Consider the following 224,941-nt stretch of genomic DNA (forward strand, 5'->3'; position numbering starts at 1 on the left):
GCACGTTCCGGGAGTCGTCGTCCGGGCTGGCGGTCGTCGGGTCCGGCGGCGAGGTGCTGCTGCACAACCCGCGCGCCGAGGCGCTCGGTGCCGTGACCGGCGACCGGCTCGACCCCCGCGCCTGGGCGGCCTGCCAGCGGGTGCACGCCGGCGACCGGTCCCTCGAGGTCGACCTGTCGCCGCTGGAGCGCACCCCCCGCGGGCCGGTCGCGGTGCAGGCCCGGGTCCGCGCGCTCGGCGACGGGTTCGCCCTCGTCGAGGCGGTCGACACCTCCGAGGTGGCCCGCCTGGAGGCGACCCGCCGCGACTTCGTCGCCAACGTCAGCCACGAGCTCAAGACGCCGGTCGGTGCGGTCGGGCTGCTGGCCGAGGCGCTGCTCGACACGCTCGACGGCCTCGAACCCGCCGAGGGGTCCGAGCCCGATGCGGCCGAGGTCCGCCGGTTCGGCGAGAAGCTCCTGCGCGAGGCCACCCGGATGGGCAACCTCGTGTCCGAGCTGATCGCGCTGTCCCGGCTGACCGGTGCCGAGCGGCTGCCGGAGCTGGCCGCCGTCGAGGTCGACGACGTGGTCGACGAGGCGCTCGCCCGCAGCCGCAACTCGGCCGAGTCGCACAGCGTGGAGATCACCGCGGACGAGGCGTCCGGCCTGGTCGTCGACGGCGACCGGAGCCTGCTGGTCACCGCGCTCACCAACCTCGTCGAGAACGCGATCGCCTACTCGCCCGCCGACTCCTCGGTGTCGGTGAGCCGCCGCGAGGTGGAGGGGTCGGTCGAGATCGCGGTCACCGACCGGGGCATCGGGATCGCGCCGGAACACCAGAAGCGGGTCTTCGAGCGCTTCTTCCGGGTCGACCCGGCGCGGTCGCGGGCGACCGGGGGTACCGGCCTGGGCCTGGCGATCGTCAAGCACGTCTGCGCGAACCACGGTGGCGAGGTGCGGCTGTGGAGCCGCCCCGGCACCGGATCGACGTTCACCATGCGGCTCCCCGCCCGGATGGGGATCACCGGCGCCGTCACGGGCGCACCGGAACGGGCCGCGAGAACCGGAGGATGAGATGACCAGGGTGTTGATCGTGGAGGACGAGGAGTCCTTCGCGGACCCGCTCGCGTTCATGCTGCGCAAGGAGGGCTTCACCACGGCCGTCGCGGCGAACGGCAACGACGCGCTGAGCGAGTTCGACCGCAACGGCGCCGACATCGTGCTGCTCGACCTCATGCTCCCCGGCATGAGCGGCACCGACGTCTGCAAGGCCCTGCGTTCCCGCTCCGCCGTCCCGGTGATCATGGTGACGGCCCGGGACAGCGAGATCGACAAGGTGGTCGGCCTGGAGCTCGGCGCCGACGACTACGTCACCAAGCCGTACTCGGCGCGCGAGCTGATCGCGCGGGTCCGCGCCGTGCTGCGCCGCGGCGGCGAACCGAACGGCGAGGCCGAGGGCGGCTCCGGCGTGCTGGAGGCCGGGCCGGTCCGGATGGACGTCGAGCGGCACGTCGTGTCGGTCAACGGCGCCGAGGTCGCGCTCCCGCTCAAGGAGTTCGACCTGCTCGAGTACCTGCTCCGCAACGTGGGCCGGGTGCTGACCCGGGCCCAGCTGATCGACCGGGTGTGGGGCGCCGACTACGTCGGCGACACCAAGACCCTCGACGTGCACGTGAAGCGGCTGCGCTCGAAGGTCGAGGACGACCCGTCGAACCCGCGCTACCTGGTCACGGTCCGTGGGCTGGGCTACAAGTTCGAGGTGTGACGAAGGGGTTGCCCGGCCGTCGATAACGGCTCGGTAACCTGATCGCGTGCGCCTGGCCGTGCTCGACGTGGGGTCCAACACCGTCCACCTGCTCGTGGTGGACGCGCACCGCGGTGCGCACCCCACGCCGATGTCCTCGGACAAGGACCAGCTCCGGCTGGCCGAGCACCTCGACGCCGGGGGCGCGCTGGGGCCGGTCGGGATCAAGGCGTTGCTGGAGAGCGTGCACCGGGCCCGCGACATCGCCAAGGCCGCCGCCTGCGACGACCTGATGGCCTTCGCGACCTCGGCGCTGCGCGACGCCACGAACTCGGCCGAGGTGCTGGCGCTGGTGCGGCGGGAGACCGGGGTGACCCTGGAGGTGCTGCCCGGCGAGGACGAGGCCCGCTGGACCTTCCTCGCCGTCCGCCGCTGGTGCGGCTGGTCGGCGGGCCGCCTGCTGGTGCTCGACATCGGCGGCGGGTCCCTGGAGCTCGCGGTCGGCCGGGACGAGACCCCGGACATCGCCGCGTCGGTGCCGCTGGGCGCGGGCCGGCTGACCCGGGAGGCGTTCACCGCCGACCCGCCGTCGCGGGCCGAGATCGCGGCCCTCACCGAGCGGGTCCGCGACGAGCTCGCCCCGGTCGCCGGGCGGCTGCGCGCCGCCGGCACCCCGGACCGCGCGGTTGGGACGTCGAAGACCTTCCGGACGCTCGCCCGGCTGACCGGCGCGGCACCGTCCGGCGCGGGGCCGCGGGCGCACCGCGCGCTGACCGCGCAGGGGCTGCGCCAGCTGTCGGCGTTCGTCACCCGGATGTCCGGGCCGGACCTCGCCCAGCTGGACGGCGTCAGCCCCAGCCGGGCGCACCAGCTCGTCGCCGGCACCGTCGTGGCGCAGGCCGCGATGGACGCGCTCGGCGTCGACGAGCTCGACATCTGCCCGTGGGCACTGCGCGAGGGCGTGATCCTGCGCCGCTTCGACATGCTCGACGGAGCGAACGGGGACGACCGCTCGGCGCACGTTTCGCAGGGTGGGCTTGGACCCTTGACAACACACAGGGCACGGTGGTCGTGATGAGTGTCGACAGCGGAGAGCCCCGCCAGCGGACCGTCGCCGAGCTGCTGGCCGCCAACGGCGGCGCGCAGACCGGCGGGCGGCGCCGCCGCCGGCGTGCGGCCGAGGACGAGCCGGCCGGCGGCACCCCGCCGCCCGGTCCCGGTCGTCCCGCGCCCGACGCGCCGGCCGGAGCCGGGGCGCCGCCTCGGCCCGTGTCCGCCGACCGGCCGCGCCCGCCGGGACCGCCCGGCCCGGGTGGCCGGCCCGGCGAGGGGCAGGCCCCGGCCGAGCACCCGTCGTTCCCGTCCCGGCGGCCGCAGCCCGCCGACGGGCCGACCGGCGTGTTCCCCCCGCGCGGCCCGATGAACGGGCACGGGCCGCAGGCGTACGCGCCGAACGGTGCCCCGCAGGGCCCCGGCGAGCCCCGCCCCGCCCCGAACGGCTACGCGAACGGGTTCGACCGCGGCGGCTACGGCCCGCCGCCCGTTGACCCGCCCGCCCGCCCGGTCGCCCGCCCGCCCGAACCGCGGACGTCCGGCGACGGCGGCCCGTACGGTCCCGGCGGCGCCGACGAGATCCCGACCAGCCGGTTCGGGGCCCGCCGCCCCGCGGCCGACGCCGACGGCGGCCCGCCGACCCAGATCGGGGCCCCGCCGCTGGAGGACGACGCCGACGACCGGCCCGCGCCCGCCGACCCGGGCCCGCCGACCGGGGCCTACGACCCGTTCGTCGACGACGACGAGCAGGAGGGGCCGGACGGGGGCCGGACCGCCGCCCTCGCCGCCCCCGCCCCTCCGGACACCGGCGAGGACCAGGACGGCACCGCCGGGGACGACGCGTCGCGCGGCCGGCTCGGCCGCCGCCGTCGTCCGGAGGAGCCGGACGACGCCGGCGCCGCGGACGGGACCGAGCAGGGCCGCGCGCCCGCCGGGCTCGCGGACGCCGGGTCCGCCGGCGCCGCGGGCACCGGGCAGGCGTGGGCCGTGGTGATCGCGCAGTGGATCGGTGGTGCCGTCGCCGGGGCCGCGATCTGGGTGCTGTTCCGCTACCTGTGGTTCTCGTTCCCGATCGTGGCGCTCGCGCTGGCCGTGGTCCTCACCGTCGGCCTCGTGCTCGGCGTCCGCGCCCTGCTGCGCAACGACGACCTCAAGACCACGCTGTTCGCGGTGCTGGTCGGGCTGCTGTTGACCGTGTCCCCGGCGATCCTGGTGCTGCTGGACCGGTAACGATGCGCGATCGGGCGGCGACTCCAGGTGCGATGACGTCGCCCCCACGCGTGCCCGCCGTGCCACCGCCCTGGGTGCCGATCGCACTCTCGACCGCGTCGGTCTACCCGGAGGGGGTCGCGGCCGGGTTCGAGATCGCCGCGGAGCTCGGCTACGACGGAGTCGAGCTGATGGTCTGGACGGACCCGGTCAGCCAGAACCCGCGTGCGGTCGAGCGGCTCGCGGAGCGGTACGGCGTGCCGGTCCTCGCCGTGCACGCGCCCTGCCTCGCGGTGACCCAGCGGGTGTGGGGTGCCGATCCGGTGCTCCGGTTGCGCCGCACCGTGCAGGTCGCCGCCGGGCTGGGCGCGCGGACCGTCGTCGTGCACCCGCCGTTCCGCTGGCAGCGGCGCTACGCCGGGGTGTTCGCCGACGAGGTGGCCCGCGCCCGGGAGCACCACGACGTCACGCTGCCGGTGGAGAACATGTTCCCGGTGAAGCGCGGCGCGATCAGCACCGTGCCGTACGCGCCCGGTCACGACCCCACGGAGGTCGGCTTCGGCGCCTACACCCTGGACCTGTCGCACACGGCGGCCGCGGGCGTGGACGCGCTGGGGCTCATGGAGCGCATGGGGAGCCGGCTCACCCACCTGCACCTGACCGACGGCTCCGGCGCCCCGCGGGACGAGCACCTGGTCCCGGGCCGCGGCGGCCAGCCGTGCGCGCAGGTCTGCCAGGCGCTGGCCGACGGGCCGTTCGCGCGCAGCGGCGGCACCGTCGTCCTGGAGGTGTCCACCCGGCGCTGCCGGACCCGCCAGGAACGCACCGGCCTGCTCGCCGAGTCGCTGCTGTTCGCCCGCCTGCACCTCGCACCGACCGTCCGGAAGGAGTCCCGGCGGGTTCTCGCCGAACCTACTCGCAGGTAACGTGCGGGGCATGACCAGTACGACGGTCCGCACCGGGCGCCCGTTCGCGGACGCGCACGTCCTCGACGACCTCGGTGACGGCCGGTTCCGCGCCCGGCTCGACGACGTCTGGGCGGTCGGCCCGAAGGCGTTCGGCGGGCTGCTGATGGTGCTGATGGCGAAGGCCGGCCTGGCCCGGCTGGCAGCCGGCGACGCGCCCGCCCCCGACCCGCTCGCCGTCTCCGCGGACTTCCTGCGGGCCCCCGACCTGCGCCCGGTCGAGCTGGAGGCCACCCCGCTCAAGATCGGCCGGACCGTCTCGTCGGTCGCGGTACGGATGCTGCAGGACGGGCGGACGATGCTGCACGCGACGGTCACCGCCGGCGTCCTCCCGGACGGGGAGCCCCGCTGGGAGACCGGTGCCGCCCTCGCCGCCGAACCGGCCACCGACGCCGTGGACCCCGGATCCGCCGAGGGCGGGGCCCGTGGCCTGGCCGCGGCGTGCGAGCTGCGGTACCCGCCGGACGCGCTGCCGTTCCTGCGCGGGGAGACCGGACCGCCGGAGATGTCCGGCTGGGTGCGGCCGCGTGGCGAGGACCCGGACGTGCTGTTCGCGCTGCTGGCGGGGGACATCCTGCCGCCGACCGTGTTCAACCTCGGCGGGTCGCCGGCCTGGGCGCCGACCGTGCAGCTCACCGCGCTGCTGCGGGCGCGGCCGGTGCCGGGCTGGCTGCGGGTGGAGTCCCGCTCGCGGACCGTCGCGGGTGGCCAGTTCGACGAGGACGTGACCGTCGTCGACGCGGCCGGGCGCACCGTCTGCCAGGCCCGCCAGCTCGCCCTCGCCCCGCTGCCCCGGTAACAGCTTCCTAGGCTGCCCCCATGACACGCATCGCGGTACTGGGTGGGGGACGGATCGGGGAGGCGCTGCTCGGCGGCCTGCTGGCGGCCGGGCGGGACGCCGGGGACCTCGTGTTCACGGAGAAGGCGCCGGAGCGGGCCCAGGAGCTGTCCGCGCGGCTCGGGGTCGCCGCCGAGCCGGTGGCCGACGCGGTGCGCGGGGCCGACACGGTCGTCGTCGCGGTGAAGCCGCAGGACGTCGTCGCGTTGCTCGGGCAGGTGACCGGCCCGCTGGAGGACGGTGCGCTGGTGATCTCGCTGTGCGCGGGCCTGCCGACGTCGCTGTTCGAGGGCGCGCTGCCTGCGGGGACCCCGGTGGTGCGGGTCATGCCGAACACCCCGATGCTGCTCGGCGCCGCCATGTGCGCGATCTCCCCGGGCGCGCACGCCACCGACGAGCACCTCGCCCGGACCGAGTCGCTGCTCGGCACGGTGGGCTCGGTGCTGCGGATCGACGAGGCGAAGCAGGACGCCGCGACCGCCGTCTCCGGCTCGGGGCCCGCGTACTTCTTCCTGGTCGCCGAGGCGATGATCGAGGCGGGTGTCGGGCTCGGGCTGACCCGCGCCGCGGCCACCGAGCTCACGGTGCAGACCGCGCTGGGCGCCGCCCGGATGCTGCGCGAGACCGGGGAGCACCCGGCCGTGCTCCGGGAGAACGTCACCTCCCCGGCCGGGACGACGGCCGCCGGGCTGCGCGAGCTGGAGCGGCACGGGCTGCGCTCGGCCTTCGCGGACGCCGTCACCGCGGCCCACGACCGGTCCGTCGAACTCGGCCGGGGCTGAGCACCGCCCGTCGTCCCCCGTTCAGCGCATCGGATGACCAGGCGTCACCCTGACGCGCCGCAGCCATGCACGAACGGGCCACCCACGCAGGGACCGATCGTCACATCCGCACCGGTAGACTCCACCTGCATCCCCCACCACCGGGACATCCGGAAGGTCCGTACCGGGGGAGGAAGGCGGTGCACGATGCCGGCGGAACGTCCCGAGCCCCTGCGGCCGGCCCAGGTGCAGTTCCTGACGGTGGCCGAGGTCGCGTCCATGATGCGGGTGTCCAAGATGACCGTGTACCGCCTCGTGCACTCGGGCGAGCTGCCCGCGGCGCGGGTCGGCCGCTCCTTCCGGGTGCCGCAGCGCGCCGTCGAGGACTACCTGCGCAACGCCTACTTCGACGCGGGCTGAGGCGCGGGCCCGGCTCGCACGGTCCCCCGTCCGGGGGCCGGCGCGGACCCCGGTAGACTGGCGCACCGGCTGCCGACCCCCACCGGTCGCACCCCCGCACCGTTCGCACGGCGCGGGCGGCCCGCCTCGAGGTCACCCGGTGGAGCGGTCGCGGGCGATCTGCGTCGACACAGGAGGAGCACCCCATGGGCTCGGTCATCAAGAAGCGCCGCAAGCGGATGTCGAAGAAGAAGCACCGCAAGCTGCTGCGCAAGACCCGGGTGCAGCGCCGCAAGCTCGGCAAGTGACTCGCGCACCGGCCGCGTACCCGCTCCGTGCGGGTGCGCGGCCGGTGTCGTTCACACGGGCACCCGGCCGGCGTTCATCGACACGTCACCCGTGTCGGGCCGTCCGGACCGTGCCCGCTGCGACCGGCGAGGGCTAGCATCGACCCGGTCGTCCCCCGCTCGTTCCTCCTCGCTCAGTGAGGTCGCCCATGTCCCAGCCGACCCCGAACGTCGTGCTGGTCACCGGTGTGAGCGGATACCTCGGCGGGCACCTGGCCGCGCGGCTGGCCGCGAACCCGGACATCGACCGGGTGCTGGGCGTCGACACCGTCCCCCCGCCGCGGGACCTGCTGAAGCGGATGGGCCGCGCCGAGTTCGTGCGCGCCGACATCCGCAACCCGCTGATCGCCAAGGTCATCTCCACCGCCGGTGTCGACACCGTGGTGCACGCGTCGCTGTCGGCCAGCCCCGCCTCCGCGGGCGGCCGGGCGACGATGAAGGAGATGAACGTGATCGGCACGATGCAGCTGCTCGCCGCCTGCCAGAAGGCGGCGAGCGTGCGGCGGGTCGTGCTGAAGTCGACGACCGCGGTGTACGGCTCCAGCTCCCGCGACCCGGCGGTGTTCGACGAGGCGATCGGCGCGAAGGACCTCCCCAGCGGCGGCTACGCCAAGGACGCCGCCGAGATCGAGGGCTACCTGCGCGGGTTCAGCCGCCGCCGCCCGGACGTGACGACCACCGTGCTCCGGTTCGCCAACTTCATCGGGCCCCGGATCGACACCGTCCTGACCCGCTACTTCGCGCTCCCGGTGGTGCCGACCGTGCTCGGCTACGACGCCCGGATCCAGCTGCTGCACGAGGAGGACGGCCTCGCCGTCCTGGAGCGGGCCGCCACCCACGAGCTGCCCGGCGTCTTCAACGTCGCCGCGCACGGGGTGCTGATGCTGTCCCAGGCGATCCGCCGCGCCGGCAAGATCGCGGTGCCGGTCCCGAGCAGCGCCGTCAGCCCGGTGAGCCGGGTGCTGCGCGGCGCCCGGGTGGTCGACTTCTCCCCGGAGCAGATGCGCTTCCTCAACTTCGGCCGGGTCGTCGACCTGACCCGGCTCATCGACGAGTTCGGCTTCGAACCGCGCTGGACGACCACCCAGGCGTTCGACGACTTCGTCCGCGGCAAGGCGCTCAGCCCGGTGCTCGGCCCGGAGCGGATCGCCGCGGCCGAGCGGACCGTGCTCGGCCTGGCCCGGGCGCTGCGCTAGGCGGCGGCATGACGGTGCACGACAACGGGCAGCCGCGCGGGCGGCGCGGCGGGACGACGAAGGGCGACGGCATGGCCGAGGCGCGGGTGATCCCGATCCGGGGCAACCGGGGACCTGCCCGGCCCGCGCGGGCCGAGGAGCCGGTCCGGCCGGCGGCCGTCCCGCCGATGCCGGAGGCGCCCGACGACGAGACCGAGCAGCCGGCCTGGGAGTCCGCGCTGGAGCAGGTGCTGGAGTTCCTGCGCCGCCGCCTGGCCGGCGACTACCAGGTCGACGAGTTCGGGTTCGACCCCGAGCTGACCGAGGCGATGGTGCTGCCCACCCTGCGCCCCCTCTACCGGCACTGGTTCCGGGTCGAGACGATCGGTGCCCACCACATCCCGGAGACCGGCGGGGCGCTGCTCGTCGCCAACCACTCCGGGACGCTGCCGCTGGACGCCGCGATGACCACCGTCGCCGTCCACGACGACCACCCCGGGCACCGGCACCTGCGGCTGCTGGGCGCGGACCTGATGTTCCGGCTCCCGGTGTCCGGGTCGCTGGCCCGCAAGTCCGGGGCCACCCTGGCCTGCAACCCGGACGCCGAACGGCTGATGACCTCCGGGGAGCTCGTCGGCGTGTTCCCGGAGGGGTTCAAGGGCATCGGGAAACCCTTCCGGGACCGGTACAAGCTGCAGCGCTTCGGCCGCGGCGGCTTCGTCTCCGCGGCGCTGCGCACCGGCGTGCCGATCATCCCGTGCTCGATCGTCGGGGCCGAGGAGATCTACCCGAAGATCGGTGACATCGCGCCGCTGGCCCGGCTGGTCGGGGCGCCGTACTTCCCGGTCACCCCCACGTTCCCGCTGCTCGGCCCGGCGGGGCTGATCCCGCTGCCGTCGAAGTGGTACATCGAGTTCGGCGAGCCGATCCACACCGACCAGCACACCCCGGCCGACGCCGAGGACCCGATGCTGGTGTTCAACCTGACCGACCAGGTCCGGGAGACGATCCAGCACACGCTGTACCGGCTGCTGTCCCAACGCCGGAACGTCTTCCTCGGCTGAGCCGCGGTGGACGCGCCCCGCCGGCCGGGCCCGCTGCGCTGGCTGTGGTACGCGGCCGGGGGCCGGCTGCCCGCCCGCCACCGGGACTGGGTGCTGCACGACACCACCTGCCGGACCTGGCACGTGCGGCACTTCGCGCGCACGGTGGCGCTCCTGACCGTCCTGTCGGTCCCGATCGCGCTGCTGGTGCCCGGCCCGCTGTGGCTGAGGCTCACGGCGCTGCTGCTCGGCTGGCTGGTGTCGCTGCAGTACTCGCTGTTCGTGATGGAGGAGGCCGTCGAGAACCGGGTGGTGAAGGCCGGCTTCCCGGCCGGGACCGCCCGGGCGACACGGGCCGCCGCCACCGCGGGCGAGCGCGCCGCGGCGGCGCGGCGCTACGCCGAGCGCTACCGCGACGACGGTGCGGACCCCGGCGGGGACTAGCTAGCGCTTCCGGTAGGCCATCCCGGCCGCCACCGCACCCGCCACCGCGCCGGCGCCCAGCACCGACGGCACCCCGATCCGGGCCGCCTTGCGCCCGGTCCGGAAGTCGCGGATCTGCCAGTTCCGGGCCTTCGCCACGTCCCGCAGCTCGGAGTCCGGGTTGACGGCCACCGCGGTGCCCACCGCCGACAGCATCGGGACGTCGTTCACCGAGTCCGAGTAGGCGGTGCAGCGCCGCAGGTCCAGGCCCTCGGCCGCGGCCAGCGCGCGGACCGCGTGCGCCTTCGCCGGGCCGTGCAGGATCTCGCCGACCAGCCGGCCGGTGTAGAGGCCGTCGACCGACTCCGCGACCGTCCCGAGCGCCCCGGTCAGCCCGAGCCGGCGGGCGATGATCCGGGCCAGCTCGACCGGGGTCGCGGTGACCAGCCAGACCCGCTGTCCGGCGTCCAGGTGCATCTGGGCGAGCGCCCGGGTGCCGGTCCAGATCCGGTCGGCCATCAGCTCGTCGTAGATCTCCTCGCCGAGCGCGACGACCTCGTCGACCGGCCGGCCCGCGACGAACGACAGCGCGGTGTCCCGGTGCCCGGCGATGCCGCCCTTGTCCTCCCGGCCACCGATCCGGAACTTCAGCTGCTGCCAGGCGAAGCCGGCCAGGTCGGAGGTGGTGAAGAACTTGCGTGCGGCGAGCCCGCGGGCGAAGTGGAAGATCGACGCGCCGACCATCATCGTGTTGTCGACGTCGAAGAACGCCGCCGCGGTCAGGTCCGGCGGCGGGGCGTCGGCGTCGGGCTCCTCGAGCCGGGCGTCGGCGTGCTCGGCGGCGACCGCGGCGGCGGCCGAGGCCTGCCCGGCCCGCTGCGCGGAGTCGAGCGCGGTCGCGCTCTCCAGCACGCCGGGCTCCTCCGCCAGCCCGGTCTCGCGCCCGGTCGGGTCGAGGTTGACCTCGTCGGGAACGGACCCGGGATCACTCACCACGGCGGCCTTCCTGGTGCGACGGCGTCACGCGCCCTGAGGATGCCCGGGCGCGCTCCCAGCCTACTTGCGCGCGGGCGGAACGCGGATCAGTCGCCCGTGGCCGAACCGAGCCCGGGCAGCAGCGGCGGGAGCGTGATCGGCGGGAGCAGCTTGCCGTCCGGCGACGACGGACCCTGCGACGGCGTGCTGCTCGGCGAGCTGCTGGTGGGGACCCCGGGGTCGCCCAGCAGCGGCAGGCCGCCGCGGCTCGTCTCGCCGCTCTCGGTCGTGCTGGTCGGGGCCTCCGACGACGACGTCTCCGGGCTCGTGGTCTCCGCGCTCGGCGACCCGGTCCCGGACGGTGTCGTGGACTCCTCCGGCGTCGACGTCGCCGACTGCCGGGAGGCGTCGCCGCTCGTCGTTCCGCCCGTGCGGCACTCGCCGGGGACCGGCCCGAGGTCGTCGACGGTGCCCCCGCCGTCCGTGGCGCAGCCGCTGCCCGCGCGCAGCGCCTCGGCCCGCGCCAGCACCCGGTCGAGGAGCTCGACGGCGTCGGCGGTCGCCGGGCGGCTCTCGGCGGGCAGCTCCTCCTGCAGCCGGGTGAGCCGGCCGGACTGGGCGGCCGCCCACGTCCGGAGCTCGGCGAGCCGGGCGGAGCCGGCGCCGTCGGTGCCGGCGTCGGCCAGCATCAGCCGGCTGCCGGTGCCGGTGGCCCGGTGGAAGTCCTCCATGGCGGCCGCGACCTCGCCCGGCGACGGCGGGGTCGCGCGGGCCACCATGCTCTCCAGCTCGTCCACCCGGGACCGGGCCAGGTCGAGCTGGCGGGCGGCCTCGGCCTGCTCGCCGACGGTGAAGACCCCGCCGACGCTCTCGCTGGCCCGCTTCATGCCGTACATGGTGTCGCCCGGCAGGGCGTCCCGGCTGACCGTCGAGGTCACGCCGGCGATCACCGCGATCGCGGCGAACCCGCCGACCACGATGCCGAAGCGCTTGCGCACGCTCGGGCGGCGGCGCTCCAGCATCCGCGGGCCCGACGGGCGGGCGGCCTCGTCACGGCCGGGACCGGCGTCGGTGTCACGGGCCGGGCCGGCGGCCGCGGCGGCCGTCGACCGCTCCGGGTGGTCCGGGTGGTCGCTCGGCAGCACGTGCCGGCCGCGGCGCGGGCGCGGCGAGCGCGCACCCGGGTCGTCGGCGACGGGCGTGCGCTCCCCGGCGGAGCGCCGGCTGGACACCGCGTCCCAGTCGAGGTCATCGGCGATCGGCGGGCCGATCGGCGCGGTCAGGTCGCCCCGGTCGGCGTGCGGGCCGGTGGGCCGGCCGCCGTGCGACGGCCCGCTCCCGGGCTGCTCCGCACCCCCGATACCCTCCCGCGCGAGCACGTCGAAGAAGCGCTGCCGCATCCGGTCCGAGGCGTGCGGGTCCGGCGAGAGGTCACGGCGCGAACGGTCGAGCGCCGCGGCCAGCGCGACCTCGTGCGCCAGCTCCTCCGACGCAGGAGCGCCCGCCGGGGCCCGGTCGAAGCCGTCCTCCGCCGGATACCTGTCGTCCCATGCCCTGGGCATGCCGTCCGTCCTCACTGCAGTCTCGCGCTGCTCGTCGGCGCGTACCTGGCGCGCTCGTCTGCACAACGACCGACCGGCCACGAGGTTACGGCCCCGCTACCGTTCACCGCATCGAGTTGTGCGCTCACCGCAGTAACCCGCAGCGTCCCTCGTGCTGCGGCCGTTCCGGCCGCTGCGCCGCTCACCGCAGACCGTCCGGGAGCAGCTGGGCGAGCCGGCGGACGGCCCGGTGCTGGAGGGCCTTCACAGCCCCCTCGTTGCGGTCCATCAGCTCGGCGGTCTCGGCGACCGAGAGGCCGCGCAGGAAGCGGTACTGGATGCACTCGCGCTGGTCCTGGTTGAGCTTGGCGATCGAGGCCAGCAGCTCCTCGTTGGTGGCCATGTCGAGCACCTGCTGCTCGGGGCCGCCGGTCGCCGGCGAGAAGTCGACCATCTCGGAGGTGGTCTGCTCGAGCCGGTACCGGCTCGACTTCACATGGTCGAAGATCAGGTTCCGGGCGATCGTGACGAACCAGGCCCCGATGTCGCGGCCCTGGTAGGTGACCGAGGAGATCCGGCGCAGCGCCCGGACGAAGGTCTCCTGGGTGACGTCCTCGGCGAACGCCCGGTCGCCCATCCGGAACAGCACGTACCGGTACACGACGTCGTGGTAGCGCTCGTACAGCTCGCCGAACGCCCCGGCGTCGCCGGACTGGCAGGCCTCGACGAGGGCCCAGGAGCTGTTGGCGTCCTCGACCGCGCGGGCCGCCTCGGCGGCGGGGTCGCCGTGCTCGGGTCGCGGCACGTCCTGCGAGATCTGCGGGGCCCGGCGGGGAGCCGGCATGTTCTGGTCCGTACCGGGCAGGGCGGTCCGGTTCGGGTGGTGCGGGGGAGCGTCGACCAGGGGAGCGGACGCGATCGGCCCCGTCGGCGCGGACGGTGCTGAGGTCGCTGAAGTCACGGACACCTCCCCGTCCGGCTGGGGGCGGACGGCGTCGGGTCGGTCCCGTCCGGGGTCGGGGGCCCGGTCGGGACGGACGGCTGGGTCGGCTGCGGTCTCGGGGTGTTCGGCGTGCCGGGGGGACCGGTGCGGGCGCATCGGTCGGGTCATGGGTCCCGAGGGCTCGGGCGCCGGCCGGTACGGCACCGGTCGGTGGGCCCGGCGCGGCGCAGGACGTCGCACCTCGCTCCGTGTGCGGCGCGGCGCTCGGCGCCGGCACCGCGTGGCGGTGCGCTGGCGATCTGCATGCCACTCCCTCGGGTGAGTCGCGCGACGAACCGGCGGTTCGCGCGTTGAACCTCATGTAGCGGCGGAGCATAGACGTTGATCGAGTGGCGCATGGCACGTCCTGCCTCTCACCGCGCCTCGGTCCGCCGAGCGGCCGCATGTGCGCGGTCAGCGAACCGTTAGCTCAGTGTGACTGAATTGACACGGTACGTATGCAGCGACGAGCGGTGCGTGCGCGCGGCGGCCGTTTGCCAGACTGACCGCACGCGTCACGAGTCGTGTCGAGAGGAAGACCTCCCGTGCCGAGTTCCCAGCCAGCACCCGCCGAGGGGTCGATCGTCCACCTCGCCGACCTGATCGCCCGCAACGCCGCCGACCGGCCCGGGCACGACGCCGTCCGCGACCTGTCCGGCGCCGCCCCGCTGACGCTGTCCTGGGCGGCGTTCGACGCGGCGGTGAGCGCCGAGGCGGCCCGGCTGCGGGCCTCCGGGGCCCGGCCCGGCGACCGGGTCGCCGTCGGGTTGCCGGACGGCGCCGCCTACTGCGTCGCGGTGTTCGGCGCGCTGCGCGCGGACGCCGTCGTCGTGCCCTTCGCGGCCGGATCGGTCACCCGCGAGCTGGAGGTCGTGTTCGGCCAGGCCGAACCGGTCGTCGTCGTGGCCGGGCCGGACGACGAGGCGGCCGCCGGGTGCGCGGAGGGCTGCGGGGCGCGGCTACTGGCGCCGCCGGACCCGTCGGCGCCCGCCCCGGACGTCGCCCCGCAGCGGGCACCCGCGGACCCCGAGCGGCTCGCCGTGATCGTCTTCACGTCGGGCACGACCGGGCGCCCGCGCGGGGTGCAGCTGAGCCACCGGGCGCTGCTGGCGAACCGCCGGCAGGCCGCCGAGCTGCGGCCGGCCCCGGTGAACGGCGTCGACCGGGTGCTGCTGGCCCTGCCCCTGTTCCACGTCTACGGCCTCGCCGCCGGCCTGCTGCAGGTCTGCTGGGCCGGGGCGACCGTCGTCCTGCCCGGCCGGTTCGACCCGGAACGGATGGTGGACGCCGTCGTCGACGAGCGGGTGAGCGTGATCGCCGGTGTCCCGTCGATGTTCCGGGCCCTGCTCGGGCTGCCGGCCGAGCGGCTCCGGTCCGCGATGGGCGGGGTGCGGCTGTGCACCTCCGGCGGCGCCCCGCTGCGCGCCGACTGGCTGGCCGACTTCCGCGCCGCGACCGGGCTCGACCTGCACGAGGGCTACGGCCTGTCCGAGGGCGGCCCGGTGATCACCAGCAACGACCTCGGCCGGCCGGCGAAGCCGGGGTCGGTCGGCAAGCCCCTGCCGGGTGTGGAGCTGCGGCTGGTGGATGCGGCCGGCCGCCCGCTCGACGAGCCGGAACCCCCGGCGGACGACGAGGAGATCGACCTCGACGTCGGCTCCGACACCGGCGACGACACCGGCCTGATCGCGCTGCGCGGGCCGAACCTGTTCTCCGGCTACTGGCCGGACGGCTCCGGCGGTCCGGGCGAGGACGGCTGGTTCGTCACCGCCGACGTCGGCTACCTCGACGCCGACGGCGACCTGCACCTGGTCGACCGGTCGTCCGACCTGGTGATCGTGAACGGGTTCAACGTCTACCCGCGCGAGGTCGAGCAGGTCGTCGCCGAGCTCGACGCGGTCGCCGAGGTCGCCGTCGTCGGGGTGCCGGACGACCGGACCGGCGCCGCCGTGAAGGCCGTCGTGGTCGCCGTGCCGGGGTCCGGGCTCACCGAGGAACGGATCGTCGAGCACTGCGCGGCCCGGCTCGCCCGGTTCAAGCGGCCCGCGGTCGTCGCGTTCACCGACGAGCTGCCCCGCACGCCCACGGGCAAGATCGCCCGCCGGACGCTGGCGTGGATGTGACCGTGCGGGTGCGGCTGCTGACCCGGGCCGGCTGCCACCTGTGCGCCGACGCCGCCGAGATCGTCGCGCGGGTGTGCGCCGAGACCGGCACCGGATGGGACACGCTCGACGTCGACACCGACCCGGAGCTGCGCGCCGAGTACGGCGACCAGGTGCCGGTGGTGTTGCTGGACGGCCGGGAACACGACTCGTTCCGGGTCGACGAGGCCCGGTTGCGGGCGGACCTGTCGGGCTGACCCGCAGGTGCTCGTCGCCCGTGGGTCGATCAACACGATCAGGCCGTCGCCGGGGCGAGATCGTGCATGTCGTCCCACGGACTGATGTCGATCTGCACGTATCGGCCGTGCTCGGGGCGGAAGCGTGCGCGTGGACGGTGGGTGCGGAGTCGATCTGCGCGGTGGTGCCGGCACGGGGGCGGATTCGTGCGAGCGGACGGCCTGCCACGATCCGATCAGCACGTACCGGCCGTAGTCGGGGCAGGAACGTGCGTGTCGACCTGAGGCCGGGGTGTCGATCAGCACGCTGCTGCCCGTATCCGGGGGACGTGTGCGCGTCGAGGGCCGCTCCCCCGAGGCGGGTGGTGTTCACCGCACCCTGGTGTCCGCGGGATCGGGCCGCGACGCGTTCGGCGCACGGCTGGGCGCGCTCGCCGCCGGCGGCCGCTCCGGGCCCGGGGCCGCGCAGGACCACGGGCGCGAAGGGGCGGCAGCGCGAGCAGAACGCCGATCGTGGCGTGGGCCTCGGAGTGCCCTATGTCGCACGGTGAGCGGCCCCTGTGCATCGACCACCGGTCGTTCCTGGTCAGAGCGGTGCGTGAGCACGGAGCGGACCAAGATCGCAACTTTGTGCGTGCCTTCACAAGCGGCTACCGTGGGTTCCCGTCGCCGGGCCCGCCCGTGACGCGTCGACCGGCCGCCCGCGGCCGGTCCGCGACCGGGCACCGGCGACCGTGTCCCCGCCGGCCCTGCCGCCGGGGGTGCGGCCAGCGAGAGCCCCGACCGGAGCACGAACAGTTTCGATGACCGACCGTCCGCGAACAACCCCCGCGAGCCGGACGAGCGACGGAACCCGAGCGCGCCCGCGACCGACGCCGGAGGAGGACGGCCCGTGAGCCTGCCGCCCACCACCCCCGGCAGCACCGACGGCGACGCCGCGGTGGCCGAGGCGGCGTCGGACGGGGAACGCCCCGCCCGCCCGGTGCCCGAGGCGACCGTGTCCCGGCTCGCCGTCTACCTGCGGGTGCTCGGTGACCTGCGCGAGTCCGGGGTCGAGACCGTCTCCTCCGAGGAGCTCGCCGGGGCGTCCGGGGTGAACTCGGCGAAGCTCCGCAAGGACCTCTCCTACCTGGGCTCCTACGGTGTCCGCGGGGTCGGGTACGACGTCGCGTCGCTGCAGGAGCGGCTCCGCGGGGAGCTCGGCATGGACCACCGGCAGTCGGTGGCGCTGGTCGGGGTGGGCAACCTCGGCCTCGCGCTCGCCGGCTACGCCGGGTTCGCCGGGCGCGGCTTCCCGGTCAGTGCCCTGTTCGACGTCGACGACGACCTCGTCGGCGTCGAGATCAACGGCATCCTGGTGCGGCACGTCCGGGACATCCCGGAGGCGTGCGCCGAGGGCGGCGTCACGATCGGGATGATCGCGACCCCCGCGCACGCCGCCCAGTCGGTCTGCGACCTGCTCGTGCGGGGTGGGGTGCAGTCCATCCTCAACTTCGCGCCGGTGCTGTTGCAGGTGCCGGATAACGTCGAGGTCCGCAAGGTCGACCTCTCGGTCGAGCTGCAGGTTCTCGCGTTCCACGTGGCCCGCCGGCACGGCGCCGGTGTGCCGGGCTCCGCCGGCGGTACTGATGAGCCGGGCTCCGCCGGCGGTGCCGGCGAGCCGGGCCCCGCCCCCGGCAGCAGGGCCGGCGGCGAGGCGATCGTCCCGGCAGGCGGCCGGGACACGAGCGAGACGAACGGATCGGTGGTGTCCCCGCGATGAGCGTCCTCGTCGTCGGCCTGTCGCACCGCAGCGCGCCGGTCGAGGTGCTGGAGCGCCTCGCCGTCGCGCCGGACGACGTGCCCAAGCTGCTCGAGGAGATGCTCGACCGCACGCACGTCGAGGAGGCGGTGCTGCTCTCCACGTGCAACCGGATCGAGGTCTGTGCGGTCGTGGACGCGTTCCACGGCGGCCTGGGCGACGTCACCGACGTCCTCGGCGGCCACGCCGGCTTCCCGATCGGCGAGCTGTCCGACCATCTCTTCGTGCACTACGCCGGCGCGGCCGTCCAGCACCTGTTCCAGCTGGCGGCCGGCCTGGACTCGATGGTGGTCGGCGAGTCGCAGATCCTCGGCCAGCTCCGCGGCGCCTACGCCACCGCGGACGAGTCGGGCGCGGTCGGCAAGGTGCTGCACGAGCTGGTGCAGCAGGCCCTGCGGGTCGGCAAGCGGGTGCACGCCGGCACCGGGATCGACGAGGCCGGGGCCTCGGTCGTCTCCGAGGCCCTGCGCGACGCCGACCGCGAGCTCGGCGGTCCCGGTCTCGACGGTGCCCGGGCGGTGATCGTCGGGGCGGGTGCCATGGGTGCGCTGGCCGCGGCGCACCTGCGCCGGGCCGGGGCGGCCGAGGTCGTCGTCGTCAACCGGTCCGCCGACGGTGGCGAGCGGCTGGCGGAGAAGGTGCGCGAGCACGGCACCTCCGCCCGGTTCGCCCCCCTCGACGACCTCTCGGCCGAGCTGCGTGACGCGGACCTGCTGCTCGCGTGCACCGGTGCGATCGGGCACGTCGTGGACGCGGACCACGTCACCGCGGCGCTCGGCACCGGCCGGGACCGGCCACTGGTCGTCTGCGATCTGGGGCTGCCCCGTGACGTCGACCCGGTCGTCGGCGAGCTCCCCGGCGTGCGGATGGTCGACCTCATCACCCTGCAGCGCCGGTTGCTCGACGCGTCCGACGACGTCGACGGCGGCTCCGTCGGTGCGGCGCAGCGGATGGTCGACGAGGAGGTCCAGCAGTACCTGGCCGGTCAGCGCTCGGCGGAGGTCACCCCGACCGTCACCGCGCTGCGCCGCCGCGCCTCGGAGGTCGTCGACGCCGAGCTGCTGCGGCTCGACTCGCGGCTGCCCGACCTGGACGACAAGGTGCGCGACGAGCTGTCCCGCACCGTCCGCCGGGTCGTCGACAAGCTGCTGCACACCCCGACGGTGCAGGTCAAGCGCCTGGCCGAGGGCCCGGACGGCGACAGCTACGCCGCCGCACTTCGCACCCTGTTCGAGCTCGACCCGCAGGCCGCCGCGGCCGTCGCCGCACCGGTCCGCGGGGCCGACGCCCGCGTCGACGGCACCGACGTGGGGGCCGCCCTGCGCTGGTCGGGCCCCGACGCCGTGACCCCGCCGCTCGGGTCCCGTCCCCCGGAGCAGATCTCGTGACCCCACTGAGGATCGGAACCCGGCCGTCGAAGCTGGCGGTCGCCCAGACCACCACGATCGCCGACCGGCTCACCGCCGCCGGGTACCCGTGCGAGCTCGTCACCGTCGCGACCAGCGGTGACCGTTCGACGGCCCCGGTGACCCAGCTCGGGGTCGGGGTGTTCGTGTCGGCGCTGCGGGACGCGCTGACCGCGGGTGACATCGACGTCGCCGTGCACTCGTTCAAGGACCTTCCCACCGCGCAGCCCGAGGACCTGCGGATCGCGGCCGTCCCCCCGCGGGAGGACGTCCGGGACGCGCTGGTCACGAACGGCCGCGTGCTGGGCGAGCTGGGCCGCGGCGCCCGGGTCGGTACCGGGTCCCCGCGCCGCGGCGTGCAGCTGTACGCGCTCGGCCAGGGCCTCGAGGTGCTGCCGATCCGCGGCAACGTGGACACCCGGATCGGGAAGGTCCGTTCCGGCGAGCTGGACGCGGTGGTCGTCGCCGCGGCCGGGCTGCGCCGGCTGGGCCGCATCGAGGAGGCGGACGAGCTGATCGATCCGCTGCAGATGCTGCCCGCCCCCGCCCAGGGCGCCCTCGCGGTCGAGTGCCGCAGCGCCGACACCGACGTGGTCGACGTCCTGCGCGCCGTGCTCGACGACCCGGCCGTGCGGGTCGCGGTCACCGCGGAGCGCGCCGTACTGGCCACCCTCGCGGCCGGCTGCACCACGCCGGTCGGAGCGCTGGCCGACGTCGTCTCGGACCTGGACGACGAGGGCCACGCGGTCGACCGGCTGTCGCTGCGCGCCGTGCTGGGGGTCGGGGACATCGCGGAGGGCGCCGTGGTGCGCGCCTCCGCCACCGCAGAGATGGACGCCGCCGAGAAGCTCGGAGCCGCGGTCGCGCACGAGCTTCTCGACCTGGGAGCCGAGGACCTGCCCGCCGCGGGTCTCGACAGCTCCGCCAACCGCTGGATCGGGAGTTCGTAAACGATGACAGGACCTGCCAACACCTCGGGGCGGATCGCCTTCGTGGGCAGCGGACCGGGGGATCCGGCGCTGCTCACCGTGCGCGCCCGGGACGTGCTCGCCGGCTCGCCGCTGGTGATCACCGACCCGGACGTCCCGGAGGCCATCCTCGCGCTTGCCGCCGACGGAGCCGAGGTGCGACCGGCCGTCGGACAGCCCACCGACATCGCGAGCGACCTGCTCGGCGAGGCCGGGCAGGGCCGGTCGGTGGCCCGGCTGGTCTCCGGCGACCCGCTCACCAACGACGCGGTCGTCGCCGAGGCGATGGCCGTCTCCGCCTCGGGCACCCCGTTCGACGTCGTGCCGGGCGTGCCGGCCTCCACGGCCGTCCCGGCCTACGCCGGGGTCGCGCTGGGCTCCGCGCACGTCGAGGCCGACGTCCGCGCGGGCGTCGACTGGGCCGCGCTCGCGGCCTCCCCGGGGCCGGTCGTGCTGCACGCCACCGGCGCGCTGCTGGCCGACGTCGCCGCCGGGCTGTCCGCGCAGGGCGTGCCCGCCGAGACCCCGGTCGCGATCACCTCCGGCGGCACCACGTCCACCCAGAAGACCCTGTCGTCGTCAGTCGGCAAGCTGGCCGCCGACGGCGGTGACCTGGAGGGGGCGCTCGTCCTCACCGTGGGCGAGGCCGCCGGCCGCCGCGGCGAGCTGTCCTGGTGGGAGTCCCGTGCGCTGTACGGGTGGCGGGTGCTCGTGCCGCGGACCAAGGACCAGGCCGGCGTGATGAGCGAGCGGCTGCGCATGCACGGTGCGATCCCGGAGGAGGTGCCGACGATCGCCGTCGAGCCGCCCCGGTCGCCCGCCCAGATGGAGCGCTCGGTCAAGGGCCTGGTCGACGGCCGCTACCAGTGGGTCGTGTTCACCTCCACCAACGCGGTCAAGGCCGTGTGGGAGAAGTTCGCCGAGTTCGGCCTCGACGCCCGCGCGTTCTCCGGCGTGAAGATCGCCTGCGTCGGCCGGTCGACCGCGGAGAAGGTCCGCGAGTTCGGGATCCAGCCGGAGCTGGTCCCGGACATCGACGAGGCCCAGTCCTCCACCTCGGAGGGCCTCCTGGAGATCTTCCCGCCGCACGACGACGTCCTCGACCCGGTCGACCGGGTGCTGCTGCCGCGGGCCGACATCGCCACCGAGACGCTGTCGGCCGGGCTGCAGGAGCGCGGCTGGGAGGTCGACGACGTGACCGCCTACCGGACCGTCCGCGCGGCCCCGCCGCCCGCGCCGATCCGCGAGGCGATCAAGACCGGCGGGTTCGACGCGGTGTGCTTCACCTCGTCGTCCACGGTGCGGAACCTGGTCGGCATCGCCGGCAAGCCGCACGCCCGCACCCTGGTCGCCTGCATCGGCCCGGCCACCGCCGAGACCGCCCGCGAGTTCGGCCTGCGGGTCGATGTGCAGCCCGAGGAGGCCCGGGTCCCGACCCTGGTCGACGCGCTGGCCGCGCACACCGCCAAGCTGCGCGCCGAGGGCAACCTGCCGCCGCCGAAGAAGGTCAAGGCCCGCCGCCGCTGACCGCCGCGCCACCGGAAGCCCACCGGCTGCGCCCACCGGAAGCCCACCGGCAGCGCCCACCGGAAGCCCACTCATGGCCCTTTGGTCCCGTGCCACGGGACCAAAGGGCCATGAGTGTGTTCAGGGGTGGGGCACGTGAGACCGGTGTGACGGGCGAGGTGAGGCGCGTGCCCGGCGCCGCGGGGCCGGTCGTACGCTGGCCGGCATGGCTTTCCCGGCGCACCGTCCCCGTCGGCTGCGGAGCACCCCGGCCGTGCGACGGCTGGTCTCGGAGACCGAGGTCCGGCCCCGGCACCTGGTCCTGCCGATGTTCGTCCGGGAGGGCGCGACCGAGCCGGTGCCGATCTCCTCGATGCCCGGCGTCGTCCAGCACACCCGGGACACCCTGCGGAAGGCGGCCGCGGAGGCGGCGTCGGCCGGCGTCGGCGGGGTGATGCTCTTCGGCGTGCCGGAGCACCACGACCCGACCGGCTCCGGCGCCGTCGACCCGGACGGGATCCTCAACGTCGCGCTGCGCGACGTCCGCGCCGAGGTGGGTGACGACCTCGTCGTCATGTCGGACCTGTGCCTGGACGAGTTCACCGACCACGGCCACTGCGGCGTGCTCGACGACGCCGGCGGGGTCGACAACGACGCCACCCTCGAGATCTACGCCCGGATGGGTGTCGAGCAGGCCCGCGCCGGGGCGCACATGGTGGGCCCGAGCGGGATGATGGACGGCCAGGTCGGCGTCATCCGCGCGGCGCTCGACGAGGCCGGGTTCACCGGCACCGGGATCCTCGCCTACACCGCGAAGTACGCCTCGGCGTTCTACGGCCCCTTCCGCGAGGCGGTGAACTCGCAGCTCAAGGGCGACCGCAAGACCTACCAGCAGGACGGCGGCAACGCCCGCGAGGCGCTGCGCGAGCTCGCGCTCGACCTCGACGAGGGCGCCGACATGGTGATGGTCAAGCCGGCGCTGGCCTACCTGGACGTGCTGGCCCGGGTCGCCGACGTCGCCGACGTCCCGGTCGCCGCGTACCAGATCTCCGGGGAGTACGCGATGATCGAGGCCGCGGTCGCGAACGGCTGGCTGGACCGCGAGCGCACGATCCTCGAGACGCTCACCTCGATCCGCCGGGCCGGCGCCGACGTCGTGCTCACCTACTGGGCGACCGAGGCCGCCGGCTGGCTGGACTGAGGCCCGGCGGTCGAGGGCCGAAGCAGCGGCACTGAGGCCGAAGCGGCGGCACTGAGGACCCGACCGGGTTCGCGGTACCGCCGAACGTGGCAAACCGGACACCCGTCCGGCTACCGTGGGGCCGTGAGCAACGACCCCGGAGAGCAGGGCACTCCGCGGTACTACCGGCCCGGACCGTCGTCGGGGACCTACCCGCAGTACCCGCAGAACCCGTACCCGCACGGCTGGACCCCGGGTGCGCCACCGCCGCCGTTCCCGGCGCCGCCGGCCGGTCAGACCCGGTGGAACGCCGCCGGTGACGCGCCTGCCGGGACCGGCCGTCCGCAGGGGCGGGTGGCACGGCCCCCGCAGGTCGTCACCGCACTGGTCCTGCTGCTCGCGGCGGCGCTGCCGTTCGTGCTGATGGGTGTGGCCGCCATGCTCACCCCGGTGGACGAGTCGGTGCTGAACCAGGCCGGCATCCCGCGGGCCGAGCTCGACGCGATGATGGCGCAGGCCCACGTGACGTTCGCCCAGCTCACCCAGATGGTCCGGGTGATGGGCGGGATATTCCTGGTGCTCGCCCTCGCCTACGGTGCGCTGGCGGTCGTGGCGTTCCTCGGGCGTGGCGGGGCCCGGCTCGCCCTCGCGGTCCTCACCGGCGTCTACGGGCTGCCGCTGCTGCTGATGACCGCACCCACGCTGCCCTGGTTCGCGGTGCTCGTCGTGGCGGTCGCCGCGGGCGGTGTCGTCCTGCTCTACGGCCGCCCTGCCTCCGAGTGGTACGCGGCCCGGAAGGCCGGGGCCGGGCAGCGGCCCGGGTGAGGGCTGCGAGACTGGCGCCGTGAGCAGCGCGCAGAACCCGGAACCGAAGGAGTCGGCCCGCCTCTTCGCACGGGCGACGGAGCTGATCCCGGGCGGGGTGAACTCCCCGGTGCGGGCGTTCAACTCGGTCGGCGGCACGCCGCGGTTCATGGTCTCCGGCGAGGGGTGCCGGCTGACCGACGCCGACGGCGCCACCTACGTGGACCTCGTCTCGTCCTGGGGCCCGATGATCCTCGGGCACGCCCACCCGGCCGTCGTGGAGGCGGTCCGGGCCGCGGCGTCGCAGGGGCTGTCGTTCGGCACACCCACCCCCGGCGAGCTCGACCTGGCCGAGGAGATCGTCGCCCGCACCCCGGTCGAGCAGGTCCGCCTGGTCAACTCGGGCACCGAGGCCACCATGAGCGCGATCCGGCTGGCCCGCGGCATCACCGGGCGCAGCGTCGTCGTCAAGTTCTCCGGCTGCTACCACGGCCACGTCGACGCGCTGCTGGCCGACGCCGGCTCCGGCGTCGCGACCCTCGGCCTGCCGACCAGCCCGGGCGTCACCGGCGCGCAGGCCGCGGACACCGTGGTGGTCCCGTACAACGACCTCGACGCCGTCCGCGCGGTGTTCGACGCCCGCGGCGGCGAGATCGCCTGCGTGATCACCGAAGCGGCCGCCGGGAACATGGGCGTGGTGCCACCGGTCGACGGCTTCAACGCCGCCCTGCGCGACCTGTGCCACGCGAACGGCGCGCTCCTGGTGATCGACGAGGTGATGACCGGCTTCCGCGCGTCGAAGCAGGGCTGGTACGGCTGCGACGGCGTCGCGGGCGACCTCTACACGTTCGGCAAGGTCATGTCCGGCGGGCTCCCGGCCGCCGCGTTCGGGGGCTCGGTCGAGCACATGTCGTTCCTCGCCCCGGCCGGGCCGGTGTACCAGGCGGGCACGCTGGCCGGGAACCCGGTCGCCGTCGCGGCCGGGCTCACCACGCTGCAGCACGCCGACGACGCGGCCTACGCGACCCTGCAGGCCCACGCCGACCGGCTCGGTGCGCTGATCACCGATGCGTTGGCGCGGGAGGGCGTCCCGCACACGATCCAGTACGCGGGCACCATGCTGTCGCCGTTCTTCACCGACGAGCCGGTGACCGGCTACGCGGACGCGAAGGCCGCCGAGACCTGGCGGTACCCGGCGTTCTTCCACGCGATGCTCGACCACGGCGTCTACCCGCCGCCGTCGGCGTTCGAGGGGTGGTTCGTCTCGACCGCCCTGGACGACGACGCGTTCGAGCGGATCGAGACCGGTCTCGCCGCCGCCGCGAAGGCCACCGCGTCCGCCACCCGCCCGGACGGGGCCTGACCGTGGGCGACCGCACCAGCCCCGCCGCGAGCGGCCCGGTGACCGTCGTGCACCTGCTGCGGCACGGCGAGGTGCACAACCCGGAGGGCGTGCTCTACGGCCGCCGTCCAGGGTTCCGGCTCTCCGACCACGGCGAGGCGCAGGCCAAGACGGTCGCCGCCCACCTGGGCGGCAACGACGTCGCCGCCGTCGTCGCGTCCCCGCTCCTGCGCGCCCAGCAGACCGCGCAGCCGATCGCCGACGCGCACGGCGTGGAAATCTCCACCGACACCGGCCTGATCGAGTCCGGCAACCTGTTCGAGGGCAAGCAGTTCGCCGTCGGCGACGGCGCGCTGAAGCGCCCGCACGTCTGGCGGTTGATGCGGGACCCGTTCACCCCGTCGTGGGGGGAGCCGTACCTGGCGATCGCGCACCGGATGCTCGGCGCGGTGCACGCCGCGCGGGCGCTCGCCCCCGGCCGCGAGATCGTCTGCGTGTCCCACCAGCTGCCGATCTGGACGCTGCGCCGTTACCTGCTCGGGCAGCGGCTCTGGCACGACCCGCGCCGCCGGCAGTGCGCGCTGGCGTCGCTGACCAGCGTCGAGTTCACCGGTAGCCGGATGACCGGCCTGCGCTACGCCGAACCGGCAGGCCCCAGCGGTGCGCGGGTGACCGGGGCGTGAGCCGGCTGGTCCTCGCGCTGTGCGCGGCGCTGCTCCTGCTCGCCGGCTGCGGGGTCGGCCGCGACGCGGTGGGCTCGGGCCCGCAGGAGTTCCAGTTCGTCGCCCCGGGCGGGCAGACCCGGATCGTCTACGACCCGCCGGAGAGCCGCAGCCGGATCACCGACCTGCGGGGGGAGAGCCTGCTGCGGCCGGGCACCGAGGTCGGGATCGGCGACTTCCCCGGCAAGATCCGTGTGATCAACATCTGGGGGTCGTGGTGCGGTCCGTGCAGGTCCGAGGCGCCCGAGCTGCAGGCTGTCGCCGATGCGGCGCGGGACGACGCCGTCGTGCTCGGCATCGACGTCCGCGACGACCGGCAGGCCGCACTGGACTTCGCGACCGCCCGCGGCCTCACCTATGACTCGATCTACGACTTCCCGGGCCGCACGCTGGCCCGGCTCGACGGCTACCCGCGCAACGTCGTCCCGTCGACGATCGTGCTGGACCGCCAGGCCCGGGTGGCGGCCGTGTTCCTCGTCCCGGTGGGCAGCTCGGACCTGTTGCCGCTGATCACGAAGCTGGCCGCCGAGCCGGCGCCGTCCGCGACCGGGTGACCCGGGTGCACTACAGGTTGTAGAACCCGCCTACCCTGGGATTCGATGGACGCGACCACCACGCTGGCGATCTCGGGGCCGTTGCTGCTCGCAGCACTGGTCTCGCTGGCCGCCGGGCTGGTCAGCTTCGCGTCCCCGTGCGTGCTACCACTGGTGCCCGGCTACCTCGCCTACCTGGCCGGGCTGGTCGGGGCGCAGTCCCCGCCGGTGACCGCGGTCGAGGCCCGGGAGCGTGCGGCCGCCCGCCGGGACGGTCCGGTGGCCGCCCCGGGGCCGGCCGGGGCCCCCCGTCCGGTGCCCGACGCCCGCTGGCGCGTCGCCGGGGCCGCGTTGCTGTTCGTCGCCGGCTTCACCGTCGTCTTCGGCGCGATCATGGTCGGGGCCGTGTGGCTGTCCGACGTGCTGGTCGACAACGAGGCACTGCTGCAACGGGCCGGCGGCGTCGTGATGATCGTGATGGGGCTGGCGTTCGCCGGGCTGATCCCCGCGCTGCAGCGCGAGTACCGCGCGCACTGGACCCCGCGGGCCGGGATCGCCGGCGCCCCGCTGCTCGGCGCCGTGTTCGGCCTCGGCTGGGTGCCCTGCATCGGCCCGACGCTGGCCGGTGTCGTCGCCGTCGCCGCCGGGACCGGCGGCGGGTCGCTGCGCGGCCTCGTGCTCATCGGCGCCTACTGCGCCGGGCTCGGGATCCCGTTCGTGCTCATCGCCCTCGGCGCCACCCGCGCGGTCGGTGCGCTGGGCCGGCTGCGCCGGCACACCCGCGCGATCCAGGTCGCCGGCGGGGTGCTGCTGGTCGCGGTCGGCCTGCTGCTGGTGTCCGGGCTGTGGGCGCGCTGGCTGGTCTCGCTGCAGGTCTCGATCGCCGGGTTCACCCCGCCCATCTAGATGACGACGCCGCCGACCGCCCCGCCGCAGCCGCCCCCGACGCCGCCGGACTCCTCCCGCGGCGTGCCCCGTTCCGTGCTCGCGTTCCTGCGCAACACCTGGCGCGGGCTGACCAGCATGCGCACGGCGCTGGTCCTGCTGTTCCTGCTGGCGCTGGCCGCGCTGCCCGGCGCGCTGCTGCCGCAGCGCTCGCTGAACGCGTTCCTGGTCGACGACTTCTACGCCGACCACCCCACCGCGGCCCCGATCGTCGAGGCCCTCGGCGGGTTCGAGGTGTTCGCCAGCCCGTGGTTCGCCGCGATCTACCTGCTCCTGATGATCTCCCTGGTGGGGTGCGTGCTGCCCCGCTCGCTCGAGTACTGGCGCGGGATGCGGCAGGCGCCGGTCGCGACACCGCGGAACCTGTCCCGGCTGCCGCACCACGCGGCCGCCGGCACGCCCGACGACCCCGACGCCGTGCTCGACCGGGCCCGGACGTTGCTGCGGGGCTGGCGGAAGGCCGAACGCACCGAGCCCGACGGGACCCGGACGATCTCGGCGGAGAAGGGCTACCTGCGCGAGACCGGCAACCTGGTCTTCCACCTCAGCCTGATCGGGATCCTGCTCGGGCTGGCCGGCGGGAAGCTGTACGGCTACGAGGGCGACGTCATCGTCCGCGCCGACGGCTCGGAGTTCTGCAACAGCTCGATCCTCGGCTACGACACGTTCCGGGCCGGCCTGCGCGTCGACGGCACCGGCCTCAACGAGTTCTGCGTGCGCGTCGACCGGTTCGACAGCACCTGGCTGCCGAACGGGCAGCCGGCGACGTTCGGCGCGGACGTGTCGTACCAGACCGGCGCGGACCTGCGCAGCGGCGTCACGACCTGGCGGCCGGGTGAGATCGCGGTCAACCACCCGCTGCGCACCGACGGCGACCGCGTCTACCTCACCGGCTACGGGTACGCGCCCCAGTTCACCGTGACCTGGCCGGACGGGCAGCGGCGCACCGGGAACATCCAGTGGCGGCCGGTCGACCAGGGCGGCTCCCAGCTCTCCGAGGGCGCGACGAAGTTCGAGCGGCCCGGGGTGACCGACCCGGAGGTGCGGCGTACCACGCAGCTCGCGGTGACCGGCACGTTCGCGCCGACCGGGGCGATCGACCCGGACGGCAGGCTCGTGTCGGTGCACCCGGACCTGCGGGCACCGACCGCGGACGTGAACGTGCTGCTCGGCGACCTCGGCATCGACGACGGCCGCGGCCAGTCGATCTTCACGGTGGACCAGCAGAAGATCGACGACGGCGAGCTGCGGCCGGTCGCGCAGGCCCGGCTGGGCATCGGGGACACCGTGCGGCTGCCGGACGGCACCGTCGTCCGGTTCGACGGCGTGACCCCGTGGGTGAACCTGCAGGTGGGCCACGACCCGGGGCAGGTCTGGGTGCTGCTGGCCGCGGTCGTGATGGTGGGCGGGCTGGCCCTGTCCCTGTCGATCAAACGGCGGCGCTTCTGGGTGCGCGTCCGCCCGGACGGGGACGGCAGCCGGATCGAGCTCGGTGGTCTGGCCCGGACCGACCGGGCGGGCTACGGCGAGGAGTTCGACCGGCTCGCGAGCGAGCTGGCCGTACCGACGGACGAGAAGGACGGTTGACAGCGATGCTCGTCGATCCGATCACCGCCATGTGGAGCGACCGGCTGTTCCAGGCCACGCTCGTGGTGCTGCTGCTGGCGATGGTGTTCACCACGCTGGAGTACGCGGCGGCCCGCGTCGCGCGGGTGGCCCGCCGGGAGGAGCCGGCCACGGTCGGCGCCGGCCCGGCGGACCCCGCGCCCGGCCCCGGCGACCCGGCGGAGGCCCCGGCCGGCGGGAAGCCGTCCCGGACCCGGGCCGACCGCTACGGCCGGATCGGCGTCTCGCTGATGGTCCTGGCCGTGCTGCTGCACGCCGGCTCGGTCGTGCTGCGCGGGCTGGCGACCTACCGGTGGCCGCTGGGCAACATGTACGAGTTCACCTCGGCCCTGTGCCTGATGGCGGTCGCCGCCTGGCTGGTGCTGGTCCACCGGCACCCGGCGTTGCGCCCGGCCGGGGTGTTCGTGCTGACCCCGGTCGTCCTGCTGATGTTCGTCACCGGCACGGTGCTCTACGCCGAGGCCGCGCCGGTCGTCCCGGCGCTGCAGTCGTACTGGATCCTCATCCACGTCACGACGATCACGCTCGCCTCCGGGATGCTGCTCGTGCCCGGGGTGGCGAGCCTGCTGTTCCTGATCAAGCGCAACGGGCGCCCGGCCGGCCTGGCGGCGAAGCTGCCGGGCGCGGAGGCACTCGACCGGCTCGCCTACCGGGTGACCGTGCTCGCCTTCCCGCTGTACACGTTCGGGATCATCACCGGTGCGGTGTGGGCGGAGGCGGCCTGGGGCCGGTTCTGGGGCTGGGACCCCAAGGAGACCGTGGCGTTCGTCGCGTGGGTGCTCTACGCCGCCTACCTGCACGCCCGCGCCACCGCCGGGTGGCGGACCTCGCGCGCGGCCTGGATCAACACCGCGGGCTTCGCCACGATCGTGTTCAACCTGTTCTTCATCAACATGGTGGTCGCCGGGCTGCACTCCTACGCAGGGGTGTGAGGCACCTCGACCACCGCGACCGGCCCGGCTACCGTCGTCGTCCGTGAGCGAGAACGGTTCCGGCGAGCAGCCCGACGGGTCGGTGGGCCGCTACGTGCGGGAGCGCTGGGGTGCGGCCGAGCCCGCCGGACGGTCCTTCGGACGGCGTCGCCGCACCGGCGGTGATGACGCCACGCAGTCGACGGTGCGGGAGCCCACGGCGCCCGAGCCGCGCCCGCCGTCGGCCGCGGAGCGGGCGGCGTCCGCGCCCGCACCCGGCCGGGCCGCCGTCGGCACCCAGACGCCGCCGGCCGGGTCGGCGTGGGGTACCGAGGTGCCCGAGATCGACGACGAGCTGGTCGAGGAGATCGACCCGTCCACCCCGCCGTACGGGACGGATCTCTCCGCGCTGCGCCGGCAGCAGGACGCCGCCGGCGGCGCGGAGCCCGGTCCGGCCGCGTCCCCGGAGGAGGGCCGGCATCGCGGTGCGCCCGCCCCGGACCCTGCGGCGTACGACCACGGGCCCGACGACACCGGCCTGTACCGCGCGGGCGGGGGTGCCGACCCCGAGCCGTGGTGGACGGCGGCCGCACCGGCCGTCGCCGACGACGACCCGGACGGCGAGGTGATCTGGCGCCGGCCGGACCGGTCCGCTGCGGATCCCGATGCGGCCGGTGTGGCGCCCGCAGAGCCCGCGCAGCCGGGCGCGGACGCGGGATCCGGCGGGTCCATGGAGCCGGGCACGGACGCGGGATCCGGCGTGTCCGCGGAGCGGGGGACGGCCGCGGACACCGAGCGGACCGCGCGCATGGGAGCCGTCGCGGACGAGGACCCGACCGACCGGGGGACGGCCCCGGCGGAGGCGGAGCCGACCGCGGTGCAGGGGCCGGGGTCCCGCACCGGGCAGCAGGACCCGGGACGGGACGCGGCCGGGGCCGAGCAGGACCTCGATCGGGACACCTCGGAACGTGGGGCCGGTACCGAGCACGATCCGGCGTCCGGCGGCGGTGCTGCGGCCACCGCGCGACCGCCGGCCCGCGCCGATCGGCCGTGGCGGTCCGCGTGGGACGACGCCGGCTCCGGGGCGCGGGCGCGGACCTCCCCGGAGTCCGGTACCCGCAGGCCCCGCTGGACCGCGCCCGAGGCCGTCGAGGCCCGTACGGCGCAGCACCGGCGCGGCGACGAGCCGCACGGCGGGCTGGACCTGGCGCCGTCGCGGACCTCGCACGGAAGCCGCCGGCCGCCGACGAGCGGGTGGCGCCGGCTGGTGTACATGCTGACCGGCGGGCTGGTGAACCCCGGGGAGAGCCCCGCCGAGCTCCGCCGGCAGGAGCTGGTGTCCCGGCTCAACCGCCCGCTGCTCACCGCGCACAAGATCGCGATGCTGAGCCTGAAGGGCGGTGTCGGGAAGACCACGGTCACCGCCACCCTGGGGGCGACGTTCGCGTCGCACCGGGGGGACCGGGTGGTCGCGGTCGACGCGAACCCGGACCGCGGCACGCTCAGCCAGAAGATCCCGCTGGAGACGACGGCGACCGTCCGGCACCTGCTGCGCGACGCCGACAAGGTCCGCCGCTACACCGACGTGCGGGCCTACACCTCGCAGGGCGTGTCCCGGCTCGAGGTGCTGGCGAGCGAGCAGGACCCTGCAGTGTCCGAGGCGTTCAGCGAGGAGGACTACCGGCGCGCGGTCGACCTGCTCGAGCACTTCTACAACCTGGTGCTCACCGACTGCGGCACCGGCCTGATGCACTCCGCGATGTACGGGGTGCTGGGGCTGGCGGACCAGATCGTCATCGTGTCGTCGGGGTCGATCGACGGGGCCCGCAGCGCCTCGGCGACGCTCGACTGGCTCGACGCGCACGGCTACGGCAACCTCGTCCGCAACGCCGTCGTCGTGATCAACTCGGTGTACCGGCGGGCGGGGAGCGGCGTCGACCTGGACCGGGTCGCGGAGCACTTCGCGGGCCGCTGCCGGGCCGTCGTCCGGGTCCCGTTCGACCCGCACCTGGAGGAAGGCGCGGAGATCGACCTGGACCGGCTCGAGGAGCCGACCCGCACCGCCCTGCTGGAGCTCGCGGCGGCGGTGGCGGACGGCTTCCCGGTCTGAGCGCGGCCGATCACGCCCCGGACATGCCGAAGGGCGGCCCACCGGGCCGGTGGGCCGCCCTTCGTGACGTCGGCGGGTGGAGGGGCTGGACCGTCCGGGTCAGGGCCGGTCGGGCGGGTCCTCCTGGTTGCGGACCTTCTCGTCGAGCTCACGCAGGAAGTCGGGGTCGTCGTCGGGGCCGGCCGCGCGGGGACGCCCGGTGCGCTGCCCGGTCGCCCAGGGGAGCTCCGGTCGGGGGAGCCGGTCGCCGACCACCTGCTCCGACCGGAGGGTCCGGACGAGCAGCACCGCGACGACGGCCGCGCCGAGCAGAAGGATCAAGAACAACATCAGGCCACCTCCGCTGTCCAGCGTAGCGAAGGTGGCCTGACGTACGGGTGAAGTCGAGGGGTCACCCGATGGTCGTGCGGGTCAGCGCAGACCGGGCGTGGCCTCGCTGGTGAGGTCGGCCAGCAGGCCACGGACCTCGGACTCGCGGAAGCGGCGGTGACCGCCGGGGGTGCGGATCGAGCCGATCCGGCCGGCGGACGCCCACCGGGTCACGGTCTTGGGGTCGACGCGGAAGAGCGTGGCCACCTCACCCGGGGTCAGCAGTCGCTCGGGGGACTGCGGAGCTGCCATGAGATCCTCCCGGAAATGCAGCGTGGTGCCGGTGTCGCGGTGGTCGCCGTGCGGTCACCACCCGGTCGTTTCCGGGCCATCGTGACACCTCGGACCCCGGGTACTCGAACGGTTGTCTGTTAGTAAAGGGACCTTAAAGGGCAAATCGGGCGGACTTGGGCTGCGCCTCGTGAGCGGTCAGCGGGGCCAGGGCCCTGATAGCCACTCACGAGCGCATCGCGCCTTCATGACGACCGTTGACTCGGCAATACATGGCGCCTTACGCTCCCGGTGTTCATCCACACTGAACGGCGTTCACCGAGGAGGGTCGTCATGGCGGACGACGCGACCGGGGCCGGTCCGGCGGTCGGCGAGCGCATCCGGCGTACCCGCGAGGAGCGGGGGCTCTCGGTGCGCGAGCTCGCGGCGCGGTCCGCGCTGTCGGCCGGGTTGATCAGCCAGGTCGAGCGCGGCATCACCGACCCGAGCCTGCAGACCTTGCGGGTGATCGCCAAGGTCCTGAACACCCCGCTGTTCGACTTCTTCGCCGACACCGAGCCGGCCGACGTCGCGATCATCCGGTCCGGCGCCCGGATGGCGATCCGCTCGCCGCACGGCGGGCTGACCTACGAACGGCTGTCACCGGGATCGGGCCGGATCGAGGTGCTGGAGGGCGTGCTCCGGCCCGGCGCGTGCTCGTCGGAGGAGCCCTGGTCGCACCCCTCGGAGGAGTGCGTCGTCGTGACAGCAGGCGAGCTCGTCGTCGAGGTGCGCGGCCAGGCCCACCGGCTGGGTCCGGGCGACTCCTGCTACTTCGACTCCCGTCTGCCGCACCGCTACCTCAACGAGGCCGGCGAGCCGACGCGGTTCACCCTCGCGATCACGCCACCCAGCTACTGACCCCTGGAGGACACCCCATGGAACACCCGACCCCGGCCGAGTTCCGGCGCCGGTTCCCGGCGTTCGCGGACACCGTGCACCTCGCGAGCTGCAGCCAGGGAGCGCTGTCGGACGAGCTGAGCTCCGCGCTCGCCGAGTTCCAGCACACGATCCGCGCGCACGGCGCGCCGTGGGACCTCTGGATGGGCACCGTCGAACGGGCGCGCACGATGTTCGCCGAGCTGATCGGGGCGACCCCGGACGAGGTCGCCGTCGTGCCGTCGGCGTCCGCCGGTGCCTACCAGGTGGCCTCGACCCAGGACTGGGGTGCCCGGCCCGGCCTGGTCACGACCGATCTCGAGTTCCCGTCCGTCGCGCACGTCTGGCTCGCCCAGCGCGAGCGGGGCGCCCGCATCGCGTTCGCCGACGAGCACGACGGCCAGGTCCGCGCCGAGGACTACGCGGCGGCGATCGGCGACGACACCGGGCTGGTCTCGGTGCCGCTCGTCTCGTACCGCAACGGTTACCGCTTCGAGGTCGCCGACGTCGTCGCCGCGGCCCACGCGAGGGGCGCGAAGGTGCTCGTCGACGCCTACCAGGGGCTCGGTGTCGAGCCGGTCTCGGTGCGCGAGCTCGACTGCGACTACCTCGTGTGCGGGGCGCTGAAGTACCTGCTCGGCATCCCGGGGATCGCGTTCCTGTACGTGCGTGGCGGGCTGGCGGACGCGGTCGACCCGCCCGCGACCGGTTGGTTCGGCCGGCGCGATCCGTTCGAGTTCGATCCCCGCAACCTCGACTACCCGGCCGGCGCCCGCAGGTTCGAGGCCGGTACGCCGTCGGTCCCGTCGGCGTACGGTGCGGTCGCCGGCCTGCGCCTCCTCGCCGGACTCGACGCGAAGGCCGTGCGGGCACACGTCACCGACCTCACGTCGTACCTCGTCGACGAGCTCCGTGCCGCGGGCGAGACCGTCGGGTCGCCGAGCGACGCCGAACGCCGCGGCCCGCAGGTCGCCGTGCGCGACGCCGACCCGGAGGCGCTGAGCGCGTACCTCAAGTCCCGCCGCATCGTGTGCAGCCCGCGCGGCGACGTGCTGCGGATCTCGTTCCACTACTACAACGACGCATCCGACGTCGACGCCGTGCTGCGCGCGCTCGCCGACCACCGTCGGACCCGGTGAGGGCAGACCGATGTTCGAACCACCCACCCTCGAGCACCCCGTCCGCGTCATGATCTTCGGCGCGTGCCGGGAGACCTGGTACGCCGCGAGCGACCGGGAACGCGAGGAGCAGGCGCTGCCCGCGCTCCGTTCCCTCCTCGACGACTGGCGCGCGATGGGGCTCGACCTGATCGCGTCGTTCGACGACGACTACTTCCTGGTCGGCCAGCCCGGGTCGCTGCAGTACGCGTTCTTCATCCTCGCCGAGGTCGAGTCGGTGGAACGCCTGGTGACGATCGTCAATCGCGCGCGGACGACCGTCGACGGCCTGCGGGCCGATCGCTGGTTCCGCTTCGAGGCGAGGGCCGGTCGCCGGCTCTTCCTCCTGGACAACTGAACCTTTCGGACAACGGAGTCGGATATGAGTTCCACCAGCACGCTGAGGTTCAGGACCGGCATCAGCGGTGCCTTCATCGCACCGTTGATCTTCCTCGTCGGCGCGACCGTGCACTTCGTGTTCCTCGGTGCGTTCGACATGAACGCGCTGACGATGTCCGCGCTGGTCGGGCTGATGCTCGCGGCCCTCGTCGCGAAGGACTACGCCCGGTTCTGGGAGAGCGTGATCGCCGGGATCGCGACGCCGATCGCGATGACCGTGACCCTGATCCTGTTCATCGTCGGACCGCTCGCCGCGCTCGTGGAGGAGACCGGTGTCTCGGAGGGGTTCGTCTGGCTCGCCACGGAGATCGGGGTCGGTGGCGGCGCGTTCCCGGCGGTCGTCTTCGTGGCGGCCTGCGCGATGTCGATGTCGACCGGAACCTCGCTCGGGACCCTCTTCACGGCGTTCCCGATCTTCTACCCGGCCGGTGCGGCGCTGGGTGCCGAACCGGCGCTGCTCGCCGGTGCGATCCTGTCCGGGGCGCTCTTCGGCGACAACCTCGCGCCGATCTCGGACACCACGATCGTCTCCGCCACCACGCAGCGGTTCCGGACCCGTCCGGGCGTCGCCGACGTGGCCGGGGTCGTCGCGACCCGTGCGAAGTACGCGCTCACGGCCGCGGGCGCCAGCTTGGTCCTCTACCTGCTGATCGGCACGGTGTTCCTCGCGGACGGCCCCGGTGCCGCGCCGGCCGCGGCCGACGCGTCACCGCGCGGCCTGGTGATGCTGATCCCGATCGTGGCGCTGTTCGTCGTCGCGTTCGTCATGCGGGACCTCTACCTCGCGATCACGGTCGGCCTGGTCGGCGGCACCGTCACGGCGCTCCTCGCCGGGCTGATGACACCCGCCGGCATCGTGTCCGCGAAGGACGGCACGGCCGAGGGGTTCCTGATCGCGGGGGTCGAGGACATGCTGCCGCTGATCGGGTTGAGCCTCATGGTCTTCGGCATGCTCGGTGTCCTGCAGGCCGCCGGCGTGCTCGAGCTGGTCGTCACCAGGATCTCCGAGTCCAGGCTCGCCGGCACGCCCGCCGGCGCCGAGGTGGCCATCGGCGGGGGCCAGTCGATCGTCACCGCGCTGTTCGCGGGGGTCGTCGGTCCGTCGATCGTGACGTTCGGGCCGGTCGTCGACCGCATCGGCGCGAGCGTCGGTCTCCACCCGTACCGCCGCGCGAACGTGATGGACTGCTTCGCGATGGGCGCGGCGTGCGTCCTCCCGGCACTCAGCGCGTTCCTGTTCATCAGCAGTGACCTCACCGGGGGCGTCGACGGGATGCCGGGCCTCTCGCCCGCATCGATCTTCCTCGCGTGCCTCTACCCGCTGGTGCTCACCGTCATCATGGTGTTCTCGGTCGTGACCGGATGGGGCCGCACGTTCGAGGGCCCGGACGGTGCGCAGGTCAAGGAACCCCCGTCCACCAGCCGGTCCGCCGACCGGCCCGCCTGACCCGTCCGCCCACCGCCGCCCGTCCCCGGCCGGCGGCTCTCTCCCCAGGAGGAATCATGTCCGTGCTCTCGGACCTGACCGCAGCGCTGCGATCCGGAGCGATCGAGGTGGTCGACCTCACCGCCCCGCTCTCCGCGCAGACGCCCGTCCTCGAACTGCCGCCGGAGTTCGGCCAGACCGCCCGGTTCGAGCTCGAGGAGATCAGCCGGTACGACGACCGCGGTCCGGCGTGGTACTGGAACAACTTCCGCACCGGTGAGCACACCGGGACCCACTTCGACGCGCCGAACCACTGGGTCAGCGGCAAGGGTCTCGACGACGTCGCGTCGGTGCCGGTGCGCCGGCTGATCGGGCCGGCCGCCGTGCTCGACGTCTCCGAGCAGGCGCGTGAGGATCCCGACTTCCTGGTCGAGGTCGAGCACATCCGCGCGTGGGAGGCGCAGCACGGGCCGCTGCCCGAGGGCGGGTGGCTGCTCGTGCGGACCGGCTGGGACGCCCGGTCGCACTCGCAGGAGGAGATGACCAACACCGACGCCTCCGGCTCGCACACCCCCGGCCTGTCGGTCGCGGCCGCGCGCTGGGTCGCCGAGGAGTCGCCGGTCGTCGGGATGGGTGTCGAGACGGTGGGCACCGATGCGGGAGCGGCGGCCGGCTTCGAGCCGATGTTCCCGTGCCACTCGATGCTGATGGGCAACGACAAGTACGGGCTCACCCAGCTCCAGAACCTCGCGTCGTTGCCGCCGACGGGTGCGGTCGTGATCGCGGGGCCGCTGCCGATCGTCACCGGCTCGGGGTCCCCGGCGCGGGTACTCGCACTCGTCGAGCGCTGACCGGACGGCCGGCGACCCGTCGGCCTTCCCCGGCCCGATCCGTATGGTGGCGGCATGACGTCTCCGACTCCGCCGCCGCAGGCCGCGGCGCGGGCCCGCGCGGGTGAGCCCGGGCTGGCCGCCACGGTGGCGCTCTACGCGCTCGCCCGGCTCGGGCTGGTCGCCGTCGTCGCGCTGGTGCTCACAGTCGCCGGGGCCCCGCTGGTGGTGGCGCTGCTGGTCGCGCTGATCGTGGCGTTGCCGCTGTCGATGGTGCTCTTCCGCGGGCTGCGCGGGCGGCTGGACCGGGCGATCGCCGCGTCGACCGCGACGCGGTCGGCCGAGCGCGAGGCGCTGCGGGCGCAGCTCCGGGGTGACGCCGACCCCCGGCCCGGCGACGGCGACCGGGTGCCCGGGAGCGCCGGTTCAGCCGACGGCGAGACCGACAGCGACGGCGACCGCCCAGGCCAGCAGCAGTAGCCCGGTGTCCCGCAGCGCCGGGACCAGGGCCGGGCCGTCCGCGCCGCCGAGCACCGTCCGCACCGGCCGCACCGCGGCGGGCAGGGCGAGCAGCACCACGAGCAGGCCGGGGCGGTCGAAGGCGGCCCCGAGGGCGATGACGAACGGGACGAGCGCGGTCGCGGTGTACAGCGCCCGCGTCCCCCGTTCACCGAGCCGGACGGCGAGCGTCCGCTTGCCCGCCACCCGGTCGCCCGGGATGTCGCGGAGGTTGTTGACGACGAGGACCGCGCAGGTCAGCAGGCCGGCGCCGACCGCGGCGCCGACGGCGGCGGCGTCCACCGTGCGGGCCTGGGTGAGCATCGTGCCGAGCACGGCGACCGGGCCGAAGAAGACGAACACCGCGACCTCGCCGAGGCCGGCGTAGCCGTACGGCCGGGCGCCGCCGGTGTAGAACCAGGCCCCGACGATGCACAGCGCCCCGACGGCGACCAGCCACCACTGGCCGGACAGCGCGGTGAGCGCGAGCCCGGCCACCGCCGCGACACCGAAGCAGGCGAACGCGGCGGCCTTGACGGTGCGCGGCTCGGCGGCCCGCGAGCCGACGAGGCGCTGCGGGCCGACCCGCTCGTCGTCGGTGCCGCGGATGCCGTCGGAGTAGTCGTTGGCGAAGTTCACGCCGATCACCAGCGCGACCGCCACCAGCAGTGCGAGCAGCGCGGCGCCGGGTGCGACGGCGCCCGCGCCGAGCGCGGCCCCGGTCCCGACGAGGACGGGGGAGATCGCGGTGGGCAGGGTGCGCGGGCGCGCGCCCTCGATCCATTCTGCGGTGGTGGCCACGCGACGAACCTATCCCGCTCGCCGGGCCGCCCCGCGCGTCCCGCTCCGCCTCGATGCTCGTCGTGCGCGCTCCACCCGGTCGATCGTGCCGGGCGGCCGCGAGGACGTCGGGCGTGGCCGCGAGTGGCGGTGACGTCCCCCGAGTGGCGCGCTGTCGCCCTCGGAGGGGCGGGTTCGTGCGCCTCGGTCGGCTCGGGGGCAGTGAGTGGCACGTTTCTGCCCGGTGGAGGGCGTGAGCGTGCTGATCGTCGGACGGGTGTGTGGTGAGTGGCGCGTTTTCGCCGTCGGTCGGGCCGGAAGGTGCTGATCGTCTTCGGACGCGGCCGCGAGCCGCGCGCCATCGCCTTCTGAGGGGCGGAATCGTGTGACTCGGTCGCTGACCGTTCGACGTGCACATGGTCGGGAGCACGTGTCCGTCCCCCGACGCTGAAACGTGCTCGTCCGCGAGGGTGGCAGCGACTGGTCGAGTGGAGCCGGCCCGGCGGGCTGTGCCGATGCACCGATCCGGCGCCGGCCCCGCCCGGCAGAGCCCTCCCGAGCGCCCGGCGAGCGCCCCGGGGACTGGCGCCGCGCCAACCCGCCCGGCCGAGGACTCCCGGGCGCCCGGCGAGTGCCCCCGGCGACCGCGCGCGCCGCCCGCCTGGCCGAGGTCCCCCGGCACCGGCGAGCGCCTCGGCGGCCGCGTCCGACACGAACCGAGCCCCGGCCGGGTCGGCTCAGCGCGTCCCGGAGGGTGCCCGCTGGGAGGACCCGGGCTGTCGCGGTGCCGCCGCGGCCTGGCTGTCTCCGGCCGGGACGCGGGCGTCGGCGGTCGGCGTGCCACCGGGTGACGGCGTGCCGGAGGTCACCCGGGCGGGTTCACCTGGCCTCGGAGCCGGAGCGGCGGGCCTGTCGCCCGATGAAGCGGTGCCGGGCGCGAACGCGGCGCCGGCGGGCGGGGTGCCGGGCGGGGTACCGGGCGAGCCGGCGGGCGCGGTTCCGGCGGGCGCAGTGCCGGCGGGCGCGGTCCCGGCGGGCGAGGTGCCGGGCGCCCCGGCGGGCGGGGTGCCGGGCGAGCCAGCGGGCGCGGTGCCGGGCGTGCCGGCGGCCGGGGTGCCGGGAACCGCGCTACCGGTGGGTGCGGCAGCCGCACCGGCGGCCGGGCGCGCACCCGGGCCCGGAGCGGCCCCGTCACAGCCGGGCAGGTCGGCGGGCAGCGGCCCGAACGCCGTCGTCGGCAGGTACTGGCCTTCCCCGATCCGGACGAACTCGCCGTGCCGGCACTGCACCGGCACGTCGGTGGCGTTCACCGCGATCCCGACCGACTCGGCACCGGCCTCCGGGCGGGCGAGGATCGGCACCTCCGGCGCGCCCTCGGCGCGGACCGCGGACAGCCGCTGCGAGCCGGTCCACAGGTACTCCACGTGCACCTGCGAGTTGTCCTTGAGGCCCAGGACGTCCCAGAAGATCCCGTCACCGAGGTCGATCCCGGCCGGGTTGGCGACCCGGCGGCCGAACTGGTCCTTGCCGCCGTTGTGCCCGTTGCGGGCCGCCGCGGCCTGCGGGACGCCCTGCGGCAGGTCCTTCCACATCTCGCGCTGGTGCGGCGGGTTCCAGTAGTCGTCCTTGGTGTTCCACGGGCCGATGTCCCAGACCGGCGCGATCGCGCAGCGGCCGTTCGCCGCGCACACCTTCACCGAGTAGTCGGTCTTGCCGTTGCCGGACAGCGCCCGCCGCGAGGGCAGCGCGACGAAGCGGTCCCGGGGCACGATCTTGTGGCCGTTGGCGGTGGTGCCGCCCACCAGGCCCTCCCGGGTGGCGAAGACCGAGTAGGCACGCGGTGCGGCCTCGGTCAGCGGCCCGGTCTCGGCCTCGGCCGTCGGCGCGGCGGACAGCGTCACCGCGCGGACGACGGGGGTCGCGTTCCCGGTCGAGGTCAGCACCAGGCGTCCCTGGACCTCGCGGACGGCCTGGGGCAGCTCGGCCCGGCCGCCGTCGGCCGGGATCCATTCGGTCCAGCCGCCGCCGGCCTTCCGCCCGCGGATGTCGACGGTCGCGCTCGATCCGGGTGGCGTGTCGGCGACCAGGGTGGATCCGACCTCGCGGGTCGGGGCGTCGAGGGTGCGCGGCGCGAGGGTGAGCAGCCCGGTCGGGACGACGTCCACCGGGCCCTGCACCGCCTCGGTGTTGCTGCTCTCGCCGGCCGGCGCCCCGAACGCGGTCGCGCGGTCGAACCGCGCCGCACCCCCGTCGACGACGACGCCGGTCCCGTTCCCGGTGAGCTCCGGTTGCCAGGTCGTGCCCGGCTCCGCCGCCACCGCCGGCACCACGGCGGCGGCGCAGAGCGCACCGGTCGCGGCGAGCAGACCGACGGCACGCAGCCCGGCCCGCGTGATCCTGCGCATGTGGACAACCCCCGCTGCATCGCTGTGACCCGTGTGACGACTGAGGACGTGGTGGTCTCTGTGTCGCCAGTGGCAGAAGCACACTCGATGTGCGGCCGGGGCGCAATGCACGTTCTGTGAAGAGACCCCAAGGTGTGTACGCCGGTCTCGCCGGATCGGGTGGCGTGGCGGCGCCGCCCGGGCACCGGTCCGTTGCTCTGCGCAGTCACCGATTTCGGACGGTGACCGCAGCACCCTCAGCGGTGGCGCTCCAGCAGCGCCGCGACGGCGGCCCGGTCGGGCTTCCCGATGCCCCGCTCGGGGATCGTGGCGGCCCGGTGCAGCACCCGGGGCACGGCGGCGCGCCCGCAGGCATCCCGGACGGCGGCGCGGAGCTCGTCGTCCCCCGGCCCGGGCCCGCCGGTGACGACGAGGGCCGCCACGACCTGGCCCCACCGGTCGTCGGGCAGCCCCACCACGCAGGCCCCGCACACCCCGGGCAGCGCCAGCAGCGCCCGCTCGACGGCGGCCGGGGCGACCTTCTCCCCGCCGGTGTTGACGACGTCGTCGGCCCGCCCGAGCACGGTGAGCGTCCCGTCGGGCGCGAGCGCGCCCAGGTCGGAGGTGCGGAACCCGTCCGGGGTGAACGCCTCGGCCGTCGCCTCCGCCGCGCCCAGGTACCCGGCCGCCACCACGGGCCCGCCGAGCACGACCCGCCCGGAGCCGGGCTCGAGCGTGACCGTGACGCCGTCGAGCGGGACGCCGTCGTACACGCACCCACCGCACGTCTCGCTCATCCCGTAGGTGGTGACGACCCGGACGCCGTGCGCCTCCGCCCGGGCGCGGAGCCCCGGGTCGAGCGCGGCCCCGCCGACCAGGACGGCGTCGTACCCGGCGAGGGCGTGCAGCGGCGCCGACCCGTGGTCGAGGACCCGGGCCAGCTGGGTGGGGACGAGGCTGGTGTAGCGGCGGGCACCGTGCCGCATCCGCGCGGTGGCGCGGGTGAGCCCGCCGGGCCGGAACCCGTCGCGGACGTCCTGCACCACGCAGGGCGTCCCGGACAGCAGGGCCCGCAGCACCACCTGGACCCCCGCGACGTGCTCGGCGGGCAGCGTCAGCAGCCACGTGCCGGGTCCCCCCAGCCGGTCCTGCGTGGCCGCGGCCGAGGCGCGCAGCGCGTCCCCGGTCAGCGCCACGTGCTTGGGCACCCCGGTCGACCCCGAGGTGGCGACGACGACCGCGAGCCCGTCCGGCAGCGCCCCTTCGGCGGCGGCGCGGGCGACCGGCTCCGGCAGCGGCGGCTCCGCGCCGGGGCGCGCCCGGACCGGGAGGACGGCGGGGCCCGCGCCGTCCAGCGCGGCCCGCAGCGCGGCCGCCAGCCGCGACACCGCCTCGGGGGACCCGTCGACCCCGATCGCCCGCACGCCCATGCCGATCACCCTTCCAGCGTGACGATCACGCACCGGCGTTGCCTCCGCACGGCGCTTTCATCACATCCGGGGATCGGTGTGGCCGGCGTGCAACACGCGGGAACCCGGGCGCGACGCAGCCGGTGAGAGTCGCGGCGCACCGGCCGCGCTCCCCGGAGTCGTGAGGAGCTCCCCATGCCGCACCCCGCAGCCACCGACCCGTCCCCGACCGGCGACCGGCACGCCGTGGGGTGCCGGCGTCCGGCCGGCTCGGGGCACCGCGCGGCCGCCGGTGAGCTCGCGGCGCTCGCGTTCCAGGTGCCGGCACCCCGGCCCGCGGCCGCGCCGCAGATCCCGCGCCCGCGCCCGGCCGTGGACTGACCGGATCGACACGTCGGCACGGGACCCGGCCGGGTCCCGCGCCGGATCGTCGATCACGCGCGTCAGTAGTGCCAGGGGAACGGCGACCAGTCCGGTTCGCGCTTCTCCAGGAACGAGTCGCGCCCCTCGACGGCCTCGTCGGTCATGTACGCCAGCCGGGTCGCCTCGCCGGCGAACAGCTGCTGGCCGACCAGCCCGTCGTCGGCCAGGTTGAACGCGTACTTGAGCATCCGCTGCGCCTGCGGCGACTTGCCGTTGATCTCGGTCGCCCACTGCAGGGCGGTCCCTTCCAGCTCGGCGTGCGGGACGACCTCGTTCACCGCGCCCATGTGGTGCATCTGCTCGGCGGTGTAGGTCCGGCCGAGGAAGAAGATCTCCCGGGCGAACTTCTGCCCGACCTGGCGGGCCAGGTAGGCCGAGCCGTAGCCGCCGTCGAACGAGCCGACGTCGGCGTCGGTCTGCTTGAACCGGGCGTGCTCGGCGCTGGCCAGGGTCAGGTCCGACACGGCGTGCAGCGAGTGCCCGCCCCCGGCCGCCCACCCGTTGACGACGGCGATGACGACCTTGGGCATGAACCGGATCAGCCGCTGGCACTCGAGGATGTGCAGCCGCCCGGCCCGGCCCTTCTCGACGGTGTCGGCGGTCTCCCCGGACGCGTACTGGTAGCCGGTCCGGCCGCGGATCCGCTGGTCGCCGCCGGAGCAGAACGCCCGCTTGCCGTCCTTCGGCGACGGCCCGTTCCCGGTCAGCAGCACGCAGCCGACGTCGGCGCTGGTCCGCGCGTGCTCGAGTGCCGTGTGCAGCTCGTCGACGGTGCCGGGCCGGAACGCGTTGAGCACCTCGGGCCGGTCGAACGCGATCCGCACCGCGCCGGTGGACACCGCGCGGTGGTAGGTGATGTCGCGGAAGGCGAACCCCTCGACCGGTGTCCAGGCGTCGGGGTCGAAGGTCTCGGAGACGGGCATGGCCGGAGCTTAGATTCCGGTGTGGCCGGCGGGGGACGCGCGGTGAGGGCAGGGCGGGTGACGTCACGAGCCCCACGTCGGACGAGCGCACCGGGGCCGCCGGGGTAGCGTCGTCGCCGTCCCGACCCGGCGAGAGGAGACCGGTGAGCAGCACGAGCGGATCGCGCAGCGGAACGGACAGCGCGACCACGACCGCGTACCGCGCCCTGGAGCACGACCTGCGTGCCGCGATCGGCGGCGAGGTCCGGTTCGACGCGGCCAGCCGTGCCATGTGGTCCGCGGACGCCTCGAACTACCGCGGCGTCCCGATCGGCGTGATCGCCCCCCGGGACGCGGGTGACGTGGAGGCCGCGATGGCGGTGTGCCGCGCGCACGACGTGCCGGTGCTGCCGGTCGGCTCCCGGACCTCGATCGCCGGGCAGGCGGTCAACACCGCGGTCGCGTTCGACTTCCGCACGCACATGGACGCGATCCTGTCGGTGGACCCGGACGCGCGGACCGCGACCGTGCAGCCCGGGGCGGTGTGCGACGCCGTGCGCGACGCCGGGAAGCCGCACGGGCTCACGTTCGGCCCGGACCCGTCGACCCACAACCGCTGCTCGATCGGCGGGATGATCGGCAACAACGCCTGCGGGTCGCACTCGGTGGCCTGGGGCAAGACCGTGGACAACGTCCGCGCGCTCGAGGTCCTGACCTATCGCGGCGAGCGGCTGACGCTCGGCGGCGACGGCACCGAGACCGGGCCGATCCCGGACGCGCTGCGGACGCTCGGCGCCGGCATGGCCGCCGATGTGGCCGCGCACGTCCCCGAACTCACCCGGCGGGTGTCCGGCTACAACCTCGACCAGCTCGTCCCCGGCAACGTGAACCTGGCGAAGGCGCTGGTCGGGACCGAGGGCACCTGCGCGACGATCCTGTCCGCGACGGTCGACCTGGTCTCCTCGCCGCCCGCGCGGGCGCTGGCCGTGCTCGGCTTCCCGGACGCCTACCACGCCGCCGACCACGTGATGGTCGTGCGCGAGCAGCGGCCGCTGACCATCGAGGGGATGGACGCCGGGCTGATCGCGTCGCTGCGGGCGCTGCGGCCGAACGAGACGACGAGCCGGATGCTGCCCGAGGGCGAGGGCTGGCTCTACGTCGAGACCGGCGGCGAGACCCGGGCGGCGGCCGAGGCGGCCGCGCAGGCGGTCGCCGACGCGATGCGCCCCTACACCACCGGCGCGGTCGTGGTCTCCGAGCCGGCCCGGATGGCGGCGCTGTGGCGGGTCCGCGAGGAGGGCGCCGGCCTGCTGACCCGCTCCCCGGACGGCGGCGAGGCCTGGCCCGGTTGGGAGGACGCCGCCGTCCCGCCGGAGCGGTTCGGCGCCTACCTGCGCGAGTTCGACAAGGTGCTGGAGCGCCACGGCCGCAAGGGCATCTACTACGGCCACTTCGGCGACGGCTGCCTGCACGTCCGGATCGACTTCGACCTGCTGACGAAGCCGGGAATCGCGAACTTCCGGGCGTTCATGACCGACGCCGCGGACCTGGTCGTCGCGCACGGCGGGTCGCTGTCCGGCGAGCACGGCGACGGGCAGGCCCGCGCCGAGCTGCTGCCCCGGATGTACCCGCCGCAGATCATCGCCGGGTTCGAGCGGTTCAAGGAGATCTGGGACCCGGACGACCGGATGAACCCGGGCCGGGTGGTCCGCCCGGCGACGATGGACGAGAACCTGCGGGTCCAGCTCGGCATGCCCACCATGCCCGACGAGCCGAAGCTGGCGTTCGGCCACGACCGCGGCTCGTTCCACCGCGCCACCCGGCGCTGCCTCGGCGTGGGCAAGTGCGCGATCGACACCGGTTCCGGGGTGATGTGCCCGAGCTGGAACGTCACCGGCGAGGAGAAGCACTCCACCCGCGGCCGGGCCCGGCTGCTGTTCGAGATGGCCAGCGGCGAGATCATCACCGACGGCTGGCGGTCCGACGAGGTCGCCGAGTCGCTGGACCTGTGCCTGTCCTGCAAGGGCTGCAAGTCCGACTGCCCGGTCGGGGTCGACATGGCCGCGTACAAGACCGAGTTCCTCGCGCACCGCTACCACCGCAGGCTGCGGCCGCGCTCGCACTACTCGATGGGGGCGCTGCCCCGCTGGCTGCGGGTCGTCGGGGCGCTGCCCGCGGCCGCCGTCGACGGCATCAACCGGCTGTCCCGGGTGCCGCTGCTGGCGAAGGTCGCGAAGAAGGCCGGCGGGATCGACGCCCGCCGCGCGATCCCGCCGATCGCCCGGGAGACCTACACCGCGCGGGCCGCCCGCGGGCCGGCGATGTCGCCGGTGCCCGACCTCGGCGTCGAGCCGGGCAGTCGTGGCCCGCTGCTGCTGTGGACCGACACGTTCACCGACCACTTCGACCCGGACATCGCCGCGGACGCCGTCGCCGTCCTCACCGGACTCGGCTACCGGGTGCAACTGCCGCCGCGCACCGTCTGCTGCGGGCTGACCTGGACCTCGACCGGGCAGGTCACCGCGGCCCGCCGGGTGCTGGCGCGCAGCCTGCGCGCCATCGGGCCGGCCCTCGACGCCGGCATCCCGGTCGTCGGGCTGGAGCCGTCCTGCACGGCGGCGCTGCGCTCCGACGCCGCGGAGCTGCTCCCGGACGAGCCACGGGTGCCGCTGCTCGCCCGGCAGGTGTCGACGTTCGCGGAGCTGCTCGCCCGGCACACCGACGAGCTGTCCGCCGCCGCAGGCGAGGGCAACGGCGCCGCGCTGGTGCAGATCCACTGCCACCAGCACGCCGAGCTCGGCAGCGAGCCGGACCGCGCGGTGCTCGCGGCCCTCGGCGTGGACGCGACCGTGCTCGACTCGGGCTGCTGCGGCCTGGCCGGCAACTTCGGGTTCGAGGACGGCCACTACGACATCTCGATGGCCTGCGCCGAGCGTGCCCTGCTGCCCGCGGTCCGGTCCGCCGACGACGCGGTCGCGCTGCTCGCCGACGGCTACTCCTGCCGCACCCAGGTCCGGCAGGCCGGCGAACGCGAACCGGTCCACCTGGCCCAGATCGCGGCGCGCGCCCTGCGGCCCGGCTGACCGGCCGGGGCCGGCGCATGCGATCCCGGCGGCACGGGTAGACAGGGAACATGGCTGTTCCCACCATCAAGCTGAACGACGGCAGGGAGATCCCGCAGCTCGGGTTCGGCGTGTTCCAGATCGAGCCCGGCCGCACCGCGGAGAAGGTGACGGCCGCCTTCGACGTGGGCTACCGGCACATCGACACCGCGCAGATGTACGGCAACGAGGAGGGCGTCGGGAAGGCGATCGCCGACTCGGGCATCCCCCGGGACGAGCTGTGGATCACCACCAAGCTCGCGAACGACGGGCACGGCCGCGAGGAGGCCGTGCGCCGCCTCGACGAGAGCCTCACCCGGCTCGGCCTCGACCACGTCGACCTGTACCTGATCCACTGGCCGCGGCCGCACGACGACCGCTACGTCGAGACCTGGCAGGGCTTCGAGGACGCGCTGGCCTCCGGCAAGGCCCGCTCGATCGGCGTCTCGAACTTCCAGATCCCGCACCTGGAGCGGCTCGCGCGGGAGACGTCGACGGTGCCGGCGGTCAACCAGATCGAGTTCCACCCGAACCTGGTCCAGCGGGAGCTGCGCGAGTACCACCAGCAGCACGACATCGCCACGGAGGCCTGGAGCCCGATCGGCCAGGGCAAGGGGCTGCTGGAGGCGCCGGAGCTGAAGGAGCTGGCCGCCACGTACGGCAAGACCCCCGCCCAGGTGGTGCTCCGCTGGCACATCCAGCTCGGCAACGTCGTCTTCCCGAAGTCGGGCGACCCGGGCCGGATCCGGGAGAACTTCGAGATCTTCGACTTCGCGCTGTCCGACGCCGACGTGGCCGCGATCGAGAAGCTGGACGCCGGCCGCCGCCTCGGCCCGGACCCGGACACCTTCGGCTGACGCCTCGTGAGTGGTTGCGCGGGCCAGGGCCCGCGCAACCACTCACGAGCGCTATGGCGCACGTCACACTGCGCGTTCCGGGAGGGCACGGCCTCACCGCTCACCCGATGGAGATCGACACGGGGGTGCCGCGGTGGACGCCGGTCGCGGCGCCCGTACGGTGGGGCCAATGTTGGCGATCACGGAGAACGCCGCCGAGGCGATCAAGACTCTGAGCACCGACGCGGAGCTGCCCGACGAGGGTGGCCTGCGCATCACCGCGCCGGACCCGGAGCAGGGGCTGGAGCTCGCACTCGCGCAGTCGGCCGACGCGCAGGACACGGTGCTGCGGGGCGAGGGCATCGCCGTCTTCCTGGAGCCGGGCGCGGCCCAGATCCTGGACGACAAGGTCCTCGACGTGCAGCCGGTCCAGACCGACGGCGGCGAGCAGGAGCTGCGCTTCGCCATCGTCGCGCAGTCCGACGCCGTCGAGCCCGAGCAGGCCTGACCGGGCGTCCACCCACCCACTCCTTTCCACCGATGGCCCTCGGTCCCGCCGGACCGGGGGCCATCGGTGTGTCGACGCCGTCAGCGTTCGACGACCGCGCCGTCGCGCACCTCCCAGCGGCGGGTGGAACGGACCGTGTCGAGCATCCGCCGGTCGTGGGTGACGAGCAGGACGGTTCCCCCGAACGCGTCGACGGCCCGTTCGAGCTGCTCGATCGCGGGCAGGTCGAGGTGGTTGGTCGGCTCGTCGAGCACCAGCAGGTTCACCCCGCGGGCTTGCAGCAGCGCCAGCCCGGCCCGGGTCCGCTCGCCCGGGGACAGTGACGACGCCGGGCGCAGCACCTGGTCCGCGCCCAGCCCGAACTTGGCCAGCAGGGTCCGGACCTCCGACTCCGGCCAGTCCGGCACCTGCTCGCCGAACGCCCGCAGCAGGGTCCGCTCCCCGAGGAACGCGCCGCGGACCTGGTCGATCTCCCCGGCGACGACCCCGGACCCGAGCCCCGCGCTCCCCGAGTCCGGCCGGACCCGGCCGAGCAGCATCCCCAGCAGCGTCGACTTCCCGGCCCCGTTCCCGCCGGTCACCACCACCCGGTCGGCCCACTCGACCTGCGCGGTCACCGGGCCGAGCACGAACTCGCCGCGCCGCACGACCGCGCCGTCGGCCCGCGCCACGACGGTGCCCGAGCGGGGCGCCGACGCGATCGTCATCCGGAGCTCCCACTCCTTGCGGGGCTCCTCGACGACGGTCAGCCGCTCGATCGCCCGCTCGGTCTGCCGGGCCTTCGCGGCCTGCTTCTCGCTGGACTCGGCCCGCAGCGCCCGGACGTTCTTGTCCGGGTCCTTGGTCTTGCGACGCGCGTTGCGGACGCCCTGCGCCATCCAGTTCCGCTGCATGACGGCCCGCTGCTTGAGCGCGTCGAGCTTGTCGGCGTACTCCTCGTAGTCCTCGCGGGCGTGCCGGCGGGCCCGCTCCCGCTCGGTCAGGTAGGCGTCGTAGCCGCCGTCGTAGATCCCGATGGACTGCTGGGCACGGTCCAGCTCGACGATCCGGTTCACGGTGCGGGACAGGAACTCCCGGTCGTGGCTGACGAGCACGGTCGGGGTGCCCTGCCGGGCGAGGCCGGTGACGAACCGCTCGAGGCGGTCCAGCCCGTCGAGGTCCAGGTCGTTGGTGGGCTCGTCGAGCAGCAGCAGGTCGTACCGGGACAGCAGCAGCGCGGCCAGGTTCGCCCGGGCGGCCTGCCCGCCGGAGAGCGCGGTCATGGCCGTGTCCGGGCCCGCGGTCAGACCCACCTCGCGCAGGACCTCGGTGGCGCGCTCGTCCAGGTCGGCGCCGCCGAGCGCGAGCCAGCGGTCCAGGGCGGCCGCGTACGCCTCGCCCGCGCCGTCCGCCCCGGCCGCCAGGCCCTCCGCAGCGGCGTCCATCGTGGACTGTACGGCGGCGACGCCGGTGCGCCGGGCGAGGAAGCTCGCGACCGTCTCCCCGGCGCGCCGGTCCGGCTCCTGCGGCAGGTGCCCGACCGTGGCGTCCGGCGGGGCGAGCGTCAGCCGGCCGGCGTCCGGGGACCGGCTGCCGGCCAGGACCGACAGCAGGGTGGACTTGCCGGCGCCGTTGGCGCCGACCAGGCCGATCACGTCGCCGGGGGCGACGACGAGGTCCAGGCCGGAGAACAGGGTGCGGTCGCCGTGGCCGGCGGCCAGGCCCGTCACGTGCAGGGTCGCGCTCATGTCGGGCGCAACGCTACTCCGGCGGTCCCCGCCGCCGAGGTCGTGCTCGCCGGAGTCCCCGGGATCAGCCCTGCCGCAGCGCGTGGTCCTCGTCGAGCCGGCGGGTCCGGGTCTCGGCGTACAGGGCGACGGCGATGATCGTCAGCACCGAGCAGGCCGCGATGTAGCCGGCGATCGCGTAGCCGGTGCCGGTGGCGGTCAGCAGGGACACCGCGATCACCGGGGCGAGGCCGCCGGCGAACACCGACGCCAGCTGGTAGCCGATGGAGACGCCCGAGTAGCGGACCTTGGTGCCGAACAGCTCGGACAGGAACGCGGCCTGCGGGCCGTACATGGCGCCGTGCAGCACCAGCCCGACGGTCACGGCGACCGCGGTGAGCGCGAAGTTCCTCGTGTCGACGAGGAAGAAGAACGCGAACGCCCAGATGCCGACGCCGGCCGCACCGAACAGGTAGACCGGCTTGCGGCCGACCCGGTCCGAGATCGCGCCCCACACCGGCGTCGTCACCAGGTGCACGGCGGCGCCGATCAGCACCGCGCCCAGCACGAACGACGACGACAGGTCGAGCTGCCGGGTCACGTACGTCGAGATGACGATCGTGAAGATGTAGTACGAGACGTTCTCGGCGAACCGGGCCCCCATCGCCGTGAGCACCTCGCGCGGGTACTGCCGGAGGACGTCGACGATCGGCATCGCGTCCTTCTCGCCGGCCGCGGCCCGGGCGGCGGCCCTCGCCTGGGCGTCCCGGAACACCGGGGACTCCTCGACGGCGAGCCGCACGTACAGGCCGATGAACACCAGCACCGCGGAGAGCAGGAACGGGATCCGCCAGCCCCAGGCCTGGAACGCCTCCTCCGACTGCACCAGCGCCATGATCGCGAGCAGCCCGTTCGCCAGCAGCTGTCCGGCCGGCGCACCGGCCTGCGGCCAGCTGGCCCAGAACCCGCGGTGCTCGGGCCTGCCGTGCTCGGAGACGATGAGCACGGCGCCACCCCACTCGCCGCCGAGCGCGAAGCCCTGGGCCAGTCGCAGCAGGACCAGCAGGAGCGGTGCGGCGAACCCGATGGTGGCGTAACCGGGCAGCAGGCCGATCGCGAACGTCGACAGGCCCATCATGAGCAGCGAGATGACCAGCAGCTTCTTGCGGCCGATCTTGTCGCCGTAGTGGCCGAACACCAGGCCGCCCACCGGCCGGGCGACGAAGCCGACCGCGAACGTGCCGAGCGCGAGCAGCGTCCCGGTGGCGCCGTCGGAATCGGGGAAGAACACCTGCGGGAACACCAGCGCCGCGGCGACGCCGTAGAGGAAGTAGTCGTACCACTCGACCGTCGTGCCGAGCATGCTGGCCGCGACCACCCGCCCGATCGGCGTGGGACGGTCGGACGTGGACGCTCGCCCGGAGCTCCCCCGTCCTGGGATGTCGCCGGTGTGCCTGTCGGACACGGAGTCCCCCTCGTGGCGGCTGGTGCTCGGTTCGGTTCCGTCACCGTATGTCGTCAGGGTGGTGCATTTCACCCCTTCCGGCCATATCGGTGACCCGACCGAGACGTTCCCCGGCCGCACGGGTGCCGGAGCGCCGGGCCAGACTGTCCGGCATGGCCGACGACGAGTACCTGCCGTTGCCCGAGGACGCCGACCGGGTGCTGGTCGTCGTCGCCCACCCCGACGACATGGAGTACGGCGGCTCCGGGGCCGTCGCGCGCTGGACCGCGCAGGGCAAGCAGGTCGCCTACCTGCTCGTGACCCGCGGCGAGGCGGGGATCGACTCGCTGCGTCCCGACGAGTGCGCCCGCGTCCGGGAGGTCGAGCAGCGGGTGGCGTGCGCGGCCGTGGGCGTCGAGGTGTGCGAGTTCCTCGACCACCCCGACGGGCTCGTCGAGTACTCGACCGCGCTGCGCCGCGACATCGCCGCGGGGATCCGCCGGCACCGGCCGCAGCTCGTCGTCACCGGGAACCACCGGGAGGCCTGGGACGCCGAGGGCCGCTTCCTCAACCAGGCCGATCACATCGCGGTCGGGCGGGCCGTGATCGACGCCGTCCGGGACGCGGCGAACCGGTGGATCTTCCCCGGTATCGGCGGCGAGCCGTGGGCCGGTGTGCACGGCGTCGCGCTCGCCGGGTCGCCGCGGGCCCGGCACGCCGTCGACATCTCCGACCACATCGACGCGGCGGTCGCGTCGCTGCGGGCGCACGAGCAGTACCTGGCCGGGCTGTCCGGACCGATGGCCGACCCGGACACGTTCCTGCGCGCCGAGGCGGAGCGGGCCGCGGCGCGGTTGCCGGGCGCCACCGCGGCGGCCGTGTTCGAGTACCTGACCCCGTGAATGCGTAGGAGGGTCGGGGCCCGCCCGACCGGTCACGACCTACGCTGGACCGTGTGAACGGCTCCACCGCCCAGGCTCGCGTCCTCGTGGACGAGCTGGTCCGCGCCGGTGTCACCGACGCGGTCCTGTGCCCGGGCTCGCGCAACGCGCCGCCCGCGCTCGCGCTGGCCCGCGCCGAGGAGCTCGGGCTGGTCGGGCTGCACGTCCGGACCGACGAGCGCGCGGCGGGCTTCCTCGCGCTCGGGCTGTCCCTGGCCTCCGGGCGCCCGGTCCCGGTGGTCGTCACGTCCGGGACGGCGGTGGCGAACCTGCACCCCGCGGTCCTCGAGGCCGCCCACGCCGGCGTGCCGCTGCTCGCGCTGACCGCCGACCGGCCGCCCGAGCTGGTCGGGACCGGGGCCAGCCAGACGATCGCGCAGTCCGGCCTGTTCGGGCCGGCCGTGCGCTGGTCGGGTTCGCTCGCGGTGCCCGGCGCGGTGACCGACGCCGAGGTGCGGCGGTGGCGGGCCACGGTGGCCCGGGTGCTGGCCGCCGCGGCGGGCACGGGGTCCGGCGCCCCCGGCCCGGTGCACCTCGACCTGCCCTACACCGAGCCGCTCGTCCCGGAGACCGAGGATGCTGCGCCGGGCTCCGACCTGCTCGGACCCGGCGTCCCGCCCGGCCGCGACGGCGGGGAACCCTGGACGGCCGTGCCGCCCCCGGTCCGGTCCCTGCCGCCACTGCCGCTCGACCCGGCGGCCCGCACGCTGGTGATCGCCGGTTCGGGCGGGCCCGCCGCGGACCCGGCACGCCTCGGCGGCGCACCGCTGGTCGCGGAGCCGTCGTCGGGCTGGTGGCCGCACGCCCTGCGCAGCGGGCCCTGGCTGCTGGACCGGCCGGAGCTGCGGCCGTCGCAGGTCGTGGTGCTGGGCCGGCCGACGCTGCACCGGGCGGTGGCCGCGCTGCTCGCCGACCCCGCCGTCGCCGTCCACGCCGATCCGGGGCCGCACGGGGCACCGTGGACCGACGTGCCGGGCACGGTGCGCGCCGTGGGCTCGCTGCCCCACCTGACCCCGCCCGACGACTGGACGTGGGCGTGGAGCGCGGCCGACCGGACCGCGGCGAAGGCCCTCGACACCGCCCTCGACGACGGCACCGCCGACGGCGCCCCCGGCCTGCGGCTGGCCCGCGACCTGGTCCGGGCCCAGCCGGACGGCGGGCAGCTGGTGCTCGGCTCCTCCAACCCGGTGCGCGACGTGGCGCTCGCCGCCGCACCCCGCGACGGCCTGGTCGTCCGCGCGAACCGCGGGGTGGCCGGCATCGACGGGACCGTGTCGACGGCCGCCGGCGCGGCCCTGGCGCACGACGGGCCGACGACCCTGCTGCTCGGCGACCTCACGCTGCTGCACGACACGACCGGGCTGGTGGGCGGCGGGCCGGCCGAACCGGACCCGGACCTCACGGTGGTCGTGCTCGACGACGACGGCGGCGGCATCTTCCACCTGCTCGAACAGGGCGGTCCGGAGCACGCGCACGCCTTCGAGCGGGTCTTCGGGACGCCCACCGGGGTCGACCTGCTCGGGCTCGCCCGGGCCACCGGCTGGGCGGCCGCCGACTGGACCGGGGACCCGGCCGAGCTGGCCGCGTGGCCGGGCTCGGGCCGTCGGCTGGTCCGCGTGGCCGCGGCCCGCTCCGGGCTGCGCGACGCGCACGCGGCCCTGCGCCGCACGGTCGCCGCCGCCCTGGCCTGAGCGCGGGTCGGCCGGAGCGCGGCCCCGGCCCCGGCGCGGTCCCGTCCGGGCGCTGCCGGATGAGCCCGGCCCGGTTCGCGCGCCCGGCGCGAGCGCGCCGCCGGCCCGCGCGCGGCCGGGGGTCAGCCGGCCAGGGCGTCCCTCACGGCGCGCATCTTGGCGGCGGCCTCCCGCACCTCGGCGTCCGGGTCGGAGTCCGCGACGATCCCGCAGCCCGCGAACAACCGGGCCGTGCACCCGTCCAGCTCGGCGCAGCGCAGGGCGATGCCCATCTCCCCGCCGCCGTCGGCGTCGACGTACCCGACCGGGCCGGCGTAGCGGCCGCGGTCGAGGCCCTCGATCTCGGCGATGAGCGCGGTCGCGTCCGGGGTCGGGGTCCCGCCGACGGCCGCGGTCGGGTGCACCGCCTCGACCAGGGTCAGCAGCGACGCCGGCCGCGCCGGGTCGAGCCGGGCCCGGACGTCGCTGGCCAGGTGGGACACGTTGGGCAGGGTCAGCACCGACGGCGCGTCCGGGACCTCGATGTCGGCCACCAGCGGGCGCAGCGAGTCGGCGAGCGAGTCGACGGCGTAGGCGTGCTCGCGGCGGTCCTTTGCGGACCCGGCCAGCGCGGCGCCCACATCGGACCCCCCGGAGCCCGGCCACGCGGTCCCGGCGAGCACCCGGGACTCGACCGTCCACCCGTCGAGCCGCAGCAGCAGCTCCGGGGTCGCCCCCACCAGCCCGTCGACGGCGAAGCTCCAGCAGGTCGGGTACCGCTGCGCCAGGCCGTGCAGCAGGAACCGCGGGTCGAGGGGGGTGTCGGCGCGCGCGAGCAGGTCGTGCGCGAGCACGATCTTCTCCAGCTCCCCGGCCCGCATCCGGCGCACCGCCTCGGCGACGGCGCCGCGGTAGCGGTGCGCGGGAACGTCACCGTCCGCGTAGCGCAGCCGGCCGCCGGGCCGGACCGGGGACGGCGCCGGCAGCACCGCGTCCGCAGCCGGTGCGTCGGCCGTGGTGATCTCGGTGACCCAGGCCCGGCGGCCACGCCGCCCGACGACCACCCGCGGCACCACCAGCACCGAGCCGGGTGCGTCGTCGTCGAAGGTGAAGGAGGCGAACGCGACGGCCCCGGTGCCGGGCAGCCCGACGTCGTCCCGCACGTCCACGCCGGACACCACCGTGCGCCACCAGCGGTCCGCCTCGGCGAGCCGGCCGGGCCCGGACGCGGTGAACCGGGCGGTCTCTCCCCAGCCGACCAGACCCTCGCCGCCGCGCACCCAGGACAGCGCGCCGGCGTCGCCGGGGAGCACGTCCAGGAGGGGTCCGTCGAGCCGCAGCGGGCGCGTACGGACGCGCAGAGCGCTGGCGGCCGGTGCGACAGTCACGCTCCCGAGGGTAGGCAACGGTGCCCGGCCGCGCGGCGAGGTCCCGGACACACCCGGGTGCGCGCCGCCTAGACTGGCGCGTCGTGACCAGTCCGACCGGCGACGTCCTGACCGAGACCCGGGCGGCCGCGAGCCGCCTGCTGGGCCGGGTGCGCTACCGCGTGCCGGAGATCGTCGCGGGGATCGGGGTCACGCTCACCCTGCTCGGGTTGATCGCGCTCGGCGGGGCGTTCCTCGACGACATCCGGATCGACGCCCACCGGGCCACCACCGCCGCCACGGTGCTGGACGGCTCGAGCTACTGGCGCTCGGTCGTCCGGTTCGTCGACCACGAGGGACGGCTGCAGACCCCCGGCTCCGGGATCTCCTACCCGGCCGGCCTGACCCCGGGCCAGAACATCTACGTCGAGTACGACATCACCGAGCCGACCCGGGTGCGGGTCGCGGGCCGGACCGCCCTCGACGGCGTCCTCCCGGTCGCCGGCGGGATCGCGGCCGTCTGGGTGGTGCTCGGCCCGCTCCACGTGGCCCTGCGCCGGCGCCGCGACCGCGCCGCCTGACTGCGCCTCGCCCGACCCGTGACGGTCCGTCAGGGCCGCCAGAGCGCGCACACCTCCGCGGCCACCTGCGGGGCGACGACGAGCAGCCCGCCCTCGGGCATCGGCGCGGACCGGCCGTCCCGGTCCAGCACCAGCGCGCCCGCCTCGGCGGCCAGGCAGAGCGCGCCGGCGACGTCCCACTCGTGGTAGCGGGTGAGCACCGCGGCGACGGCGTGCCCCAGCGCCACCTGCGTGATCGCCAGCGCGGCCGACCCGAGCACGCGCACCCCGGCGTGCGCGGCGCGGCAGCGGGCGACGAAGCCGGCGTCCGGGTCCTCGGCGCACACCAGGGAACCGGCCAGCCGGGTCGCCCCCGGCGCCGGCACCGGGACCCCGTTCGCCCGGAAGCCGCGCCCGCGGGCCGCGGCGTAGATCTGCCCCCGCCCCGGATCCGCGACGACGCCGACGGCCGGCCCGTCCCCGTCCACCAGCGCCAGGCTGTACGCGCACCACGGCAGCCCGGCCACGTAGTTCGCGGTCCCGTCCACCGGGTCGACCACCCAGCGCAGCGGTGCCTCCGCGGCACCGGCGTCGGCGCCGTACTCCTCGCCGACGACCGGGTGGCCGGGGAACTCCGCGGCCAGCACCCGGCGGGTGTGCCGCTCGAGGGTCCGGTCGGTGTCGGTGACCCAGTCGAACGGGTTGGCCTTGACCTCGCCGCCGTGTTCCCGGCCGAGCATGGCCGTGATGACCTCGGCGGCGTCGTTGGCCAGCCGTCCTGCGGTCTCCAGGGCGCGGGAGAGCAGCGCCGGGTCCACCGGGCGCGCGGACGGGGTGGTGTGCGGGACGGCCGTCATGTGCGCCGAGTGTCCGGGCGGGGGATGACCCGTCCGCGACCGCGAGGTGACGCCCCTGTGCCGGGCACGCCAACTCGGGTCGGCCCCACCCGATGTTCGCCGAGGGTTGGGCCGCCGATCATGCGGTGGACCCGGCGGGGCGTCCCGCCGCGAGCACTGTCTCCCCGTGCGCGTCGCAATCGTCTCGGAATGCTTCCTGCCGGTGGTCAACGGCGTCACCAACTCGGTCCTGCGGGTGTGCGAGCACCTGCGTGCCGGAGGTCACGACGTCCTCGTGATCGCCCCCGGGACCGGTGAGCCCGCCGAGCACGACGGTGTCCCGGTGGTCCGGATCCCGGCCGTCGAGCTGCCGGTGGTCAACTCGATGCCGGTCGGGGTCCCGAGCCGCCGGGTGCTCACGACGCTGCGGGCCTTCCGGCCGGACGTCGTCCACCTCGCCGCGCCGTTCGTCGTCGGCGCGCGCGGGCTGGCGGCCGCACGACGGCTCGGCATCCCCACCGTCGCGATCTACCAGACCGACGTGGCCGGGTTCGCCTCCTCCTACGGCCTCGGCCTGACCGCACGGGCCGCCTGGCGCTGGACGTGCCGGCTGCACTCGCTGGCCGACCGCACGCTCGCCCCGTCCAGCTGGGCGACCGGTGCGCTGCGGGAGCGCGGGGTCCCGCGGGTGCACCAGTGGGCCCGTGGCGTCGACACCCGCCGGTTCACGCCGTCCCGGCGCAGCGCGGCGTGGCGTGCCGAGCTGGCACCGCACGGGGAGCGGCTGGTCGGCTTCGTCGGCCGGCTCGCCCCGGAGAAGCAGGTCGAGCGGCTCGCGGTGCTGGGGGACCTCCCGGGGACGCGGCTCGTCGTCGTCGGGGACGGGCCCGCCGCGGAGGAGCTGCGGGAGCGGCTGCCCTCGGCGGCGTTCCTCGGGCACCGCGGCGGTGACGAGCTCGCCGAGATCTACGCCAGCCTCGACGTGTTCGTCCACACCGGGCAGGCGGAGACGTTCTGCCAGGCGGTGCAGGAGGCGCTCGCGTCCGGGGTCCCGGTCGTCGCACCGGACGCCGGCGGGCCGCGCGACCTCGTCCTGCCGGGCCGGACCGGCTACCTCGTCGCGCCCCGGCCGGACGGCGGCGAGCCCGGCGACCCCGCCACCGACGCCGCCGACCGGGAGCTGGTCGCCGCCGTCGCCGCGCTCTGCGAGCCCGGCCGCAACCGGGCGTTCGGTGCGGCGGCCCGGCAGTCGGTGCTGCGCCGCACCTGGACCGCGGTCGGCGACGAGCTGCTCGCGCACTACGGCCAGGTGATCCGCCCGGTCGCCGACCGGGCAGCCGCCGCCTGACGGAGGCCGGGGTGCGGATCGTCCAGCTGGCGAACTTCTACGGACCCCGATCCGGGGGACTGCGGACCGCGCTGACCGCGCTCGGTGCCGGCTACGCGGCCCGCGGGCACGACGTCGTCCTGGTCGTGCCCGGCCGGCGCCCGGGCACCGACCGGCTGCCCGGCGGGCCGGTGCGGATCACGGTGCCCGCACCCGAGCTCCCGGGCACCGGCGGCTACCGGATGGTCGACCCGTGGCGGGTGCAGCGGCTGCTGGAGCAGCTCCGCCCGGACGCGATCGAGGTCTCCGACCGGCTCACCCTGCGCGGGCTGGGGGCCTGGGCGCGGCGGAACGGGGTCGCGTCGGTCGTCGTCTCGCACGAGCGGCTCGACCGGTTGCTGCACCAGTTCCTGCTGCCCTCGCTGCCCGCGCGGGTGCTCGCCGACCGCGCGAACACCCGGATGGCCGCGGCGTACGACACCGTCGTCTGCACCACCGGGTTCGCGCGCGCCGAGTTCGATCGGATCGGCGCCGGGAACGTCCGGCGGGTGCCGCTCGGGGTGGACCTGGCGACGTTCTCGCCGCGGCACCGGGACGCGGCGCTGCGCCGCGACCTGGCCGCCGGCGCCGAGACGCTGCTGGTGCACGCGGGCAGGCTGTCGCCGGAGAAGCATCCCGAGCGCAGCGTCGACGCCGTCGCGGCGCTGCGCGACGCGGGGCACCGGGTCCGGCTGGTCGTCGCGGGGGACGGGCCCCGGCGGGGCGCCCTGGAACGGCGCGCGGCCGGGCTGCCGGTGACGTTCGTGGGCTTCGTGGGGGAGCGGCCGCGGCTGGCGACGCTGCTCGCCTCCGCGGACGTCTCGATCGCGCCGGGCCCGCACGAGACGTTCGGGCTGGCCGCGCTGGAGGCACTTGCCAGCGGGACACCGGTGGTGGTGTCGGAACGCTCCGCCCTCCCCGAGATCGTCGGCGGGGAGCACGCGGCCGCCGACACCCCGGAGGCGTTCGCCGCGGGGATCACGACGCTGCTCGCCGCCGACCCGGACGGCCGCCGTGCCGACGCCCGGTCCCGGGCCGAGCGCTACCGCTGGCCGGACACCGTCGACGGGATGCTCGCGGCCCTCGGGGCGCCGTCGCCGGCGTGATCCCGTGCGGGGTGCGCGTTCCGTAGTCGTGCGGATCCGCCGGTGCGGGGTGTCCGCGCAGGCTGGGCCGCATGCACAGCACCGTCGTCGTCGCACCGCAGGGCGAGCTGGCCGAGGTGGACACCTCGGCGGCGATCACCCTGATGCGACGCCTCCTCGACCGCAGCCCCGCCGTCCGCTCCGCGGCGCGGGCCGGCGTGCTCGCCGCGCCGCACCGCGCGCTGCCACCGGTCCTGTACGCCCTGTCCGAGAACCTGGTCGCCGCCGGCGAGCCCGCCGAGGCCGCGGCCTGGTTCCACGCGGGGCAGCTCCGCGCCCGGTTCGACGCGGCCCGGTGCACGGACCCGACGGCCGCCGCCGCGGTCGGTGCGCTGCGCGAGCGGTTCGGCGGGCCGGTGCACCACTGGACGTCCGGCGACCCGGCCCGGCTGCGGCAGGCCGTCGTCCGCGCCGCCGCCTGGGACCGCGCCGCCGGGCACGACTACGACCACCGCTGGATCGCCCTGCACGGCATGGGCGCGTTCACCGGGCCCGGGACCGGAGTGAGCATCCCCGAGCGGGACTGGCCGGCCACCGCGACCCGGGTGCGGGCCGAGTACCTGGCCGGGCTGCGCGCGCTGCTGCGGGAACGGTTCGGGGGCTGAGCACCGCGGAGGGAGATAGGCTCGTCGTCGTGCCCCGCGCCGAGCTCGACAAGGACCCGCACGACGTCGCCGCCATGTTCGACGGCGTCGCCCGGCGCTACGACCTCACCAACACCGCGATGTCCGCCGGGCAGGACCGGTACTGGCGCGCCCAGACCCGCCGGGCACTCGACCTGAAGCCGGGGCAGCGGGTCCTCGACCTCGCCGCCGGCACCGCCGTGTCGACCGTCGAGCTCGCCCGGGACGGCGCCTGGTGCGTCGCCGCCGACTTCTCGCTCGGCATGCTGCACGCCGGCGCGCACCGGGACGTCCCGAAGGTGGCCGCCGACGCGCTGCACCTGCCCTTCGCCGACGGCTCGTTCGACGCCGTCACGATCTCCTTCGGCCTGCGCAACGTCAGCGACACGGTCGCCGGGCTGCGCGAGATGGCGCGGGTGACCCGGCCCGGTGGGCGGCTGGTCGTCTGCGAGTTCTCGACGCCGACCTGGGCGCCGTTCCGCGCGCTGTACCAGGGCGTGGTGCTCGGCCACGTGCTGCCGGCGATCGCCCGCACGGTCTCGTCGAACCCCGAGGCCTACCTGTACCTCGCCGAGTCGATCCGGGACTGGCCGGACCAGCCCGCGCTCGCGCAGAAGATCGCGGACGCCGGGTGGGAGCGGGTCGCCTGGCGCAACCTCACCGTCGGCGCCGTCGCCCTGCACCGGGCCTCCAAGCCCGCCTGATCCTCTGCGCACCCGCGACGCGCCCCCCGGTATCGCGCGTCGCCCCGGAGCGCGCCGGGACGACCCGGCCCGTTCCCCCGCCGAGATGCAGTCGAGCGTTCGACGAAGATCGACAATTCGCGCTGAGGTGCACCTCGGCGAGGTCGATCCGGGCACGGACCGGTTCGGGGCACCGGCCCGGTACCGGTCCGGCGCCGGTCCCGGGGCTCGTACGGGGTGGCGCCTGCGCGGCGGATCCCGGTGCGCCGCAAGGTGTTCCCTCGCTCGCCCGATCCGACGACGCGGATCCTGGCGGCACGTCCTACACTCTCCCCAGTTCGTGAAGTTTTTCACAAGCATGACCCGCGACACGGTGGGTGGAGGGGGGCGACCAGCACGGATGCGGATCACACGTGATCCCCGTCCTCTCCCAGGTAAGGCTCGCCTGGGTTCTTCGTCACACGGTGGCGGACATAGGGTCCCCTCGACCGGCTTGTCGATCACCACCAACGGCGGTGACCGCGCGATCACGAAGGTGAACGGATGCTCGATCCCTATCTCCCGCTCGTCCTGCTGTTCGCGTTGGCGGCGGGCTTCGCGGTGTTCTCCGTCGCCGCTGCCCCGCTGGTCGGTCCGCGCCGGTTCAACCGGGCGAAGCTGGACTCCTACGAGTGCGGTATCGAGCCGTCGCCGCAGCCGGTCGTCGGTGGTGGCCGCGTCCCGGTCGCCTACTACCTCACGGCGATGCTGTTCATCCTGTTCGACATCGAGCTGGTGTTCATGTACCCGTACGCCGTCATCGCCGACGCGGTCGGTGTGTTCGGGTTCGTGGCCATCACGCTCTACATCGCCACGATCGCCTTCGCGTACGCCTACGAATGGCGGCGCGGCGGCCTCGAGTGGAGCTGACATGGGACTCGAGGAGAACCTGCCCAGCGGCGTCCTGCTGACCAGCGTGGAGAAGCTGGTCAACTGGACCCGGAAGTCGTCGCTCTGGCCGGCCACGTTCGGCCTGGCCTGCTGCGCGATCGAGATGATGACCACCGGCGCCCCGCGCTACGACCTGGCGCGCTTCGGCATGGAGGTCTTCCGGGCCTCGCCCCGCCAGGCCGATCTCATGATCGTCGCGGGCCGGGTGAGCAACAAGATGGCGCCGGTGCTGCGCCAGATCTACGACCAGATGCCGGAGCCGCGCTGGGTGCTCGCGATGGGCGTCTGCGCCAGCTCGGGCGGCATGTTCAACAACTACGCGATCGTCCAGGGCGTCGACCACGTGGTGCCGGTGGACATGTACCTCCCGGGCTGCCCGCCGCGGCCGGAGATGCTCATCGACGCGATCCTGAAGATCCACGCCAAGATCATGGATGAGCCGCTGGGCCCGAAGCGGGCCGCGGAGCTGGCCGAGTCCGGGCACCGGACGCCGATGGTCCCGTCCTCGGTGAAGTACGCGCCGAAGGCCAAGGGGCTGGAGGCGCTCAAGACCACGCCCACCCCGGACGTCCCGAACTACCTGGAGCCGGGTGCCCGGCCCAGGTCGGCCGCTCCCGCGCTGGCGGCCGGCGAGACCGCCACCGAGCTGCCGTCCCTGGCCGACGCGGCCCGCGCCACCGGGGGTGAGCAGAAGTGACCGGAACGTCCGAGAACGGCCAGGAGCCCACCGGCGGCGAGCACTCCTCGGCCGAGGAGAGCGGGGCCGCGCTCGAGCAGCACCGCGCGGCAGGCGGCCGGGACGCCCTTGCGGGTGTCCGTCCGGCCGCGCGCATCGGTCCGACCCGGACGCGGTCCGGCATGTTCGGCGTCCGCGGCTCCGGCGACACCTCCGGTTACGGCGGCCTGCGGCTGCCCGGATACGCCCCGGCGCCGGCGGAGCGGCCGTTCGGCGGCTGGTTCGACGAGTTCGCCGACGAGCTGGGTGCCGCGCTCGACGAGCGGAACATCCCGCGCGACGCGATCGAGCAGGTGACCATCGACCGCGACGAGCTGACCCTCTACGTGGAGCCCGCGAAGGTGAACGCGGTCGCCCGCACCCTGCGCGACGACCCGGGCCTGCGCTTCGAGTTCTGCTCGACGGTGTCCGGTGTGGACTACTCCGCGCCGGACGGCACGCCGGTCGACCGGCCGGTGCACGTCGTCTACCACCTGCTGTCCATGACCTACCGGCGCCGGATCCGGCTCGAGGTCGCGCTGGACATCGAGAACTTGCACGTCGACAGCGTCGTCGACGTGTACCCCACCGCGGACTGGCACGAGCGCGAGACCTGGGACATGTTCGGGGTCGTCTTCGACGGCCACCCGGCGCTCACCCGGATCCTCATGCCGGACGACTGGGACGGCCACCCGCAGCGCAAGAGCTACCCGCTCGGTGGCGTCCCGGTGGAGTACAAGGGGGCGGAGATCCCTCCGCCCGACGAGCGGAGGGCGTACTCGTGACCAGCACCGACCCGTACGCCGCGCCCGGCCGGGAGACGACCGAGGGCACCGTCTACACGGTCACGGGCGGTGACTGGGACACCCTGATGGACGCGGACCACGAGGACCGCATCGTCATCAACATGGGTCCGCAGCACCCGTCCACCCACGGGGTGCTGCGGCTCGTCCTCGAGCTGGAGGGCGAGACCGTCACCCAGGGCCGCGCGGTGATCGGCTACCTGCACACCGGCATCGAGAAGAACTGCGAGTACCGGACCTGGACCCAGGGGGTCACGTTCGTGACCCGCGCGGACTACCTGTCGCCGCTGTTCAACGAGGCCGCGTACTGCATGGCCGTCGAGAAGCTGCTCGGCGTCGAGGTGCCGCGCCGGGCCGAGCACATCCGGGTGCTGCTCATGGAGCTGAACCGGATCGGTTCGCACCTGGTCGCGCTGGCCACCGGCGGGATGGAGCTCGGCGCGCTGACCGGCATGACGTCCGGCTTCCGCGAGCGCGAGGAGGTCCTGCACCTGCTGGAGTTCCTGACCGGCCTGCGGATGAACCACGCGTTCTTCCGGCCGGGCGGGCTCGCCCAGGACCTGCCCGAGGGCTACCGGGAGCGGGTCACCGAGTTCCTCGACGTCATGGACTCGCGCATGCCGGACTACGACCGGCTGCTCACCGCGCAGCCGATCTGGAAGCAGCGCCTGGAGGGCGTCGGCTACCTGCCGGTGGACGGCTGCCTGGCCCTGGGTGCGTCCGGCCCGATCCTACGGTCCGCCGGGCTGGCCTGGGACCTGCGCAAGCACATGCCGTACTCGGTCTACGACGAGTACGACTTCGAGGTCCCGACGGCCACCGAGGCCGACTGCTACGCCCGCTACCGGCTGCGGGTCGCCGAGATCCACGAGTCGCTCAAGATCATGCGGCAGGCGCTCGGGAAGCTCGACGACATCGGGCCCGGCCGGGTCATGGTCGACGACCCGAAGGTCGCCTGGCCGGCGCAGCTGTCGATCGGCAGCGACGGCATGGGCAACACCCTCGAGCACGTCCGCAAGATCATGGGTCAGTCGATGGAGTCGCTGATCCACCACTTCAAGCTGGTCACCGAGGGGTTCGCGGTGCCGCCGGGGCAGGCCTACGCGGCCGTCGAGTCCCCGCGCGGCGAGCTCGGCGCGCACCTGGTCTCGGACGGCGGCACCCGCCCGGTCCGGGTCCACCTGCGCGATCCCAGCTTCGTGAACCTGCAGACGATGCCCGCGATGAGCGAGGGCGGCATGGTCGCCGACGTCATCGCGGCCGTCGCGTCGATCGACCCCGTGATGGGAGGTTGCGACCGATGACCCTCCCGGGTGGTAACCCCGAGTCCAACGCGCCGGCGCACGTGACGCCGACCGAGCGCGATTTTCCCGCCCCGCCGGAGCCGTCGCCGGTCTCCCCGACCTTCGACGAGCTCACCCGCAGCCGGACCAAGGAGATCATCGCCCAGTACCCGGAGCCCCGTTCGGCGTTGCTGCCGCTGCTGCACCTCGTGCAGTCGGTCGAGGGACACGTCAGCCAGGACGGCATCCGGTACTGCGCCGAGGCCCTGGACCTCACCACGGCCGAGGTGTCTGCGGTCGTGACGTTCTACACGATGTACAAGCGCAGCCCGTGCGGTGAGCACCTGGTCAGCGTCTGCACGAACACGCTGTGCGCGGCCCTGGGCGGCGACGACATCTACGCCCGGCTGCGGACCCACCTCGGCTCCGAGGACCGCCCGCTGGGCCACGAGGAGACCGCGGGCGAGCCCGGCAGCCCCGGCTCGATCACGCTCGAGCACGCCGAGTGCCTCGCGGCCTGCGACCTCGGACCCGTCCTGCAGGTCAACTACGAGTACTTCGACAACCAGACGCCCGAGTCCGCGGTCGAGCTGGTGGACGCGCTGCGCCGGGGCGAGCGGCCGCAGCCGACCCGCGGGGCGCCGCTGACCGACCTGCGCACGATCGAGCTGGAGCTGGCCGGGTTCACCGACGACGCCGCGACCGTCGACACCACCGCCCGGGTCGAGGGCCCGTCCAGCGCCGTCGAGTCGGTCCGGGGCGTCCGGCTGGCCGAGGAGAACGGCTGGACCGCACCGGCGATGCCGCCGCAGCCCCCGGCGATGCCCGCGCGACCGGAGAAGAAGTGATCCCATGAGCACTGATGCCGAGACCGCCCGGCGGCCGGATCCGATCACCCCGGTGCTGACCCGCCGGTGGCTGGCCCCGCGGTCGTGGTCGATCGACACCTACACCGAGCTCGGCGGCTACAGCTCGCTGCGCACCGCGTTCGCCGCCCACCCCGACCAGCTCATCCAGCTGATCAAGGACTCCGGGCTGCGCGGGCGCGGCGGTGCCGGGTTCCCGACCGGGATGAAGTGGGGCTTCATCCCGCAGGACGACGGCTCCGGCACCGGGCCGGGTGCGAAGCCGAAGTACCTGGTCGTCAACGCCGACGAGGGCGAGCCGGGCACCTGCAAGGACATCCCGACGATGATGGCCGACCCGCACGCGCTGATCGAGGGCTGCATCGTCACCAGCTACGCGATCCGCGCCCACTTCTGCGCCATCTACGTGCGCGGGGAGGCGGTGCACTGCATCCGCCGGCTGCGCGCGGCGGTGCGCGAGGCGAAGGAGCGGGGCTACCTCGGCACGGACATCCTCGGCTCCGGCTTCGACCTGGAGATCGTGGTGCACGCCGGGGCGGGTGCCTACATCTGCGGTGAGGAGACGGCGCTCCTGGACTCGCTGGAGGGCCGGCGCGGCCAGCCGCGGCTCAAGCCGCCGTTCCCGGCGACGGCGGGCCTGTACGCCTGCCCGACCGTGGTCAACAACGTGGAGACGATCGCGAGCGTCCCCGACATCGTCAACGGCGGCTCCGGCTGGTTCCGCTCGATGGGCCGGGACAAGTCGCCCGGCCCGAAGATCTACTCGATCTCGGGGCACGTCGAGCGGCCCGGCCAGTACGAGGCCCCGCTGGGCATCACGCTGCGCGAGCTCCTGGAGCTGGCCGGTGGCATGAAGGACGGCATCCCGCTCAAGTTCTGGACGCCGGGCGGCTCGTCGACGCCGCTGCTCACCGCCGAGCACCTGGACGTCCCGCTGGACTTCGAGGGAGCCGCCGAGGCCGGTTCCATGCTGGGGACGACCGCGGTGCAGGTCTTCAACGAGACCGTCTCGGTGCCGTGGGCGGTCATGAAGTGGACCGAGTTCTACAAGCACGAGAGCTGCGGCAAGTGCACGCCGTGCCGGGAGGGCACCTACTGGCTGGTGCAGGTGCTGCAGCGGATGGTGCGCGGCGAGGGGACGACCGAGGACATCGACACCCTGGTCGACGTCTGCGACAACATCCTCGGCCGCTCGTTCTGCGCGCTCGGTGACGGCGCGACCAGCCCGATCACCAGCGCGGTGAAGTACTTCCGCCAGGAGTTCCTGGACCTGATCGCCGCGCAGCCCGACGTGGACCGTCCGGAACAGCTCGCCGACGTGGAGCGTGCGGAACGGACCAGCGGTACCGAGCTCACGGGAGCCTCGACATGACCCTCACCCCGGAGCGGAACGCGACCGACGAGACCCCGGTCCCCGAGGGACACGTGCGGCTCACCATCGACGACCAGGTCATCGACGCCCCCAAGGGCGAGCTGCTGATCCGCACCTGCGAGCGGCTCGGCATCGTGGTCCCGCGGTTCTGCGACCACCCGCTGCTCGACCCGGCGGGTGCCTGCCGGCAGTGCCTGGTCGAGGTGGAGATGGGCGGCCGGCCGATGCCGAAGCCGCAGGCCAGCTGCACCATGACCGTCGCCGACGGGATGGTGGTGCGGACCCAGCACACCTCCGAGCGGGCGGACAAGGCGCAGCAGGGCGTGATGGAGCTGCTGCTCATCAACCACCCGCTGGACTGCCCGATCTGCGACAAGGGCGGCGAGTGCCCGCTGCAGAACCAGGCGATGGCGCACGGCCGCGCCGACTCCCGGTTCGTCGAGCGGAAGCGGACCTTCCCGAAGCCGCTGCCGATCTCCACCCAGGTGCTGCTGGACCGCGAGCGCTGCGTGCTGTGCCAGCGCTGCACCCGGTTCTCCGAGGAGATCGCCGGTGACCCGTTCATCGACCTGCTCGAACGCGGCGCGAACCAGCAGGTCGGGATCGCCGAGGACCAGCCGTTCCAGTCGTACTTCTCGGGCAACACCATCCAGATCTGCCCGGTCGGTGCGCTGACCAGCGCCGCGTACCGGTTCCGGTCCCGGCCGTTCGACCTGCGCTCGACGCCGGGCACCTGCGAGCACTGCAGCTCCGGCTGCGACATGCGCAGCGACTCCCGCCGCGGGACGGTGCTGCGCCGGCTCGCCGGCAACGACCCCGAGGTCAACGAGGAGTGGCTCTGCGACAAGGGCCGCTTCGCGTTCCGCTACCTGGGCAGCCGGGGCCGGATCACCCGGCCGATGGTGCGCCGGGCCGACGGCGAGCTGGCGGAGGCCTCCTGGACCGAGGCTCTGCAGGTCGCCGCGCAGGGGCTGCTCGCGGCCCGGGAGAACGGCGGGATCGGCGTGCTCCCCGGCGGCCGGCTCACCGTCGAGGACGCCTACGCCTACGCCAAGTTCGCCCGGGTCGTCGCCCGCACCAACGACATCGACTTCCGGGCCCGCCCGCACTCGGACGAGGAGCTGGAGTTCCTCGCCGCGCACGTCGTCGGCGGGACGCCCGAGGACTCGGTGACCTTCGAGAAGGTCGAGAACGCGCCGGCCGTCCTCACCGTCGCGACCGATCCGGAGGACGAGGCGGGGATCGTCTTCCTCCGGCTGCGGAAGGCCTGGCGGAAGAAGGGGCTGCGCCACTTCCAGGTCGGGCCGTTCACCTCGGAGGGCGCCCGCAAGACCGGCGCCACCGTGCTGCACGCGGTGCCGGGCGCCGAGGCGTCGGTGGTCGCCGACCCGGGCGACGACGTCGTCGAGGCCCTGGGCCGGCCCGGCGCGGTGATCCTGGTCGGCGACCGGGCAGCCGAGTCCCCGGGGCTGTACTCGGCGGTGTCGGCGCTGGCCGCGCGGACCGGGGCGGCGATCGGCTGGGTGCCGCGCCGGGCCGGCGACCGCGGCGCGGCCGAGGCCGGCGCGCTGCCCACCCTGCTGCCCGGCGGGCACCCGGTGACCGACGCGCGCGCCCGCACCGAGCTGGAGCGGATGTGGGGTGTCGGTGCCGGCGAGATTCCCGCCGAGCCCGGCCGCGACGGCGACGCCATCCTCGCCGCGGCCGCGTCCGGCGCCCTGTCGGCGCTGGTCGTGGGCGGGGTGGACCCGCAGGACATGGCCGACCCGCAGGCCGCGATCACCGCGCTCCGCGAGGTCGGGTTCCTGGTGAGCCTGGAGATGCACACCTCGCCGGTGACCGAGCTGGCCGACGTCGTGCTGCCGGTCGCGCCGGACGCCCAGCGCTCCGGGAGCTACGTCAACTGGGAGGGCAGGCGCCGGGAGTTCGGCGTCGCGCTGGACGCCACGGGCGTCCTGCCGGACTGCCGGGTGCTGGACACGCTCGGCGTCGAGATGGACGCCGACCTGTTCACCCAGACCCCGTCCGCCGCCGCCGGCGAGCTGGCCCGGATCGGCACCCACCGCCCGGGCGGCACCCCGCCGGCGCACGCACCCGGGACGGCGCCCCGCCCCGGCTACGGCCAGGCGGTGCTCGCCACCTCCCGCCAGCTGGTCGACGACTCCTCGCTCGCGATCGACGAGCCCGCGCTGGCCGGCACGGCCCGGCGGCCGTACGTGAAGGTCAACGCGGCGACGGCGGAGCGGCTCGGCCTGGTCGAGGGCGCCGACGCCGCGGTCCGCACCGACCGCGGGACGATCACCCTCCCGGTCGCGCTGGCCGACCTCCCGGACGGCGTGGTGTGGCTGCCCACCTGCTCGCCGGGCTCGCACGTCCGGCCCACGCTGGGGGCCGGCCACGGTGACCTGGTCGGCGTCGCGCCGGCCGGAAACGGACAGGCGTCGTGAACCCGGTGAACCCGCTCCAGGTGCCCCCGATCGACGGGATGACCCACACCCAGCAGCTGCTGGCCGACGACCCGTTCTGGCTGATCCTGCTGAAGGTCGTCGGGCTGTTCGCGCTCGGCGTCGTGCTCACCCTGTTCATGATCAACTGGGAGCGCAAGGTCGTCGGCCGGATGCAGCACCGTCCGGGCCCGAACCGGACCGGCCCCGGCGGCTGGCTGCAGAGCCTCGCCGACGGGCTCAAGCTGGCGTTCAAGGAAGACATCATGCCGGCGCTCGCCGACAAGAAGGTCTACTTCATCGCCCCGGTCATCTCGACGATCCCGGCGTTCGTGTCGTTCTCGGTGATCCCGTTCGGCGGCGAGGTCACGATCTTCGGTGAGGAGACCGTGCTGCAGCTCGTCGACCTGCCGGTCGGCGTGTTCGTCGTGCTGGCCTGCTCGTCGATCGGGGTCTACGGCATCGTGCTCGGCGGCTGGGCGTCGGGCTCGCCGTACTCGCTGCTCGGCGCGCTGCGGTCGGCCGCGCAGGTGATCTCGTACGAGATCGCGCTGGGCCTGTCGCTGGTCGGGGTGGTGCTCTACGCCCGGTCCGGGTCCACCGCGGACATCGTGGCCGCGCAGGCCACGGGCTGGTACGTCTGGCTGCTGGTCCCGAGCTTCGTGGTCTTCGTGATCTCGATGGTCGGCGAGACGAACCGGGCTCCGTTCGACCTCCCCGAGGCCGAGTCGGAGCTGGTGGGCGGCTTCCACACGGAGTACTCGTCGCTGAAGTTCGCGCTGTTCTTCCTGGCCGAGTACGTGAACATGGTGACGGTCTCGGCGATGGCGGCGACGCTGTTCCTGGGTGGCGGGATGTGGCCGTGGCCGCTGAGCTTCCTCAACCAGTACGGCTGGCTGCAGTTCGTGGCGTTCATCGGCAAGGTCCTGTTCTTCCTGTTCGTGTTCATCTGGCTGCGCGGGACGCTGCCGCGGTTCCGCTACGACCAGTTCATGAAGCTGGGCTGGAAGGTCCTGGTCCCGGTCATGCTGGTGTGGATCGTCGCGATCTTCGGCATCCGCACGTTCCAGACGACCGGCGCCGACAACTTCGTGCTGCTGCTGTCGCTGATCGGGTTCGCGCTGGCCGTCGTGCTCGCCGTGGCGTTCCTGCTGCCGGACCGGCGGGTCGAGCCGCCGCCGGTCGAGCCGGCCTCGGACTACCCGGTGCCGCCGCTGGACCTCAAGGTCCCCGACGCACCCCCCACGCGCCGCAAGGCCGTCGGCGCCGGAAGGGAGAGCGAGTAGATGTTCGACTTCTTCAAGGGCTTCGGCGTCACCTTCTCGACGATGTTCAAGAAGGTCGTCACCGAGGAGTACCCGGAGGACTTCCCGCCGGCCGCGCCGCGCTACCACGGCCGGCACCAGCTCAACCGGCACCCGGACGGGCTGGAGAAGTGCGTGGGCTGCGAGCTGTGCGCCTGGGCCTGCCCGGCGGACGCGATCTACGTCGAGGGCGGCGACAACACCGAGGAGGCCCGCTACTCCCCGGGTGAGCGGTACGGCGCGATCTACCAGATCAACTACCTGCGGTGCATCGGCTGCGGCCTGTGCGTCGAGGCCTGCCCGACCCGCTCGCTGACGATGACGAACTTCTACGAGCTGGCCGACGACAACCGGCAGGACCTGATCTACACCAAGGAGCAGCTGATGGCCCCGCTGCTGCCGGGCATGGAGCAGCCGCCGCACCCGATGCGGCTCGGCGACGACGAGCAGGACTACTACGTCCAGGGCCCGACGCTGGCGAAGGTCTCCGCCCAGGACCCGACCAAGGAGCAGGTCCGATGAGCACGGCCGCCGTGCTCGCCCAGGCGGCGGGCGAGGTGACCACCGGCGAGGCGGTCGCGTTCTGGGTCCTCGGACCCGTCGCGCTGGCCGGGGCGCTGGGCCTGGTCTTCGCCCGGCACGCGGTGCACGCCGCGCTGCTGCTGGTGCTGACGATGTTCTCGATCGCGGTGCTGTACCTGGTGCAGTCCGCACCGTTCCTCGGCTTCGTGCAGATCATCGTCTACACCGGCGCCGTGATGATGCTGTTCCTGTTCGTGCTGATGCTGGTCGGGCGGGACGCGAAGGACTCGGTGATCGAGGTCCTGCGCGGGCAGCGGGCCGCGGCGCTGGTCTTCGGGGTGGGGCTGGCCGCGCTGCTGGTCGCCGGGCTCTCCCGGGGGCTGACGAACGTGACCCCGGCCGGTCTCGCCGCCGGCGGGCAGGGCTCCTACGCCAACGTCACCGGACTCGGCCGGCTGATCTTCACCGACTACCTGCTGCCGTTCGAGCTGACCGCGGCGCTGCTGATGGTCGCCGCGCTCGGCGGGATGGTGCTGACCGGGTCGCAGAGCACGCAGCACGCGAAGCTGTCCCAGCGCGAGACCGTGCTGCGACGGCTGCAGGGGCGGCACGCCCGCATCTCCCCGCTGCCCGGCCCCGGTGTCTACGCCACCTCGAACTCGGTCGCGGTGCCCGCGCTGCTGCCGGACGGGTCGGTCGCGCCGGACTCCATGGCCGAGATCATCGAGTCGGTCGCCGTCGAGGTCCCCGACACCACGACCCCGGACGCGCACGCCCTCACCGGGCGTCCCGCCCCCGACCGCACGATCGATGCCGGCGAGGCGAGCGACACGGGGGAGCAGCGATGACGCCCGAGTACTACCTGCTGCTCTCGGCGCTGCTGTTCACCATCGGCGCGGTCGGCGTGCTCGTCCGCCGCAACGCCGTCGTGGTGTTCATGTGCATCGAGCTGATGCTGAACGCGGTGAACCTGTCCCTGGTCACCTTCTCCCGGATCCACGGGGACCTCGACGGCCAGGTGATGGCGCTGTTCGTGATGGTCGTCGCCGCCTGCGAGGTGGTGGTCGGGCTCGCGATCATCACGGCGATCTTCCGGACCCGTCAGTCGTCCTCCGTGGACGACGCGAACCTGCTGAAGTACTAGGAGCCCGCGCGTGACTCAGCTCCCCGTCCTCCTCGCGCAGGCGGCCGAACCCGCCCCCGCGACCGGCGCCGCGTCGCTGGCCTGGCTGCTGGTCGTGCTGCCCGCGGCCGGCGCGCTGGTGCTGTTCCTGGCCGGCCCCCGCGCCGACCGCGCAGGCCCCTGGATCGGGGTCGGCACCGTGGCGGCCGCGTTCGCGGTCGGCGTCGTGATCTTCACCGAGACCCTCGGTCTGCCGCCGGACGCCCGGACCCGGGAGCTCGCGCTCTACGAGTGGATGTCCGCCGGTTCGCTCAGCGTCGACTTCGCGTTCCGGCTCGACCCGCTCTCGCTGACGTTCGTCCTGCTCATCACCGGGGTCGGGGCGCTCATCCACCTCTACTCGGTGGGCTACATGAGCCACGACCCGCACCGGCGCCGGTTCTTCGCCCAGCTGAACCTGTTCGTCGCGGCGATGCTGGTGCTGGTCCTCGGCAACAACTTCGTGCTGCTCTACCTGGGCTGGGAGGGCGTCGGCCTGGCGTCCTACCTGCTGATCGGCTTCCACCAGGACCGCCCGTCCGCGGCGACCGCGGCGAAGAAGGCGTTCCTCATGAACCGGGTCGGCGACGTCGGCCTGGCCATCGCGATCTTCCTGCTCTGGCTGGAGCTCGGGACCCTGCAGTACACGGAGGTCTTCGCCCGGATCGGCGAGGTGCCCGGCGGCACCGTCCTGGCGATCACGCTGCTGCTCCTGCTCGGCGCCTGCGGCAAGTCCGGCCAGTTCCCGCTGCAGGCCTGGCTCCCGGACGCGATGGAGGGCCCGACCCCGGTGTCGGCGCTGATCCACGCGGCCACCATGGTCACCGCGGGTGTCTACCTGATCGCCCGCGCCGCGCCGATCTATAACCTGTCCGAGACCGGACGCCTGGTCGTCTGCCTCGTCGGCGTCGTCACGCTGATGATCGGTGCGATCGTCGGCTGCGCCTACGACGACATCAAGAAGGTCCTGGCCTACTCCACGGTCAGCCAGATCGGGTACATGATCCTGGCCGTCGGGCTCGGGCCGGTCGGGTACGCGCTGGGCATCCTGCACCTGCTCACGCACGGCTTCTTCAAGGCCGGGCTGTTCCTCGGGGCCGGGTCGGTCATGCACGCCATGAACGACGACGTCGACATGCGGCGGTTCGGCGGCCTGTGGCGCAAGCTCCCGGTCACGTTCGTGACGTTCGGCCTCGGCTACCTGGCGCTGATCGGCTTCCCGTTCCTGTCCGGCTACTTCTCCAAGGACGCGATCATCGAGGCCGCGTTCGGCCAGGGCGGCTGGCAGGGCTGGGTGTTCGGCGGGCTGGCCACCCTGTCGGCCGGCCTGACCGGCTTCTACATGACCCGGCTGATGCTGATGACCTTCTTCGGGGAGAGCCGCTGGCAGGACCTGCGGTCCGCCGACGGCCGGGAGTACCACCCGCACGAGTCCCCGGTGACGATGACCGCGCCGATGATCGTCCTGGCGTTCGGCTCGGTCCTCGCCGGCGGCCTGCTGTACGGGATGCTGCCCGGCTGGCTGGCCCCCTCGGTCGGCGAGCGGGTCGAGGCCGGTCACGGCGTCGTGCCGCACGCGGCGATCCCGTGGCTGGTCGTCGGTGTCTCGCTGCTCGGGGTGCTGGTGGCGTACCTGGTCGTCGGGCGCCGGCCGGTCCCGGTGGAACGCCCGCAGCGGGTGTCGCCGGTGGTCGCGGCCGCCCGGGCCGACCTCGGGGCGAACGCGTTCAACGAGACGTTCCTCGAGCGGCCCGGCATCTGGCTGACCCGGCTGCTGGTGTTCTTCGACAACCGCGGGATCGACGGCCTCGTCAACGGCACGGCCGCCGCGCTCGGCGGCAGCTCCGGCCGGCTCCGCCGGCTGCAGACCGGGTTCGTCCGGTCGTATGCACTCTCGATGCTCGGCGGCGGGGTCATCATCGTCGCGGCGATGCTGGCGGTGAGGTTCGCGTGATGGTCGATCCGATCGTTCCCGGGTCCGGGGGGAACCCGTTCCTGCTGGTCCTGCTGCTCGTGCCGGTCCTCGGCGCGCTCGTGATGTACCCGCTGCGGCACAACGTCGGTGTGGCCAAGGCGGTCGCGATGGCGACGGCGCTGCTGGAGTTCGTGCTCGTCGTCGTCGCCTGGGGGATGTACTCGATCCCCGCCGCGGCGGCCGGCACCCGCTTCCAGCTCGAGTACTCGCTGCCGTGGATCCCGGCGTTCGGGACGCACTTCGCGTTCGGCGTGGACGGCATCGCGCTGTCGATGATCGCGCTGACCGCGTTCCTGGTGCCCGGCCTGATGCTGTTCGCCTGGGCCGAGAAGCTGCCCGAGGGGCGGTCGGCGGCCGGCTACTTCGCGCTGCTGCTGGCCACCGAGGCGACGCTGGTCGGCGTCTTCGCCGCCACCGACGTCTTCCTGTTCTACGTGTTCTTCGAGGCCATGCTCGTGCCGATGTACTTCCTCATCGGCCGCTTCGGCGGGCCGCGGAGGCAGTACGCGGCGGTCAAGTTCTTCCTGTACTCGCTGCTCGGCGGCCTCATCATGCTGGCATCGCTGATCGGCCTGTACGTGACGAGCGCCGAGCAGCTGGGCCGGGGTACGTTCACCTGGGCCGAGCTGCAGGCGATGGCGGCCGGGACGCCGACGTCCACCCAGATCTGGCTGTTCCTCGGCTTCTTCGTCGCGTTCGCGATCAAGGCGCCGCTGGTGCCGTTCCACACCTGGCTGCCGGACGCGGGCGCCGAGGCCCCGATCGTCGGCGCGGTGCTGCTGGTCGGCGTGCTGGACAAGGTGGGCACCTACGGGTTCCTGCGGTACCTGCTGCCGCTGTTCCCGCAGGCCAGCCAGGTCCTCGCACCCGTGGTGCTGGTGCTCGCCGTCGCCGGCATCATCTACGCGGCGCTGCTCGCGGTCGGCCAGAACGACATGGGCCGGTTCGTCGCCTACACCTCGGTGGCGCACTTCGGCTTCATCGCGCTCGGGGTGTTCGCGTTCTCCGGGCAGGCGTTCGCCGGCGCGACCCTCTACATGGTCAACCACGGCCTCTCGACCGGGATGCTGTTCGTGATGGTCGGCGTGCTGATCAGCCGGGGCGGGTCGCGCCTGATCTCCGACTACGGCGGCGTCCAGAAGCTCGCCCCGGTCATGGCCGGGTGCCTGCTGCTGGCCGGGATGTCGTCGCTGGCGCTGCCCGGCACGAACTCGTTCGTCTCCGAGTTCCTCGTGCTGGTCGGCTCGTTCCCGAACGCGCCGGTGTTCACGGTCATCGCCACGGTCGGGATCATCTTCGCCGCGCTGTACGTGCTGTGGTTCTACCAGCGCACGATGCAGGGCCCGGTCCGCGGTGACGCGGTGTTCGCGGCCCTGGAGCGCGGCGGTGCGGGCGGCCCCGGCTCGATGATCGACCCGGCGGTCGCCGCGGAACGCAAGGGGACCGGGTTCCCGGACCTGACCGGCCGCGAGATCGGCGTGCTGGCCCCGCTGATCGTCGCGATCGTCGTGCTCGGCTTCTACCCGGCGCCGGTCCTCGATCTGCTCAACCCGTCGGTGACGGCGACCATGCAGGAGGTCGGCCTGCCCGACCCGGTGCCCGCTGGAGGGATCGTCCGATGAGCCTGCCGACTCTCCCGGCGCAGGTGCCCACGCAGATCGAGATGCCGCCGATGGACTGGGCGGCGTCCGCGCCGTTGTGGATCGTGTTCGCCGGTGCCTGCGTCTCGGTGGTGCTGGAGGCGTTCCTGCCGCGGCACCAGCGCTGGCCGGTGCAGGTGCTGTGGACGGCGCTCACCCTGGTCGCGGCGCTGATCGCGCTGGCCGGGTACGCGCTGTCGGCGCCGGAGCCGGTGCTGACGTTCGGCACCGCGCTGGCCGTGGACGTGCCGTCGCTGTTCCTGTGGGGCACGCTGATCGTGCTCGCGATCCCCAGCCTGCTCCTGCTGGCCGACCGGTCGGTGGAGCCGGGCGGGACGTTCGTCGCCTCGGCCGCGGAGCGGGCCGCCGCCCGGGCCGGGGCCGGCGGTGCGGCCGGGGGCCCGCCGGAGCACGTCGACCGGTCGTACGGGACGCCGGACCAGACGCCGACCATGCAGACCGAGCCGTTCCCGTTCGTGCTGTTCGCGCTCGGCGGCATGATGGCGTTCGTCGCGGCCAACGACCTGCTGACGATGTTCATCGCGCTCGAGGTGCTGTCGCTGCCGCTGTACCTGATGTGCGGCATGGCGCGGCGCCGGCGGCTGCTCTCCCAGGAGGCGGCCGTCAAGTACTTCCTGCTGGGTGCGTTCGGCTCCGCGTTCTTCCTGTACGGGATCGCCCTGCTGTACGGCTACGCCGGCTCGGTCCGGCTCGCCGAGATCTCCGGGGCCGCCGCGGGCACCCTCGCCTCGGACACGCTGCTGTTCGCCGGGCTCGCGCTGCTGCTCGTCGGGCTGCTGTTCAAGGGGTCGGTGGCGCCGTTCCACACCTGGACCCCGGACGTCTACCAGGGTGCACCGACGCCGGTCACCGCGTTCATGGCCGCGTGCACCAAGGTCGCCGCGTTCGGCGCGATCGCCCGGGTGCTCTACGTGGCGTTCGGCAGCACCGTCTGGGAGTGGCGGGGCGTGCTGTGGGTGGTCGCGGTCGTGTCGATGGTCGTCGGCGCGGTGCTCGGCCTCACCCAGACCGACGTGAAGCGGATGATCGCGTACTCGTCGATCGCGCACGCCGGCTTCCTGATGCTCGGGGCCATGGCGCTCACCCCGGACGGCACCGCGGGCCTGCTGTTCTACCTCGTGGCCTACGGCTTCACCACCGTCGCGATCTTCGGTGTCGTGTCGCTGGTCCGCACCGCGGACGGCGAGGCGAGCCACCTGTCGCAGTGGGCCGGGCTGGCGAAGCGCTCCCCGCTCACCGCGGGGATCATGACGTTCCTGCTGCTCGCGCTCACCGGCATCCCGCTGACCAGCGGGTTCACCGCCAAGTTCGCGGTGTTCTCGGCGGCGTTGGCCGACGGTATGGCGCCCCTGGTCGTGATCGCGCTGGTGGCCTCGGCGGTGGCGGCGTTCTTCTACCTCCGGGTGGTCGTGCTCATGTACTTCAGCGATCCCGTCGAGGGCGGGCCGACCGTCGTCGTGCCGGGGGCGTTCACCACGGTGGCGATCACGCTGGGGACGCTCGCGACGCTCGTCCTCGGGATTCTTCCCACACCCGTGCTCGAATGGGCCGCCAGCGGCGCGTTCGCCGGCTGACATTCGTACGCTGTGGGGGTGGAGACACAGAGCGTGGCCGGGGTCCGGATGGCCGATCCGGCTCTGGCCGAGGCCACGGCGGACGGGCTCAAGCGGGTCGAGGACCTGCTGCACCGCGAGGTGCACAGCGACTACGAGTTCGTCACGGAGACGTCGCTGCACCTCATCGACGCCGGTGGCAAGCGGTTCCGGCCGCTGTTCACGCTGCTCGCGGCGCAGGTGGGGCCGCATCCCGAGCGGGACGACGTCATCACCGCGGCCGCGGTGGTGGAGCTGATCCACCTCGCGACGCTGTACCACGACGACGTCATGGACGAGGCCGCGATGCGGCGCGGCGCCGAGTCCGCCAACTCGCGGTGGGACAACTCGATCGCGATCCTCACCGGTGACTTCCTGTTCGCGCACGCGTCCCGGCTGGTGGCCGACCTCGGCCCGGACGCGGTCCGGATCATCGCCGAGACGTTCGCCCAGCTCGTCACCGGGCAGATGCGGGAGACCCGCGGCCCGCGGGCGTCCGACGACCCGGTCGAGCACTACCTGCGGGTCGTCGCCGAGAAGACCGGATCGCTGATCGCGACGTCCGGCCGGTACGGCGGGATGTTCTCCGGCGCGCCCGCCGAGCACGTCGAGGCGCTGCGGCGCTTCGGTGACGTCATCGGGACCGCCTTCCAGATCTCCGACGACATCATCGACATCGCCAGCCCCGCGGGCGACTCCGGCAAGACGCCGGGCACCGACCTGCGGGAGGGCGTGCACACGCTGCCGATGCTCTACGCCCTGCGGGACGGCGACGACTCGCCCGGGTCGCGGCGGCTGCGGCAGCTGCTGGCCGCGCCGATCACCGACGACGCCGAGGTCGCCGAGGCCCTCGACCTGCTCCGCTCCGGGGACGCGCTGGCCAGGGCCCGGGAGACGGTCGCGGGCTACGCCGACCGCGCCCGCGCCGAGCTCGCGGTCCTGCCGGCCTGTCCCGCGATCGAGGCCCTGCGCACCCTGACCGACTACACGGTCGAGCGGGTCGGCTGACAGCTCCGGGCGCTCCACCGCCCGGAGGGTGCCACCGGCCGGGCTTTGTTCCGGGGTCTACCGCCCTCGCGTCCCACACCCCGGGGCCGGACGTCGCACTCCGGGGCCGGGCGCGTCGCGCGACACGGCGGCCGCCGGCCGTCGCGTCGGCGTCCCCCGAACCGGCACCATGATCCGATGCGGACACGGGCGCGCGAGCGCCCGGAACCCGTGCCCGATCCGTGATATCAAGCACTGCGCCCGGGAGGGTCCCGGGCGGACGGAGGTCCGGTCATGGGCTGGATGTGGATACTGCTCGCGATCGTGGTCGTCCTGGTGGTGGCCGGGCTCCTGGTGGCCCGGGCGCGCGGGAACGCCGGGCGTGCGGGCACGACGGCCGATCCCGCCGCCGACGGCACCGGCGCACCCGACGGCCCCGGCCACGCCGCCGGCGCATTCGACACGGCCGGGACGATCGACCCGGCCGCCGCGGCCGCCGGGGCGCACACCCCTTCCCCGGACTCCGTCCCGGCCGAGCACCGGGATCCCCGTCCCGACGAGCGCGGGCCGGCGCCGGCCGACCGCGCAGGTTCCGAGGCGGCCGGGCCGCAGGACCGCACCCGTCCCGCGGGAGCCGCCGGTGCGCGGGACAGCGCCGCCGGGACGGCCGGGGCGTCGGCGGCGACCCCGGCCGGAGTACCCGCAGGTGGCGCCGGAACCGACCAGCCCCCGGACTCGACGGCGGACCGGGCGGGTGGCTCGGCGGCGGGTGAGGCGGACGCTGGGGGTGCTGCCACGGTCGATCGGCCGTCGGGGTCCGGGGTGGCCGCGGACGGTCCGGACGGCGCCGCGCGGACCGGTCGTCCGGACCGGCCCGGATCGGCCGGTGTCTCGGCTGTCTCCACCGGATCGGCACGTGTCTCGGGTGCGGTCGGCGCGTCCGAGACAGCAGGCGCGGCCGGCGATTCCGGAGCGGCCGGCGCCCCGGGTGCGGGGGGCGAGCCCCGGCCACCGGGCACCGCGGGTGAAGCCGGCACGTCCGGTGGGGCGAGCTCTCCCGGCCGGGCCGGTGCGGCGGAGACCTCCGGTGCGGCGACCCCGGCCGATGCGCCCGACGCGGAGCGCGCGACCGGCGGCAGGCCCGGACGGGCAGGCTCCACCGGTGAGGTGGACCCGACCGGGACCGCGGACGCGGCGGAGGCGGCCCGTGGAACCGCCGCGGAGGACACGTCGTCCGATGGCACCGGCTCGGCGGGCCGGGCGCGCACGGCCGCCGCTGACGGCGGCGGCCCGGTGAGTGGCGCCGCGGGGCACGCACCGACGAGCACGCCCACGGCCGGGCGCGCGGGCACGGAGGCCGGGGGAACCGCCGGCACGGAGGCGGGAAGTGCCACCGGCGCGGACGTCGGACGCGCTGCCGGCGCGGCGGCGGGCAGCACCGCCGGCCCGCACGGGGGACGCGCTGCCGGCCCGGAGGCGGGACGTGCTGCCGGCCCGGAGGCGGGCAGCGCTGCCGGCGCCGAGGCCGGGGGCCCCGCGGGCACGGAGGCAGGAAGCACCGCCGGCCCGGACGCCGGGGCACCGGATGCGGGTGGCACGTCCGGCGGGAACCGCTCGGCCGCGGGCGGTGCGACCCCCGGCGCCGGTGTCGCTGCTGCCGGCGCGCTCGGTGCGGCGGGCGCGATCGCCGCCACCAGGACGACCGGGGAGGCCGGTTCGGCCGATGCCCCGTCGGGCGCGCGCTCGGCGAGCACGGGCTCCGACGTCGGCGACCCGTCGGGCGTGCGGCCGGGGAGTGCTGGCACCGAGACCGGCGACTCGTCGGGCGCGAGTCCGGGGAGTGCGGGCTCCGAGGTCGACCAGTCGGGCGTGAGGCGGGGAAGCGCGGGCTCCGGGGCCGGCGACCCGCCGGGCGTGCGGTCGGGAAGCGCGGGCTCCGAGGTCGGCGCCCCGTCCGGCGCGAGTCCGGGAAGCGCGGACGTCGAGCCCGGCGACCGCGGTCCGGCCACGGGTACCGCGGGCGCGGTGCCGGCGAGTGCGGACGCGGCCGGGAACCCCGCGCGTACGGAACCCGGCGGTGCGACCGGTCGCGCGGACCACGCCGCTCAGGGCGGGCACGACGGGGCGGCCACCGACGTCCCCGGACCCGGTACGGCCACGACCGGGCCCGCGCGGGAAACCGGCGACGAACCCGTCACGACCGGCCGTCACGCGCTCCGCGAGGACGGCGAGCCCCGGCCGCTGAGCCAGGCCGAGCCGTCGGAGCCGTCACGCACTGCACCGGCCGGAACGGGGGAGCGCAGGCCCGCGACCGGAGGGTCGGCGCTCGCCTCGCTGGACTCGGGCCTGATCGGGCCGACGGCGTCGTCCGAACCGCTGCCGGAGGGCGTCCGCCCGGGCCCCTACCTGGGGTCGGTGCTGGCCCCGGCCGACGGGTCGGAGCCACCCGACACGCATCGGGTCAAGGTGCACAGCGGGTCGCGCCGCTTCCACACGCCCGAGTCGCCGTACTACGTCCGGACCCGCGCCGATCTCTACTTCACGGGCGAGGACGAGGCCCGGGCCGCCGGGTTCATCGCCTGGCACGAGCGCCCCGGCGCGCGCTGACCGGTCCCGCCCGACTCGGTGATCGACCGTTGTGGAGTGCAGCGTTCGCGACGCGAGCGCTGCACTCCACAACGAGTGATCATGGCTTAGAGGATGGTCCAGGTGTCGCGGCCGTTGATGAGCGCCTGCAGGTCGGCGCCGGGCTTCGCCTCGACGGCCTCCCGGACCTGGGCGCGGGCGGCGTCGTCGTAGGTCGTGCGGGCGACGTCGCGGAACACCCCGGTGACGGTGTGCGTCAGGTCCTGGTCGGACAGGCGCGACAGCGCGAAGGCGAGCTCGTGGTCACCCGCGTCGTGCACGACGATCTCGGACGGGTCGACCGTGTCGGCCTCGACGACCTTCAGCCCGAACCCGTCGCGGACGACGGCGTGCGAGCCGTCGGGCCCGAACCGGATCGGCTCGCCGTGGGTGACGGGGATGAGCCGGGTGGCGTTGTCGCCCTTGCGCAGGACGTCGAAGCTGCCGTCGTTGAAGATCGGGCAGTCCTGGAAGATCTCCACCAGCGCGGAGCCGCGGTGCTCGGCCGCGGCCTGCAGCACCGCCTGCAGGCTCTTGCGGTCGGAGTCCAGCGCGCGCCCGACGAAGGTGGCCTCGGCCCCGAGGGCCAGCGAGATCGGGTTGAACGGGTGGTCCAGCGAGCCCATCGGGGTCGACTTGGTGACCTTGCCGACCTCGCTGGTGGGCGAGTACTGGCCCTTGGTCAGTCCGTAGATCCGGTTGTTGAACAGCAGGATCTTGATGTTGATGTTGCGGCGGAGCGCGTGGATCAGGTGGTTGCCGCCGATCGACAGGGCGTCGCCGTCACCGGTGACGACCCAGACCGACAGGTCGGGCCGGGTCGTGGCCAGCCCGGTGGCGATCGTCGGGGCGCGCCCGTGGATGGAGTGCATCCCGTAGGTGTTGAGGTAGTACGGGAACCGCGAGCTGCAGCCGATCCCGGACACGAAGACGGTGTTCTCGCGGCGGATGCCCAGGGTGGGCAGGAACTGGCGGACCGCGGCCAGCACGGCGTAGTCACCGCAGCCGGGGCACCAGCGGACCTCCTGGTCGGAGGTGTACTCCTTGGCGGTCTGCTTGGCGTCGGTGGTCGGGACCCCGTCCAGGCCCCCCGAGCCGATGCCGGGGAGGCCGAGGTCGGTGGCGGTCATGCCTGTGCTCCAGTGATCTCGGTGGCGGCTTCCGGGTGGGTGCCGGTCAGGTAGTCGAGGAACACGTCCTGCAGCTCCTCGGCGCCGAACGGCAGGCCGGCCACCTTGGTGTAGCTCTTCACGTCGACGAGGTGCTCGGCGCGCAGCAGCATCGCCAGCTGCCCGAGGTTCATCTCCGGGCACAGCACCGTGCGGTAGCGCCCGAGGATCTCGCCGAGGTTGGCGGGCATCGGGTTGAGGTGCCGCAGGTGGGTGGTGGCCACCTTGTGGCCGAGCTTGCGCACCCGGCGGGCGGCCGCGTTGATCGGGCCGAACGTCGAACCCCAGCCGATGACGAGCATGTCGGCGTCACCGTCGGGGTCGTCGACGGTGAGGTCCGGCACCTCGACGCCCTCGATCTTGGTCTGGCGCAGCCGGACCATGCGGTCGTGGTTGTCCGGGTCGTAGGAGATCGAACCGCGCCCGTCGGCCTTCTCCAGCCCGCCGACCCGGTGCTCGAGCCCCGGCGTGCCGGGGACCGCCCACGGCCGGGCCAGGGTCTCGGTGTCGCGCAGGTAGGGCCAGAACTCGCCGGAGCCGTCGGGGGCGTTCGGCTCGGTGGCGAAGTCCGGGTCCACGGTCGGCAGCGAGGCGACGTCGGGGATCTTCCACGGCTCGGAGCCGTTGGCCAGCGCACCGTCGGACAGCAGCATCACCGGCGTCCGGTACTTCACCGCGATCGCCGCGGCCTCGACGGCGGCCATGAAGCAGTCGCCCGGGGTGGCCGGCGCGATCACCGGCAGCGGGGCCTCGCCGTTGCGGCCGTGCAGGGCCTGCAGCAGGTCGGCCTGCTCGGTCTTGGTCGGCAGCCCGGTCGACGGCCCGCCGCGCTGGACGTCGATCACCAGCAGCGGCAGCTCCAGGGCGACGGCCAGGCCGACGGTCTCGGCCTTCAGCGCCACACCCGGCCCGGACGTCGTCGTCACGCCCAGGGCGCCGCCGAACGCCGCGCCCAGCGCGGCACCCACGCCGGAGATCTCGTCCTCGGCCTGGAAGGTGGTCACGCCGAACGCCTTGTGCTTGGACAGCTCGTGCAGGATGTCCGACGCCGGGGTGATCGGGTAGGTCCCGAGGAACACCGGCAGCGAGGTGGTGCGGCCGGCGGCGATGATGCCGTAGGCCAGCGCGGTGTTGCCGGTGATCTGCCGGTAGGTGCCCGGGTCCAGCTGCGCGGGGGCGACCTCGTAGGTCACCGCGAACGACTCGGTCGTCTCCCCGTAGGCGTGGCCGGCGCGGAAGGCCAGGATGTTGGCCTCGGCCAGCTCCGGGCGCTTCGAGAACTTCTCCCGCAGGAACCGCTCGGTCGACTCGCTGGGCCGGTGGTACATCCACGACAGCAGGCCGAGGGCGAACATGTTCTTCGCCCGCTCGGCGTCCTTCTTCGGCAGCCCCGTCTCCTCCAGGGCACCCCGGGTCAGCGTCGCCATCGCGACACCGTGCACGGCGTAGGGCTCCAGCGAGCCGTCCTCGAGCGGGTTCTCGGTGTAGCCGACCTTGGTCAGGTTCCGCTTGGTGAACTCGTCGGTGTTGACGATCAGCACCCCGCCCTGGGGCAGGTCGCCGATGTTCGCCTTGAGCGCGGCCGGGTTCATCGCGACCAGCACGTCCGGCCGGTCACCCGGGGTGAGGATGTCGTAGTTCGCGAAGTGCAGCTGGAAGCTGGACACGCCGGGCAGCGTCCCGGCGGGTGCGCGGATCTCGGCCGGGAAGTTCGGCAGCGTCGACAGGTCGTTGCCGAAGTTCGCCGTCTCCGAGGTGAACCGGTCCCCGGTCAGCTGCATGCCGTCACCGGAGTCACCCGCGAACCGGATCACCACGCGGTCGCGCTGGACGACCTCGGAGTCGGGCGCCTCGACGGAGGTGTCGCTGGTGGTCATGGGCAGATCGGCCCCCGGATCTCCTCGAAAATGGGTGCTCACACGAGATTAACCCGCGGTTCGGACGGGCGTCCCGCCGCCCTGTCGCACGTCACAGCAGGACAGCAGGGCGAAAAAGTGAACCCGCTCACTTCTTGCTGATCCTCTTCTGGAGGGCGGCGACCCGTTCGGCGAACGCCGCCGTCCGCACGGTCTCGGCCTGGGCGCGGACCTCGATCTCGGTCGCGTCGGCGTGCGCGTCCAGCCTGGACGTCACCCGCATCGTCTCCTTCGTCGTCGTGATGAGGTCGCGCGGGGCCGCGGCGGCCCGCCCGGCCAGCTCCATCGCCCCCGCGTGCAGGTCCTCGTCGGTGTCGTAGGCGCGCCAGGCGAGCCCGGCCCGCTCGGCCTCGCGGGCGTCGAGGACGTCGCCGAACAGCGTCATCGCCGCGGCGCCCTGGGCCCCGAGTACCCGCTGCGCCATCCATGTGAACCCGCCGCCGGGGTGCAGTCCGAGCTGCATGAACCGCACGTCGAACCGGGCGGTCGGGCCGGCCAGGCGCACGTCGCAGGCGAGGGCGAGGTTGATGCCGGCGCCGACCGCGGGGCCGTTCACCGCGGCGAGGGTGGGCAGCGGCGACGAGGCGACGGCGAGGAAGCCGGAGTACACCTGCTTGAGCCGGCCGGGGTCGGCCCCCTGCAGCTCGGCCAGGTCACCGCCGGCGCAGAACGCCGGCGGCTCGCCGGTGATGACGATCGCGCCGACCTGATCGTCGGCGTTCGCGGCGTCGACGGCGTCGACCAGCTTCCCGGACAGCTCCAGGTTCAGCGCGTTGCGCCGCGCCGGGTTCGACACGGTGAGCACCGCGACGCCGTCGTTGACCTCGGACCGGACCTCGATGTCGCTCATGACCTCCGATCATGCACGTCCGGATGGCCTCCCTGCACGGGGCTCGGGTCACACGTGGGAACGCCGCGCCCGCGTCGCCCGTTCAGCAGGTGGACGGCCGCAGGACCGCACGGGAAGGGTGAGGGCGGCGTGCACAGTCACATGAACGGCCTGAAGACGGCCGTGCTCCTCGGCGCCATGAGCGCCCTGATCCTCGCGATCGGCGGGCTGATCGGGAGCCGCACGGGGCTGGTCGTCGCGCTGGTCGTCGCGCTCGGGATGAACGGCTGGGCCTACTTCAACTCGGCGAAGCTGGCGCTCCGCTCGATGCATGCCCAGCCGATCACCGAGGCCGAGTACCCGCAGCTGTTCCGGGTCGTCCGCGAGCTGAGCCAACGGGCCCGCCAGCCGATGCCGGCGCTCTACATCAGCCCGACCGACGCCCCGAACGCGTTCGCCACCGGCCGCAACCCCCGCCACGCCGCCGTGTGCGTGACGACCGGGCTGCTGCAGCTGCTCGACGAGCGCGAGCTGCGCGCCGTGCTCGGGCACGAGCTCTGCCACGTCCACAACCGGGACATCCTGATCTCCTCGGTGGCCGGCGCGATGGCGTCCGCGGTGAGCTTCATCGCCAACTTCGCCATGTTCGCCGGCATGTTCGGCGGCGGCGACGAGGACCGCCCCAACCCGATCGCGATGATCCTGATCGCGCTGCTCGGACCGGTCGCGGCCGGTGTCGTGCAGATGGCGGTCAGCCGGTCCCGGGAGTACCAGGCAGACGCCTCCGGTGCCGCGCTGACCGGGGATCCCCTGGCGCTGGCCTCGGCCCTGCACAAGCTCAAGTACGGCACGGCGGCGGCGCCGCTCCCGCCGGACCCGCAGCTCACCTCGCAGTCACACCTGATGATCGCCAACCCGTTCCGGCCCGGGGAGAAGGCGGCCCGGTGGTTCTCCACCCACCCGCCGATCGAGGACCGGATCGCGCGGCTGCAGGCCATGGTCCGCTGACGCGGCGGGTACCCCTGCGCTCCCTGCACCAGGGGGTTGCTTTTGCCTGGCTTTTACTTAGGATGCGCTTAGCTAAGTAAATGTCGACGGGTAGGCGTCCCGTCAGCGAGGAGCATCCGTGAGCAGCAGTACCCGCCGTCGCGTGGGCATGATCGTCGTGGGACTCGGCGCCGTCGTGACGCTGGCCGCCTGTGGAGCAGGCCCGGCAGCCGACGCCCCGGCCGCGGCCGGGACCGTCGAGGTCACCGACAACACCGGCACCGTGCGGGTGCCGTCCCCGGCCCAGCGGGTCGCCGCGACCGACAACCGGGCGTTCCGCACGCTCGAGCAGTGGGGGATACCGCTGGTCGCCGCACCGGTCCCGCTCCTGACGCAGGAGAGCAGGTACCGCAACGATCCCGCGGTCGCGGACCTCGGGACGCACCGCGAGCCGGACTTCGAGGCGCTGGTGGCGGCCAACCCGGACGTGCTCGTCAACGGGCAGCGCTTCGCCGACAAGGCCGCCGAGATCCGCGGGCTCGTCCCGGACGCCGCGGTCGTCACGTTCGACCCGGACGAGGCGAAGCCGCTCGACGAGGAGCTCGTGCGGCACGTCCGCGGGCTGGGCGCGACGTTCGGGCGGGAGGCGGACGCGCAGGCACTCGCCGACACCCTCCACGCCTCGGTGACCCGGGCGCGGGAGGCCTACGACCCCTCGCAGACGGTCATGGGCCTGCTGACCTCGGGCCGCACCATCTCCTACGTCGCACCGGGCACCGGCCGGTCGATCGGTCCGGTGTTCGACGTCCTGGGCCTCACCCCGGCGTTGGCGGCCCCCGCCGACGACGCGTCGCACGGCGACGACATCAGCGTCGAGGCGATCGCCGCGGCGCAGCCGGACTGGCTGTTCGTGATGGACCGCGACGCCCCGTTGGCCTCCCGGGGCGGCGACTACGTCCCGGCGAAGGACCTGATCGAGAACTCGCCGGCGTTGCAGAACGTGCCCGCCGTCCGCAACGGCCAGATCGTGTACCTGCCGTCGAACTTCTACCTCACCGAGGACATCCAGGCCTACACCGAGCTGTTCGAGGCCGCCGCTGACGCGTTCGCGAAGGCGCCGGCCGGCCGACCGGCGTCCTGACACCACCCGGCTCGCCCGGCCCGCGGAGGCCGGGCGAGCCCGTCGTGCGCGCCGGAGGTCGCCGCACATGCCCACCACCGACTCCCCGCCGGCCGCCCGCCGGCACCGGCGACCGCGGACGCTGCCGTTCGTGGCCGCGGCCCTCGGAACCACCGCGCTGCTGGCGCTGTCGCTGACCGTCGGTGCCTACGACGTGTTCGGCGGTGACGACGGCACCGCCATGTTCGGCATCACCCGCGTCCCGCGCACGGTCGCGCTCGTGCTCGCCGGTGCCGCGATGGCGATGTCCGGGCTGGTCATGCAGCTCCTGACGCAGAACCGCTTCGTCGAACCGACCACCACCGGCACCACCGAGTGGGCCGGGCTCGGCCTGCTGGCCACGATGATCGCCTTCCCGGGCGCGCCGGTGACCGCGCGGATGGCCGGGGCCGTCGCCGCCGCGTTCGCCGGCACGCTGGTGTTCTTCGCGGTCCTGCAGCGGGTGTCGCTGCGGTCGTCGCTGATCGTCCCGATCGTCGGGATCATGCTGGGCGCCGTCGTGGGGTCGGTGTCCACGTTCGTCGCGCTCAGCACCGACATGCTGCAGAACCTCGGGATCTGGTTCGCCGGCAGCTTCACCTCGGTGCTGCGCGGCCAGTACGAGCTCCTGTGGATCGTCGCGCTGGTGACGCTCGCCGCGTTCCTGGTCGCCGACCGGCTGACCGTGGCCGGGCTGGGCAGGGAGATCGCCACCAACATGGGTGTGAACCATCGGGCCGTGCTGCTCACGGGGACCGCGATGGTCGCCGTGGTGACCGGGGTGACGACGGTGGTCATCGGCGCGCTGCCGTTCCTCGGCCTGGTCGTCCCCAACGTCGTCTCGCTCTGGCGGGGTGACGACCTGCGCAGCAACCTGCCGTGGGTGTGCCTGCTCGGCGTCGCCGTCGTGACGGTGTGCGACCTGGTCGGGCGCACGGTCGTGATGCCGTTCGAGGTGCCGGTGTCGCTGGTCCTGGGCCTGGTCGGGGCCGTGGTGTTCGTGTTCCTGCTGCTGCGGCAGCGCCGCCGTGGCTGAGCCGGTGACCGCGCCTCCCGCCCGGCGGACCGGGCCGCTGCGCGACCGGCGGCACGCCGTGCGCTACTGGACGATCACGACCGTCCTCGCCGCCCTGTCGGTCACCTTCCTGGTCCTCCTGCTGACCTACGGCAACCGGTTGCCGGTCGGCTCGGCCGGCTTCTGGCGGATCGTCGAGATGCGGGCCGGCGACGTCGTCGTGATCGTCGTCGTCGCGCTGTGCCAGTCGTTCGCCACCGTCTGCTTCCAGACGGCGACGAACAACCGGATCGTCACCCCCTCGATCATGGGATTCGAGGCGCTGTACGTCGCCGTGCAGACCGCGGCGATCTTCCTGTTCGGTGTGGCCGGTCTCGCGCTGCTGGCCGGCCCGGTCCAGTTCCTGCTGCAGGCCGGGCTGATGGTCGGGTTCGCCATGCTGCTCTACGGCTGGCTGCTGTCGGGCCGGTTCGCGAACCTGCACGTCATGCTGCTCGTCGGCGTGGTCATCGGCGGTGGCCTCGGCTCGTTGTCGGCGTTCCTGCAGCGGCTGATCACGCCGAGCGAGTTCGACGTCCTGTCCGCACGCCTGTTCGGCAACGTCTCGAAGGCGCACACCGAGTACCTGGGCTACGCGATCCCGATCGTGCTGCTCGCCGCCGGCTTGCTGTGGTGGCGGGCGAAGCGGCTCGACGTCGTGGCCCTGGGCGGCGACACCGCCCACGCGCTCGGGCTCGACCACCGCCGCGAGCAGCGCCGCATCCTGCTCCTGGTCGCCGTGCTGATGGCTATGACGACCGCGCTGGTCGGCCCGATGACGTTCTTCGGTTTCCTCGTCGCCACGCTCGCCTACCAGCTCGCCGACACCTACGACCACCGTTTGCTGCTCCCGACGGCCTTCCTCGCCGCGGTGACGGTGCTCGCGGGCGCCTACGTCGTGCTCCGGCACGTCTTCGCCGCGCAGGGCGCCGTGACGATCATCATCGAGCTGGTCGGCGGGTCGGTCTTCCTCGTGTTCCTGCTCCGGAAGGGCCGCCTGTGATCACGCTGTCCGACGTCACCAAGACCTACGGGACGGAGGTCTCGATCGGGCCGGTCGACCTCACGATCCCGGCCGGTGGGGTGACCGCGCTCGTCGGCCCGAACGGCGCGGGGAAGTCGACCGTGCTGACGATGATCGGCCGGCTGCTGCAGCCGGACCGCGGCACCATCGAGGTGGGCGGGCACGACGTGCGGCGGACCGCCTCCTGCACGATCGCCCAGATCCTGTCGATCCTGCGGCAGGAGAACCATTTCGTCACCCGGCTCACCGTCCGCCAGCTGGTCGGGTTCGGCCGGTTCCCGTACTCGCAGGGCCGGCTCACCGTGGACGACGAGCAGCACATCGACGCCGCGATCGAGTTCCTCGACCTGGTGGACCTGCAGGACCGCTACCTCGACCAGCTCTCCGGCGGCCAGCGCCAGCGCGCCTACGTCGCGATGGTGCTGGCCCAGGACACCGAGTACCTGCTGCTCGACGAGCCGCTGAACAACCTCGACATGCAGCACTCGGTCCAGATGATGCGCCGGCTGCGCCGGGCTGCGGACGAGCTGGGGCGCACCGTCGTCGTCGTGCTGCACGACATCAACTTCGCCGGGCACTACGCCGACACCATCTGCGCGATCGAGGACGGCACGATCTCGGTCGTCGGTCGGCCCTCGGAGATCATGACCGGGGAGGTGCTGTCCCGGGTCTTCCGGACCGACGTGTCGGTGGTGGACGGACCGCGGGGGCCGCTGGCCGTCTACTTCTGACCGCCGCCCGCGCGAGGTCGCGGATTCGTAACGCCCGCGGGTCCCGCACGCGATCTACGGGGTAGCGGAGCTCCCCCCTGTGGAAGAGGACCCATGAGCCAGACGCCAGGTCGCAAGCCGCGACACGCGCTGTCCGACACCGGACCGTCCGTGCCCGCCCGGAGCGGGCCGCCGGACCCCGACGCGCGAGGGGACGAGCTGTCGTACGAGGGCACCGGCCGGTTGAGCGTGCCGGAGCAGCAGACCACCTCGCCCGGCGCCGGGTCCCCGGTGACGGCCGTCCCGCACCCCGCGCCGGCCGGGGACGACCTGTCCGGGGACGCGCCGACCCAGGCCCTGCCGGTCGTCCCGCGGCCCCGGGACGCCGACGCTGGCCGCGGGTACCCGACGGCGGTCACGGTCGCCCGCCTGCCCGAGCCGTTCCGCCCGGCACCCGTGCACGGCCTGGCCGCGGCCCCGGCGAGCAGCAGCGGGTTCCGGCTGCCCGACCTGCCGCCGACGGTGCGCCCCATGCTGCCGGCCGTGCTCGGTGCGGCGACCGCGCTGATCCTCGCCCTCGGCGTCGTCGCCGGGGTGAACGGTGCGCCGGACCCGGTGCCGGCCCCCGCGCCGCCCGCACCGGTGTCCAACCCCTGACCGGTCTGCTTCGATCACCCCATGGGGATCGGGTGGGAGGACTACCGCAGGCACGACGCCGTCGGCCTGGCCGGGCTGGTGGCAGCCGGTGAGGTGAGCGCAGCGGACCTCCTGGAGGCGGCGATGGCCCGCGCGGACGCCGTCGAGCCGGCGATCAACGCGATCCGGTACCGGATGACCGATCTCGCCCGTGCCCGGGCCCGCGGCCCGCTCAGCGGGCCGTTCGCCGGGGTCCCGTTCCTGGTCAAGGACCTGTCCCAGCACATTGCCGGGGTCCCGACGGGGTGCGGGTCGCGGCCGCTGGCCGGGCACCCGCGCGCGGAGACGTCCACGGTGGTCCGCCGCTGGCTGGACGCCGGGCTGGTGGTCTTCGGCCGGACGGCGACCCCCGAGTTCGGTGCCCGCGCGGTGACCGAGCCGGTCGCCGGCGGCCCGACCCGCAACCCGTGGGACCCGTCCCGCACCCCGGGCGGCAGCTCCGGTGGCTCGGCCGCGGCGGTCGCGGCCGGCGTCGTCCCGGCGGCCGGCGCGAGCGACGGCGGCGGGTCGATCCGCATCCCGGCCGCCGCCTGCGGCCTGTTCGGGCTCAAACCGGGCCGCGGCGTCGTCCCGTCCGGACCGGAGGTCGCCGAGGGTTTCCACGGCGCCGCCGTCCAGGGCGTGCTGTCCCGGACGGTGCGCGACTCGGCCGCGCTGCTGGACGTGATGGCCGGTCCGGCGCCCGAGAGCCCGTACCACGTCCAGCGTCCGGACCGCCCGTACGCCGACGCGGTGCGCGACGACCCGGCACCGCTGCGGATCGGGCTCACCGCGGCGTCCCCGCTGGGCGGCGCGGTCGACCCGCAGGCCGTCGCCGCGGCCACCGACGCGGCGGAGCTGCTGACCTCGCTCGGGCACGTGGTGGAGGAGTCGGCACCGGCCGTCGACGGTCGCGCGCTCGCCACCGACTTCCTCACCACCTGGTTCGCGATGGTCGCCGCCCAGGTGGAGGGCGCGATGGCGCTCACCGGCTGCGGTGAGGAGGAGTTCGAGACCGAGACCCGGGTCATGGCCGCGATCGGCCGGGCGACACCGGCGTCGGCCTACCTCGGTGCGCTGGGCCGCTGGCAGGTCCACACCCGCGCGCTGGCGGAGTTCCACGAGCGTTACGACCTGCTGCTCACCCCGACCCTGGCCCGGCCGCCGTGGCCGATCGGGGAACTCGACCTGGCCGGCCCGATGAAGCTGGCCGCGAAGGGCCTGCTGTCGGCGCGGGCGGGCGCGTTGCTGGGGCGGCTCAACCTGATCGAGGGCATGGTCGACGCGAACTTCGCGCCGGTCCCGTTCACCCAGCTGGCGAACCTGACCGGCCGCCCGGCGTCGTCGGTGCCGCTGTACCGGACCCCGGACGGGCTGCCGGTCGGCGTCCAGTTCGTCGGGCGGCCCGGGGCGGAGCCGCAGCTGCTGGCGCTGGCCGCGCAGCTGGAGCGGGCGCGTCCCTGGGCGCACCGGCAACCCGGGCTCTAGATCAGGCGGACCAGCTCCCGTACCCGGGCGCGCTGGGTCGCCGGGGCGGCCGGGGAGTGGTGCAGCAGCCCGTCGACGGCGTGTACGACCGTCCGCGCCAGCTCGGCGGGGTCCGCGCCGCCGGGGCGACGGGACAGGTGGAACGCGACCTCCCGGACGCAGTCCTCGCGCAGCGCGTCGACGGCCGCGACGCCGTCGGGGGTGCGGGTCGCGAAGGCGGCGAACAACGCGTGCAGCCGGGGGTGGTCGGCGTGCAGCGCGACGGCGGTGTCGGCGATCCGCAGCACCGCCGTGGCCGGGTCCGGCGGGTCGGCGCGCAGCGCGGCGAACTCGGCGTCCAGGGTGGACCGTGCCGCGGCGACGTGCCGGGTGACGAGCGCGTCGAGCAGCGCCTGCTTGTGCGGGAAGTACTGGTACAGCGACCCGATCGAGATCCCGGCCCGCTCGGCGACCCGGTTGGTCGTCGCGCCGAGGCCGGCCCGCTCGAAAACCTGAGCAGCCGCCGTCAGGATGATCTCCACGGTCTCGCGGGACCGGGCCTGACGTGGGGTTCTGCGCACGCTGCGGCCTCCGTGTCGATGGCGCGTATGCGAGTTGTCGCGGGCCATCCGACCACGAAGGCTGGGCCCGTGACCAGCGTGTTCCTCATCGACTACCCGTTGCGGCTCGCCCCGGGCGCGGTCGTGCTGGGCGTGACCTTCGTGGTGCTCGGGCGGTCGTCGCCGCTGTTGCGGATCGTCGTCCTGCTGCTCGGCTTCGTCCTGCTGCGCGACGCGATGACGCCGCTCGGCCTGTGGACGCTCGGCACCACACCGGGTGGGGCACCGTGGTTGCGGTTCGCCCCGGACCCGATCGTCCTCACCGGACTCGGGGCGTCCGGTGTGCTCCTTGCGCTCGCGGTCGCGTACGGGCCGCGGGACCTGCGCGGGCTGGTCGTGTGGGGCGGGCTCGGCCCGCGGGCGCTGGTGAGCGCGCTCGGCGCCGCCGCGGTGGTCCTGGTCCCGGTGGTCGCGCTGCTGTGGACGGTGCCGGTGCAGCTGCGCGGCGGCGAGGTGGCGACGGTGCTGCTCCCGGCCCTGGCGGTGCTCGCGTTCGGCGGGAACCTGATGGAGGAGGTGCTGTTCCGCGGGCTGCTGCAGGGATACCTGTCCGGTCCGCTCGGCCACGGACCGGTGCGGACCGTGCTGCTGTCCGGCCTGCTCTTCGCCGCCGGGCACGTCTTCCTCGCCTCGACCGTGACCGGTCTCGGCTGGCCGGTGCTCGCCTTCACCCTCGCCGAGGGCCTGGCGTGCGCGTGGGTCCGGCAGAGGCACGGGGTGCTCGCCGCGACCGTCACGCACGGGTCGGTGATCCTCGTCCTGGCCTCGGGTCTCTGAACGCCGCCGGTCCGGGTGGATCAGGAACGACGTTCCGGCGGCGGGCCCGTGTTCCTACCGTGGCGGCATGGAGCGCATGACCGGCCGCGCATGGGCGCTGTTCGCCGCGGTGTCCGTGCTGTGGGGGGTGCCGTACCTGTTCATCGGGCTCGCCCTCCGGGACGGCGTCGGTCCGTTGTGGACGGCGGCCGGCCGGGTGGTGCTCGCGGCGGCGGTCCTGGCCCCGGTCGCGGTCCGGCGGCGGGCACTGCTGCGCGGGCGCGGTGGACGGCTCGCCGCGCTCGCGGTGATCGAGATCGTGGTGCCGTTCAGCCTGATCCCGCTCGGGGAGCTGACGGTCGCGTCCGGCCTGGCGGGCGTGCTGATCGCGACCGAGCCGATGTTCGTCCTGCTCGTGGGGCTGCTGCTGGGCAGCCGGACCCGCCCCGGTCCGGTCACGGTCGTCGGGCTCGCGATCGGGTTCACCGGTGTGGTGGTCCTGCTCGGTGTGGCGGGGGCCGGTCCGGGCGTCCCGCTGATCGTGACGGCAGCCGCCTGCTACGGCGTCGGCGCCGTCCTCGTCGAGCGGTGGTTCTCCGACGTCCCCGCCGTCGTCGTGGTCGCCGGGGTGCTGGCGGTCGCGGCGCCGGTGCTGTCGGTGCTGGCGGTCGTCGCGGAGCCGGTCCCGTCGCCGTCGGCGGTGGGGGTGGGCGCGGTGGCCGCGCTGGGCCTCGGAGCGACGGCGGCCGGTCTGGTCTCGTTCTTCGCCCTGATCGGGCTGGCCGGCCCCGACCGCGCCGCGCTGATCACCTACGTCGCGCCGGTCGTCGCCGTCGTGTGCGGAGCCCTGCTGCTGGCCGAGCCGGTCGGGCCGCGCACGGTCGGCGGGACCGTCCTGATCCTCGCCGGGGCGTGGCTGGCGACCCGGACCGGCCGTCGGTGACGGAACGCCGTTCGGGAGCGGACGCGACCGCGCGACCCGATGAGTTCGGGGCCCGCGGCCGGTCCGAGTTCGTGACACCCAGGAAAGGACACCGCCATGGCCGAGCTTCTCGTCGACTTCATCACCTCCCTGGACGGCTACGCGTCGGGGGAGGGCTGGCCCGGGTTCTGGGGCCTCGAGGGCCCGGAGTACCTGGCCTGGCTCGGCGAACAGCCCGAGGTCACCTACCTCATGGGAGCGAACACCTACCGCCTGATGTCGGGTTTCGCCGCCGGCGAGGTCCCCAGTGGCCAGGACGAGTTCCGGGCCGAGGAGGAGGCGTCCGTCGACCAGCTCACGCGAGCGTCCAAGGTGGTGTTCTCCTCCTCGCTCGAGGGGCCGCTGACCTGGGCCAACTCCACCCTCGTCAGCGACGACGCCGTCGAGGCGGTCCGCGGCATGAAGGAGAACGGCCCGGGGATCCTCAGCACGATCGGCAGCCTCAGCCTGTGCCGGTCCCTGCTCGAGGCCGGACTCGTCGACCGCTTCCGGGTCGGGATGTTCCCGGTGATCACCGGCGCCACCGGCGCCGAACGCATCTACGACGGCTACCCGGACGTCGCCCTCGAGATGATCGATCACCGCACCTTCGACGGCCGCATCCAGATGGTCGAGTACCGGCCACGGGTCCTCGAGCACCCGCCGCTCGGCGCTCCTGCGTGACGTCGCCCTCGTGCCATCGGCCCCCGACCTGCAGGTCGTGCAGGTCAGGGCCGGTGGTCATCGGTAGTTCGTGAACTGTAGCGCGATCCCGAAGTCCTTCCCCTTCAGCAGCGCGATGACGGCCTGCAGGTCGTCCTTCTTCTTCCCGGAGACGCGCAGCTGATCGCCCTGGATCTGGGCCTGGACGCCCTTGAGCTTCTCGTCCCGGATCGCCTTGCTGATCTCCTTGGCCTTGTCCTGCGCGATGCCCTGCAGGATCTTGCCGTTGGCCTTGTAGACCTTGCCGGAGATCGCGGGTTCGTCGGCCTCGAACGCCTTCAGCGAGATCCCGCGCTTGACCAGCTTCTCCTTGAAGACGTCGATCCCGGCGCGCAGCCGCTCCTCGGTGTCCGACTCGAAGGTCACCGCCTCCTCGCCGGCCCACGAGACCGTGGTGTTCGTGCCGCGGAAGTCGAACCGTTGCGAGAGCTCCTTCGCGGCCTGGTTCAGCGCGTTGTCGACCTCCTGGCGGTCCACCTTGCTCACGACGTCGAACGACGGGTCGGCCATCTCGCTCCTCCTCGGGGGTGGGCCCCCTCGTCGGGGCCCGTCGGGTCGTGTCGTATCCTCGTTCACGCACTCAGCGAGAGCGATGTGCACCCCGGCTGGTTGCCCGAGCGGCCAAAGGGAGCGGACTGTAAATCCGTCGGCTTAGCCTTCCCAGGTTCGAATCCTGGACCAGCCACCAGGGATGAGGGAGGCCCCCGACCAGCGGAAACGCCGGATCCGGGGGCCTTTCTCGTCGTCCGGCGCCGTACCGGGTGCCGGCCCGGTCACGTGGTCACCGCGACCGTGCCGGACCACCGGGACCAGCGCCGCGGCCGGGCGGTCGCCGGAGCCGCCCGCGGGCCACCAGCTCGATCACCACGGCGACCGCGACGGACTCCGCGGCCAGCAGCGCGACCAGGACGAGGACCTGCGCGGCGGCGGCCTGGACCGGGTCACCGCTGCCGATCAGGACGCCGACGAAGGCGCCGGGCAGGGTGACGAGTCCGACCGTGCGGGTCTGGTCGAGCGCCGGGACCAGCGCGTCCGCGCCGGAGCGGCGGATCAGCAGCAGCGCCGCGTCCCGGGGGAGCAACCCGAGTGCCAGCGCGGCCTCGTACTCGCCGCGGCGTCCGGCGAGCTCGTCGAGGGCCCGGCGACCGGCCAGCGAGGACCCCGTCATCGCCCCGCCGATCACGATCCCGGCGACCGGGACGACCGCGATCCCGGTCAGCGGCACCGCGCCGAGTGCCAGGACCACGGTCAGCACCGGGCCGACGCCGGCGACGATCGCGACACCGGCCAGCAGCCCGGTCCGGTCCCGGGTCATGCGCCGCGCCGCGGTCCACGTCGCGACGCCCACCATCAGCGCGACGAACGCCGCCGTGCCGGACCACGTGCGGATCAATGCCACGATGACGGCGGCGACCGCGGCGAGCTGCACCACCGCGCGCACCGATGCGACGACGACCGGGCGGGCGGTGCCCAGCCCCGCACCCCGGCCGGCGGCCACGGCCAGGAGCACCAGGGCCACGAGCGCGCCCGCGAGGGGCCATCCGACCGTCACGCCGGTTGCCTCGCCCATGCCGTGTCCCCGCTCGTCGCCCGCCCGGCACACTCTGCCCCAGGACCGGTGGCGGCACCCGCACGGACCGGCCGGTGGAACCCGCGCCCCCGTGGGTGCGTCGCGGCACGCGGCTTGCCATGATCATCGGCATGAGCACTTCCGGGGGGAAGACCGAAGACATGTCCGGCCGCGCCGTCCCGGCCGCTGGTGGCGGCAACGGGTTCGGCCGGAGCGTGCTGGCGGCGGCCTGCTGGGCCGCGGTCAGCCTGATCCTGACCTTCGCGGTGGCCGGGGCCCCTCCGTCGGCGGAGGCGGCCGGTCGGGTCACGGGGTCGCTGCTGGTGGCCACGCTGCTCGCCGCGCTCGTGACCTGGCTGATCGTGCGCCGACGTGCCCGTTGGGCGTTCTGGAAGCTCGCGCTGCTGGCGCTGCCGTTCTTCCTCGTCCTCCGCGTGCTCGGCTCGGTCCCGGGCTGAGCCGGCCCGGCGCGGGCACGCCGGGCACACCGCCCGGGCGTTCGGTCGCGCGCGTGGGCGGGGTCGCGCGCCCCGCCCACGCACCGCGTCACCCGTGGCAGCACCCGCCCGGCGCCGCGGCCCGGCCGTCGTCGGGAACGCGTGTGCCGAGGTCGTCGGAGCGCCCGGCTGCGAGCCGTGACCACTGCGCCGTCGGGCGTCCGCCGGTCCGGAAGTTGTTGGTCCACTGCAGCGAACCGTCGACCTGGAACGGCCCCGGCCAGCCCGCCGGCGAGTCCTCCCAGGGCTCCTGACGCCCGTACACGGTGAGGTCCATCAGCGCGTAGCTGTAGTCCATGGCCTCGACACCGCGGCGGGTCGTCCAGTAGGTCTCGAACACCCGGTCGCCGTCGCGGAGGTAGCAGACCAGGTACATGAGGCCGATGTCGCGGCCGACCAGCAGGGACTCGACCGACCCCTGCACGGAGTACCAGGGCACCTCCCAGCCCATGAAGTCGCGGTACCGGCTGCTCTCGTCGTAGGGACCCTGGCAGAACACCGCGTAGGTGACGTCGCGGGAGTGCAGGTAGGACAGCTCGGCGACCTGGGTCGTGTAGTGCGTGCAGCCCTCGCACTGGTCCGCCGCCGGCCGTCCCGGGGACCACATGAAGTAGTAGGCGACGAGCTGGCGGCGCCCCTCGAACGCGTCCAGCAGCGTGACCGGCCCGTCCGGGCCGGTGAGCGTGATCGTCGGGTCGAGCTCCACCATGGGCAGCCGCCGCCGGGCCGCCGCGATGGCGTCGCCCTCCCGGGTGTGCGCCTTCTCCCGCGTCCGCAGCTCGTCGATCGCGGCCTGCCAGGTGGCCCGGTCGACGACCTCGGGAACGGGGGTGGTCGCGTCGATGCTCATGAGTGCGTCCCTTCGGGTCGGTGGTCCGTCGCCCCACCGACGAAGGGCGCCGCCCGGAATCGACACCCGGCCGGAACGATTTCCGGCGGGTTCACAGCCCCTGCAGGCGGCGCGCGAGGTAGCGGCGCTCGGCCTCCGTCGGGGCCAGTGCCAGGGCCTCCTCGTACGCGGCCGCCGCCTCGCCGGTCCGGCCGGCGCGGCGCAGCAGGTCGGCCCGGGTCGCGGGCAGCAGGTGGTAGCCGGCGAGCCGCCCGGACGCGGTGAGCTCGCCGACCAGCTGCAGCCCGGCCGGGACGTCGCCGGCCATCGCGACCGCCACCGCCCGGTTGAGCTCCACCACCGGGGACGGTGCGAGCCGGGCCAGCTCGCCGTACAGCTCCGCGATCCGGGGCCAGTCGGTCCGGGCGGTGTCCGGGGCGCCCGCGTGGTGGGCCGCGATCGCGGCCTGCAGCTGGTACGGCCCGGCCCGGCGCGCCGCGAGGGCCCGGTCGAGCACCGCCGTGCCCTCGTCGATCAGCGCACGGTCCCAGCGGGACCGGTCCTGGTCCTCGAGCGGGACGAGGACGCCGTCCCGGGTGCGGGTCGCGCGCCGGGCCTCGTGCAGCAGCATCAGCGCGAGCAGCCCGCCGGCCTCGGGTTCGCCGGGCATCAGGCCGGTCAGGACACGGGCCAGCCGGATACCCTCGGCGGCCAGGTCGCGGGTCTCGGCGGCGCCGTCGAGGAGCTCGTCGTAGCCCTGGTTGAAGATCAGGTAGAGGACCGCGAGGACGGCCGGGAGCCGCTGCGGGAGGAGCTCGGCGGGCGGCACCCGGTACGGGATGCCGGCCTCGGCGATCTTGCGTTTCGCCCGGACGATGCGCTGGGCCGTCGCCGGTTCGGCGGTCAGGAACGCCCGCGCGATCTCGGCGGTGCTCAGGCCGGCCAGCGTCCGGAGGGTGAGCGCGACCCGGGCCGGGAACGGCAGCGCGGGATGGCAGCACGTGAAGATCAGCCGCAGGCGGTCGTCGGGCACCTCGGACACCGGCGGCTCGCCCGGGTCCCGCTCCAGGACGGCGAGCTGGCGCAGCTTGGCCGCCCCGGCGGCGTCACGGCGCAGCCGGTCGGTCGCCCGGTTGCGGGCCGTCGCGGTCAGCCAGGCGCCGGGACGCTGCGGGACACCGTCGCGCTGCCAGGTCGTGAGCGCGCGGGCGAACGCCTCCTGCGCGCAGTCCTCGGCGAGATCCCAGTCCCCGGTCGCCCCGATGAGGGTCGCGACCACCTGGCCCCACTCGTCGCGGTAGGCGGCCTCGACCGCGGCCCGGACCTGCGCGCCGGACGCCGTCATTCCCAGACCGGGCGGATCTCGATGCCGCCGCGGCGCGCGTAGGGGTGGCCCTCGGCGACGGCGATGGCGTCGTCCAGGTTCGGGCATTCGATCATCACGATGCCGCCCACGACGTCCTTGGTCTCGGCGAACGGCCCGTCGCTCACGAGCGTCTCACCCTCCCGCACCCGCACCGTGGTCGCGTCCACCACCGGGCGCAGCCGCTCCCCGACGATCAGGCCGCCGCGCCGTTGCACGTCCTCCCACCACGCCTGGTGCACCGGGTCGTCGCGCAGCTCGTCGTTGGTGGGCGGGTCCGTCTCGTCGTCGCAGATCAGCAACACGTACTTCATGCGGCGAGTGTGCCGGTACCCGGCGTCACGCACCCAGCCGCCGGCGCACCGCGCGGACCCGCTTCCGCGTCCGCCTGCGGGTGCGCTTCGACGGCCGGGCGGCCGAGCTGAGCGCGCCGCGGATCTCGCGCACGTGCAGGCGCGTGCGCAGCCGGCGCTGCACGTCGGCCTTCCGTGGCAGCAGCAGCCGGAACCCGAGTGCCCACAGCCACAGCGCGGCGAAGCCGATCACGAGCCCGAGCGGCAGCAGCACCGCCGTCAGGCACAGCACGAGCGCCACGACGAGGAGCACGGTGCCCAGCACGAACAGCAGCACCGCGGCGACCGCCCGCAGCGCGCGGATCATCGCTCACCCCGCCAGGTGCAGGCGCCGGCGGAGCCGTCGACCGCGGCCCCGCAGCGCGTCCTCGCCCCGGCGGGCCAGTTCCTCGGCCCGCGTGCTGCCGGGGACCAGGAGCTTCGCCGCGTTCGCGTAGAGCGACAGCGCGAGGACCACGACCGGGATCCCCAGCGGCAGCAGCAGGATCGTCACGCAGAGAACGGCGCCGACCAGGAGCAGCACCGTCCCGAGCAGCGCCAGCACGAGCGCGAGCACCCCGCGCAGCACCGCCGAGAGCACGCCCGTCACGGCGCCGAGCAGGCCGGACACCAGCCCGTTGATTCCACGAAGCAGGCCCATCGCCCACCTCCTCCGGATCGGCCCGGATACCCCGGGCGCCGGGGACGTAAACGGTGCTCGCCCCTCGTCGAGCCACGCGGGTGCGGCCCCGTCAGTCGGTCCCGCGGTGCTCGGCGACCGCGTCCCGGACTCCCGGCGCGACCTCCTCGGCGAACCGGCGGATCTGCGTCACCGGGTCGCCGCCGTCCGGGCCGAACACGAACGAGTCCATGCCGCGCTCGACCACCAGCCCGGTGAGCTCGTCGACCCACTGCGCGGGCGGGCCGTGCAGGAAGCCGCCGGAGCGGTCGTCGATCGACCCGAACACGTTGTAGACCCGCTGCACCTGCGCCGGGTCGCGCCCGGCCGCGGTGGCCGCCTCGTCGATCCGGGCGTGGGCGTCCGCGAGCTTCTCGGGCGGGACGAAGGGCGTGGAGGGCACCCACCCGTCGGCGGAGCGCCCGGTCAGCGCCAGCATCCGTGGCCCGATCGCGCCGAGCCAGATCCCGATCGGATGTGCGGGCGCCGGGCCCGGGTGCACGCCTGCCAACCCGTAGTGGCGGCCCTCGACCCGCACGGACCGCTCGCCGGACCACATCGCCCGGCACACCGCGACGGCCTCCTCGACGGCGGCCACCGCCTCACCGGGGGTCCGGCGCGCGCCGCCCATCGCGGCGATCCCGTCCCAGAACGCGCCCGCGCCGAGGCCCACCTCGACCCGGCCACCGGTGAGCACGTCCAGGCTCGCCGCCGCCTTCGCCAGCATCGCCGGCGGGCGCAGCGGCAGATCGGCCACGTCGAGGAACAGCCGCACCCGCCGCGTCCGGGCGGCCGCGACCGCGAGCAGGGTCCACGCGTCGAGGTGCCGGGCCTGGTAGGGGTGGTCCTGGATCCCGGCCAGGTCGAGGCCCAGCTCGTCGGCCAGCAGGACAGGCTCCAGGACCTCGTCCGCGTCGCCGGCGTCCGGCGAGGGGAAGATCCCGAACTGCAGCGGCCGTCCGTAGTCGGACATGGTCTCCCTCCTGGTCTGACGGCGGGTCAGCCGGCCGGCAGCGCCGGGCCCGCCTTCAACCCGACCCCCGACAGCTTCAGCCGCCGCGCCTCACTCATCAGCAGCGCGAGCGTCGTCGCGGCTGCCGCGTACCCGGTCCCGTGCGGCGGCCGGACGTTGGAGATGCAGTTGCGTTCCGAGTCCCGTCGGCCGCGCCGGGCGTCGTAGGTGAAGTAGACGCCGAGCGAGTCGACCGAGCTCATCCCCGGGCGCTCACCGATCAGCACCACCACGCTCCGGGCGCCGACCGCGGTGGCGACCTCGTCGCCGAGGGCCACCCGCGCCTGGGTGGCGATGACGACCGGGGCCACCCGCCAGCCCGCCAGCCGGTCCAGGATCTCGGCGAGCAGCCCGGCGGCGTGCTCCTGCACCGCCGGGGGTGACAGCCCGTCGGCGACGACGAGGACGACGTCGTACTCGCCCCGCGGGAGCTCCACACCGGACGCGAGCCGGCGGCCGAGGTCCGGCCGCGTCAGGTACTCGTCCCGGTCGCGGGGCGCGCCCGCCGCACGCAGGGTCGGCACGCCGAGCCCGGCGATCTCCCCGGCCAGCGCGTCGACGTCGAGCGGGGAGTGGACGGCGTCCCGGGCGGCGGCGTGCGCGGCCCGCAGCTCCAGCAGCCGGGCGGTCGGTAGCGCGTCCCCGGCCCGGCCGAGGGCGACCCGGGCCCGGGTGGAGGCACGCAGGACCTCGAGCGGGTCGTTCATCGCACACCCGCCGTCAGGGCCTTCACCGCGGAGGCGGGGAGCTCCCGGACGCGGCCGTCGTCGTCGAGCAGGTCCATCGCCGAGAGCCAGGACGCGAACTCGGGCGCCGGGCGCAGCCCCAGCACCTGGCGGGCGTAGAGCGCGTCGTGGAAGGACAGCGACTGGTAGTGCAGCATCACGTCGTCCCCGCCGGGCACGCAGATCACGAACGAGCATCCCGCCGCCCCGAGCAGCGTGAGAAGCGCGTCGGTGTCGTCGGCGTCGGCCTCGGCGTGGTTGGTGTAGCAGACGTCGACGCCCATCGGGACACCCAGCAGCTTCCCGCAGACGTGGTCCTCCAGCCCGGCCCGGGTGATCTGCTTGCCGTCGCGCAGGTACTCGGGCCCGATGAACCCGACGACGGTGTTGACCAGCAGCGGATCGAAGGCACGGGCGACGGCGTAGGCCCTGGCCTCCAGGGTCTGCTGGTCGACCCCGTGGTGGGCGTCGGCGGACAGCGCGCTGCCCTGCCCGGTCTCGAAGTACATGCAGTTCGTGCCGACCGTGCCCCGCCCCATCGCCAGCGCGGCCTCGTGCGCCTCGCGCAGGAGCTCGAGGGTGACGCCGAACCCCTCGTTCGCCGCCTGGGTCCCCGCGATCGACTGGAACACGAGGTCCACGGGGGCGCCGCGTTCCATGATCTCGATCGACGTGGTGACGTGCGTGAGCACGCAGGACTGGGTCGGGATGTCGTAGCGGGTGCGGATCTCGTCGAGCAGGTGCAGCAGCTCGGTGGTGCGCTGCGGCGAGTCACCGGCCGGGTTGATCCCGACGACGGCGTCCCCGCAGCCCAGCAGCAGGCCGTCCACGATGGACGCCGTCACGCCGCTCGGGTCGTCGGTCGGGTGGTTGGGCTGCAGCCGGGTCGCCAGCGTCCCCGGCAGCCCGATCGTGGACCGGAACGCGGTGACCACCGGGGTGCGGCGGCCGACGGCGACCAGGTCCTGCAGCCGCATCAGCTTGGACGTCGCGGCGACCATCTCCGGGGTGAGCCCGGGTGCCAGCGCGGTGGTGTCGGTGGACGGGTCGAGCAGGTGTTCACGGAACTCGCCGACGGTCATCGAGGCGACCGGCGCGAACGCGGCCGGGTCGTGCGAGTCGAGGATCAGCCGGGTGACGTCGTCGTCGGCGTACGGGACGACGTGCTCGTCCAGGAAGACGTCCAGCGGCAGGTCGGCGAGCAGGCCCTGGGCCGCGACCCGCTCCTGCTCGGAGGACGCCGCGATCCCGGCCAGCACGTCCCCGGACCGCTCCGGGGTGGCCGCGGCCAGCAGCGTCTTCAGGTCCGCGAACTCGTAGGTGTGGCCGCCGAGTGCGGCCCGGCGCCGGGTCACGTCAGCTCCTCCTCCGCCGCCGCCAGCGCCGCGAACTCCTCGTCGGGTGCGGCGGCCACCAGGTGGTGTCTCGAGTAGCGGGTGAAGTACAGCATGAACAGGGCGAACGCACCCAGGGTCGCGCCCGCGGCGACCGGCGGACGGGCCGGGCGGCCGGCACGACAGGGTGACACGGTCACGCGACCGTGTCGGGAGGAGATCACCGAGCGTGATTTCCGGAAAGGATACGCGGCCGTTCGGGTCGATCACCGTGACGTCCCGTCGCGGCGTGCGTCCGGACGTGCCGGGAAAGCGAGAATCCGGATGCCGGAAAAGAGCAGTATCCTCGCTGAAAGTAGTGTCGCTCGTCCGATGGTGGTAAGGAATTCGTTGGATCGGGGAACGGCCCGATAGCGTTCCGTACATCGGCGGGGCTCCCGAAACCCACGCCGAACACGCAGGTCCGGAACGGGCCCCGTACACAACGGAGAAACAACTGTGCTGAAGAAGGCTGGAATCGTCACCGCCGGCGTCACCGCGGGCCTGCTCGCCGTCTCGCCGCTGGCGTTCGCCGGTGACGGTGGCCACGGTCACGGGCACGGCCACGGCGGCAAGGTGCACGCCGACCAGATCAACAACATCGACTCCGACCGCGTCAGCAGCCAGAACGGCCTGGTCAACGTGGGCGACGTCAACGCGCTGAACAACACCAACGTGCTGTCCTGCTCGCTGAACGACGCGGACGTCGCCGTCAGCATCCTGGGTGTGCTGGGTGGCCCGGCCACCAACGGGGAGGACGCGCCGAGCGTCTCCGAGTGCTCCCCGGGCTCGACCTCGCAGACCAACATCGACGACTGAGCCGACTGATCTGCGACCGGCCGTGCCGGCCCGCCGATTCCGGGGCCGTCTCCCCGGAATCGGCGGACCGTGCCGTTGCCGGAACCCCGCTCCGGAACCGGAGCGGGGTTCGTTCGTTTCCCGGTCAGCCGTGGTGCGGAAGCACCACGTGCGAGGGGTGGGCGGGCCCGTGCAGCACCTCGTAGCGGATCGGACGGCCGGTGACGGCCGCCGACGCGCGCTCGCCGGTGCCGTGGTTGCGGGCGAACCGCGGGAACGCGGCCGCGGCGACCTGCACCCGCAGCCGGTGCCCGGCCCGCACCCGGTACCCGGTCGGGCTCAGCGCCATCCGCACGACGATCGTGCCGTCCGGCGCGGTCGCCTCCCGGCCCGGGACGAGCCGGTGGATCGCGTCGGTGACGTTCAGCGAGGTCCCGTCCGGCGCCACGTCGCACACCCGGACGAACACGTCCCCGGTCCCGGAGTCGGTCCGCACGTACACCACGGCCGACACCTCGCCGAGCAGGTCCAGGTCGGACGCCAGCGGTGGTCCGGTGTAGACGAGCACGTCGTCGCGGGCCTCGACGGCGCGGTTGTCCTGCTGCTTCGACGGCGGCTGCAGCATCGGGCCACCGACGGTCGGTGTCGGATCGGCCGGGTCGTAGACGAACCGGTCCGGAGGGGAGGCCGCGGTCGCCGGTGCCTCCGGCTGGAGGCGGGAGCCCGGTGCGAGGTACCACTCGGTCGGCCGGGCGTCCGGCGGCGGCCAGCACGGCAGGTCGGCCCACCGGTCGGCGTGCTGGACGTAGGCACGGACCGGGGCCCGGCCGTCGCACCCACCGTCGCCGGTGAGGTGCACGCCGAGCCAGTGCACCATCTCGTGCGCGATCGTCCGCAGCGAGCCGCGGTCCCCGTGGGTCCAGGGCCCGACCGTGATCCGCGCGGTCGCGCCGCCCCGCTGCAGCGCGGTGAAGTCGACCAGCTGCCGGTCGACGAACAGGTCCCACCAGCCGGTGACCATGCAGACCGGGGGCATCGCCGCGGCGTCGAACCCGTCGTGCTCGGCCGGCGCCCAGAACTCCCGCGGCTGCTCGGCGTGCTCGACGAAGTCCCGCCAGAACACGACCGGGGCGCCGGTGAGCGCGACGTCCGCGGCCTGCAGCGGGAGCGCCGCCACCGCACGCCGCTTGCGGCGGCTGAACACCGGCGTCGCCAGGTAACCGGTGAGCGCCCCGAGCCGCTCCTGGCGCCCGATCTGGTTCACCCAGCTCGCCAGGTTCAGCAGGCCGGGCGCGCCGCCCGGGTAGAAGGTGCTGGTGAACTCGGACGCCGTGATGTCGGCATTCATCGAGCACAGGCCGGGGTCGGCGTACGGCGCGACCGCCCACTGGGTGTGCCCGACGTAGCTGGGGCCGACCATGGAGACGCGGCCGTCGCACCAGTCCTGGGCGCGGAGCCAGTCGAGGGTGTCGAGCCCGTCGGAGCTCTCGTGCAGGAACGGGCGGAACTGCCCGCCCGAGCCGAACGTGCCCCGCGTGGACTGGACGAGGACCTGGAACCCGCGGCGGGCCAGCAGCGACCCGATGAGCGTGCCGAGCCCGTCGCGGCCGTACGGGGTCCGCATCAGCACGGTCGGCCGGGGCTCGACCGGGCCGGGACGGCGGTAGAGGTCGGCCAGCAGCACGACACCGTCGGACACCGGGACCCGCAGGTTCCGTTCCCGGACGTACGGCGCGGGCAGGTCCCCGAAGCCCAGCCGCCGATCGATCAGGCGCTCCGCGAGCGCGGCCATCGCCACCTCCCCCCGTCGCCCCCGCGCGCTGCGGGGACGAGCCGATCGTAGGAGACCCCGGATACTCCGTCCGGCCCGCGCCCGATCGTGGCCGGCTGTGACCGCCCTCTCACCCGACGCTCGACCGGCCCGGAAGCGTCGGAGGGCGCGCGTACCGTGCGCGGCGTGCAGGTCGTGCGGATGTCGTGCTGCGGTCGGGAGTGGGTCGGGCCGGAGCGGGCCCACTGCTGCCGCCGTTTCGGCGGGTGTGGCGCCGTGTTCGACGACGCCGAGCTGTGGGACACCCACCGTCCCCGCGGCGCGTGCGTTGGTGACCCGCGCGCGCTCGGGTTGGTCACGACCCGCAACGGGATCTGGCAACGCTCCGGCACGACCCCGGGCGCGGTCAGGCGGCGACCCGGGTGATCCCGCGGAACACGGCGTCGCCGGTCCCGGGGTTGCGCACCGAGACCAGGTTCAGCCCGGTGAACCAGAGCACCGACCCGGCGCCGAAGGTGCGGCTGCCCCCGGCCGAGCAGCGGAGCTCGATCTCCCCGGAGTCGACGACGATCAGCGCGCCCCGCCACTCGTCCTCGTCGTGCGGGCGGACCTCGCCGGGCGTCAGCCGCACGGTCCGGGTACGGAACGTCGGTGCTCCCGGCATCGGACTCACCCCCTCCTCCTCGGACCGGTCCTGGTGCCCCGACCGGGAACACGACCTAGGGGAGTGACCGCCGGGACCCGCGGAAGTCATCGGTGCCGTAGACCGGCCGCCGCCGGTCTCGCAGGTCAGGCCGCGACGGCCGGCTCCAGCACACCCGCGACGGTCTCGCGGCCGATCCGGGCGGCCTCGGTGACCCGCTCCCGGTCGGTGGTCAGTCCGCGGACCCCGGCCGAGCCGTGCGGGGTCAGGGTCAGCAGGTGCGCCCCGGCCCGGTCCGGGTGGGCCGCGTCGGTGAGCAGCGCGAGGAACTCGCCGTGCCGGGACGCGTCCTGCGCCATCCGGCCGAGCCCCGGGGCCAGCCGGTCCAGCGAGCGCGCCCACAGCGGGGTGCGCGCGTCGACGGGCGGGGTGACCAGCTCGTCGACGGTGCGGGTCATGAGCGCGAGCACGTGCGTGGCCCCGCCGCGCAGCGCCCGGGCCACCGGGAGCGGGTCGCCGACCGAGCCGTCGATCCACTCGTCGTCGCCGATGCGGACCGGTGGCCCGGCGAGCAGCGGGATGGCCGCCGTGGCGCGCATCGCGGCCTTCCAGGTGCCGCCGTCGGGCAGCCCGGTCAGCACGTGCGGGGTCAGGTCCCCGGCCCGGGTGACCATGACCCGCAGCGGGACCGGGCTCGTCACCAGCGACGACCAGTCGGTCGGCTTCGACGACACGAGGATGTGGTCGAACAGGTGGTCCAGCGACACCATCGGCCGCCGGGTCCCGAACCGGCGCGGGTCGATGAACTCGCGGCACGCCATGTCGTCGGCGAAGATCCGGGCGGCGTCCGCGCCGTGCCCGAGCACCAGCGCCGTCCCGACGAACGCGCCCGCCGAGCTGCCCCACACCTCGTCGAAGCAGCCCGCGAAGCCGGCCTCCTCCAGTGCGTGCACCATCCCGCCGGCGTAGGCGCCGCGCATCCCGCCGCCACCGACGACGAGCGCGACCCGGTTCCCGTCCCGGTGGCTCCCGGCGCCCCGGCCGGCGGAGCGCCGCTGCTCCAGCACCGAGAGGACACCGGCGTCGCCGTGCGCCCCGGGCGAGAGGAAGTGGCTGCGCATGCGGCCCATCATGTCGGCCGGTCCCGGCCCCACCGCAGCCACGTGGCCGAACGCACGCGGCCGGACCGCTCACCGGCCACCGGCCGCCGTCCCGGCGCCGCCCACCGCCCCGACCGTGTCACGGCAGCCCGGCCGGGTAGGTTCCCGCGACCAGGGGGTACACGTGACGCAACGACGCCAGCCGCGGCTGGGGACGATCGAGTCGACGTCGCTACCGGCCGCGTCCGCGCGCGCCCGCGACTCGCGCCGGCGCCGGCCGGTGGTGGGCGATCCGGCGGCCGCGGGCCTGGCCGACGACCTCGACCTGGGGGACGCGCCGGGCCGCGCCGACACGCTCTGCACGCTGCTGCGGGGAGCCGTGCTCGACGAGTGGGTCCGCGAGTTCGCCGCCACGCACCCGGCCGGGACGGTGGTCGAGCTCGGCCCCGGACTCGATGCCCGCGCCGGCCGGCTCGGCCCCGACGGCCCCGCCCACTGGGTCGACGTCGAGCTGCCCGAGGTCGCGGACCTGCGGCGCGAGCTGCTCCCGTCGACGGCGCACCTGGTGGCCGGGTCGGCACTCGACGAGGACTGGATGGAGCTGGCCCGCGAGCTGCCCGGGCCGTACCTGCTGGTGTCCGACCAGGTGCTCACGCTGCTGCCCGAGCAGGGCGTGCAGCGGATCGTGTTCACCGTCGCGCGGATGCTCCCGGGCGCGACCCTGGTCACCGACGTCCTGTCCCGGGCGGCCGCCGACCGGCTGGCCGCCGGGGCGCTGCGCGGGGCGACGCCCGACTGGACCTGCGAGCACCCGCGCGAGCTGGAGCCGTGGGGGCTGCGGCTGCGGGACGTCTGCGACACCGGCACGCCACCGCCCGCGGTCGCGACCCGGCTGCCGCGCGCCACCCGCACGCTGGCCGCCGTCCTCGCTCGGATCCCGGCGCTGGGCGGGCACCGGCTGGCCCGCTACGAGGTCCTGCCCGGCTGAACCGCCGCCGGTAGGGTCGGGACGGTGACGGTTCCGAAGATCGAAGCGGACCCCGCCGAGGTCGGTCTCGACCCGGCCCGGCTGCGCCGGATCGACAGCCACTTCCAGCGCTACGTCGACGAGGGCAAGCTCCCCGGCTGGACGGTCGCGGTGGCCCGCGACGACCGGCTCGTCCACCTCTCGCACCACGGCCTGCGCGACGTCGAGGCCGGGTTGCCGGTCACCGACGACACGATCTGGCGCATCTACTCGATGACCAAGCCGATCACCTCGGTCGCGACGCTGATGCTGTGGGAGCGCGGGGCGCTGGAGCTCACCGACCCGGTCTCCCGCTACATCCCGGCGTTCGCCGAGCAGCGCGTCTACCGCGGCGGATCGGCCCTGAACCCGGGGACCGACGCGGCCGTCGAGCCGGTCCGGATCCACCACCTGCTCACCCACACCGCCGGGCTCACCTACGGCTTCCACCACGCGCACCCGGTCGACGAGATGTACCGGGCGAAGGGCTACGAGTTCGGCGCGCCGGCCGGGACGGACCTGCAGACGGCGGTCGACCGGTTCGCGTCGTTCCCGCTGCTGTTCCAGCCGGGCACCGAGTGGAACTACTCGGTCGCCACCGACGTCCTCGGCCGGGTCGTGGAGGTCGCATCCGGACGGCGGCTCGACGAGTTCTTCCGCGAGGAGATCACCGGCCCGCTCGGCATGACCGACACGACGTTCTCCGTGCCGCCGGACTCGCCGGAGGCCGGGCGGCTGGCCGCCCTCTACAACGCCCGCCCGGACGGCGGCCTCGTGCTCAACAAGGTGCTGGCCCGGGGCGCGACGGCCGAGCCGACCTACCTGTCCGGCGGCGGCGGGCTGCTGTCCACGGCCGGTGACTACCTGCGTTTCGCCCGGATGCTGGCCCGCGGCGGCGAGCTCGACGGCGTCCGCATCCTCGGGCCGCGCACGCTCGCCCGGGCCACCCGCAACCACCTGCCCGGCGGCGCGGACCTGGACACGATCGGGCGTCCGATCTTCGCCGAGTCCGCGTTCGCCGGGGTCGGCTTCGGGCTCGGCTTCTCGGTGGTCATCGACGGGGCCGCGACCAAGGGGCTCGGGAACGAGGGCACCTTCGCCTGGGGCGGCCTGGCGTCCACCGCGTTCTGGGTGGACCCGGTCGACGACATCGTCGCCCTGTTCTTCACCCAGCTCGTCCCCTCGAGCACCTACCCCATCCGGTCCCAGCTCCAGACGCTCGTCCAGCAGGCGGTGATCGATCGATGAACCAGGCCGGCCCGGTGCTCGCCTTCGCCGTCCGCACGCTCGTCGTCGCGGCCGCGCTGTGGGTGGCGACCGTGCTCGTGAGCGGGATCGAGCTGCAGAGCGGCGCGACCGGCACCCGGATCGGGACGCTGCTCGTCGTCGCGCTCCTGTTCGGCGTGGTGAACGCGGTGGTCAAGCCGGTCGTCGCGCTCGTCGGGTGCCCGCTCTACATCCTGACCCTCGGGCTGTTCGCCCTCGTGGTGAACGCGCTGATGTTCCTGCTGACCGGCTGGCTGTCCGGGCTGCTGAACCTGCCGTTCACCGTGGACGGCTTCTGGGCCGCGTTCTGGGGCGCGATCATCGTCGGGATCGTCTCGTTCTTCCTGCACCTGGTGATCCCGGACCGGTACGACGCGCGGTAGCGCCCGTGAGTGGTTGCGAGGGCTCCAGCCCTCGCAACCACTCACGAGCCCACGGGCCAACCCTCCTGCCGGTAGGCGCCGTCCCAGAACATCCACTCGTAGCGCGAGGTCGTCGTGAAGTGCTCGCGCATCAGGGCGAGCTCGGTCTCGGACGCGACCGCGCCGATCCGGTCGGTCGCATCGAGCACGGCGTCGACGACGGTCTGGAACTCCTCGCCCGCGTACATGTCGATCCAGCGCTGGTAGAGCGGGTCCGGCGAGCCGGCACCGACCAGGTGCTCGCCGACCTTCGCGTAGATCCAGTAGCAGGGAAGCACCGCCGCGACGCCCTCGGCGTAGGAGCCGCCGTACGCCGCCGCGAGCAGGTAGCTGACGTAGGCGCGGGTCGCCGGGGCCACCGGCAGCGTCCGCGCCTGCTCCGAGGTGAGGCCGAGCCCGCCGAGCAGGTCCGCGTGCATCTCGCGCTCGGCGGCGATGGCCCCGGCGGCGTGCTCGGCGAACATGAGCGTGTCGTCGTCGGTGGGGGCCTTCGCCGCGCACACCGTGAGCGCCTTCGCGTAGCCGCGCAGGTAGTGCGCGTCCTGGACGATGTAGTGCCGGAACACCTCGTGCGGCAGGGAGCCGTCGGTCAGCCCGGTGACGAAGGGGTGGGCGAGGATCTGGTCGTGGATGGTCTCGACGTCCGACCAGAGCAGGTCACGCGTGCGGTCCGCCATGGTGCCCACCGTAGCCGCCGGCCGATCCGGCGCCCCGTCCCGATGAGACTCTCCGCACTTCCGGACGCGAATGTGTCCGTGTCCCTCACCATGGGTAGCAGGCGGGCACTCAGCGCGGAGCGAGCGCGCCGGAGTCACGTCCCCTATCGCGGAGGTGAGGGCATGAGCGCACCGGCGCCCATGGAGCACCACGAGAAGATGCGGATGCGGGCTGCCGCGTTCCGGGCGACCCGGCTCTACCCGGGCCCGGTCGGCGAGCTGGTCTCCCGGGAGCTGCTGACCTGGGAGGAGTTCGGCTACCGGCTGGGCGGGAACCGCCTGGTCATGGAGCTGGTCGACCACGTGCTGAAGGCGCAGCCGTCCCCGGAGCAGACCTCCCGGACGGACGCCGCCTGACCGTCACCGGTGCAGGCTGCTGATCCCGACCCCGGCGGCCGCCCCGGTCGGCGCGGTGCCGTCGGCCAGCCCGGCGACGGCGGTGGCCAGCACGGCCATCGCCGCCAGCGTCGTCAGGCTGCCGGCCCGGGCGAGGACGGTGAACGTCCGCGTGAACGGCGTGCACGGCGGCGCCGGCCGGCGGTGCCGTCCGGCCGCCGCAGCCGGTCGGCCGGCGGAACCGGGCTCGTCCGAACGGGGCGGGGCCATGCGGTGCCGGCCCTCGGTTGTGACGCGCGGGGTCGGCACGGACGCGCCGTCCCGGGCGGTCGGACCGAGGGGGCGGCGCGGGCTCGGGATGCGGACGACGGGCGCGGACATGACGATCACCACGCTCTCTCCGGGGTCGGGACGGGGGCTCTTCGGACCCGGTGCGCGCCGCCGGTTCCTGCTCATGCCCGTCGTGTCGTGTCGGGCGCTCACCCTGTTATCCGGTCACCGGTTCCGCCAATCGTCGGAGTGGCTACTCCACCCGTGAGGCTGACGGAACCACCCGTACGCCGAGCGGTGGATCACACGGTGTGACCGTCCGTCACTCCGATGCGGCCACCCCCGGAAGGTCCGCGAGGCGCTCGCGCAGGTCCCGCTTGAGCACCTTCCCCGCCGCGGAGACCGGGATCTCCTCGATCACGTGCACCTCGCGTACGCGCTGGTATGGCAGGAGCTGCGCGTTCAGCCCGTCCACCGCGGCCCGGGCGGCGTCCTCGGTGACGCCGGTGAGGAACGCGACCGGACGCTCCCCGTCCACCCCGGACGGCCGGCCGACGACGGCCGCGCCCGTCACCCCGGGCAGGGCCAGCAGCCGTTCCTCCAGGTCCCGCGGGTACACGTTGTAGCCCTTGTACAGCAGCATGTCCTTGAGCCGGTCGACGATCCGCAGGTAGCCGTCCTCGTCGAGGACGCCGACGTCGCCGGTGTGCAGCCACCCGTCGCCGTCGAACGCGGCCGCGGTCTCGGCGGGCCGGTTCCGGTAGCCGCCGGTGACCTGCGGCCCGCGGATCCACACCTCGCCCTCGGCTCCCGGGCCGAGCTCCGCGCCGTCCGGTCCGGAGATCCGGATCTCGGTGCCGGCGACCGGCAGCCCCACGGTGCCCGGCTTGCGCACCGCGGACCGGGCGGCGGGGCCGAGGGTCGCGGCCATCGTGACCTCGGTCAGCCCGTACCCCTCGGCGATGACGAGGTCCGCACCCAGCCACTCCCGCAAGCCGTGGATCACCTCGTGGGGCAGCGGCGCGGCCCCCGAGCTCAGCGACCGGACCGTGGACAGGTCCCCGGCCGCATCCCGGTGCGCGAGCAGCGCCGCGAACACCGGCGGCGCCCCGGACATCGTGGTGACGCCGAACCGGGTGGCGTCCTCCAGGTAGGCCCGCGGGTCGAACCGGCCGTGGACGATCGTCATCGTGCCGGCGAGCAGCGGCATGTTGAGCCCACCGACCGTGCCCATCGCGTGGAACCAGGGGGAGAGGCCGATGATGCGGCCCGTGCCGAGCGGCGTCGGGTAGTCCTCGGGCGGGCCCGGATCGGCCAGTACCACGCCGGGACCGTGCGGGGTGTCCCGGACCGCCGGCCGCGCCCCGGTGCCCCAGCACGCCGCCTGCAGCGCGTTGGTGAGCAGGTTCCGGTGGCTGACCAGCACGCCCTTCGACCGCCCCGTCGTGCCGCCGGTGTAGGCCAGGTGGGCCAGCGCGGTCGCCGGATCGAGCTCCAGGTCGGTGCCCGGCGGCTCCTGCGGCCGGCCGTCGACGAAGGCCCCCAGCTCGGTGACGTCCGTGGCGCCCGGCTCGGCACCGGGGCCGGTGACGAGCACCCGCTTCAGCGAGGTCGCCGGCCGTGCGGCGCGCACCGCCGGCAGCACCGGCGCCCAGGTGACGACGGTGGCAGCGCCGGCGTCGGCCAGCTGGGCTCCCAGGTCGTCGGCGCCGAGCAGCGGGTTCGCCGGGGTGACCGTGGCCCCGGCCAGGAGCGTGCCCCAGTACGCGACGGCGTACTGGGGGCAGTTCGGCAGGTGCAGCGCGACGACGTCGCCGCGGCCGATCCCGTCGGCGTGCAGGGCGTGGGCGAACGCCGACGCCCGGCCCAGCAGCCCGGTGAACGACAGCTCGTGCCCGGACTGGTGCAGCATCGGCGCGTTCCCGAAGGCGGCCGCCGCACCGCGAAGCTGCGCGGTCGCCGGCAGGTCCGGGACGTCCAGGGCGGGCACGGGGGAACGGGAGATCATGCGAGCACCCCCGGGCCGCCGTCGGCGGTGAGCGGCAGCCGGGTGATCCCGTTGATGAACATCGACCGCAGCCGCCGGGGCTCGCCGGTGGTCGCGACCCGTGGCGCGCGCCGCAGCAGCTCGGTGAACAGGGCGGACAGCTGGCGGCGGGCGAGGTGCGCGCCGAGGCAGAAGTGCGGCCCCGGCCCGCCGAACCCGAGGTGCGGGTTGGGGGAGCGGCGGACGTCGAACGCCTCGGGGTCGGCGAACCGTTCCGGATCGCGGTTCGCCGACCAGTAGAACAGCGCCGTCTTCGCCCCGGCCGGCAGCTCGGTGCCACCCAGCACCGCCGGCTCGGACAGCGTCCGGCGCATGTAGATCACCGGTGAGGCCCACCGGACGATCTCCTCGACGGCGGACGCCGTCACCCCGTCCGGGTCCGCCAGCCAGGCGGCCCGCTGCTCGGGGTGCTCGGTGAGCAGCTGCAGGCCCCAGCTGGTGGCGTTGCGGGTGGTCTCGTTCCCGGCGACGACGAGCAGCACGAAGAAGCTCGCCAGCTCCTCGGGGGTGAGGTGCTCGCCGTCGATCTCGGCGTTGACCAGGGCGGAGACGACGTCGCCGGTCGGCTCGGCGCGGCGGGCCTCGCCGAGCTCGCGCACCAGGGCTGCCAGCTCACCGGCCGCGGTGAGCAGTGCCGTCACCATGTCGGACCCCGGCGGCACGTACTCCGGGTCCGAGGCACCGAGGATGACGTTGGTGCGGTCGTAGACGAACCGGTGGTGGCTCTCCGGAATGCCCATCATCTCGCAGATCGTGGCGAGCGGGAGCCGCGCGGAGACCGTCTCGACGCCCTCGCACTCCCCGGCGGCCAGCAGGTCCCCGACGATCGTGCGTGCCGTCCGCTCGATCGAGTCCTGCAGGTCCGCCAGCCGGCGCGGGGTGAAGCCGCGGGAGACGATCCGGCGCAGCCGGGCGTGCCGCGGGTCGTCGGTGTTGATCATCGAGCCGAAGAACTCGTTCCACTCGGGCGGCATGTCCGCGACCGAGGTGGCGCCCGGACCGGACCGGAAGACGCCCGGGGTCCGGCTCGCCTCGACGACCTCGTCGTAGCGGGTGAGGGCGTAGAAGCCGGCCCCCGGCTCGGGCACCGGCGACGGCGGCTGGTCGTAGAACGGGATGCCGGGCGACTCCCGCAGGGCCGCGAACCCGGCCGCGCGCTGGGTGAGCGGGGCCGTCCAGAAGCCGTCGAGGTCGGAGAGGTCGATCGTGGTGGTTGTCGCGTCCGGCATCGTCGCCGTCCCTCCTGCCGCGGTGGTGCGGCACCACCGACCTTAGGGAGACGGGGTGGCGTACGTCATGGCCCGCCCGGGCCGCCACCGGTCCGTGCGGGACACCGGGTGCGCCCTGCCTCGGCGGGATCGCGCCGGTCGCCCCGGCCGCACGTCGGCGAGTCGCACGAGTTCGCCCCTGCCCCGGCAGGATCGTGCTGATCGACTCGGCTGTCGCCGGTGAGGCGCACGATCTCGCCGTCGGCGGGGCGGGATCGTGCTGATCGACCCCGTCGCCGCTGGTGAGTGGCGCGATCGCGCCCCCGGCACGTCCGGACCGCGCTGGCCGACGGGGCCGGGTGCCGGGAGCGCGACGATCCCGCACCGGGGCGCCGCACGCCGAAGCGCTCAGGTGGGCGGCGGCAGCAGCCCGCGGCGGTAGGCCGGGACGAGGTTCCGCGGCACCAGGTGCCGGCGGCCCTCCAGGGTGACCGGCACGAGGTCCGGCGTCTCCGCCTTCCACGTGGACCGGCGGTGCCGGGTGTTCGCCCGCGACATCCGCCGCTTGGGGACGGCCATCAGCTCTCTCCTTCTCGTTCGTTCCCGGCGGGATCGCCGTGGACGGGTTCGGGGTCCGTGCACGGCTCGTCGTGCGCCCAGCCGAAGGGGTCTGGTAGCGCGGCCCAGGCGTCCTCGCCGGCGGCGATCTCGGCGTCGGACAGCAGGGCCTCGCGCAGCGCGGCGTCGATCGCGTCCGGGTCGGCCGCGTGGCAGAGGACGACCAGGTCCTGCGCCCGGTCGCCCCACCGCGGGTGCCAGGCCAGCGCGGCCAGCGCCCGCCGCTCGTCGCCGGCCTCCTCCCAGGCCGCCGGGTCCGCGCCGTCCAGCCACTCGCCGGCGTGCCCGATCCGCATGCCGCCACCGGCGCTCTCCAGCCACAGCACGGCGTCCGGCCGGGTGGCCAGCCAGATCCGCCCGCGGGCCCGCACGACGCCGTCGAGCAGCGCGTCGATCGCCTCGTGCAGCCGGTCCGGGTGGAACGGCCTGCGCGCGGAGAACAGCAGTGTCCGCACCCCGCTCGCCGCCTCCAGCGGCGGGGTGCCGCGCAGCAACGGGTCGTGCACCCCGCCGGGGACCCCGCGCCGCGACGCGGCCGGGACGCCGTCGCAGAACAGCCGGTGATCGGCCCGGGCGGGCAGCAGCCGCGGCGCGGTCGGCGCCAGCCGGTCCAGGACGGCGGCCGTGCGGTCGGTGTCCGGCGGGCCCAGCGACCGGGTCGTCACGATCACGTCGGCGAACTCGACCTGTCCCACGGCGAGCTGGGCCACGGTGCGCTCGTCGTCGGGCAGTGCGGACAGCCCGTGCTCGGGCAGGGTCGCGTCGCCGGTGGCGTCGTCGAGCCAGGTGTCCGGGTCGAGCACGGTCACCACGCCGCGCAGGTCCACGAGGTCGGTGATCAGGACCGGCTCCTGCCCGTCCGCCTCGTACAGCACCGATCCGAGCGCCCAGCAGACCGCCTCGGGCTCGAGTCGCGGGTCCAGGTGCAGCACGACCCGGCGCACCGTCCCGGCCAGCGCGGCGAGGGTCGGCAGGACGTCCTCCCGGATCGTGCAGCTCACGCAGCCGTGCGCCAGCTCGAGCACGGTGCGCCGGTCGAGCTCGCCGTGGCGGTACCGGCGGTGCACCCGGCCGCGGGCCAGGTCGTGCAGGTCGTGGTGCAGCACGACCAGGTCCGGATCGAGCTCCCGCATCCGTGTGATCGTCCGCTCCGCCCCGTCGCGCGCGGTGCCGCACAGGACCACCAGCTCGGTCATGACTTCCTCCCGGAGTCGGACGTGGTCACGGTCCGGTGTAGCCTAACGATAACGATTCCCATGTCGAAAGGAGGGGTTCCGTGGCGAAGGCGACCGACGTCCGGCCGATCGTGAAGCTGCGGTCGACGGCCGGTACCGGCACGACCTACGTGACCCGCAAGAACCGCCGGAACGACCCGGACCGGCTGGTCCTGCGCAAGTACGACCCGAAGATCCGTCAGCACGTCGAGTTCCGGGAGGAGCGCTGATGCCGGCGAACCGGAAGGCGGTGCGCACGCCCCGCCGCAAGCCCAACCCGCTGAAGGCCCGCGGGATCGAACACGTGGACTGGAAGGACGCGGCGCTGCTGCGCACGTTCATCTCGGACCGCGGCAAGATCCGTGCCCGCCGGGTCACCGGCCTGACCGGCCAGCAGCAGCGGCAGGTGGCCGTCGCGATCCGCAACGCGCGGGAGATGGCCCTGCTGCCCTACCCGCACGCGGGGCGGTGAGCGCGTGTCCCGCCGTTGCGACCTGACCGGCCGCGCGCCGTCGTACGGGAAGAGCGTGTCCCACTCGCACCGGCGGACGAGCCGGCGCTGGGACCCGAACGTGCAGTCCAAGCGCTACTGGCTCGCCGAGGGGGGCCGCTGGGTGACGCTGCGGCTCTCGGCGAAGGGGATCAAGACCGTCGACCGGATCGGGGTGGCCGCGGCGGTCGCCCGGATCCGGGGGACCGGGAGGAGCGTCTGATGGCCACCACGGGCCAGATCGCCAAGAACGAGCGGCGCAAGCGGGTCGTCGCCCGGTACGCCGAGCGGCGCGCCGAGCTGAAGGCCGTCCTCGCGCGGCCGTCGGCGACCGCGGAGGAGAAGGCCGCCGCGGCCGCCGAGCTCCGCCGCCAGCCGCGTGACGCGAGCGCCACCCGGGTGCGCAACCGCGACTCCGTCGACGGGCGCCCGCGCGGGCATCTGCGGAAGTTCGGGGTGTCCCGGGTGCGCCTGCGGGAGCTGGCGCACGACGGGGCACTGCCGGGGGTGCACAAGTCCAGCTGGTGACCCGCCGGGTGACCTGCGACGACCCGGCTCCGGGGACCCCCGCGACGGGCCCTCGGAGCCGGTGTGTAAAGTTGTGCAGGTCGGTGAGCGGAGAGCGCGACACGGCTCCGCGACCTGACGCTGCCGCCCCCTTAGCTCAGTCGGCAGAGCGTCTCCATGGTAAGGAGAAGGTCTACGGTTCGATTCCGTAAGGGGGCTCTGTGAGACCCGTCTTCACCGGCGGTCTCCGCATGGCGGTGTAGCTCAGTCGGTAGAGCAAGCGGCTCATAATCGCTGTGTCGTCGGTTCAAGTCCGGCCACCGCTACCAGACTGGCGCAGTACCCGAACACCCTGCTGGGAGGCACCCGCGATGGCCAAGGCCACGGATGTGCGGCCGAAGATCACTCTGGCCTGCGAGGAGTGCAAGCACCGCAACTACATCACGAAGAAGAACCGGCGGAACGACCCCGACCGGCTCGAGATCAAGAAGTTCTGCCCGAACTGCGGCACCCACCGGGCCCACCGCGAGACCCGCTGAGCGCAGCCGTGGTCGACCAGTCCTGGGTCGGGCACACGCTCGACCCGGTCGGGCCGTACCAGGTCGGTCGCGAGAAGATCCGCGAGTTCGCCGTCGCCATCGGTGACGGCGATCCGCTGTTTCACGACCTCGACGCCGCCCGCGCCGCCGGGCACCCCGACCTCGTCGCCCCGCCGACGTTCCCGGTCTGCTTCACCATGCCGGTGATCGAGGAGTTCCTGAAGGACCCCGACCTCGGGTGGGACTACACCCGGATGGTTCACGGGGACCAGCGCATCGCCTACCACCGCCCGGTCCGGGCCGGCGACGAGCTGACGACCGTCCTGCACGTCGACGAGCTCCGCACCCGCGCAGGCAACCACATGCTGACCTTGCGCTGCGAGGTCTCCGACGCGGCGGGCGAGCCCGTCGCCACCACGCACTCCATGCTGGTCAGCCCGGCAGGTGCGGACTCGTGAGCGGCCGGCTGTCCCCGGAGTCCGCGGCCGCCGTGCAGAAGGGCGACGCGCTGCCGTCGTTCGAGGTGCACGTCACGCGGGCGGACCTCGTCCGCTACGCCGGTGCCTCCGGTGACTTCAACCCGATCCACTGGAGCGACCGGGTGGCCGGCGTCGCCGGGCTGCCCGGCGTGATCGCGCACGGGATGCTCTCGATGGCGCTCGCCGGGCGGGTACTCACCGCGTGGACCGGCGATCCCGCGTCGATCGTCTCCTACGGCACCCGGTTCACCCGCCCCGTCGTCGTCCCGGACGACGACACCGGCGCCACCGTGGAGCTCGGCGGGACCGTCGCGGAGGTCCGGGAGGACGGTGGCCGGCGGATCGCCGTCGTCGACCTCAAGGCCCTGTTCGAGGGAAAGACGGTGCTCGGCCGGGCCCGCGCCGAGGTCCTCCTTCCCGGGTAGTGACCCCGGGGTACGCACCTGCCGGAGCGGGTGCGTACACTCGATCCAGCCGGGCGCGCCGGATGATCGGTCGCGCCCGTCCCGCCGCCTCAGGGGCGGGTCGGGGCATAGGGGTGTAGCTCAATTGGCAGAGCAGCGGTCTCCAAAACCGCAGGTTGCAGGTTCAAGTCCTGTCACCCCTGCCATGGTTCTCCGTCGGCCGGAGGACGTGACCGAGAACGGGCGGACGCCCGTCGCGTGCGGAGGGCATTAGGGCGTGAGCGACGAACACGAGCCGGAGCGGCCCGGGCGGGAGCGCCCGAGCAACGCGGCCGACCGTCGCGGGCGGCGGGCCTCCCGGTCGGGCAGCACTCCGGCCAAGGGCCGCGCCACCCCGACGCGTGCGGCCGCCACCACACAGGAGAAGGTCTCCCTGTTCGGGCGGCTCGCCCGGTACCTGCGCGAGGTCGTCGCCGAACTCCGCAAGGTGATCTGGCCGAACCGCTCGCAGATGGTGAAGTACACCATCGCCGTCCTGGTCTTCGTGTCGTTCATGGTGGCCCTGGTGTTCCTGCTCGACTCGGCGTTCGCCGAGGGCGTCGCGCTGCTGTTCGGCAACTGACGCGGGCGGACCGGACCCACCGGCGAGGACCGACACCGACATAGGAAGCGAGAAGGACGTGACCTCCGACAGCAACGCGTACGACGAGGCGGCCGACGAGGCCGTGATCGACGCCGTCGCCGACGACGCGGCCGACGAGACGCTGCCCGGGCAGTCCGTCCAGGAGGCCGGCACCGAGGCCGCGGACGACGACGCGGGCACCGAGGCGACCGACACCGAGACCACCGCGGACGCCACCGGCGCCGAGACGGCCGAGGACACCGCCGGCGCCGAGGCTGCCGCCGACGAGGAGGCCGCCGCGACCGAGGCCGCCGGCAGCGACCCGGCCGGCGAGGCCGAGGAGGACGTCGACCCGGCCGAGGAGCTGCGTGCCGCGCTGCGCCGCGCCCCCGGCGACTGGTACGTCGTGCACTCCTACGCCGGCTACGAGAACAAGGTGAAGTCCAACCTCGAGACCCGGGCCCAGACCCTGGACGTCGAGGACTACATCTTCCAGGTCGAGGTGCCCACCGAGGAGGTCACCGAGATCAAGAACGGGCAGCGCAAGAAGGTCCAGCGCAAGGTGCTGCCCGGCTACATCCTGGTCCGGATGGAGCTGAACGACCAGTCCTGGGGCGCGGTGCGGAACACCCCGGGCGTGACCGGCTTCGTCGGTGCCACGTCCAAGCCGTCGCCGCTGTCGATCGACGAGGTCGTGAAGTTCCTGCTGCCCAAGACCGAGGCCCCCAAGAAGGAGGCCGAGGCGGGCAAGCCGGCGGCGACCGGCGCCCCCACCACCGGTGGCGCCCCCACCGTCGAGGTCGACTTCGAGGTCGGCGAGTCGGTCACCGTCATGGACGGGCCGTTCGCGACGCTCCCCGCGAGCATCAGCGAGGTCAACGTCGACGCCCAGAAGCTCAAGGTGCTGGTGTCGATCTTCGGCCGGGAGACCCCGGTCGAGCTCGGCTTCAACCAGGTCTCGAAGATCTGAGCACCTGCTGAGAACGTCCGCGGCGAGGCAGGGCCGCGCGGCGCGCACATCGATCACGACAGGACAAGGACATGCCCCCCAAGAAGCGGAAGCTCTCCGCGATCATCAAGCTCCAGATCCAGGCCGGCGCCGCGACGCCGGCCCCGCCGGTCGGCCCCGCGCTGGGTCAGCACGGCGTCAACATCATGGAGTTCTGCAAGGCGTACAACGCCGCGACCGAGGCCCAGCGCGGCAACGTCGTGCCGGTCGAGATCTCGGTCTACGAGGACCGGTCGTTCGACTTCCAGCTCAAGACGCCGCCGGCGGCCAAGCTGCTGCTGAAGGCGGCGGGCGTCGACAAGGGCTCCGGCGAGCCGCACAAGACCAAGGTCGCCTCGGTCACCGAGGCCCAGGTCCGCGAGATCGCCGAGACCAAGATGGCCGACCTCAACGCCAACGACATCGACCAGGCCGCCAAGATCATCGCCGGCACCGCCCGGTCGATGGGCATCAAGGTCGAGGGCTGAGAACCTCCCTTTCCGTACGCGTGGGAGAGCCGGGCGCGGCTCGCACCACGACCTGACCTCACGAGGAGACCGAGGACAGATGGCACAGCGCAGCAAGGCCTACCGCGAGGCCGCCGCGAAGATCGACGCGGACCGCCTCTACTCGCCGCTGGCCGCGGCGAAGCTGGCCCAGGAGACCGCCACCAAGAACACCGACGCGACCGTCGAGGTCGCGCTCCGGCTGGGCGTCGACCCCCGCAAGGCGGACCAGATGGTCCGCGGGACCGTGAACCTGCCGCACGGTACCGGCAAGACCGCCCGGGTGATCGTCTTCGCCACCGGTGACAAGGCCGCCGAGGCCGAGGCCGCCGGCGCGGACGCCGTCGGCGCCGAGGACCTGATCGAGCGCATCCAGGGCGGGTGGCTCGACTTCGACGCCGCGATCGCGACCCCGGACCAGATGGCCAAGGTCGGCCGGATCGCCCGCATCCTGGGCCCGCGTGGCCTGATGCCGAACCCGAAGACCGGCACCGTCACCCCGGACGTCACCAAGGCGATCAACGAGATCAAGGGTGGCAAGGTCAACTTCCGGGTGGACAAGCAGGCCAACCTGCACCTGATCATCGGCAAGGCGTCGTTCGACACCGAGAAGCTGGTGGAGAACTACGGCGCCGCCCTGGACGAGATCCTGCGGCTCAAGCCGTCGGCCGCCAAGGGCCGGTACGTCAAGAAGGTCACCATGTCCACGAACACCGGGCCGGGCATCCCGGTGGACCCGAACCGCACCCGGAACCTGCTGGCCCCGGACGCGGACGAGGCCGTTCTGGCCTCCTGACCCGCAGCTGCGACGACGCCCCCGGCCCGAACGGACCGGGGGCGTCGTCGTGTGCGGGTCAGGACCAGTCGGCGAGCACGGCCTCGACGTCCTCCGGCCCGCCGGCACGGCCGGCGGTCTCGGCGGGGGTCCGCGAGAACCGCGGCGCCGGCGCGGCCTGCGGGACGCCCTCGCTGGTGACGACCGTGTTCCGCGCGGCCAGGTGCGCGTTCTCCCGGGCCTCCGCGAAGGAGAGCACCGGGGTGGTGCAGGCGTCGGTGCCGGCGAAGATCTCCGCCCACTCGTCGCGGGGCTTGGACGCGAACACCTCGGTGAACCGCGCCCGCATCGCCGGCCACCCGTCCCGGTCGTACTGCGGCCCGAGCTCGTCCTCGGTCAGTCCGAGCCCGGCGATCAGCTGGGCGTAGAACTGCGGCTCCAGCGCCCCGACGGCCACGTACCGGCCGTCGGCGCAGGCGTAGGTGTCGTAGAACGGCGCGTGCCCGTCGAGCAGGTTGGCGCCGCGCTCGTCGGTCCAGGCGCCCTGGGCAAGGAAACCCCAGAACATCTGGTTGAGCATGCTGACCCCGTCGACCATGGCAGCGTCGACGACCTGCCCCTCGCCCGAGGACCGCGCCTCCCACAGTGCTGCCAGCACGCCGACGACCAGCAGCATCGAGCCGCCGCCGAAGTCGCCGACCAGGTTCAGCGGCGGCACCGGCCGCTCCCCGGACCGGCCGATCGCGTGCAGCGCCCCGGTCAGCGAGATGTAGTTGATGTCGTGCCCGGCGCGCGCTGCCAGCGGTCCGTCCTGGCCCCAGCCGGTCATGCGGCCGTACACCAGCCGCGGGTTGCGGGCGTGGCAGTCGTCCGGGCCGACGCCGAGCCGCTCGGTGACGCCCGGGCGGTAGCCCTCCAGGAGGACGTCGGCCCGCTCGACGAGGCGCAGCACGGTCTCCCGGCCCGCCGGGTCCTTCAGGTCGGCGGTGACGGTGCGCCGCCCCCGGGTCGTCGGGTCCGGCACGTCGCCGGATCCGAGCCGCAGCCCGCCGGGCCGGTCGACCCGGACGACGTCCGCGCCGAGATCCCCCAGGATCATCGCCGCGTGCGGTCCGGGCCCGATCCCGGCCAGCTCGATCACCTTCAGTCCGGCGAGCGGACCCTTGCCCCGTGCCACCGGCACCTCCTCGTGCAGTCCCTGTGCGGCGACCCTATCCGGTGAACCGGGAATCACGCCTTGAGGAGATCGTCGCGACCCTCGGCGGCCAGCCGCTCCCGGTACGGCCCGAACAGCTGCTTGGCCAGCGGCAGCAGCTTCAGCAGCTTCGACACCGGCCCCTTCGCCCGGACGTCGCCCTTGGCCAGCGCGACCGGCAGGACGACCTTGCCCAGCCAGAACCGGTTGCCGGTGTCGGCGCTCATGAACAGCTCGATGTTCGGGTCCGGCCCGTTGCCGGCGCCGGTGTGCAGCTCGGCGTTCGGCAGGTCGACGGTGAGGACCGCGGCCGGATCGGTGTAGGTGATCCGCAACACGACCCCCGACGGCTGCAGCGCGGACACCAGCTCCGGGTCCTCCATCCCGATGCGGAACACCCCGCCCAGGTACTCGTAGACCTCGGCCTCGTCGGCGAACACGGCCATCAGCGCCTCCTCGCGAGATGTGCGGCGGGCGGCGGTGCGCCCGCGGGTCGCTGCGAGTCTGCCCACCGGCGCCGCACGGACCCACCCCGACCCCGGGCCAGCGATGGCCCGCGGGGGACAGCGCAGGTCGGGCTAGTCGAGCAGCCCGCACCGCCCGGCGAGCGCCGCCGCCTCGATCCGGTTGGCCGCGCCCAGCTTGTGCAGCAGCGAGGCGATCATCCGCTTGGCGGTCCGCTCGCTGACCAGCATCGGCCGGGCGATGTCGGCGGTCTCCAGCCCGCGGGCCAGCAGCGTCCACAGCTCGATGTCGCGCTCGTTGAGCCGGTCGAGCAGCCCGTCGGCGGTCCGGTCCGACGCGGACAGCAGCGCGTCCAGCAGCTCGGCCCGCAGCACCCGCACCCCGGCCGCGATCGCCAGGAGCGGGGCGACGAGCACCTCGGGGTCGGCGGACTTGCCGAGGTAGCCGTCCGCCCCGGCCCGCAGCGCGGCCGCGGCGAGGTCGAGGTCCTCGGTGCCCGAGAGCGCCAGCACCCGGGTCGCCGGGTAGGCCGCCTTGAGCCGGCGGATCGTCTCCACCCCGCCCAGCGGGGGCAGTGCCAGGTCCACGATCGCGATCCCGGCCCGGTGCTTCCCGACGAGTGCGACGGCCTCCTCGCCCGCCGTCGTCGAGCCCGCCACCCGGAACGTGTCCCCGGCCCGGGACTCGAGCAGCAGCGCGAGCCCCTGGGAGAACAGGGCGTGATCATCGACGATCACGACGACGTGCGGCTCGGTCGGCACGGTCCCGAGCCTAGTGTGACGCCGTGACGGCGCCCGCCGACCCGACCCCGCCAGGACGGACCACCCCGATGACCAGCCACAGCACCCCGGCCGAGCCGGAAGTCCGGCCCGGCGACGAGCTCCCGGAGCGCACCGCCGAGGAGCGGACCGCCGTCGTGATCCGGCTGGCCGTGGTCGCCGCCGCGGCGGTCCTGCTCGTGCTGCGCCCGCAGAGCGCGGCGGGCGGGCTCGGCGCCGCGGTGGTGCTGGTCGCCGCCGGCGCGGTGTACGCGCTGGTCCTGGCCGCGGCGGCGACCTGGCGGGGCAGGCTGCCGGTCCGCCCGGCCGTCCTGACCGGGGTGGACGGCGCGCTCGCTGTCGTCGCCGTCGGCCTCACCGGCGGGATGGCGAGCCCGATGGTGGCGGCGCTGCCGCTGGTCGTCATCGCGATCGCGCTGCGCGGCGGGTCCCGGGTCGGCCGGGTCGCCGCGGTCGTGCTCGGCGCCGGCTTCACCGTGGCCGGCCTGCTCGGCACCGACCCGGCGGTCGGGGTGGCCGACCGGCTGCTGTCCGGGGTGTGGTGGACCGGGTTCCTGTTCGCGACCGCCGTCCTGGTCGGGGTGCTGGTCCGGCTGCTGGAACGCCAGCTCGCCGACATCGCGACCACCCGGGCCCGCGCGGAGAGCGAGCACGAGCGCTACCTGTCCGAGCGGGCGCTGCGCGATCGGATCGTGTCGGAGAGCCGGGCCCGGCTCGACGGTGCGCGGGTGGTGCTGCACGAGTTCCGGACGCCGGTGGCGTCGCTGTCGGCGCTGTCCGCCGACCTGGCGGCCGAGCGGCTCACCGGGGACGCGGCCCGGACCGCGTCGAAGCTGCTCGCCGACCACGCCGCACACCTGCAGGACATGCTCGACGGCCTGGCCGACCTCGCCGTCGCCGACGGCAGCCCGCTCGGCCGCAACCGTCCCCGCCGGGTCCCGCTCGCCGATCTCGCCGAGGGTGTCCTCGACGCGGCCGGGATCGCCGCGCCCCGGCGCCGGGCCGTCGTCGAACCGGCGGACGCGGCCGTGCACTGCGACCCGCAGCGGCTGCGGCGACTGCTCACCAACCTCGCCGAGAACGCTGCCCGGCACAGCGGCGCCGAGCCCGTCGAGCTGTACCTGGCCCACGACGGCCGCACGCTGACCGCCGAGGTCGCCGACCGGGGGCCGGGCCTGCCCGCCGGCCAGGAGGGCGTGGTGACGGCGAAGGGTGTCGCGCTGGGCGAGCGGCGCGGCACCGCCGGCCTCGGGCTGTGGATCGCCGAGGCACTGGTCTCGGCGATGGACGGCGAGCTCACCCTGCTCCCGCGCGACGGCGGCGGGCTCACCGCCCGGCTGACCCTTCCGGTGCCACCGGCCTGACCGGCCGTGGCACCCGGGGGCCAGGCCTGGCGCGGGCGGCGGGTGTGCCGGGCGGCGCAGGCCGACCATGATGCTGCGCCATGCGGACGACGGCAGCGGTGCTGTGGGAACCGGGCGGTAAGTGGGAGGTCGAGGAGGTCGAGCTCGACTCCCCGAACGCCGGGGAGGTGATGGTGGAGCTGACGGCCTCCGGGCTGTGCCACTCCGACGAACACCTCGTCACCGGCGACCTGCCGGCCGTGCTGCCGATGGTCGGCGGCCACGAGGGCGCCGGACGCGTGGTCGAGGTCGGCCCGGGCGTCACCGAGGTGGCGGTCGGCGACCCGGTGGTGATGACGTTCCTGCCGTCCTGCGGCCGGTGCCCGTACTGCGCCAAGGGCCTGCCGAACCTGTGCAACGACGGCGCGGGTGCCACTCTCGGCCCGCAACTCGACGGAACCTACCGGTTCCGCGGCTCGGGCGGCGTCGAGATCGGGCAGATGTGCCTGCTCGGGACGTTCGCCGAGCACACCGTCGTCCCGGTGAGGTCCGTCGTGAAGATCGACGAGGGGTTCCCGCTGGACCTGGCCGCGCTGGTCGGGTGCGGGGTCACGACCGGCTTCGGATCGGCGGTGCGCACCGCCGACCTGCGGGCCGGGGACTCGTGCGTGGTGATCGGGGTCGGTGGGATCGGCGCGAACGCCGTGCAGGGCGCCCGGGCGGCGGGCTGCCGCTACGTCGTGGCCGTCGACCCGGTCGAGCTCAAGCGGGAGCGGGCCCTGGAGCTCGGGGCCACGCACGTCGCCGCGAGCGTCGACGAGGCCTGGGAGATCACCAGCGAGCTGACCCGCGGCCAGCTGGCCGACGCCGCGATCCTCTGCACCGGCGTCGCGATGGGGCAGGACCTGCAGCCGGCACTGCAGCTGGTGGGCAAGCGCGGCCGGGTGGTCGTGACCGCGCTGGCGCGGGCCGAGGAGGAGACGGCGTCGCTGTCGCTGCTCGACCTCACGCTCTACGAGAAGCAGGTCCGGGGCGCGCTGTTCGGCAGCTCGGCCGCGCAGCACGACGTGCCGCGGTTGCTGGAGATGCACAACCTCGGCCGGCTCAAGCTCCGTGAGCTGATCACCAAGGAGTACTCGCTCGATCAGGTCAACGACGGTTACGCGGACATGCGCGCCGGGCGCAACATCAGGGGTCTGATCCGCTACCGGTAGCGCACGGCGACGGCAAGGGGGCCGCACGGTGAGCACGACCAGCACGCGCACCATCGAACACGGCAGGAGGGACGGGTTCGCCTCGCTCTCCGCGGGCCGGCTCCGCGCCGACTCGTTCCCGATGCGGCTGTTCCGGAAGGGCAACGCGAAGCACTGGGATCCGGCGTCGATCGACTTCACGCAGGACGCGGCGGACTTCGCGGCGATGACCGACGACGAACGCTGGCAGACCTGCGCGCTGGCCGCCCAGTTCCTGGCCGGCGAGGAGTCGGTGACCCAGGACCTGCAGCCGTTCGTGGCGGCGATGGCCGCCGAGGGCCGGCTCGCCGACGAGATGTACCTGACCCAGTTCGTCTACGAGGAGGCCAAGCACACCCAGGCGTTCCGGCTGTGGTTCGACGCCGTCGGGATGACCGGCGACCTCCACTCCTACATCGAGCACAACGAGCACTACCTGGAGATCTTCACCCGGGCGCTGCCGGAGAGCCTGTACGCACTGGCCGACGACCCCGGCCCGGCCAACCAGATCCGGGCGTCGGTGACCTACAACCACATCGTCGAGGGCACGCTCGCGCTCACCGGCTACTTCGCCTGGCACAAGATCTGCGCCGAGCGCGGCATCCTCCCCGGCATGCAGCAGGTCATCAAGCACATCGGCGACGACGAACGCCGGCACATGGCCTGGGGCACCTTCACCTGCCGCCGGCACGTCGCCGCCGACGACGCCCTGTGGGACGTCGTCGACGGCCGGATGCAGGAGCTGATGGTGCCTGCGATGGGGGTCGTGACCGGCACGATCGACCGCTGGCCGGAGGGGCAGGTGCCGTTCGGGATCGACCTGAACGAGCTCGCCGAGTACGCGATGGACAAGCTCGGGCGGCGGCTGGGCGCGATCGAGTCGGCCCGGGGTGCGGACCTGCGCGCGATCGACGCCGACGCCGAGCCCGAGCAGCTGGAGGAGCGGTTCCACGCCGAGGACCAGCGCGTCCTCGCGGCGGCGGCCGCGGGTTGAGGAGGGCACCGTGCTGCGCACCCCGGCCGGCCGGTACGACCGGCGTGACGAGCTCGCCGCGATGGACCCGGAGACGTCCTACGTCGAGATCTACCGGGCCCTCGCCGGCCTGGAGTTCCCGTGGGACATCCAGCAGGCGCTGTCGCTGGCGCTGTTCCGGACCTACGCGGTGCCGTCGATCGGGCGGCTGCTCGCGGAGACCGGCGAGTTCACCCGGCGCACCCAGAAGCGGTACGACGACACGGGACTGATCCTCGACGCGGTGCTCGTGCACGGCTTCGAGCACGTCGAGGGCCGGGCGGCGATCCGCCGGATGAACCAGATGCACCGGTCCTACGACATCGCGAACGACGACATGCGCTACGTCCTCGCCACGTTCGTGGCGACCCCGCTGCGCTGGGTGGACCGGTGGGGATGGCGGCCGCACACCGAGGTCGAGCGGGTCGCCACCGCCAACTACTACCGGCAGCTCGGCGGGCACATGGGGATCCGCGGGATCCCGGCGACCTGGCAGGAGTTCTGCGAGCTGCTCGACTCCTACGAGGCCCGGCACTTCGGCTACGAGCCGGGCGGGCGCGCGGTCGCCGACGCCACACTGGACCTGGCGACCACGTTCCCGCCGAACCATCGGGCGCCGAAGGCGGTGAGCCGGGAGTTCCTGCTCGCCCTGATGGACGAGCACCTGCTCGACGCGCTCGGCTACCGGGTCCCGCCGCGGCCGGTCCGGGCGCTGGCGGACGCGATGTTGCGGGCACGGGCGGCGGTCGTGCGGCGGATGCCGGTGCGGACCGAGCCGTTCTCGCTGCCGGCGTCGCCGAGCATCCGCAGCTATCCGGAGGGCTACGACGTCCGTGAACTGGGGACGTTCCCGGCCTGCCCGGTCCGCCACGGCGGCGGGGACACCGGAGACGAGACCGCGGTCTGACGCCCGCCACGGCCCCGCCACTGTGCAGGCGTGCGGTCGGCGGGCGGGCCAGGACGGCTCATCGGTGAGCTGTTCACGTCCCTGGTTCCTTTCGATCGTGGGGGCCCGCGGCCGGTCGTGCGGTCGCGTGGCGCTCGCCGACCGGGGGGTGTCGGCGAGTGCCGGCGCGGTCCGGCGTGCCGGTGGTGACGGCTGTCGAGGTCAGAACGGTGGCGGCTCGTCGTCCGGCTTCGTTTGCGGTTTCGGTGGTGGTGGCAGGGGCGGGTTGGTCGCCGGGCGCCGCAGCAGCGGTGTGTCGTGCTTCCGCAGGTCCCGGTCGACTTCGGCGGCGCTCTGCTCGCCCGGCTGCTCGTGCTCCTGCGACTCGGGCGCGGTCGGCTCGGGGTCGGGGAGGTCGGGGCGGACGGGTTCGCCGCGGGTGCGGTAGGTGCGTCCCAGGGGGCTGGTCCAGCAGAACCGGGCGGGTTGGGGTTGGGTCAGGGTCCAGCCGCGGTGTTTGTCGGTGTGGTGGCGGCCGCAGCAGGGTCCGATGTTGGCCGGCACGGTGGGTCCGCCGTGGTCGTGGTCGGTGGTGTGGTCGAGTTCGGAGCGTCGGGCCGGGCGGGTGCAGCCGGGGCCGATGCAGGTGCGGTCGCGGACGTGGATGTGGGTGGCCAGTGGTCCGCGGGCGAATCGGGCGGTGGGGTCGGCGTCGAGTCGGGCGTGCCGGGTGTCGCGGTCGGCCCAGGCGTGGGCGATCTCGGCGAGCAGTGGGTGCCAGTCGGCCAGTTGGGGGTCGGTGGCGTAGCGGTCGAGTTCGTCGAGGCTGATGTGGAGTTCGACGACTCCGCCGCGCACCGGCGGCGCACCGGGCGGGGCGCCGGGCGGGTTCGGCGAGTTGGAGCGGTTCGGCGTGCCCGGCATACCCGGCGCACCCGGCGCACCCGGCGCACCCGGTGTGTCCGGTGTGTCCGGAGTCCTCGGTGTCTGCGGCGCGCCCGGTGGTTTCGGGCCGTTCCGGTCGTTCGGGACGCGGGTGCGGGGGCGGCGGCGCAACGGCCCGGCCAGCAGCAGGTAGCCGTCCGGGTCGGTGATGGCGAAGATCCAGCGGGCGCCGCGGCGTTGGGTGGTGGCGGCGATGCGGGCGGTGTGGGCGGTGATCGGGCCGAGGCCGGGGATGTCGCCGGGGCGGTCGTCGCGGCCGGCCAGGGTGCCGAGTCCGACGCGGAGTTCGATGCCTTCGCGGGTGGCGACCCGGTCGTGCGCCCACCGGTCGGTGGCCGCCCGGTCCTGGGGCGGTCGATCTCCGGTGGGCCGGTCCCCGGCCGGGCCGGTCGACGGTCCGCCGGCAGGGCGCGAGCCGGTCCCGGCCCGAGGGCCGGTTCCGGTGCCGGTCTTGGTGGCGGGGTCGGTGCTGGTGGCGGGTCCGGGTCCGGTGTCACGTCCGGTGGGGTCACCGTCAGCAGAGTCGCCGGGACCGGAGTCGGAGCGGGCGGTCGAGTGGACGTCCGCTTCGGAGCAGCCGTCGGAGTCGGCATCCGAGTCGATCTCGGTGGCCGAGTCGACGTTCGCCTCGGTGCCGGACGCGGTGTCAGCGGCCTCGAAGCCGGACTCGCCCGCGCCGACCTCGCCGGTGTCGGACTCGCCGGTGTCGGACTCACCGGTGTCGGACTCGCCGGTGCTGGTGTCGGCGGTGCTGGTGTCGGTGGGCTGGCCTTCCGGGCGTGGGCAGGCCAGGAGCCGGTCGATGATCTCGGCCTCGGTCAGGCCGTGGAAGGCGCCGTCGAGCATCCCCAGGTACAGGTCCGTGCTGATCTGGGCCAGGGTGCCGGGGTGTCCGGCCCGCCGGCAGGCGGCGGCCAGCCGGTCCAGGCGGGCGGCTGCGGCGGCGGCCTCGTCGGCGGGTAGTCCGGTGCCGGTCAGGGTGGCGGTGCCGGTGTGCGGGTCCAGGTAGAGCGCCAGGCCGCGGGCTTGCACGGCGCGCTGGTAGCGGCGCCGGCGCAGGGCGGGGTTCAGGTGCAGCAGGGCCCGGTAGAGCCGGTCGCGCAGCTGGGCGGTGGTCCACCCCGGTGCCTGGGGCAGGAACCGGTCGCACAGCTTCCGGGCCTGCTCGTCGGTGAGGTCCCCGGTGCCGGGGTCGAGGTGGTCGACCAGCACCCGGGCCTTGGCCAGGTCGATCCGACCCTCCTCGAGCGCGGTGAACACCCACGGCAGCCGCTGGCACAGGGTGGTGGCGAACCCGAGCTCGCGTTCGGCGCGGGCCCGGGTCCAGGTCAGCCCGGCGGCGATCTCCCCGGCGGCCCAGTCGAACTGGTCTTCCGAGCGCACAACGGCCTCGGCCCGGGCGGCGGTGTTCTCGGGCAGGTCGGCCAGCGCGGCCGCGTGGCTGATCTCCACCAGCCCGGCGTAGAACCCGGCGTGTTCGTGGGCGAGCTGGCGGTCGCGGGCCTGCAGTACCTCGACCAGGCGGTCGTTGGGCAGCTTCTCCCACGGTAGTTCGGCCAGGGTGGTGGCGAGTTCCGGGCCGGGCGGCAATCCTGCTGCCCGGTCGATCAGCTCCAGCACCTCGGCCATGAATCGAACATACGTGCGGCCCCTGACAAGACCGGGTCGTGATGCACCCCTCCGCGCAAGTTCACTCGGACGGCCCAGCCGATGGCGGTCGCAGTCGGCTGTGTTCAGCGATCACAGCGCGGCGCTCCCGTGGTTGCGCGAGGCCCCGGAGTCGCGCCGGCCCGGACGGTGCCACCTCGGTCGCCCCTGAGCTGCGTCTCGGCGGCGAAGGAGCGGGCGCCAGGCACGGGTCGCGCAGGCGCGTCGGGTCGGAGGGGGCGTCGCGACCCCACGCTCCCTTCCGGGCAGCACGCGCTGTCCATAACGTAGAGTACGTTACTGATCATCGGGCGGAAGCCGGGAACGGGGTGCGCATGGCCAGGAGAGCGGGCCGCCAGGTGGCCGCCGAGCAGTACTTCGCGTCCGCAATGACCATCCTCGGCCGAGACGGGGCCGCCGGGCTGAAGATCGGCCCGCTGTGCCGATCGCTGGGCGTGACCAGTGGATCCTTCTACCACCACTTCGGCAGCTGGGCCGGCTTCGTGCGTGGGCTGTTGCAGCACTGGGAGGACGAGCAGACCGGCCGCGTCGTCGAGCTGGCCCGCGCGACCTCGGACCCGCTCGAACGGCTGCGGGTGGTGCGGCGGCTGGCCGTGGAGCTGCACCACGGGGCCGAGGTGGCGATCCGGGCCTGGGCCCAGCTCGACCCGGAGGTGGGCCGGGCGCAGTCCCGGGTGGACGTCCAGCGCCGGATCGCGCTCGAGCAGGTGATCGGCGATCTCGTCGCGAGCCGGGAGGACGCCCACCGGCTTGCCGTGCTCGGCTACTCCCTGCTCGTCGGGTTCCAGCAGACCTGCAGCCCGGGGGATCGTGAGCTGCTGGGGCGGATGTTCGACGACTTCCAGGGGCTCGTGCTGGCGCATGCTGCCCCGCACGGCACGCGGTGACGCACCCGATCGGGTGATGCTCCGGCCGGGTGCCCGCATCCCGGCCATCCTCGGTAGGAGCCACGCGCATAAGGCCGTTCGGCGTAGCGTCCTGCACGAACGGCACCAACTGTTACCCACGGTCCGCCACATCGGGTCCGGAGCCGGTACGCACGGTGAACACAACGTAGGTCACGTTACGGAGACCTCGGTCGTCGATCCCGTACCTTCAAGTAACCCCTCGTGGTCCGGCTCGTTGTGCCGTTCAGCACCGACGAGTGGCCGGCGCTCCCCGCACCCCCGGCCTCCGGTGTCGATCGATCGGCGATGCGCGAGGAGGCGACACGTGACCGGTGTCGAGGTGAAGGTCGAGGGGCTCACGAAGTCCTTCGGCCGGGCCAACATCTGGTCGGACGTCACGCTGACCCTGCCTCCGGGTGAGGTGTCGGTGCTGCTGGGTCCGTCCGGCACCGGCAAGTCGGTGTTCCTCAAGTGCCTGATCGGGCTGCTCAAGCCGGAAGAGGGCTCGATCGTCATCAACGGCGTGGACCTGGTCCGGTGCTCGGAGTCCGAGCTCTACGAGATCCGCAAGCTGTTCGGCGTCCTGTTCCAGGACGGCGCGCTGTTCGGGTCGATGAACCTCTACGACAACATCGCGTTCCCGCTGCGCGAGCACACCCGCAAGTCCGAGTCGCAGATCCGCGACATCGTGATGGAGAAGATGGAGATGGTCGGCCTCATGGGGGCCGAGGGCAAGCTGCCCGGCGAGATCTCCGGGGGTATGCGCAAGCGGGCGGGGCTGGCCCGGGCGCTGGTGCTCGATCCGAAGATCGTCCTGTTCGACGAGCCGGACTCCGGTCTGGACCCGGTCCGGACCGCGTACCTGAACCAGTTGATCATCGATCTGAACGCGCAGACCGATTCCACGTTCCTGATCGTCACCCACGACATCAACTCGGCGCAGACGGTCCCGGACAACATGGGGCTGCTCTACCGCAAGCACCTGGCCATGTTCGGGCCGCGCGAGGTGCTGCTGACCAGCGAGGAGCCGGTGGTGGCGCAGTTCCTCAACGGCCGCCGCGAGGGCCCGATCGGCATGTCCGAGGAGAAGGATGCCGCGCAGGCCGCCCGGGAGATGGAGGAGGCGGGCGAGCTGGAGGGCCTGCCCCCGATGAAGCCCCAGCTCGAGGCCTCGACCGGGATGCCGGACCGGCAGGCGGTGCACCGGCGCCGGGAACGGGTGATGGCGATGCTGCACGAGCTGCCCGAGCCCGCTCAGCGCGCGATCCGCGAGTCCTACGACCAGGACCCTGCGCCGGCGTGGGGCCCACCGAGCGACGGCACGACCCGCGAGGTCGCGCGCGAGCAGGCCGGCCCGGCCCCCGACGACCGCCCCACCGACGTGCACCCAGCGGTCACCGACGACCCCGCGGCCGGCCGGCACCAGCTCGCGGACGGTGAACGGTGACCGCGCCCAGCCCCGTCGTCCGGGCACTCACCCCGGTCGGGAAGTTCATGGGGCTGGCCGTCGAGATCGGCCGGCAGTCGCTGCGGCGGCCGTTCCAGCTCCGCGAGCTCGTCGAGCAGGTCTGGTTCGTCACCAAGGTCTCGGCGCTGCCGACCGCGCTGTTCACCATCCCGTTCGGCGCGACGATCGCGCTGCTGCTCGGCGAGCTGACCCGCCAGTTCGGTGCCCAGGCCCAGACCGGCGCCGGCTCGGTGCTCGCGATCGTGCAGCAGGCCGCCCCGATCGTCACCGCACTGCTGATCTCCGGTGCGGGTGGCAGCGCGGTCTGCGCCGACCTCGGCGCCCGGACGATCCGCGAGGAGATCGCGGCGATGGAGGTGCTCGGCATCTCGCCGATCCAGCGCCTCGTCGTCCCCCGGGTGATCGCGATGGCGATCACCGCCGTCGTGCTGAACGGCCTGGCCACCTGCGTCGGCGTCGCGGGCGGCTACTTCTTCAACGTGATCGTCCAGGGCGGCTCGCCGGGCGCATACATCAACAGCTTCTCGGCGATCGCGCAGGTCTCGGACATCGTCGTCTCGGAGATCAAGGCGTTCCTGTTCGGCCTCGTCGCCGGGATCGTCGCCGCCTACCGCGGGCTGAACCCGCCGCCCGGCGCGAAGGGCGTCGGTGACGCGGTCAACCAGGCCGTCGTCATCTCGTTCGTCCTGGTCTTCCTGATCAACCTCGTCCTGACCGCCCTGTACCTCGAGCTCGTTCCGCCGAAGGGCTTCTGACATGGCCACCATGCAACTGGGCGCGCGGGTCCGAAAGGCCGCACAGGCGCCGCTGAACCAGCTCGAGGAGCTGGGCGACCAGCTCTCGCTCTACATCCGGTCGATCCTGTGGATCCCCAAGACCGTGGTCCACTACAAGAAGGAGGTCGGCAGGCTGCTGGCCGAGGTCTCCTTCGGGTCCGGCGCGCTGATCGTCATCCTCGGCACGGTCGGCGTGATGGCGTCGCTGTCGCTGTTCGTCGGGTCGCTGGTGGGCCTGCAGGGCTTCCGGGCCCTCGACGCGCTCGGCGTCGAGGCCCTGACCGGCTTCATCACCGCCTACTTCAACACGCGCGACATCGCACCGCTGGTGGCCGCCTCGGCCCTCACCGCGACCCTCGGTGCCGGCTTCACCGCGCAGCTCGGCGCGATGCGGATCTCCGAGGAGATCGACGCGCTCGAGGTGATGGCGGTGCCCTCGGTGCCCTACCTGGTCACCACCCGGGTGGTCGCCGGGATCATCGCGATCATCCCGATCTACACGCTCGGCCTGCTGGCGAGCTTCGCCGCCTCCCGGATCAACGTCACGATGATCAACGGGCTGCCCGGCGGGACGTACGACCACTACTTCGACCTGTTCCTGCCGGTCAGCGACGTCCTGCTGTCCTACCTCAAGGTGATCATCTTCGCGACGGTGATCATCCTGATCCACTGCCACTACGGCTACGCGGCCAAGGGCGGCCCGGCCGGTGTGGGTGTCGCGGTGGGCCGCGCGGTCCGGTTGTCGATCGTCAGCACGGCGGTCATGGACTTCTTCCTGACCCTGGTCATGTTCGGCACGTCGACCTCGGTGCGGGTGGCCGGATGAGGTCGAAGAAGCGAGTGCTCCAGGGCCTGGCCTTCGTCACCGTCATCGCCGTGCTGCTCGGGCTGTCCGTCGCGCAGTACGCCGGCCTGTTCTCCTCGGGCGTCCCGGTGACGCTGAACGTCGCCCGGGTCGGCGCCCAGATGCAGGAGCGGGCCGACGTGAAGGTGCGCGGGCTGATCGTCGGCGAGGTCGACGAGGTCACCACCGACGGCGCCACCACCAGCATCCGGATGTCGATGAACCCGGACCTGATCGAGCAGATCCCGCAGAACGTCCAGGCACAGCTGCTGCCCAAGACGCTGTTCGGCGAGAAGTTCGTCTCGCTGGTCCCGCCGGCGGCCCCGGCCACGACCCGGCTGGCGGCCGGCGACGTGATCCCCGAGGACCGCAGCCAGGCCGCGCTCGAGGTCGAGCGGGTGCTCGACGAGCTGCTGCCGCTGCTGCAGACCGTCCGCCCGCAGGATCTCGCGACGACCCTCGGCGCGCTGTCCCAGGCCCTGCAGGGCCGTGGTGACCAGCTGGGCCAGACCCTGGTCGAGCTGAACCGGCTGACCGAGGGCCTCAACCCGGCCGTGCCCGACCTGCAGGAGGACATCCGCCAGGTCGCGGACCTCTCGCACAACCTGTCGGACGCCGCCCCGAACCTGCTCGCCGCGCTCGACGACCTGACCGTCACCAGCCGGACCGTCGTGGAGAAGCGCGAGGGCATGCGGAACCTGTACCGCTCGGTCACCGGGGCCTCGGACGACCTGCGGGCGTTCCTCGACGCGAACGGGGAGAACCTCATCGGGGTCTCCCGGGCGAGCCGCCCCACGCTGGAGTCCCTGGCCCGGTACTCGCCGGAGTTCCCGTGCCTGTTCGGCCAGCTCAACGACCTCATCCCGAAGATCAACAACGCGATCCGGCCGGGAACCGACCGGGTCGGCGTCAACATCACGCTGGAGATCGTCGCCAACAAGGGCAAGTACCTGCCGAACCAGGACGAGCCCGAGTACCTCGACGACCGGGGCCCGCGCTGCTACCCGATCCCGACCCCGGAGGGCACCCAGTACGCCCCGGACGGCCCGTTCCGCGACGGCTCGGTGCCCGGCCCGGCCCCGGAGGGCCAGCCGATGGGGAACCCGGAGGACTTCGGCGTGGAGACCTACGGGACCTACGACGGCACCGACAGCTGGGGTGAGGTCCAGGACCAGACCGCGCAGAACGGTGGGGGCGCGCTGCCCCCGCTGACCGGCGCGCTCGGCCAGGCCGGGATCCAGCCGTCGTCCTTCCAGGGCGGGCACCAGTCCGGCGCGGTCGACATGGGCGTCGCGAACTCGCCGGGCGAGCAGCGGGTCGTCGCCGAGCTGCTCGCGGCCCACCAGGGCGGCCCCCCGCAGGCCGTGCCGGCGTGGAGCAGCACGATGGTCGGCCCGCTGCTGCGCGGCGCGGAGGTGACGCTGACGTGAGCCGGCTCCCGCTCTCCCCGCTGCTCAAGTTCCTGGTGTTCGCGCTCGTCACTGCGATCGGGACGACCGTGCTCGGCCTGACGATCGCGAACGCCCGCGGCGGCGACGTCACCGAGTACACGGCCCGGTTCACCGACGCGAGCGGGCTGCTGAAGGGCGACGACGTCCGCATCGCCGGTGTCGTCGTCGGATCCGTGACCGACGTGCGCATCGTCGACCAGCGGATCGCCGAGGTCGAGTTCGACGTCGACTCCTCGACGCCGCTGCCCGCATCGGTGAACGCGACGCTCAAGTACAAGAACCTCATCGGGCAGCGCTACGTCGCGCTCGACCAGGGCGCCGGCCCGACCGGCGAGACGCTGCCGGCCGGCGGGCAGATCCCGCTCGAACGCACCCGGCCCGCGCTGAACCTGACGGTGCTGTTCAACGGCTTCCAACCGCTGTTCCAGGGCCTGGACCCGGAGCAGATCAACAAGCTGTCGATGGAGATCGTGCAGGTCCTTCAGGGCGAGGGCGGCACGGTGCAGAGCCTGCTCTCCTCGACCGCGTCGCTGACCCACTCGATCGCCGACCGGGACCGCGTCATCGGCCAGGTGATCGACAACCTGAACCTCGTGCTGGAGACGGTGAACGAGAACGACCAGGGTCTCCGCGAGCTGATCAGCTCGATGCAGGCGCTGGTGTCCGGGCTGGCCCAGGACCGCGAGCCCATCGGCAACGCGATCTCCTCGATCGGGACGCTCACGCAGGTCACCGGCTCGTTCCTGGAGGACGCGCGTCCGGCGCTGCGCGACGACGTCCGCCACCTCGGCGACCTGGCCACCCAGCTGGACCAGGGCCGGCCGAAGGTCGAGCGGTTCCTCGAGTACGCGCCGTTCAAGCTGAACCGGATCGCCCGGGTCGGCTCGCACGGCAGCTGGTTCAACTTCTACCTGTGCGGTCTCGACGGGACGGTCGCGCTGGAGCCGCTGCTGCCGCGGACGAACCTCGAGCAGCTCGGGCTCGACAGCGTCGGTCGCAACCCCGAGCGGCGCTGCGGCCCGGACCCGTCCGGGATCGGCGCGGGCAACACCGTCCCGACCGACGGCTCGCAGCCCGGCGGCGAGCACCCGGACAACCGGGCGCACGCGCCGGAGGACAACCCGCTGATGCGCGAGCCGAACACCGAGTCGCTGGAGCAGCTGGCGAACCCGCTCGAGCGGGCCGGCATCGACTCCAGCGGTGACCCGACCGCCGCGCTGCAGCCGGGAGGCAACTGATGGCACAGCCCGGGCAGAAGCGGCCGGTCCTGGTCGCCACGATCGGTCTCGTGACCGTCGTGGCGCTGACCCTGGGGGCGTTCAACTTCGAGGCGATCTTCTCCGGGGCGACCCACTACACCGCGGAGTTCCCGGAGGCGGCTGGCCTGCAGGCCAACGACCGGGTCACGGTCGCGGGCGTCGAGGCCGGCCGGGTGCAGACCGTCGAGCTCGAGGGCGACCACGTGCGCGTCGAGTTCAGCGTCGACGACGCCTGGATCGGCAACCGGACGACGGCCTCGATCGAGATCGCGACCCTGCTCGGCTCCAAGTACCTCGCGCTGGACCCGCGCGGGGACGCCGAGCAGGACCCGGACGAGCCGATCGGCCGCGACCGCACCCGGTCGCCGTTCGACGTGGTGGACGCGTTCAACGGCCTCTCCGGCACGATCGACCAGCTCGACACCGGGCAGCTGGCGACCAGCCTCACCACGCTCGCCGACACCTTCCGCGGGACCCCGCCGGAGATCCGCGGAGCCCTGGACGGCCTGTCCCGGCTCTCCACGACCATCTCCAGCCGGGACGCGGAGCTGAAGCGGCTGCTGGCCAACACCCGGCAGCTGTCGGCCACGCTGGCCGAGCGCCGCGGCGACGTCGTCAAGCTGATCAACGACGGCAACCTGCTGCTCGGCGAGCTGCAGCGGCGCAAGGAGGCGATCGCGAACCTGCTGGCCGGGGTGCACCAGCTCTCCGTGCAGCTGCGCGGCCTCGTCGCCGACAACCAGGAGCAGCTGCGGCCCGCCCTGGAGACCCTGGACAAGGTGCTCGCGGTGCTCGAGAAGAACCGCGACAACCTCGGCGAGATCATCGACAAGGAAGCGGTGTTCCTCCGCGTGTTCGGCAACGCGCTCGGCAACGGCCGCTGGTTCGACAACTACGTCTGCGGGCTCGTCCCGCCGGCCATCCCGTTCGGGGGTGACTGCAAGTGAGCTCCTGGGCCCACGACCGGCGCCAGATCCAGTTCGTCGCCCTGGTGGCCGTGGCCGCCGTGCTGGCGGCCGGCGCGATCTGGCTGATCGGCTCCGGTGGCGGCCGGCCGGTCACGGCGTACTTCACCAGCTCGGCGGCGCTGTTCGAGGACAACGACGTCCGGGTGCTCGGCGTCCCGGTCGGCAAGGTCGACCGGATCACGCCGGAGGGCGACCGGGTGCGGGTCGACATGACCATCACCGACGACGACGTGCGGCTGCCGGCCGACGTCAAGGCCGCGGTGATCTCGCCCAGCCTGGTCACCGGCCGCTACGTGCAGCTCACCCCGGTCTGGACCGGGGGACCGGAGTGGAACGGCGAGCCGATCCCGCTGGAGCGCACCGCGTTCCCGCTCGGCGTCGACGACCTGACCCGGACCGCGACCGAGCTGTCCCGGGCGCTGGGCCCGCAGGGCGCGAACTCCCAGGGCGCCCTGAACGACGCCCTGAACGTGGCCGCGCAGAACGTCGACGGCAACGGCCGTGCCCTGAACACCACGATCCGCAACCTCGGCGGGCTCTCGGCGACGCTCAACGGGTCCAGCGAGGACCTGTTCGGCACGGTCACCGAGCTGCAGAAGTTCGTCGCCACGCTGCGCGAGAACGACCCGGGCGTGCGCGAGCTGAACGGCAAGCTCGCCGACGTCACCGGCTTCCTCGCCGGCCAGCGCGGCGAGCTCGGCGGGGCGCTGCACGAGCTGTCCTTCGCCCTCGGCGAGGTCGCCGCCTTCGTCAAGGACAACCGGGCCACGCTGAAGTCGAACGTGGACAAGCTGGCGAGCGTCAGCCAGGAGGTCGTGGACCACCAGCGGGCGCTGGCCGAGGTCGCGGACACCGGCCCGGCCGCGCTGAGCAACCTGACCAACATCTACAACGGCTCGTCGCAGACCCTGGACACCCGCGCGAACATCAACGAGCTCGCGATGCCGGCGCCGGTGCTGCTGTGCAAGATCCTGCAGGCCAAGCAGGTTCCGCTCCCGACCGAAGGGCCGGACGCGCCGATCGGGACGATGTGCAACGGGCTCGCGGACGTCGTCAACGGGGCGGTCCCGATGCCCACCCCGCAGGAGATCATCAACCAGCTCCAGCAGGGCGGCACCCCGAACCCGGCGATGCCGCAGCTGATGCACGGCTCCCCGCTGTCGCTCACGGACCCGGGCTCGCAGCTGCAGGCCCCGGCGTCGCCGCCGCCCGCAGGCGGTCCGGCCCCGGCCCCGGGCGCCGCGCCGCCACCCGCGGCCACGCCCGCCCCCGAGGCGACGCCGACACCCGTGCCGGAACCCGAGGAACGCGGCGGCGGCGGACTCTTCGGCCTGTTCGGAGGTGGATCGTGACCGGCACCCGTCCCGAGCGTCGCGGCCGGGCGGCCCGGGTCGCCGCGCTGGTCACCACGGTGGCGGTGGCCGCAGGCGGCTGCGGTGTGATCGACGGCGGCCTCCGGGGGGTCTCACTGCCCGGTGGCGCCAACCTGGGCGACGACCCGTACCCGGTGCAGATCGAGTTCCCGGACGTCGTCGACCTGGTGCCGCAGTCCGTCGTCCGGTACGGCGATGTCCCGGTCGGGGCCGTGGAGAGCGTCGAGGTCGAGCCGAACAGCTGGAACGCCGTGGTCACCGTCCTGGTGAACCGGGACGTCGAGCTGCCGGCCAACGCGACCGCCCGGGTGCGGACGACGTCGCTGCTCGGCGAGAAGTTCGTGGCCCTCGACCGCCCGGCCGAGCCGGCCGCGGGATCGCTGGCGGACGCCGGCCGGATCCCGGTGCAGTCCTCCGGGCGGGCGGCCGAGGTCGAGGAGGTGCTGGGCGCGCTGTCGATGCTGCTCAACGGTGGTGGCGTCGCGCAGATCCGGACGATCGCCACCGAGCTCAACAACGCGATGTCCGGCCGGGAGCCCGAGATCCGGGCCCTGCTCCACAACCTCGACCAGCTGGTCGGCTCGCTGGACTCCAGCAAGGAGGACATCAACCGGGCCCTCGACGGCCTCGACCGGCTGTCGGCGACGCTGGCCGAGCGCCGCCCGCAGATCCGCAACGCGCTGCAGAACATCAGCCCCGGCCTGCGGGAGCTGGAGGCCCAGCGCAGCCAGCTCGTCGGCATGCTCAAGGCGCTGGACCGGCTCTCCGGGGTCGCGACGAACGTGGTCAACCGGTCCCGCGACGACGTCCTCGCCGACCTCGAGGCCCTGCGGCCGGTGCTGCGCAACCTGGCCGACTCCGGGCAGGACCTGCCGGACTCGCTGGAGCTGCTGCTCACGCTCCCGTTCACCGACGCGGCCACCGACGCGGTCGCGGGCGACTACGCCAACCTCTACGTCAACGTCGACCTGGACCTGCGGGTCCTGGTGGAGAACATGCTCAGGACCAACCAGCTCGGGCTACCGCTGGACCCGCGCCAGCTCGCCCAGCTGCCGCCGAACGCGCAGCTGCTCACCCCGCTGCTCGGCGGGCAGCCGCCCGCCGCGCCGGCGCCCGGAGTGCCGGAGCTGCCGCTGCTCGGCCCGGAGCAGACGACCCCGGCCCCGCCGCCGGAAGGCGCCGCGACCCCGGCCCCGCCGCCCGGTTCGACGTCGGCGACGCCCACGCCCACCCCGGCACCGGAGTCCGGTGAATCCCGCGGCGGCCTGCTCGGCGGGCTCTTCGGAGGTGGATCGTGATCACCAAGACCGTCCGCTGGCAGCTGATCGCGCTGGCCGTCGTCACGCTCGTCGGGGTCGGCTACGCCGGTTTCCGCTACGCCGGGGTGGACCGGATCTTCGGGGCGACGACGTACCCGGTGACGGTGCAGCTCGCCGAGTCCGGCGGCATCTTCTCCGGGGCCGACGTCACCTACCGGGGAGTGAGCGTCGGCCGGGTCGGCCCGCTGACCCTGACCGACTCCGGGGTCGACGTCCAGCTGGACATCAACAAGGACGCCCCGGACATCCCGGCCGACACCCGCGTGGTCGTCGGCAACCTGTCACCGATCGGCGAGCAGTTCGTCGACCTGCGCCCGGTCACGTCCGGTGGCGAGACCCTCGCGTCCGGGACGGTGATCCCGCAGGAGCGCACCCAGACCCCGGTGCAGATCAACACCTTCCTGACCGAGCTCGACCAGCTGGTCTCCACCGTGCCGAAGGACTCGCTGCGCACCGTGGTCGCCGAGCTGGGCCACGGCTTCCAGGACACCGCGCAGCCGCTGCAGCAGCTGCTCGACACGACCGGGCAGTTCACCCGGACCGCGACCGCGGCGCTGCCACAGACGACCGCACTGATCCGGGACGCCCGGCCGGTGCTCACCACGCAGAACGAGGTCGCACCCCAGTTCAAGGAGTTCAGCCACGGCCTGCGCGAGGTCGCCGAGCAGCTCAAGCAGTCCGACCCGGACATCCGCCGGATCATCGACGACGGTCCGAAGGCCGGTCACGAGCTCAGCGCGCTGCTGCGGGAGAGCGGCCCCGGCCTCGGCGAGTCGCTCGCCAACCTGCGCACGGTCGGCGAGCTGCTGGAGCCCCGCCAGGCCGGGCTGCGCCAGTTCCTGGTGACCTATCCGGGGATGGTGGCCATCGGGCCGAACGTCGTGCCCGGCGACGGGACGGCGCACCTCGGTCTGGTGCTCAACGTGTTCGACCCGCCGCCGTGCACCCAGGGCTACGAAGGCACCGACAAGCGTGGCGGGCTGGACGTCTCCGAGACCCCGGTGAACTCCGACGCCCGCTGCACCGAGCCCCCCGGGAGCCCCACGACCGTGCGGGGAATGCAGAATGTCGACCGTCCGGAACCGCTGGAGGTCCAGGACTACTCGGGCAACTCCGGGTTCCCGGGCCACGGTGGGCACTCCGCCGGCTCCGGCCACGACGGCCCCGACGGCTCCGGCGAGGGGGACTCCGACGCCCCGCGGAACGACGACGGGAACCCCGCCCAGCGGGCCGCGGCCCCGGGCCTGGTCACCGACGCCGCCCAGATCCTGCTGGGCGGATGAGCGACGGGCGCGCCCGCAGGGGCGCGACCGGCACGACGGCCGTGCTGCCGTGGCACGGCCCCGCCGAGCGGCTGTGCCCCCGCAGCCGGTAGGAGGAACGCTCCGGAATGAACACCGCACTCGACGAGCGCCCGGCCGAGGCCGGTGAGCCCGGCGACCCCGAGGCCCCGGGACGGTCGGCGCGCGTGCTGCCGATCGCGGCCGTCGTCGCGGCCGTGCTGGCCCTCGTGTTCGGCGCACTGTGGCTGCTCGCGCTGAACAGCGACGCCGTGCAGGTCGCGCAGGCCCGGGACGAGGCGCTGCGCGACGCCCGCCAGGCGGTCATCAACCTGAACACGCTGGACCACAAGGACGCGGCGAAGGGGCTGGACCTGTGGATCCAGTCGTCGTCCGGGTCGGTCCGCCAGGAGTTCGAGAAGAACCGCGACGCCTACGCCCAGCTGGTCACCCAGCAGAAGCGCACGACGAGCGCGACCGTGGCCGACGCCGCGGTCACCGAGGTGGATCCCCGCGCCGGCACCGCACGGGTGCTCGCCGGGGTGGACGTGACCGTCACCCCCGAGGGCGGCCGGCCGACCGTGACGCGCCAGCGGATCGAGCTCGGCATGGTCGAGACCCCCGAGGGCTGGAAGGTCGACGCCCTGGAGCCCCTGCTGACCCCGGGTGCGGGCGGCTGAGCGCGGGCACCCTCCCACGACCCCGCGGCCCGCTCCGGCCGCCCACCCGCTCCCCAGGTCGACCATCCCAGGAGGTCACCGCATGTCCACTCCGCGCCGCCGCCCCACGGGCGGCATCCGCAGGCCCCAGGTCGCCGGGCGTCCGCGTACCGGCCGCACCGACCACGACCACGACGGTTCCGACGCCGGCGAGGAGATCGCCGCCCGCACCGGCGGGGTCGCCCTCGACGAGCGCGCCGGACCCGACGAGCCCACCGTCGCGGCCCGCGCCGCCGCCCCGGTCCGGACCGGCGCCGCGGACGAGCCGGCCGACCGGCCCGGCGACGCGCCCGACGGCACCGCCGAGGCCGGGGAGAAGCCCCGGCGCCCGCTCCCGCTGCCGGCCGCGCCGACGACCCGCAAGGGCGCCGCGGCGCTGCTGGCGGTGACCGTGCTGCTCACCGCGGCAGCCGCGTTCTTCGGCTACCAGTGGTACGGCACCGCGTACACCGGCTCGGCCGCGAACACGGCGCTCACCGACGTCGGGACGACCGCCGAGGTGAGCCAGCAGATCGGCGAGGCCGTCACGAAGGTCTACTCGTTCGACCACGCCCGGCTCCAGCAGGCCGAGGAGGACGCCCGCGCGGTGATCACCCCGGCGTTCCAGCCGGAGTTCGACCGGATCTTCGGCAGCGTCAAGCAGCTCGCCCCGCAGCAGCAGGCGGTCGTGACCGCGACGATCCCGAAGTCGGCGGTCGCGAGCATCGACGGCGACCGGGCGACCGTGTACGTCTTCGTCAACCAGGTGATCCGCCGGCAGGCGGCGGGCGCGCCCCCGCAGGAGGGTGCCGCCGCGGCCCGGCTCCGGGTCGACGCCGAGCTCGTCGACGGACGCTGGAAGATCGCGGCCATGACCCCGGCCTGACGCGGCCGCCGGCAGGGTGCGCAGCCCCGGCCCGCACCCCGGTGCACGAGGGTGCGGGCCGGCCGCGTATCGTGGTCGGCGATCCACCGAAGACCGCAGGTCTGTGCCCGGTTCGCCGGGTGTACGAAGGTCCCGGAGCTCCGGGCGGCCCGCGCAGGAGGACGAGGCGAAGCCGGGAGCCAGTGTGCGCCCGCCCGTATTTCTGACGCCCCGTGCCCTGCGCACGGGGCGTTCGTCGTCTCTCGGGTCGTGCGGTGGCACTGCAAGGACCAACCACCCGAGAGGAGGGCAGCGATGGCAGCACCTGACAAGGTCGCGGCGGTCGAGGAGATCACCGACCGCTTCCGCGAGTCGAACGCCTCGGTCGTCACCGAGTACCGCGGGCTCAGCGTCGCCAAGCTGACCCAGCTGCGTCGGGACCTGGGTGCGGACGCGAACTTCCGCGTCGCGAAGAACACCCTGGTCAAGCGCGCGGCTGCGGACGCCGGGGTGCAGGGTCTGGACGACCTGCTCGCCGGGCCGACCGCGATCACGTTCATCCAGGGCGAGCCCGTCGACGCCGCGAAGGCGCTGAAGAAGTTCGCCAAGGAGAACCCCGGCCTGACGATCAAGGGCGGGTACATGGACGGGCGTGCCCTGTCCACCGCCGAGGTCGAGCGGCTCGCGGACCTCGAGTCCCGCGAGGAGATGCTGGCCAAGCTGGCCGGCGCGATGAAGGCGAACCTGTCCAAGGCCGCGTCGCTGTTCAACCAGCCGGCCTCCCAGGTCGCCCGCCTGGCTCAGGCGCTGGCGGACAAGAAGGCCGAGGGCGGCGAGACCGCACCGGCCGACGAGGCGACCGCCCCGGCCGACGGCGACACCGCCGAGAGCTGATCACCCCCACCGAACGTCTGTCGTAGAGAAAGGACCGCCACCATGGCGAAGCTGTCCACCGACGAGCTGCTCGACGCCTTCAAGGAGCTCACCCTCCTGGAGCTCTCGGACTTCGTGAAGAAGTTCGAGGAGACCTTCGAGGTCACCGCCGCCGCCCCGGTCGCCGTCGCGGCCGCGGGTGCCCCCGCCGCCGGCGAGGCCGCGGGCGCGGCCGAGGAGGAGAAGGACGAGTTCGACGTCGTCCTCGAGGGCGCCGGCGACAAGAAGATCCAGGTCATCAAGGTCGTCCGCGAGGTCGTCTCCGGCCTGGGCCTCAAGGAGGCCAAGGACCTCGTCGAGTCCGCGCCGAAGGCGCTGCTCGAGGGCGTCAACAAGGAGGCCGCCGACGCGGCCAAGGCGAAGCTCGAGGAGGCCGGCGCGAGCGTCACCCTCAAGTGACGACGCGCTGAGCGACCGCGCTCCGCTCGACAGGGGCGGGACCCGATCCGGGTCCCGCCCCTGTCGCGTTCGGTGGTCCGGTCCGGTCATCCGACCGGTCATCCCGGGCTTTCGACCGTTCATCGACGAACAGGGGCTTGACTCGGTGCGCCGAGCAGGTCACTCTTGGGCAACGATGGTTGCCTGGATGCTGAAATCGGCGACCTGTCTCGACAGCTGCGCGCGCAGCGGCTATAGTCATTCTTTGCGCTGCCTGCGCCCAGGCTCTGCGCGTCCGCTACCGGGGAGTTTCCGGGCCGTCCTGTCGGCCGTCGGGGAGGGTCCGGCGGAGCGGGCGGGGAGATTCTGACGCGCACGGCCGCGCCTGACAACAGACGGCGTGCGACGTGGCCCGCTGCCGGCTCGCGATCCGGGGGGACCCCGAACGGATCGAGTGAGACGGTAGCGCCCGCCTCCGGCGTACGCCAGACGAGAAGCGCAGTTCTCGGAAGGACGCATCTTGGCTGTCTCCCGCGCCGCCGCGACCACCTCGACCCTCTCCGCTTCGGCGAACCCGAACTACCCCGGCGCACCCACCCGGGTCTCCTTCGCGAAGATCGCAGAGCCGCTGGAGGTCCCGGACCTCCTCGACCTGCAGATCCAGTCCTACGAGTGGCTGGTCGGCAGCGAGGCCTGGTTCCAGCGCCGGATCGAGGCCGGCGACGACATGCCGGTGAGCGGCCTCGAGGAGATCCTCACCGAGATCTCGCCGATCGAGGACTTCTCCGGGTCGATGTCGCTGTCCTTCTCCGACCCCCGCTTCGACGAGGTCAAGGCCTCCGTCGAGGAGTGCCGGGACAAGGACATGACCTACGGGGCCCCGCTGTTCGTCACGGCGGAGTTCACCAACAACACCACCGGTGAGATCAAGTCCCAGACCGTCTTCATGGGCGAGTTCCCGGTGATGACGGACAAGGGCACCTTCATCATCAACGGCACCGAGCGCGTCGTCGTGTCGCAGCTCGTGCGCTCGCCGGGTGTCTACTTCGACCACGCGATCGACAAGACGACCGAGAAGGACGTCTACTCGGTCAAGATCATCCCGAGCCGGGGTGCCTGGCTGGAGTTCGACGTCGACAAGCGCGACACCGTCGGCGTCCGGATCGACCGCAAGCGCCGCCAGCCGGTCACCGTGCTGCTGAAGGCCCTCGGCTGGACCGCCGAGCAGATCGGCGAGCGTTTCGGCTTCTCCGAGACGATCATGACCACGCTGGAGAAGGACAACACCGCGGGTCAGGACGAGGCGCTGCTCGACATCTACCGGAAGCTGCGCCCGGGCGAGCCGCCGACGCGGGAGAGCGCGCAGGCGCTCCTGGAGAACCTGTTCTTCAAGGACAAGCGCTACGACATGGCCAAGGTCGGGCGCTACAAGGCCAACAAGAAGCTCGGCCTCGACATCGACACCTCGGTCGGCACGCTGACCGAGGAGGACGTCGCCACCACCATCGAGTACCTCGTGCGGCTGCACGCCGGCGAGACCACGATGACGGTCGGTGACAAGGAGATCCCGGTCGAGACCGACGACATCGACCACTTCGGCAACCGGCGTCTGCGCACCGTCGGCGAGCTGATCCAGAACCAGGTGCGGGTCGGCCTGTCCCGCACCGAGCGGGTCGTCCGCGAGCGGATGACCACCCAGGACGTCGAGGCCATCACGCCGCAGACCCTGATCAACACCCGGCCGATCACGGCCGCGATCCGGGAGTTCTTCGGCACCTCGCAGCTGTCCCAGTTCATGGACCAGCACAACCCCCTCGCGGGCCTGACCCACAAGCGCCGGCTGTCGGCGCTCGGCCCGGGCGGCCTGTCCCGGGAGCGGGCCGGCATGGAGGTCCGCGACGTCCACCCGTCGCACTACGGCCGGATGTGCCCGATCGAGACCCCGGAGGGCCCGAACATCGGCCTGATCGGGTCGCTGTCGTCCTTCGCGCGGGTCAACCCGTTCGGCTTCATCGAGACGCCGTACCGCAAGGTCGTCGACGGGGTCGTCACCGACCAGATCGACTACCTGACCGCCGACGAGGAGGACCGCTTCGTCGTCGCGCAGGCGAACGCCCGGCTGAACGAGGACGGCTCCTTCGCCGAGGACCGGATCCTGGTCCGCCGCAAGGGCAGCGAGGTCGACCTGGTCTCGCCGGCCGGCGTCGAGTACATGGACGTCTCGCCGCGCCAGATGGTGTCGGTCGCGACGGCGATGATCCCGTTCCTCGAGCACGACGACGCGAACCGCGCGCTGATGGGCGCGAACATGCAGCGCCAGTCCGTGCCGCTGCTCCGCTCGGAGTCGCCGCTGGTCGGCACCGGCATGGAGCTGCGGGCCGCGGTCGACGCCGGTGACGTCGTGGTGGCCGCGCAGGCCGGTGTGGTCGAGGAGCTGTGCGCGGACTACATCACGGTCATGGACGACGAGGGGCAGCGCCAGACCTACCGCCTGAACAAGTTCCGCCGCTCGAACCAGGGCACCTGCAACAACCAGAAGCCGATCGTCGACGAGGGCCAGCGGGTCGAGGTGGGCCAGGTGCTCGCCGACGGGCCGTGCACCGAGAACGGCGAGATGGCGCTGGGCAAGAACCTGCTCGTGGCGATCATGCCGTGGGAGGGCCACAACTACGAGGACGCGATCATCCTGTCGCAGCGCCTCGTCCAGGACGACGTCCTCACCTCGATCCACATCGAGGAGCACGAGATCGACGCCCGGGACACCAAGCTGGGCGCCGAGGAGATCACCCGGGACATCCCGAACGTCTCCGAGGACGTGCTGGCCGACCTCGACGAGCGCGGCATCATCCGGATCGGCGCCGAGGTCCAGCCCGGCGACATCCTGGTCGGCAAGGTGACGCCGAAGGGCGAGACCGAGCTGACCCCGGAGGAGCGCCTGCTCCGCGCGATCTTCGGTGAGAAGGCGCGCGAGGTCCGCGACACCTCGCTGAAGGTGCCGCACGGCGAGAACGGCAAGGTCATCGGCATCCGGGTCTTCTCCCGCGACGACGACGACGAGCTGGCCCCCGGCGTCAACGAGCTGGTCCGCGTGTACGTGGCCCAGAAGCGCAAGATCTCCGACGGTGACAAGCTCGCCGGCCGGCACGGCAACAAGGGCGTCATCGGCAAGATCCTGCCCGTGGAGGACATGCCGTTCCTCCCCGACGGCACCCCGGTCGACATCATCCTGAACACCCACGGCGTGCCGCGCCGGATGAACATCGGCCAGATCCTGGAGACCCACCTCGGGTGGATCGCCAAGTCCGGCTGGGAGATCGAGGGCGAACCCGAGTGGGCGTCCCGGATGCCCGAGGAGCTCTACTCGGTCCCGGCGGACACGAAGACCGCCACGCCGGTCTTCGACGGCGCCCGCGAGCACGAGATCACCGGTCTGCTCGGCAGCACCCGGCCCAACCGGGACGGCGAGCGGATGGTCGGCGGGGACGGCAAGGCGCAGCTGCTCGACGGCCGCTCCGGCGAGCCGTACCCGTTCCCGGTCGCGGTCGGCTACATGTACATCCTGAAGCTGGCCCACCTGGTGGACGACAAGATCCACGCCCGGTCCACCGGCCCGTACTCGATGATCACCCAGCAGCCGCTGGGCGGTAAGGCGCAGTTCGGTGGCCAGCGCTTCGGCGAGATGGAGTGCTGGGCGATGCAGGCGTACGGCGCGGCCTACACCCTGCAGGAGCTGCTGACGATCAAGTCCGACGACGTCGTGGGCCGGGTCAAGGTCTACGAGGCGATCGTCAAGGGCGAGAACATCCCGGAGCCGGGGATCCCCGAGTCGTTCAAGGTGCTGCTGAAGGAGCTGCAGTCGCTCTGCCTGAACGTCGAGGTGCTCTCCAGCGACGGAGCGGCGATCGAGATGCGGGACGCCGACGACGAGGACCTCGAGCGGGCCGCGGCGAACCTGGGCATCAACCTGTCCAGCCGCCCGGGCTCGGAGTCGATGACCGTCGACGACGTCGTCAACTGACCCCCGTAGACCGACTAGCCGACCTTTACGAAGAAACAGAGGACATTCGTGCTCGACGTCAACTTCTTCGACGAACTGCGCATCGGCCTGGCCACTGCCGAAGGCATCCGCCAGTGGTCGCACGGCGAGGTCAAGAAGCCCGAGACCATCAACTACCGCACCCTGAAGCCGGAGAAGGACGGGCTCTTCTGCGAGAAGATCTTCGGTCCGACCCGGGACTGGGAGTGCTACTGCGGCAAGTACAAGCGCGTCCGGTTCAAGGGGATCATCTGCGAGCGCTGCGGCGTGGAGGTCACCCGCGCCAAGGTGCGCCGTGAGCGGATGGGCCACATCGAGCTGGCCGCCCCGGTCACGCACATCTGGTACTTCAAGGGCGTCCCGAGCCGGCTGGGCTACCTGCTCGACCTGGCCCCCAAGGACCTCGAGAAGATCATCTACTTCGCGGCGTACGTGATCACCTCGGTGAACACCGAGCTGCGGCACAACGACATGTCCACGCTCGAGAACGAGATGAGCGTGGAGCGCCGGCGGATCGAGCAGACCCGCGACGCCGACCTCGAGGCCCGGGCCCAGAAGCTGGAGGCCGACCTGGCCGAGCTCGAGGCCGAGGGCGCGAAGGGCGACGTCCGCCGCAAGGTCAAGGACGGTGGCGAGCGGGAGATGCGCCAGCTCCGCGACCGGGCCCAGCGCGAGCTGGACCGGCTCGAGGAGATCTGGAACACCTTCACCAAGCTGGAGGTCCAGCAGCTCATCGCGGACGAGTCGATCTACCGCGAGCTGTACGACCGCTACGGCGACTACTTCACCGGTGCCATGGGTGCGGAGGCGATCCAGAAGCTGCTGGAGAACTTCGACATCGAGGCCGAGGCCGAGAAGCTGCGCGAGATCATCCGGTCCGGCAAGGGCCAGAAGAAGCTGCGCGCGCTCAAGCGCCTGAAGGTCGTCGCGGCGTTCCAGTCCACCGGGAACTCGCCGATGGGCATGGTGCTCGACTGCGTCCCGGTCATCCCGCCGGACCTGCGCCCGATGGTGCAGCTCGACGGCGGCCGCTTCGCGACCTCGGACCTGAACGACCTGTACCGCCGGGTCATCAACCGGAACAACCGCCTCAAGCGGCTGATCGACCTCGGCGCGCCCGAGATCATCGTCAACAACGAGAAGCGGATGCTGCAGGAGGCCGTCGACGCGCTGTTCGACAACGGCCGCCGCGGCCGTCCGGTCAGCGGCCCGGGCAACCGCCCGCTCAAGTCGCTGTCCGACCTGCTGAAGGGCAAGCAGGGCCGGTTCCGCCAGAACCTGCTCGGCAAGCGGGTCGACTACTCGGGCCGCTCGGTCATCGTCGTCGGCCCGCAGCTGCAGCTGCACCAGTGCGGCCTGCCGAAGCAGATGGCCCTCGAGCTGTTCAAGCCGTTCGTGATGAAGCGCCTGGTCGATCTCAACCACGCGCAGAACATCAAGTCGGCCAAGCGGATGGTCGAGCGCGGCCGCTCGCAGGTGTGGGACGTGCTCGAGGAGGTCATCTCCGAGCACCCGGTGCTGCTCAACCGGGCACCGACCCTGCACCGCCTCGGCATCCAGGCCTTCGAGCCGCAGCTGGTGGAGGGCAAGGCCATCCAGCTGCACCCGCTGGTCTGCGAGGCGTTCAACGCGGACTTCGACGGTGACCAGATGGCGGTGCACCTGCCGCTGTCGGCCGAGGCGCAGTCCGAGGCCCGGGTCCTGATGCTGTCGTCGAACAACATCCTGTCCCCGGCGTCCGGCCGCCCGCTGGCGATGCCGCGCCTGGACATGGTGACGGGTCTGTTCCACCTGACCCGCCAGCGCGACGACGCTCCGGGCGCCGGCAACCACTACGGCTCCTCGGCCGAGGCGATCATGGCCTACGACCGCAAGGTGCTGCACCTGCAGGCTCCGATCAAGATCCGGCTCCCGCAGGTCACGCCGCCCCAGGGCACGGACGGCGCGACCGTGACCGACGACGGCGTCTGGACCGCCGAGACGACGCTCGGCCGGGTGCTGTTCAACGAGCTGCTCCCGCACGACTACCCGTTCGTCAACGAGCCCCTGCCGAAGAAGCGCCAGGCCGCGATCATCAACGACCTGGCCGAGCGCTACTCGATGACCGAGGTCGCGCAGGTCCTGGACCGCCTCAAGGACGCCGGCTTCTACTGGGCGACCCGCTCGGGCGTCACCCTCGCCATCGACGACGTCGTGGTCCCGCCGAACAAGCAGGAGATCCTCGACTCGTACGAGGCGAAGGCCGACCAGATCAACAAGCGCTACCAGCGCGGTGCCCTGTCGCACCAGGAGCGCAACGACGAGATGGTCAAGATCTGGTCGCAGGCCTCCGAGGAGGTCGCGCGGTCCATGGAGGAGAACTTCCCCCAGGACAACCCGATCCCGACGATCGTGCAGTCCGGCGCCGCCGGCAACATGGCCCAGGTCCGCCAGCTGGCGGGCATGAAGGGCCTGGTGGCGAACCCGAAGGGCGAGTACATCCCGCGGCCGATCAAGTCGAACTTCCGCGAGGGCCTGTCGGTGCTGGAGTACTTCATCTCCACGCACGGCACCCGGAAGGGCCTGGCGGACACCGCACTGCGGACCGCCGACTCGGGGTACCTGACCCGGCGCCTGGTCGACGTGTCGCAGGACGTCATCGTCCGCGAGGTCGACTGCGGCACCGAGCGGGCGATCACCATGCCGGTCACCGAGGAGACCGCCGACGGGCGGCTCATCCCGCACCGGTACCTGCGCACCTCGGTGTACGCCCGGTCCTCGGCCGAGGAGGTCACCGCGCCCGACGGCACGGTGATCGTCCGCAAGGGCGACGACCTCGGCGACCCGGCGCTCGACGCGCTGGTCGAGGCCGGCGTCCGGCAGATCCGGGTCCGGTCCGCGCTGACCTGCGCCTCGGCCACCGGCATCTGCGCGCGGTGCTACGGCCGCTCGATGGCCACCGGCAAGCTGGTGGACGTCGGCGAGGCCGTCGGCATCGTGGCCGCGCAGTCCATCGGTGAGCCGGGCACGCAGCTGACGATGCGTACCTTCCACATCGGTGGTGTGGCCGGTGACGACATCACGACCGGTCTGCCGCGTGTCACCGAGCTCTTCGAGGCCCGGGTCCCGCGCGGCAAGGCGCCGATCGCCGACGTCGACGGGCGCATCCGCATCGAGGACGGCGACCGCTTCTGGAAGATCACGCTGATCCCGGACGACGGCGGCGAGGAGATCGTCTACGACAAGCTGTCCAAGCGGCAGTGGCTCGGGATGACCACCGCCGACGGCGTCGAGCGGCCGCTGCAGGACGGCGACCACGTGACGGTCGGCCAGCTGCTCCTGGAGGGCACGGCGGACCCGCACGAGGTGCTGCGCGTCATGGGCCCGCGCGAGGTGCAGCTGCACCTGGTGCGTGAGGTGCAGAAGGTGTACCGCACGCAGAGCGTGGACATCCACGACAAGCACATCGAGGTCATCGTCCGGCAGATGCTGCGCCGGGTGACGATCATCGACTCGGGTGCGACCGAGTTCCTGCCCGGCGCGCTGGCCGAGCGGGGCGAGTTCGAGGCCGAGAACCGCCGGGTCGTCGCCGAGGGCCTGGAGCCGGCCTCCGGCCGCCCGGTTCTCATGGGGATCACGAAGGCCTCGCTGGCGACGGAGTCGTGGCTGTCCGCGGCCTCGTTCCAGGAGACCACCCGGATCCTCACCGATGCCGCGATCAACGGAAAGCGCGACAAGCTCGTCGGGCTGAAGGAGAACGTGATCATCGGCAAGCTGATCCCGGCCGGTACCGGCATCAACCGGTACCGCAACATCCAGGTCCAGCCGACCGAGGAGGCCCGCGCGGCCGCCTACGCGCTGCCGAGCTACGACGACGGCTACTACAGCCCCGACGTGTTCGGCACGGGCACCGGTGCCGCGGTGCCGCTGGACGACTACGACTTCGGGCGCGACTTCCGGTAACGCCGTCGCGACGTCCCGGCCCGCGACGGCGGGCCGGGACGACCCGAAGGGTCCCGGACGGGGCCGGACACCGCTCTCCCGTGGCGGTGACCGGCCCCGTCCGTGTTTCCGGCCCCGGCCCGTATCTCGGCAGGAGACGTGCCGGGGAGCGCCGCGTCAGCGGGAGCAGTCGGCGCGCAGGCCCCGCCCCAGCTCGCGCAGGGCCTCGTCCGCCTCGGCGAGCAGGCCCGCCAGCGTCGGGAACGCGTGCCACATGCCCTCGGTGCGCTGGTAGGTCACCGGCGTGCCGGCCGTCCGGGCCCGCGCGACGAGGGTGTCGGCGTCGTCGGCGAGCACCTCCTCGGCGCCGGCGACGACGTGCAGCGGCGGCAGGCCGGCGAGGTCGGCGTCGAGCGGGCACAGCTCCGGGGCGTCGGCGCCGTCGGGCGCGTAGTCGGCGACGGCCGACGGCAGCCACGACGGGTCGAGCATCGCGTCGGCGGCGGCGTTGCGGGTCAGTGCCTCCGCGGTGCAGGTGAGGTCCAGCCACGGCGAGATGAGCCCGATCGCGCCGGGCAGCTCCTCGCCGGCGTCCCGCAGGCGCAGCAGCAGCGACATCGTCAGCCCGCCGCCCGCGGAGTCCCCGGCCACCGCGATCCGCCGGGCGGGGTGTCCGGCGGCCCGCAGGGCGTGCCAGGCGGCCAGCGCGTCGTCCAGCGCGGCCGGGAAGGGGTGCTCGGGCGCGAGCCGGTACGCCGGGGCGTGCACGGGGGTGCCGGTGGCGTGGGCCAGCCCGGCGAGCAGCGGGCGGTGCGACGCGGCGGACCCGACCAGGTAGCCGCCGCCGTGCAGGTAGAGCACGCGGTGCGGGCCGAACGGTCCGGGCGGCGCGACGACCTCGGTCGGGACACCGCCGAGGTCGCCCCGGGCGCGCCGGGTACCGCGCGGCAGCGGCAGCGACGCGCCGACGAGGTCGAGGCCGCGCCGGCGGACCGGTACGGGTAGGGTCGGGGACAGCAGTGGCGCGACGAGCGCGCGCGTGGCGAAGCGGTTGACCGCCGTCGGCAGGTGCATACCGGACGGTAACCCGGATCCCGGACCGAGCCTGACGGCGCGGATGTTCCTGCGGCACATCGGTCCGGCAGCAGGGTTCCGGCAGCGACGAGCGGCGGTCGATCTGCGACGAGCGGGTGAGCATGCTTGCCAGCCGCCGTCACGTACGGCATCGTCGGGTCACCACAGGTCTCCGGCCGGGGCTCCTCCCCGCCGGATCCGAGGACCTCCGAAGCCCCCGGAGGGTCCCGAGGCGGCGTCCGGAACGGACCCGCTTTGACCGTGTCGAAGAGGGCCGAGTACGCTCATGTCTTGCGCTCGGCTTCGGTCGGGCCAGTCCGCGTGCCCCGTGGTGCACCGATCCGGGAGGGACTCCCCGTCCGGATTCCGGCAGTGCCGCGGCAACGGGCACGGTGGGCGTCCCGAATGCCTCCGCGGGACCTTCCGGTCCCGAGCGTGCGCGGGACGACACGCCCGACCTCGGGGCCCGGAGCGACGGTGGCGGAGCCGCAACAGCCACGCCGGCGCCCGAGCCCCGGATCAGCCAGAACGAGACAGCGACTAGCGAGAACAGTCGAGCCACCGCCGACGGGAAGAAGTAGACGGTTCATGCCCACGATCCAGCAGCTGGTCCGAAAGGGCCGTGAGGACAAGGTCACCAAGACCAAGACGGCCGCGCTGAAGGGCAGCCCCCAGCGCCGCGGGGTCTGCACCCGCGTGTACACGACCACCCCGAAGAAGCCGAACTCCGCGCTGCGCAAGGTCGCCCGCGTCCGGCTGTCGAGCGGGATCGAGGTCACCGCGTACATCCCCGGCGAGGGCCACAACCTGCAGGAGCACTCCATCGTGCTGGTGCGCGGTGGCCGGGTGAAGGACCTCCCGGGCGTGCGCTACAAGGTGATCCGCGGGTCGCTGGACACCCAGGGTGTCAAGAACCGCAAGCAGTCCCGTAGCCGCTACGGCGCGAAGAAGGAGAAGAGCTGATGCCCCGCAAGGGCCCCGCCCCGAAGCGTCCGCTGGTCTCGGACCCGGTCTACGGCTCCCCGCTGGTCACCCAGCTGGTGAACAAGGTCCTGAAGGACGGCAAGCGGTCGCTCGCCGAGCGCATCGTCTACGCCGCCCTCGAGGGCACCCGCGAGAAGACCGGCACCGACCCGGTCGTCACGCTCAAGCGCGCGCTGGACAACGTGAAGCCGGCCCTCGAGGTGCGCAGCCGCCGCGTCGGTGGCGCGACCTACCAGGTCCCGGTCGAGGTGCGCGCCTCCCGGCAGACCACCCTCGGCCTGCGCTGGCTGGTCACCTACTCCGGGCAGCGCCGCGAGAAGACCATGGTCGAGCGCCTCATGAACGAGCTGCTCGACGCGAGCAACGGCCTCGGCGCCAGCGTCAAGCGGCGCGAGGACATGCACAAGATGGCGGAGTCGAACCGCGCCTTCGCCCACTACCGCTGGTGACCGGCCGACCGTCGGGCGCCCACTCGCGATCGAGGGAGAGCTGAGCAGTGGCAGCACAGGACGTGCTGACGGACCTGACCAAGGTCCGCAACATCGGCATCATGGCCCACATCGACGCCGGTAAGACCACCACCACCGAGCGGATCCTGTACTACACCGGGATCAACTACAAGCTCGGTGAGGTGCACGACGGCGCCGCCACCATGGACTGGATGGAGGAGGAGCAGAAGCGCGGCATCACGATCACGTCGGCCGCGACGACCTGCTTCTGGAAGAACCACCAGATCAACATCATCGACACCCCCGGGCACGTCGACTTCACCGTCGAGGTGGAGCGGTCCCTGCGGGTGCTCGACGGCGCGGTCGCGGTCTTCGACGGCAAGGAGGGGGTCGAGCCGCAGTCCGAGCAGGTCTGGCGGCAGGCCACCAAGTACGACGTCCCCCGCATCTGCTTCGTCAACAAGATGGACAAGCTGGGCGCGGACTACTACTTCACCGTTCAGACGATCAAGGACCGCCTGAACGCGACCCCGCTGCCCCTGCAGCTGCCGATCGGTTCCGAGAGCGAGTTCGTCGGCGTCGTCGACCTGGTCGAGATGCGGGCCCTGACCTGGCGCGGCGAGGTCAAGAAGGGCGAGGACTACGCGGTCGAGGAGATCCCGGCCGACCTGCAGGCCAGGGCCGAGGAGTACCGGACCGCGCTGGTCGAGGCGGTCGCCGAGACCGACGACGAGCTCATGGAGCTCTACCTCGGCGGCGAGGACCTCTCCGTCGAGCAGATCAAGACCGGGATCCGGAAGCTGGTCACCGACCGCGCCGCCTACCCGGTCCTGTGCGGCTCGGCGTTCAAGAACAAGGGCGTCCAGCCGATGCTGGACGCGGTGATCGACTACCTGCCGTCGCCGTACGACGTGCCGCCGGTCGAGGGCTTCCTGACCGACGGGGAGACCCCGGCCAGCCGCAAGCCCGCCAAGGACGAGCCGTTCGCGGCGCTGGCGTTCAAGATCGCCGCGCACCCGTTCTTCGGCAAGCTGACCTACGTCCGGGTCTACTCGGGCCGGGTCGCGGCCGGTGCGCAGCTCATCAACTCGACCAAGGACCGCAAGGAGCGCATCGGGAAGCTCTTCCAGATGCACTCCAACAAGGAGAACCCGGTCGACGAGGCCGTCGCCGGTCACATCTACGCGGTGATCGGTCTGAAGGACACCACGACCGGTGACACGCTCTGCGACCCGCAGAACCCGATCGTGCTCGAGTCGATGACCTTCCCGGACCCGGTCATCCAGGTGGCCGTCGAGCCGAAGTCGAAGGCCGACCAGGAGAAGCTCTCCACGGCGATCCAGAAGCTCGCCGAGGAGGACCCGACGTTCCAGGTCTCCCTGGACGAGGAGACCGGCCAGACGATCATCGCCGGCATGGGCGAGCTCCACCTCGAGGTGCTGGTCCACCGGATGAAGTCCGACTTCAAGGTCGAGGCCAACATCGGCAAGCCGCAGGTCGCCTACCGGGAGACCATCCGCCGGCCGGTCGAGAAGCACGAGTACACGCACAAGAAGCAGACCGGTGGGTCGGGGCAGTTCGCCCGGGTCATCATCAACCTGGAGCCGATCACCGGCGGCGACGGTGCGCTGTACGAGTTCGAGAACAAGGTCACCGGTGGCCGCATCCCGCGGGAGTACATCCCGTCGGTGGACGAGGGCGTGCAGGACGCCATGCAGTACGGCGTGCTGGCCGGCTACCCGCTGGTCGGCATCAAGTGCACGCTCCTGGACGGCCAGTACCACGAGGTCGACTCGTCCGAGATGGCGTTCAAGGTGGCCGGTTCGATGGCGCTGAAGGAGGCGGCCCGCAAGGCCGACCCGGCGCTGCTCGAGCCGATGATGGCCGTCGAGGTCACCACCCCCGAGGACTACATGGGTGACGTCATCGGCGACCTGAACTCCCGCCGCGGCCAGGTCCAGGCCATGGAGGAGCGGGCCGGCGCCCGCGTCGTCAAGGCGCTCGTGCCGCTGTCCGAGATGTTCGGCTACGTCGGCGACCTGCGGTCGCGGACCCAGGGCCGGGCGAACTACACGATGGTCTTCGACTCCTACGCGGAGGTGCCGCAGAACGTGGCGAAGGAGATCATCGCGAAGGCGACGGGCGAGTGAGCATCGCAGCGAGCGCCAGCGAGCGCGGAGCGGAGCGAGCCCGGAGCCGAGCAGTAGATACAGCGAAGGCCACGGGCGAGTAAGAAACGCAGCGAGCCCGACGACGGGCGGGGTAACCCGGCCGCTCGCGGGGTGCGGTCCGCGGATCGGTAAGGTCCGCGGCCCGCACCTCACATCCCACAGACCTGCCGTCAGCACGGCGGAGAAGAAGACACAGTCCAGGAGGACCCAGCAGTGGCGAAGGCGAAGTTCGAGCGGACCAAGCCGCACGTCAACATCGGCACCATCGGTCACATCGACCACGGCAAGACCACGCTGACGGCGGCCATCACCAAGGTTCTGCACGACAAGTTCCCGAACCTCAACGAGGCTTCGGCGTTCGACATGATCGACAAGGCGCCGGAGGAGCGCCAGCGCGGTATCACGATCTCCATCGCGCACGTCGAGTACCAGACCGAGAAGCGGCACTACGCGCACGTCGACTGCCCCGGGCACGCCGACTACGTGAAGAACATGATCACCGGTGCCGCCCAGATGGACGGCGCCATCCTGGTGGTCGCCGCGACCGACGGCCCGATGCCGCAGACCCGTGAGCACGTGCTGCTCGCGCGTCAGGTCGGCGTGCCGTACATCGTCGTCGCCCTGAACAAGGCGGACATGGTCGACGACGAGGAGATCATGGAGCTCGTCGAGATGGAGGTCCGTGAGCTCCTCTCGGACCAGGACTACCCGGGCGACGACCTCCCGATCGTCCGCGTCTCGGCGCTGAAGGCGCTCGAGGGCGACGAGAAGTGGGCCAACGCCATCGTCGAGCTGATGGACGCCGTCGACGAGGCGATCCCGGAGCCCGAGCGCGACATCGAGAAGCCGTTCCTCATGCCGGTCGAGGACGTCTTCACGATCACCGGTCGCGGCACGGTCGTCACCGGCCGCGTCGAGCGCGGGATCGTCAAGGTCAACGAGTCGGTCGACATCGTCGGCATCCGCCCGAACAAGACCTCGACCACCGTCACCGGTGTCGAGATGTTCCGGAAGATCCTCGACGAGGGTCGCGCCGGTGAGAACGTCGGCCTGCTCCTCCGCGGCATCAAGCGTGAGGACGTGGAGCGCGGCCAGGTCGTCGTGAAGCCGGGCTCGATCACCCCGCACACCGAGTTCGAGGGCCAGGTCTACATCCTGGGCAAGGACGAGGGCGGCCGTCACACCCCGTTCTTCAACAACTACCGTCCGCAGTTCTACTTCCGGACGACCGACGTGACCGGTGTCGTCACCCTCCCGCAGGGCACCGAGATGGTCATGCCGGGCGACAACACCACCATGAGCGTTCAGCTGATCCAGCCGATCGCCATGGAGGAGGGCCTGCAGTTCGCCATCCGCGAGGGTGGACGCACCGTGGGCGCCGGCCAGGTCACCAAGATCAACAAGTGACCGGGCTCAGCTAGCCACCCCCGGTCGAGGGTGCCGCACGGCCGTGTGTCATCCTTGACGGGTTGCACGATGAGCATGGCGCGTGGAAGCGCCGCTCCTGTTCCCGGTGAACACCGGTAGTCCAGGTGTCGCGCTCCACGCGCCATGCTCGTTGTCAGCCTCGGCTTCGCCGTCCGCCAGGACGACGGCGCCGGGGGAGACCCAGCGACATGCCCGCCCCAGAGGGGGAGGGACGCGGTGACCCGGGCAGAAGCATGCGGGTAGGGCGCGACACGCCCGACCTCGTGGACCGGAGAGCCCCGGCGGGACGAGTGCTCCAGGGAACTGGGCGCACGGATCCACCAGCCGACCAGACCTGAACAGAGCACGGGCCGCAGCCGGCCGCACCCGCGACGGAGCTCGCGCCGTGCTGTCAACGGGGCCGACACCGCGTAACCCCCGCGGCAGGAAGAAGAGGACGACCGACGACCATGGCGGGACAGAAGATCCGCATCAGGCTCAAGGCCTATGACCACGAGGCAATCGACGCGTCTGCTCGCAAGATCGTGGAGACCGTGACGCGTACCGGTGCCCGGGTCGTCGGCCCCGTGCCGCTGCCCACCGAGAAGAACGTGTACTGCGTCATCCGCTCGCCGCACAAGTACAAGGACTCGCGCGAGCACTTCGAGATGCGCACGCACAAGCGGCTGATCGACATTCTCGACCCGACGCCGAAGACCGTCGACGCGCTCATGCGCATCGACCTGCCGGCGAGCGTCGACGTCAACATCCAGTAGGCGTTGGGGGCGAAGAGGATGACTGCAGCATTCAAGAAGACGACTGCCACCAAGCAGTCGAAGAAGGTCACCGGGGTCATGGGCACCAAGCTCGGGATGACCCAGGTGTTCGACGAGAACAACCGCGTCGTGCCGGTCACCGTGGTCCAGGTCGGGCCGAACGTCGTGACCCAGGTGCGTTCCGAGGAGACCGACGGCTACCCGGCCGTCCAGCTGGCCTACGGCGCCATCGACCCGCGCAAGGTGAACAAGCCGGAGACCGGCCACTTCGCCAAGGCGGGCGTGACCCCGCGCCGGCACGTCCTGGAGCTCCGCACGTCCGACGCGGGCGAGTACACGCCCGGCCAGGAGATCACCGTCGAGGCGTTCGCCGAGGTCGCCGAGGTCGACGTGGTCGGCGTGACCAAGGGCAAGGGCTTCGCCGGTGTCATGAAGCGCCACGGCTTCGGCGGCCTGGGCGCCTCGCACGGCACCCAGCGCAAGCACCGGTCCCCGGGCTCCATCGGTGGCTGCGCCACCCCGGGCCGCGTGTTCAAGGGCGTGCGGATGGCCGGCCGGATGGGCTCCAACCGCCAGACCACGCAGAACCTGAAGGTCCACCGGGTGGACGCCGAGCGCGGCCTGCTGCTCATCAAGGGCGCGGTCCCCGGTCCCCGCGGTGGCCTCGTCGTGGTGAAGACCCCCGCGAAGGGTGATGGCAAGTGAGCACCGTGCAGATCAAGACGCCCGAGGGCGCCGCGAGCGGCAGCGTGGAGCTGCCCGACCACGTCTTCGACGTGACGGCGAACATCGCCCTCATGCACCAGGTGGTGACCGCGCAGCTGAACGCGGCGCGCCAGGGCACGCACGACACCAAGACCCGCGGCGAGGTCCGCGGCGGCGGCAAGAAGCCGTACCGCCAGAAGGGCACCGGCCGCGCCCGTCAGGGTTCGGTCCGCGCGCCGCAGTTCGCCGGCGGTGGCACCGTGCACGGCCCGACGCCGCGTGACTACGCGCAGCGGACCCCGAAGAAGATGAAGGCCGCCGCGCTGCGCGGTGCCCTCTCCGACCGGGCCCGCGCCGGCCGCGTGCACGTCGTCTCCTCGCTGGTCGAGGGGGACACCCCGTCGACGAAGGCCGCCCGCAAGGCCCTCGAGGCCGTGCTGCCGGAGGCCGGCGCGAGCCGGGTCCTGGCCGTGGTGGAGCGCGAGGCGGAGGCCACGCTGCTGAGCCTGCGCAACCTGCCGCAGGTGCACCTGATCGCGCCGGACCAGCTGAACACCCACGACGTGCTCGTCAACGACGTCGTGCTGTTCACGCAGGCGGCGCTGGACGAGTTCCTGTCCGGCCCGATCGCGACGCCGAAGGCCGCGAGCCGCCGGGCTTCCGTCGCCGAGCCTGCGCAGGCGCGCGTCGACACTGCCGCTGAGGAGGCCGACCAGTGATCACGGACCCGCGGGACGTGCTGCTCGCGCCGGTGGTCTCGGAGAAGAGCTACGGGCTGCTCGACGAGCGCCAGTACACCTTCCTCGTGGCGCCGGACGCGAACAAGACCCAGATCAAGATCGCCGTGGAGAAGGTGTTCGGGGTCAAGGTGACCAGCGTGAACACGCTGAACCGCCCGGGCAAGCGCAAGCGCTCCCGCACCGGCTACGGCAAGCGCAAGGACACCAAGCGCGCGATCGTCACGCTCTCCGAGGAGAGCAAGGCGATCGACGTGTTCGGTGGCCCGGCGAGCTGAGGGAGCGAGCAGACCCATGGCCATTCGCAAGTACAAGCCGACGACCCCGGGCCGCCGTGGCTCGAGCGTGTCGGACTTCGCCGAGATCACCCGGGACCACCCGGAGAAGTCGCTGCTGCGCCCGCTGCACAACAAGGGCGGCCGCAACGTCCACGGCCGGATCACCACCCGGCACCAGGGCGGCGGCCACAAGCGGGCGTACCGCCTGATCGACTTCCGTCGCAACGACAAGGACGGGGTCCCGGCGAAGGTCGCGCACATCGAGTACGACCCGAACCGCACCTCGCGGATCGCGCTGCTGCACTACGCCGACGGCGAGAAGCGCTACATCCTCGCGCCGGCCCGGCTCAAGCAGGGCGACAAGATCGAGAACGGTCCCCGGGCCGACATCAAGGTGGGCAACAACCTGCCGCTGCGCAACATCCCGACGGGCACCGTGGTGCACGCGATCGAGCTCCGCCCCGGTGGCGGCGCCAAGATCGCGCGCTCGGCGGGCGCCGGCGTCCAGCTGGTCGCCAAGGACGGGCCGTACGCGCAGCTGCGGATGCCCTCCGGCGAGATCCGCAACGTCGACGTGCGCTGCCGCGCCACCGTCGGCGAGGTGGGCAACTCGGAGCACTCCAACATCAACTGGGGTAAGGCGGGCCGCATGCGGTGGAAGGGCAAGCGCCCGACCGTCCGCGGTGTCGTCATGAACCCGGTGGACCACCCGCACGGTGGTGGTGAGGGCAAGACCTCCGGTGGCCGCCACCCGGTGAACCCGGCCGGTACGCCCGAGGGCCGGACCCGCCGGAACAAGCCGTCCGACAAGTTGATCGTCCGCCGGCGCCGTACCGGCAAGAAGCGCTGAGCAGGGAGGTAAGAGATGCCGCGCAGCCTGAAGAAGGGCCCCTTCGTGGACGACCACCTGCTCAAGAAGGTGGACGCCCTCAACGAGTCCGGCAAGAAGACCGTCATCCGCACGTGGTCGCGTCGGTCCACCGTCATCCCGGACATGATCGGCCACACGATCGCGGTGCACGACGGCCGCAAGCACGTGCCGGTGTTCGTGTCCGACTCGATGGTCGGGCACAAGCTGGGCGAGTTCGCCCCGACCCGGACCTTCCGGGGGCACATCAAGGACGACCGCAAGGCGCGTCGGCGCTAGAAGCCGGCCCGAGTAGCGACAAGGAGAGGTGGAGAAGATGGCAGAGACCACTGCCGAGGCCACCGGCGCTGCGCTCGAGCCGACTCGTGCGCGTGCCGTAGCCCGGTTCGTCCGTAGCTCGCCGATGAAGACCCGCCGCGTCGTGGACCTGGTCCGCGGCCTGCCGGTCGACGAGGCGCTGGCGATCCTGCGGTTCTCACCGCAGGCCGCGGCCGAGCCGGTCGCGAAGGTCGTGGCGAGCGCCGCGGCCAACGCCGAGAACAACCTGGACCTGGACCCGGACACCCTCGTGGTGGCCGTGGCCATGGTCGACGAGGGCCCGACGCTGAAGCGCATCCGGCCGCGTGCCCAGGGGCGCGCCTACCGGATCCGCAAGCGGACGAGCCACATCACCATCGAGGTCGAGTCGGTCCCGGACCGGACCCGGCAGGCCGGCCGTCGTGGTGCGAAGGGGAGGGCCCGCTGATGGGGCAGAAGATCAACCCGCACGGCTTCCGCCTGGGCATCACCACGGACTGGAAGTCGCGCTGGTACGCCGACAAGCAGTACTCGGAGTACGTGAAGGAGGACGTCGAGATCCGCAAGATGCTCTCCAAGGGCATGGAGCGGGCCGGCATCTCCAAGGTCGAGATCGAGCGGACCCGGGACCGGGTGCGGGTGGACATCCACACCGCCCGTCCGGGCATCGTGATCGGCCGCCGCGGCGCCGAGGCCGACCGGATCCGGGGCAACCTGGAGAAGCTGACCAAGAAGCAGGTCCAGCTGAACATCCTGGAGGTCAAGGCCTCCGAGTCGGACGCGCAGCTCGTCGCGCAGGGCGTGGCCGAGCAGCTGTCGAACCGGGTCGCCTTCCGGCGCGCGATGCGCAAGGCCATCCAGTCGGCCATGCGCAGCCCGCAGGTCAAGGGCATCCGGGTGCAGTGCTCGGGCCGGCTCGGCGGTGCCGAGATGTCGCGGTCGGAGTTCTACCGCGAGGGTCGCGTCCCGCTGCACACGCTGCGTGCGGACATCGACTACGGCCTGTTCGAGGCCCGGACCTCCTTCGGCCGGATCGGCGTGAAGGTCTGGATCTACAAGGGTGACGTCGTCGGCGGGCGTCGCGAGGGCGCGCCGGCCGCCGAGGCGCCGAGCCGCGGCCCGCGCCGCGAGCGTCCGGCCCGTCGTCGCTCGGGTGCCTCGGGCACGACCGCGACCAGCACCGAGGCCGGGCGTGCCGCGCAGAGCGGTGGCACCGCGACCGCGACCGTCGAGGCCTCCGGTGACAACCAGAGCAACGGTGGGGAGAGCTGACCCATGCTGATCCCACGCAAGGTCAAGCACCGCAAGCAGCACCGGCCCAAGCGCAAGGGCATGGCGAGCGGCGGCACCGCGGTCACCTTCGGCGACTGGGGCATCCAGGCGCTGGAGCCGGCCTACGTCACGAACCGGCAGATCGAGTCGGCGCGTATCGCGATCAACCGGCACATCCGTCGTGGCGGGAAGATCTGGATCAACGTCTTCCCGGACATCCCGATGACGAAGAAGCCCGCCGAGGTCCGCATGGGCTCCGGTAAGGGCTCGCCCGAGAAGTGGGTCACGAACGTCAAGCCGGGCCGGGTGCTGTTCGAGATGACCTTCCCGAACAAGGAGACGGCCCACGAGGCACTGCGCCGGGCCATCCACAAGCTGCCCATGAAGTGCCGGATCGTGTCCCGTGAGGGTGGTGACATCTGATGGCGAGCTCCGGGAACACCAAGGCCGCCGAGCTGCGCGAGCTCTCCGACGAGGAGCTGGTCGTGCGCGTCCGGGAGGCCAAGGAGGAGCTGTTCAACCTCCGCTTCCAGATGGCCACCGGGCAGCTGGACAACAACCGGCGGCTGCGGGCCGTCCGTCACGACATCGCGCGCTGCTACACGGTGATGCGCGAGCGTGAGCTCGGCCTGTCCGCCGCCCCGACCGAGAGCGAGGGCGCGGCGTGAGCACTGACGGCACCGTGCAGAAGACCGAGAAGACCGATGTGCGCGGGGAGCGCAAGGTCCGCGAGGGCCTGGTCGTGTCCGACAAGATGGAGAAGACGATCGTCGTCTCCCTCGAGGACCGGGTGAAGCACCCCCTGTACGGCAAGGTCATCCGCCGGACCAACAAGGTCAAGGCGCACGACGAGGGGAACACCGCCGGCATCGGCGACCGTGTCCGCCTCATGGAGACCCGTCCGCTGTCGGCGACCAAGCGCTGGCGGCTGGTGGAGATCCTCGAGAAGGCGAAGTAGGAGTCGACAGTGATCCAGCAGGAGTCGCGGCTGCGCGTCGCCGACAACACCGGTGCCAAGGAGATCCTGTGCATCCGGGTGCTGGGCGGCTCCGCGCGGCGCTACGCCGGGATCGGTGACGTCATCGTCGCCACGGTCAAGGAGGCCATCCCCGGCGCCGGCGTGAAGCGCGGTGACGTCGTGAAGGCGGTCATCGTGCGCACCAAGAAGGAGAAGCGCCGTCCCGACGGCAGCTACATCCGATTCGACGAGAACGCTGCCGTCCTCATCAAGGCGGACAACGGACCCCGAGGGACCCGAATCTTCGGCCCGGTCGGGCGCGAGCTGCGCGACCGCAAGTTCATGAGGATCATCTCCCTCGCTCCGGAGGTGCTCTGATCCATGAAGGCGAAGATGAAGGTGAAGAAGGGCGACACCGTGCTGGTGATCGCCGGTAAGGACAAGGGCGCCAAGGGCAAGGTCATCGCGGCCTACCCGGACCGCCAGCGCGTGCTGGTCGAGGGCGTGAACCGGATCAAGAAGCACACCCGGATCAGCCAGAACCAGCGCGGGGCCGAGAGCGGCGGGATCGTCACCCAGGAGGCGGCCATCCACGTCTCGAACGTGATGGTCGTCGACTCCGACGGCACGCCGACCCGCGTCGGCAAGAAGACCGTCGAGGGCGAGGACGGCACCACCCGCCGCGTCCGGATCTCCAAGCGCAACGGGAAGGAGATCTGAGATGACCGCTCCGACCACCGAGATCCCGCGCCTCAAGCAGCGCTACCGCTCCGAGATCCAGGGCAAGCTGCAGGAGGAGTTCGGGTACCGCAACGTCATGCAGATCCCCGGCCTGACCAAGGTCGTGGTGAACATGGGCGTCGGCGACGCCGCGCGGGACTCCAAGCTGATCGACGGCGCGCTGCGCGACCTGGCCACGATCACCGGCCAGAAGCCGCAGCTGCGCCGCGCCACCAAGTCGATCGCGCAGTTCAAGCTGCGCGAGGGCATGCCCATCGGCGCCAAGGTGACCCTGCGGAACGACCGCATGTGGGAGTTCCTGGACCGGCTGCTGACCATCGCGCTGCCGCGTATCCGGGACTTCCGGGGCCTGAACGGCGACCAGTTCGACGGCCGCGGGAACTACACGTTCGGCCTGACCGAGCAGTCGATGTTCCACGAGATCGACCCGGACACCATCGACCGGCCGCGGGGCATGGACATCACCGTCGTGACCACCGCGACCACCAACGCCGAGGGCCGGGCGCTCCTGCGCCACCTGGGCTTCCCGTTCAAGGAGAGCTGAGCGAATGGCGAAGAAGGCGCTCATCAACAAGGCGAACGCCAAGCCGAAGTTCGCCGTGCGGGGCTACACCCGCTGCCAGAAGTGCGGCCGGCCGCGCGCGGTCTTCCGCAAGTTCGGCCTGTGCCGCGTGTGCCTGCGCGACATGGCCCACGCCGGCGAGCTGCCGGGCGTGAGCAAGTCCAGCTGGTAGGGCGGCTCCGCCGCCTGTGAGTGGTTGGCGGGGCTCTGGCCCCGCCAACCACTCACGGAAGAAGTGCCTCGTGAGTGGTTAGCAGGGCCAGAGCCCCGCCAACCACTCACAGGCACTCCGTGCCCCATCGCCGAAGGCCCGGAGAGGGAACCACGGCGGGAAAGAGACAGACACCATGACGATGACCGATCCGATCGCAGACATGCTGACCCGTCTGCGGAACGCGAACTCGGCCTATCACGACCGCGTCGTGATGCCCCACTCCAAGCTGAAGGTCGCCATCGCGGAGATCCTTCAGAAGGAGGGCTACATCGCCGCCCACCACACCGAGGACGCCGAGGTCGGCAAGTCCCTGGTCGTCGAGCTGAAGTACGGCCGCAACCGTGAGCGGAGCATCGCCGGCCTGCGCCGGGTCTCGAAGCCCGGTCTGCGCGTGTACGCGAAGTCGACGAACCTGCCGCGGGTCCTGGGTGGCCTCGGTGTGGCGATCATCTCGACCTCGCGGGGTCTGATGACCGACCAGCAGGCCTACCGGAGCGGCGTGGGCGGGGAAGTCCTCGCCTACGTCTGGTGAGAGAGGGGTAACGAACGATGTCCCGCATCGGAAAGCTGCCCATCACCGTCCCGTCCGGCGTGGAGATCACCATCGACGGCCGCACGGTCACCGCGAAGGGCCCCAAGGGCACCCTGTCGCACACCGTCATCGAGCCGATCACGGTCGAGCGCGACGACGACGGCGCGGTGCTGGTCAAGCGTCCCGACGAGGAGCGCGAGACCCGGGCCTACCACGGCCTGTCCCGCTCCCTCGTGAACAACATCGTGGTCGGCGTGAGCTCCGGCTACGAGAAGAAGCTGGAGATCCACGGCGTGGGTTACCGGGTCCAGCTCAAGGGCGCGAACCTGGAGTTCGCCCTGGGCTACTCGCACCCGGTCGTCATCGAGCCGCCGGAGGGCATCACCTTCGCGGTCGAGTCGCCGACCCGGTTCTCGGTCTCCGGCATCGACAAGCAGCTGGTCGGCGAGACCGCCGCGAACATCCGGAAGCTGCGTCGCCCCGACCCGTACAAGGGCAAGGGCGTGCGGTACGCCGGCGAGCAGGTCCGCCGCAAGGTCGGGAAGACGGGTAAGTGATGGCCGAGACGAACGAAGTGTCGGGTTCCGCCCGCCGTCGGATGGCGTCCCAGGTTGCGCGCAAGCGCCGCGACTCGCGCATCCGCCGGCACGCCCGGCTCCGCAAGAAGATCTCCGGGACGCCGGCGCGTCCGCGGCTGGCGGTCCACCGCTCGTCGCGGCACATCACCGTCCAGCTGATCGACGACCTGGCCGGGAACACCCTGGCCCACGCGTCGAGCCTGGACGCCGAGGTCCGCGGCCTGGAGGGCGACAAGAAGGCCAAGGCGGCGAAGGTCGGCGAGCTCATCGCCGCCCGCGCCAAGGAGGCCGGCGTCTCCGCGGTCGTCTTCGACCGGGGTGGCCTCGCCTACCACGGCCGCATCGCGGCGCTGGCCGACGCCGCCCGCGAGGGGGGCCTGGAGTTCTGATGGACCAGTCGAACGAGAGCTGTGCAATCACTGAAGGGATCGTCTGATGCCGGGACGTACGCGGCGTGACGGCGGGACCCCGGGTGGCGGGAGCAACGACAACCGCGACCGCCGGGACCGCCGGGACGGTGGCCGTGGCGGGGCGGCCCAGGACAAGACCCCGTACATCGAGCGGCTGGTCACGATCAACCGCGTGGCCAAGGTCGTCAAGGGCGGCCGCCGGTTCAGCTTCACCGCGCTGATGATCGTCGGCGACGGTGACGGCCTGGTGGGCGTCGGCTACGGCAAGGCCAAGGAGGTGCCGGCCGCGATCGCCAAGGGCGTGGAGGAGGCGAAGAAGAACTTCTTCCGCGTCCCGCGCATCGGCGGCACGATCGTGCACCGCGTGCAGGGCGAGGACGCCGCGGGCGTCGTGCTCCTGCGCCCGGCCTCCCCGGGTACCGGGGTCATCGCCGGTGGCCCGGTCCGCGCGGTGCTGGAGTGCGCGGGGATCTCGGACATCCTGTCCAAGTCCCTCGGCTCCGACAACGCGATCAACATCGTGCACGCCACGGTGGCCGCGCTGAAGTCGGTGCAGCGTCCGGAGGAGGTCGCGGCCCGCCGCGGCCTGCCGCTGGAGGACGTCGCCCCGGCTCGCATGCTGCGGCAGCGCGCCGAGGCCGACGCGGCGAAGGTGTGAGCGACATGGCCACTCTGAGGATCACCCAGGTGAAGAGCCGGATCGGGACCAAGCAGAACCAGCGTGACACGCTGCGTTCGCTGGGTCTGCGCAAGATCCGGCAGTCGGTGGAGCGCCCGGACGACCCGCAGACCCGCGGGTACATCCACACGGTGCGTCACCTCGTGACCGTGGAGGAGGTGCAGTCGTGAGCGAGAACGAGCAGAACGTGATCAAGCTCCACGACCTGCGGCCGGCCCCGGGCTCGAAGAAGGCCAAGACCCGTGTGGGTCGCGGCGAGGGCTCCAAGGGCAAGACCGCCGGCCGCGGCACCAAGGGCACGAAGGCCCGCAAGACGGTGTCGCCGCGTTTCGAGGGCGGCCAGATGCCGCTGCACATGCGGCTCCCGAAGCTCAAGGGCTTCAAGAACCGCTTCAAGGTCGAGTACCAGGTCGTGAACGTCGGCGAGCTGGCCGTCCTGTTCCCGCAGGGCGGCGAGGTCGGCCCGGCGGAGCTGGCCGAGGCCGGTGCGGTGCGCAAGAACCAGCCGGTCAAGGTGCTCGGCGAGGGCGACCTCGCGGGCGTCGCCCTGACCGTGAAGGCGCACAAGTTCTCCGCGTCCGCGCGGGAGAAGATCTCGGCGGCGGGCGGATCCGCCACCGATCTCTGAACGCTGAGCGTCACGAACATGTCCCCGGCGCCGTCCACGGCGCCCGCCACCCGCTCCGGCGGGGCGGGCCCGTGGGCGGCGCCGGGGTGTGTCCGGCCCGCTGTTAGAGTCGGGTGCGGACCTCGGGGCCGAGTGAGCGGGCTGCTCCGGCGGAGCGCCCGGCGGCCCGAGCGTTGTCGAAGGGCGCGGATCGCGTCCCCATCCGGCCGGCCCCGTCCGGGGCCGGGGCAGGCGGTACCGGACCGCCGACGTCGTAGGAGGATCACCGAGTGCTGAGCGCAGTCCGGTCGGCCCTGACCACGCCGGATCTCCGCAAGAAGATCCTCTTCACGCTGGCGATCGTGGCGGTCTACCGGCTCGGGGCGAACGTCCCGTCGCCGGGGGTCTCGTACCCGAACATCCAGGAGTGCGTCCGCCAGGTCGAGGGCGGCGAGAACGCCGGCGTCTACTCGCTGATCAACCTGTTCTCCGGCGGGGCGCTGCTCCAACTGTCGATCTTCGCGTTGGGCATCATGCCCTACATCACCGCGAGCATCATCGTGCAGCTGCTCCAGGTGGTGATCCCGCGCTTCGAGCAGCTGAAGAAGGAAGGCCAGTCCGGCCAGGCGAAGCTGACGCAGTACACCCGCTACCTGACGATCGGCATCGCCGTCCTGCAGGCGACGGGCTTCGTGGCGCTCGCCGAGCGGGGCCAGCTCTTCCAGGGCTGCGCCCTGCCGATCATCCCGGACTCCTCGGTCTTCACCCTGGTCGTCATCGTGATCACGATGGTCGCCGGCACGACGGTCGTGATGTGGCTGGGCGAGCAGGTGACCGAGCGCGGCATCGGCAACGGGATGTCGCTGCTGATCTTCGCCTCGATCGCGCACCGGGTCCCGGTCGAGGGCCGGCTGATCCTGGAGAACTCCGGCGGGCTCGTCTTCGCGGGTGTCTGCGTCTTCGCCCTCGCGATCATCGCGAGCGTCGTGTTCGTGGAGAACGGCCAGCGCCGCATCCCGGTGCAGTACGCGAAGCGGATGGTCGGGCGCCGCATGTACGGCGGGACCTCGACCTACCTGCCGCTGAAGGTCAACCAGGCCGGCGTCATCCCGGTGATCTTCGGTAGCTCGCTGCTGTACCTTCCCGACCTGGTCGCCCGGCTCGCCGGGAACGACGGCGGCTGGTTCCCGCAGTTCGTGCAGACCTACCTTTCCGATCAGTCCAACCCGGTACACATCGTGTTGTACATGGCACTGATCATCTTCTTCACGTACTTCTACGTCGGCATCACGTTCAACCCCGACGAGCGCGCCGAGGACATGAAGAAGTACGGCGGCTTCATCCCCGGCATCCGGCCCGGCCGGCCCACCGCGGAGTACCTCAACTACGTGCTCGGGCGCATCACCCTGCCGGGATCGCTGTACCTGGGCATCATCGCGGTCCTGCCGAACTTCTTCCTCGGCATCACCGGGACCGGCCAGAACCAGAACTTCCCGTTCGGCGGGACGGCCGTGCTCATCATGGTCACCGTGGGCCTCGACACCCTGAAGCAGATCGAGAGCCAGCTCATGCAGCGGAACTACGAGGGTTTCCTGCGTTAGAGTCACTTCCAGCGTGGCCGTGCGGGAACCCCGGTCGGGGCCCCGGCCTCGATGCGGTGCCGGCGGCGCCGTGCGCCGGTAACGCCGCCGGCGTGGAGCAGACGAATTTCAGGAGGTCGGGTTCGTGCGACTCGTTCTGGTGGGACCGCCCGGTGCTGGCAAGGGGACTCAGGCTGAGCAGATGGCCAAGCGGCTGGACGTCCCGCACATCTCGACGGGCGACCTGTTCCGCGCGAACCTGCGCGACGAGACCGAGCTCGGTCTCGAGGCCAAGCGCTACATGGACGCCGGGAACCTCGTCCCGGACGAGGTGACCGTCGGCATGGTGCGCGACCGGCTGCGCGAGCCCGACACGGAGAAGGGCTTCATCCTCGACGGCTTCCCGCGGACCACGGCGCAGGCGGCCGCGCTGGGCGACATCCTCGACGCGCAGGGGCTGGGGCTCGACGCCGTCGTCCAGTTCGAGATCGACGACGAGGAGGTCGTGCAGCGGCTGCTCGGACGCGGCCGCAGCGACGACAACGAGGACACCATCCGCAACCGGCAGCGCGTGTACCGCGAGGAGACCGCGCCGCTGCTGGACTACTACCGCGACCGGCTGGTCACGATCGACGCCGTCGGTGAGATCGAGGAGATCACCGAGCGGGTCTTCTCGGCGCTGCAGACCCGCAGCGCCTGAGGCCCGGCCGGCGAGGAACCGAGGGAACGCGCATGAACGGTCGGGGCGGCCTGCGTGGCGCCATCGCCCGGTACCGGGGCCGGGACATCGAGCTCAAGACGACCCGCCAGCTCCAGGCGATGCGGGAGGCGGGTGCGCTGGTGGCGGCGACCCTCGCCGCCGTCACCGAGCACGCCAAGCCGGGCGTGAGCACCGCCGAGCTGGACGCCGTGGCGGAGCAGACCATCCGGGACGGCGGCGGTGTCCCCTCGTTCCTCGGCTACCACGGATTCCCGGCGAGCATCTGCGCGTCGGTGAACTCCCAGATCGTGCACGGCATCCCCTCGCGGGAACAGGTGCTCGCCGACGGCGACCTGCTGTCGGTGGACTGCGGCGCCATCCTCGACGGCTGGCACGGCGACTCCGCGGTCACCATCGCGGTCGGTGACGTGCCGCCGGCCGACCTCGCGCTCTCCGCGGCCTGCCGGTCGGCGCTGGAGGCCGGGATCCGCGCCGTGCAGGCGGATGCGCGGCTGACCGACGTGTCGTACGCGATCCAGGAGGCCTGCCGGGCGGCCGCCGAGGCCGACCGGGCCGACTACGGGATCGTCGCCGACTACGGCGGGCACGGCATCGGGACGTCGATGCACATGGACCCGTTCCTGCCGAACCACGGCGAGCCGGGCAAGGGGCCGCGGCTCCGGCCCGGGATGGCGCTCGCCGTCGAGCCGATGCTGGTGGCAGGCGATCCGGAGACGGTCGAGCTGGACGACGGGTGGACGGTCGTCACGGCGTCCGGCGGCCGCGCCGTGCACTGGGAGCACACCGTCGCCGTCACCGAGGACGGGCCCTGGCTGCTGACCGCGCCCGCGGGCGCACCGGACCGCCCCGGAGCCTGAGCGGGCCCGGGTTCAGGATCGATTCAGCACGGGGCGGGTGATCGGTAAAGGGCTACACTGAGGGGTAGTTCCGATCACGTCTCGGGGCCACCGTCCGCCGCCGGTGGTCTAGGTTCCCCGCATGAACGAACAGGCCGAGCGGGACGGCCCGCAGCGGACGGTCACCGTCGGGGTGCCGAAGGAGACCAGGGAGGGTGAGCGCCGGGTGGCGCTCGTCCCCAAGGTCATCGGCAAGCTCTCCGGTCGCGGCGCCCAGGTCGTGGTGGAGGCCGGAGCGGGTGCCGGGGCGCTGATCCCGGACGACGAGTACACCCAGGCCGGGGCGGAGATCGGCGACGCGTGGGCCGCCGACGTGGTGGCGGTGGTGAACCCGCCGACCGACGAGCAGATCGGCAGGCTCCGTTCCGGTCAGGTGCTGATCGGGTTCCTCTCGCCGCTGACCAACCCGGAGACCGTGCAGAAGCTGCGCGACGCCGGCGTGACGGCGTTCGCGATGGAGTCGATCCCGCGGATCTCCCGGGCACAGAGCATGGACGCGCTGTCGTCGCAGGCCAACGTCGCCGGCTACAAGGCCGTGCTGTCCGCGGCCGAGCACTCGACCCGGTTCTTCCCGATGCTGACCACGGCGGCCGGCACGGTGAAGCCGGCGACCGCGCTGGTGCTCGGGGTGGGCGTCGCCGGCCTGCAGGCGCTGGCGACCGCGAAGCGGCTCGGTGCCCGCACCACCGGCTACGACGTGCGGCCCGAGGTCGCCGACCAGGTCCGGTCGCTGGGCGCGCAGTGGCTCGACCTCGGCATCGACGCCGCCGGTGAGGGCGGCTACGCCCGCGAGCTCACCGAGGACGAGCGCCGCCAGCAGCAGGAGGCCCTCGAGAAGGCCATCACCGGGTTCGACGTGGTGATCACGACCGCGCTCGTGCCCGGCCGGACGGCGCCGCGGCTGGTGAGCGCGGCCGCCGTCGAGGGCATGCGGCCGGGCAGCGTCATCGTCGACCTGGCCGGAGAGGCCGGTGGCAACTGCGAGCTCACCGAGCCGGGGCAGACCGTGGTCCGGCACGACGTGACGATCGTGTCCCCGCTGAACCTGCCCGCGGCGATGCCCGAGCACGCCTCCGAGCTCTACGCCCGCAACGTCACCGCGCTGCTCGAGCTGATGCTCGCCGACGGCGAGCTGTCCCCGGACTTCTCCGACGAGGTACTGGCCCGCTCGTGCGTCACGCGTGAGGAGGAGGGTTCCTGATGGACTCCGGACTGCTGGCGAACATCGCCATCCTGGTGCTGGCGGGCTTCGTCGGATTCGCCGTCATCTCGAAGGTCCCGAACACGCTGCACACGCCGCTGATGTCGGGCACCAACGCCATCCACGGGATCGTGCTGCTGGGCGCGATCGTCGTCCTCGGCCGCGAGGAGGTCGGCGTCGTCGACGCGATCATCCTGGTGGTCGCGATCGCCTTCGGCGTCATCAACGTCGTCGGCGGGTTCCTGGTCACCGACCGGATGCTCGGCATGTTCAAGGGCAAGAAGCCCGGCAAGGCCGTGGCCGGTGCCGAGAAGGACGGGAGCGGCTCGTGAACCTGGCTGCCACGGAGACCATGGCGACCGGCCCGCTGGCCGTGATCGTCCCGATCCTCTACATCATCGCGTTCGCCCTGTTCATCTACGGCCTGTCCGGGCTGACCGGGCCCAAGACCGCGGTCCGCGGCAACTGGATCGCCGCCACCGGCATGGGGATCGCCGTCGTCGCGACGCTGTTGCTGGTGCAGGCGAACTGGATCCTGATCATCGTCGGCCTGGTGGTCGGCACGCTGCTCGGCGTCCCGTCCGCGCGGAACGTCAAGATGACCCAGATGCCGCAGATGGTGGCGCTGTTCAACGGCGTCGGCGGTGGCGCCGTCGCGCTCATCGCCTGGGCGGAGTTCCGCAACACCGACGGCTTCGTCGACACCGCCGTCTACGTCGTCATCGCCTCGCTGTTCGCCGCGATCGTCGGCTCGATCTCCTTCTGGGGCTCGCTGATCGCCTTCGGCAAGCTGCAGGAGATCCTGCCCGGCCGGCCGATCGGCGTGGGCAAGGCCCAGCAGCCGCTCAACATCCTGCTGCTGCTGCTCGCGGTCGCCGCGGCGGTGGTGGCGGGCCTCGGCGGCGCCGCCGAGATCTGGATCATCGCGGTGCTGCTGATCGCCGCGGTCGTCGGCGTGCTGGTCGTGCTGCCGATCGGCGGCGCGGACATGCCGGTCGTCATCTCGCTGCTCAACGCCATGACCGGGCTGTCGGCCGCGGCGGCCGGCCTCGCGCTGGACAACACCGCGATGATCGTGGCGGGCATGATCGTCGGTGCGTCCGGTTCGATCCTGACCAACCAGATGGCCGTCGCGATGAACCGGACCATCCCGGCGATCGTGGCCGGCGGGTTCGGCGGGACGCAGGCCGCGGCCGCCGACGACGGCGTCGAGCGGACCGTCAAGGCCACCTCCGCCGCGGACGCCGCGATCCAGATGGCGTACGCGTCGCAGGTCATCGTCGTCCCCGGGTACGGCATGGCCGTCGCCCAGGCCCAGCACGCGGTCAAGGAGATGGCCGAGCTGCTGGAGAGCAAGGGCGTGGAGGTGAAGTACGCCATCCACCCCGTGGCGGGCCGGATGCCGGGCCACATGAACGTCCTGCTCGCCGAGGCCGACGTCCCCTACGACGCCCTCAAGGAGATGGACGACATCAACGGCGAGTTCTCCCGCACCGACGTGACGCTGGTGATCGGGGCGAACGACGTCACCAACCCGGCGGCGCGCAACGACCCGTCCAGCCCGATCCACGGGATGCCGATCCTCAACGTCGACGAGTCCCGCAACGTCATCGTGCTGAAGCGCTCGATGGGATCCGGGTTCGCCGGGATCGACAACCCGCTGTTCTTCGCCGACAACACCTCGATGCTGTTCGGCGACGCGAAGTCGTCGGTGAGCGAGGTGACGGAGGAGCTCAAGGGGCTCTGAGGCCCGGCGGTCGAGGGCCGAAGCAACGGCACTGAGGCCCGGCGGTCGAGGGCCGAAGCAACGGCACTGAGGCCCGGCGGTCGAGGGCCGAAGCAACGGCACTGAGGCCTCCCCGCCACCCACCCGTCCGGCGCCGTCCCCACCCCGGGGGCGGCGCCGGACGCCGTCCGGCGCCGCGCCGGTACTGGTCCCGGCGGCGTCCCGTTCGGTACCGTCGGTGGCGTTGCGGGCGCGGTCCCGCGTGCGGACGCCCACCGCGGCCCCGGACGTCCGGGCGGGCCGAGGCGTCCGCAGACCCCGCGTGCACCCGTTCCGGGTGACCTCCGTACACTGGACAGCCGGTGCGCTCTATGACGCCGGCTCCGTCGTGTTTCCACACCCCGGTCCGGGCCCGTCCGTGCGCACCGTGCCGTCCCCCGGCTCCGGTCGGTGGGCGGAGCAACCGACACCTGTCACGGATAGCGGAGGACATGGCCAAGAAGGACGGGGCGATCGAGGTCGAGGGCCGGGTCGTCGAACCCCTGCCGAACGCGATGTTCCGGGTGGAGCTGGAGAACGGTCACCGGGTTCTCGCGCACATCAGCGGGAAGATGCGCCAGCACTACATCCGGATCCTTCCGGAGGACCGGGTGGTCGTCGAGCTGTCGCCCTACGACCTCAGCCGCGGCCGCATCGTCTACCGCTACAAGTGACGCACGCCAACAACGGACAGAGGCAGACGACGTGAAGGTCAAGCCGAGCGTCAAGAAGATCTGCGACAAGTGCCAGGTGATCCGCCGCCACGGCCGGATCATCGTGATCTGCTCGAACCTGCGCCACAAGCAGCGCCAGGGCTGAGCGGACCCGCGGCACGGGTCGCGATCCTCGGATCGCGCACGTGAGAAGCCCCCGGTGTACCTGCCGGGCCACGAGGGCCCGGTAGCACCCCCGGAACCAGGCCGGGGCCCGGTAAGAGCAGCGCCAGCGGAACGACAGTCAGCGCAGCGCAGCGGCGGAACGGGACGGACACCGGGAAGACCTGGAACGACACGAACAGGAGACCACGCCGCATGGCACGTGTTGCCGGCGTCGACCTCCCCCGCGAGAAGCGGATGGAGATCGCGCTCACCTATATCTTCGGGGTCGGACGGGCCCGGTCGAAGGAGATCCTCGAGGCCACGGCGATCAGCCTTGACCTCCGGTCGAAGGACCTGACCGACGAGGACGTGACCAAGCTCCGCGACTACATCGAGGAGCACCTGCAGGTCGAGGGTGACCTGCGCCGTGAGATCCAGGCGGACATCCGCCGCAAGATCGAGATCGGCTCGTACCAGGGCATCCGTCACCGCCGGGGTCTGCCGGTCCGTGGCCAGCGCACGAAGACCAACGCGCGCGGCCGCAAGGGGCCGAAGAAGACCGTGGCCGGCAAGAAGAAGGCAGGTAAGAAGTAATGCCGCCCCGCGCACGCCAGGGCACCGCGCCCAAGAAGGTCCGCCGCAGGGAGAAGAAGAACGTCTCCCACGGCCACGCCCACATCAAGAGCACGTTCAACAACACGATCGTGTCGATCACCGACCCGACCGGCGCCGTGATCGCCTGGGCCTCGTCCGGGCACGTCGGCCTGAAGGGCTCCCGGAAGTCGACGCCGTTCGCCGCGCAGCTGGCCGCCGAGAACGCCGCCCGCAAGGCGGCCGAGCACGGCATGAAGAAGGTCGACGTCTTCGTGAAGGGCCCTGGCTCGGGCCGCGAGACCGCGATCCGCTCGCTGCAGGCCGCCGGCCTCGAGGTCGGCACCATTTCCGACGTCACCCCGCAGCCGCACAACGGTTGCCGTCCGCCCAAGCGGCGCCGGGTCTAGGGGGAGGAGTACAGACATGGCTCGCTACACCGGACCCATGACCCGCAAGTCGCGCCGGCTGAAGACCGACCTCGTCGGCGGCGACCAGGCGTTCGAGCGTCGTCCGTACCCGCCCGGCCAGCACGGCCGGATCCGGATCAAGGAGACCGAGTACCTGCTGCAGCTGCAGGAGAAGCAGAAGGCCCGCTTCGCCTACGGCCTGCAGGAGAAGCAGCTGCGCGCCTACTACGAGGAGGCGCACCGCCGGGAGGGCAAGACCGGCGACGAGCTGCTGCAGATCCTCGAGTCGCGGCTCGACAACGTCGTGTACCGCGCGGGCCTCGCCCGCACCCGGCGGATGGCCCGCCAGCTGGTGAACCACGGCCACTTCCTGGTCAACGGGAAGAAGGTCGACATCCCCAGCTACAAGGTGGGTCAGTACGACATCATCGACGTGCGGGACAAGTCGCGGAACATGGACCCGTTCGTCATCGCCAGGGAGACCCAGGGCGAGCGCCCGGTCCCGGCGTGGCTGCAGGTCGTCCCGTCGACGCTGCGCATCCTGGTCCACCAGCTGCCCGAGCGCGCTCAGATCGACACGCAGGTCACCGAGCAGCTCATCGTCGAGTTCTACTCGAAGTAGCTCGACACCCCGCCGCCCCGCAGGGAGGGGCGGCACGTCCGGCCCGCCAGGGCCGGCCATGGGGTACTGCCAGCTGCGGCATCAAATAGCGGTTGCCGCAGGTGCATTGGAGGCACACACCATGCTGATCTCTCAGCGACCCACCCTCACCGAGGACGTCGTCACCGAGACCCGGTCCCGGTTCGTCATCGAGCCGCTGGAGCCGGGCTTCGGCTACACCCTCGGCAACTCCCTGCGCCGGACGCTGCTGTCGTCCATCCCCGGTGCCGCCGTCACGTCCATCCGGATCGACGGCGTCCTGCACGAGTTCACCACCGTGCCGGGGGTCAAGGAGGACGTCACCGACATCATCCTGAACCTCAAGGAGCTCGTCGTGAGCTCCGAGGAGGACGAGCCGGTGACCATGTACCTGCGCAAGCAGGGCCCGGGCGCGGTCACCGCCGGCGACATCGTGCCGCCGGCCGGCGTCACCGTGCACAACCCGGACCTGCACATCGCCTCGCTGAACGACAAGGGCCGGCTCGAGGTCGAGCTCGTCGTCGAGCGGGGTCGCGGCTACGTCCCGGCGATGCAGAACAAGGCCACCGGTGCCGAGATCGGCCGGATCCCGGTCGACTCGATCTACTCGCCGGTGCTGAAGGTGACCTACAAGGTCGAGGCCACGCGAGTCGAGCAGCGCACCGACTTCGACAAGCTGGTCCTCGACGTCGAGTCGAAGCCGTCCATCACCCCGCGGGACGCGCTGGCCTCGGCCGGCAAGACCCTGGTCGAGCTGTTCGGCCTGGCCCGCGAGCTGAACGTGGACGCCGAGGGCATCGAGATCGGCCCCTCCCCGCAGGAGGCGGACACCATCGCGGCGTTCGCGATGCCGATCGAGGAGCTGGACCTCACGGTCCGGTCGTACAACTGCCTCAAGCGCGAGGGCATCCACACGGTCGGCGAGCTCGTCGGCCGCAGCGAGGCGGACCTGCTCGACATCCGCAACTTCGGCGCCAAGTCGATCGACGAGGTCAAGATGAAGCTCGTCGGCCTCGGCCTGGCCCTCAAGGACAGCCCGCCCGGGTTCGACCCGTCGGCGGCGGCGAGCGACTACGGTGCCGACGGCGGCGGGTTCGACCCCGACACCTTCGGTGACGACGGTCAGGACTACGCAGAAACGGAGCAGTTGTAGCCATGCCCCAGCCCACCAAGGGTGCCCGCCTCGGCGGGTCACCCGCGCACCAGCGGCTGATCCTGGCCAACCTGGCGACCTCGCTGTTCGAGCACGGCCGGATCACCACCACCGAGGCCAAGGCCCGGCGGCTGCGCCCGTACGCGGAGCGGCTGATCACCAAGGCCAAGGCCGGCGACCTGCACAACCGCCGCGAGATCATGAAGGTGATCCGCGACAAGTCGGTCGTGCACCGCCTGATCACCGAGATCGGCCCGTTCTTCGCGGACCGCAACGGTGGTTACACGCGGATCACCAAGACGATGCCGCGCAAGGGTGACAACGCCCCGATGGCGGTCATCGAGCTGGTCCAGCAGAAGACGGTCACCGACGAGGCGAACCGCGCCCGCCGCGCGGCCGCCTCGCAGGCCGCGACGGCCACGCCGGCCGCCGCCGAGGCCGAGCCGGAGGTCGCCGAGCCCACCGGGTCGGCGGACGCGGAGGAGACCACCACGGAGGCCACCGAGGCGCCGTACGGCGAGGGCAGCCACGCCCCGCTGGACGACCCGTCCCAGGCCCCGGAGGGCTTCGAGATCAAGGGCAACGCGGACTCGAAGCTCTACCACGTGCCCGGTTCGTCGCACTACGACCGGACCGTGCCCGAGGTCTGGTTCGCCTCCGAGGAGGCGGCCGAGGCCGCCGGCTTCTCGAAGCCGGCGTCCCAGCAGGAGTCCGGCTCCTGAGCCAGCCACACCGCGCCCCCGGGCCCGCCGTCCCCTCGGACGGCGGGCCCGGCGGCGTTTCCGAGGCAGGCGTGTCCGGGGCCGGCGGTTCCGCGGGATCGGTGCGGGTCCGGCTCGACATCGCCTACGACGGCACCGACTTCTCCGGGTGGGCCGCCCAGCCGACGAGGCGGACCGTCCAGGGCGTCCTCACCGAGGCCCTCTCGACCGTGCTGCGGACCCCGCTGCGGCTGACCGTCGCCGGGCGGACCGACGCCGGGGTGCACGCGTCCGGGCAGGTCGCGCACGTCGAGCTCCCCGAGTGGCTCGACCCGCAGGTCGACGACCTGCTCCGCCGGATCAACCGGTTCCTGCCGGCCGACGTGCGGGTCCGCGCCGTCACCCGGGTCCCGGACGCCTTCGACGCCCGGTTCTCCGCGCTGCGCCGGCACTACCGCTACCGGGTCACGACGGCGCCGTACGGGGCGGAGCCGCTGCGGGCCCGCGAGACCGTCGCGTGGCCGTACCCGCTGGACCCCGAGCCGATGAACGCGGCGTCCCGGCTGCTGCTCGGCGAGCACGACTTCGCCGCCTTCTGCAAGCGCCGCGAGGGCGCCACCACGGTGCGCGCGCTGCAACGGTTCGCGTGGGCGCCCGCACCCGGGGAGCCGGACGTGCTGGTCGCGTCGGTGTCCGCGGACGCGTTCTGCCACTCGATGGTCCGCAGCCTGGTCGGGGCCCTGCTCGAGGTGGGGCGCGGGCACCGGCCGGTGGGCTGGCCGGCGGGGCTGCTCGACCGGACGTCCCGGGCGTCGGAGGTGACGGTCGCGCCACCGCACGGCCTGTCCCTGACCGGGGTGGACTACCCGCCCGACGACGAGCTGGCCGCCCGCGCCGAGACGACCCGCCGGATCCGGAGCCCCGGGGTGTCCTGAGTTCAGCGTGCGGGCGGGACCTGGCCCCAGGCAGGGTGCGGCGGACCGGCCGGCCGGGTGTTCCGGGCGAGGGCCACCCCCAGCCACAGCAGCGAGCACAGCCAGCCCAGGGCGGCGAGCATGCCGAGCCCGTAGAGCACCTCGGGGACCGGCCCGTCGGCCCGGCCGAGCAGCACGAGGACCGGGGCGTGTGCGTCGACGTCGTCGAAGTCGGGCATGACCAGCCCGCCCAGCAGCAGGAAACCGGCGCAGGAGACGAACGGCGCCGCGACCGGACGCGGCAGCATCCTGCGCCGGGCGACGGCGATCGACAGCACCACCGGGACCAGCGGCAGCAGCACCCCGACGATCGTGAAGATCATGATGGCCAGGAACCAGCCCGGGGCGATCAGGCGGAGCCCGGCGAAGGCCGCCACGGTGCCGATCTGGAGGGCCACGTTCGTGCTCGTCCGCATGCCGGCGATCCTGGCGGGCGGTCGCGCCACCGGGAACCCGTACGACTACTAGGTTTCGCGGCATGGACCCGAGCTGGCTGGACGTGGCGGTGGCGGAGGCCCGGGCCGGGCTGGCGTCGGGCGGGATCCCGATCGGCGCCGCACTCGTCGGGCCGGACGGGGAGGTGCTCGGGCGCGGGCACAACCGCCGGGTCCAGGACGGCGACCCGTCCGCGCACGGCGAGACCGCCGCCTTCCGCGCCGCCGGCCGGCAGCGCGACTACCGGTCGACGACGATGGTCACCACGCTGTCGCCGTGCTGGTACTGCTCCGGGCTGATCCGGCAGTTCGGCATCGGTGCGGTGCTGATCGGGGAGGCCCGGACGTTCCACGGCGGGCACGGCTGGCTCGCCGAGCACGGGGTGCGGGTCACCGTGCTCGACGACGAGCGCTGCGTGGCGATGATGACCGCGTTCGTCGGCGAGCGCCCGGAGCTGTGGAACGAGGACATCGGGGTGGCGGAGTAGTCACTGCGGTGTCGTCGGTGCGGTGTCGTCGGTGCGGAGTCGTCACTGCGGAGTCGTCACTGCAGCGGGATGTCGAGCCCGTGCTCCTCCGCCGGCCGCGGCCCGTGGATCCGCCGCTCCGCTGCGGTGATCGGGACGTCGTTGATGCTCGCCTCGCGGCGGCGCATCAGCCCGCGGTCGTCGAACTCCCACAGCTCGTTGCCGTAGCTGCGCCAGTACTGCCCGGCCGCGTCGTGGCACTCGTACTGGAAGCGGACCGCGATCCGGTTCCCGCGGAACCCCCAGAGGCTCTTGCGGAGCGCGTAGTCCTGCTCGCGCTCCCACTTGGCGGTCAGGAAGGCGACGATCTCGTCCCGGCCGGTGAGGAACGTGTCCCGGTTGCGCCACACCGAATCCGGTGTGTAGGCGAGCGCCACCCGCTGCGGGTCGCGGGTGTTCCAGGCGTCCTCGGCGGCCTGGACCTTCCGTCGCGCGCTCTCCTCGTCGAACGGTGGGTACGGCGGGCGGTCGTCGGTCACGGCAGCGCTCCTCCCTGTCGAGAACGCTCGTTCTCGATGGTGCGCTACGCTAGAGAACGAGCGTTCTCGACGTCAAGGAGGAGCCCGTGCCCGCGCCGCTCACCGAGGACCGGATCGAGCAGGACCGGGAGCTGCTGCTCGCGACGGCCGAACGGCTCTTCTACGAGCACGGGATCGGGGCCGTCGGGATGGACCGCGTCCGCGCGGCCTCCGGCCTGCCGCTGAAGCGGATCTACCGGAGCGTGCCGGGCAAGGAGGCACTGGTGGCCGCGGTCCTGCGGCGCCGCGACGTCCGCTGGCGGGGCGACCTCGCCGCGGCGGTCGAGCGCGTCGCCGATCCGCGGGAGCGCGTGCTCGCCGTATTCGACTGGCTGGCCCGGTGGTTCGCCGAACCCGGGTTCCGCGGCTGCGCCTGGATCAACGCCTTCGGTGAGCTCGGGCCGTCCTCGGAGGCGGTCCGGGCCGAGGTGCGCGCCCACAAGCACGCGTTCGCCGAGCAGCTGCGGGGGTGGGTCAGGGCGGCCGGGTCGACCTGCGTGGAGCCGGTGTTCCTGCTGGCCGAGGGGGCGATGGTGACGGCCGCGGTGACGGGCAGCCCGGAACCGGCGCGGCAGGCACGCGAGGCCGTCGCGGTGCTGCTCGATCGGGGGTAGGGGCCGGTCGGCGTGGCGGGCCGTCGGTCGCGTTCCGCGGAACGTTCCTGCGCACCGGGAGGGGCGGCCCGGCCGCGTTCCGCGGAACGTCGTGTGGGGCCGGTCGGGGTTCCGCGGAACGTCCGGTCGTGCCGGGCCGCGTTCCGCGGAACGCACCGAGGCAGCGTCATCGGCGTACGGAACCCTGACCGCGTGGATCGCGCACCGGTCCGCTGAGTGGTTCTACGCACCGGGCCCCGTTCCCCGCCGGGCAGGTGTCCGGATGCCTACCGTCCGGGCGGTGCGTCCCGACCCCGCCCGCGCGCGCGTCCCGCGCGCCCCGGCGACCCGCGACCACGTCGACGCCTACCGGTTCGGCCTGCGCCGGCTGGAGGCCGCGCTCGTGCGGGCCGACCCGATCCCGCTGCACGAGCAGATCCGCTCCCAGCGCCGCGCGGTGTTCGCCGGGATCCTCGTCGGGCTGCTCGCGCTGGGCGTGGCCGCGCTGCTCGCCCGGGTCGCACCGGCGACCGACTGGCGCCACCAGGCGCTGGTGCGGGGCGAGCGCAGCGGCGTGCTGTACGCCGTCGCCGACGACCCGCTGCGACTCGTCCCGGTCGCGGACCCGGTCGCCGGGAGGCTGGTCCTCGCCGCGCTCGGCCGGGCCGACGGCGCCACGGCGACCCCGGCCACGGTCCCCGACCGGGAGCTCGCGGCGGCGCCGCGGACCCCGCCGGCCGCGGTACCCGGCGCGGTCGGCGTCGCGCTGGACGGTGTCCCGGTCCCCGCCGTGTGGGCGGTCTGCGACACCGCGGGGACGGCGACCGTCCTCGCCGGGGCACTCGGAACCACCCCGGACGGCCCCGGACCGGCGCTGCTCCTCACCGCCGAGGGCGGGGCGACCTACCTGGTGCACGACGGCCGCCGGCACCGCGTCGACCCGGCCGACCGCGACGTCCGGTCCGGGCTCGGCCTGTCGGGGGCGCCGGTCCGCCGGGTCGGCAACGGACTGCTGTCCGCGATCCCGGAGGGCCCGCCGCTGCGGGTGCCCGTGCCCGCACCCGGCGAGGTACCGGGGCTCGGGCGGGCCGGTGAGGTCGTCGTCAACCAGCCGCTCGGGGCGCCCGAGGCCTACTACGTGGTGGCCGACGGCGGCCTCGCGCCGGTCCCGGTGACGCTCGCGGACGCCGTCCTCTCGCGGACCGGGCAGGGACGTCCGGTGACCCTCCCGCAGGGCCGGGTCGCTGCCGCGCCCGTCACCGCCCTGCCCGGCGCCGACGCCTGGCCGGGCAGCCGGGTGGACGGCGGACCGCCCGGCCCGGTGCTGTGCCGGACCTGGCGGGACGGCCGGGGCGGGCTCGTCGCCGGCGACCGGCCGCCGGTCGCGCCCGGTGCCGTGCCGGTGACGCTCGCCGGCGCCGACGGCGCCGGTCCGGGGCTCGACGAGGTGGTGCTCCCGCCGTCCGGGCCCGGACCGCTGCGCGCCGGGTCGCCCGACACCGGTGCCGGCGGGGGCACCCGCTGGCTGCTGGCCGCGTCCGGGGCGCTGTACGGCGTCGCCGACGACCCGACCGCCGCGGCGCTCGGGATCGGGACGCCGGGCAACGCCCCCGCGGAGATCGTCCGGCTGCTCCCGCGGGCGGGGGTGCTGGACGTCGCCGCCGCGCGGGAGGTCGCGGACGTCCCCGGCTGATCCGTGGGGCCGGCGGCCGTCGCGTGCCCGCCCCGGATGTCGCCGGGCACGCAGGCCCGTGACGGTCGGCATCACGACCGCGACGTTCGCGTCCACCTCGGCGCCGGGGCGGGAGGCGGTGGTGCCGCTCCGCCCGGCGCCGGCGGGCTGCCCGGGTGCAGCGACCCGATGGTCCAGCGACCCGACGGGCGCGACCGCGGGCGCCCGGTCAGCGCTCGGAGCGGCGGCGCAGGCCCGCGAGCACCAGCACGAGCACCCCACCGGCGGCGGCAACCGCGCCGACCGCGGCGACCGCCGGAAGCTCCTCCGCGTGCGGCGGCGGGGCCGGCAGCGGCGCGCGGTCCGGGGCCGGGTCGCCGGCACCGGTGCGCGGGCCGTCGGACACCCCGCCCGCCACCCGGGATCCGGATCCGGGGACCAGCAGCAGCGGCTCCGCGGTGAGCGCGGCGACCGGATCGAGGACGCCGTCGCCGACCCGGTCGTCGCGGCCCGCGGCCGGGCGCCGGGCGGTGGCCCGCAGCCGGTCGGCGACCTGGCCCGCGCTGAGCATCGGGAAGCGCTCGCGCAGCAGCACGGCGGTCCCCGCCACGAGCGGCACGGCGTAGGACGTCCCGCTGACGACGGCGCCGCCCGGCCCGGCCGGTGCCGGCAGGTCGACACCCGGTGCGGCCAGGTCCACCCACGGTCCGGGGATCGAGAACGCCGCCGGGCGGTCGTTCCCGTCGACCGCGCCGACGGCCAGGACGCCGTCGTAGGACGCCGGCAGCGGCCGCAGCCCCGCAGCGCCCGTGCACGTCCCGGACGGGTCGAGGTTCCCGGCCGCGGCGACGACGAGGACGTCCGCCCGCGCGGCGGCCGCGACGGCGTCACGGAGCGCGGCGCCGGCGTCGTCGAGCCGGTCGGCCGGCACGCAGACGACCTCCGACACGTTGATCACCGAGGCGCCGAGCGCGACGGCCCGGGTGATCGCCGCGGCCAGCGTCCGGACCTCGCCCGCCGGGCGGTCGGCCCCGTCGTCGCCCCGGACGGTGAACCGGCCCGACGACTGGCGCAGCGACAGCAGCTGCGCCGCCGGGGCCATCCCGGCCCCGGCCCCGGTCGCGGGGTCGGCGGCTCCGGCGAGGAGGAGCGCGACACCGGTGCCGTGGCCGTCGCAGTCGTCGAGGCCGTCACCGCCGGCGAGGTAGTCCCCGCCGCCGCGCAGCCTGCCGGCCAGCCGCGGCACCGGCGCGACCCCGGTGTCGATCACCGCAACCAGCCGGCCGGCGCCGGTGGCGAGGTCCGCCGGGGGCCGCGGCACCGCACCGGTGGCCGCCCCCGGCCCGCCCGCGCCGGGTGGGCTGCAGGGACGGGTCCGGCGGAGACCGTCGGCGGGGCCGGGTGGGGCGGGCTCGGACCCGGGTGGTGACCAGGCGCTCCGCTGCTCGGGTCGCGCCGGGTCCACGACGGGTGCCGGTCGGTCGAGGGGCGCGGACCTCGCGGCCGGGGCCGCGGAGCGGGCGCCGGCCGGGCCCGTCCCGGGACCTGCAGGGCGTGCGCCGGGATCGGCCGGGAGCGCGCGAGGGGCGGCGGAGCGTGCGCGCAGCTCGGCGGGGTGGGCGGTGCGCGGCGGGCCCGCGTCCGCCACCGCACCCGGTGGGCCGGAGCCGGCAGCGGCAGGGCGAGCGGGCATCGCGGTCCCACCGGCGGCCGGGCATGCCAGCGCCACCGCGACGACCCCGGCGACGGCGGCCGCCACCGTCGCGCGCGGCCCCGTCACAGCCCGCGGACCAGGGCGAACACGCCCATCGCAGCGAGCGACACCGGGATCGCGGCCGCGGTGAGCACGAGCTCGGTGACGTCCAGCGCACGCCGGGCCGGCGGGGACGGGGTCGCCCGGGCCGCGGCCGCCCCGGCCGCCACGGCCAACAGCAGGCCCGCGGCGACACCGATCCGGACCGCCGGGGCGACCGCCAGCGCCGCCGGCACGGCCGCCGCCGCGACCGCGGCCACGGCGGTCCCGGCCAGTAGCCGCGCCGGGACCGGCTCCACGAGGGCCCGGGCGCGCAGGAGCAGCACCGCCGCCGTCGCCGCGAGCAGCAGCGCCCCGGGCGGTCCGCCGACCGCCGCCGCGACCGCCGACCCGCCCGCGGCCGGCAGCGCGGTGCCGGCGAGGGTGCCGGCGTGGAGCCCGCGGGCGAGCCGTGCCCGGGCGGCGAGCACGTCCGGGGGCAGGACGCGTTCGGCCCCGGGGAGGCCGTCCGCGTCGGCGGGGACGTCCGGGGCCGGTACACCGGCGAGCCGCAGCGCCAGCCGGGGCAGCACGGGCCCCGCCGCGAGCGCCGGCGCGGCGAGCCCGGCGGCGACCGCGCCCGGCGGGGCGTCGAGCAGCAGCCGGGCGAGCGCGGCCGCGGCCGTCCCGGTGCACGCCAGCGCGACGGCGAGCAGGGCCGGGCACACGGCGTGCCGGAGCGCCTGGCCGGCCGCCGCCACGAGCCCGGCGGCGGCCGCGGCCAGCAGCAGCGCGCCCGCCCCCGGTGGCCCGGGCAGGGCGAGGAGCCCCGCAGTCGCCGCAGCCGGCACCGCGCACAGGCCCGCACCCGCCGGCGCGTGACCGTCCACATGCGAGCGCCGGGTCACGATCAGCGCCACGACGGCGCCTGCGGCCGCGGTCGCCGCGGCCGCAGGGCGCAGCGGACCGTCCACCGTGGAGAGCACCGCGCAGGCGGCCGCCGTGACCACGACCGCGGCCGCCGGGCCCGCCCACCGGGCGTCCCCGGCGGCGGTGCCCGCCTCGCGGACGGCGTCCGCGACGGCCTCGGCGGCGTCGTCCCGCACAGGGGGAGCGGGCGCCGGGCCGGCCGGACCGAGGCGGAGCAGGTCGCCGTCGCGCACCCGGAGCTCGTGCAGCGTCGCGTCCGGCGGCAGCGGGCCACCGGCGGCCCCGGTGAACCGCCAGGCCTCCGGGACACCGGCCCGCGACGGCCGGCCGACCAGCTCGCGCACCATGGGGACCAGCTCGGCGACCGGGACGTCCGCGGGGAGCGCCAGGTCCACCCGGCCCCGCGGGGTGAGCACGGTGGACCGCACCCAGCGTCCGGAGTGCGGGTCGGCGGCAGGCACCGGCCGCGACGGCAGGACGGTCGTCATGGGCGGCTCCCGAGCACTTGTCCGAAACGGCCCCGGCACCCCGGGGCGGCTGCGAGTATTCGCCGGTCCCGGCGGTCGCCGCGGGCGTTCGGGAGAAGTCGTGATCGCCCGGGGAGGCGCGGTGGCGGGAACGGTCGGTGTGCGGCGCCCGCGGCGGACGGTGCCCGAGCTGCCCGGCGGGGAGCTGGTGCTGGAGCCGCCGCCCGAGCCCGAACGCCCGGTCCCGGGCGGTCTCGCCCAGCGGCTGCTCCCGCTGGTGATGATCGCCGGATCGCTGCTGTTCGTCGTGGTCGGCCGGGGTGACGCGAGCTCCTGGCTGTTCGGCGGGATGTTCGCACTGTCGGCGGTGGGCATGCTGGTGTCCGGCGGCGGGCGGGGCGCCGGCGCCCGCACCGCGGCGATGGACGAGGACCGCCGCGACTACCTGCGCTACCTCGGCGTCCTCGACCGGACGGCGGCGGAGATCGCCGACCGGCAGCGCCGGGCCCTCGAGACCGTGCACCCGGAACCCGGGGCCTGGCCGGAAGTGCTGGCCACCGGCCGGCTCTGGGAGCGCCGCCCCGATGACGACGACTTCGGCAGGCTCCGCGCAGGCCGTGGCCCGCAGCGGCTCGCGACCCGGCTCGTCGCCCCGCAGACCGGTCCACTCGAGACCCTCGAGCCGCTCTCCGCGCTCGCGTTGCGCCGCTTCCTCCGGCGCCGCTCCACGGTGGCGGACCTGCCGGTCGCGGTGGACGTCCGGGCGGCGGCGACGATCTGGCTCGAGCCCGACCCGGATGGCCGCCCGCCCGGCCCGGTGCCGGACCTGGCCCGCGCGATCGTCGCCCAGTACGTCCTGTGGCACGGACCGGACGACGCCCGGCTGGCCGTCGTCGCCCCCGGAGTCGCCGCGGCCCGGTGGGACTGGGCGAAGTGGCTGCCGCACGTCGAGCATCCCCGGCTCCGGGACGCCGTCGGGCCGGTCCGGATGATCACCGACGACCCCGACCGGGTGCGCCGGTGGTGGGTCGACGAGCCGTCGTCGGCCAGCCGGCACCTGCTCGTCGTGCTCGACGGCGCCGCCGACACGCCCGGGGCCTGGGCGGGCCTGCCCGGCGTGACCGTGCTGCGGCTCGGCCCGTCCGGCGGGCGGCGGCCCGCGGCGTCGGTGCTGCGGCTCGCCACCGGGACCGGTCCGGGCGGTTCCCGCACGCTGCGGCGCGGCGGACCGGGCGGCACCGGCATCGGGACCGCGGACGCCGTCACCGTCGCGGAGGCGCTGGCACTCGCCCGGCGGCTGGCGCGCTACCGGCCCGAGGGTGCCGCGGACGCCGACGCTCCGTCGACACCGGACACCCAGGGGTTGCCCGCACTCCTGGGCCTGTCCCGTGTGGACCCGGCGTCGGTCGTGGAGCTGCGCCGCCGCCGCGGACCGGCGGAACGGCTGCGGGTGCCGCTCGGCACCGATCCGGCCGGGCGTCCGGTGCTGCTGGACCTCAAGGAGTCCGCGCAGGGCGGGGCCGGGCCGCACGGCCTCTGCCTCGGGGCGACGGGTTCGGGCAAGTCGGAGCTGCTGCGGACGCTGGTGCTCGGGCTCGTCGCCACGCACGCCGCCGACGAGCTCAACCTCGTGCTCGTCGACTTCAAGGGTGGCGCGACGTTCCTGGGCCTGGCGGGGCTGCCGCACGTCTCCGCGGTGATCACCAACCTGGCCGAGGAGCTGACCCTGGTCGACCGGATGGCCGACGCGCTGGCCGGCGAGATCAACCGGCGGCAGGAGCTGCTGCGGGCGGCGGGGAACCTTGCGTCGGTCGACGCCTACGAGGCCGCCCGGCGGGCCGGGACGGTGCGGGAACCGCTGCCGTCGTTGCTGGTCGTGGTCGACGAGTTCTCCGAGCTGCTCGCGCGGCGCCCGGAGATGATCGACCTGATGGTCACCGTCGGCCGGCTCGGCCGGTCGCTGGGCATCCACCTGCTGCTCGCCTCCCAGCGGCTGGAGGAGGGGCGGCTGCGCGGGCTCGAGTCGCACCTGTCGTACCGGATCGCGCTGCGCACGTTCTCCGCCGCCGAGTCGCGTGCGGTGCTCGGCGTGCCCGACGCGCACCTGCTCCCGCCGACGCCCGGTGCCGCCTACCTGTCCGCGGGCACCGACGAGCTGGTGCGGTTCCGGGCGGCCTACGTCTCGGGGCCGGAGGGGCGGCCCGACGAGCGGCGGCGGGTGGCCACGCCGCGGCGGGTGCTGCCGTTCCGCGCGGGGCCGGTCGCGGAGCCGGGGCGGCCCCCCGGGGACGCGCCGGCCGGCGCGATGCGCCGGGGAGGACCGGCGCCCGGCCCCGCGCGCTCGGGCGGGCAGGCACCGCCGGGCGTCGACCACGGGGGCGGCCCGGTCACGGTGCTCGACCGGATCGTCGCCGCGGTCTCCGGCCCCGGGCCGCGGGCGCACCGGGTGTGGCTGCCGCCGCTGGCGGAGCCGCCCCCGCTGCCCACGGTGCTCGGCGACCCGGTGACGCGCGCGGGCCGCGGCCTGCAGGCGCCCGGCCCGGCCGGACGGCTCGCGGCGCCGATCGGCCTGGTCGACCGGCCGTACCTGCAGCGCCGGGACCCGCTGGTGGTGGACATGTCCGGGGCCGCAGGTCACCTCGCCGTCGTCGGCGGCCCGCGGTCGGGGAAGTCGACGGCGCTGCACACGCTCGTCCTCGCGCTGGCGCTGACCCACACGCCGGACGAGCTGGGCGTGCACGTCCTCGACCTGGGCGGCGGCGCGCTCGGGTCGCTCGCCGCCCTTCCGCACGTCGGCACCGTCGCCGGGCGCCGCCGTACCGATCTCGTGCGCCGGGTCGTCGCGGAGGCCGTGGCGGCCGTCGAGCACCGGGAGCAGCTGTTCGCCGCGCACGGGATCGCCGGGGTCGAGGAGTACCGGGCACGGCGGGCCGCGGGCGGGCTGTCCGGCGAGCCGTGCACCGACCTGCTGCTGGTGGTCGACGGGTATCCCGCGCTGCGGTCCGGGTTCGAGGACCTCGACGAGAAGCTGACGGTCCTCGCGTCGCGCGGGCTCGCCTACGGCGTGCACCTCGCCGTGTCCGCCGGGCGCTGGGCCGAGTTCCGGCCGGCGCTCGCCGACCAGCTGGGGAGCCGGCTCGAGCTGCGGCTCGGCGACCCCGCCGACTCGGTCGTGGACCGCCGCCGGGCCGCCGACGTGCCCGCCCGGCCCGGCCACGCCCTCGCCCCGGACGGTGCAGCCGCCGTGCTCGCCGCCCCGGCCCGGGCGTCCGGCGCCGACCTCGCCCCGGACGTCGCCGCGGCGTGGGCCGGGCCGGGGATGCCGGAGGCCCGCCTGCTCCCCGAGCGGATCACGGTCACGGAGCTGCCGCCGGGCCCCGGCCGCGGGCCCGCGCTCGGCGTCGACGAGGACCGGCTCGCGACCGTCGAGCTCGACCCCGACGAACCGCACCTGCTCTGCTTCGCCGACTCCGGCGGCGGCAAGACCAACCTGCTGCGGCTGCTGGCCCGGGGCATCGCTGCGCGGTGGACGCCCGACGAGGCTCGGATCGTCGTCGTCGACCACCGGCGGACACTGCTCGGCGGCGTCCCGGACACCCACCTGCTGGTCCATGCCGCGACCGCGCAGGCCGGCGCGGACGCCTGCGCGGAGATCGCCGGGTCGCTGGGCAGGCGGCTGCCCGGGCCGGACGTGACGCCCGAGCAGCTGCGCGAGCGGTCGTGGTGGAGCGGCCCGGACGTCTGGCTGCTGGTGGACGACTACGACATCGTCGTCCCGGCGGCCGGCAGCACGGGTGGGCACCCGCTGCTGCCGCTCACCGAGTTCCTCCCGCAGGCCCGCGACGTCGGCCTGCACGTGGTGGTCACCCGCCGGACCGGAGGGGCGGGGCGGGCGCTGTTCGACCCGGTACTCGGCCGGCTGCGTGAGCTCGGGGCGCCCGGGCTGGTCGGCTCCGGCAGCCCGGACGAGGGCGCCCTCCTGGAGAAGGTGAAGCCGGAGCCGATGCCGCCGGGCCGCGCCGTGCTGGTGGACCGGCGCGCCGGCGCGCGCCGGATGCAGCTGGCCTGGGCCGATCCGGGGTGACCGGGTTCGCGGTGGCGGTGCACACCGGTCCGTCGCGGGTGCTGCTCGCCGCGGCGGACGCCGGCGGGGTCCGGCTGCTGGCCGCCGCGCCACCGGGGACCGCGCCCGGCCGGGCCGTCGACGACTTCTTCGGTGACGAGCCGCCCGCCGTCGTCGTGCGGGTCGGGACGACGCCGGGCGGCGCGTTCCCCGGGGTGCCCCGGGTGATGGCGGTGCCGGTCGCGGTCGCCGTGCTCGCCGTCGGACCGCCACCACCGGCCGGGCCGGTGCTCGTGGTCGACGCGGGCACGGCCGGGACCGAGGTGGCGGTGGTCGACGACGGGATCGTCACCCGGGTGAGCCCCGGCGGCCGGGGAGGAGCGGCGAACCCGCGCAACGGCCGGGGAGCGGCGGCGAGCCCGGGCGGTGGCGGAGGGGTGGCCCGGGGCGACGTGCGGGACGTCGCGGTGCTCCGGGCGGTGGCGTGCCGGGCCGGGGCGGTCGAGGTCGTCGTGGCCGGGGAACGGGCCGCCGACGACCCGGGCTGGGTGGCCGCGGTGGCCGCGGCCGCACCCTGCCCGGTCCGGACCGCCGGGCCGCGGGCGGACGACGACCCGGCCGCCGTCCCCGGGGCGGGCGCGGACACCGCGGCGGTCCTCGGGGCGGCCCTGCTCGGCGCGGGCCTGCTCGCGCAGGTGAGCCGGAGCCCGGCAGCCACGGCCCGGTTCCGGGAATCGGGCGGCGGGCCGCCGGGTGACGGCTGCACCGTCCCGGGTGCTGCAGCCGGCCGTGGCGGGGCGGGGCACACCGGCCGCGGCGAGCCCGGGGACTCCGGCCGCGGCGAACCACCGGGCACCGACCGTCCGGGCCGGGGGCGGCTGCTCCTCCCCGCCGTCGCCGTGCTCGGGGCGGTGCTCGTCGCCGCCGGGCTGGCCCTCGGCGGCCCGGAACGGCCGGCGCCGGCCGAGGACGCGGTCGTCGTCCAGTACGGATACGCGGCCGCCCTGCCCGCCGGCTGGGAGCACACCGGCGGCGATCCGGGCCGGCGCCGCGTCCTGCTCACCCCGGTGGGCCGGCCGGACGGGGCCGACCTGATCGTCGTCGAGCGCAGCCCGCTGCCGTACGACGCCGCCCGCGAACCCATCCGGCTCCGGCGTGAGCTGGCGGCACTGCTGGCCGGCGAGGCCGGTGTCACGCCACCTGCACCGGTCGTCGTCGCCGGCCGGACGGTCCTCGGCTACACCCAGCGGCCCGGTGACGGCACGGTCGTCGACTGGCACGTCCTGCCGGAGGCCCCGGACCAGCTCGTCGTCGGCTGCCGCCGGCCCGCGGGCGCGCCACCGGCCCCGGCCTGCGCCGCGGTCGTCGGATCGGTGCGCCCGGCACCCTAGGACCCGACCGGTGCCCGGCCCGGCGCGTCGCACCTCTCTCCCAGCAGACGCTCACGCAACCGGGCGCTGCTCGCGCAACCGGGTGAGCGTCTGCCGGGTTCGGTGAGCGTCTGCCGGCGGCACGGCGGTGGCGGGCGTGGCGGGCGGCGTTCGCGGGCGTGAACGCCGCCGTGCGTACGGCCGTGCCGGGGCGGCCCGCCTGCAACCGTGCCCCGGCCGGGGACGGAGGTCCCCGGAACCGGGCGGGCGACCGCCCGGGTCGCACCGGGATGGGGTGAGCGCATGGCCGAGGGGTTCGGCACGACGACACAGGAGATGGCCCTGGCCGCGGGCCGGGTCCGGGAGGTGAGCGCCGCGGTCAACGGCGAGCTGGGCGGCCTGCGGTCGCGGCTGGAGGCGACCCGCGGCCAGTGGGTGGGGGCCGCGGCCACGGCGTTCACCGCGCTGATGGCCGAGTGGGACGCCGAGGCGAAGCGGCTCAACGCCGCGCTCGCCGACATCGCCGAGCAGCTGGGCGGGACGGCCACGGCCTACCAGCAGGTCGAGGACGCCAACGCGCGGAACGTCTCCGCCATCACGTCGGCGCTGGGCTGAGGAGGGGACCACCGATGGGATCGGAGATCAAGGTCACGTTCGCCGCGATCGAGCAGGCCGCCGTCGACATCGACGCGGCCCGGGCGCGGATCACCGGGCAGCTCGGGGACCTCCGGCGCCACCTCGGCCCGGTCGTGGCGAGCTGGACGGGGGACGCGGCCGACCGGTATCACGAGGCCCAGCAGCGCTGGGACCGCTCCGCGGCCGAGCTGACCGAGACGCTCCAGAGGATCAAGGGCCTGGTCCTCGGGGCGGGGGAGGGGTACCGGTCGGTCGAGGCGGCCAACGCCCGCCGGTTCACGGTCTGACCGCGCCCGGGAGCGGTTCGCCGACCCCCCGCGCCCGCTCCCGGGACCGCCGGGTACTCTTGACTCTCGTTGTGCAGCGGTGGAGACCCGCGGGCGCCGTCCGTCGTTCCTCGAGCAGGTGCGCGAGGCAGTGAGTCCGGCGGGTGAGCGTCCCTCCGGCGTCCACCAGCGGCACGCTGAGGAACCACCGACACACCAGTGTGGGCCGGAGCCGCGCGAACCCCGCCGGTACCGCCCACCGAAGCCGAGAACGACGACGAGGTAGATCCGTGCCCACGTACAGCCCGAAGCCCGGCGACATCACCCGCGCCTGGCACGTGATCGACGCCGACGACGTGCGCCTCGGTCGGCTCGCCGCCCAGGCCGCCACGCTGCTGCGCGGCAAGCACAAGCCGACCTACGCGCCGCACGTCGACAACGGCGACTTCGTGGTGATCGTGAACGCGGAGAAGGTCTCGGTGTCCGGCAACAAGCGCGACGACAAGTTCGTCTACCGGCACTCCGGTTACCCGGGCGGTCTCCGCCAGCGTTCGGTCGGCGAGATGATCGACAGCCACCCGGACCGCCTGGTCGAGAAGGCGATCAAGGGCATGCTGCCGAAGAACCGTCTCGGACGCGCGATGGCCAAGAAGCTGAAGGTCTACGCCGGCCCGTCGCACCCGCACGGCGCCCAGAAGCCGGAGCCGTTCGAGATCAAGCAGGTCAGCCAGTGACCACCCCGAGCCACGAAGAGGGACAGCCCGTGACCAGCCCCGAGAACGGACCCGACGAGGTCGTCGACGCGGTCGAGACCGAGGGTGCGGCCGCCGAGGTGACCGAGGTCGCCGACGTCGACTACACGATCGGTGACGCCGCCGGCTTCGACGCCGACGCCTTCGCCGCCGAGGCCCCGGTGCCGGGCGACCGTCCCGTGCAGACCGTCGGCCGCCGCAAGGAGGCCGTCGTCCGCGTGCGCCTGCTGCCCGGCAGCGGCCAGTTCACGCTGAACGGCAAGCCGCTCGAGACCTACTTCCCGAACAAGCTGCACCAGCAGATCGTGAAGGACCCGCTGGTCACCGTCGAGAAGACCGAGCGCTACGACATCTTCGCGAACCTGCGTGGCGGCGGCACCGCGGGCCAGGCCGGTGCCCTGCGCCTGGCCATCGCCCGCGCGCTGGCCGAGCTCGACGCCGAGGACCGCCCGGCCCTGAAGAAGGCCGGCTTCCTCACCCGGGACGCCCGCGCCGTCGAGCGCAAGAAGTACGGCCTCAAGAAGGCCCGCAAGGCGCCCCAGTACTCCAAGCGCTGAACCGCAGCCGGATGCGTCGCCTCTTCGGAACCGACGGCGTCCGGGGCCTGGCCAACGGCGAACTCCTCACCCCGGAGTTCGCCGTTGGTGTCTGTGCCTCGGCTGCGCGCACTCTCTCGAACGGTGCCGGCCGCCGCCCCGTCGCGGTCGTCGGCCGGGACCCGCGGGCCAGCGGCGAGATGCTGGAGGCCGCGGTCGTCGCCGGGCTCACCTCCGCCGGCGCGGACGCGATCCGGGTCGGCGTGCTGCCCACCCCGGGCGTGGCGCACCTGGTCGCCGAGACCGGTGCCGACCTCGGCGTGATGATCTCCGCGTCGCACAACCCGATGCCGGACAACGGCATCAAGCTGTTCGCGGCCGGCGGTCACAAGCTGCCCGACGACGTCGAGGCCGAGATCGAACGCGGGCTCGAGACCCCGTTCACCCAGCGTCCCACCGGGGACGCGATCGGCCGGGTGTGGGACGCGCCGGACGCGACCGGGGTCTACGTCGCGCACCTGCTGGCCGCCGCACCGGGCTCGCTGACCGGGCTGCGCGTGGTCGTCGACTGCGCGCACGGGGCCGCCTCCGTCGCCGCCCCCGAGGCCTACCGGCAGGCCGGGGCGGACGTCGTCGCCCTGCACGCCGAGCCGGACGGCCTGAACATCAACGACGGCGTCGGCTCGACCCACCTGGAGCCGCTGCGGGCCGCGGTCGTCTCCCACGGTGCCGACCTCGGCATCGCCCACGACGGCGACGCCGACCGCTGCCTCGCGGTGGACGCCACCGGGAACGTCGTCGACGGCGACCAGATCATGGCCGTGCTCGCCCTCGCGATGCGCGACGCCGGCGAGCTCGCCCACGACACGCTCGTCGCCACCGTGATGAGCAACCTCGGCCTGCACCTCGCGATGCGCGACGCCGGGATCACCCTCGACACCACCCAGGTCGGGGACCGGTACGTGCTGGAGCGGTTGCGCGAGGGCGGGTTCTCCCTCGGTGGCGAGCAGTCCGGGCACGTCGTGCTGCCGGGCTACGCCACCACCGGTGACGGCCTGCTCACCGCGCTGCGGCTGATGTCGCGGATGGCGGCGACCGGATCGTCGCTCGCCGAGCTGGCCGCGGTCGTGACCCCGCTCCCGCAGGTGCTGCAGAACGTCGCGGTCACCGACAAGGACGCCGTCGCCGCGTCCGCCGAGGTCGCCGAGGCCGTCGCGAAGGCCGAGGCGGAGCTGGGCGAGACCGGGCGGGTGCTGCTGCGACCCTCGGGCACCGAGCAGCTCGTGCGCGTGATGGTGGAGGCGCCGACCGAGGTCGAGGCCACCGCCGTCGCGGGCCGGCTGGCCGAGGTGGTCGCGGCCGCGAGCTGATCTCTCCCGTGGTCCCGGACGGGGCCGTCGCCGTCGCGCGACGGCCCCGTTTCGTGTGCTTGCGGCCCGTTCGTGTGTGTCGGCCCGGCCACGTGTCGACCCGGCCCCGTTCGGTGTGCTTGCCCGGTCCTCCGTCCGGCCCGGATCCTCGGATGCGGCCGGCCGGTCGCGGTGTGGTCGCGTTCGCGATGGTGAACCGGGAGCGCGGCCGGCCGGTGCCGGCGGGACGGATGCCGCACGCTCGGTGGATGCGACCGGATCTCCGGCTGGATCCCGAGGTGCTCGAACGGGCTGCGGCGCGGCTTCGCGGCCTCGCGTCCGACCTGGGGGATACCTGCGCACCGGTGCTCACCGGCGAGTGCGGCACGACCGCGGGCCGGATCGCCGACGAGCTGGAGTCGCTGGCGGGAACCGCCGTACGGTCGGCCGCCGCCGCTCGGGAGGCGGACCGCGTCGCCGCGGGGCGCTTCGGTGGCACGAGGGATTCGGCATGAACCGGGAGCTCGGGAAGCACGCTTCCGCCCGCCGAAGGGCGGCATCGTGCGTCTCACGGCGCCGGTGCCGGTTCGAGTGGCACGATCTGGCCCCGCGCGGGGCGCGAACGTGACGCTCACGGCGGCGTCCGGGTTCGAGGCGCACGTTCCGGCTCGGTATGGGGCGGGAAGGTGCGGCTCGGCGCGTCCGGTGCGGCCATGACCGGGGTCGACGAGCAGGCCGCGGCGCTGCGCCGCCTGGTGGAGCGGCTCGACGACACGGCGGCCGTCCTCGCCGGGCTGCGGGACGCCGTCGCCGGAGCCTGGGACGACGCCGCCGGTCGGGAGTGGACCGGGCGGCTCGACCTGGTCCGCCGGGCGGCCGACCGGCTCGCCGGCGAGGCGGCGACCGAGGCGTCCGACCTGGAGCGCCGGGCCGCAGAAGCCGGTGCGGGCGAGGTCGCCGGTGCCGGTTCCGACGGGGCCGCCGGTGGCGACAGGGGTCCCGGTTCCGACCGGGCCACCGCTGTCGGCGGGACGCCCGGGCAGACGGCGGACGGCGCGGGTGTCCGGCTCCCCGGCCTCACCGGCACCCGCCCGCCCGACCGGCGCGGCGCGGTCGCCCCGCTGCTCCCGCCGATGCCCGGCGGCACCGCCGACCGGTGATCAGAGCCCGGACGCCGCGAGGTCCGCCTCGATGTCCGCGGCGGCCTGCAGGAGCCGCGGCAGGTGCCGGCCGGTCAGCTCCTCCCGGGTGGACACCCCGACGTGCGTGGAGACGTTCACGGCCGCGATCACCCGGCCGGCCCGGTTCCGGACCGGGGCGGCGATGCCGCGCAGCCCGTCCTCGAGCTCGTGCTCGACCAGGGCCCAGCCCTGCTCGCGGGCCGCGAGGACCGCGTCGCGCAGGGCCTGCGTGTCGCGCACCGTGTGGTCGGTGTGCCGTTCGACGGTGACCGCCGCGAGATGCGCGTCCAGCTCCGCGTCCGGCAGACCCGCCAGCAGCACCCGGCCCATCGACGTCGCCCAGGCGGCGTACCGGGTCCCGACGCTGATCCGCAGCCCGGACAGCCGGGAGCTCTGGGCGAGGGCCAGGTAGACGACGTCGCCACCGTCCAGCTCGGTCAGCGAGGCGGTCTCGCGCAGCTCGTAGGACATGGCCTGCAGGTGCGGGAGGGCCACGTCGACCAGGGACAGGCCGGAGAGGTAGGCGTAGCCGAGCTCCAGCACGCGCGGGGTCAGCTCGAAGCGGTCCCGGCCGCTGCGGCGGGCGTAGCCGAGATCGACCAGCGTGAGCAGCAGCCGCCGGGCGGTGGCCCGGTCCAGGTCGGTGCGCGTGGCGACCTCGCTCAGCGTCATCGACGGCGTGTCCGGCCCGAACGCCCGGACGACCCGGAACGCCCGTTCCACCGCCCGGACGAAGTGCCGCTCCTGCTGCCCGGCCTCCGTGACCATCGGACCCCTTCCGTCGCGGGGTCCGACCCTACCGGCGGTGCGCACCCGGCCCCGGCCTTGCGATCAGCGGTGACTCGCCGTACCGTTCGTGCGCACAGCACACAGATGTGCGCATAGCGCACAACGCAAGGACGCGTACGGAGCCCTCATGTCACAGCCGTCAACCGCCCCGGCCGGGGCCGGACGGGCAGCCGCCGGATCGTTCGTCGGCGCCGTCGTCGAGTGGTACGACTTCCTCCTCTACGGGGTGGTCGCCGCGCTGGTGTTCAGCAAGCTCTACTTCCCCACCGAGAGCCCGACGGCCGGTGCGCTGGCCGCGTTCGCGACGTTCGGCATCGGGTTCCTCTTCCGCCCGCTCGGCGGCATCGTGTTCGGCCACCTCGGTGACCGGATCGGCCGCAAGCGGACGCTGGTCTGGACGATCTCGATCATGGGATTCACCACCGCGCTGATCGGCGTGCTGCCCACGTACGACCAGATCGGGTACTGGGCGCCCGCGCTGCTGGTGACCCTGCGCTGCATCCAGGGCCTCGCGGTCGGCGGCGAGTGGGGCAGCGCGGCCCTGCTCGCGGTCGAGCACGCGCCCAAGCGGTGGCGGGCGTTGTACTCCAGCGGTGTCCAGGTCGGCTACTCGGTGGCGCTGCTGCTGGTGAACGGCTTCGTCGCGATCCTGGTCGGCGCGATGAGCGAGGGCGCGTTCGAGACCTGGGGCTGGCGGATCCCGTTCTTCTGCGGGCTGCTGCTGACCCTGGTCGGGCTGTGGATCCGGTCCGGGGTGGACGAGTCCGAGGTCTTCCGAAAGGCTGCCGCCGAGCGGGCCGCAGACCCGGCCGAGGAGCAGCGCCTGCCGGTGCTGGAGGCCGCGCGCCGGCACCCCGGCGCGTTCGGCAAGATCGTCGCGCTGCGGCTGGCCGAGCTGCTGACGATGTACATCGTCGTCACCTTCGCGCTGTCCTACGCCACCACCGAGTACGCGTTCTCGCGGGGCTTCATGCTCGGCGTCGGCCTGCTCGTCGGCGGGCTCGGGATCGTCACCATCCCGCTGTTCGGGTGGCTGTCCGACCGCTACGGGCGGCGCCCGGTCTACCTCACGGGGGCCGTGGCCGGGCTGGTCGCGTCGGTGCCGTTCTTCGTGGCGATGGAGCAGGGCTCGGCGGTGCTGCTCGTCGTCTGCTCCGTGCTGCTGGTCAACATCGGGCACGACGCGATCGTCAGCGTCCAGCAGCCGCTGTTCACCGAGATGTTCGGCGCCCGGCACCGCAACAGCGGCGTCGGCCTCGGGTACCAGCTGGCCAGCGTCGTCGGTGGCGGGTTCACCCCGTTCATCGCGACCGCGCTGGTCGCGCTCGGCGGCGGCGCCTGGCACTGGGTCGCGGCCTACCTCGCCGCCGGCTGCCTGCTGTCCCTGCTGGTCGCGGCGTTCATCAGCTACGAGCCGCACGCCGAGGACGCGCCCGCCACCGCGTCCTCGCACACCCCGTGAGCACGGCCGCGTCCCTCCGGCCCACCACGGGTGCGGTCCGCCTCACCGGGGCCGGCCACCTGGCGTTCGACCGGGTCGAGGTGCCGGCGCCGGGCCCCGGTGAGGTGCTGGTCGCGATCACCGCGGTCGGGCTCTGCGGTACCGACCTCGCCGTCCGCAGCGGCGCCCGGGCCGTGCCGGCGCTGCCGTGGACGCTCGGGCACGAGGGCGGTGGCCGGGTCGTCGCGACCGGGCCGGGAGTGGACCCGGGCCGGGCCGGCGAGGTCGTCGCCGTCGAGCCGAACATCGGGTGCGGGGCGTGCCGGTTCTGCGCGGACGGGCGCACCTCGGCCTGCGCGCGGCGGCGCAGCCTCGGGGTGAACGCGCCGGGGCTGCTGGCCGGGTACGTCGCCGTCCCGGCGGGCCACGCCCACCCGCTGCCGCCCGGGATCGCCCCGGACCTGGCGGAACGGGTCGTCGCCTGCGTCGAGCCGTGGGTCGTCACCCGGGCGGCGGTCCGCCGGGCGGGCCCGCGGGCCGGCACGCGGTGCCTGGTCGTCGGGGCGGGCTCGCAGGGGACCCTGCTGTGCCTCACGTTGCGGGCCGCGGGGATCACCCCGGTCGTCGCCGAACCCCACGAGGGGCGACGGCGGCGGGCCCTCGAGCTGGGCGCGGAACCGTTCGAACCCGGGGAGACGTTCGGGACGGTGTTCGAGACCTCCGGAGCGCCGGGAGCCTGGTCCACCGCCCGGGACGCCGTCGACCGGGCCGGCACCCTGCTGCTGATCGGGCAGCACGACGGGCCGTCCGAGGTCAACACGCACGACCTCGTGCAGAGGCAGGTGACGATCACCGGCTCGCTGATCTACGACCACCCGGGTGACTTCACCGCCGCGCTGGCCGAGCTGCCGGGCGTCGCCGACCGGCTGGCCGGGCTGATGGAACCCGAGCCGTTCCGGTTCGACCGGGCCGCCGCGGCGTTCGACGCCGTCGCGGAGGCCGGTGGGAAGGTGTGGCTCGCGCCCTGATCACCGGCCGCCGACGCCCAGCAGCCCGGGCTGCTCGCCGGACTCCTCGTCCTCGGGCCCGGGCAGGTCGACCAGCGGGGCGCCGGGGACGTCGCCCGCGGTCAGCGCGGACACCCGCTTCTCACCGGTCAGCTCCTGCATGAGGAACGCCGTGACCAGGGCGCGGGTGAGCTTGCGGGTGCGGTGCTGCGGGAAGTTCTGCAGCAGGAAGCTCGACCAGTGCCGGCCCTCGCAGAAGCCCAGGTGGCCGGCCTTCTCGATGGTCCGCACGGTCACGTCACCGCCCGCGTCCCGCTGCGCGGCGGCGATCCGCTCGGCGTGCCCGGCGGCCGGGGCCATCGAGTCGACGGCGGCGGCCAGGTGCAGGGTCGGCGCGCCCACCCGGGCCGCGGCCTCGATCGCGGACGGCTTGACCTCCGACGGGGCGAGGGTCACCAGCGCGCGGAGCCGTTCCCGCCGGGCCGCGGCGAGGATCGCGGCGCCCCCGCCGGTGCCGTGCCCGATCAGGCCGGTGCGGCGGGCGTCGACGCTGATGGTGCCGTCGCCGAGCCGGACCCCGACGCACACGTCGAGGACCGTGGCCAGGTCCGCCGAGAAGCGGGACATGCTCGGGACCGGGCCGCGCTGGGTGTCCGGCGCCGCGGCGACGAAACCCCAGGTCGCGAGGTGCCGCAGCAGCTCGTGGTAGCGGCGGACCGGCTGCAGCCAGGCATGCCCTAGCACGACGGCGGGCAGGTGGAAGCCCTCCGCCGGGGCGTAGACGATGCCGGGCAGGCCGATCAGACCGAGGTCGCCGAACCGGACCGGGAGGGGCCCCGGCCGGGACAGCACGCCGAGGGCGTCCTTGGCCCCCTTCATGGACGGGGGACGGGTCACGCTGGTCCTGGCCACGGACGGCACCGTACCGGTGCAGGTCACGCCGTGCCCGTCGCGCGCCGCGCCCGGCGTGGCGCTCGCCCGGCACCCGGCGCCGGAAGATCACCGACGGCACGCCGATACGCTCGTCGGCATGTGTGGCATCGTCGGTTACGTCGGTCATCGGGTCGCACTCGACGTGGTTCTCGGCGGCCTGCGCCGTCTGGAGTACCGCGGGTACGACTCCGCCGGTGTCGCCCTCCCGCTCGACGGCGAACTGCTGATCGAGCGCCGGGCAGGCGCCCTGGCCAACCTGGAGGCCCGGCTCGACGAGGTCGGCCGGGACCGGTTCACCGGCACGTCCGGGATCGGGCACACCCGCTGGGCCACCCACGGCCCGCCCACCGACCGCAACGCGCACCCGCACCGCAGCAGCGACGGGAAGGTCGCCGTCGTCCACAACGGGATCATCGAGAACTTCCTGGAGCTGCGCGCCGAGCTGGAGGCCCGCGGGATCTGGGCCGAGTCCGACACCGACACCGAGACGGCCGCGCACCTCGTCGCGCTGGCGTACGCCGGTGAGCTGGGCGAGGACACGGCCGGGGACCTCACCGCGTCCGTCCGCGCGGTCGCGCGCCGGCTCGAGGGCGCGTTCACGCTGGTCGTGACGCACGCCGACGACCCGGACCGGATCGTCGCCGCCCGCCGGTCGTCCCCGCTGGTGCTCGGTCTGGGCGCCGACGAGACGTTCCTGGCCTCGGACGTCGCCGCGTTCATCGAGTTCACCCGCTCGGCCGTCGAGCTGGGGCAGGACCAGGTCGTCACGATCACCCGCGACGGCTACGAGGTCACCGACTTCGCCGGGGACCCGGTCGAGGTGAACCCGTTCGAGGTGACCTGGGACCTCGCCGCCGCCGAGAAGGGCGGCCACGACTACTTCATGCTCAAGGAGATCGAGGAGCAGCCGACCGCGATCGCCGACACCCTGCGCGGGCACATGATCGACGGCCGGATCGTGCTGGACGAGCAGCGGCTCACCGACCAGGAGCTGCGCGACGTCGACAAGGTGTTCGTCGTCGCCTGCGGCACCGCCTACCACTCCGGGCTGCTGGCCAAGTACGCGATCGAGCACTGGACGCGGCTGCCCGTGGAGATCGAGCTGGCCAGCGAGTTCCGCTACCGGGACCCGGTGCTCGACCGGTCGACGCTGGTCGTGGCCATCTCCCAGTCCGGCGAGACCGCGGACACCCTGGAGGCGCTGCGGCACGCCAAGGACCAGAAGGCCCGGGTGCTGGCGATCTGCAACACGAACGGGGCGCAGATCCCCCGCGAGTCCGACGCGGTGATCTACACCCACGCCGGGCCGGAGATCGGCGTCGCCGCCACCAAGACGTTCACGTCCCAGATCGCGGCGAACTACCTGGTCGGGCTGGCACTGGCGCAGGCCCGCGGCACCAAGTACCCGGACGAGGTGGTCCGCGAGTTCGAGCAGCTGGAGGCGATCCCGAAGGCGGTCGCCGAGGTGCTGGAGTCGCTCGGTGCGGCCCGCGCGCTCGGCCAGGAGCTGTCGCCGTCGAAGGCGGTGCTGTTCCTGGGCCGGCACGTCGGCTACCCGGTGGCGCTCGAGGGCGCGCTCAAGCTCAAGGAGCTCGCCTACATGCACGCCGAGGCGTTCGCCGCCGGCGAGCTCAAGCACGGCCCGATCGCGCTGATCGAGGACGGGCTGCCGGTCGTCGTCGTCATGCCGTCGCCGAAGGGCCGCGCGGTGCTGCACGCCAAGCTGCTGAGCAACATCCAGGAGATCAAGGCGCGCGGGGCGCGGACCGTGGTCATCGCCGAGACCGGGGACGAGACCGTGCGGCCGTTCGCCGACCACCTGTTCGAGCTCCCGGCGGTCCCGACGCTGCTGCAGCCGCTCGTCGCGACGATCCCGCTGCAGGTGATCGCGGCCGAGATCGCCCGGGCCCGCGGCTACGACGTCGACAAGCCGCGCAACCTGGCCAAGTCGGTCACGGTGGAGTAGGCGCCGTGCAGGGGGTGTACACGGCCGGGCAGGTCCGGACGGCCGAGGCCGCGCTGATGCGGACCGTCGCGGACGGCGTGCTGATGCGCCGGGCCGCGGCCGGGCTGGCCGCCCACCTGCGCGGCCACCTCGGCGCCACCTACGGGCGCCGGGTGGTCCTGCTGGTCGGGGCCGGGGACAACGGCGGCGACGCGCTGTGGGCCGGTACCGAGCTGCGACGCCGCGGTGCCGCGGTCACCGCGCTGCTCCTGACTCCGGACCGGGCCCACCCGGGCGGGCTGGCGGCGTTGCGCCGGGCCCGCGGCCGGGTGCTGCCGGTGGAGCCGGGCACCCTCGACACGGCACGCGGGCTGGTGGCCGGGGCCGACGTCGTCGTGGACGGCATCGTCGGCATCTCCGGGCGGGGCCCGCTGCGCGAGCCGGCGCCGGCGCTGGTCGCGGCGGCCGGCGAGGCCGGAGTCCCGGTGGTGGCCTGCGACCTGCCGTCCGGGGTCGACCCGGACACGGGCGCCACCGCCGGTCCGCACGTGCGGGCCGCGTTCACCGTGACGTTCGGGGCGTGCAAGCCGGTGCACGCGCTGGCCGCACCGCTGTGCGGGCCGGTCCGGCTGGTCGACATCGGGCTCGTCCCGTTCCTGCCCGACGATCCGCACGCCCTGCTGCTGTTCGACGCCGACGCCGGGGCGGCCTGGCCGGTCCCCGGCCCGGACGACGACAAGTACACCCAGGGAGTGGCCGGGATCGCGGCCGGCTCGGCGACCTACCCGGGTGCCGCGGTGCTCGCGGCCGGCGCGGCCGTGCTCGCCACGTCCGGGATGGTGCGTTTCGCCGGCCCGGCCGCCGACGAGGTGCGCCGGCACTGGCCCGAGATCGTCGCCACCGGGGACCTCACCGACGCCGGCCGCACCCAGGCCTGGGCGGTCGGGCCCGGCATCGGGACCGGCTCGGCCGGGCTGGCGGTGCTGGAGGCCGTGCTCGACCGCGAGGTCCCGGTCTGCATCGACGCCGACGGGATCACCCTGCTGGCCCAGCACCCGCACCTGCGGGAACGGGTGCACGGCGAGCCGGTCGTCGTCACCCCGCACGCCGGCGAGTTCGCCCGGCTCGCCGGGGAGGTCGGGCCGGACCGGGTCGCCGCGACCCGCCGGGCCGCGGCCGAGCTGGGGGTGACGGTGCTGCTCAAGGGCAACGCGACCGTCGTCGCGGCCCCCGACGGGCGGGTGCTCGTCGACCCGGCCGCCGACGCGTGGGCGGCCACAGCCGGCTCCGGGGACGTGCTCACCGGCATGATCGGCGCGTTGCTCGCGGCCGGGCTGGACCCGTGGTGGGCGGCCGGCTGCGCGACGCTCGTGCACGCCCGCGCCGCGACGGCCGCCGCCGGGGCGCACGGGGTGCCGGCGGTCCCGGCGCCGGCGACGGCGCTGCAGGCGGCGATCCCGGACGCGCTGCGGGCCGTCCGCGCCGCCGCGCGGGGCTGACCGCGCCGGTCACGGGCGCCGAGAGCACCGCACCACGCCGGTCACGTGGCTGCTGCACCCCGTCCCGGCGTGCCGCACCCCGCCCGACGGGTGCGGCACGCCGAGAAGGGGTGCGGCACGCCGATACGGGCTGCGGCAGGGCACCGGCCGACCTGCAGCGGAGGCGGGTTGTTAGCGTTTCGCGCGTGCCGAAGATCCTGACCAGCCTCCCCGTCGGCGAGCGCGTCGGCATCGCCTTCTCCGGTGGCCTCGACACCTCCGTCGCCGTCGCCTGGATGCGCGAGAACGGCGCGGTCCCGTTCGCCTACACCGCCGACCTCGGGCAGCCCGACGAGCCCGACCTCGTCGCGGTGCGCGAGCGTGCCCTCGAGTACGGCGCCGAGTCCGCCCGCGTCGTCGACTGCCGCCGGGCGCTGGTCGACGAGGGCATCGCCGCGATCGCCTGCGGTGCCTTCCACATCCGCGCCGGCGGGATGCCGTACTTCAACACCACACCGATCGGCCGTGCGGTCACCGGCACCCTGCTGGTGCGGGCGATGGCCGAGGACGGCGTCTCGATCTGGGGTGACGGCTCGACGTTCAAGGGCAACGACATCGAGCGGTTCTACCGGTACGGGCTGCTGGCCAACCCGGCGCTGCGCATCTACAAGCCGTGGCTGGACGAGGCGTTCGTCGACCAGCTCGGCGGCCGCACCGAGATGAGCCACTGGCTCGGCGAGCGGAACCTGCCGTACCGGGCGTCGGCGGAGAAGGCGTACTCGACCGACGCGAACATCTGGGGTGCCACGCACGAGGCCAAGAAGCTCGAGCACCTCGACACCTCGATCGAGATCGTCGAGCCGATCATGGGCGTGCGGTTCTGGGACCCGGCGGTGGCGATCGAACCCGAGGACGTCACCGTCGAGTGGGAGGCCGGCCGCCCGGTCGCGATCAACGGCACCCGTTACGACGACCCGGTCGAGCTGGTCACCGAGGCGAACCGGATCGCGGGCCGGCACGGGCTCGGCATGACCGACCAGATCGAGAACCGGATCATCGAGGCGAAGAGCCGCGGCATCTACGAGGCCCCGGCGATGGCGCTGCTGTTCGTCACCTACGAGCGGCTCGTCAGCGCGATCCACAACGAGGACTCGCTGGCCGCCTACGAGACCGAGGGCCGCCGGCTCGGCCGGCTGCTCTACGAGGGCCGCTGGCTGGAGCCGCAGTCGCTGATGCTGCGCGAGTCGCTGACCCGCTGGGTCGGCAACGCGATCACCGGATCGGTGACCCTGCGGCTGCGCCGCGGCAACGACTGGTCGGTGCTCGACACCCGCGGCCCGGCACTGGCCTACGCCGAGGACCGGCTGTCGATGGAACGCGTCGAGGACGCCCCGTTCACTCCCGGCGACCGGATCGGGCAGCTCACCCTGCGCAACCTCGACCTGGCCGACTCCCGCGCCAAGCTGGAGCAGTACGCGGCGACCGGGATGCTGGGCGGGTCGTTCCGGACCTTCGTCGGCGACGTCGAGGCGGGCCGCGCGGCGGAGATCACCGCCACCCCGGCCCCGCCGGAGGGTGTGGAGCAGGCAGAGGAGTCGCTCGACCGGGCCGCGATGGAGTCCGGGACCGACTGAGGCCCGGCGGTCGGGGGCCGAAGCATCTGCGCTGAGGCCCGGCGGTCGGGGGCCGGAGCATTTGCGCTGAGGCCCGGCGGTCGGGGGCCGAAGCGGCGGCACTGAGCGCCGCCTCGGCCCTGGCGCGGCGGGGCCGCCCGGCCCGGATGCGATGATCGGTGCCGTGTTGCCAGCCACCGAACGCGTACCGGGTGCGGGCACCGGCAGGACCGGGCGCCCGACCGCCGGCGGCCCCCGCGCCGAGGCCGTCATCGACCTCGGCGCCGTGCGGCACAACGTCGCACACCTGTCCGGCCTGGCCGGCCGGTCCGGCGCCGCGACGATGGTCGTGATCAAGGCGGACGGCTACGGCCACGGCGCCCCCGACGTCGCCCGGGCCGCGCTGGCGGCCGGGGCCACCCGGCTCGGCGTCGCCACCCTCGACGAGGCGCTCGCCGTCCGCGCCGCGGGGGTCGACGCCCCGCTGCTCGCCTGGCTGCACCTGCCGGACGAGGACTTCGCCGCCGCCGTCGCCGCGGGGGTGGAGCTGTCGGTGTCGTCCCGGGAGCACCTGGCCGCGGTCCTGGCCGGGGCCCGCGCGGCGGGCCGGACGGTGCGGTTGCACCTCAAGGCGGACACCGGGCTGAACCGGGGCGGCTGCCGGCCGGAGGAGTGGCCGGAGCTCCTGGACGACGCGGCGGCCGCCGTCGCCGACGGGACCGCCGAGGTGGCAGCCGTCTGGTCGCACCTGGCCCGGGCCGACGAGCCCGGCGACCCGAGCATCGACGCCCAGGCCGTCCGGCTCCGGGACGCCGCCGCACGGGCCCGGGAGCGCGGGTTCGACCCGCTGCTGCACCTGGCCAACTCGGCGGCCACGCTCACCCGTCCCGACCTGCATTTCGACCTGGTCCGGCCGGGGATCGCCGCCTACGGCCTGGACCCGGTCGCCGCGCCGGCGGACAGCCCGCTGCGGCCCGCCATGACGGTGCGTGGCCGGATCGCGCTGCTCAAGACGGTCCCGCCCGGGGAGGGCGTGTCGTACGGCCACGAGTGGGTCGCGACCGAGCCACGGGTCCTCGCCCTGATCCCGCTCGGCTACGCCGACGGCGTCCCGCGCCGGATGAACAACGGCGGCCGGATGCGGGTACGCGTCGGCGGGGTGATCCGGCCGGTGGCCGGGCGGGTCTGCATGGACCAGTTCGTCGTCGACTGCGGGCGCCCCGGTGAGCTGGACGTCGCCGTCGGGGATCCGGTCGAGCTGTTCGGCACCGGTGACGGCGGCGGCCCGACCGCGCAGGAGTGGGCCGACGAGCTCGGCACCATCCACTACGAGATCGTCACCGGCATCAAGGGCCGGGTGCGCCGCACCGTCACCGGGGGGACCGCGTGAGCCGCACGGGATGGACGGTCGCCGGGATCGTCGGCGGCGTGGTCGGCGCGGCCGGCGCGGCGGCCGGTGTGGGGGTCGCGACCCAGCGCCGCCGGATCGCGGCGGCGCGCCGCAGCCTCGCCACCGAGATGGCCGAGCACGGCGGGCAGCCGCCGGCCGGGTGGGCCGGTGAGGAGAGCTCGGTGACCGCCGACGACGGCGTCCGGATCGCCTGCGAGGAGGTCGGCCCGGCCGACGGGTCGGAGCCCGCGCTCACCGTCGTCCTCGTGCACGGGTTCGCGCTGGACCGCCGGACCTGGCAGGAGCAGCGCGAGTTCCTGGCGCTGCTGTCCGACCCGTCGGTCCGGATGGTGCTCTACGACCAGCGCAGCCACGGCCGCTCGGAGCGGGCGCCGCGGACCAGCTGCACGATCGAGCAGCTGGGCCACGACCTCGACGCGGTGATCCGCGCGCTGGCCCCGGAGGGCCCGCTGGTGCTGGTCGGGCACTCGATGGGCGGCATGACGGTGATGGCGCTCGCCGAGCAGCACCCGGAGCTGTTCCACGCGCGGATCGTCGGTGTCGCGCTGGTGGCGACCTCGGCCGGGGAGATGGTGACGGCGGGGCTGCCGGGGACGTTCCTGTCCCGTCGCAACCCGGTGATCCGGGCGCTCGGCGGGCTGGCCGCGTGGCAGCCGAACCTGGTCGAGAGCGGGCGGCGCGCGCTCGGCGACATCATCTGGGCGATCACCAAGCGGTTCGCCTACGGCGACCGGCAGGTCGACCCCGCGATGGTCGACCTGGTCGACACGATGATCGACTCGAACGCGGTCGGGGCGCTCACCGACTTCGTCGACACCCTCGGTACGCACGACCGGGCCGCCGCGCTGGCGGGCCTTTCCGGCTGCGAGGTGCTGGTGCTCGCCGGGGACGCGGACCGGATCATCCCGTACCGGCACTCCGAGGTGATCGCCGAGGCGCTGCCGACCGCGCGGCTGGTGCGGCTGCCCGGGGTCGGGCACATGCCGATGCTGGAGCAGCCGGGGACGGTCGACGAGGAGCTCGGGAACCTCATCGAGCGCAGCATGGAGCGCCGGCGCGGCGACCGGGTCCGGTTCACCCGCCCGCCCCGCTCGATGCGCCGCCCGTCGCCGCCCGCCGTGAGCCGGTCCTCCGTGAACCCGCCGGCCGTGGCCCCGCCCGCCGCGGGCGCGCCCGGCGAGGGCCCGCTCCCCGGCGGTGAGCCGGACCCCGCGGAGCGGACCGATGCGGACGGCGACGGCCGGCGCGGCGGCCTGCTGCGCGGTGCCGGGCGTGGCTCCCGGGGGCCGAAGGCCGGGCGCAGGCGGTCCCGGAAGGACCGGTCGTGATCCCCGGGCCGGGCGGCGAGCCGGTGCGCCGGGAACTGCCGACCGTCGGCGACACCGAGGCGTTCGGCGAGGAGATCGGCCGCGAGCTGGCCGCCGGGGACGTGCTGCTGCTCGCCGGCCCGCTCGGTGCCGGGAAGACCGCGCTGGTCCGCGGGCTGGCCCGCGGGCTCCGGGTGACGGGCACGGTCGCGTCGCCGACGTTCGTGATCGCCCGCGAGCACCCGCCGTCCGGGGAGGGGCCCGCGCTGGTGCACGTCGACGCCTACCGGCTGGGCGGGCCGGACGGCAGCATCGACGTCGCCGCCGAGCTCGACGACCTCGACCTGGACACCGAGCTGGACCGCGCGGTCGTCGCCGTCGAGTGGGGGGTCGGGGTCGCCGACCGGCTCACCGAGAACGCGATCGAGGTGGTGCTGGAACGCCGCGACGACGACACCCGGGTCGCCACGCTGCGCCGCACGGGCACTCCGTAAGCTGGACGACCGTGCTGGTACTGGCCCTGGACACCGCGACGACCGTGGTCACCGCCGGCCTCGTCGACCTGGGGGCGCGGCCGGTGACCCTCGCCGCGCGCGCCCACGACGGCCGCCGGCACGGCGAGCTGCTCATGCCGGCCGTCCGCGCGCTGTGTACCGAGGCCGGGCTCGGGCTGCGGGACGTGGACGCGATCGTCGTCGGCGCCGGCCCGGGGCCGTTCACCGGGCTGCGGGTCGGGATCGCCTCGGCCGCGGCACTGGGCCACGCGCTGGGCGTGCCGGTGCACGGGGTGTGCTCGCACGACGCCATGGCACACGCGTGGAGCGCAGGCGGAACGCGCATGGACACAGCGTGGAGCGCAGGCGGAACGCGCGTCGACACAGCGTGGAGCGCAGGCGGAACGCGCGTCGACACAGCGTGGAGCGCAGGCGGAACGCGCATGGACACAGCGTGGAGCTCAGGCGACCCTGGTGACCGGCCGGCCGGCGCGGGGAACCTGCTCGTGGTCACCGACGCGCGCCGTCGCGAGGTCTACTGGGCGGCGTACGACCCGGCCGCCCGCCGGCTCACCGGCCCCGCGGTGGAGCCGCCGGCCGTGCTCGCCGCGCGCCGCGACGAGCTCGCGATCTCCACGGTCGTCGGCGATCCCGCGTTCGCTGGGCCGCTCGGCACCGAGATCACCGGGCCGGGGGCCCCGACCCCGGCGGGCCTCGTCGGCGTCGCCGCCGCCGACCTGCACGCCGGGCGCGCACCGGCGCCGGTCGAGCCGCTCTACCTGCGCCGGCCCGACGCCGTCGCCCCGACGGGGCGCAAGCGCGTCACCGCATGAACGCGACCGTCACCATCGGCCCGCTCTACCGGGCCGATGCGGAGCGCTGCGCCGAGCTGGAACAGCAGCTGTTCCCCGGTGACGACCCGTGGAGCGCCCAGGCGTTCCGGGACGCCGTCACCTCCGGCCAGCTGTACCTCGCCGCACGACTGCGCCGAGAGCTCGTCGGGTACGCCGGGCTCGCCGTCGTCGCGGGCCCGCCGCAGGCCGAGGCCGAGGTGCACACCATCGGCGTCGACCCGGCCTGGCAGGGGCACGGGATCGGCCGGGCCCTGCTCGCGAAGCTGCTCGAGGCGGCCGACCAGCTGGGCGCCACGGTGTTCCTGGAGGTCCGGACGGACAACCTCGCGGCCCGCAGGCTCTACGAGTCGTGCGGCTTCACCGTCGTCGGGCTGCGGAAGCGGTACTACCGCCCGTCCGGGGCCGACGCGCACACCATGCGCCGCGACCCGGCCTCCTAGAGGGCCGCCGCGACGTCGTCCAGCCCGGCCCGGGTGGCCTCGACCATCAGGTCCAGGTGCTCGGCGGTCATGGTGAGCGGCGGCGAGAACCCGACCGCGGTCGCCAGCGGCCGGATCAGCACGCCCCGCTCGCGGGCGGCCTTGAACACCCGCTGCGGCAGGTCCGGGGCACCGGCGAGCCGCTCCGGGTCGAGACCGAGCGCTCCGAGGACGCCGACGCCACCGCGGGCGTGGTCGACGAGCGGGTGGTCGACGACCCCCTGCAGCCGCTCGAGCAGCTGCGGCTCCAGCTCGGTCGCCCGCGCGAGCAGGCCCTCGCGTTCCATCAGGGCGATGGTCGCGGAGCCCGCCGCGCAGGCGGCCGGGTGGCCGGCGTAGGTCTGGCCGTGCCGGAACACCCGCCCCGGCTCGTCCCAGAACGGCGCGGCGACCCGCTCGGAGGCGACGATCCCGCCCAGCGGCTGGTAGCCCGACGTCACGCCCTTGGCGAACACGGCGATGTCCGGGCGCACCCCGAACCGCTCGATCCCGAACCAGTTCCCGAGCCGGCCGAACCCGCAGATCACGGCGTCGGCGACGAACAGCACGCCGTGCCGGCGGCAGACCTCGGCGGCCGCCTCGATGTAGCCCTCCGGCGGTGGCAGCACGCCGCCGGCGCCGATCACCGGCTCGCAGAAGAACGCCGCGACCCGCTCCGGCCCGAGATCGACGATCGCCTTCTCGAGGCCGGCGGCGTCGTCCCACGGGGTCTGGACGACGTCCGGGACGAACGGCGGGCCGAGCCGGTTGCCGGGGATCCCGGCCAGCGACGTGCCCAGGCCGTGCGTGCCGTGGTAGCTGTGCTCGCGGTGCAGCAGCACGGTGCGCTGCGGCTCCCCGATCGCCGCGAAGTACTCGCGGGCGAGCTTCCCCGCCGTCTCGATCGAGTCGCCGCCGCCGCTGGTGAAGAACACCTTGCCGCCGTCGAGCGGGGCGCGGGCGGCGATCTCGTCGGCGAGCCGCAGGGCGGGCGGGTTCGCGAAGTCGGTGAACGTCGAGTACGCCTCGAGCTCGTACATCTGGGCGGCGACGGCGTCGACGATCTCGTGGCGGCCGTGCCCGACGTTGGCGTACCAGAGGCTCGCGGTGCCGTCGAGGTAGCGGGTGCCGGTGTCGTCGAACACCCACACGTCCTCGCCCCGCGTGATCGTCACGGTGGCGTCGCGAACGGAGTGCATGGCGGCGAACGGGTGCCAGAACGCGGACATTCCCTCACGGTAGAGCGGCCGACGGCCGGTGGTGATCGGGTAAGTCCACAACTGTGGACAACCTGTTTGTGCTATCCACAACGTCGTGGAGCTGGGGGACCTGCTGGACCGGGGCGAGTTCGGGCTCGTGCCGGTCGTGGCCGGGCGTGCGGTGCCGGTGCTCGGCGCGCACGTCGTCGAGATCCCGCAGCCGACCCGCTGGGTGCCGCCGGGGTGGGTGCTGCTGACGACCGGGCTGCGGCTGACCACGCCGGCGGAGTGCCGGGGTCTCGTCGCCGAGCTGGCCGGCGGGGGCGTGGCGGCGCTCGGGTTCGCGGTCGACATCGTGCACGACGACGTGCCCGCGGCACTGGTGGACGAGGCCCGGCGCCGGGGGCTGCCGCTGTTCACGGTGCCGGAGGCGACCCCGTTCCGGGAGATCGTCCGCGCGGTCGACTCCGCCGTGCTGGACCGGGACCTGGACGCGTTCCGCCGGGCCGCGTCCATCACCGACACCCTCACCGGGCTGCTCGGCGGCCCCGATCCGGTCCCGGAGCTCGTCCGCGGCCTGGCCCGGGTGCTGCGGTGCGGGGTCGCGCTGCACCGGCCGGACGGCTCGGTGCTGGCGGCCGACGCGGCGTCCGGCCGGGACGGCGCGGCCGAGCGCTGGACCCGGTTCCGGGACCTGCCGGTGACCGGTCCGCCGGTGGAGGTGGTGGACGCCGACGGGCTGTTCGCCGCGGCCGTCCGGCCGGGCGGGGAGGTGCGGGCGTGGCTGGTCGCGGGGGTGTCCCGCGGGTCGGTGCCGGTGCCGCTGATCGTGCGGGCGGTGGCGCTGGTGGCGCGGCTGCTCGGCGGGCTGGCCGCGGTCTCCGACGGCGACCGGGAACGGCGGCGGCGGGAACGGGCCGCGGAGCTGCGGGCGCTGATCGCGGGACGGGACACCGCCGGCCGGACGCCGGGCGGGGCCGGCGACGCGGGCCCGGCCGATCGAGGGCCCGGCGATCGGGCTGGCGCAGGCGGATCACCGGGCGGGGCGACCGGAGGGGCGGCCGGGGCGGCGCGGGGCGGGCGTGCCGGCCCCGACCCGGACCGGCCGCGGGTGGTCGCCGTGCTCGCTCCCGGGACCGACGTGCTCGAGGCCGAGCGGATCCTCGACGAGCGGCGCGCACCCCACCTGCTCTCCGACCTCGACGGCGTGGTGGTCGCGCTGGTCGAGGAGGTGCCCGGCGCCCTCCCGGTCGCCGGGAGCGCCACCGTCACGCCCGGTGCTCCGGTCGGCCCCGCCTACCGCAACGCCCGCCTCGCCGCCCGTCGTTCGGCACTCACCGGCGGCGCCCCGGTCGCCGTCGAGGACCTGCCGGTGCTGGACCGGATGGTGCTGGAGATCGGTGCGGACCGGGCGTCCGAGCTGGCCGCGGACGCCCTCGCGCCGCTCGACGCCACCCTGGTGGCCACGCTGCGCGCCTGGCTGGCGCACCGGCAGGACGTGCCCGCGACCGCGCGGGCGCTGCACGTGCACGAGAACAGCGTCCGGTACCGGCTCGGGCGGGTCCGGGCGCTGGTCGGGGACCTGCGGGACCCGTCGGTGCTGGCCGGGGTCTACCTCGCGCTGCTCGCGCCGTGATCACTCGACCCAGTGGGCCGCCGCCCGCCGGATCAGCCGGTCGCCGACAGGTAGGACAGCAGGCGCTGCTCGTCGTGGGTCAGCTCCAGGGTGAGCATCGGCAGCAGCTGCTCCAGCTGCTCGGGCGTGCGCGCGCTCGCGATCGGCGCGGTCACCGGCGGCCGCGACGCCAGCCAGGCCAGCGCCACCGCCGGGACCGGGACCCCGTGGCCCGCGGCGATCTCGTCCAGCCCGGCCAGCACCGCACGCCCGCGGGAGTCCAGGTACGCCGCGGCACCCTCGGCGCGCGGGCCGGCCGGTGCGGGCGTGTCCGGGCGGTACTTGCCGGTGAGGAAGCCCTTCGCCAGCCCGTAGTACGGGTACACGGCCAGCCGCTCCGACTCGGCGAGCGGGGCGAGTGCGGCCTCGAAGTCGTCGCGCTCCATGAGGTTGTAGTGCGGCTGGATCGCGGTGAACGCGGTGAGCCCGTCCCGCTCGGCGATCTCCAGCGCGGAGCGCAGGCGTCCGGCGGTGAAGTTCGACGCGCCGACCTCCCGGACGAGTCCCTCGCGGACCAGGGTGTCGAAGGCGTCGAGGGTCTCCTCCTGCGCGGTGGCCTCGTCGTCGCGGTGGGCGTAGTAGAGGTCGATCCGGTCGGTGCCCAGCCGGCGCAGCGAGTCCCGGGCGGCGGCCGCGATGTTCGCCCCGCCGAGCCCCCGGCGGCCGGGCAGCGAGCCGACCTTCGTCGCGAGGTGCAGCTCGTCCCGGTTGCCGCGGGCGGCCATCCACTCGCCGAGGATCGTCTCCGACTCGCCACCGGCGTTGCCCGGCACGCGCCACATGTAGGAGTCCGCGGTGTCGATCTTCCGCCCACCGGCGGCGACGAAGGCGTCGAGGACCGCGAACGAGGTGTCCCTGTCCGCCGTCCAGCCGAAGACGTTCGCGCCGAGAACCAGGTCAGCCACGTCCCCGGACGCTACCCGGCGCGCTCAGGCCCGGTTCAGGCCCGGCCGCCGGTCCTCGGTGACGAAGCGGCCCCGGGTCTGCACCGGCGCCCCCGGGCGGGACACGTAGGGGACCACCTTGAACTCCGCCGCCATCTCGTCGGCGGTGAAGCGGGTGCTCACGTAGCCGCGCCGGTCGTTGTGGAAGCGGATGTGCGGGTTCTCCGCGAGGGTGGCGTCGGCGTTCTTCTTGCGCTCGGCGCCGTCGCCGCTGGAGGTGATCGAGCTCGACACCAGCTCGGTGCCGATCACCGGCGAGCCCGGGTCGTCGTACCGCCGGCGGATGTCGGCGGCCCAGTGCGCGTGCACGTCCCCGGTCAGCACGACGAGGTTGCGTGCCCGGCCGTGCTCGGTCGCGGCCACCCAGCCGTCGGCGACACGGTCCCGGGAGCCGGGATAGCCGTCCCAGGCGTCCGGGTTGAACCCGCGCCCGGCGCCCGGGGTGAGGTCGACCTGCGAGAAGAACACCTGCTGGCCGAGCACGTCCCAGCGGGCACGCGAGCCGGCGAAACCCTCGGTGATCCAGCGCTCCTGCTCCGAGCCGGGCAGCGACCGGTCCGGGTCGGTCCGGTCCGGGCAGTCGCTCGGGTACACGTCGCCGCAGGGCTGATCGCCGCGGTACTGGCGGGTGTCGAGCATGTGGAAGGTGACCGTGCCGCCGTAGCCGACGCGGCGGTACAGGCGCATCGATGATCCGCTGGGCCGCTGCGCGGCCCGCAGCGGCATGTTCTCCCAGTAGGCTCGCAGGGCTGCGGCCCGGCGCGCGGTGAAGTCCCCGGGCGGCACCGGCGGGAGCTCGCGGACGTCGGCGGCCCAGTTGTTCTCGACCTCGTGGTCGTCGAGCACGACCAGCCACGGCGCGGCGGCGTGCGCGGCCTGCAGGTCGGCGTCGGAGCGGTACTGCGCGTGCCGCTGCCGGTAGCCGGCCAGGGTGGTGGTCTCGGGGCCGGCGTGCTCCCGGACGTTGCCGCCCGGGGCGACGTACTGCCCGCCGGCGTACTCGTAGATGTAGTCGCCCAGGTGCAGGACGACGTCCGGGTGCTCCTCGGCCATCCGCCGGTAGGCGGTGAAGTACCCGTGCTCGTACTGCGAGCAGGACGTGAAGGTCATGTGCACCGGCGCCATCGCCGCCGGCGGCGGGGCGGTGCGGGTCCGCCCGGTGTCGCAGAGCGTGCTCCCCACCCGGAACCGGTAGAAGTAGTCCCGTCCCGGGGCCAGGCCGGCCACCTCGACGTGCACGCTGTGCCCCGCCTCGGGGCCGGTCGTCGTCCGGCCGCGGCGGACGACGCGGGTGCAGCGCTCGTCCTCGGCGATCTCCCACTCGACGTCGGTGTGCCGGTTCCCGAGCCCGCCGAGGCCGTCGTCGGCGAGCGGCTCGGTCGCCAGCCGGGTCCACAGCACCACCGAGTCGGCGGCCGGCTCGCCGGAGGCGACCCCGAGCCCGAACGGGTCCCCGGCGGGCCGGGACACCGGGCCCGCGACGGCCGGGCCGGGCAGCAGCGGCGCGGCGGCGACGACGGCCGCCGTGGTGAGGCCGGCCCGCAGCAGGGAGCGACGAGAGGTGATCACGGACCGCAGTGCACCGTCCCCGGTCGAGTGGTACGTGGTCGCCGGGTGGCGGCGTGGTGAACACCCGGCGACTCCTGCGGCGCGCACGTGGCACGCCGACCGGTGTGGCAGTTGAGCCCCGGTACGGGTTCTGGCACTCTCATGAGTAGAGTGCCAATGCGCGCGACGGACGCCGACCGCCCCGGCACCCGCGACGGCGGGGCGGAGGTCGCCACGTGTGCGCTGCTGACACCGGACAAGAACCCGTGATACCGGATTCACCCCAGGAAGGGGAGGTCATCGTCGTGGCGAACATCAAGCCGCTCGAGGACAAGATCGTCGTCCAGGCCAGCGAGGCGGAGACCACCACCGCCTCCGGCATCGTCATCCCGGACACCGCCAAGGAGAAGCCCCAGGAGGGCAAGGTCCTGGCCGTGGGCCCGGGCCGGGTGGACGACAACGGGAACCGCATCCCGATCGACGTCAACGTCGGTGACGTCGTCATCTACTCGAAGTACGGCGGCACCGAGGTCAAGTACAACGGCGAGGAGTACCTGATCCTCTCCGCCCGCGACGTGCTGGCCGTCGTCAACTGACGCCGATCGTCGTGTGACGCGTGCCGCCCCGGGCGGTCCACCGGACGGTGGTCCGGCCGGGGCGGCCGCGTTTCCCCGGCTTTCTCCCCGAGAGACCCACGAGAGGCAGCGAGAAGAAGACATGGCGAAGCAGATCAGCTTCGACGAGGAGACCCGCCGCGCGCTCGAGCGCGGCGTGAACCAGCTCGCCGACGCCGTGAAGGTGACGCTCGGCCCGCGCGGCCGGCACGTCGTCATCGACAAGAAGTTCGGTGGCCCGGCCGTCACGAACGACGGCGTGACCATCGCCCGCGAGGTCGACCTCGAGGACCCCTACGAGAACCTCGGCGCGCAGCTGGCCAAGACCGTCGCGACCAAGACCAACGACGTCGCGGGTGACGGCACCACCACCGCCACCGTGCTGGCGCAGGCCATGGTCAAGGAGGGCCTGCGCAACGTCGCGGCCGGCGCCGCCCCCGCCGCGCTCGGCCAGGGCATCGCCGCGGCCGCGGCGAAGGTGTCCGAGTTCCTGCTGTCCAAGGCCACCCCGGTCGACGCGGGCAGCCACATCGCGCAGGTCGGTGCGATCGCCTCCCGCGAGCAGGAGATCGGCGACCTGATCGCCCAGGCGATCCAGACCGTCGGCAACGACGGCGTGATCACCGTCGAGGAGGGCTCCACGCTCGCGACCGAGCTGGAGATCACCGAGGGCCTGCAGTTCGACAAGGGGTACCTGTCCCCGTATTTCGTCACCGACTCCGAGTCGATGGAGGCGGTGCTCGAGGACCCGTACATCCTGCTGCACCGCGACAAGATCAGCTCCATTCAGGACCTGCTCCCGCTGCTGGAGAAGGTGCTGGGCGAGGGCAAGCCCCTGCTGATCGTCGCCGAGGACGTCGAGGGCGAGGCACTGTCCACCCTGGTCGTCAACTCGATTCGCAAGACCGTCAAGGTCGCCGCCGTGAAGTCGCCGTTCTTCGGTGACCGCCGCAAGGCCTTCATGGACGACCTGGCGATCGCCACCGGCGGTCAGGTCATCAACCCCGAGGTCGGCCTCAAGCTCAGCGAGGCCGGTCTGGAGCTGCTGGGCCGGGCCCGCCGCATCGTCGTCACCAAGGACAACACCACGATCGTCGAGGGTGCCGGGTCCAAGGAGGACGTCGAGGGCCGGGTCGCGCAGCTCAAGCGCGAGATCGAGGAGTCCGACTCGGACTGGGACCGGGAGAAGCTCCAGGAGCGCCTGGCCAAGCTCTCCGGCGGCGTCGCCGTCATCCGGGCCGGTGCGGCCACCGAGACCGCGCTCAAGGAGCGCAAGCACCGCATCGAGGACGCCGTCTCGGCGACCCGCGCGGCGGTCGAGGAGGGCATCGTTCCCGGCGGCGGTTCCGCGCTGGTGCACGCGGCGGCCGAGCTCGAGGGCGGCCTGGGCCTGACCGGGGACGCCGCGACGGGTGTCGCGATCGTCCGCAAGGCGCTCGCGGCCCCGCTGTACTGGATCGCCGAGAACGGCGGCGACGAGGGCTCCATCGTGGTGTCCCGGGTCGCCGACAAGGGCTGGGGCGCCGGGTACAACTCGGCCACCCGCAGCTACGGCGACCTGACCGCCGACGGTGTCATCGACCCGGTCAAGGTGACCCGGTCGGCCGTCGAGAACGCGGCCTCCATCGCGCGCATGGTGCTGACCACCGAGAGCGCCGTGGTGGACAAGCCGGAGGAGGAGCCGGCCCCGGCCGCCGGTGGCCACGGCCACGGGCACGGGCACTGATCTCCCGGCGGAGCCGGTAGACACGACGACGGCGGGCGACCCGGAGGTCGCCCGCCGTCGTTTCGTTCGCGTGCCGAGATCCCGCGGGTGTCGTCAGCCGGCGTCGAGCTTCTCCACCGGCCGGTTCGCCGCGCCGGCGACCTTGAGCCTGCGCCGCGGGCCGCGGATGATCGCGTCGCGCTCCGACTCGGACAGTCCACCCCAGATCCCGTACGGCTCGTGCACCTTCAGCGCGTGGTCGCGGCACTGCTGCAGCACCGGGCACCCGGAGCACACCTGCTTGGCGCGGGCCTCACGGCGGGCCCTGGCGGGGCCACGTTCCCCCTCGGGATGGAAGAAGAACGCGCTGTCCATCCCCCGGCAGGCTCCCTCCATCTGCCAGTCGTAGATCTCGGCGACCGGACCGGGAAGCCTCCGGATGTCCGCCATGTTCCCCTCACCTGCCTTCGACCTCGGTCTCGACGCCGTCCAGATTCCCGGGGTGCGGCGACCGCAAACCTGATTCGAGGTGAACATCGTGGACCTCGGGGACACGGCCCACCAGCCGTGCCCGCGCCGGGTACGACCGGCCTGCCCGCCGGCTCCGCGACCGCGGACGACACCGCCCGCTCCGCGCGCTCGTCCGACCCGGGGCGGCGCTGGGCCGCAGCGGTCGCACTCGGTGGCACACGGGTGCCGGGCGGGCCGGTCACGGTCCGGTCACGACGCGGCCGAACAGGGGACGTCGTGGGCGCCACGCCACTCCGACGGCCCGCTGCGACACGCCGAAGAGTCACGATTCGATACGCGCAGTCGCCAAGCGGATGCGGAGGGTCGCCGACATGCGGTGTTGCACACGGTGAGCGTCCTCTATACGCGAAGTGACGACGCCGGCCGCAGACTGCTGCGGGAGTCGCTCCCGAAAGTGGGTCCCGACGATGTACCGTACGGACTACTCCATTCGGCGACCCTTCACCCACATGACGCTGAGACAGGTGGGCCGGGGTTCCGAACGGAGGGCACAACCCGCCCCGACCGTGTCAAGGTGAGAGGGTCACCCGCCGATTCGGAGGGTGAATATCACCCGGCTGCAGGAAGCTGCAGGAAGGAATCGTCGTGACGACGGTACTCATCTGCGACGATCGTCGCAGTGTTCGCGAGGGTCTGACTCGCGTCATGTCCGCGGTCCCCGGGGTCCAGCGCATCGACTGCGTGGCCCACGGGGACGAGCTCCTCGCCCGCTACGCCCGCCAGTCCGTCGACGTGGTCCTGGTCGGTACCCAGCGCGCGGTGCCCACCGGGGTCGAGGCGACCCGCCGCCTGGTCGCCGCGCACCCGCAGGCCAACGTCATCGTCTTCGGCGCCCCGGACGACGCCGGCAGCATCGCCGCCGCCATCGCCGGCGGGGCCCGCGGCTACCTGCGGTGGGACGCCTCCCGCCCCGAGCTGGTCGCCGCGCTCGCGCACACGCTGGCCAGCACCTCGGTGCCGACCCCGCGGGTCCCCACCGACCCCGGCGTCCAGCTCACCGAGCGCGAGCTGCAGGTCCTGCGCGGCATGAGCCAGGGCAAGAGCAACGGCCAGATCGGCCGCGAGCTCTACCTGTCCGAGGACACCGTCAAGACCCACGCCCGGCGGTTGTTCCGCAAGCTGGGTGTCCGGGACCGCGCCCAGGCCGTCGCGCACGGCTTCCGTCGCGGCCTGGTCTCCTGACGGCAGGCTCACGGGTCTCCCGACGGCCCCGCGCCGTCACGCAGTACCGCCGAGCGCCCGCCCCGTGCCGGGCACCCGGTGGAGCGACGGGCCGGACCGACCCCCGCGGTCCCGCCCGGCTGCCGCGCGCTCCGGTCCGGCTCCCCGGGACCGGAACGCCCCGGGACGCCTCCGAGGGCACCCCGCCGCGCACCGGCGGCGCCGCGCCGCGCCCCGGCCGATCGCGCCCGAGGTGCGCCGCCGCGCAGGCCACCTCACACCCCTCTGCGGCGCCTCACACCCGGCGCAACAGGTGCGTCGCTCAGTGAACCGGTGTGACGTACCGGCGAGCCCGCGGCGAGCGGTTGCCCGGACGCCGGGAACAGTCACCCCGGTTCACCGACGTCACCCACGCCCCAGCCGTCACACCCGTCACGAACCCCGCCCCGACCCCGCGCCGCCCCGGAGCCGAAGCGGGCGCCGTGCGCGCCGGGCGGCCCCCGGCCCGGGCCGCCACCGACCGTGACGCTCGTCATGGCTCGGGTCCGGCCCCGGTACGGTGCACCACGAACCGCTCGCCGATCGTGGTCGGCTGATGACCGACCGCATTCGCGACGACACGCAACCGGACACGCCGTACGGACGTCCACCTGGCATGGAGCAACTCCCGCGGGCATGCCGCGCTCGGATACGGTGGGCGGGCCGTGGTGTCTCCTGCCGGGACGCGGGTTGCCTCCACGATCGGATGACACGGACGCGGTCTCGTAACGCCTGGGCGGTTCCCCACGATGAGTGAATCAAGAGACGTACCCGACGAGTGGGTCGAAGCCGCGATCGGCGGCGACCGGTCCGCGGTCGAGCGCGTTCTCTCCGTGGTCCGGCCCCTCGTCGTGCGCTACTGCCGCGCTCGCCTGGGGACGGATCGAGGATCCGTGTCGGCGGACGACGTCGCCCAGGAGGTGTGTGTGGCCGTGCTCACGGCATTGCCGGGGTACCGGATGCAGGGGCGTCCGTTCCTCGCCTTCGTCTATGGCATCGCCTCGCACAAGGTGATCGACGCGCACCGGGCGGCGTCCCGGAACCGGTCCGAGCCCGTCGCGAACGTGCCGGACCGGATGGAGACGTCCGAGGGCCCGGAGAGCCGCGCGCTGCGGGGCGAGCTGTCCGAGGAGATGGCCCGGCTGCTCGAGGTCCTCCCGGAGAAGCACCGGGAGATCATCGTGTTGCGGGTGGTCGTGGGCCTGTCCGCGGAGGAGACCGCGGCCGCCGTCGGCTCGACACCCGGTGCCGTCCGGGTGGCCCAGCACCGGGCGCTGGCCCGGCTGCGGAAGATCATGAGTGAGGAGGTGGTCCGGGATGCCTGACCAGGGTCCCCACGGACCGGACCTCCCCTCGCCCGAGGAGCGCCGGCCCGCATCGGTCCCGCACGCCCGCTTCGGCGGCCCCCGGACCGGCTCCGGCCGCCAGGGCGACCGCCATCCCGACGACCGGCAGCACGGCGGGACGAACGGGCGCAACGGGCACCCGTCGCCGTACCCGGTCGGCCGTCCGCTCGCCGAGGTCGACGAGGACGACCCGATCGACCTGGTCGAGCTGCAGGCCGACGACGAACTGATCAACGCGATCGCGTCCGGGCTCGGTGTCTCCGGCCCCGGCAACCGCGGGTACGACGTCGACGACCGCCTGGTCGCCCTGCTGTCCACCTGGAAGGACGACGTCGACCGCGACCCGATCCCGGACCTCGTCGACCCGGACGAGGCCGTGGCGATCCTGCAGCCGGCGAAGCCGTCACGGAAGGTCTCCTTCCTCCGTCCCCTGGTCGCCGCCGCGGCGGTGGCGGCCTGCGCCCTCGCCGTCGTCTCCATCGGCGCGCACGAGGCCCAGCCGGGCGACGCGCTGTGGGGTGTCAGCAAGGTGCTCTACAGCGACCGGGCCGAGCAGGTCCAGGCAGCGACCGACCTGCGGACGGGCATCGAGCGGGTCAACGCCAAGCTCGCCACCGGGGACACCGCCGGCGCGCGGGCGGACCTGGCCGCGCTCGCGCCGCTCCTCGACCGGACCGACCCCGACCGGCGGGACGAGTTCGAGCAGCAGGAGCGGTTCCTGCGGGCCAAGGTCGCCGAGACGCCGCCGGGTACCCCGACCGACCCCCGGGCGCCGCTGCGGGACGGCACGCCCGCCCCGCCGCCCCCGGCGAAGTCCGAGGGGAGCGAGGAGCCCGCCCCGCCGGCGACCCGGCCGCGGCCGCAGCCCGGCACGTCCACCCCGGGCGGGACGACCGGCGGGACCACCTCGCCGGAGGGCACCCGTACGAACGACCCGAGCGTGCTGAGCGGGCCGGGCGGAACCAGCGGTCCCGGTACGAGCAGTGGCTCGACCCCTCCGACGTCCTCGCCGAACCCGAGGCCGGAGCCGTCGCCGACCACCGAGGGATCGGCCGACCCGACGACGACGTCCACGACGCCGACCGCGGCCGGGGAGGGCAGCGCCGACCCGTCGTCGGCGTCGTCGTCCTCGTCGCCGCCCCCGCCGTCGTCGGCGTCGTCCACGTCGACCGGGGCGGTCAGCAGCACCCCGAACTGAGGTGTCCGCGGGTCAGGGGTTCTCGGCGTCGACCGTCGCGTCCGCGTAGCCGCGGCAGTACTCCCAGGTCACGTAGTCCGCGGGATCCGGGTCGAACGCCGGCTCGTGCGGCCGCATCCGGCCCTCGTCGAGCAGCTGCCGCAGGCTGGCACGCAGCAGGTTCCACTCGTGGAAGTGCTGCTCCCCGCAGTCGGTGCAGTCCACGACGATGCCGCGGATGCCGCGCCGGGACAGCAGCTCCTCGTAGACCGCGAGGTCGGTGAGGTCGGCGATGATCTCGCCCCGCTCCTTCTCGGTCAGCGGGGGGACGTCGGGGGCACCGGAGCCCGCCCACGCGCCGTCACCATGGTCGTCCAGCGCCTCCATGGAGCGCGCAGGGTCATCCGGGTCTCCGGCGAACGGGTCCGGTGGCAGCGCCTCTGGTGACACGGTGTACACGGTACCCGGACCTGGGGGTCGGGCCCCGTCCCACCCCGCGACGGTGGACGTACGATGGCGGCCTGCGGCGAGCGCCCCGCCGCGGTAGCCGCGACTGCAAGAGGAGCCTCGGAAGAGATGACGAGCGAGATCGGCGGCCTGCCGGACAAGTTCGCGATGCTCGGCCTGACATTCGACGACGTCCTGCTCCTCCCGGCCGAGTCGGACGTGGTGCCCAGCTCGGCCGACACGTCCAGCCAGGTGACCCGCCGGGTGCGGGTCCAGGTGCCGCTCGTGTCGTCGCCGATGGACACGGTCACCGAGTCCCGGATGGCCATCGCCATGGCCCGCGCCGGTGGGCTCGGCGTGCTGCACCGCAACCTCGCCCCGGACGCCCAGGCGGCCCAGGTCGAGGTCGTGAAGCGGTCCGAGGCCGGCATGGTGACCGACCCGGTGACGTGCTCGCCGGACGCGACGCTGGCCGACGTCGACGCGCTGTGCGCCAAGTTCCGGATCTCCGGCGTGCCGGTGACCGACGAGGG

At 73.8% G+C, this 224,941-nt stretch carries 226 protein-coding genes, 4 tRNA genes and 2 pseudogenes (1 of these 232 cut by a window edge); 179 read left to right on the forward strand and 53 right to left on the reverse strand.

All coding sequences use genetic code 11. The features are described 5' to 3' along the window. The 12 genes from H7X46_RS00585 to H7X46_RS00640 form a co-directional block, all read left to right on the forward strand. Nucleotides 1-1,055 (forward strand): cell wall metabolism sensor histidine kinase WalK (locus tag H7X46_RS00585; protein WP_186357537.1); only part of this gene is annotated, 1,055 nt, incomplete at its 5' end. 1 nt (nt 1,056) lies between these two features. Next, on the forward strand, nt 1,057-1,746 hold the full coding sequence (locus H7X46_RS00590) for a response regulator transcription factor (protein ID WP_186357538.1): 690 nt from the start codon (nt 1,057-1,059) through the stop codon (nt 1,744-1,746). Nucleotides 1,747-1,792: 46 nt separating this feature from the next. Next, entirely contained in the window at nt 1,793-2,800 is a 1,008-nt protein-coding gene (locus tag H7X46_RS00595) for a Ppx/GppA phosphatase family protein (RefSeq protein ID WP_186357539.1), read from the forward strand. Next, nucleotides 2,800-4,008, forward strand: a complete 1,209-nt coding sequence (locus H7X46_RS00600) for a Yip1 family protein (RefSeq protein WP_186357540.1) — start codon at nt 2,800-2,802, stop codon at nt 4,006-4,008. The genes H7X46_RS00595 and H7X46_RS00600 overlap by 1 nt, the downstream gene beginning before the upstream one ends. Before the next feature lie 32 nt (nt 4,009-4,040). After that, nucleotides 4,041-4,913 (forward strand): sugar phosphate isomerase/epimerase, encoded by an 873-nt coding sequence (locus tag H7X46_RS00605; RefSeq protein WP_186357541.1) that lies wholly within the window; start codon nt 4,041-4,043, stop codon nt 4,911-4,913. Nucleotides 4,914-4,923: 10 nt separating this feature from the next. Beyond that, the gene (locus tag H7X46_RS00610) at nt 4,924-5,751 is read left to right on the forward strand and encodes a thioesterase family protein (RefSeq protein ID WP_186357542.1); all 828 of its coding nucleotides are present in this window, start codon (nt 4,924-4,926) and stop codon (nt 5,749-5,751) included. A gap of 20 nt (nt 5,752-5,771) precedes the next feature. After that, nucleotides 5,772-6,572, forward strand: a complete 801-nt coding sequence (gene proC, locus H7X46_RS00615; RefSeq protein ID WP_186357543.1) for a pyrroline-5-carboxylate reductase — start codon at nt 5,772-5,774, stop codon at nt 6,570-6,572. A gap of 186 nt (nt 6,573-6,758) precedes the next feature. After that, nucleotides 6,759-6,971: a helix-turn-helix domain-containing protein gene (locus tag H7X46_RS00620; RefSeq protein WP_186357544.1), complete on the forward strand. Its 213-nt coding sequence runs from the start codon at nt 6,759-6,761 to the stop codon at nt 6,969-6,971. A 185-nt stretch (nt 6,972-7,156) separates the two neighbouring features. Further along, nucleotides 7,157-7,258, forward strand: a complete 102-nt coding sequence (locus H7X46_RS00625) for a 30S ribosomal protein bS22 (protein WP_010241351.1) — start codon at nt 7,157-7,159, stop codon at nt 7,256-7,258. Between the two features lie 188 nt (nt 7,259-7,446). Beyond that, entirely contained in the window at nt 7,447-8,493 is a 1,047-nt protein-coding gene (locus H7X46_RS00630) for an NAD-dependent epimerase/dehydratase family protein (protein ID WP_186357545.1), read from the forward strand. 71 nt (nt 8,494-8,564) lie between these two features. Further along, complete coding sequence (locus tag H7X46_RS00635; protein WP_186362354.1) at nt 8,565-9,536, forward strand: lysophospholipid acyltransferase family protein; 972 nt, start codon at nt 8,565-8,567, stop codon at nt 9,534-9,536. A 6-nt stretch (nt 9,537-9,542) separates the two neighbouring features. Beyond that, on the forward strand, nt 9,543-9,959 hold the full coding sequence (locus H7X46_RS00640; protein ID WP_186357546.1) for a DUF5313 family protein: 417 nt from the start codon (nt 9,543-9,545) through the stop codon (nt 9,957-9,959). On the opposite strand, the gene H7X46_RS00645 is transcribed toward H7X46_RS00640, so the two are convergent. From H7X46_RS00645 to H7X46_RS00655, 3 genes are all read right to left on the reverse strand, one after another. Beyond that, nucleotides 9,960-10,868, reverse strand: coding sequence for an HAD family phosphatase (locus H7X46_RS00645; protein ID WP_222131470.1), 909 nt, complete (start codon nt 10,866-10,868; stop codon nt 9,960-9,962). A 152-nt stretch (nt 10,869-11,020) separates the two neighbouring features. After that, on the reverse strand, nt 11,021-12,475 hold the full coding sequence (locus tag H7X46_RS00650) for a DUF5667 domain-containing protein (protein ID WP_186357548.1): 1,455 nt from the start codon (nt 12,473-12,475) through the stop codon (nt 11,021-11,023). A gap of 181 nt (nt 12,476-12,656) precedes the next feature. After that, nucleotides 12,657-13,298: a sigma-70 family RNA polymerase sigma factor gene (locus H7X46_RS00655; protein WP_186362355.1), complete on the reverse strand. Its 642-nt coding sequence runs from the start codon at nt 13,296-13,298 to the stop codon at nt 12,657-12,659. 683 nt (nt 13,299-13,981) lie between these two features. Here H7X46_RS00655 and H7X46_RS00660 point away from each other — a divergent pair. The 15 genes from H7X46_RS00660 (at nt 13,982) to H7X46_RS30470 (ending at nt 31,628) form a co-directional block, all read left to right on the forward strand. After that, nucleotides 13,982-15,559: an AMP-binding protein gene (locus tag H7X46_RS00660; RefSeq protein ID WP_370588547.1), complete on the forward strand. Its 1,578-nt coding sequence runs from the start codon at nt 13,982-13,984 to the stop codon at nt 15,557-15,559. Beyond that, the gene (locus H7X46_RS00665; RefSeq protein ID WP_186362356.1) at nt 15,556-15,795 is read left to right on the forward strand and encodes a glutaredoxin family protein; all 240 of its coding nucleotides are present in this window, start codon (nt 15,556-15,558) and stop codon (nt 15,793-15,795) included. The genes H7X46_RS00660 and H7X46_RS00665 overlap by 4 nt, the downstream gene beginning before the upstream one ends. An 871-nt stretch (nt 15,796-16,666) precedes the next feature. Further along, nucleotides 16,667-17,536, forward strand: coding sequence for a redox-sensing transcriptional repressor Rex (locus H7X46_RS00670; RefSeq protein ID WP_370588548.1), 870 nt, complete (start codon nt 16,667-16,669; stop codon nt 17,534-17,536). Continuing rightward, nucleotides 17,533-18,963: a glutamyl-tRNA reductase gene (locus H7X46_RS00675; protein WP_186357550.1), complete on the forward strand. Its 1,431-nt coding sequence runs from the start codon at nt 17,533-17,535 to the stop codon at nt 18,961-18,963. The genes H7X46_RS00670 and H7X46_RS00675 overlap by 4 nt, the downstream gene beginning before the upstream one ends. Next, nucleotides 18,960-19,931: a hydroxymethylbilane synthase gene (gene hemC, locus H7X46_RS00680; RefSeq protein WP_186357551.1), complete on the forward strand. Its 972-nt coding sequence runs from the start codon at nt 18,960-18,962 to the stop codon at nt 19,929-19,931. Before H7X46_RS00675 ends, hemC begins: the two co-directional genes overlap by 4 nt. A gap of 3 nt (nt 19,932-19,934) precedes the next feature. Next, complete coding sequence (locus H7X46_RS00685) at nt 19,935-21,476, forward strand: bifunctional uroporphyrinogen-III C-methyltransferase/uroporphyrinogen-III synthase (RefSeq protein ID WP_186357552.1); 1,542 nt, start codon at nt 19,935-19,937, stop codon at nt 21,474-21,476. A 205-nt stretch (nt 21,477-21,681) separates the two neighbouring features. Continuing rightward, the gene (hemB, locus tag H7X46_RS00690; RefSeq protein ID WP_186357553.1) at nt 21,682-22,656 is read left to right on the forward strand and encodes a porphobilinogen synthase; all 975 of its coding nucleotides are present in this window, start codon (nt 21,682-21,684) and stop codon (nt 22,654-22,656) included. Nucleotides 22,657-22,779: 123 nt separating this feature from the next. After that, nucleotides 22,780-23,460 carry a hypothetical protein gene (locus tag H7X46_RS00695; RefSeq protein ID WP_186357554.1) on the forward strand — a complete coding sequence of 227 codons (681 nt, stop codon included), beginning with the start codon at nt 22,780-22,782 and terminating at the stop codon, nt 23,458-23,460. A 19-nt stretch (nt 23,461-23,479) separates the two neighbouring features. Next, nucleotides 23,480-24,802 (forward strand): glutamate-1-semialdehyde 2,1-aminomutase, encoded by a 1,323-nt coding sequence (gene hemL, locus H7X46_RS00700; protein ID WP_186357555.1) that lies wholly within the window; start codon nt 23,480-23,482, stop codon nt 24,800-24,802. Nucleotides 24,803-24,804: 2 nt separating this feature from the next. Continuing rightward, on the forward strand, nt 24,805-25,464 hold the full coding sequence (locus H7X46_RS00705; RefSeq protein ID WP_186357556.1) for a histidine phosphatase family protein: 660 nt from the start codon (nt 24,805-24,807) through the stop codon (nt 25,462-25,464). Next, entirely contained in the window at nt 25,461-26,057 is a 597-nt protein-coding gene (locus H7X46_RS00710; protein WP_186357557.1) for a TlpA disulfide reductase family protein, read from the forward strand. Before H7X46_RS00705 ends, H7X46_RS00710 begins: the two co-directional genes overlap by 4 nt. 45 nt (nt 26,058-26,102) lie before the next feature. After that, nucleotides 26,103-26,942: a cytochrome c biogenesis CcdA family protein gene (locus H7X46_RS00715; RefSeq protein ID WP_186357558.1), complete on the forward strand. Its 840-nt coding sequence runs from the start codon at nt 26,103-26,105 to the stop codon at nt 26,940-26,942. Then, nucleotides 26,943-28,568 carry a cytochrome c biogenesis protein ResB gene (locus H7X46_RS00720; RefSeq protein ID WP_186357559.1) on the forward strand — a complete coding sequence of 542 codons (1,626 nt, stop codon included), beginning with the start codon at nt 26,943-26,945 and terminating at the stop codon, nt 28,566-28,568. A 5-nt stretch (nt 28,569-28,573) separates the two neighbouring features. Continuing rightward, complete coding sequence (gene ccsB, locus H7X46_RS00725; protein WP_186357560.1) at nt 28,574-29,539, forward strand: c-type cytochrome biogenesis protein CcsB; 966 nt, start codon at nt 28,574-28,576, stop codon at nt 29,537-29,539. Nucleotides 29,540-29,582: 43 nt separating this feature from the next. Further along, the gene (locus tag H7X46_RS30470; RefSeq protein WP_370588550.1) at nt 29,583-31,628 is read left to right on the forward strand and encodes an AAA family ATPase; all 2,046 of its coding nucleotides are present in this window, start codon (nt 29,583-29,585) and stop codon (nt 31,626-31,628) included. 99 nt (nt 31,629-31,727) lie between these two features. Here the strand turns inward: H7X46_RS30470 and H7X46_RS00735 are convergent, their stop codons facing one another. Both H7X46_RS00735 and H7X46_RS00740 read right to left on the reverse strand, forming a co-directional pair. Continuing rightward, entirely contained in the window at nt 31,728-31,958 is a 231-nt protein-coding gene (locus H7X46_RS00735) for a hypothetical protein (RefSeq protein WP_186357561.1), read from the reverse strand. Between the two features lie 81 nt (nt 31,959-32,039). Beyond that, nucleotides 32,040-32,249, reverse strand: a complete 210-nt coding sequence (locus H7X46_RS00740) for a BldC family transcriptional regulator (protein WP_186357562.1) — start codon at nt 32,247-32,249, stop codon at nt 32,040-32,042. A 312-nt stretch (nt 32,250-32,561) separates the two neighbouring features. Between H7X46_RS00740 and H7X46_RS00745 the strand changes: the two genes are divergently transcribed. From H7X46_RS00745 to H7X46_RS00770, 6 genes are read left to right on the forward strand one after another with little or no spacing between them, the layout of a single operon-like run. Further along, nucleotides 32,562-33,128 (forward strand): helix-turn-helix domain-containing protein, encoded by a 567-nt coding sequence (locus H7X46_RS00745; RefSeq protein WP_186357563.1) that lies wholly within the window; start codon nt 32,562-32,564, stop codon nt 33,126-33,128. A gap of 17 nt (nt 33,129-33,145) precedes the next feature. Beyond that, nucleotides 33,146-34,285, forward strand: a complete 1,140-nt coding sequence (locus H7X46_RS00750; RefSeq protein ID WP_186357564.1) for an aminotransferase class V-fold PLP-dependent enzyme — start codon at nt 33,146-33,148, stop codon at nt 34,283-34,285. Nucleotides 34,286-34,295: 10 nt separating this feature from the next. Further along, nucleotides 34,296-34,661: a hypothetical protein gene (locus tag H7X46_RS00755; protein WP_186357565.1), complete on the forward strand. Its 366-nt coding sequence runs from the start codon at nt 34,296-34,298 to the stop codon at nt 34,659-34,661. Between the two features lie 24 nt (nt 34,662-34,685). Continuing rightward, nucleotides 34,686-36,149, forward strand: a complete 1,464-nt coding sequence (locus tag H7X46_RS00760; protein ID WP_186357566.1) for a Na+/H+ antiporter NhaC family protein — start codon at nt 34,686-34,688, stop codon at nt 36,147-36,149. Between the two features lie 56 nt (nt 36,150-36,205). Beyond that, nucleotides 36,206-36,979 carry a cyclase family protein gene (locus H7X46_RS00765; protein WP_186357567.1) on the forward strand — a complete coding sequence of 258 codons (774 nt, stop codon included), beginning with the start codon at nt 36,206-36,208 and terminating at the stop codon, nt 36,977-36,979. 54 nt (nt 36,980-37,033) lie between these two features. Further along, on the forward strand, nt 37,034-37,438 hold the full coding sequence (locus tag H7X46_RS00770) for a DUF4229 domain-containing protein (protein ID WP_186357568.1): 405 nt from the start codon (nt 37,034-37,036) through the stop codon (nt 37,436-37,438). On the opposite strand, the gene H7X46_RS00775 is transcribed toward H7X46_RS00770, so the two are convergent. The 3 genes from H7X46_RS00775 to menE all read right to left on the reverse strand — a co-directional run bounded on the left by H7X46_RS00775 (nt 37,385) and on the right by menE (nt 42,050). Beyond that, on the reverse strand, nt 37,385-38,257 hold the full coding sequence (locus H7X46_RS00775) for a 1,4-dihydroxy-2-naphthoate polyprenyltransferase (protein ID WP_186357569.1): 873 nt from the start codon (nt 38,255-38,257) through the stop codon (nt 37,385-37,387). The two genes, H7X46_RS00770 and H7X46_RS00775, sit on opposite strands and share 54 nt — an antisense overlap. A gap of 716 nt (nt 38,258-38,973) precedes the next feature. After that, nucleotides 38,974-40,641 (reverse strand): hypothetical protein, encoded by a 1,668-nt coding sequence (locus tag H7X46_RS00780; RefSeq protein ID WP_186357570.1) that lies wholly within the window; start codon nt 40,639-40,641, stop codon nt 38,974-38,976. Nucleotides 40,642-40,877: 236 nt separating this feature from the next. Further along, a complete protein-coding gene (gene menE / locus H7X46_RS00785) occupies nt 40,878-42,050 on the reverse strand; it encodes an o-succinylbenzoate--CoA ligase (RefSeq protein WP_222131478.1) in 1,173 nt (390 codons plus the stop codon). Nucleotides 42,051-42,224: 174 nt separating this feature from the next. On the opposite strand from menE, the gene H7X46_RS00790 reads away from it, so the two are divergent. Next, nucleotides 42,225-42,410 carry a hypothetical protein gene (locus H7X46_RS00790; RefSeq protein ID WP_186357571.1) on the forward strand — a complete coding sequence of 62 codons (186 nt, stop codon included), beginning with the start codon at nt 42,225-42,227 and terminating at the stop codon, nt 42,408-42,410. 62 nt (nt 42,411-42,472) lie between these two features. Here H7X46_RS00790 and H7X46_RS00795 read toward each other — a convergent pair whose 3' ends face one another. Continuing rightward, on the reverse strand, nt 42,473-43,375 hold the full coding sequence (locus H7X46_RS00795) for a 1,4-dihydroxy-2-naphthoyl-CoA synthase (protein WP_186357572.1): 903 nt from the start codon (nt 43,373-43,375) through the stop codon (nt 42,473-42,475). A gap of 143 nt (nt 43,376-43,518) precedes the next feature. On the opposite strand from H7X46_RS00795, the gene H7X46_RS00800 reads away from it, so the two are divergent. The 3 genes from H7X46_RS00800 to H7X46_RS00810 all read left to right on the forward strand — a co-directional run bounded on the left by H7X46_RS00800 (nt 43,519) and on the right by H7X46_RS00810 (nt 47,799). Next, nucleotides 43,519-46,437: an FAD-binding and (Fe-S)-binding domain-containing protein gene (locus tag H7X46_RS00800; RefSeq protein WP_370588551.1), complete on the forward strand. Its 2,919-nt coding sequence runs from the start codon at nt 43,519-43,521 to the stop codon at nt 46,435-46,437. Nucleotides 46,438-46,487: 50 nt separating this feature from the next. After that, nucleotides 46,488-47,312, forward strand: coding sequence for an aldo/keto reductase (locus H7X46_RS00805; RefSeq protein WP_186357573.1), 825 nt, complete (start codon nt 46,488-46,490; stop codon nt 47,310-47,312). A gap of 169 nt (nt 47,313-47,481) precedes the next feature. After that, nucleotides 47,482-47,799 (forward strand): adhesin, encoded by a 318-nt coding sequence (locus tag H7X46_RS00810; RefSeq protein WP_186357574.1) that lies wholly within the window; start codon nt 47,482-47,484, stop codon nt 47,797-47,799. 80 nt (nt 47,800-47,879) lie between these two features. On the opposite strand, the gene H7X46_RS00815 is transcribed toward H7X46_RS00810, so the two are convergent. Both H7X46_RS00815 and H7X46_RS00820 read right to left on the reverse strand, forming a co-directional pair. Beyond that, nucleotides 47,880-49,526, reverse strand: coding sequence for an ABC-F family ATP-binding cassette domain-containing protein (locus tag H7X46_RS00815; protein WP_186357575.1), 1,647 nt, complete (start codon nt 49,524-49,526; stop codon nt 47,880-47,882). Between the two features lie 64 nt (nt 49,527-49,590). Beyond that, nucleotides 49,591-50,868, reverse strand: coding sequence for an MFS transporter (locus tag H7X46_RS00820; RefSeq protein WP_186362361.1), 1,278 nt, complete (start codon nt 50,866-50,868; stop codon nt 49,591-49,593). A 254-nt stretch (nt 50,869-51,122) separates the two neighbouring features. Here H7X46_RS00820 and H7X46_RS00825 point away from each other — a divergent pair, with 254 nt between their 5' ends. After that, nucleotides 51,123-51,851, forward strand: a complete 729-nt coding sequence (locus tag H7X46_RS00825; protein ID WP_186357576.1) for a PIG-L deacetylase family protein — start codon at nt 51,123-51,125, stop codon at nt 51,849-51,851. 53 nt (nt 51,852-51,904) lie between these two features. Then, nucleotides 51,905-53,581 (forward strand): 2-succinyl-5-enolpyruvyl-6-hydroxy-3-cyclohexene-1-carboxylic-acid synthase, encoded by a 1,677-nt coding sequence (menD, locus tag H7X46_RS00830; protein ID WP_186357577.1) that lies wholly within the window; start codon nt 51,905-51,907, stop codon nt 53,579-53,581. Nucleotides 53,582-53,703: 122 nt separating this feature from the next. Here the strand turns inward: menD and H7X46_RS00835 are convergent, their stop codons facing one another. Then, a complete protein-coding gene (locus tag H7X46_RS00835; protein WP_186357578.1) occupies nt 53,704-54,948 on the reverse strand; it encodes a chorismate-binding protein in 1,245 nt (414 codons plus the stop codon). Nucleotides 54,949-55,031: 83 nt separating this feature from the next. On the opposite strand from H7X46_RS00835, the gene H7X46_RS00840 reads away from it, so the two are divergent. Beyond that, entirely contained in the window at nt 55,032-55,508 is a 477-nt protein-coding gene (locus tag H7X46_RS00840) for a DUF3592 domain-containing protein (protein ID WP_186357579.1), read from the forward strand. Nucleotides 55,509-55,537: 29 nt separating this feature from the next. Here H7X46_RS00840 and H7X46_RS00845 read toward each other — a convergent pair whose 3' ends face one another. After that, nucleotides 55,538-56,344 carry an inositol monophosphatase gene (locus H7X46_RS00845; protein WP_186357580.1) on the reverse strand — a complete coding sequence of 269 codons (807 nt, stop codon included), beginning with the start codon at nt 56,342-56,344 and terminating at the stop codon, nt 55,538-55,540. 166 nt (nt 56,345-56,510) lie between these two features. Here H7X46_RS00845 and H7X46_RS00850 point away from each other — a divergent pair, with 166 nt between their 5' ends. The 20 genes from H7X46_RS00850 (at nt 56,511) to H7X46_RS00945 (ending at nt 80,363) form a co-directional block, all read left to right on the forward strand. Further along, a complete protein-coding gene (locus H7X46_RS00850; protein WP_186357581.1) occupies nt 56,511-57,671 on the forward strand; it encodes a glycosyltransferase family 1 protein in 1,161 nt (386 codons plus the stop codon). Between the two features lie 11 nt (nt 57,672-57,682). Continuing rightward, nucleotides 57,683-58,795 (forward strand): glycosyltransferase, encoded by a 1,113-nt coding sequence (locus H7X46_RS00855; RefSeq protein ID WP_186357582.1) that lies wholly within the window; start codon nt 57,683-57,685, stop codon nt 58,793-58,795. A 71-nt stretch (nt 58,796-58,866) separates the two neighbouring features. Then, a complete protein-coding gene (locus tag H7X46_RS00860; protein ID WP_186357583.1) occupies nt 58,867-59,439 on the forward strand; it encodes a hypothetical protein in 573 nt (190 codons plus the stop codon). A gap of 29 nt (nt 59,440-59,468) precedes the next feature. Next, complete coding sequence (locus tag H7X46_RS00865; RefSeq protein WP_186357584.1) at nt 59,469-60,161, forward strand: demethylmenaquinone methyltransferase; 693 nt, start codon at nt 59,469-59,471, stop codon at nt 60,159-60,161. 522 nt (nt 60,162-60,683) lie between these two features. Further along, nucleotides 60,684-61,049: an NADH-quinone oxidoreductase subunit A gene (locus tag H7X46_RS00870; protein ID WP_186357585.1), complete on the forward strand. Its 366-nt coding sequence runs from the start codon at nt 60,684-60,686 to the stop codon at nt 61,047-61,049. 1 nt (nt 61,050) lies between these two features. Next, nucleotides 61,051-61,767, forward strand: coding sequence for an NADH-quinone oxidoreductase subunit B family protein (locus H7X46_RS00875; RefSeq protein WP_186357586.1), 717 nt, complete (start codon nt 61,051-61,053; stop codon nt 61,765-61,767). Further along, on the forward strand, nt 61,764-62,570 hold the full coding sequence (locus H7X46_RS00880; RefSeq protein WP_186357587.1) for an NADH-quinone oxidoreductase subunit C: 807 nt from the start codon (nt 61,764-61,766) through the stop codon (nt 62,568-62,570). The genes H7X46_RS00875 and H7X46_RS00880 overlap by 4 nt, the downstream gene beginning before the upstream one ends. After that, the gene (locus tag H7X46_RS00885) at nt 62,567-63,892 is read left to right on the forward strand and encodes an NADH-quinone oxidoreductase subunit D (protein ID WP_186357588.1); all 1,326 of its coding nucleotides are present in this window, start codon (nt 62,567-62,569) and stop codon (nt 63,890-63,892) included. Before H7X46_RS00880 ends, H7X46_RS00885 begins: the two co-directional genes overlap by 4 nt. After that, nucleotides 63,889-64,719, forward strand: coding sequence for an NADH-quinone oxidoreductase subunit NuoE (nuoE, locus tag H7X46_RS00890; RefSeq protein WP_186357589.1), 831 nt, complete (start codon nt 63,889-63,891; stop codon nt 64,717-64,719). The genes H7X46_RS00885 and nuoE overlap by 4 nt, the downstream gene beginning before the upstream one ends. Nucleotides 64,720-64,723: 4 nt before the next feature. Continuing rightward, nucleotides 64,724-66,109, forward strand: coding sequence for an NADH-quinone oxidoreductase subunit NuoF (gene nuoF, locus H7X46_RS00895; protein WP_186357590.1), 1,386 nt, complete (start codon nt 64,724-64,726; stop codon nt 66,107-66,109). Then, entirely contained in the window at nt 66,106-68,556 is a 2,451-nt protein-coding gene (locus H7X46_RS00900; protein WP_186357591.1) for an NADH-quinone oxidoreductase subunit G, read from the forward strand. Before nuoF ends, H7X46_RS00900 begins: the two co-directional genes overlap by 4 nt. A 38-nt stretch (nt 68,557-68,594) precedes the next feature. After that, entirely contained in the window at nt 68,595-69,839 is a 1,245-nt protein-coding gene (nuoH, locus tag H7X46_RS00905) for an NADH-quinone oxidoreductase subunit NuoH (RefSeq protein ID WP_186362362.1), read from the forward strand. Next, nucleotides 69,840-70,379: an NADH-quinone oxidoreductase subunit NuoI gene (gene nuoI, locus H7X46_RS00910; protein WP_186357592.1), complete on the forward strand. Its 540-nt coding sequence runs from the start codon at nt 69,840-69,842 to the stop codon at nt 70,377-70,379. Beyond that, nucleotides 70,376-71,227 carry an NADH-quinone oxidoreductase subunit J gene (locus tag H7X46_RS00915; protein WP_186357593.1) on the forward strand — a complete coding sequence of 284 codons (852 nt, stop codon included), beginning with the start codon at nt 70,376-70,378 and terminating at the stop codon, nt 71,225-71,227. Before nuoI ends, H7X46_RS00915 begins: the two co-directional genes overlap by 4 nt. After that, nucleotides 71,224-71,523 (forward strand): NADH-quinone oxidoreductase subunit NuoK, encoded by a 300-nt coding sequence (gene nuoK, locus H7X46_RS00920; RefSeq protein WP_186357594.1) that lies wholly within the window; start codon nt 71,224-71,226, stop codon nt 71,521-71,523. The genes H7X46_RS00915 and nuoK overlap by 4 nt, the downstream gene beginning before the upstream one ends. A gap of 10 nt (nt 71,524-71,533) precedes the next feature. Further along, nucleotides 71,534-73,495 carry an NADH-quinone oxidoreductase subunit L gene (nuoL, locus tag H7X46_RS00925; protein ID WP_370588552.1) on the forward strand — a complete coding sequence of 654 codons (1,962 nt, stop codon included), beginning with the start codon at nt 71,534-71,536 and terminating at the stop codon, nt 73,493-73,495. Next, a complete protein-coding gene (locus H7X46_RS00930) occupies nt 73,495-75,138 on the forward strand; it encodes an NADH-quinone oxidoreductase subunit M (protein ID WP_186357595.1) in 1,644 nt (547 codons plus the stop codon). The genes nuoL and H7X46_RS00930 overlap by 1 nt, the downstream gene beginning before the upstream one ends. Beyond that, nucleotides 75,135-76,751 (forward strand): NADH-quinone oxidoreductase subunit NuoN, encoded by a 1,617-nt coding sequence (nuoN, locus tag H7X46_RS00935; RefSeq protein ID WP_186357596.1) that lies wholly within the window; start codon nt 75,135-75,137, stop codon nt 76,749-76,751. Before H7X46_RS00930 ends, nuoN begins: the two co-directional genes overlap by 4 nt. 48 nt (nt 76,752-76,799) lie before the next feature. Next, nucleotides 76,800-77,777 (forward strand): polyprenyl synthetase family protein, encoded by a 978-nt coding sequence (locus H7X46_RS00940; RefSeq protein WP_186362364.1) that lies wholly within the window; start codon nt 76,800-76,802, stop codon nt 77,775-77,777. A gap of 273 nt (nt 77,778-78,050) precedes the next feature. Next, nucleotides 78,051-80,363, forward strand: coding sequence for a hypothetical protein (locus H7X46_RS00945; RefSeq protein WP_186357597.1), 2,313 nt, complete (start codon nt 78,051-78,053; stop codon nt 80,361-80,363). A gap of 86 nt (nt 80,364-80,449) precedes the next feature. On the opposite strand, the gene H7X46_RS00950 is transcribed toward H7X46_RS00945, so the two are convergent. The 3 genes from H7X46_RS00950 to H7X46_RS00960 all read right to left on the reverse strand — a co-directional run bounded on the left by H7X46_RS00950 (nt 80,450) and on the right by H7X46_RS00960 (nt 84,316). Further along, nucleotides 80,450-81,511, reverse strand: a complete 1,062-nt coding sequence (locus tag H7X46_RS00950; protein WP_186357598.1) for a 2-oxoacid:ferredoxin oxidoreductase subunit beta — start codon at nt 81,509-81,511, stop codon at nt 80,450-80,452. Then, nucleotides 81,508-83,427: a 2-oxoacid:acceptor oxidoreductase subunit alpha gene (locus tag H7X46_RS00955; protein ID WP_186357599.1), complete on the reverse strand. Its 1,920-nt coding sequence runs from the start codon at nt 83,425-83,427 to the stop codon at nt 81,508-81,510. The genes H7X46_RS00950 and H7X46_RS00955 overlap by 4 nt, the downstream gene beginning before the upstream one ends. A 127-nt stretch (nt 83,428-83,554) precedes the next feature. Beyond that, nucleotides 83,555-84,316 carry an enoyl-CoA hydratase gene (locus tag H7X46_RS00960; RefSeq protein WP_186357600.1) on the reverse strand — a complete coding sequence of 254 codons (762 nt, stop codon included), beginning with the start codon at nt 84,314-84,316 and terminating at the stop codon, nt 83,555-83,557. 129 nt (nt 84,317-84,445) lie between these two features. On the opposite strand from H7X46_RS00960, the gene htpX reads away from it, so the two are divergent. From htpX to H7X46_RS00995, 7 genes are all read left to right on the forward strand, one after another. Next, entirely contained in the window at nt 84,446-85,303 is an 858-nt protein-coding gene (htpX, locus tag H7X46_RS00965) for a zinc metalloprotease HtpX (RefSeq protein ID WP_186357601.1), read from the forward strand. 118 nt (nt 85,304-85,421) lie between these two features. Further along, nucleotides 85,422-86,423, forward strand: coding sequence for an ABC transporter substrate-binding protein (locus tag H7X46_RS00970; protein ID WP_222131156.1), 1,002 nt, complete (start codon nt 85,422-85,424; stop codon nt 86,421-86,423). 67 nt (nt 86,424-86,490) lie between these two features. Next, complete coding sequence (locus H7X46_RS00975) at nt 86,491-87,477, forward strand: ABC transporter permease (RefSeq protein ID WP_186357602.1); 987 nt, start codon at nt 86,491-86,493, stop codon at nt 87,475-87,477. Nucleotides 87,478-87,481: 4 nt separating this feature from the next. Beyond that, a complete protein-coding gene (locus H7X46_RS00980) occupies nt 87,482-88,498 on the forward strand; it encodes an iron chelate uptake ABC transporter family permease subunit (RefSeq protein WP_186357603.1) in 1,017 nt (338 codons plus the stop codon). After that, entirely contained in the window at nt 88,495-89,250 is a 756-nt protein-coding gene (locus tag H7X46_RS00985; protein ID WP_186357604.1) for an ATP-binding cassette domain-containing protein, read from the forward strand. The genes H7X46_RS00980 and H7X46_RS00985 overlap by 4 nt, the downstream gene beginning before the upstream one ends. A gap of 93 nt (nt 89,251-89,343) precedes the next feature. Beyond that, nucleotides 89,344-89,886 (forward strand): hypothetical protein, encoded by a 543-nt coding sequence (locus tag H7X46_RS00990; RefSeq protein WP_186357605.1) that lies wholly within the window; start codon nt 89,344-89,346, stop codon nt 89,884-89,886. 21 nt (nt 89,887-89,907) lie between these two features. Continuing rightward, nucleotides 89,908-91,392 carry an amidase gene (locus H7X46_RS00995; protein ID WP_222131157.1) on the forward strand — a complete coding sequence of 495 codons (1,485 nt, stop codon included), beginning with the start codon at nt 89,908-89,910 and terminating at the stop codon, nt 91,390-91,392. On the opposite strand, the gene H7X46_RS01000 is transcribed toward H7X46_RS00995, so the two are convergent. Further along, nucleotides 91,389-91,952, reverse strand: a complete 564-nt coding sequence (locus tag H7X46_RS01000; protein ID WP_370588553.1) for a TetR/AcrR family transcriptional regulator — start codon at nt 91,950-91,952, stop codon at nt 91,389-91,391. The genes H7X46_RS00995 and H7X46_RS01000 overlap by 4 nt on opposite strands. A gap of 69 nt (nt 91,953-92,021) precedes the next feature. Here H7X46_RS01000 and H7X46_RS01005 point away from each other — a divergent pair, with 69 nt between their 5' ends. The 3 genes from H7X46_RS01005 to H7X46_RS01015 all read left to right on the forward strand — a co-directional run bounded on the left by H7X46_RS01005 (nt 92,022) and on the right by H7X46_RS01015 (nt 94,392). Further along, on the forward strand, nt 92,022-92,768 hold the full coding sequence (locus tag H7X46_RS01005; RefSeq protein WP_222131158.1) for a CPBP family intramembrane glutamic endopeptidase: 747 nt from the start codon (nt 92,022-92,024) through the stop codon (nt 92,766-92,768). Nucleotides 92,769-92,835: 67 nt separating this feature from the next. Further along, the gene (locus H7X46_RS01010) at nt 92,836-93,690 is read left to right on the forward strand and encodes a DMT family transporter (RefSeq protein ID WP_186357608.1); all 855 of its coding nucleotides are present in this window, start codon (nt 92,836-92,838) and stop codon (nt 93,688-93,690) included. A 96-nt stretch (nt 93,691-93,786) separates the two neighbouring features. Next, nucleotides 93,787-94,392: a dihydrofolate reductase family protein gene (locus H7X46_RS01015; protein ID WP_186357609.1), complete on the forward strand. Its 606-nt coding sequence runs from the start codon at nt 93,787-93,789 to the stop codon at nt 94,390-94,392. A 57-nt stretch (nt 94,393-94,449) separates the two neighbouring features. On the opposite strand, the gene H7X46_RS01020 is transcribed toward H7X46_RS01015, so the two are convergent. Beyond that, nucleotides 94,450-94,941 carry a YajQ family cyclic di-GMP-binding protein gene (locus H7X46_RS01020; protein ID WP_186357610.1) on the reverse strand — a complete coding sequence of 164 codons (492 nt, stop codon included), beginning with the start codon at nt 94,939-94,941 and terminating at the stop codon, nt 94,450-94,452. A gap of 93 nt (nt 94,942-95,034) precedes the next feature. On the opposite strand from H7X46_RS01020, the gene H7X46_RS01025 reads away from it, so the two are divergent. Further along, nucleotides 95,035-95,119: transfer RNA gene (locus H7X46_RS01025), tRNA-Tyr, on the forward strand. Nucleotides 95,120-95,212: 93 nt separating this feature from the next. Here the strand turns inward: H7X46_RS01025 and H7X46_RS01030 are convergent. Further along, nucleotides 95,213-96,001 carry an ABC transporter permease gene (locus tag H7X46_RS01030; protein WP_186357611.1) on the reverse strand — a complete coding sequence of 263 codons (789 nt, stop codon included), beginning with the start codon at nt 95,999-96,001 and terminating at the stop codon, nt 95,213-95,215. A 131-nt stretch (nt 96,002-96,132) separates the two neighbouring features. Here H7X46_RS01030 and H7X46_RS01035 point away from each other — a divergent pair, with 131 nt between their 5' ends. Next, the gene (locus H7X46_RS01035) at nt 96,133-96,459 is read left to right on the forward strand and encodes a hypothetical protein (RefSeq protein WP_186357612.1); all 327 of its coding nucleotides are present in this window, start codon (nt 96,133-96,135) and stop codon (nt 96,457-96,459) included. A gap of 88 nt (nt 96,460-96,547) precedes the next feature. Here H7X46_RS01035 and H7X46_RS01040 read toward each other — a convergent pair whose 3' ends face one another. The 9 genes from H7X46_RS01040 to H7X46_RS01080 form a co-directional block, all read right to left on the reverse strand. Beyond that, a complete protein-coding gene (locus H7X46_RS01040; protein ID WP_186357613.1) occupies nt 96,548-97,348 on the reverse strand; it encodes a DUF899 family protein in 801 nt (266 codons plus the stop codon). 91 nt (nt 97,349-97,439) lie between these two features. Continuing rightward, the gene (locus H7X46_RS01045; protein WP_186357614.1) at nt 97,440-98,672 is read right to left on the reverse strand and encodes an RNA polymerase sigma factor; all 1,233 of its coding nucleotides are present in this window, start codon (nt 98,670-98,672) and stop codon (nt 97,440-97,442) included. Further along, nucleotides 98,669-99,004: a YciI family protein gene (locus H7X46_RS01050; protein ID WP_186357615.1), complete on the reverse strand. Its 336-nt coding sequence runs from the start codon at nt 99,002-99,004 to the stop codon at nt 98,669-98,671. The genes H7X46_RS01045 and H7X46_RS01050 overlap by 4 nt, the downstream gene beginning before the upstream one ends. 25 nt (nt 99,005-99,029) lie before the next feature. After that, nucleotides 99,030-99,350, reverse strand: coding sequence for a hypothetical protein (locus H7X46_RS01055; RefSeq protein ID WP_186357616.1), 321 nt, complete (start codon nt 99,348-99,350; stop codon nt 99,030-99,032). Nucleotides 99,351-99,353: 3 nt separating this feature from the next. Then, the gene (locus H7X46_RS28970; protein WP_222131159.1) at nt 99,354-99,683 is read right to left on the reverse strand and encodes a hypothetical protein; all 330 of its coding nucleotides are present in this window, start codon (nt 99,681-99,683) and stop codon (nt 99,354-99,356) included. Nucleotides 99,684-99,774: 91 nt separating this feature from the next. Then, nucleotides 99,775-100,674 (reverse strand): LLM class flavin-dependent oxidoreductase, encoded by a 900-nt coding sequence (locus tag H7X46_RS01065; RefSeq protein WP_186357617.1) that lies wholly within the window; start codon nt 100,672-100,674, stop codon nt 99,775-99,777. Between the two features lie 26 nt (nt 100,675-100,700). Next, on the reverse strand, nt 100,701-101,420 hold the full coding sequence (gene eutC, locus H7X46_RS01070; protein WP_186357618.1) for an ethanolamine ammonia-lyase subunit EutC: 720 nt from the start codon (nt 101,418-101,420) through the stop codon (nt 100,701-100,703). After that, nucleotides 101,417-102,793, reverse strand: a complete 1,377-nt coding sequence (locus H7X46_RS01075) for an ethanolamine ammonia-lyase subunit EutB (protein ID WP_186357619.1) — start codon at nt 102,791-102,793, stop codon at nt 101,417-101,419. Before H7X46_RS01075 ends, eutC begins: the two co-directional genes overlap by 4 nt. Further along, the gene (locus tag H7X46_RS01080; RefSeq protein ID WP_222131160.1) at nt 102,790-102,966 is read right to left on the reverse strand and encodes a hypothetical protein; all 177 of its coding nucleotides are present in this window, start codon (nt 102,964-102,966) and stop codon (nt 102,790-102,792) included. Before H7X46_RS01080 ends, H7X46_RS01075 begins: the two co-directional genes overlap by 4 nt. A 304-nt stretch (nt 102,967-103,270) precedes the next feature. Here H7X46_RS01080 and H7X46_RS01085 point away from each other — a divergent pair, with 304 nt between their 5' ends. Further along, entirely contained in the window at nt 103,271-103,630 is a 360-nt protein-coding gene (locus H7X46_RS01085; protein WP_186357620.1) for a hypothetical protein, read from the forward strand. Between the two features lie 124 nt (nt 103,631-103,754). On the opposite strand, the gene H7X46_RS01090 is transcribed toward H7X46_RS01085, so the two are convergent. The 3 genes from H7X46_RS01090 to H7X46_RS01100 form a co-directional block, all read right to left on the reverse strand. Beyond that, nucleotides 103,755-105,401, reverse strand: a complete 1,647-nt coding sequence (locus H7X46_RS01090; RefSeq protein ID WP_186357621.1) for a CocE/NonD family hydrolase — start codon at nt 105,399-105,401, stop codon at nt 103,755-103,757. 385 nt (nt 105,402-105,786) lie between these two features. After that, entirely contained in the window at nt 105,787-106,053 is a 267-nt protein-coding gene (locus H7X46_RS01095) for a cupin domain-containing protein (RefSeq protein ID WP_186357622.1), read from the reverse strand. Nucleotides 106,054-106,169: 116 nt separating this feature from the next. Then, nucleotides 106,170-107,144 carry a patatin family protein gene (locus H7X46_RS01100; protein WP_186357623.1) on the reverse strand — a complete coding sequence of 325 codons (975 nt, stop codon included), beginning with the start codon at nt 107,142-107,144 and terminating at the stop codon, nt 106,170-106,172. A 163-nt stretch (nt 107,145-107,307) separates the two neighbouring features. Between H7X46_RS01100 and H7X46_RS01105 the strand changes: the two genes are divergently transcribed. From H7X46_RS01105 to H7X46_RS01115, 3 genes are read left to right on the forward strand one after another with little or no spacing between them, the layout of a single operon-like run. Further along, nucleotides 107,308-108,111, forward strand: coding sequence for a class I SAM-dependent methyltransferase (locus H7X46_RS01105; protein WP_186357624.1), 804 nt, complete (start codon nt 107,308-107,310; stop codon nt 108,109-108,111). A 24-nt stretch (nt 108,112-108,135) separates the two neighbouring features. Further along, complete coding sequence (locus tag H7X46_RS01110; protein ID WP_186357625.1) at nt 108,136-109,377, forward strand: serine hydrolase domain-containing protein; 1,242 nt, start codon at nt 108,136-108,138, stop codon at nt 109,375-109,377. Next, complete coding sequence (locus H7X46_RS01115; protein ID WP_186357626.1) at nt 109,374-109,778, forward strand: phage holin family protein; 405 nt, start codon at nt 109,374-109,376, stop codon at nt 109,776-109,778. The genes H7X46_RS01110 and H7X46_RS01115 overlap by 4 nt, the downstream gene beginning before the upstream one ends. Before the next feature lie 41 nt (nt 109,779-109,819). On the opposite strand, the gene tenA is transcribed toward H7X46_RS01115, so the two are convergent. Then, nucleotides 109,820-110,494, reverse strand: a complete 675-nt coding sequence (gene tenA / locus H7X46_RS01120) for a thiaminase II (RefSeq protein ID WP_186357627.1) — start codon at nt 110,492-110,494, stop codon at nt 109,820-109,822. A gap of 162 nt (nt 110,495-110,656) precedes the next feature. On the opposite strand from tenA, the gene H7X46_RS01125 reads away from it, so the two are divergent. Next, on the forward strand, nt 110,657-110,890 hold the full coding sequence (locus tag H7X46_RS01125; RefSeq protein ID WP_255426062.1) for a hypothetical protein: 234 nt from the start codon (nt 110,657-110,659) through the stop codon (nt 110,888-110,890). 3 nt (nt 110,891-110,893) lie between these two features. Here the strand turns inward: H7X46_RS01125 and H7X46_RS01130 are convergent, their stop codons facing one another. The 5 genes from H7X46_RS01130 to mrf form a co-directional block, all read right to left on the reverse strand. After that, the gene (locus H7X46_RS01130) at nt 110,894-111,250 is read right to left on the reverse strand and encodes a hypothetical protein (RefSeq protein ID WP_186357628.1); all 357 of its coding nucleotides are present in this window, start codon (nt 111,248-111,250) and stop codon (nt 110,894-110,896) included. Nucleotides 111,251-111,461: 211 nt separating this feature from the next. After that, nucleotides 111,462-113,147 carry a class I adenylate-forming enzyme family protein gene (locus H7X46_RS01135; protein ID WP_186357629.1) on the reverse strand — a complete coding sequence of 562 codons (1,686 nt, stop codon included), beginning with the start codon at nt 113,145-113,147 and terminating at the stop codon, nt 111,462-111,464. Beyond that, nucleotides 113,144-114,415, reverse strand: coding sequence for a cytochrome P450 (locus tag H7X46_RS01140; protein WP_186357630.1), 1,272 nt, complete (start codon nt 114,413-114,415; stop codon nt 113,144-113,146). Before H7X46_RS01140 ends, H7X46_RS01135 begins: the two co-directional genes overlap by 4 nt. Before the next feature lie 387 nt (nt 114,416-114,802). Further along, nucleotides 114,803-114,973: a 50S ribosomal protein L32 gene (gene rpmF, locus H7X46_RS01145; RefSeq protein ID WP_186357631.1), complete on the reverse strand. Its 171-nt coding sequence runs from the start codon at nt 114,971-114,973 to the stop codon at nt 114,803-114,805. After that, entirely contained in the window at nt 114,973-116,208 is a 1,236-nt protein-coding gene (gene mrf / locus H7X46_RS01150; RefSeq protein WP_186357632.1) for a ribosome hibernation factor-recruiting GTPase MRF, read from the reverse strand. The genes rpmF and mrf overlap by 1 nt, the downstream gene beginning before the upstream one ends. 80 nt (nt 116,209-116,288) lie before the next feature. Here mrf and rpmG (H7X46_RS01155) point away from each other — a divergent pair, with 80 nt between their 5' ends. The 14 genes from rpmG (H7X46_RS01155) (at nt 116,289) to rplA (ending at nt 121,557) form a co-directional block, all read left to right on the forward strand. Beyond that, complete coding sequence (gene rpmG, locus H7X46_RS01155) at nt 116,289-116,456, forward strand: 50S ribosomal protein L33 (protein WP_186357633.1); 168 nt, start codon at nt 116,289-116,291, stop codon at nt 116,454-116,456. Beyond that, nucleotides 116,456-116,698 (forward strand): 30S ribosomal protein S18, encoded by a 243-nt coding sequence (gene rpsR, locus H7X46_RS01160; protein ID WP_186357634.1) that lies wholly within the window; start codon nt 116,456-116,458, stop codon nt 116,696-116,698. Before rpmG (H7X46_RS01155) ends, rpsR begins: the two co-directional genes overlap by 1 nt. A 4-nt stretch (nt 116,699-116,702) precedes the next feature. Then, nucleotides 116,703-116,939 carry a 50S ribosomal protein L28 gene (gene rpmB, locus H7X46_RS01165; protein ID WP_186357635.1) on the forward strand — a complete coding sequence of 79 codons (237 nt, stop codon included), beginning with the start codon at nt 116,703-116,705 and terminating at the stop codon, nt 116,937-116,939. Next, a complete protein-coding gene (rpsN, locus tag H7X46_RS01170; RefSeq protein WP_186357636.1) occupies nt 116,939-117,244 on the forward strand; it encodes a 30S ribosomal protein S14 in 306 nt (101 codons plus the stop codon). The genes rpmB and rpsN overlap by 1 nt, the downstream gene beginning before the upstream one ends. 125 nt (nt 117,245-117,369) lie before the next feature. Further along, nucleotides 117,370-117,442 (forward strand) — tRNA-Thr (locus tag H7X46_RS01175). A 34-nt stretch (nt 117,443-117,476) separates the two neighbouring features. Further along, nucleotides 117,477-117,552: transfer RNA gene (locus H7X46_RS01180), tRNA-Met, on the forward strand. Nucleotides 117,553-117,594: 42 nt separating this feature from the next. Continuing rightward, nucleotides 117,595-117,762 carry a 50S ribosomal protein L33 gene (gene rpmG / locus H7X46_RS01185; protein WP_020623293.1) on the forward strand — a complete coding sequence of 56 codons (168 nt, stop codon included), beginning with the start codon at nt 117,595-117,597 and terminating at the stop codon, nt 117,760-117,762. An 8-nt stretch (nt 117,763-117,770) separates the two neighbouring features. Next, the gene (locus H7X46_RS01190) at nt 117,771-118,220 is read left to right on the forward strand and encodes a MaoC family dehydratase N-terminal domain-containing protein (RefSeq protein WP_186357637.1); all 450 of its coding nucleotides are present in this window, start codon (nt 117,771-117,773) and stop codon (nt 118,218-118,220) included. Beyond that, nucleotides 118,217-118,666, forward strand: a complete 450-nt coding sequence (locus H7X46_RS01195; RefSeq protein ID WP_186357638.1) for a MaoC/PaaZ C-terminal domain-containing protein — start codon at nt 118,217-118,219, stop codon at nt 118,664-118,666. The genes H7X46_RS01190 and H7X46_RS01195 overlap by 4 nt, the downstream gene beginning before the upstream one ends. Nucleotides 118,667-118,775: 109 nt before the next feature. Further along, nucleotides 118,776-118,851, forward strand: a tRNA-Trp gene (locus H7X46_RS01200). Between the two features lie 71 nt (nt 118,852-118,922). Continuing rightward, entirely contained in the window at nt 118,923-119,267 is a 345-nt protein-coding gene (gene secE / locus H7X46_RS01205; RefSeq protein WP_186357639.1) for a preprotein translocase subunit SecE, read from the forward strand. A gap of 58 nt (nt 119,268-119,325) precedes the next feature. Continuing rightward, entirely contained in the window at nt 119,326-120,237 is a 912-nt protein-coding gene (gene nusG / locus H7X46_RS01210) for a transcription termination/antitermination protein NusG (RefSeq protein WP_370588554.1), read from the forward strand. Between the two features lie 71 nt (nt 120,238-120,308). Then, nucleotides 120,309-120,743 carry a 50S ribosomal protein L11 gene (gene rplK / locus H7X46_RS01215; protein WP_186357640.1) on the forward strand — a complete coding sequence of 145 codons (435 nt, stop codon included), beginning with the start codon at nt 120,309-120,311 and terminating at the stop codon, nt 120,741-120,743. 79 nt (nt 120,744-120,822) lie between these two features. Further along, nucleotides 120,823-121,557, forward strand: coding sequence for a 50S ribosomal protein L1 (gene rplA, locus H7X46_RS01220; protein ID WP_186357641.1), 735 nt, complete (start codon nt 120,823-120,825; stop codon nt 121,555-121,557). 58 nt (nt 121,558-121,615) lie between these two features. Here the strand turns inward: rplA and H7X46_RS01225 are convergent, their stop codons facing one another. From H7X46_RS01225 to H7X46_RS01235, 3 genes are all read right to left on the reverse strand, one after another. Next, nucleotides 121,616-122,713: a CaiB/BaiF CoA-transferase family protein gene (locus H7X46_RS01225; RefSeq protein ID WP_186357642.1), complete on the reverse strand. Its 1,098-nt coding sequence runs from the start codon at nt 122,711-122,713 to the stop codon at nt 121,616-121,618. A 53-nt stretch (nt 122,714-122,766) separates the two neighbouring features. Further along, a complete protein-coding gene (locus tag H7X46_RS01230; RefSeq protein ID WP_186357643.1) occupies nt 122,767-123,177 on the reverse strand; it encodes a sterol carrier protein in 411 nt (136 codons plus the stop codon). Between the two features lie 132 nt (nt 123,178-123,309). Then, a complete protein-coding gene (locus tag H7X46_RS01235) occupies nt 123,310-123,957 on the reverse strand; it encodes a response regulator transcription factor (RefSeq protein WP_186357644.1) in 648 nt (215 codons plus the stop codon). A 68-nt stretch (nt 123,958-124,025) separates the two neighbouring features. Here H7X46_RS01235 and H7X46_RS01240 point away from each other — a divergent pair, with 68 nt between their 5' ends. The 4 genes from H7X46_RS01240 (at nt 124,026) to H7X46_RS01255 (ending at nt 128,469) form a co-directional block, all read left to right on the forward strand. Then, entirely contained in the window at nt 124,026-125,339 is a 1,314-nt protein-coding gene (locus H7X46_RS01240; RefSeq protein ID WP_186357645.1) for a sensor histidine kinase KdpD, read from the forward strand. An 80-nt stretch (nt 125,340-125,419) separates the two neighbouring features. After that, nucleotides 125,420-126,532, forward strand: a complete 1,113-nt coding sequence (locus tag H7X46_RS01245; protein WP_186357646.1) for an NDMA-dependent alcohol dehydrogenase — start codon at nt 125,420-125,422, stop codon at nt 126,530-126,532. Nucleotides 126,533-126,560: 28 nt separating this feature from the next. Next, nucleotides 126,561-127,544, forward strand: a complete 984-nt coding sequence (locus tag H7X46_RS01250; protein WP_186357647.1) for a R2-like ligand-binding oxidase — start codon at nt 126,561-126,563, stop codon at nt 127,542-127,544. A 10-nt stretch (nt 127,545-127,554) separates the two neighbouring features. Beyond that, nucleotides 127,555-128,469 (forward strand): oxygenase MpaB family protein, encoded by a 915-nt coding sequence (locus tag H7X46_RS01255; protein WP_370588555.1) that lies wholly within the window; start codon nt 127,555-127,557, stop codon nt 128,467-128,469. Nucleotides 128,470-128,670: 201 nt separating this feature from the next. Here H7X46_RS01255 and H7X46_RS01260 read toward each other — a convergent pair whose 3' ends face one another. Continuing rightward, nucleotides 128,671-131,022, reverse strand: a complete 2,352-nt coding sequence (locus H7X46_RS01260) for an HNH endonuclease signature motif containing protein (RefSeq protein WP_186357648.1) — start codon at nt 131,020-131,022, stop codon at nt 128,671-128,673. Nucleotides 131,023-131,375: 353 nt separating this feature from the next. Between H7X46_RS01260 and H7X46_RS01265 the strand changes: the two genes are divergently transcribed. From H7X46_RS01265 to H7X46_RS01340, 16 genes and pseudogenes are all read left to right on the forward strand, one after another. Further along, entirely contained in the window at nt 131,376-131,948 is a 573-nt protein-coding gene (locus H7X46_RS01265) for a TetR/AcrR family transcriptional regulator (RefSeq protein WP_186357649.1), read from the forward strand. Between the two features lie 325 nt (nt 131,949-132,273). Beyond that, nucleotides 132,274-133,395 (forward strand): ATP-binding cassette domain-containing protein, encoded by a 1,122-nt coding sequence (locus H7X46_RS01270; protein WP_186357650.1) that lies wholly within the window; start codon nt 132,274-132,276, stop codon nt 133,393-133,395. Between the two features lie 47 nt (nt 133,396-133,442). Continuing rightward, a complete protein-coding gene (locus H7X46_RS01275) occupies nt 133,443-134,171 on the forward strand; it encodes an ABC transporter permease (protein ID WP_222131496.1) in 729 nt (242 codons plus the stop codon). A gap of 1 nt (nt 134,172) precedes the next feature. Continuing rightward, a complete protein-coding gene (locus H7X46_RS01280) occupies nt 134,173-135,018 on the forward strand; it encodes an ABC transporter permease (protein ID WP_186357652.1) in 846 nt (281 codons plus the stop codon). Then, complete coding sequence (locus H7X46_RS01285) at nt 135,015-136,466, forward strand: MCE family protein (RefSeq protein ID WP_186357653.1); 1,452 nt, start codon at nt 135,015-135,017, stop codon at nt 136,464-136,466. The genes H7X46_RS01280 and H7X46_RS01285 overlap by 4 nt, the downstream gene beginning before the upstream one ends. Further along, nucleotides 136,463-137,440, forward strand: a pseudogene (locus H7X46_RS01290) (MCE family protein); the annotation flags it as partial. The gene H7X46_RS01285 and the pseudogene H7X46_RS01290, both read left to right, overlap by 4 nt. 284 nt (nt 137,441-137,724) lie before the next feature. After that, complete coding sequence (locus H7X46_RS01295; protein WP_186357655.1) at nt 137,725-138,693, forward strand: MCE family protein; 969 nt, start codon at nt 137,725-137,727, stop codon at nt 138,691-138,693. After that, the gene (locus H7X46_RS01300) at nt 138,690-140,066 is read left to right on the forward strand and encodes an MCE family protein (protein ID WP_186357656.1); all 1,377 of its coding nucleotides are present in this window, start codon (nt 138,690-138,692) and stop codon (nt 140,064-140,066) included. The genes H7X46_RS01295 and H7X46_RS01300 overlap by 4 nt, the downstream gene beginning before the upstream one ends. After that, nucleotides 140,063-141,385, forward strand: coding sequence for an MCE family protein (locus tag H7X46_RS01305; protein WP_186357657.1), 1,323 nt, complete (start codon nt 140,063-140,065; stop codon nt 141,383-141,385). Before H7X46_RS01300 ends, H7X46_RS01305 begins: the two co-directional genes overlap by 4 nt. Then, a complete protein-coding gene (locus H7X46_RS01310) occupies nt 141,382-142,689 on the forward strand; it encodes an MCE family protein (RefSeq protein ID WP_186357658.1) in 1,308 nt (435 codons plus the stop codon). The genes H7X46_RS01305 and H7X46_RS01310 overlap by 4 nt, the downstream gene beginning before the upstream one ends. A gap of 107 nt (nt 142,690-142,796) precedes the next feature. Beyond that, nucleotides 142,797-143,366 carry a hypothetical protein gene (locus H7X46_RS01315; RefSeq protein WP_186357659.1) on the forward strand — a complete coding sequence of 190 codons (570 nt, stop codon included), beginning with the start codon at nt 142,797-142,799 and terminating at the stop codon, nt 143,364-143,366. Nucleotides 143,367-143,448: 82 nt separating this feature from the next. Continuing rightward, entirely contained in the window at nt 143,449-144,270 is an 822-nt protein-coding gene (locus H7X46_RS01320; RefSeq protein ID WP_186357660.1) for a nuclear transport factor 2 family protein, read from the forward strand. Nucleotides 144,271-144,564: 294 nt separating this feature from the next. After that, nucleotides 144,565-145,143, forward strand: a complete 579-nt coding sequence (rplJ, locus tag H7X46_RS01325; RefSeq protein WP_186357661.1) for a 50S ribosomal protein L10 — start codon at nt 144,565-144,567, stop codon at nt 145,141-145,143. 42 nt (nt 145,144-145,185) lie between these two features. Next, nucleotides 145,186-145,581 carry a 50S ribosomal protein L7/L12 gene (gene rplL, locus H7X46_RS01330; RefSeq protein WP_186357662.1) on the forward strand — a complete coding sequence of 132 codons (396 nt, stop codon included), beginning with the start codon at nt 145,186-145,188 and terminating at the stop codon, nt 145,579-145,581. A 499-nt stretch (nt 145,582-146,080) separates the two neighbouring features. Continuing rightward, nucleotides 146,081-149,578 carry a DNA-directed RNA polymerase subunit beta gene (locus H7X46_RS01335; RefSeq protein ID WP_186357663.1) on the forward strand — a complete coding sequence of 1,166 codons (3,498 nt, stop codon included), beginning with the start codon at nt 146,081-146,083 and terminating at the stop codon, nt 149,576-149,578. 48 nt (nt 149,579-149,626) lie between these two features. Continuing rightward, a complete protein-coding gene (locus H7X46_RS01340; protein ID WP_186357664.1) occupies nt 149,627-153,538 on the forward strand; it encodes a DNA-directed RNA polymerase subunit beta' in 3,912 nt (1,303 codons plus the stop codon). 156 nt (nt 153,539-153,694) lie between these two features. On the opposite strand, the gene H7X46_RS01345 is transcribed toward H7X46_RS01340, so the two are convergent. After that, on the reverse strand, nt 153,695-154,591 hold the full coding sequence (locus H7X46_RS01345; RefSeq protein WP_186357665.1) for an alpha/beta hydrolase: 897 nt from the start codon (nt 154,589-154,591) through the stop codon (nt 153,695-153,697). A gap of 588 nt (nt 154,592-155,179) precedes the next feature. On the opposite strand from H7X46_RS01345, the gene rpsL reads away from it, so the two are divergent. The 39 genes and pseudogenes from rpsL to truA all read left to right on the forward strand — a co-directional run bounded on the left by rpsL (nt 155,180) and on the right by truA (nt 181,227). Next, nucleotides 155,180-155,554: a 30S ribosomal protein S12 gene (rpsL, locus tag H7X46_RS01350; RefSeq protein WP_068797767.1), complete on the forward strand. Its 375-nt coding sequence runs from the start codon at nt 155,180-155,182 to the stop codon at nt 155,552-155,554. Further along, nucleotides 155,554-156,024: a 30S ribosomal protein S7 gene (gene rpsG, locus H7X46_RS01355; RefSeq protein WP_186357666.1), complete on the forward strand. Its 471-nt coding sequence runs from the start codon at nt 155,554-155,556 to the stop codon at nt 156,022-156,024. The genes rpsL and rpsG overlap by 1 nt, the downstream gene beginning before the upstream one ends. Nucleotides 156,025-156,071: 47 nt before the next feature. Then, nucleotides 156,072-158,174, forward strand: a complete 2,103-nt coding sequence (fusA, locus tag H7X46_RS01360; protein ID WP_186357667.1) for an elongation factor G — start codon at nt 156,072-156,074, stop codon at nt 158,172-158,174. Between the two features lie 234 nt (nt 158,175-158,408). Then, nucleotides 158,409-159,602 carry an elongation factor Tu gene (gene tuf, locus H7X46_RS01365; RefSeq protein ID WP_186357668.1) on the forward strand — a complete coding sequence of 398 codons (1,194 nt, stop codon included), beginning with the start codon at nt 158,409-158,411 and terminating at the stop codon, nt 159,600-159,602. Between the two features lie 470 nt (nt 159,603-160,072). Then, on the forward strand, nt 160,073-160,378 hold the full coding sequence (rpsJ, locus tag H7X46_RS01370; RefSeq protein ID WP_003938093.1) for a 30S ribosomal protein S10: 306 nt from the start codon (nt 160,073-160,075) through the stop codon (nt 160,376-160,378). A gap of 18 nt (nt 160,379-160,396) precedes the next feature. Further along, complete coding sequence (rplC, locus tag H7X46_RS01375; RefSeq protein ID WP_186357669.1) at nt 160,397-161,083, forward strand: 50S ribosomal protein L3; 687 nt, start codon at nt 160,397-160,399, stop codon at nt 161,081-161,083. Beyond that, on the forward strand, nt 161,080-161,802 hold the full coding sequence (gene rplD, locus H7X46_RS01380) for a 50S ribosomal protein L4 (protein WP_186357670.1): 723 nt from the start codon (nt 161,080-161,082) through the stop codon (nt 161,800-161,802). The genes rplC and rplD overlap by 4 nt, the downstream gene beginning before the upstream one ends. Next, a complete protein-coding gene (gene rplW, locus H7X46_RS01385; protein ID WP_186357671.1) occupies nt 161,799-162,098 on the forward strand; it encodes a 50S ribosomal protein L23 in 300 nt (99 codons plus the stop codon). Before rplD ends, rplW begins: the two co-directional genes overlap by 4 nt. 16 nt (nt 162,099-162,114) lie before the next feature. Further along, nucleotides 162,115-162,948: a 50S ribosomal protein L2 gene (gene rplB, locus H7X46_RS01390; protein ID WP_186357672.1), complete on the forward strand. Its 834-nt coding sequence runs from the start codon at nt 162,115-162,117 to the stop codon at nt 162,946-162,948. 15 nt (nt 162,949-162,963) lie between these two features. Continuing rightward, a complete protein-coding gene (gene rpsS / locus H7X46_RS01395) occupies nt 162,964-163,245 on the forward strand; it encodes a 30S ribosomal protein S19 (RefSeq protein WP_010232348.1) in 282 nt (93 codons plus the stop codon). Nucleotides 163,246-163,282: 37 nt separating this feature from the next. Beyond that, nucleotides 163,283-163,711, forward strand: coding sequence for a 50S ribosomal protein L22 (rplV, locus tag H7X46_RS01400; RefSeq protein WP_186357673.1), 429 nt, complete (start codon nt 163,283-163,285; stop codon nt 163,709-163,711). Continuing rightward, nucleotides 163,711-164,535, forward strand: coding sequence for a 30S ribosomal protein S3 (rpsC, locus tag H7X46_RS01405; protein ID WP_186357674.1), 825 nt, complete (start codon nt 163,711-163,713; stop codon nt 164,533-164,535). The genes rplV and rpsC overlap by 1 nt, the downstream gene beginning before the upstream one ends. Before the next feature lie 3 nt (nt 164,536-164,538). Next, a complete protein-coding gene (rplP, locus tag H7X46_RS01410; protein ID WP_010228475.1) occupies nt 164,539-164,958 on the forward strand; it encodes a 50S ribosomal protein L16 in 420 nt (139 codons plus the stop codon). Then, complete coding sequence (gene rpmC, locus H7X46_RS01415) at nt 164,958-165,203, forward strand: 50S ribosomal protein L29 (RefSeq protein WP_020622931.1); 246 nt, start codon at nt 164,958-164,960, stop codon at nt 165,201-165,203. The genes rplP and rpmC overlap by 1 nt, the downstream gene beginning before the upstream one ends. A gap of 14 nt (nt 165,204-165,217) precedes the next feature. After that, on the forward strand, nt 165,218-165,493 hold the full coding sequence (rpsQ, locus tag H7X46_RS01420) for a 30S ribosomal protein S17 (RefSeq protein ID WP_186362370.1): 276 nt from the start codon (nt 165,218-165,220) through the stop codon (nt 165,491-165,493). A gap of 9 nt (nt 165,494-165,502) precedes the next feature. Beyond that, nucleotides 165,503-165,871 carry a 50S ribosomal protein L14 gene (rplN, locus tag H7X46_RS01425; protein WP_010228481.1) on the forward strand — a complete coding sequence of 123 codons (369 nt, stop codon included), beginning with the start codon at nt 165,503-165,505 and terminating at the stop codon, nt 165,869-165,871. Between the two features lie 15 nt (nt 165,872-165,886). Continuing rightward, on the forward strand, nt 165,887-166,213 hold the full coding sequence (gene rplX, locus H7X46_RS01430; protein WP_186362371.1) for a 50S ribosomal protein L24: 327 nt from the start codon (nt 165,887-165,889) through the stop codon (nt 166,211-166,213). A gap of 1 nt (nt 166,214) precedes the next feature. Next, nucleotides 166,215-166,778, forward strand: a complete 564-nt coding sequence (rplE, locus tag H7X46_RS01435; protein ID WP_186357675.1) for a 50S ribosomal protein L5 — start codon at nt 166,215-166,217, stop codon at nt 166,776-166,778. Between the two features lie 4 nt (nt 166,779-166,782). Then, nucleotides 166,783-166,968, forward strand: coding sequence for a type Z 30S ribosomal protein S14 (locus H7X46_RS01440; RefSeq protein ID WP_186357676.1), 186 nt, complete (start codon nt 166,783-166,785; stop codon nt 166,966-166,968). A 175-nt stretch (nt 166,969-167,143) separates the two neighbouring features. Beyond that, entirely contained in the window at nt 167,144-167,542 is a 399-nt protein-coding gene (rpsH, locus tag H7X46_RS01445; RefSeq protein WP_186357677.1) for a 30S ribosomal protein S8, read from the forward strand. A gap of 17 nt (nt 167,543-167,559) precedes the next feature. Next, the gene (rplF, locus tag H7X46_RS01450; RefSeq protein ID WP_186357678.1) at nt 167,560-168,099 is read left to right on the forward strand and encodes a 50S ribosomal protein L6; all 540 of its coding nucleotides are present in this window, start codon (nt 167,560-167,562) and stop codon (nt 168,097-168,099) included. Between the two features lie 41 nt (nt 168,100-168,140). Further along, nucleotides 168,141-168,509: a 50S ribosomal protein L18 gene (gene rplR, locus H7X46_RS01455; RefSeq protein ID WP_186357679.1), complete on the forward strand. Its 369-nt coding sequence runs from the start codon at nt 168,141-168,143 to the stop codon at nt 168,507-168,509. 46 nt (nt 168,510-168,555) lie between these two features. Continuing rightward, nucleotides 168,556-169,188, forward strand: a complete 633-nt coding sequence (rpsE, locus tag H7X46_RS01460) for a 30S ribosomal protein S5 (RefSeq protein WP_186357680.1) — start codon at nt 168,556-168,558, stop codon at nt 169,186-169,188. 5 nt (nt 169,189-169,193) lie between these two features. Beyond that, nucleotides 169,194-169,379, forward strand: a complete 186-nt coding sequence (rpmD, locus tag H7X46_RS01465; protein WP_186357681.1) for a 50S ribosomal protein L30 — start codon at nt 169,194-169,196, stop codon at nt 169,377-169,379. A gap of 17 nt (nt 169,380-169,396) precedes the next feature. Continuing rightward, nucleotides 169,397-169,837 carry a 50S ribosomal protein L15 gene (rplO, locus tag H7X46_RS01470; RefSeq protein ID WP_370589042.1) on the forward strand — a complete coding sequence of 147 codons (441 nt, stop codon included), beginning with the start codon at nt 169,397-169,399 and terminating at the stop codon, nt 169,835-169,837. 269 nt (nt 169,838-170,106) lie between these two features. Next, on the forward strand, nt 170,107-171,417 hold the full coding sequence (gene secY, locus H7X46_RS01475; protein ID WP_186357682.1) for a preprotein translocase subunit SecY: 1,311 nt from the start codon (nt 170,107-170,109) through the stop codon (nt 171,415-171,417). 124 nt (nt 171,418-171,541) lie between these two features. Next, on the forward strand, nt 171,542-172,096 hold the full coding sequence (locus H7X46_RS01480; protein ID WP_186357683.1) for an adenylate kinase: 555 nt from the start codon (nt 171,542-171,544) through the stop codon (nt 172,094-172,096). A gap of 32 nt (nt 172,097-172,128) precedes the next feature. Continuing rightward, nucleotides 172,129-172,974, forward strand: coding sequence for a type I methionyl aminopeptidase (gene map / locus H7X46_RS01485; RefSeq protein WP_186357684.1), 846 nt, complete (start codon nt 172,129-172,131; stop codon nt 172,972-172,974). A gap of 121 nt (nt 172,975-173,095) precedes the next feature. After that, nucleotides 173,096-174,214, forward strand: coding sequence for a Re/Si-specific NAD(P)(+) transhydrogenase subunit alpha (locus tag H7X46_RS01490; RefSeq protein ID WP_186357685.1), 1,119 nt, complete (start codon nt 173,096-173,098; stop codon nt 174,212-174,214). Continuing rightward, entirely contained in the window at nt 174,214-174,546 is a 333-nt protein-coding gene (locus tag H7X46_RS01495) for an NAD(P) transhydrogenase subunit alpha (RefSeq protein ID WP_186357686.1), read from the forward strand. The genes H7X46_RS01490 and H7X46_RS01495 overlap by 1 nt, the downstream gene beginning before the upstream one ends. Before the next feature lie 20 nt (nt 174,547-174,566). Continuing rightward, nucleotides 174,567-175,961: an NAD(P)(+) transhydrogenase (Re/Si-specific) subunit beta gene (locus tag H7X46_RS01500; RefSeq protein WP_370589043.1), complete on the forward strand. Its 1,395-nt coding sequence runs from the start codon at nt 174,567-174,569 to the stop codon at nt 175,959-175,961. Nucleotides 175,962-176,431: 470 nt separating this feature from the next. After that, nucleotides 176,432-176,653: a translation initiation factor IF-1 gene (infA, locus tag H7X46_RS01505; RefSeq protein WP_010228514.1), complete on the forward strand. Its 222-nt coding sequence runs from the start codon at nt 176,432-176,434 to the stop codon at nt 176,651-176,653. A gap of 31 nt (nt 176,654-176,684) precedes the next feature. Continuing rightward, a complete protein-coding gene (gene rpmJ, locus H7X46_RS01510) occupies nt 176,685-176,798 on the forward strand; it encodes a 50S ribosomal protein L36 (RefSeq protein ID WP_020622917.1) in 114 nt (37 codons plus the stop codon). 212 nt (nt 176,799-177,010) lie between these two features. Beyond that, nucleotides 177,011-177,391 carry a 30S ribosomal protein S13 gene (rpsM, locus tag H7X46_RS01515; protein WP_186357687.1) on the forward strand — a complete coding sequence of 127 codons (381 nt, stop codon included), beginning with the start codon at nt 177,011-177,013 and terminating at the stop codon, nt 177,389-177,391. Next, the gene (rpsK, locus tag H7X46_RS01520; protein WP_186357688.1) at nt 177,391-177,798 is read left to right on the forward strand and encodes a 30S ribosomal protein S11; all 408 of its coding nucleotides are present in this window, start codon (nt 177,391-177,393) and stop codon (nt 177,796-177,798) included. The genes rpsM and rpsK overlap by 1 nt, the downstream gene beginning before the upstream one ends. Nucleotides 177,799-177,814: 16 nt before the next feature. Beyond that, nucleotides 177,815-178,420 (forward strand): 30S ribosomal protein S4, encoded by a 606-nt coding sequence (rpsD, locus tag H7X46_RS01525; RefSeq protein WP_186357689.1) that lies wholly within the window; start codon nt 177,815-177,817, stop codon nt 178,418-178,420. A 121-nt stretch (nt 178,421-178,541) separates the two neighbouring features. Next, nucleotides 178,542-179,591 (forward strand): DNA-directed RNA polymerase subunit alpha, encoded by a 1,050-nt coding sequence (locus H7X46_RS01530; RefSeq protein ID WP_186357690.1) that lies wholly within the window; start codon nt 178,542-178,544, stop codon nt 179,589-179,591. Nucleotides 179,592-179,593: 2 nt separating this feature from the next. Continuing rightward, a pseudogene (gene rplQ / locus H7X46_RS01535) lies at nt 179,594-180,151 on the forward strand (50S ribosomal protein L17); the annotation flags it as partial. A 233-nt stretch (nt 180,152-180,384) separates the two neighbouring features. Further along, nucleotides 180,385-181,227 (forward strand): tRNA pseudouridine(38-40) synthase TruA, encoded by an 843-nt coding sequence (truA, locus tag H7X46_RS01540; RefSeq protein WP_370588557.1) that lies wholly within the window; start codon nt 180,385-180,387, stop codon nt 181,225-181,227. Between the two features lie 2 nt (nt 181,228-181,229). Here the strand turns inward: truA and H7X46_RS01545 are convergent, their stop codons facing one another. Continuing rightward, a complete protein-coding gene (locus tag H7X46_RS01545; protein WP_186357692.1) occupies nt 181,230-181,682 on the reverse strand; it encodes a hypothetical protein in 453 nt (150 codons plus the stop codon). A gap of 62 nt (nt 181,683-181,744) precedes the next feature. On the opposite strand from H7X46_RS01545, the gene H7X46_RS01550 reads away from it, so the two are divergent. Further along, nucleotides 181,745-182,188: a nucleoside deaminase gene (locus H7X46_RS01550; RefSeq protein WP_186357693.1), complete on the forward strand. Its 444-nt coding sequence runs from the start codon at nt 181,745-181,747 to the stop codon at nt 182,186-182,188. A gap of 56 nt (nt 182,189-182,244) precedes the next feature. Here H7X46_RS01550 and H7X46_RS01555 read toward each other — a convergent pair whose 3' ends face one another. Then, nucleotides 182,245-182,706, reverse strand: coding sequence for a nuclear transport factor 2 family protein (locus tag H7X46_RS01555; RefSeq protein WP_186357694.1), 462 nt, complete (start codon nt 182,704-182,706; stop codon nt 182,245-182,247). A gap of 86 nt (nt 182,707-182,792) precedes the next feature. On the opposite strand from H7X46_RS01555, the gene H7X46_RS01560 reads away from it, so the two are divergent. Both H7X46_RS01560 and eccB read left to right on the forward strand, forming a co-directional pair. Continuing rightward, on the forward strand, nt 182,793-183,359 hold the full coding sequence (locus H7X46_RS01560) for a TetR/AcrR family transcriptional regulator (RefSeq protein ID WP_186357695.1): 567 nt from the start codon (nt 182,793-182,795) through the stop codon (nt 183,357-183,359). A gap of 280 nt (nt 183,360-183,639) precedes the next feature. Then, nucleotides 183,640-185,031 (forward strand): type VII secretion protein EccB, encoded by a 1,392-nt coding sequence (gene eccB / locus H7X46_RS01565; RefSeq protein ID WP_186357696.1) that lies wholly within the window; start codon nt 183,640-183,642, stop codon nt 185,029-185,031. A gap of 208 nt (nt 185,032-185,239) precedes the next feature. Here eccB and mycP read toward each other — a convergent pair whose 3' ends face one another. Together mycP and eccD are read right to left on the reverse strand one after the other, a co-directional pair. Beyond that, nucleotides 185,240-186,331, reverse strand: a complete 1,092-nt coding sequence (gene mycP, locus H7X46_RS01570) for a type VII secretion-associated serine protease mycosin (protein WP_186357697.1) — start codon at nt 186,329-186,331, stop codon at nt 185,240-185,242. A 455-nt stretch (nt 186,332-186,786) separates the two neighbouring features. Beyond that, nucleotides 186,787-188,160 (reverse strand): type VII secretion integral membrane protein EccD, encoded by a 1,374-nt coding sequence (gene eccD / locus H7X46_RS01575; protein WP_186357698.1) that lies wholly within the window; start codon nt 188,158-188,160, stop codon nt 186,787-186,789. 121 nt (nt 188,161-188,281) lie between these two features. On the opposite strand from eccD, the gene eccCa reads away from it, so the two are divergent. The 9 genes from eccCa to H7X46_RS01620 all read left to right on the forward strand — a co-directional run bounded on the left by eccCa (nt 188,282) and on the right by H7X46_RS01620 (nt 198,271). Then, nucleotides 188,282-192,223, forward strand: a complete 3,942-nt coding sequence (gene eccCa, locus H7X46_RS01580; protein ID WP_370588558.1) for a type VII secretion protein EccCa — start codon at nt 188,282-188,284, stop codon at nt 192,221-192,223. Then, nucleotides 192,220-193,593 carry a type VII secretion-associated protein gene (locus H7X46_RS01585; protein ID WP_186357700.1) on the forward strand — a complete coding sequence of 458 codons (1,374 nt, stop codon included), beginning with the start codon at nt 192,220-192,222 and terminating at the stop codon, nt 193,591-193,593. Before eccCa ends, H7X46_RS01585 begins: the two co-directional genes overlap by 4 nt. 282 nt (nt 193,594-193,875) lie before the next feature. Then, nucleotides 193,876-194,187 carry a WXG100 family type VII secretion target gene (locus H7X46_RS01590; protein WP_186357701.1) on the forward strand — a complete coding sequence of 104 codons (312 nt, stop codon included), beginning with the start codon at nt 193,876-193,878 and terminating at the stop codon, nt 194,185-194,187. A gap of 14 nt (nt 194,188-194,201) precedes the next feature. Next, nucleotides 194,202-194,495, forward strand: coding sequence for a WXG100 family type VII secretion target (locus H7X46_RS01595; RefSeq protein WP_186357702.1), 294 nt, complete (start codon nt 194,202-194,204; stop codon nt 194,493-194,495). A gap of 269 nt (nt 194,496-194,764) precedes the next feature. After that, nucleotides 194,765-195,208, forward strand: coding sequence for a 50S ribosomal protein L13 (gene rplM / locus H7X46_RS01600; RefSeq protein WP_186357703.1), 444 nt, complete (start codon nt 194,765-194,767; stop codon nt 195,206-195,208). A 29-nt stretch (nt 195,209-195,237) separates the two neighbouring features. Then, on the forward strand, nt 195,238-195,783 hold the full coding sequence (gene rpsI / locus H7X46_RS01605; protein WP_370588559.1) for a 30S ribosomal protein S9: 546 nt from the start codon (nt 195,238-195,240) through the stop codon (nt 195,781-195,783). A gap of 11 nt (nt 195,784-195,794) precedes the next feature. Beyond that, nucleotides 195,795-197,132 (forward strand): phosphoglucosamine mutase, encoded by a 1,338-nt coding sequence (glmM, locus tag H7X46_RS01610; RefSeq protein ID WP_186357704.1) that lies wholly within the window; start codon nt 195,795-195,797, stop codon nt 197,130-197,132. A 248-nt stretch (nt 197,133-197,380) separates the two neighbouring features. Further along, the gene (locus H7X46_RS01615) at nt 197,381-197,626 is read left to right on the forward strand and encodes a hypothetical protein (protein WP_186357705.1); all 246 of its coding nucleotides are present in this window, start codon (nt 197,381-197,383) and stop codon (nt 197,624-197,626) included. 198 nt (nt 197,627-197,824) lie between these two features. Further along, on the forward strand, nt 197,825-198,271 hold the full coding sequence (locus H7X46_RS01620) for a hypothetical protein (protein WP_186357706.1): 447 nt from the start codon (nt 197,825-197,827) through the stop codon (nt 198,269-198,271). On the opposite strand, the gene H7X46_RS01625 is transcribed toward H7X46_RS01620, so the two are convergent. Beyond that, on the reverse strand, nt 198,272-199,060 hold the full coding sequence (locus H7X46_RS01625; RefSeq protein WP_186357707.1) for an IclR family transcriptional regulator C-terminal domain-containing protein: 789 nt from the start codon (nt 199,058-199,060) through the stop codon (nt 198,272-198,274). It lies immediately after the preceding gene. Between the two features lie 148 nt (nt 199,061-199,208). Here H7X46_RS01625 and shiA point away from each other — a divergent pair, with 148 nt between their 5' ends. After that, on the forward strand, nt 199,209-200,543 hold the full coding sequence (shiA, locus tag H7X46_RS01630; RefSeq protein ID WP_186357708.1) for a shikimate transporter: 1,335 nt from the start codon (nt 199,209-199,211) through the stop codon (nt 200,541-200,543). Continuing rightward, complete coding sequence (locus H7X46_RS01635; RefSeq protein ID WP_186357709.1) at nt 200,540-201,550, forward strand: alcohol dehydrogenase catalytic domain-containing protein; 1,011 nt, start codon at nt 200,540-200,542, stop codon at nt 201,548-201,550. The genes shiA and H7X46_RS01635 overlap by 4 nt, the downstream gene beginning before the upstream one ends. Here H7X46_RS01635 and H7X46_RS01640 read toward each other — a convergent pair whose 3' ends face one another. Beyond that, a complete protein-coding gene (locus H7X46_RS01640) occupies nt 201,551-202,441 on the reverse strand; it encodes a dienelactone hydrolase family protein (RefSeq protein ID WP_370588560.1) in 891 nt (296 codons plus the stop codon). A gap of 118 nt (nt 202,442-202,559) precedes the next feature. Here H7X46_RS01640 and glmS point away from each other — a divergent pair, with 118 nt between their 5' ends. From glmS to rimI, 8 genes are all read left to right on the forward strand, one after another. Next, nucleotides 202,560-204,428, forward strand: a complete 1,869-nt coding sequence (gene glmS / locus H7X46_RS01645) for a glutamine--fructose-6-phosphate transaminase (isomerizing) (RefSeq protein WP_186357710.1) — start codon at nt 202,560-202,562, stop codon at nt 204,426-204,428. A 5-nt stretch (nt 204,429-204,433) separates the two neighbouring features. Continuing rightward, complete coding sequence (locus tag H7X46_RS01650; RefSeq protein ID WP_186357711.1) at nt 204,434-205,906, forward strand: NAD(P)H-hydrate dehydratase; 1,473 nt, start codon at nt 204,434-204,436, stop codon at nt 205,904-205,906. A gap of 185 nt (nt 205,907-206,091) precedes the next feature. Continuing rightward, nucleotides 206,092-207,519, forward strand: a complete 1,428-nt coding sequence (argG, locus tag H7X46_RS01655; RefSeq protein ID WP_186357712.1) for an argininosuccinate synthase — start codon at nt 206,092-206,094, stop codon at nt 207,517-207,519. A gap of 250 nt (nt 207,520-207,769) precedes the next feature. Next, nucleotides 207,770-208,888 (forward strand): alanine racemase, encoded by a 1,119-nt coding sequence (alr, locus tag H7X46_RS01660; RefSeq protein WP_370589044.1) that lies wholly within the window; start codon nt 207,770-207,772, stop codon nt 208,886-208,888. Then, nucleotides 208,885-210,237 carry an alpha/beta fold hydrolase gene (locus H7X46_RS01665; RefSeq protein ID WP_186357714.1) on the forward strand — a complete coding sequence of 451 codons (1,353 nt, stop codon included), beginning with the start codon at nt 208,885-208,887 and terminating at the stop codon, nt 210,235-210,237. The genes alr and H7X46_RS01665 overlap by 4 nt, the downstream gene beginning before the upstream one ends. Continuing rightward, the gene (gene tsaE, locus H7X46_RS01670; protein WP_370588561.1) at nt 210,234-210,710 is read left to right on the forward strand and encodes a tRNA (adenosine(37)-N6)-threonylcarbamoyltransferase complex ATPase subunit type 1 TsaE; all 477 of its coding nucleotides are present in this window, start codon (nt 210,234-210,236) and stop codon (nt 210,708-210,710) included. The genes H7X46_RS01665 and tsaE overlap by 4 nt, the downstream gene beginning before the upstream one ends. A gap of 11 nt (nt 210,711-210,721) precedes the next feature. Continuing rightward, nucleotides 210,722-211,543: a tRNA (adenosine(37)-N6)-threonylcarbamoyltransferase complex dimerization subunit type 1 TsaB gene (tsaB, locus tag H7X46_RS01675; protein WP_186357715.1), complete on the forward strand. Its 822-nt coding sequence runs from the start codon at nt 210,722-210,724 to the stop codon at nt 211,541-211,543. After that, nucleotides 211,540-212,004 carry a ribosomal protein S18-alanine N-acetyltransferase gene (gene rimI / locus H7X46_RS01680; protein ID WP_186357716.1) on the forward strand — a complete coding sequence of 155 codons (465 nt, stop codon included), beginning with the start codon at nt 211,540-211,542 and terminating at the stop codon, nt 212,002-212,004. Before tsaB ends, rimI begins: the two co-directional genes overlap by 4 nt. On the opposite strand, the gene H7X46_RS01685 is transcribed toward rimI, so the two are convergent. Beyond that, complete coding sequence (locus tag H7X46_RS01685; RefSeq protein WP_186357717.1) at nt 212,001-213,251, reverse strand: aspartate aminotransferase family protein; 1,251 nt, start codon at nt 213,249-213,251, stop codon at nt 212,001-212,003. The genes rimI and H7X46_RS01685 overlap by 4 nt on opposite strands. A gap of 85 nt (nt 213,252-213,336) precedes the next feature. Here H7X46_RS01685 and H7X46_RS01690 point away from each other — a divergent pair, with 85 nt between their 5' ends. Further along, the gene (locus H7X46_RS01690; RefSeq protein ID WP_186357718.1) at nt 213,337-214,857 is read left to right on the forward strand and encodes a PucR family transcriptional regulator; all 1,521 of its coding nucleotides are present in this window, start codon (nt 213,337-213,339) and stop codon (nt 214,855-214,857) included. A gap of 32 nt (nt 214,858-214,889) precedes the next feature. Here the strand turns inward: H7X46_RS01690 and H7X46_RS01695 are convergent, their stop codons facing one another. Further along, nucleotides 214,890-215,801: an aldo/keto reductase gene (locus tag H7X46_RS01695; protein ID WP_186357719.1), complete on the reverse strand. Its 912-nt coding sequence runs from the start codon at nt 215,799-215,801 to the stop codon at nt 214,890-214,892. A gap of 24 nt (nt 215,802-215,825) precedes the next feature. After that, a complete protein-coding gene (locus H7X46_RS01700) occupies nt 215,826-217,409 on the reverse strand; it encodes an alkaline phosphatase D family protein (RefSeq protein ID WP_186357720.1) in 1,584 nt (527 codons plus the stop codon). Nucleotides 217,410-217,693: 284 nt separating this feature from the next. On the opposite strand from H7X46_RS01700, the gene groES reads away from it, so the two are divergent. Together groES and groL are read left to right on the forward strand one after the other, a co-directional pair. After that, nucleotides 217,694-217,984, forward strand: a complete 291-nt coding sequence (gene groES / locus H7X46_RS01705) for a co-chaperone GroES (RefSeq protein ID WP_186357721.1) — start codon at nt 217,694-217,696, stop codon at nt 217,982-217,984. A 121-nt stretch (nt 217,985-218,105) separates the two neighbouring features. Beyond that, nucleotides 218,106-219,728, forward strand: coding sequence for a chaperonin GroEL (gene groL / locus H7X46_RS01710; protein ID WP_186357722.1), 1,623 nt, complete (start codon nt 218,106-218,108; stop codon nt 219,726-219,728). A 93-nt stretch (nt 219,729-219,821) separates the two neighbouring features. Here groL and H7X46_RS01715 read toward each other — a convergent pair whose 3' ends face one another. Continuing rightward, on the reverse strand, nt 219,822-220,157 hold the full coding sequence (locus tag H7X46_RS01715) for a WhiB family transcriptional regulator (RefSeq protein WP_186357723.1): 336 nt from the start codon (nt 220,155-220,157) through the stop codon (nt 219,822-219,824). Between the two features lie 666 nt (nt 220,158-220,823). Here H7X46_RS01715 and H7X46_RS01720 point away from each other — a divergent pair. The 3 genes from H7X46_RS01720 to H7X46_RS01730 all read left to right on the forward strand — a co-directional run bounded on the left by H7X46_RS01720 (nt 220,824) and on the right by H7X46_RS01730 (nt 223,982). Beyond that, nucleotides 220,824-221,420 carry a response regulator transcription factor gene (locus H7X46_RS01720; RefSeq protein ID WP_010225624.1) on the forward strand — a complete coding sequence of 199 codons (597 nt, stop codon included), beginning with the start codon at nt 220,824-220,826 and terminating at the stop codon, nt 221,418-221,420. A gap of 767 nt (nt 221,421-222,187) precedes the next feature. Further along, complete coding sequence (locus H7X46_RS01725; protein ID WP_186357724.1) at nt 222,188-222,763, forward strand: sigma-70 family RNA polymerase sigma factor; 576 nt, start codon at nt 222,188-222,190, stop codon at nt 222,761-222,763. Continuing rightward, the gene (locus tag H7X46_RS01730; RefSeq protein ID WP_186357725.1) at nt 222,756-223,982 is read left to right on the forward strand and encodes an anti-sigma-D factor RsdA; all 1,227 of its coding nucleotides are present in this window, start codon (nt 222,756-222,758) and stop codon (nt 223,980-223,982) included. The genes H7X46_RS01725 and H7X46_RS01730 overlap by 8 nt, the downstream gene beginning before the upstream one ends. 12 nt (nt 223,983-223,994) lie before the next feature. On the opposite strand, the gene H7X46_RS01735 is transcribed toward H7X46_RS01730, so the two are convergent. Continuing rightward, the gene (locus tag H7X46_RS01735) at nt 223,995-224,411 is read right to left on the reverse strand and encodes a DUF5319 domain-containing protein (RefSeq protein ID WP_186357726.1); all 417 of its coding nucleotides are present in this window, start codon (nt 224,409-224,411) and stop codon (nt 223,995-223,997) included. 126 nt (nt 224,412-224,537) lie between these two features. Between H7X46_RS01735 and guaB the strand changes: the two genes are divergently transcribed. Further along, nucleotides 224,538-224,941: the start of an IMP dehydrogenase gene (guaB, locus tag H7X46_RS01740; protein ID WP_186357727.1), read on the forward strand. 1,108 nt of this gene lie beyond the right edge of the window; only the first 404 of its 1,512 coding nucleotides appear in the window; the start codon lies at nt 224,538-224,540; the stop codon falls past the right edge of the window.

It is taken from the genome of Pseudonocardia sp. C8 (assembly GCF_014267175.1).
Lineage (GTDB): Bacteria > Actinomycetota > Actinomycetes > Mycobacteriales > Pseudonocardiaceae > Pseudonocardia.

What these genes read in the sequence shown, in the direction of transcription:
- H7X46_RS00745 (WP_186357563.1), top strand. Translation starts at nt 32,562, where the DNA reads ATGGCGGACGACGCGACCGGGGCCGGTCCGGCGGTCGGCGAGCGCATC.
- H7X46_RS01100 (WP_186357623.1), bottom strand. Translation starts at nt 107,144, where the DNA reads ATGCGCAGCCACTTCCTCTCGCCCGGGGCGCACGGCGACGCCGGTGTC.
- H7X46_RS00805 (WP_186357573.1), top strand. Translation starts at nt 46,488, where the DNA reads ATGGCTGTTCCCACCATCAAGCTGAACGACGGCAGGGAGATCCCGCAG.
- rpmC (WP_020622931.1), top strand. Translation starts at nt 164,958, where the DNA reads ATGGCGAGCTCCGGGAACACCAAGGCCGCCGAGCTGCGCGAGCTCTCC.
- rplE (WP_186357675.1), top strand. Translation starts at nt 166,215, where the DNA reads ATGACCGCTCCGACCACCGAGATCCCGCGCCTCAAGCAGCGCTACCGC.
- H7X46_RS01020 (WP_186357610.1), bottom strand. Translation starts at nt 94,941, where the DNA reads ATGGCCGACCCGTCGTTCGACGTCGTGAGCAAGGTGGACCGCCAGGAG.
- H7X46_RS00995 (WP_222131157.1), top strand. Translation starts at nt 89,908, where the DNA reads ATGGGGATCGGGTGGGAGGACTACCGCAGGCACGACGCCGTCGGCCTG.
- H7X46_RS01265 (WP_186357649.1), top strand. Translation starts at nt 131,376, where the DNA reads ATGGCCAGGAGAGCGGGCCGCCAGGTGGCCGCCGAGCAGTACTTCGCG.
- H7X46_RS00900 (WP_186357591.1), top strand. Translation starts at nt 66,106, where the DNA reads ATGACCCTCACCCCGGAGCGGAACGCGACCGACGAGACCCCGGTCCCC.
- H7X46_RS01090 (WP_186357621.1), bottom strand. Translation starts at nt 105,401, where the DNA reads ATGGCCGCGCTCGCGGAGCGCCTGATCGATCGGCGGCTGGGCTTCGGG.
- rplC (WP_186357669.1), top strand. Translation starts at nt 160,397, where the DNA reads ATGACTGCAGCATTCAAGAAGACGACTGCCACCAAGCAGTCGAAGAAG.
- H7X46_RS01045 (WP_186357614.1), bottom strand. Translation starts at nt 98,672, where the DNA reads ATGACGGCGTCCGGCGCGCAGGTCCGGGCCGCGGTCGAGGCCGCCTAC.
- glmM (WP_186357704.1), top strand. Translation starts at nt 195,795, where the DNA reads ATGCGTCGCCTCTTCGGAACCGACGGCGTCCGGGGCCTGGCCAACGGC.
- H7X46_RS00610 (WP_186357542.1), top strand. Translation starts at nt 4,924, where the DNA reads ATGACCAGTACGACGGTCCGCACCGGGCGCCCGTTCGCGGACGCGCAC.
- H7X46_RS00810 (WP_186357574.1), top strand. Translation starts at nt 47,482, where the DNA reads ATGTTGGCGATCACGGAGAACGCCGCCGAGGCGATCAAGACTCTGAGC.
- groL (WP_186357722.1), top strand. Translation starts at nt 218,106, where the DNA reads ATGGCGAAGCAGATCAGCTTCGACGAGGAGACCCGCCGCGCGCTCGAG.
- H7X46_RS01240 (WP_186357645.1), top strand. Translation starts at nt 124,026, where the DNA reads ATGACCAGCCACAGCACCCCGGCCGAGCCGGAAGTCCGGCCCGGCGAC.
- H7X46_RS01135 (WP_186357629.1), bottom strand. Translation starts at nt 113,147, where the DNA reads ATGATCTCCCGTTCCCCCGTGCCCGCCCTGGACGTCCCGGACCTGCCG.
- H7X46_RS00735 (WP_186357561.1), bottom strand. Translation starts at nt 31,958, where the DNA reads ATGTTGTTCTTGATCCTTCTGCTCGGCGCGGCCGTCGTCGCGGTGCTG.
- rpsD (WP_186357689.1), top strand. Translation starts at nt 177,815, where the DNA reads ATGGCTCGCTACACCGGACCCATGACCCGCAAGTCGCGCCGGCTGAAG.
- H7X46_RS00675 (WP_186357550.1), top strand. Translation starts at nt 17,533, where the DNA reads ATGAGCGTCCTCGTCGTCGGCCTGTCGCACCGCAGCGCGCCGGTCGAG.
- H7X46_RS00620 (WP_186357544.1), top strand. Translation starts at nt 6,759, where the DNA reads ATGCCGGCGGAACGTCCCGAGCCCCTGCGGCCGGCCCAGGTGCAGTTC.
- H7X46_RS01345 (WP_186357665.1), bottom strand. Translation starts at nt 154,591, where the DNA reads ATGCACCTGCCGACGGCGGTCAACCGCTTCGCCACGCGCGCGCTCGTC.
- H7X46_RS00715 (WP_186357558.1), top strand. Translation starts at nt 26,103, where the DNA reads ATGGACGCGACCACCACGCTGGCGATCTCGGGGCCGTTGCTGCTCGCA.
- H7X46_RS00600 (WP_186357540.1), top strand. Translation starts at nt 2,800, where the DNA reads ATGAGTGTCGACAGCGGAGAGCCCCGCCAGCGGACCGTCGCCGAGCTG.
- H7X46_RS01040 (WP_186357613.1), bottom strand. Translation starts at nt 97,348, where the DNA reads ATGAGCATCGACGCGACCACCCCCGTTCCCGAGGTCGTCGACCGGGCC.
- H7X46_RS01015 (WP_186357609.1), top strand. Translation starts at nt 93,787, where the DNA reads ATGGCCGAGCTTCTCGTCGACTTCATCACCTCCCTGGACGGCTACGCG.
- H7X46_RS00625 (WP_010241351.1), top strand. Translation starts at nt 7,157, where the DNA reads ATGGGCTCGGTCATCAAGAAGCGCCGCAAGCGGATGTCGAAGAAGAAG.
- H7X46_RS00630 (WP_186357545.1), top strand. Translation starts at nt 7,447, where the DNA reads ATGTCCCAGCCGACCCCGAACGTCGTGCTGGTCACCGGTGTGAGCGGA.
- H7X46_RS01320 (WP_186357660.1), top strand. Translation starts at nt 143,449, where the DNA reads ATGTCCACTCCGCGCCGCCGCCCCACGGGCGGCATCCGCAGGCCCCAG.
- H7X46_RS00955 (WP_186357599.1), bottom strand. Translation starts at nt 83,427, where the DNA reads ATGACCACCAGCGACACCTCCGTCGAGGCGCCCGACTCCGAGGTCGTC.
- shiA (WP_186357708.1), top strand. Translation starts at nt 199,209, where the DNA reads ATGTCACAGCCGTCAACCGCCCCGGCCGGGGCCGGACGGGCAGCCGCC.
- H7X46_RS01490 (WP_186357685.1), top strand. Translation starts at nt 173,096, where the DNA reads ATGAACGAACAGGCCGAGCGGGACGGCCCGCAGCGGACGGTCACCGTC.
- H7X46_RS00990 (WP_186357605.1), top strand. Translation starts at nt 89,344, where the DNA reads ATGAGCCAGACGCCAGGTCGCAAGCCGCGACACGCGCTGTCCGACACC.
- H7X46_RS00915 (WP_186357593.1), top strand. Translation starts at nt 70,376, where the DNA reads ATGAGCACGGCCGCCGTGCTCGCCCAGGCGGCGGGCGAGGTGACCACC.
- H7X46_RS00765 (WP_186357567.1), top strand. Translation starts at nt 36,206, where the DNA reads ATGTCCGTGCTCTCGGACCTGACCGCAGCGCTGCGATCCGGAGCGATC.
- H7X46_RS01130 (WP_186357628.1), bottom strand. Translation starts at nt 111,250, where the DNA reads ATGTCCGCGCCCGTCGTCCGCATCCCGAGCCCGCGCCGCCCCCTCGGT.
- nuoN (WP_186357596.1), top strand. Translation starts at nt 75,135, where the DNA reads ATGAGCCTGCCGACTCTCCCGGCGCAGGTGCCCACGCAGATCGAGATG.
- H7X46_RS00845 (WP_186357580.1), bottom strand. Translation starts at nt 56,344, where the DNA reads ATGACGGCCGTCCCGCACACCACCCCGTCCGCGCGCCCGGTGGACCCG.
- H7X46_RS00740 (WP_186357562.1), bottom strand. Translation starts at nt 32,249, where the DNA reads ATGGCAGCTCCGCAGTCCCCCGAGCGACTGCTGACCCCGGGTGAGGTG.
- H7X46_RS01245 (WP_186357646.1), top strand. Translation starts at nt 125,420, where the DNA reads ATGCGGACGACGGCAGCGGTGCTGTGGGAACCGGGCGGTAAGTGGGAG.
- hemB (WP_186357553.1), top strand. Translation starts at nt 21,682, where the DNA reads ATGGCTTTCCCGGCGCACCGTCCCCGTCGGCTGCGGAGCACCCCGGCC.
- H7X46_RS00945 (WP_186357597.1), top strand. Translation starts at nt 78,051, where the DNA reads ATGGGCTGGATGTGGATACTGCTCGCGATCGTGGTCGTCCTGGTGGTG.
- H7X46_RS00635 (WP_186362354.1), top strand. Translation starts at nt 8,565, where the DNA reads ATGGCCGAGGCGCGGGTGATCCCGATCCGGGGCAACCGGGGACCTGCC.
- H7X46_RS00975 (WP_186357602.1), top strand. Translation starts at nt 86,491, where the DNA reads ATGCCCACCACCGACTCCCCGCCGGCCGCCCGCCGGCACCGGCGACCG.
- rplX (WP_186362371.1), top strand. Translation starts at nt 165,887, where the DNA reads ATGAAGGTGAAGAAGGGCGACACCGTGCTGGTGATCGCCGGTAAGGAC.
- rpsG (WP_186357666.1), top strand. Translation starts at nt 155,554, where the DNA reads ATGCCCCGCAAGGGCCCCGCCCCGAAGCGTCCGCTGGTCTCGGACCCG.
- H7X46_RS01440 (WP_186357676.1), top strand. Translation starts at nt 166,783, where the DNA reads ATGGCGAAGAAGGCGCTCATCAACAAGGCGAACGCCAAGCCGAAGTTC.
- H7X46_RS00950 (WP_186357598.1), bottom strand. Translation starts at nt 81,511, where the DNA reads ATGACCGCCACCGACCTCGGCCTCCCCGGCATCGGCTCGGGGGGCCTG.
- rpsH (WP_186357677.1), top strand. Translation starts at nt 167,144, where the DNA reads ATGACGATGACCGATCCGATCGCAGACATGCTGACCCGTCTGCGGAAC.
- H7X46_RS01595 (WP_186357702.1), top strand. Translation starts at nt 194,202, where the DNA reads ATGGGATCGGAGATCAAGGTCACGTTCGCCGCGATCGAGCAGGCCGCC.
- H7X46_RS00790 (WP_186357571.1), top strand. Translation starts at nt 42,225, where the DNA reads ATGCCGCACCCCGCAGCCACCGACCCGTCCCCGACCGGCGACCGGCAC.
- H7X46_RS01625 (WP_186357707.1), bottom strand. Translation starts at nt 199,060, where the DNA reads ATGGTCACGGAGGCCGGGCAGCAGGAGCGGCACTTCGTCCGGGCGGTG.
- nuoF (WP_186357590.1), top strand. Translation starts at nt 64,724, where the DNA reads ATGAGCACTGATGCCGAGACCGCCCGGCGGCCGGATCCGATCACCCCG.
- rplL (WP_186357662.1), top strand. Translation starts at nt 145,186, where the DNA reads ATGGCGAAGCTGTCCACCGACGAGCTGCTCGACGCCTTCAAGGAGCTC.
- rplR (WP_186357679.1), top strand. Translation starts at nt 168,141, where the DNA reads ATGGCGTCCCAGGTTGCGCGCAAGCGCCGCGACTCGCGCATCCGCCGG.
- H7X46_RS00590 (WP_186357538.1), top strand. Translation starts at nt 1,057, where the DNA reads ATGACCAGGGTGTTGATCGTGGAGGACGAGGAGTCCTTCGCGGACCCG.
- H7X46_RS00940 (WP_186362364.1), top strand. Translation starts at nt 76,800, where the DNA reads ATGGCCGATCCGGCTCTGGCCGAGGCCACGGCGGACGGGCTCAAGCGG.
- rimI (WP_186357716.1), top strand. Translation starts at nt 211,540, where the DNA reads ATGAACGCGACCGTCACCATCGGCCCGCTCTACCGGGCCGATGCGGAG.
- rpsL (WP_068797767.1), top strand. Translation starts at nt 155,180, where the DNA reads ATGCCCACGATCCAGCAGCTGGTCCGAAAGGGCCGTGAGGACAAGGTC.
- rpsR (WP_186357634.1), top strand. Translation starts at nt 116,456, where the DNA reads ATGCCGGCGAACCGGAAGGCGGTGCGCACGCCCCGCCGCAAGCCCAAC.
- H7X46_RS01495 (WP_186357686.1), top strand. Translation starts at nt 174,214, where the DNA reads ATGGACTCCGGACTGCTGGCGAACATCGCCATCCTGGTGCTGGCGGGC.
- H7X46_RS00770 (WP_186357568.1), top strand. Translation starts at nt 37,034, where the DNA reads ATGACGTCTCCGACTCCGCCGCCGCAGGCCGCGGCGCGGGCCCGCGCG.
- tenA (WP_186357627.1), bottom strand. Translation starts at nt 110,494, where the DNA reads ATGGCGGACCGCACGCGTGACCTGCTCTGGTCGGACGTCGAGACCATC.
- rpmG (WP_020623293.1), top strand. Translation starts at nt 117,595, where the DNA reads ATGGCCAAGGCCACGGATGTGCGGCCGAAGATCACTCTGGCCTGCGAG.
- H7X46_RS01035 (WP_186357612.1), top strand. Translation starts at nt 96,133, where the DNA reads ATGAGCACTTCCGGGGGGAAGACCGAAGACATGTCCGGCCGCGCCGTC.
- ccsB (WP_186357560.1), top strand. Translation starts at nt 28,574, where the DNA reads ATGCTCGTCGATCCGATCACCGCCATGTGGAGCGACCGGCTGTTCCAG.
- H7X46_RS01530 (WP_186357690.1), top strand. Translation starts at nt 178,542, where the DNA reads ATGCTGATCTCTCAGCGACCCACCCTCACCGAGGACGTCGTCACCGAG.
- H7X46_RS01730 (WP_186357725.1), top strand. Translation starts at nt 222,756, where the DNA reads ATGCCTGACCAGGGTCCCCACGGACCGGACCTCCCCTCGCCCGAGGAG.
- rplA (WP_186357641.1), top strand. Translation starts at nt 120,823, where the DNA reads ATGGCACAGCGCAGCAAGGCCTACCGCGAGGCCGCCGCGAAGATCGAC.
- map (WP_186357684.1), top strand. Translation starts at nt 172,129, where the DNA reads ATGAACGGTCGGGGCGGCCTGCGTGGCGCCATCGCCCGGTACCGGGGC.
- rpmD (WP_186357681.1), top strand. Translation starts at nt 169,194, where the DNA reads ATGGCCACTCTGAGGATCACCCAGGTGAAGAGCCGGATCGGGACCAAG.
- H7X46_RS00780 (WP_186357570.1), bottom strand. Translation starts at nt 40,641, where the DNA reads ATGCGCAGGATCACGCGGGCCGGGCTGCGTGCCGTCGGTCTGCTCGCC.
- H7X46_RS01620 (WP_186357706.1), top strand. Translation starts at nt 197,825, where the DNA reads ATGACCGGGGTCGACGAGCAGGCCGCGGCGCTGCGCCGCCTGGTGGAG.
- H7X46_RS01010 (WP_186357608.1), top strand. Translation starts at nt 92,836, where the DNA reads ATGGAGCGCATGACCGGCCGCGCATGGGCGCTGTTCGCCGCGGTGTCC.
- H7X46_RS00760 (WP_186357566.1), top strand. Translation starts at nt 34,686, where the DNA reads ATGAGTTCCACCAGCACGCTGAGGTTCAGGACCGGCATCAGCGGTGCC.
- rplV (WP_186357673.1), top strand. Translation starts at nt 163,283, where the DNA reads ATGGCAGAGACCACTGCCGAGGCCACCGGCGCTGCGCTCGAGCCGACT.
- H7X46_RS01260 (WP_186357648.1), bottom strand. Translation starts at nt 131,022, where the DNA reads ATGGCCGAGGTGCTGGAGCTGATCGACCGGGCAGCAGGATTGCCGCCC.
- rpsJ (WP_003938093.1), top strand. Translation starts at nt 160,073, where the DNA reads ATGGCGGGACAGAAGATCCGCATCAGGCTCAAGGCCTATGACCACGAG.
- H7X46_RS00870 (WP_186357585.1), top strand. Translation starts at nt 60,684, where the DNA reads ATGCTCGATCCCTATCTCCCGCTCGTCCTGCTGTTCGCGTTGGCGGCG.
- rpsS (WP_010232348.1), top strand. Translation starts at nt 162,964, where the DNA reads ATGCCGCGCAGCCTGAAGAAGGGCCCCTTCGTGGACGACCACCTGCTC.
- H7X46_RS01315 (WP_186357659.1), top strand. Translation starts at nt 142,797, where the DNA reads ATGAACACCGCACTCGACGAGCGCCCGGCCGAGGCCGGTGAGCCCGGC.
- H7X46_RS00655 (WP_186362355.1), bottom strand. Translation starts at nt 13,298, where the DNA reads ATGCCGGCTCCCCGCCGGGCCCCGCAGATCTCGCAGGACGTGCCGCGA.
- H7X46_RS01685 (WP_186357717.1), bottom strand. Translation starts at nt 213,251, where the DNA reads ATGTCCGCGTTCTGGCACCCGTTCGCCGCCATGCACTCCGTTCGCGAC.
- H7X46_RS01140 (WP_186357630.1), bottom strand. Translation starts at nt 114,415, where the DNA reads ATGCCGGACGCGACAACCACCACGATCGACCTCTCCGACCTCGACGGC.
- H7X46_RS01550 (WP_186357693.1), top strand. Translation starts at nt 181,745, where the DNA reads ATGGACCCGAGCTGGCTGGACGTGGCGGTGGCGGAGGCCCGGGCCGGG.
- H7X46_RS00875 (WP_186357586.1), top strand. Translation starts at nt 61,051, where the DNA reads ATGGGACTCGAGGAGAACCTGCCCAGCGGCGTCCTGCTGACCAGCGTG.
- H7X46_RS00820 (WP_186362361.1), bottom strand. Translation starts at nt 50,868, where the DNA reads ATGCTCGGCACGACGGTCGAGTGGTACGACTACTTCCTCTACGGCGTC.
- rplP (WP_010228475.1), top strand. Translation starts at nt 164,539, where the DNA reads ATGCTGATCCCACGCAAGGTCAAGCACCGCAAGCAGCACCGGCCCAAG.
- proC (WP_186357543.1), top strand. Translation starts at nt 5,772, where the DNA reads ATGACACGCATCGCGGTACTGGGTGGGGGACGGATCGGGGAGGCGCTG.
- H7X46_RS01615 (WP_186357705.1), top strand. Translation starts at nt 197,381, where the DNA reads ATGCGACCGGATCTCCGGCTGGATCCCGAGGTGCTCGAACGGGCTGCG.
- rplK (WP_186357640.1), top strand. Translation starts at nt 120,309, where the DNA reads ATGCCCCCCAAGAAGCGGAAGCTCTCCGCGATCATCAAGCTCCAGATC.
- H7X46_RS01725 (WP_186357724.1), top strand. Translation starts at nt 222,188, where the DNA reads ATGAGTGAATCAAGAGACGTACCCGACGAGTGGGTCGAAGCCGCGATC.
- H7X46_RS00930 (WP_186357595.1), top strand. Translation starts at nt 73,495, where the DNA reads ATGGTCGATCCGATCGTTCCCGGGTCCGGGGGGAACCCGTTCCTGCTG.
- nuoE (WP_186357589.1), top strand. Translation starts at nt 63,889, where the DNA reads ATGACCCTCCCGGGTGGTAACCCCGAGTCCAACGCGCCGGCGCACGTG.
- H7X46_RS01590 (WP_186357701.1), top strand. Translation starts at nt 193,876, where the DNA reads ATGGCCGAGGGGTTCGGCACGACGACACAGGAGATGGCCCTGGCCGCG.
- H7X46_RS00650 (WP_186357548.1), bottom strand. Translation starts at nt 12,475, where the DNA reads ATGCCCAGGGCATGGGACGACAGGTATCCGGCGGAGGACGGCTTCGAC.
- H7X46_RS01500 (WP_370589043.1), top strand. Translation starts at nt 174,567, where the DNA reads ATGGCGACCGGCCCGCTGGCCGTGATCGTCCCGATCCTCTACATCATC.
- nuoI (WP_186357592.1), top strand. Translation starts at nt 69,840, where the DNA reads ATGTTCGACTTCTTCAAGGGCTTCGGCGTCACCTTCTCGACGATGTTC.
- rpsK (WP_186357688.1), top strand. Translation starts at nt 177,391, where the DNA reads ATGCCGCCCCGCGCACGCCAGGGCACCGCGCCCAAGAAGGTCCGCCGC.
- nuoK (WP_186357594.1), top strand. Translation starts at nt 71,224, where the DNA reads ATGACGCCCGAGTACTACCTGCTGCTCTCGGCGCTGCTGTTCACCATC.
- H7X46_RS00750 (WP_186357564.1), top strand. Translation starts at nt 33,146, where the DNA reads ATGGAACACCCGACCCCGGCCGAGTTCCGGCGCCGGTTCCCGGCGTTC.
- rplJ (WP_186357661.1), top strand. Translation starts at nt 144,565, where the DNA reads ATGGCAGCACCTGACAAGGTCGCGGCGGTCGAGGAGATCACCGACCGC.
- H7X46_RS00815 (WP_186357575.1), bottom strand. Translation starts at nt 49,526, where the DNA reads ATGAGCGCGACCCTGCACGTGACGGGCCTGGCCGCCGGCCACGGCGAC.
- rpsC (WP_186357674.1), top strand. Translation starts at nt 163,711, where the DNA reads ATGGGGCAGAAGATCAACCCGCACGGCTTCCGCCTGGGCATCACCACG.
- H7X46_RS01050 (WP_186357615.1), bottom strand. Translation starts at nt 99,004, where the DNA reads ATGAAGTACGTGTTGCTGATCTGCGACGACGAGACGGACCCGCCCACC.
- H7X46_RS01715 (WP_186357723.1), bottom strand. Translation starts at nt 220,157, where the DNA reads ATGGCGGACATCCGGAGGCTTCCCGGTCCGGTCGCCGAGATCTACGAC.
- H7X46_RS01125 (WP_255426062.1), top strand. Translation starts at nt 110,657, where the DNA reads ATGAGCGCACCGGCGCCCATGGAGCACCACGAGAAGATGCGGATGCGG.
- H7X46_RS00860 (WP_186357583.1), top strand. Translation starts at nt 58,867, where the DNA reads ATGCACAGCACCGTCGTCGTCGCACCGCAGGGCGAGCTGGCCGAGGTG.
- infA (WP_010228514.1), top strand. Translation starts at nt 176,432, where the DNA reads ATGGCCAAGAAGGACGGGGCGATCGAGGTCGAGGGCCGGGTCGTCGAA.
- mrf (WP_186357632.1), bottom strand. Translation starts at nt 116,208, where the DNA reads ATGACCGAGCTGGTGGTCCTGTGCGGCACCGCGCGCGACGGGGCGGAG.
- H7X46_RS01230 (WP_186357643.1), bottom strand. Translation starts at nt 123,177, where the DNA reads ATGGCCGTGTTCGCCGACGAGGCCGAGGTCTACGAGTACCTGGGCGGG.
- eutC (WP_186357618.1), bottom strand. Translation starts at nt 101,420, where the DNA reads ATGAACGACCCGCTCGAGGTCCTGCGTGCCTCCACCCGGGCCCGGGTC.
- H7X46_RS00720 (WP_186357559.1), top strand. Translation starts at nt 26,943, where the DNA reads ATGACGACGCCGCCGACCGCCCCGCCGCAGCCGCCCCCGACGCCGCCG.
- rpsN (WP_186357636.1), top strand. Translation starts at nt 116,939, where the DNA reads ATGGCCACCACGGGCCAGATCGCCAAGAACGAGCGGCGCAAGCGGGTC.
- H7X46_RS01285 (WP_186357653.1), top strand. Translation starts at nt 135,015, where the DNA reads ATGAGGTCGAAGAAGCGAGTGCTCCAGGGCCTGGCCTTCGTCACCGTC.
- H7X46_RS00795 (WP_186357572.1), bottom strand. Translation starts at nt 43,375, where the DNA reads ATGCCCGTCTCCGAGACCTTCGACCCCGACGCCTGGACACCGGTCGAG.
- glmS (WP_186357710.1), top strand. Translation starts at nt 202,560, where the DNA reads ATGTGTGGCATCGTCGGTTACGTCGGTCATCGGGTCGCACTCGACGTG.
- H7X46_RS00825 (WP_186357576.1), top strand. Translation starts at nt 51,123, where the DNA reads ATGGCCGACGACGAGTACCTGCCGTTGCCCGAGGACGCCGACCGGGTG.
- rplB (WP_186357672.1), top strand. Translation starts at nt 162,115, where the DNA reads ATGGCCATTCGCAAGTACAAGCCGACGACCCCGGGCCGCCGTGGCTCG.
- nuoH (WP_186362362.1), top strand. Translation starts at nt 68,595, where the DNA reads ATGACCCACACCCAGCAGCTGCTGGCCGACGACCCGTTCTGGCTGATC.
- H7X46_RS01280 (WP_186357652.1), top strand. Translation starts at nt 134,173, where the DNA reads ATGGCCACCATGCAACTGGGCGCGCGGGTCCGAAAGGCCGCACAGGCG.
- H7X46_RS28970 (WP_222131159.1), bottom strand. Translation starts at nt 99,683, where the DNA reads ATGGGCCTGCTTCGTGGAATCAACGGGCTGGTGTCCGGCCTGCTCGGC.
- H7X46_RS01275 (WP_222131496.1), top strand. Translation starts at nt 133,443, where the DNA reads ATGGGGCTGGCCGTCGAGATCGGCCGGCAGTCGCTGCGGCGGCCGTTC.
- rpmF (WP_186357631.1), bottom strand. Translation starts at nt 114,973, where the DNA reads ATGGCCGTCCCCAAGCGGCGGATGTCGCGGGCGAACACCCGGCACCGC.
- menE (WP_222131478.1), bottom strand. Translation starts at nt 42,050, where the DNA reads ATGGGCGTGCGGGCGATCGGGGTCGACGGGTCCCCCGAGGCGGTGTCG.
- H7X46_RS01545 (WP_186357692.1), bottom strand. Translation starts at nt 181,682, where the DNA reads ATGCGGACGAGCACGAACGTGGCCCTCCAGATCGGCACCGTGGCGGCC.
- H7X46_RS01115 (WP_186357626.1), top strand. Translation starts at nt 109,374, where the DNA reads ATGAACCAGGCCGGCCCGGTGCTCGCCTTCGCCGTCCGCACGCTCGTC.
- rpsE (WP_186357680.1), top strand. Translation starts at nt 168,556, where the DNA reads ATGCCGGGACGTACGCGGCGTGACGGCGGGACCCCGGGTGGCGGGAGC.
- rplF (WP_186357678.1), top strand. Translation starts at nt 167,560, where the DNA reads ATGTCCCGCATCGGAAAGCTGCCCATCACCGTCCCGTCCGGCGTGGAG.
- H7X46_RS00605 (WP_186357541.1), top strand. Translation starts at nt 4,041, where the DNA reads ATGACGTCGCCCCCACGCGTGCCCGCCGTGCCACCGCCCTGGGTGCCG.
- H7X46_RS01030 (WP_186357611.1), bottom strand. Translation starts at nt 96,001, where the DNA reads ATGGGCGAGGCAACCGGCGTGACGGTCGGATGGCCCCTCGCGGGCGCG.
- eccD (WP_186357698.1), bottom strand. Translation starts at nt 188,160, where the DNA reads ATGACGACCGTCCTGCCGTCGCGGCCGGTGCCTGCCGCCGACCCGCAC.
- H7X46_RS00960 (WP_186357600.1), bottom strand. Translation starts at nt 84,316, where the DNA reads ATGAGCGACATCGAGGTCCGGTCCGAGGTCAACGACGGCGTCGCGGTG.
- H7X46_RS01055 (WP_186357616.1), bottom strand. Translation starts at nt 99,350, where the DNA reads ATGATCCGCGCGCTGCGGGCGGTCGCCGCGGTGCTGCTGTTCGTGCTG.
- H7X46_RS00685 (WP_186357552.1), top strand. Translation starts at nt 19,935, where the DNA reads ATGACAGGACCTGCCAACACCTCGGGGCGGATCGCCTTCGTGGGCAGC.
- H7X46_RS01065 (WP_186357617.1), bottom strand. Translation starts at nt 100,674, where the DNA reads ATGTCCGACTACGGACGGCCGCTGCAGTTCGGGATCTTCCCCTCGCCG.
- H7X46_RS01295 (WP_186357655.1), top strand. Translation starts at nt 137,725, where the DNA reads ATGGCACAGCCCGGGCAGAAGCGGCCGGTCCTGGTCGCCACGATCGGT.
- rpsM (WP_186357687.1), top strand. Translation starts at nt 177,011, where the DNA reads ATGGCACGTGTTGCCGGCGTCGACCTCCCCCGCGAGAAGCGGATGGAG.
- H7X46_RS00755 (WP_186357565.1), top strand. Translation starts at nt 34,296, where the DNA reads ATGTTCGAACCACCCACCCTCGAGCACCCCGTCCGCGTCATGATCTTC.